The sequence below is a fragment of the Rhizobium sp. 32-5/1 genome, assembly GCF_029537235.1.
Classification (GTDB): domain Bacteria; phylum Pseudomonadota; class Alphaproteobacteria; order Rhizobiales; family Rhizobiaceae; genus Pararhizobium.
Genome location: NZ_CP120638.1, coordinates 113,917 through 344,602 on the forward strand (window position 1 = coordinate 113,917; position 230,686 = coordinate 344,602).

General features: G+C 58.3%; 182 protein-coding genes, 10 tRNA genes and 40 pseudogenes (2 of these 232 running past the window's edge). 92 read left to right on the forward strand and 140 right to left on the reverse strand.

Features of this window, described 5'->3' with window-relative positions; translation table 11 throughout:
- Nucleotides 1–1,321 carry the 5' portion of a DNA (cytosine-5-)-methyltransferase gene (dcm, locus tag P6U16_RS00575; protein WP_277702218.1) on the reverse strand. It extends 845 nt beyond the left edge of the window, so 1,321 of the gene's 2,166 nt are visible here — the first part of the coding sequence; it begins with the start codon at nucleotides 1,319–1,321; its stop codon lies off the left edge, out of view.
- 121 nt (nucleotides 1,322–1,442) lie between these two features.
- Nucleotides 1,443–2,009 carry a type II toxin-antitoxin system VapC family toxin gene (locus tag P6U16_RS00580; RefSeq protein WP_277703950.1) on the reverse strand — a complete coding sequence of 189 codons (567 nt, stop codon included), beginning with the start codon at nucleotides 2,007–2,009 and terminating at the stop codon, nucleotides 1,443–1,445.
- Between the two features lie 194 nt (nucleotides 2,010–2,203).
- Here P6U16_RS00580 and P6U16_RS00585 point away from each other — a divergent pair, with 194 nt between their 5' ends.
- From P6U16_RS00585 to P6U16_RS00605, 5 genes are all read left to right on the forward strand, one after another.
- Nucleotides 2,204–2,395, forward strand: coding sequence for a hypothetical protein (locus P6U16_RS00585; protein WP_277702220.1), 192 nt, complete (start codon nucleotides 2,204–2,206; stop codon nucleotides 2,393–2,395).
- A 154-nt stretch (nucleotides 2,396–2,549) separates the two neighbouring features.
- On the forward strand, nucleotides 2,550–3,884 hold the full coding sequence (locus P6U16_RS00590; protein ID WP_277702222.1) for a P-loop NTPase fold protein: 1,335 nt from the start codon (nucleotides 2,550–2,552) through the stop codon (nucleotides 3,882–3,884).
- Between the two features lie 170 nt (nucleotides 3,885–4,054).
- On the forward strand, nucleotides 4,055–4,594 hold the full coding sequence (locus tag P6U16_RS00595; protein WP_277702223.1) for a TetR family transcriptional regulator: 540 nt from the start codon (nucleotides 4,055–4,057) through the stop codon (nucleotides 4,592–4,594).
- Nucleotides 4,595–4,956: 362 nt separating this feature from the next.
- Complete coding sequence (locus P6U16_RS00600) at nucleotides 4,957–5,367, forward strand: hypothetical protein (protein WP_277702224.1); 411 nt, start codon at nucleotides 4,957–4,959, stop codon at nucleotides 5,365–5,367.
- A 366-nt stretch (nucleotides 5,368–5,733) separates the two neighbouring features.
- A complete protein-coding gene (locus P6U16_RS00605) occupies nucleotides 5,734–6,219 on the forward strand; it encodes a DUF4238 domain-containing protein (RefSeq protein WP_277702225.1) in 486 nt (161 codons plus the stop codon).
- Between the two features lie 807 nt (nucleotides 6,220–7,026).
- On the opposite strand, the gene P6U16_RS00610 is transcribed toward P6U16_RS00605, so the two are convergent.
- Together P6U16_RS00610 and P6U16_RS00615 are read right to left on the reverse strand one after the other, a co-directional pair.
- Nucleotides 7,027–7,647 (reverse strand): hypothetical protein, encoded by a 621-nt coding sequence (locus tag P6U16_RS00610; RefSeq protein ID WP_277702226.1) that lies wholly within the window; start codon nucleotides 7,645–7,647, stop codon nucleotides 7,027–7,029.
- Nucleotides 7,648–7,985: 338 nt separating this feature from the next.
- Nucleotides 7,986–8,783 carry an Abi-alpha family protein gene (locus P6U16_RS00615; RefSeq protein ID WP_277702227.1) on the reverse strand — a complete coding sequence of 266 codons (798 nt, stop codon included), beginning with the start codon at nucleotides 8,781–8,783 and terminating at the stop codon, nucleotides 7,986–7,988.
- 296 nt (nucleotides 8,784–9,079) lie between these two features.
- On the opposite strand from P6U16_RS00615, the gene P6U16_RS00620 reads away from it, so the two are divergent.
- The 12 genes and pseudogenes from P6U16_RS00620 (at nucleotide 9,080) to P6U16_RS00675 (ending at nucleotide 20,213) form a co-directional block, all read left to right on the forward strand.
- Nucleotides 9,080–9,256 carry a helix-turn-helix domain-containing protein gene (locus tag P6U16_RS00620; protein WP_168324014.1) on the forward strand — a complete coding sequence of 59 codons (177 nt, stop codon included), beginning with the start codon at nucleotides 9,080–9,082 and terminating at the stop codon, nucleotides 9,254–9,256.
- A 14-nt stretch (nucleotides 9,257–9,270) separates the two neighbouring features.
- On the forward strand, nucleotides 9,271–10,833 hold the full coding sequence (locus tag P6U16_RS00625) for a type I restriction-modification system subunit M (protein ID WP_277702228.1): 1,563 nt from the start codon (nucleotides 9,271–9,273) through the stop codon (nucleotides 10,831–10,833).
- Nucleotides 10,830–12,038, forward strand: coding sequence for a restriction endonuclease subunit S (locus P6U16_RS00630; protein WP_277702229.1), 1,209 nt, complete (start codon nucleotides 10,830–10,832; stop codon nucleotides 12,036–12,038). Before P6U16_RS00625 ends, P6U16_RS00630 begins: the two co-directional genes overlap by 4 nt.
- A 55-nt stretch (nucleotides 12,039–12,093) precedes the next feature.
- Nucleotides 12,094–13,221, forward strand: a complete 1,128-nt coding sequence (locus P6U16_RS00635; RefSeq protein WP_277703951.1) for an AAA family ATPase — start codon at nucleotides 12,094–12,096, stop codon at nucleotides 13,219–13,221.
- Nucleotides 13,214–13,810, forward strand: a pseudogene (locus P6U16_RS00640) (type I restriction endonuclease); the annotation flags it as partial. The gene P6U16_RS00635 and the pseudogene P6U16_RS00640, both read left to right, overlap by 8 nt.
- Nucleotides 13,811–14,026: 216 nt before the next feature.
- Nucleotides 14,027–14,775 (forward strand): annotated as a pseudogene (locus P6U16_RS00645) (HsdR family type I site-specific deoxyribonuclease).
- Between the two features lie 626 nt (nucleotides 14,776–15,401).
- A pseudogene (locus tag P6U16_RS00650) lies at nucleotides 15,402–16,309 on the forward strand (hypothetical protein).
- A gap of 592 nt (nucleotides 16,310–16,901) precedes the next feature.
- Nucleotides 16,902–17,186, forward strand: coding sequence for a hypothetical protein (locus P6U16_RS00655; RefSeq protein WP_277702230.1), 285 nt, complete (start codon nucleotides 16,902–16,904; stop codon nucleotides 17,184–17,186).
- A gap of 2 nt (nucleotides 17,187–17,188) precedes the next feature.
- Nucleotides 17,189–17,365: a hypothetical protein gene (locus P6U16_RS00660; RefSeq protein ID WP_277702231.1), complete on the forward strand. Its 177-nt coding sequence runs from the start codon at nucleotides 17,189–17,191 to the stop codon at nucleotides 17,363–17,365.
- 70 nt (nucleotides 17,366–17,435) lie between these two features.
- Nucleotides 17,436–18,068, forward strand: a complete 633-nt coding sequence (locus P6U16_RS00665) for a hypothetical protein (RefSeq protein WP_277702232.1) — start codon at nucleotides 17,436–17,438, stop codon at nucleotides 18,066–18,068.
- Complete coding sequence (locus tag P6U16_RS00670) at nucleotides 18,041–19,327, forward strand: AAA family ATPase (RefSeq protein ID WP_277702233.1); 1,287 nt, start codon at nucleotides 18,041–18,043, stop codon at nucleotides 19,325–19,327. The genes P6U16_RS00665 and P6U16_RS00670 overlap by 28 nt, the downstream gene beginning before the upstream one ends.
- A gap of 79 nt (nucleotides 19,328–19,406) precedes the next feature.
- Nucleotides 19,407–20,213 carry a metallophosphoesterase gene (locus P6U16_RS00675; RefSeq protein WP_277702234.1) on the forward strand — a complete coding sequence of 269 codons (807 nt, stop codon included), beginning with the start codon at nucleotides 19,407–19,409 and terminating at the stop codon, nucleotides 20,211–20,213.
- 717 nt (nucleotides 20,214–20,930) lie between these two features.
- Here the strand turns inward: P6U16_RS00675 and P6U16_RS00680 are convergent.
- From P6U16_RS00680 to gpt, 4 genes and pseudogenes are all read right to left on the reverse strand, one after another.
- Entirely contained in the window at nucleotides 20,931–21,596 is a 666-nt protein-coding gene (locus P6U16_RS00680; RefSeq protein ID WP_277702235.1) for a hypothetical protein, read from the reverse strand.
- Nucleotides 21,597–21,876: 280 nt separating this feature from the next.
- Nucleotides 21,877–25,685 (reverse strand): annotated as a pseudogene (locus P6U16_RS00685) (vitamin B12-dependent ribonucleotide reductase).
- Nucleotides 25,686–26,321: 636 nt separating this feature from the next.
- Complete coding sequence (locus P6U16_RS00690; protein WP_277702236.1) at nucleotides 26,322–26,906, reverse strand: hypothetical protein; 585 nt, start codon at nucleotides 26,904–26,906, stop codon at nucleotides 26,322–26,324.
- A gap of 162 nt (nucleotides 26,907–27,068) precedes the next feature.
- Complete coding sequence (gene gpt / locus P6U16_RS00695; RefSeq protein WP_277702237.1) at nucleotides 27,069–27,566, reverse strand: xanthine phosphoribosyltransferase; 498 nt, start codon at nucleotides 27,564–27,566, stop codon at nucleotides 27,069–27,071.
- A gap of 259 nt (nucleotides 27,567–27,825) precedes the next feature.
- Between gpt and P6U16_RS00700 the strand changes: the two genes are divergently transcribed.
- Nucleotides 27,826–27,910 (forward strand) — tRNA-Leu (locus P6U16_RS00700).
- Between the two features lie 25 nt (nucleotides 27,911–27,935).
- On the opposite strand, the gene P6U16_RS00705 is transcribed toward P6U16_RS00700, so the two are convergent.
- Complete coding sequence (locus tag P6U16_RS00705) at nucleotides 27,936–28,199, reverse strand: DUF2188 domain-containing protein (RefSeq protein WP_277702238.1); 264 nt, start codon at nucleotides 28,197–28,199, stop codon at nucleotides 27,936–27,938.
- 376 nt (nucleotides 28,200–28,575) lie between these two features.
- Nucleotides 28,576–29,175, reverse strand: coding sequence for an NAD(P)H:quinone oxidoreductase type IV (gene wrbA / locus P6U16_RS00710; protein WP_277703952.1), 600 nt, complete (start codon nucleotides 29,173–29,175; stop codon nucleotides 28,576–28,578).
- 169 nt (nucleotides 29,176–29,344) lie between these two features.
- Between wrbA and P6U16_RS00715 the strand changes: the two are divergent.
- Nucleotides 29,345–30,110 (forward strand): annotated as a pseudogene (locus tag P6U16_RS00715) (competence/damage-inducible protein A).
- Here the strand turns inward: P6U16_RS00715 and P6U16_RS00720 are convergent.
- A pseudogene (locus tag P6U16_RS00720) lies at nucleotides 30,107–30,801 on the reverse strand (HAD family hydrolase). The pseudogenes P6U16_RS00715 and P6U16_RS00720 sit on opposite strands and share 4 nt — an antisense overlap.
- Before the next feature lie 10 nt (nucleotides 30,802–30,811).
- A complete protein-coding gene (locus P6U16_RS00725) occupies nucleotides 30,812–31,411 on the reverse strand; it encodes a hypothetical protein (RefSeq protein ID WP_277702239.1) in 600 nt (199 codons plus the stop codon).
- 204 nt (nucleotides 31,412–31,615) lie between these two features.
- On the opposite strand from P6U16_RS00725, the gene ilvA reads away from it, so the two are divergent.
- Nucleotides 31,616–32,866 carry a threonine ammonia-lyase gene (gene ilvA / locus P6U16_RS00730; RefSeq protein WP_277703953.1) on the forward strand — a complete coding sequence of 417 codons (1,251 nt, stop codon included), beginning with the start codon at nucleotides 31,616–31,618 and terminating at the stop codon, nucleotides 32,864–32,866.
- A gap of 231 nt (nucleotides 32,867–33,097) precedes the next feature.
- Nucleotides 33,098–33,415: an HlyU family transcriptional regulator gene (locus P6U16_RS00735; RefSeq protein ID WP_277702240.1), complete on the forward strand. Its 318-nt coding sequence runs from the start codon at nucleotides 33,098–33,100 to the stop codon at nucleotides 33,413–33,415.
- A 62-nt stretch (nucleotides 33,416–33,477) separates the two neighbouring features.
- On the opposite strand, the gene P6U16_RS00740 is transcribed toward P6U16_RS00735, so the two are convergent.
- Nucleotides 33,478–35,433, reverse strand: a complete 1,956-nt coding sequence (locus P6U16_RS00740; RefSeq protein ID WP_277703954.1) for a bifunctional 2',3'-cyclic-nucleotide 2'-phosphodiesterase/3'-nucleotidase — start codon at nucleotides 35,431–35,433, stop codon at nucleotides 33,478–33,480.
- A 289-nt stretch (nucleotides 35,434–35,722) separates the two neighbouring features.
- Between P6U16_RS00740 and P6U16_RS00745 the strand changes: the two genes are divergently transcribed.
- Complete coding sequence (locus tag P6U16_RS00745) at nucleotides 35,723–36,973, forward strand: GGDEF domain-containing protein (protein ID WP_277702241.1); 1,251 nt, start codon at nucleotides 35,723–35,725, stop codon at nucleotides 36,971–36,973.
- Nucleotides 36,974–36,995: 22 nt separating this feature from the next.
- On the opposite strand, the gene P6U16_RS00750 is transcribed toward P6U16_RS00745, so the two are convergent.
- A complete protein-coding gene (locus P6U16_RS00750; RefSeq protein ID WP_277702242.1) occupies nucleotides 36,996–37,454 on the reverse strand; it encodes an Lrp/AsnC family transcriptional regulator in 459 nt (152 codons plus the stop codon).
- Between the two features lie 154 nt (nucleotides 37,455–37,608).
- On the opposite strand from P6U16_RS00750, the gene ald reads away from it, so the two are divergent.
- Nucleotides 37,609–38,727 (forward strand): alanine dehydrogenase, encoded by a 1,119-nt coding sequence (gene ald / locus P6U16_RS00755; protein ID WP_277702243.1) that lies wholly within the window; start codon nucleotides 37,609–37,611, stop codon nucleotides 38,725–38,727.
- Nucleotides 38,728–38,742: 15 nt separating this feature from the next.
- On the opposite strand, the gene P6U16_RS00760 is transcribed toward ald, so the two are convergent.
- The 5 genes from P6U16_RS00760 to P6U16_RS00780 form a co-directional block, all read right to left on the reverse strand.
- Nucleotides 38,743–39,252, reverse strand: a complete 510-nt coding sequence (locus P6U16_RS00760) for a DUF1203 domain-containing protein (protein WP_277702244.1) — start codon at nucleotides 39,250–39,252, stop codon at nucleotides 38,743–38,745.
- A gap of 85 nt (nucleotides 39,253–39,337) precedes the next feature.
- Nucleotides 39,338–39,898 (reverse strand): GNAT family N-acetyltransferase, encoded by a 561-nt coding sequence (locus tag P6U16_RS00765; RefSeq protein ID WP_277703955.1) that lies wholly within the window; start codon nucleotides 39,896–39,898, stop codon nucleotides 39,338–39,340.
- Nucleotides 39,899–39,909: 11 nt separating this feature from the next.
- Nucleotides 39,910–40,764, reverse strand: coding sequence for a 3-mercaptopyruvate sulfurtransferase (gene sseA / locus P6U16_RS00770; protein WP_277702245.1), 855 nt, complete (start codon nucleotides 40,762–40,764; stop codon nucleotides 39,910–39,912).
- Nucleotides 40,765–40,778: 14 nt separating this feature from the next.
- Nucleotides 40,779–41,519 (reverse strand): alanyl-tRNA editing protein, encoded by a 741-nt coding sequence (locus tag P6U16_RS00775; RefSeq protein ID WP_277703956.1) that lies wholly within the window; start codon nucleotides 41,517–41,519, stop codon nucleotides 40,779–40,781.
- 13 nt (nucleotides 41,520–41,532) lie between these two features.
- Entirely contained in the window at nucleotides 41,533–42,573 is a 1,041-nt protein-coding gene (locus tag P6U16_RS00780; protein WP_277702246.1) for a cysteine synthase A, read from the reverse strand.
- 323 nt (nucleotides 42,574–42,896) lie between these two features.
- On the opposite strand from P6U16_RS00780, the gene P6U16_RS00785 reads away from it, so the two are divergent.
- Together P6U16_RS00785 and P6U16_RS00790 are read left to right on the forward strand one after the other, a co-directional pair.
- Nucleotides 42,897–43,550 (forward strand): ChrR family anti-sigma-E factor, encoded by a 654-nt coding sequence (locus P6U16_RS00785; RefSeq protein WP_277702247.1) that lies wholly within the window; start codon nucleotides 42,897–42,899, stop codon nucleotides 43,548–43,550.
- 78 nt (nucleotides 43,551–43,628) lie between these two features.
- Nucleotides 43,629–44,474, forward strand: a complete 846-nt coding sequence (locus P6U16_RS00790) for an SDR family NAD(P)-dependent oxidoreductase (protein WP_277702248.1) — start codon at nucleotides 43,629–43,631, stop codon at nucleotides 44,472–44,474.
- Nucleotides 44,475–44,476: 2 nt separating this feature from the next.
- Here P6U16_RS00790 and P6U16_RS00795 read toward each other — a convergent pair whose 3' ends face one another.
- The 6 genes and pseudogenes from P6U16_RS00795 to P6U16_RS00820 form a co-directional block, all read right to left on the reverse strand.
- On the reverse strand, nucleotides 44,477–45,817 hold the full coding sequence (locus tag P6U16_RS00795) for an MFS transporter (RefSeq protein WP_277702249.1): 1,341 nt from the start codon (nucleotides 45,815–45,817) through the stop codon (nucleotides 44,477–44,479).
- A pseudogene (locus P6U16_RS00800) lies at nucleotides 45,810–47,062 on the reverse strand (cyclopropane-fatty-acyl-phospholipid synthase family protein). Before P6U16_RS00800 ends, P6U16_RS00795 begins: the two are co-directional and overlap by 8 nt.
- Nucleotides 47,063–47,104: 42 nt before the next feature.
- Nucleotides 47,105–48,013, reverse strand: a complete 909-nt coding sequence (locus tag P6U16_RS00805; RefSeq protein ID WP_277702250.1) for a DUF1365 domain-containing protein — start codon at nucleotides 48,011–48,013, stop codon at nucleotides 47,105–47,107.
- 30 nt (nucleotides 48,014–48,043) lie between these two features.
- Nucleotides 48,044–49,390: an FAD-dependent oxidoreductase gene (locus P6U16_RS00810; protein WP_277702251.1), complete on the reverse strand. Its 1,347-nt coding sequence runs from the start codon at nucleotides 49,388–49,390 to the stop codon at nucleotides 48,044–48,046.
- Nucleotides 49,387–50,843: pseudogene (locus P6U16_RS00815) on the reverse strand (deoxyribodipyrimidine photo-lyase). Before P6U16_RS00815 ends, P6U16_RS00810 begins: the two are co-directional and overlap by 4 nt.
- Nucleotides 50,844–51,005: 162 nt before the next feature.
- Nucleotides 51,006–51,080: transfer RNA gene (locus P6U16_RS00820), tRNA-Asn, on the reverse strand.
- A gap of 117 nt (nucleotides 51,081–51,197) precedes the next feature.
- On the opposite strand from P6U16_RS00820, the gene P6U16_RS00825 reads away from it, so the two are divergent.
- Nucleotides 51,198–51,503 (forward strand): hypothetical protein, encoded by a 306-nt coding sequence (locus P6U16_RS00825; protein ID WP_277703957.1) that lies wholly within the window; start codon nucleotides 51,198–51,200, stop codon nucleotides 51,501–51,503.
- 41 nt (nucleotides 51,504–51,544) lie between these two features.
- Here P6U16_RS00825 and P6U16_RS00830 read toward each other — a convergent pair whose 3' ends face one another.
- On the reverse strand, nucleotides 51,545–52,825 hold the full coding sequence (locus P6U16_RS00830; protein WP_277702252.1) for an EAL domain-containing protein: 1,281 nt from the start codon (nucleotides 52,823–52,825) through the stop codon (nucleotides 51,545–51,547).
- Between the two features lie 43 nt (nucleotides 52,826–52,868).
- Nucleotides 52,869–53,732 carry a CHASE4 domain-containing protein gene (locus P6U16_RS00835; RefSeq protein WP_277702253.1) on the reverse strand — a complete coding sequence of 288 codons (864 nt, stop codon included), beginning with the start codon at nucleotides 53,730–53,732 and terminating at the stop codon, nucleotides 52,869–52,871.
- 360 nt (nucleotides 53,733–54,092) lie between these two features.
- Between P6U16_RS00835 and P6U16_RS00840 the strand changes: the two genes are divergently transcribed.
- On the forward strand, nucleotides 54,093–54,569 hold the full coding sequence (locus tag P6U16_RS00840) for an acyl-CoA thioesterase (protein WP_277703958.1): 477 nt from the start codon (nucleotides 54,093–54,095) through the stop codon (nucleotides 54,567–54,569).
- A gap of 224 nt (nucleotides 54,570–54,793) precedes the next feature.
- Here P6U16_RS00840 and P6U16_RS00845 read toward each other — a convergent pair.
- Together P6U16_RS00845 and P6U16_RS00850 are read right to left on the reverse strand one after the other, a co-directional pair.
- A tRNA-Cys gene (locus tag P6U16_RS00845) sits at nucleotides 54,794–54,867 on the reverse strand.
- A 112-nt stretch (nucleotides 54,868–54,979) separates the two neighbouring features.
- Nucleotides 54,980–56,536, reverse strand: a complete 1,557-nt coding sequence (locus P6U16_RS00850) for an EAL domain-containing protein (RefSeq protein WP_277702254.1) — start codon at nucleotides 56,534–56,536, stop codon at nucleotides 54,980–54,982.
- 454 nt (nucleotides 56,537–56,990) lie between these two features.
- Here P6U16_RS00850 and P6U16_RS00855 point away from each other — a divergent pair, with 454 nt between their 5' ends.
- Together P6U16_RS00855 and P6U16_RS00860 are read left to right on the forward strand one after the other, a co-directional pair.
- Complete coding sequence (locus P6U16_RS00855) at nucleotides 56,991–58,778, forward strand: diguanylate cyclase (RefSeq protein WP_277702255.1); 1,788 nt, start codon at nucleotides 56,991–56,993, stop codon at nucleotides 58,776–58,778.
- 188 nt (nucleotides 58,779–58,966) lie between these two features.
- The gene (locus P6U16_RS00860) at nucleotides 58,967–59,221 is read left to right on the forward strand and encodes a hypothetical protein (protein WP_277702256.1); all 255 of its coding nucleotides are present in this window, start codon (nucleotides 58,967–58,969) and stop codon (nucleotides 59,219–59,221) included.
- Nucleotides 59,222–59,301: 80 nt separating this feature from the next.
- On the opposite strand, the pseudogene lexA reads toward P6U16_RS00860, so the two are convergent.
- The 3 genes and pseudogenes from lexA to P6U16_RS00875 form a co-directional block, all read right to left on the reverse strand.
- Nucleotides 59,302–60,024 (reverse strand): annotated as a pseudogene (gene lexA / locus P6U16_RS00865) (transcriptional repressor LexA).
- A gap of 240 nt (nucleotides 60,025–60,264) precedes the next feature.
- Entirely contained in the window at nucleotides 60,265–60,507 is a 243-nt protein-coding gene (locus tag P6U16_RS00870) for a DUF982 domain-containing protein (RefSeq protein ID WP_277702257.1), read from the reverse strand.
- The gene (locus P6U16_RS00875) at nucleotides 60,485–60,718 is read right to left on the reverse strand and encodes a hypothetical protein (RefSeq protein ID WP_277702258.1); all 234 of its coding nucleotides are present in this window, start codon (nucleotides 60,716–60,718) and stop codon (nucleotides 60,485–60,487) included. The genes P6U16_RS00870 and P6U16_RS00875 overlap by 23 nt, the downstream gene beginning before the upstream one ends.
- A gap of 53 nt (nucleotides 60,719–60,771) precedes the next feature.
- Between P6U16_RS00875 and P6U16_RS00880 the strand changes: the two genes are divergently transcribed.
- Nucleotides 60,772–61,455: a thermonuclease family protein gene (locus tag P6U16_RS00880; protein WP_277702259.1), complete on the forward strand. Its 684-nt coding sequence runs from the start codon at nucleotides 60,772–60,774 to the stop codon at nucleotides 61,453–61,455.
- Nucleotides 61,456–61,460: 5 nt separating this feature from the next.
- Here P6U16_RS00880 and P6U16_RS00885 read toward each other — a convergent pair whose 3' ends face one another.
- Nucleotides 61,461–61,706 (reverse strand): hypothetical protein, encoded by a 246-nt coding sequence (locus tag P6U16_RS00885; RefSeq protein WP_277702260.1) that lies wholly within the window; start codon nucleotides 61,704–61,706, stop codon nucleotides 61,461–61,463.
- A 133-nt stretch (nucleotides 61,707–61,839) separates the two neighbouring features.
- Nucleotides 61,840–61,929: transfer RNA gene (locus P6U16_RS00890), tRNA-Ser, on the reverse strand.
- Nucleotides 61,930–62,223: 294 nt separating this feature from the next.
- Between P6U16_RS00890 and P6U16_RS00895 the strand changes: the two are divergent.
- From P6U16_RS00895 to P6U16_RS00910, 4 genes and pseudogenes are all read left to right on the forward strand, one after another.
- Nucleotides 62,224–63,269 (forward strand): annotated as a pseudogene (locus tag P6U16_RS00895) (septal ring lytic transglycosylase RlpA family protein).
- Nucleotides 63,270–63,339: 70 nt separating this feature from the next.
- On the forward strand, nucleotides 63,340–64,494 hold the full coding sequence (locus tag P6U16_RS00900; RefSeq protein ID WP_277702261.1) for a D-alanyl-D-alanine carboxypeptidase family protein: 1,155 nt from the start codon (nucleotides 63,340–63,342) through the stop codon (nucleotides 64,492–64,494).
- 81 nt (nucleotides 64,495–64,575) lie between these two features.
- Nucleotides 64,576–65,281, forward strand: a pseudogene (tmk, locus tag P6U16_RS00905) (dTMP kinase).
- Nucleotides 65,278–66,321, forward strand: coding sequence for a DNA polymerase III subunit delta' (locus P6U16_RS00910; RefSeq protein ID WP_277702262.1), 1,044 nt, complete (start codon nucleotides 65,278–65,280; stop codon nucleotides 66,319–66,321). Before tmk ends, P6U16_RS00910 begins: the two are co-directional and overlap by 4 nt.
- On the opposite strand, the gene P6U16_RS00915 is transcribed toward P6U16_RS00910, so the two are convergent.
- The gene (locus P6U16_RS00915) at nucleotides 66,305–66,610 is read right to left on the reverse strand and encodes a pyrophosphatase (RefSeq protein ID WP_277702263.1); all 306 of its coding nucleotides are present in this window, start codon (nucleotides 66,608–66,610) and stop codon (nucleotides 66,305–66,307) included. The genes P6U16_RS00910 and P6U16_RS00915 overlap by 17 nt on opposite strands.
- 180 nt (nucleotides 66,611–66,790) lie before the next feature.
- Between P6U16_RS00915 and metG the strand changes: the two genes are divergently transcribed.
- The 3 genes and pseudogenes from metG to P6U16_RS00930 all read left to right on the forward strand — a co-directional run bounded on the left by metG (nucleotide 66,791) and on the right by P6U16_RS00930 (nucleotide 69,990).
- Nucleotides 66,791–68,365 carry a methionine--tRNA ligase gene (metG, locus tag P6U16_RS00920; protein ID WP_277703959.1) on the forward strand — a complete coding sequence of 525 codons (1,575 nt, stop codon included), beginning with the start codon at nucleotides 66,791–66,793 and terminating at the stop codon, nucleotides 68,363–68,365.
- Between the two features lie 10 nt (nucleotides 68,366–68,375).
- A pseudogene (locus P6U16_RS00925) lies at nucleotides 68,376–69,154 on the forward strand (TatD family hydrolase).
- Nucleotides 69,155–69,156: 2 nt separating this feature from the next.
- The gene (locus tag P6U16_RS00930; protein ID WP_277702264.1) at nucleotides 69,157–69,990 is read left to right on the forward strand and encodes an MBL fold metallo-hydrolase; all 834 of its coding nucleotides are present in this window, start codon (nucleotides 69,157–69,159) and stop codon (nucleotides 69,988–69,990) included.
- On the opposite strand, the gene P6U16_RS00935 is transcribed toward P6U16_RS00930, so the two are convergent.
- Both P6U16_RS00935 and P6U16_RS00940 read right to left on the reverse strand, forming a co-directional pair.
- Nucleotides 69,983–70,927, reverse strand: a complete 945-nt coding sequence (locus P6U16_RS00935; RefSeq protein ID WP_277703960.1) for a phosphoribosylaminoimidazolesuccinocarboxamide synthase — start codon at nucleotides 70,925–70,927, stop codon at nucleotides 69,983–69,985. The two genes, P6U16_RS00930 and P6U16_RS00935, sit on opposite strands and share 8 nt — an antisense overlap.
- A 372-nt stretch (nucleotides 70,928–71,299) precedes the next feature.
- Nucleotides 71,300–72,837 (reverse strand): IS3 family transposase gene (locus tag P6U16_RS00940; protein WP_277701657.1). Its coding sequence is split into 2 segments (ribosomal slippage): nucleotides 71,300–72,201 and nucleotides 72,201–72,837, totalling 1,539 coding nucleotides; the frame shifts between segments, so codons are not numbered across the junction.
- A 50-nt stretch (nucleotides 72,838–72,887) separates the two neighbouring features.
- Here P6U16_RS00940 and P6U16_RS00945 point away from each other — a divergent pair.
- The 5 genes and pseudogenes from P6U16_RS00945 to P6U16_RS00965 all read left to right on the forward strand — a co-directional run bounded on the left by P6U16_RS00945 (nucleotide 72,888) and on the right by P6U16_RS00965 (nucleotide 78,407).
- Nucleotides 72,888–74,264 (forward strand): ISNCY family transposase, encoded by a 1,377-nt coding sequence (locus P6U16_RS00945; protein WP_277703961.1) that lies wholly within the window; start codon nucleotides 72,888–72,890, stop codon nucleotides 74,262–74,264.
- 258 nt (nucleotides 74,265–74,522) lie between these two features.
- A pseudogene (locus tag P6U16_RS00950) lies at nucleotides 74,523–75,561 on the forward strand (IS30 family transposase).
- Between the two features lie 231 nt (nucleotides 75,562–75,792).
- Nucleotides 75,793–76,391, forward strand: a pseudogene (locus P6U16_RS00955) (demethoxyubiquinone hydroxylase family protein).
- Nucleotides 76,392–76,497: 106 nt separating this feature from the next.
- Nucleotides 76,498–77,787, forward strand: a complete 1,290-nt coding sequence (locus P6U16_RS00960) for an FAD-binding oxidoreductase (protein ID WP_277702265.1) — start codon at nucleotides 76,498–76,500, stop codon at nucleotides 77,785–77,787.
- A gap of 200 nt (nucleotides 77,788–77,987) precedes the next feature.
- Nucleotides 77,988–78,407, forward strand: a complete 420-nt coding sequence (locus tag P6U16_RS00965) for a DUF4864 domain-containing protein (RefSeq protein ID WP_277702266.1) — start codon at nucleotides 77,988–77,990, stop codon at nucleotides 78,405–78,407.
- A gap of 9 nt (nucleotides 78,408–78,416) precedes the next feature.
- On the opposite strand, the gene tgt is transcribed toward P6U16_RS00965, so the two are convergent.
- From tgt to coaD, 5 genes are all read right to left on the reverse strand, one after another.
- A complete protein-coding gene (gene tgt, locus P6U16_RS00970; RefSeq protein ID WP_277702267.1) occupies nucleotides 78,417–79,547 on the reverse strand; it encodes a tRNA guanosine(34) transglycosylase Tgt in 1,131 nt (376 codons plus the stop codon).
- Entirely contained in the window at nucleotides 79,544–80,623 is a 1,080-nt protein-coding gene (queA, locus tag P6U16_RS00975; RefSeq protein ID WP_277702268.1) for a tRNA preQ1(34) S-adenosylmethionine ribosyltransferase-isomerase QueA, read from the reverse strand. The genes tgt and queA overlap by 4 nt, the downstream gene beginning before the upstream one ends.
- A 91-nt stretch (nucleotides 80,624–80,714) precedes the next feature.
- Entirely contained in the window at nucleotides 80,715–81,224 is a 510-nt protein-coding gene (locus P6U16_RS00980; protein ID WP_277702269.1) for a peptidylprolyl isomerase, read from the reverse strand.
- 27 nt (nucleotides 81,225–81,251) lie between these two features.
- Entirely contained in the window at nucleotides 81,252–81,821 is a 570-nt protein-coding gene (locus P6U16_RS00985; protein WP_277702270.1) for a peptidylprolyl isomerase, read from the reverse strand.
- Between the two features lie 34 nt (nucleotides 81,822–81,855).
- Entirely contained in the window at nucleotides 81,856–82,350 is a 495-nt protein-coding gene (gene coaD, locus P6U16_RS00990) for a pantetheine-phosphate adenylyltransferase (RefSeq protein ID WP_277702271.1), read from the reverse strand.
- A gap of 225 nt (nucleotides 82,351–82,575) precedes the next feature.
- On the opposite strand from coaD, the gene P6U16_RS00995 reads away from it, so the two are divergent.
- Entirely contained in the window at nucleotides 82,576–82,698 is a 123-nt protein-coding gene (locus P6U16_RS00995; protein WP_277702272.1) for a hypothetical protein, read from the forward strand.
- 11 nt (nucleotides 82,699–82,709) lie between these two features.
- Nucleotides 82,710–82,868: a hypothetical protein gene (locus P6U16_RS01000; RefSeq protein WP_277702273.1), complete on the forward strand. Its 159-nt coding sequence runs from the start codon at nucleotides 82,710–82,712 to the stop codon at nucleotides 82,866–82,868.
- A 213-nt stretch (nucleotides 82,869–83,081) separates the two neighbouring features.
- Here P6U16_RS01000 and gyrA read toward each other — a convergent pair whose 3' ends face one another.
- Nucleotides 83,082–85,865, reverse strand: coding sequence for a DNA gyrase subunit A (gyrA, locus tag P6U16_RS01005; RefSeq protein ID WP_277702274.1), 2,784 nt, complete (start codon nucleotides 85,863–85,865; stop codon nucleotides 83,082–83,084).
- A gap of 232 nt (nucleotides 85,866–86,097) precedes the next feature.
- Here gyrA and P6U16_RS01010 point away from each other — a divergent pair, with 232 nt between their 5' ends.
- On the forward strand, nucleotides 86,098–86,727 hold the full coding sequence (locus P6U16_RS01010) for a MarC family protein (RefSeq protein WP_277702275.1): 630 nt from the start codon (nucleotides 86,098–86,100) through the stop codon (nucleotides 86,725–86,727).
- A gap of 88 nt (nucleotides 86,728–86,815) precedes the next feature.
- Here P6U16_RS01010 and P6U16_RS01015 read toward each other — a convergent pair whose 3' ends face one another.
- Nucleotides 86,816–87,340 (reverse strand): single-stranded DNA-binding protein, encoded by a 525-nt coding sequence (locus P6U16_RS01015; RefSeq protein ID WP_277702276.1) that lies wholly within the window; start codon nucleotides 87,338–87,340, stop codon nucleotides 86,816–86,818.
- A gap of 270 nt (nucleotides 87,341–87,610) precedes the next feature.
- On the opposite strand from P6U16_RS01015, the pseudogene uvrA reads away from it, so the two are divergent.
- Together uvrA and P6U16_RS01025 are read left to right on the forward strand one after the other, a co-directional pair.
- Nucleotides 87,611–90,530: pseudogene (gene uvrA, locus P6U16_RS01020) on the forward strand (excinuclease ABC subunit UvrA).
- 22 nt (nucleotides 90,531–90,552) lie between these two features.
- Nucleotides 90,553–91,355, forward strand: a pseudogene (locus P6U16_RS01025) (DUF72 domain-containing protein).
- Nucleotides 91,356–91,361: 6 nt separating this feature from the next.
- Here the strand turns inward: P6U16_RS01025 and P6U16_RS01030 are convergent.
- Nucleotides 91,362–92,840 (reverse strand): NAD(P)H-hydrate dehydratase, encoded by a 1,479-nt coding sequence (locus tag P6U16_RS01030; protein WP_277702277.1) that lies wholly within the window; start codon nucleotides 92,838–92,840, stop codon nucleotides 91,362–91,364.
- 338 nt (nucleotides 92,841–93,178) lie between these two features.
- Between P6U16_RS01030 and P6U16_RS01035 the strand changes: the two genes are divergently transcribed.
- Nucleotides 93,179–93,517: a P-II family nitrogen regulator gene (locus P6U16_RS01035; protein ID WP_018324798.1), complete on the forward strand. Its 339-nt coding sequence runs from the start codon at nucleotides 93,179–93,181 to the stop codon at nucleotides 93,515–93,517.
- 54 nt (nucleotides 93,518–93,571) lie between these two features.
- On the forward strand, nucleotides 93,572–94,981 hold the full coding sequence (glnA, locus tag P6U16_RS01040; RefSeq protein WP_277702278.1) for a type I glutamate--ammonia ligase: 1,410 nt from the start codon (nucleotides 93,572–93,574) through the stop codon (nucleotides 94,979–94,981).
- A gap of 103 nt (nucleotides 94,982–95,084) precedes the next feature.
- On the opposite strand, the gene P6U16_RS01045 is transcribed toward glnA, so the two are convergent.
- Complete coding sequence (locus P6U16_RS01045; RefSeq protein ID WP_277702279.1) at nucleotides 95,085–96,128, reverse strand: TAXI family TRAP transporter solute-binding subunit; 1,044 nt, start codon at nucleotides 96,126–96,128, stop codon at nucleotides 95,085–95,087.
- A gap of 49 nt (nucleotides 96,129–96,177) precedes the next feature.
- On the reverse strand, nucleotides 96,178–97,188 hold the full coding sequence (locus P6U16_RS01050) for a hypothetical protein (RefSeq protein ID WP_277702280.1): 1,011 nt from the start codon (nucleotides 97,186–97,188) through the stop codon (nucleotides 96,178–96,180).
- 208 nt (nucleotides 97,189–97,396) lie between these two features.
- Between P6U16_RS01050 and hspQ the strand changes: the two genes are divergently transcribed.
- Nucleotides 97,397–97,726, forward strand: a complete 330-nt coding sequence (hspQ, locus tag P6U16_RS01055) for a heat shock protein HspQ (protein ID WP_277703962.1) — start codon at nucleotides 97,397–97,399, stop codon at nucleotides 97,724–97,726.
- A 77-nt stretch (nucleotides 97,727–97,803) separates the two neighbouring features.
- Here hspQ and P6U16_RS01060 read toward each other — a convergent pair whose 3' ends face one another.
- Both P6U16_RS01060 and P6U16_RS01065 read right to left on the reverse strand, forming a co-directional pair.
- The gene (locus tag P6U16_RS01060) at nucleotides 97,804–98,433 is read right to left on the reverse strand and encodes an invasion associated locus B family protein (RefSeq protein ID WP_277702281.1); all 630 of its coding nucleotides are present in this window, start codon (nucleotides 98,431–98,433) and stop codon (nucleotides 97,804–97,806) included.
- Between the two features lie 127 nt (nucleotides 98,434–98,560).
- The gene (locus tag P6U16_RS01065) at nucleotides 98,561–98,833 is read right to left on the reverse strand and encodes a hypothetical protein (RefSeq protein ID WP_277702282.1); all 273 of its coding nucleotides are present in this window, start codon (nucleotides 98,831–98,833) and stop codon (nucleotides 98,561–98,563) included.
- A 193-nt stretch (nucleotides 98,834–99,026) separates the two neighbouring features.
- Here P6U16_RS01065 and P6U16_RS01070 point away from each other — a divergent pair.
- Together P6U16_RS01070 and P6U16_RS01075 are read left to right on the forward strand one after the other, a co-directional pair.
- A pseudogene (locus tag P6U16_RS01070) lies at nucleotides 99,027–100,522 on the forward strand (extracellular solute-binding protein).
- 102 nt (nucleotides 100,523–100,624) lie between these two features.
- Nucleotides 100,625–101,290 (forward strand): DsbA family oxidoreductase, encoded by a 666-nt coding sequence (locus P6U16_RS01075; RefSeq protein WP_277702283.1) that lies wholly within the window; start codon nucleotides 100,625–100,627, stop codon nucleotides 101,288–101,290.
- Nucleotides 101,291–101,350: 60 nt separating this feature from the next.
- Here P6U16_RS01075 and mfd read toward each other — a convergent pair.
- Both mfd and P6U16_RS01085 read right to left on the reverse strand, forming a co-directional pair.
- Nucleotides 101,351–104,856: pseudogene (mfd, locus tag P6U16_RS01080) on the reverse strand (transcription-repair coupling factor).
- 7 nt (nucleotides 104,857–104,863) lie between these two features.
- A complete protein-coding gene (locus P6U16_RS01085; RefSeq protein ID WP_277702284.1) occupies nucleotides 104,864–105,178 on the reverse strand; it encodes a succinate dehydrogenase assembly factor 2 in 315 nt (104 codons plus the stop codon).
- A gap of 118 nt (nucleotides 105,179–105,296) precedes the next feature.
- Here P6U16_RS01085 and recG point away from each other — a divergent pair, with 118 nt between their 5' ends.
- Nucleotides 105,297–107,402 carry an ATP-dependent DNA helicase RecG gene (recG, locus tag P6U16_RS01090; RefSeq protein WP_277702285.1) on the forward strand — a complete coding sequence of 702 codons (2,106 nt, stop codon included), beginning with the start codon at nucleotides 105,297–105,299 and terminating at the stop codon, nucleotides 107,400–107,402.
- Here recG and P6U16_RS01095 read toward each other — a convergent pair.
- The 4 genes and pseudogenes from P6U16_RS01095 to glmU all read right to left on the reverse strand — a co-directional run bounded on the left by P6U16_RS01095 (nucleotide 107,389) and on the right by glmU (nucleotide 111,932).
- A pseudogene (locus tag P6U16_RS01095) lies at nucleotides 107,389–108,080 on the reverse strand (DUF502 domain-containing protein). The gene recG and the pseudogene P6U16_RS01095 sit on opposite strands and share 14 nt — an antisense overlap.
- Before the next feature lie 15 nt (nucleotides 108,081–108,095).
- Entirely contained in the window at nucleotides 108,096–108,599 is a 504-nt protein-coding gene (locus P6U16_RS01100) for an N-acetyltransferase (protein WP_277702286.1), read from the reverse strand.
- Complete coding sequence (gene glmS / locus P6U16_RS01105; protein WP_277702287.1) at nucleotides 108,596–110,422, reverse strand: glutamine--fructose-6-phosphate transaminase (isomerizing); 1,827 nt, start codon at nucleotides 110,420–110,422, stop codon at nucleotides 108,596–108,598. Before glmS ends, P6U16_RS01100 begins: the two co-directional genes overlap by 4 nt.
- A gap of 139 nt (nucleotides 110,423–110,561) precedes the next feature.
- Complete coding sequence (glmU, locus tag P6U16_RS01110) at nucleotides 110,562–111,932, reverse strand: bifunctional UDP-N-acetylglucosamine diphosphorylase/glucosamine-1-phosphate N-acetyltransferase GlmU (RefSeq protein ID WP_277702288.1); 1,371 nt, start codon at nucleotides 111,930–111,932, stop codon at nucleotides 110,562–110,564.
- A gap of 204 nt (nucleotides 111,933–112,136) precedes the next feature.
- On the opposite strand from glmU, the gene P6U16_RS01115 reads away from it, so the two are divergent.
- The gene (locus P6U16_RS01115; RefSeq protein WP_277702289.1) at nucleotides 112,137–113,885 is read left to right on the forward strand and encodes a hypothetical protein; all 1,749 of its coding nucleotides are present in this window, start codon (nucleotides 112,137–112,139) and stop codon (nucleotides 113,883–113,885) included.
- Between the two features lie 7 nt (nucleotides 113,886–113,892).
- On the opposite strand, the gene P6U16_RS01120 is transcribed toward P6U16_RS01115, so the two are convergent.
- Nucleotides 113,893–115,539, reverse strand: coding sequence for a Na/Pi cotransporter family protein (locus tag P6U16_RS01120; protein ID WP_277702290.1), 1,647 nt, complete (start codon nucleotides 115,537–115,539; stop codon nucleotides 113,893–113,895).
- 353 nt (nucleotides 115,540–115,892) lie between these two features.
- Here P6U16_RS01120 and P6U16_RS01125 point away from each other — a divergent pair, with 353 nt between their 5' ends.
- The 6 genes and pseudogenes from P6U16_RS01125 to P6U16_RS01150 all read left to right on the forward strand — a co-directional run bounded on the left by P6U16_RS01125 (nucleotide 115,893) and on the right by P6U16_RS01150 (nucleotide 121,620).
- The gene (locus P6U16_RS01125; protein WP_277702291.1) at nucleotides 115,893–117,788 is read left to right on the forward strand and encodes a peptidylprolyl isomerase; all 1,896 of its coding nucleotides are present in this window, start codon (nucleotides 115,893–115,895) and stop codon (nucleotides 117,786–117,788) included.
- Between the two features lie 18 nt (nucleotides 117,789–117,806).
- A complete protein-coding gene (trpD, locus tag P6U16_RS01130) occupies nucleotides 117,807–118,820 on the forward strand; it encodes an anthranilate phosphoribosyltransferase (RefSeq protein WP_277702292.1) in 1,014 nt (337 codons plus the stop codon).
- Nucleotides 118,821–118,837: 17 nt separating this feature from the next.
- Entirely contained in the window at nucleotides 118,838–119,653 is an 816-nt protein-coding gene (trpC, locus tag P6U16_RS01135) for an indole-3-glycerol phosphate synthase TrpC (protein ID WP_277702293.1), read from the forward strand.
- Nucleotides 119,653–120,148 (forward strand): annotated as a pseudogene (gene moaC / locus P6U16_RS01140) (cyclic pyranopterin monophosphate synthase MoaC). Before trpC ends, moaC begins: the two are co-directional and overlap by 1 nt.
- Nucleotides 120,148–121,376: pseudogene (gene glp, locus P6U16_RS01145) on the forward strand (gephyrin-like molybdotransferase Glp). The pseudogenes moaC and glp overlap by 1 nt, the downstream one beginning before the upstream one ends.
- Nucleotides 121,377–121,473: 97 nt before the next feature.
- Complete coding sequence (locus P6U16_RS01150; RefSeq protein WP_277702294.1) at nucleotides 121,474–121,620, forward strand: hypothetical protein; 147 nt, start codon at nucleotides 121,474–121,476, stop codon at nucleotides 121,618–121,620.
- Nucleotides 121,621–121,898: 278 nt separating this feature from the next.
- Here the strand turns inward: P6U16_RS01150 and P6U16_RS01155 are convergent, their stop codons facing one another.
- The 10 genes and pseudogenes from P6U16_RS01155 to pcsA form a co-directional block, all read right to left on the reverse strand.
- Nucleotides 121,899–122,645 carry a FadR/GntR family transcriptional regulator gene (locus tag P6U16_RS01155; protein ID WP_277703963.1) on the reverse strand — a complete coding sequence of 249 codons (747 nt, stop codon included), beginning with the start codon at nucleotides 122,643–122,645 and terminating at the stop codon, nucleotides 121,899–121,901.
- Nucleotides 122,646–122,675: 30 nt separating this feature from the next.
- A pseudogene (yjfF, locus tag P6U16_RS01160) lies at nucleotides 122,676–123,637 on the reverse strand (galactofuranose ABC transporter, permease protein YjfF).
- Nucleotides 123,634–124,655: pseudogene (locus P6U16_RS01165) on the reverse strand (ABC transporter permease). The pseudogenes yjfF and P6U16_RS01165 overlap by 4 nt, the downstream one beginning before the upstream one ends.
- Nucleotides 124,655–126,178 carry a galactofuranose ABC transporter, ATP-binding protein YtfR gene (gene ytfR, locus P6U16_RS01170; protein WP_277702295.1) on the reverse strand — a complete coding sequence of 508 codons (1,524 nt, stop codon included), beginning with the start codon at nucleotides 126,176–126,178 and terminating at the stop codon, nucleotides 124,655–124,657. Before ytfR ends, P6U16_RS01165 begins: the two are co-directional and overlap by 1 nt.
- Nucleotides 126,179–126,393: 215 nt before the next feature.
- Nucleotides 126,394–127,356 carry a galactofuranose ABC transporter, galactofuranose-binding protein YtfQ gene (ytfQ, locus tag P6U16_RS01175; protein WP_277702296.1) on the reverse strand — a complete coding sequence of 321 codons (963 nt, stop codon included), beginning with the start codon at nucleotides 127,354–127,356 and terminating at the stop codon, nucleotides 126,394–126,396.
- A gap of 172 nt (nucleotides 127,357–127,528) precedes the next feature.
- Nucleotides 127,529–128,599 (reverse strand): BMP family ABC transporter substrate-binding protein, encoded by a 1,071-nt coding sequence (locus tag P6U16_RS01180; RefSeq protein WP_277702297.1) that lies wholly within the window; start codon nucleotides 128,597–128,599, stop codon nucleotides 127,529–127,531.
- Between the two features lie 49 nt (nucleotides 128,600–128,648).
- On the reverse strand, nucleotides 128,649–129,569 hold the full coding sequence (locus P6U16_RS01185; RefSeq protein WP_277702298.1) for an ABC transporter permease: 921 nt from the start codon (nucleotides 129,567–129,569) through the stop codon (nucleotides 128,649–128,651).
- Nucleotides 129,556–132,228 carry an ATP-binding cassette domain-containing protein gene (locus P6U16_RS28250; RefSeq protein WP_349017668.1) on the reverse strand — a complete coding sequence of 891 codons (2,673 nt, stop codon included), beginning with the start codon at nucleotides 132,226–132,228 and terminating at the stop codon, nucleotides 129,556–129,558. The genes P6U16_RS01185 and P6U16_RS28250 overlap by 14 nt, the downstream gene beginning before the upstream one ends.
- 51 nt (nucleotides 132,229–132,279) lie before the next feature.
- Nucleotides 132,280–133,256: pseudogene (locus tag P6U16_RS01200) on the reverse strand (quinone oxidoreductase).
- Nucleotides 133,257–133,268: 12 nt separating this feature from the next.
- Nucleotides 133,269–133,993: pseudogene (gene pcsA / locus P6U16_RS01205) on the reverse strand (phosphatidylcholine synthase).
- 297 nt (nucleotides 133,994–134,290) lie between these two features.
- On the opposite strand from pcsA, the gene P6U16_RS01210 reads away from it, so the two are divergent.
- Entirely contained in the window at nucleotides 134,291–135,514 is a 1,224-nt protein-coding gene (locus P6U16_RS01210; protein WP_277703965.1) for a UbiH/UbiF family hydroxylase, read from the forward strand.
- On the opposite strand, the pseudogene P6U16_RS01215 reads toward P6U16_RS01210, so the two are convergent.
- Nucleotides 135,475–136,430 (reverse strand): annotated as a pseudogene (locus tag P6U16_RS01215) (AEC family transporter); the annotation flags it as partial. The gene P6U16_RS01210 and the pseudogene P6U16_RS01215 overlap by 40 nt on opposite strands.
- 72 nt (nucleotides 136,431–136,502) lie before the next feature.
- Nucleotides 136,503–137,252, reverse strand: a complete 750-nt coding sequence (locus P6U16_RS01220) for a cytochrome c biogenesis CcdA family protein (RefSeq protein ID WP_277702299.1) — start codon at nucleotides 137,250–137,252, stop codon at nucleotides 136,503–136,505.
- 193 nt (nucleotides 137,253–137,445) lie between these two features.
- On the opposite strand from P6U16_RS01220, the gene P6U16_RS01225 reads away from it, so the two are divergent.
- A tRNA-Lys gene (locus tag P6U16_RS01225) sits at nucleotides 137,446–137,521 on the forward strand.
- Between the two features lie 149 nt (nucleotides 137,522–137,670).
- Nucleotides 137,671–137,895 carry a hypothetical protein gene (locus P6U16_RS01230; RefSeq protein WP_277702300.1) on the forward strand — a complete coding sequence of 75 codons (225 nt, stop codon included), beginning with the start codon at nucleotides 137,671–137,673 and terminating at the stop codon, nucleotides 137,893–137,895.
- Nucleotides 137,896–138,047: 152 nt separating this feature from the next.
- On the opposite strand, the gene P6U16_RS01235 is transcribed toward P6U16_RS01230, so the two are convergent.
- A complete protein-coding gene (locus P6U16_RS01235) occupies nucleotides 138,048–138,248 on the reverse strand; it encodes a hypothetical protein (RefSeq protein WP_277702302.1) in 201 nt (66 codons plus the stop codon).
- Nucleotides 138,249–138,351: 103 nt separating this feature from the next.
- On the opposite strand from P6U16_RS01235, the gene P6U16_RS01240 reads away from it, so the two are divergent.
- The 6 genes from P6U16_RS01240 (at nucleotide 138,352) to P6U16_RS01265 (ending at nucleotide 141,658) form a co-directional block, all read left to right on the forward strand.
- Complete coding sequence (locus tag P6U16_RS01240; RefSeq protein WP_277702304.1) at nucleotides 138,352–138,591, forward strand: helix-turn-helix transcriptional regulator; 240 nt, start codon at nucleotides 138,352–138,354, stop codon at nucleotides 138,589–138,591.
- Nucleotides 138,588–139,121 (forward strand): hypothetical protein, encoded by a 534-nt coding sequence (locus tag P6U16_RS01245; protein ID WP_277702306.1) that lies wholly within the window; start codon nucleotides 138,588–138,590, stop codon nucleotides 139,119–139,121. Before P6U16_RS01240 ends, P6U16_RS01245 begins: the two co-directional genes overlap by 4 nt.
- Before the next feature lie 51 nt (nucleotides 139,122–139,172).
- Entirely contained in the window at nucleotides 139,173–139,451 is a 279-nt protein-coding gene (locus tag P6U16_RS01250) for a hypothetical protein (protein ID WP_277702308.1), read from the forward strand.
- Between the two features lie 118 nt (nucleotides 139,452–139,569).
- On the forward strand, nucleotides 139,570–140,436 hold the full coding sequence (locus P6U16_RS01255) for a site-specific integrase (RefSeq protein WP_277702309.1): 867 nt from the start codon (nucleotides 139,570–139,572) through the stop codon (nucleotides 140,434–140,436).
- Entirely contained in the window at nucleotides 140,433–140,930 is a 498-nt protein-coding gene (locus tag P6U16_RS01260) for a hypothetical protein (RefSeq protein WP_277702310.1), read from the forward strand. Before P6U16_RS01255 ends, P6U16_RS01260 begins: the two co-directional genes overlap by 4 nt.
- A 17-nt stretch (nucleotides 140,931–140,947) precedes the next feature.
- Entirely contained in the window at nucleotides 140,948–141,658 is a 711-nt protein-coding gene (locus P6U16_RS01265) for a hypothetical protein (protein WP_277702312.1), read from the forward strand.
- A gap of 129 nt (nucleotides 141,659–141,787) precedes the next feature.
- On the opposite strand, the gene P6U16_RS01270 is transcribed toward P6U16_RS01265, so the two are convergent.
- The 3 genes from P6U16_RS01270 to P6U16_RS01280 all read right to left on the reverse strand — a co-directional run bounded on the left by P6U16_RS01270 (nucleotide 141,788) and on the right by P6U16_RS01280 (nucleotide 143,662).
- A complete protein-coding gene (locus P6U16_RS01270; protein ID WP_277702313.1) occupies nucleotides 141,788–141,991 on the reverse strand; it encodes a hypothetical protein in 204 nt (67 codons plus the stop codon).
- Nucleotides 141,992–142,075: 84 nt separating this feature from the next.
- Nucleotides 142,076–142,285, reverse strand: coding sequence for a hypothetical protein (locus P6U16_RS01275; RefSeq protein WP_277702315.1), 210 nt, complete (start codon nucleotides 142,283–142,285; stop codon nucleotides 142,076–142,078).
- A 297-nt stretch (nucleotides 142,286–142,582) separates the two neighbouring features.
- Nucleotides 142,583–143,662: a hypothetical protein gene (locus P6U16_RS01280; protein WP_277702317.1), complete on the reverse strand. Its 1,080-nt coding sequence runs from the start codon at nucleotides 143,660–143,662 to the stop codon at nucleotides 142,583–142,585.
- Nucleotides 143,663–144,388: 726 nt separating this feature from the next.
- Here P6U16_RS01280 and P6U16_RS01285 point away from each other — a divergent pair.
- Nucleotides 144,389–144,862 (forward strand): type VI secretion system-associated protein TagO, encoded by a 474-nt coding sequence (locus P6U16_RS01285; protein ID WP_277702318.1) that lies wholly within the window; start codon nucleotides 144,389–144,391, stop codon nucleotides 144,860–144,862.
- Between the two features lie 292 nt (nucleotides 144,863–145,154).
- On the opposite strand, the gene P6U16_RS01290 is transcribed toward P6U16_RS01285, so the two are convergent.
- The 5 genes from P6U16_RS01290 to P6U16_RS01310 are packed head-to-tail and all read right to left on the reverse strand — an operon-like array spanning nucleotide 145,155 to nucleotide 149,189.
- Nucleotides 145,155–145,727 (reverse strand): hypothetical protein, encoded by a 573-nt coding sequence (locus tag P6U16_RS01290; protein ID WP_277702320.1) that lies wholly within the window; start codon nucleotides 145,725–145,727, stop codon nucleotides 145,155–145,157.
- Complete coding sequence (locus tag P6U16_RS01295; RefSeq protein WP_277702321.1) at nucleotides 145,724–147,244, reverse strand: hypothetical protein; 1,521 nt, start codon at nucleotides 147,242–147,244, stop codon at nucleotides 145,724–145,726. The genes P6U16_RS01290 and P6U16_RS01295 overlap by 4 nt, the downstream gene beginning before the upstream one ends.
- Nucleotides 147,245–147,293: 49 nt before the next feature.
- Complete coding sequence (locus tag P6U16_RS01300) at nucleotides 147,294–148,229, reverse strand: DUF2213 domain-containing protein (protein ID WP_277702323.1); 936 nt, start codon at nucleotides 148,227–148,229, stop codon at nucleotides 147,294–147,296.
- Between the two features lie 35 nt (nucleotides 148,230–148,264).
- Entirely contained in the window at nucleotides 148,265–148,933 is a 669-nt protein-coding gene (locus P6U16_RS01305; protein ID WP_277702324.1) for a hypothetical protein, read from the reverse strand.
- The gene (locus tag P6U16_RS01310) at nucleotides 148,923–149,189 is read right to left on the reverse strand and encodes a hypothetical protein (protein WP_277702325.1); all 267 of its coding nucleotides are present in this window, start codon (nucleotides 149,187–149,189) and stop codon (nucleotides 148,923–148,925) included. The genes P6U16_RS01305 and P6U16_RS01310 overlap by 11 nt, the downstream gene beginning before the upstream one ends.
- A gap of 154 nt (nucleotides 149,190–149,343) precedes the next feature.
- Here P6U16_RS01310 and P6U16_RS01315 point away from each other — a divergent pair, with 154 nt between their 5' ends.
- The gene (locus P6U16_RS01315) at nucleotides 149,344–149,703 is read left to right on the forward strand and encodes a hypothetical protein (protein WP_277702326.1); all 360 of its coding nucleotides are present in this window, start codon (nucleotides 149,344–149,346) and stop codon (nucleotides 149,701–149,703) included.
- 12 nt (nucleotides 149,704–149,715) lie between these two features.
- Here P6U16_RS01315 and P6U16_RS01320 read toward each other — a convergent pair whose 3' ends face one another.
- Nucleotides 149,716–150,039 (reverse strand): hypothetical protein, encoded by a 324-nt coding sequence (locus P6U16_RS01320; RefSeq protein ID WP_277702327.1) that lies wholly within the window; start codon nucleotides 150,037–150,039, stop codon nucleotides 149,716–149,718.
- An 89-nt stretch (nucleotides 150,040–150,128) separates the two neighbouring features.
- Between P6U16_RS01320 and P6U16_RS01325 the strand changes: the two genes are divergently transcribed.
- The gene (locus tag P6U16_RS01325) at nucleotides 150,129–150,377 is read left to right on the forward strand and encodes a hypothetical protein (RefSeq protein ID WP_277702328.1); all 249 of its coding nucleotides are present in this window, start codon (nucleotides 150,129–150,131) and stop codon (nucleotides 150,375–150,377) included.
- 89 nt (nucleotides 150,378–150,466) lie between these two features.
- Nucleotides 150,467–150,682 (forward strand): hypothetical protein, encoded by a 216-nt coding sequence (locus tag P6U16_RS01330; RefSeq protein ID WP_277702329.1) that lies wholly within the window; start codon nucleotides 150,467–150,469, stop codon nucleotides 150,680–150,682.
- Between the two features lie 119 nt (nucleotides 150,683–150,801).
- On the opposite strand, the gene P6U16_RS01335 is transcribed toward P6U16_RS01330, so the two are convergent.
- The 7 genes from P6U16_RS01335 to P6U16_RS01365 form a co-directional block, all read right to left on the reverse strand.
- Complete coding sequence (locus tag P6U16_RS01335; RefSeq protein WP_277702330.1) at nucleotides 150,802–151,713, reverse strand: hypothetical protein; 912 nt, start codon at nucleotides 151,711–151,713, stop codon at nucleotides 150,802–150,804.
- Nucleotides 151,710–151,964: a hypothetical protein gene (locus P6U16_RS01340; RefSeq protein ID WP_277702331.1), complete on the reverse strand. Its 255-nt coding sequence runs from the start codon at nucleotides 151,962–151,964 to the stop codon at nucleotides 151,710–151,712. Before P6U16_RS01340 ends, P6U16_RS01335 begins: the two co-directional genes overlap by 4 nt.
- Nucleotides 151,965–152,119: 155 nt before the next feature.
- Nucleotides 152,120–152,524 (reverse strand): hypothetical protein, encoded by a 405-nt coding sequence (locus P6U16_RS01345; protein ID WP_277702332.1) that lies wholly within the window; start codon nucleotides 152,522–152,524, stop codon nucleotides 152,120–152,122.
- Nucleotides 152,525–152,678: 154 nt separating this feature from the next.
- Nucleotides 152,679–152,864 (reverse strand): hypothetical protein, encoded by a 186-nt coding sequence (locus tag P6U16_RS01350; RefSeq protein WP_277702333.1) that lies wholly within the window; start codon nucleotides 152,862–152,864, stop codon nucleotides 152,679–152,681.
- Nucleotides 152,861–153,061 (reverse strand): hypothetical protein, encoded by a 201-nt coding sequence (locus P6U16_RS01355; RefSeq protein ID WP_277702334.1) that lies wholly within the window; start codon nucleotides 153,059–153,061, stop codon nucleotides 152,861–152,863. Before P6U16_RS01355 ends, P6U16_RS01350 begins: the two co-directional genes overlap by 4 nt.
- Nucleotides 153,058–153,450, reverse strand: coding sequence for a hypothetical protein (locus P6U16_RS01360; protein ID WP_277702335.1), 393 nt, complete (start codon nucleotides 153,448–153,450; stop codon nucleotides 153,058–153,060). Before P6U16_RS01360 ends, P6U16_RS01355 begins: the two co-directional genes overlap by 4 nt.
- An 83-nt stretch (nucleotides 153,451–153,533) precedes the next feature.
- On the reverse strand, nucleotides 153,534–153,701 hold the full coding sequence (locus P6U16_RS01365) for a DNA-binding protein (protein ID WP_277702336.1): 168 nt from the start codon (nucleotides 153,699–153,701) through the stop codon (nucleotides 153,534–153,536).
- Nucleotides 153,702–153,835: 134 nt separating this feature from the next.
- On the opposite strand from P6U16_RS01365, the gene P6U16_RS01370 reads away from it, so the two are divergent.
- Together P6U16_RS01370 and P6U16_RS01375 are read left to right on the forward strand one after the other, a co-directional pair.
- Complete coding sequence (locus tag P6U16_RS01370) at nucleotides 153,836–154,288, forward strand: Arc family DNA-binding protein (protein WP_277702337.1); 453 nt, start codon at nucleotides 153,836–153,838, stop codon at nucleotides 154,286–154,288.
- The gene (locus tag P6U16_RS01375) at nucleotides 154,289–155,485 is read left to right on the forward strand and encodes a site-specific integrase (protein ID WP_277702338.1); all 1,197 of its coding nucleotides are present in this window, start codon (nucleotides 154,289–154,291) and stop codon (nucleotides 155,483–155,485) included.
- A 158-nt stretch (nucleotides 155,486–155,643) separates the two neighbouring features.
- Here the strand turns inward: P6U16_RS01375 and P6U16_RS01380 are convergent, their stop codons facing one another.
- The 9 genes and pseudogenes from P6U16_RS01380 to P6U16_RS01420 form a co-directional block, all read right to left on the reverse strand.
- Nucleotides 155,644–156,033 carry a hypothetical protein gene (locus tag P6U16_RS01380; RefSeq protein ID WP_277702339.1) on the reverse strand — a complete coding sequence of 130 codons (390 nt, stop codon included), beginning with the start codon at nucleotides 156,031–156,033 and terminating at the stop codon, nucleotides 155,644–155,646.
- A gap of 440 nt (nucleotides 156,034–156,473) precedes the next feature.
- A complete protein-coding gene (locus P6U16_RS01385) occupies nucleotides 156,474–157,376 on the reverse strand; it encodes a metal-dependent hydrolase (protein ID WP_277702340.1) in 903 nt (300 codons plus the stop codon).
- A 108-nt stretch (nucleotides 157,377–157,484) separates the two neighbouring features.
- Nucleotides 157,485–158,520, reverse strand: a pseudogene (locus P6U16_RS01390) (GlxA family transcriptional regulator).
- Between the two features lie 182 nt (nucleotides 158,521–158,702).
- Nucleotides 158,703–159,392, reverse strand: coding sequence for a TIGR02117 family protein (locus tag P6U16_RS01395; protein WP_277702341.1), 690 nt, complete (start codon nucleotides 159,390–159,392; stop codon nucleotides 158,703–158,705).
- A gap of 50 nt (nucleotides 159,393–159,442) precedes the next feature.
- Nucleotides 159,443–159,519, reverse strand: a tRNA-Arg gene (locus P6U16_RS01400).
- A 40-nt stretch (nucleotides 159,520–159,559) separates the two neighbouring features.
- On the reverse strand, nucleotides 159,560–159,865 hold the full coding sequence (locus tag P6U16_RS01405; RefSeq protein WP_277702342.1) for an ETC complex I subunit: 306 nt from the start codon (nucleotides 159,863–159,865) through the stop codon (nucleotides 159,560–159,562).
- A 192-nt stretch (nucleotides 159,866–160,057) separates the two neighbouring features.
- A tRNA-Pro gene (locus tag P6U16_RS01410) sits at nucleotides 160,058–160,134 on the reverse strand.
- 83 nt (nucleotides 160,135–160,217) lie between these two features.
- On the reverse strand, nucleotides 160,218–160,715 hold the full coding sequence (locus P6U16_RS01415; protein WP_277702343.1) for a DUF192 domain-containing protein: 498 nt from the start codon (nucleotides 160,713–160,715) through the stop codon (nucleotides 160,218–160,220).
- Nucleotides 160,715–161,293 (reverse strand): cold-shock protein, encoded by a 579-nt coding sequence (locus P6U16_RS01420; RefSeq protein ID WP_277702344.1) that lies wholly within the window; start codon nucleotides 161,291–161,293, stop codon nucleotides 160,715–160,717. The genes P6U16_RS01415 and P6U16_RS01420 overlap by 1 nt, the downstream gene beginning before the upstream one ends.
- Before the next feature lie 207 nt (nucleotides 161,294–161,500).
- Here P6U16_RS01420 and P6U16_RS01425 point away from each other — a divergent pair, with 207 nt between their 5' ends.
- The 4 genes from P6U16_RS01425 (at nucleotide 161,501) to P6U16_RS01440 (ending at nucleotide 164,221) form a co-directional block, all read left to right on the forward strand.
- Complete coding sequence (locus P6U16_RS01425) at nucleotides 161,501–161,941, forward strand: VOC family protein (protein ID WP_277702345.1); 441 nt, start codon at nucleotides 161,501–161,503, stop codon at nucleotides 161,939–161,941.
- Between the two features lie 389 nt (nucleotides 161,942–162,330).
- Nucleotides 162,331–163,734, forward strand: a complete 1,404-nt coding sequence (locus P6U16_RS01430) for a D-Ala-D-Ala carboxypeptidase family metallohydrolase (protein WP_277702346.1) — start codon at nucleotides 162,331–162,333, stop codon at nucleotides 163,732–163,734.
- Between the two features lie 133 nt (nucleotides 163,735–163,867).
- Nucleotides 163,868–163,941 (forward strand) — tRNA-Glu (locus P6U16_RS01435).
- 206 nt (nucleotides 163,942–164,147) lie between these two features.
- Nucleotides 164,148–164,221 (forward strand) — tRNA-Glu (locus P6U16_RS01440).
- Between the two features lie 69 nt (nucleotides 164,222–164,290).
- Here P6U16_RS01440 and recJ read toward each other — a convergent pair.
- The 4 genes from recJ to P6U16_RS01460 form a co-directional block, all read right to left on the reverse strand.
- A complete protein-coding gene (gene recJ / locus P6U16_RS01445) occupies nucleotides 164,291–166,093 on the reverse strand; it encodes a single-stranded-DNA-specific exonuclease RecJ (RefSeq protein ID WP_277702347.1) in 1,803 nt (600 codons plus the stop codon).
- Nucleotides 166,094–166,221: 128 nt separating this feature from the next.
- Nucleotides 166,222–167,544, reverse strand: coding sequence for a homoserine dehydrogenase (locus P6U16_RS01450; RefSeq protein ID WP_277702348.1), 1,323 nt, complete (start codon nucleotides 167,542–167,544; stop codon nucleotides 166,222–166,224).
- A gap of 78 nt (nucleotides 167,545–167,622) precedes the next feature.
- The gene (locus tag P6U16_RS01455; RefSeq protein WP_277702349.1) at nucleotides 167,623–168,840 is read right to left on the reverse strand and encodes an LL-diaminopimelate aminotransferase; all 1,218 of its coding nucleotides are present in this window, start codon (nucleotides 168,838–168,840) and stop codon (nucleotides 167,623–167,625) included.
- 126 nt (nucleotides 168,841–168,966) lie between these two features.
- Nucleotides 168,967–169,302 carry an SHOCT domain-containing protein gene (locus P6U16_RS01460; protein ID WP_277702350.1) on the reverse strand — a complete coding sequence of 112 codons (336 nt, stop codon included), beginning with the start codon at nucleotides 169,300–169,302 and terminating at the stop codon, nucleotides 168,967–168,969.
- A 166-nt stretch (nucleotides 169,303–169,468) separates the two neighbouring features.
- Here P6U16_RS01460 and phaC point away from each other — a divergent pair.
- The 4 genes and pseudogenes from phaC to radC all read left to right on the forward strand — a co-directional run.
- A pseudogene (gene phaC / locus P6U16_RS01465) lies at nucleotides 169,469–171,321 on the forward strand (poly(3-hydroxyalkanoate) polymerase subunit PhaC).
- A 14-nt stretch (nucleotides 171,322–171,335) separates the two neighbouring features.
- Nucleotides 171,336–172,055 (forward strand): DNA/RNA nuclease SfsA, encoded by a 720-nt coding sequence (gene sfsA, locus P6U16_RS01470; RefSeq protein ID WP_277702351.1) that lies wholly within the window; start codon nucleotides 171,336–171,338, stop codon nucleotides 172,053–172,055.
- Between the two features lie 30 nt (nucleotides 172,056–172,085).
- On the forward strand, nucleotides 172,086–172,913 hold the full coding sequence (gene map / locus P6U16_RS01475) for a type I methionyl aminopeptidase (RefSeq protein ID WP_277702352.1): 828 nt from the start codon (nucleotides 172,086–172,088) through the stop codon (nucleotides 172,911–172,913).
- Nucleotides 172,914–172,972: 59 nt separating this feature from the next.
- Nucleotides 172,973–173,710: pseudogene (radC, locus tag P6U16_RS01480) on the forward strand (DNA repair protein RadC); the annotation flags it as partial.
- Between the two features lie 12 nt (nucleotides 173,711–173,722).
- On the opposite strand, the gene P6U16_RS01485 reads toward radC, so the two are convergent.
- Entirely contained in the window at nucleotides 173,723–174,784 is a 1,062-nt protein-coding gene (locus P6U16_RS01485; RefSeq protein ID WP_277702353.1) for a magnesium and cobalt transport protein CorA, read from the reverse strand.
- Between the two features lie 234 nt (nucleotides 174,785–175,018).
- Here P6U16_RS01485 and sthA point away from each other — a divergent pair, with 234 nt between their 5' ends.
- A complete protein-coding gene (sthA, locus tag P6U16_RS01490; protein ID WP_277702354.1) occupies nucleotides 175,019–176,416 on the forward strand; it encodes a Si-specific NAD(P)(+) transhydrogenase in 1,398 nt (465 codons plus the stop codon).
- Between the two features lie 135 nt (nucleotides 176,417–176,551).
- On the opposite strand, the gene tig is transcribed toward sthA, so the two are convergent.
- The 4 genes from tig to P6U16_RS01510 all read right to left on the reverse strand — a co-directional run bounded on the left by tig (nucleotide 176,552) and on the right by P6U16_RS01510 (nucleotide 180,177).
- On the reverse strand, nucleotides 176,552–178,024 hold the full coding sequence (tig, locus tag P6U16_RS01495) for a trigger factor (protein WP_277702355.1): 1,473 nt from the start codon (nucleotides 178,022–178,024) through the stop codon (nucleotides 176,552–176,554).
- 178 nt (nucleotides 178,025–178,202) lie between these two features.
- Nucleotides 178,203–178,287 (reverse strand) — tRNA-Leu (locus P6U16_RS01500).
- A gap of 191 nt (nucleotides 178,288–178,478) precedes the next feature.
- Entirely contained in the window at nucleotides 178,479–179,069 is a 591-nt protein-coding gene (locus P6U16_RS01505) for a GDYXXLXY domain-containing protein (protein ID WP_277702356.1), read from the reverse strand.
- Between the two features lies 1 nt (nucleotide 179,070).
- Complete coding sequence (locus tag P6U16_RS01510; protein ID WP_277702357.1) at nucleotides 179,071–180,177, reverse strand: DUF2157 domain-containing protein; 1,107 nt, start codon at nucleotides 180,175–180,177, stop codon at nucleotides 179,071–179,073.
- Between the two features lie 958 nt (nucleotides 180,178–181,135).
- Between P6U16_RS01510 and P6U16_RS01515 the strand changes: the two genes are divergently transcribed.
- The 3 genes from P6U16_RS01515 to trmFO all read left to right on the forward strand — a co-directional run bounded on the left by P6U16_RS01515 (nucleotide 181,136) and on the right by trmFO (nucleotide 183,415).
- A complete protein-coding gene (locus P6U16_RS01515) occupies nucleotides 181,136–181,279 on the forward strand; it encodes a DUF1127 domain-containing protein (RefSeq protein ID WP_071835771.1) in 144 nt (47 codons plus the stop codon).
- 457 nt (nucleotides 181,280–181,736) lie between these two features.
- Nucleotides 181,737–181,865, forward strand: a complete 129-nt coding sequence (locus P6U16_RS01520) for a DUF1127 domain-containing protein (protein WP_277703966.1) — start codon at nucleotides 181,737–181,739, stop codon at nucleotides 181,863–181,865.
- Nucleotides 181,866–181,999: 134 nt separating this feature from the next.
- Complete coding sequence (trmFO, locus tag P6U16_RS01525) at nucleotides 182,000–183,415, forward strand: methylenetetrahydrofolate--tRNA-(uracil(54)-C(5))-methyltransferase (FADH(2)-oxidizing) TrmFO (RefSeq protein WP_277702358.1); 1,416 nt, start codon at nucleotides 182,000–182,002, stop codon at nucleotides 183,413–183,415.
- Here trmFO and P6U16_RS01530 read toward each other — a convergent pair.
- From P6U16_RS01530 to yajC, 5 genes and pseudogenes are all read right to left on the reverse strand, one after another.
- A complete protein-coding gene (locus tag P6U16_RS01530; protein ID WP_277702359.1) occupies nucleotides 183,412–183,852 on the reverse strand; it encodes a hypothetical protein in 441 nt (146 codons plus the stop codon). The genes trmFO and P6U16_RS01530 overlap by 4 nt on opposite strands.
- Nucleotides 183,853–183,979: 127 nt before the next feature.
- Nucleotides 183,980–184,832 (reverse strand): annotated as a pseudogene (locus tag P6U16_RS01535) (phytoene/squalene synthase family protein).
- Between the two features lie 33 nt (nucleotides 184,833–184,865).
- Nucleotides 184,866–185,252, reverse strand: a complete 387-nt coding sequence (locus tag P6U16_RS01540) for an Mth938-like domain-containing protein (protein ID WP_277702360.1) — start codon at nucleotides 185,250–185,252, stop codon at nucleotides 184,866–184,868.
- A 1-nt stretch (nucleotide 185,253) separates the two neighbouring features.
- Nucleotides 185,254–187,783: pseudogene (secDF, locus tag P6U16_RS01545) on the reverse strand (protein translocase subunit SecDF).
- Between the two features lie 183 nt (nucleotides 187,784–187,966).
- Nucleotides 187,967–188,302: a preprotein translocase subunit YajC gene (gene yajC, locus P6U16_RS01550; RefSeq protein WP_277702361.1), complete on the reverse strand. Its 336-nt coding sequence runs from the start codon at nucleotides 188,300–188,302 to the stop codon at nucleotides 187,967–187,969.
- Nucleotides 188,303–188,547: 245 nt separating this feature from the next.
- On the opposite strand from yajC, the gene P6U16_RS01555 reads away from it, so the two are divergent.
- Entirely contained in the window at nucleotides 188,548–189,420 is an 873-nt protein-coding gene (locus P6U16_RS01555) for an ATP-binding protein (RefSeq protein WP_277702362.1), read from the forward strand.
- A 57-nt stretch (nucleotides 189,421–189,477) separates the two neighbouring features.
- On the opposite strand, the gene P6U16_RS01560 is transcribed toward P6U16_RS01555, so the two are convergent.
- The 16 genes and pseudogenes from P6U16_RS01560 to P6U16_RS01630 form a co-directional block, all read right to left on the reverse strand.
- Nucleotides 189,478–191,034, reverse strand: coding sequence for a LysM peptidoglycan-binding domain-containing M23 family metallopeptidase (locus tag P6U16_RS01560; protein ID WP_277702363.1), 1,557 nt, complete (start codon nucleotides 191,032–191,034; stop codon nucleotides 189,478–189,480).
- 186 nt (nucleotides 191,035–191,220) lie between these two features.
- Complete coding sequence (locus tag P6U16_RS01565) at nucleotides 191,221–191,877, reverse strand: biotin biosynthesis protein BioC (protein WP_277702364.1); 657 nt, start codon at nucleotides 191,875–191,877, stop codon at nucleotides 191,221–191,223.
- A 335-nt stretch (nucleotides 191,878–192,212) separates the two neighbouring features.
- A complete protein-coding gene (locus P6U16_RS01570; RefSeq protein ID WP_277702365.1) occupies nucleotides 192,213–192,866 on the reverse strand; it encodes a protein-L-isoaspartate(D-aspartate) O-methyltransferase in 654 nt (217 codons plus the stop codon).
- Nucleotides 192,863–193,633 (reverse strand): 5'/3'-nucleotidase SurE, encoded by a 771-nt coding sequence (gene surE / locus P6U16_RS01575; protein WP_277703967.1) that lies wholly within the window; start codon nucleotides 193,631–193,633, stop codon nucleotides 192,863–192,865. Before surE ends, P6U16_RS01570 begins: the two co-directional genes overlap by 4 nt.
- A gap of 25 nt (nucleotides 193,634–193,658) precedes the next feature.
- Nucleotides 193,659–194,264, reverse strand: a pseudogene (gene serS, locus P6U16_RS28255) (serine--tRNA ligase); the annotation flags it as partial.
- Between the two features lie 156 nt (nucleotides 194,265–194,420).
- Nucleotides 194,421–195,079 (reverse strand): annotated as a pseudogene (locus P6U16_RS28260) (serine--tRNA ligase); the annotation flags it as partial.
- A gap of 93 nt (nucleotides 195,080–195,172) precedes the next feature.
- Nucleotides 195,173–195,990 (reverse strand): annotated as a pseudogene (gene tatC / locus P6U16_RS01585) (twin-arginine translocase subunit TatC).
- A gap of 22 nt (nucleotides 195,991–196,012) precedes the next feature.
- Nucleotides 196,013–196,648 (reverse strand): Sec-independent protein translocase protein TatB, encoded by a 636-nt coding sequence (gene tatB, locus P6U16_RS01590; RefSeq protein ID WP_277702366.1) that lies wholly within the window; start codon nucleotides 196,646–196,648, stop codon nucleotides 196,013–196,015.
- A gap of 72 nt (nucleotides 196,649–196,720) precedes the next feature.
- Complete coding sequence (locus P6U16_RS01595; protein WP_060638243.1) at nucleotides 196,721–196,927, reverse strand: twin-arginine translocase TatA/TatE family subunit; 207 nt, start codon at nucleotides 196,925–196,927, stop codon at nucleotides 196,721–196,723.
- 41 nt (nucleotides 196,928–196,968) lie between these two features.
- Nucleotides 196,969–198,071, reverse strand: a pseudogene (locus P6U16_RS01600) (ABC transporter ATP-binding protein).
- 66 nt (nucleotides 198,072–198,137) lie between these two features.
- Nucleotides 198,138–198,875, reverse strand: a complete 738-nt coding sequence (scpB, locus tag P6U16_RS01605; RefSeq protein WP_277702367.1) for an SMC-Scp complex subunit ScpB — start codon at nucleotides 198,873–198,875, stop codon at nucleotides 198,138–198,140.
- The gene (locus P6U16_RS01610) at nucleotides 198,868–199,686 is read right to left on the reverse strand and encodes a ScpA family protein (protein WP_277703968.1); all 819 of its coding nucleotides are present in this window, start codon (nucleotides 199,684–199,686) and stop codon (nucleotides 198,868–198,870) included. The genes scpB and P6U16_RS01610 overlap by 8 nt, the downstream gene beginning before the upstream one ends.
- Before the next feature lie 80 nt (nucleotides 199,687–199,766).
- Nucleotides 199,767–200,763 (reverse strand): annotated as a pseudogene (gene nagZ / locus P6U16_RS01615) (beta-N-acetylhexosaminidase).
- A 154-nt stretch (nucleotides 200,764–200,917) separates the two neighbouring features.
- On the reverse strand, nucleotides 200,918–203,977 hold the full coding sequence (locus P6U16_RS01620; RefSeq protein ID WP_277702368.1) for an SPOR domain-containing protein: 3,060 nt from the start codon (nucleotides 203,975–203,977) through the stop codon (nucleotides 200,918–200,920).
- 61 nt (nucleotides 203,978–204,038) lie between these two features.
- On the reverse strand, nucleotides 204,039–205,799 hold the full coding sequence (gene argS / locus P6U16_RS01625; RefSeq protein ID WP_277703969.1) for an arginine--tRNA ligase: 1,761 nt from the start codon (nucleotides 205,797–205,799) through the stop codon (nucleotides 204,039–204,041).
- A gap of 92 nt (nucleotides 205,800–205,891) precedes the next feature.
- Entirely contained in the window at nucleotides 205,892–207,109 is a 1,218-nt protein-coding gene (locus tag P6U16_RS01630) for a deoxyguanosinetriphosphate triphosphohydrolase (RefSeq protein WP_277702369.1), read from the reverse strand.
- 203 nt (nucleotides 207,110–207,312) lie between these two features.
- On the opposite strand from P6U16_RS01630, the gene erpA reads away from it, so the two are divergent.
- Nucleotides 207,313–207,645 (forward strand): iron-sulfur cluster insertion protein ErpA, encoded by a 333-nt coding sequence (erpA, locus tag P6U16_RS01635; protein WP_277702370.1) that lies wholly within the window; start codon nucleotides 207,313–207,315, stop codon nucleotides 207,643–207,645.
- Nucleotides 207,646–207,694: 49 nt separating this feature from the next.
- Here the strand turns inward: erpA and P6U16_RS01640 are convergent.
- Nucleotides 207,695–209,154: pseudogene (locus P6U16_RS01640) on the reverse strand (phospholipase D-like domain-containing protein).
- A 175-nt stretch (nucleotides 209,155–209,329) separates the two neighbouring features.
- Here P6U16_RS01640 and xth point away from each other — a divergent pair.
- Nucleotides 209,330–210,115 (forward strand): exodeoxyribonuclease III, encoded by a 786-nt coding sequence (gene xth / locus P6U16_RS01645; RefSeq protein ID WP_277702371.1) that lies wholly within the window; start codon nucleotides 209,330–209,332, stop codon nucleotides 210,113–210,115.
- A gap of 13 nt (nucleotides 210,116–210,128) precedes the next feature.
- On the opposite strand, the gene exoR is transcribed toward xth, so the two are convergent.
- From exoR to P6U16_RS01670, 5 genes are all read right to left on the reverse strand, one after another.
- Nucleotides 210,129–210,929 carry an exopolysaccharide production regulator ExoR gene (exoR, locus tag P6U16_RS01650; protein WP_277702372.1) on the reverse strand — a complete coding sequence of 267 codons (801 nt, stop codon included), beginning with the start codon at nucleotides 210,927–210,929 and terminating at the stop codon, nucleotides 210,129–210,131.
- A gap of 591 nt (nucleotides 210,930–211,520) precedes the next feature.
- Nucleotides 211,521–212,744: an OmpP1/FadL family transporter gene (locus P6U16_RS01655; RefSeq protein WP_277702373.1), complete on the reverse strand. Its 1,224-nt coding sequence runs from the start codon at nucleotides 212,742–212,744 to the stop codon at nucleotides 211,521–211,523.
- Nucleotides 212,745–213,224: 480 nt separating this feature from the next.
- Nucleotides 213,225–216,065, reverse strand: coding sequence for a valine--tRNA ligase (locus tag P6U16_RS01660; RefSeq protein WP_277702374.1), 2,841 nt, complete (start codon nucleotides 216,063–216,065; stop codon nucleotides 213,225–213,227).
- A gap of 127 nt (nucleotides 216,066–216,192) precedes the next feature.
- Nucleotides 216,193–217,059 (reverse strand): DUF2497 domain-containing protein, encoded by an 867-nt coding sequence (locus P6U16_RS01665; protein ID WP_277702375.1) that lies wholly within the window; start codon nucleotides 217,057–217,059, stop codon nucleotides 216,193–216,195.
- A 310-nt stretch (nucleotides 217,060–217,369) separates the two neighbouring features.
- Nucleotides 217,370–218,032, reverse strand: coding sequence for a protein-L-isoaspartate O-methyltransferase (locus P6U16_RS01670; protein WP_277702376.1), 663 nt, complete (start codon nucleotides 218,030–218,032; stop codon nucleotides 217,370–217,372).
- A 262-nt stretch (nucleotides 218,033–218,294) separates the two neighbouring features.
- Here P6U16_RS01670 and P6U16_RS01675 point away from each other — a divergent pair, with 262 nt between their 5' ends.
- A complete protein-coding gene (locus P6U16_RS01675) occupies nucleotides 218,295–218,861 on the forward strand; it encodes an acyloxyacyl hydrolase (RefSeq protein ID WP_277702377.1) in 567 nt (188 codons plus the stop codon).
- A 5-nt stretch (nucleotides 218,862–218,866) separates the two neighbouring features.
- Here the strand turns inward: P6U16_RS01675 and exbD are convergent, their stop codons facing one another.
- The 4 genes and pseudogenes from exbD to P6U16_RS01695 all read right to left on the reverse strand — a co-directional run bounded on the left by exbD (nucleotide 218,867) and on the right by P6U16_RS01695 (nucleotide 223,086).
- Nucleotides 218,867–219,295, reverse strand: coding sequence for a TonB system transport protein ExbD (gene exbD, locus P6U16_RS01680; RefSeq protein WP_277702378.1), 429 nt, complete (start codon nucleotides 219,293–219,295; stop codon nucleotides 218,867–218,869).
- A gap of 4 nt (nucleotides 219,296–219,299) precedes the next feature.
- Nucleotides 219,300–220,340 carry a tonB-system energizer ExbB gene (exbB, locus tag P6U16_RS01685; RefSeq protein ID WP_277702379.1) on the reverse strand — a complete coding sequence of 347 codons (1,041 nt, stop codon included), beginning with the start codon at nucleotides 220,338–220,340 and terminating at the stop codon, nucleotides 219,300–219,302.
- 257 nt (nucleotides 220,341–220,597) lie between these two features.
- A pseudogene (locus P6U16_RS01690) lies at nucleotides 220,598–222,109 on the reverse strand (ComEC/Rec2 family competence protein); the annotation flags it as partial.
- On the reverse strand, nucleotides 222,088–223,086 hold the full coding sequence (locus P6U16_RS01695) for a DUF4131 domain-containing protein (RefSeq protein WP_349017700.1): 999 nt from the start codon (nucleotides 223,084–223,086) through the stop codon (nucleotides 222,088–222,090). The pseudogene P6U16_RS01690 and the gene P6U16_RS01695, both read right to left, overlap by 22 nt.
- 311 nt (nucleotides 223,087–223,397) lie before the next feature.
- Here P6U16_RS01695 and gltA point away from each other — a divergent pair, with 311 nt between their 5' ends.
- Nucleotides 223,398–224,687, forward strand: coding sequence for a citrate synthase (gene gltA, locus P6U16_RS01700; RefSeq protein WP_277702381.1), 1,290 nt, complete (start codon nucleotides 223,398–223,400; stop codon nucleotides 224,685–224,687).
- 58 nt (nucleotides 224,688–224,745) lie between these two features.
- Here gltA and lpxB read toward each other — a convergent pair.
- The 6 genes and pseudogenes from lpxB to bamA all read right to left on the reverse strand — a co-directional run.
- A pseudogene (lpxB, locus tag P6U16_RS01705) lies at nucleotides 224,746–225,893 on the reverse strand (lipid-A-disaccharide synthase); the annotation flags it as partial.
- A complete protein-coding gene (gene lpxI / locus P6U16_RS01710; protein WP_277702382.1) occupies nucleotides 225,890–226,771 on the reverse strand; it encodes a UDP-2,3-diacylglucosamine diphosphatase LpxI in 882 nt (293 codons plus the stop codon). The gene lpxI and the pseudogene lpxB, both read right to left, overlap by 4 nt.
- A gap of 5 nt (nucleotides 226,772–226,776) precedes the next feature.
- Complete coding sequence (lpxA, locus tag P6U16_RS01715; protein ID WP_277703971.1) at nucleotides 226,777–227,595, reverse strand: acyl-ACP--UDP-N-acetylglucosamine O-acyltransferase; 819 nt, start codon at nucleotides 227,593–227,595, stop codon at nucleotides 226,777–226,779.
- Complete coding sequence (gene fabZ / locus P6U16_RS01720) at nucleotides 227,592–228,062, reverse strand: 3-hydroxyacyl-ACP dehydratase FabZ (RefSeq protein WP_349017701.1); 471 nt, start codon at nucleotides 228,060–228,062, stop codon at nucleotides 227,592–227,594. Before fabZ ends, lpxA begins: the two co-directional genes overlap by 4 nt.
- 6 nt (nucleotides 228,063–228,068) lie before the next feature.
- A pseudogene (lpxD, locus tag P6U16_RS01725) lies at nucleotides 228,069–229,118 on the reverse strand (UDP-3-O-(3-hydroxymyristoyl)glucosamine N-acyltransferase); the annotation flags it as partial.
- 47 nt (nucleotides 229,119–229,165) lie between these two features.
- Nucleotides 229,166–230,686 carry the 3' portion of an outer membrane protein assembly factor BamA gene (bamA, locus tag P6U16_RS01730; RefSeq protein ID WP_277702383.1) on the reverse strand. It continues 813 nt past the right edge of the window, so the window shows 1,521 of its 2,334 coding nt (coding positions 814–2,334); the start codon falls outside the window, past its right edge — the gene reads right to left on this strand; it ends in the stop codon at nucleotides 229,166–229,168.

Below are 230,686 nucleotides of genomic sequence, written 5' to 3' on the forward strand. Positions count from 1 at the left end.
AGAACGCTTTCGGCCGGACAGCTTTGACGATCTCAATGGCCTGCGGAAACTGGTTTCGCTTATCTGCGACACCTTCGCTGTTGCCTCCGGTCGAAAAGGGCTGGCATGGAACTCCGCCTGCAACCAGATCGATCTGATCCCGAAGCTTTGAAAGCTCACCTGTTACGATAGGATGATCGAGACGCTTCCTTCTTACCGTCCAATCGGGGCGGTTCGCCATCAGTGTGAGCGTCGCGTGCATGTCATTATCAACGAGGATCGATGGTCGGAACCCGGCGGCACTCAGGCCAATCGCTTCGCCGCCGATACCTGCGCAAAGTTCAACAGACTTCAACGTTTTCACTGGACGCATGCGTAAGCGGCCCGGGAGATCAAGCCCTACGGCAGCCGCTTCAAATTCAGATTGCGACGCGGATTTGATACTCGGCTCGGGCGCGGGTTTCAAACCGGCCAACTGCCTCAACAATTCCTCTCCATCGGTTCTGCAGGGGCGGCAATCGGACATGAGATCGTACAGGCCGTGATAGGTATTAGCGATCCAGGCGGCGTAGGGATCATCAACTCCGAGTGTGAGCGCTTCGGCTCCGGTCGGGTGCGGCCCGGGGAACAATATTTCGAATTTCTCGCGTAGCGCACGTGACAGATCAACCAGAGTCTCGACGTCGCGTGCCCATTCCGGCGTCTCAACGTAGAAGTAGTCAAACTCTACTTGATCCATGTCCGCAATGGCCGCGTGACGAACGGCTGCTGCTCTCCGCTCGTCTAACAGTGCCCGCGCCGCATTTCGGATGTCGTACAGAAGGTGAGCACTTTGTTGACTCGCTCTCTTCCTCAAGTACAGCTGACCCTCATTGTACCAGTCGTGGCTGTCTGGCGTCGTTAAGGCGAGCTGGGCTCGACGGATAGCCTGAACCTTGTACGGGCTCATGACCTCGCCGCTGGAAATGCGAGTTACCGCTTCGGCCCGAACCTCGTCAGTGGTCGCGACCAATGCTCTAATCGCTTCCGGTGCTACCCGCCCGAGCCTGATTACTTGTTCATCTTTGCGCAGGCGGTCGGGATAGAAGCGAACTGTGCGTGCGTCCGCTTTTGATAGACCACAGTCTTCCATCAGCCAGATATGCGTACGCTTGGCATCGATACCAGTGTTCTCTCGAAGGTCCTCGGTCGCGCTAACGATTGCGAGCATGGCATCTGTAATACGTTTGCGTGCTCTGAGTATGGATGCTCTAGCGACCTTGAAATGGTCGATCTGATTTTCGGAGACGCAATTTTCATCCTCCGCACGCACTTCGACCACATCTGCAGATTCCTGAAGCATATGCCAAACCCCAACCATCCCGATCTGGCAAACTCCTTAGCGCACCAAGGATTTTTCAGCTGATAAACGAACTGATAAATTTTTATCGAATTGAAAGAATTCCTTGCTGGAGGAATCTGAATTACCCGCCATTGGGCGGAGGCGACAGGAAATTAGGTCCGTCTTGCTCGTCTGCCAAGCTTGGCTCGATCCCGAAATCGATAGGCTCCATCTGTGCGTGCCATATCCCGCTTTTCGGGTCGTAGATGCCAGGAAGAGGGTGGATTGCATTGATAAGAAGAAAGTCTCGGACATTGAAGGTGGCTATCGCCGCTCGGTATACCAAGGCAGTTGCCGCAATATAGAGGTCTTGTCCGAAACTCGGGTCTTTAGCGTCGGCGCGAGGTACGTGAAGGTTTTTCAGAGACGGTTCGGCAGAGAGCGTTCCGCACACTTCGATGATTTCCAAGGACGGCAAGATGATCGGTATTTCACCGTTCGTCAGCTCCTTGTACCAGGCGCTCAATCGGACCGCCTTGATCGGATTGCGAGCGCAAAGCTCCGTAATCCCTTTTTGTATTTCCAGAAGGGCAGCGCCTGGTAAAAATATGTTTGGCGCGGTCCGTATAAATTCGACGACGACCGGATGGGGGCTTGTCTTGCTCGTTTCGCTTATAACATCAGTGTCTAATATAAAAGCCAATTTCATCTTCAACCTCTATCCATGCGAGGTCTGATTTTTGTCCCTGTCGAGGGATACTGTCTGAAAGATTAATTAACATACGATGAATGTAAACGGGTGGTTTCATCGTCGTGTGTGGTGTTGCGCATACACCAACCCTTCGCCCCTCCTTTGCGTCGTCAAACTCGTTGCAAGAAGTTCTGGGGCGGTGATAGGTTCTGATGATGGGTGCCAAGGACTCAATTACGATCCAGCCTGGCGACAAGGAACTCTTACAGTTCCTTGAACGCGTCCGTGCGCTCGGATCGGCCGTCATCGAGACAGGAAATATTCGCTATTTCGTCACGGTCCGGACCGACGTGGTCAGCGACAAGGGGCGAGAGTTCCTGGCACGTGGTGGACCCGCTGATTAAGTCAAGAAACCCGTTCCAAATCGCTGCATAATGCTTTCGGTAGCGCCGTCCGCACGCGCGCAAGTGGAAAACCTCAGCCTTCGTTGTCACTAATCTTGAGTTCGCTGGCCAATAACACCAGTCTCTGCCGCGACGAAACACTCGGTATATAAAAATGCGACTCCATCCGCTGCAAAACGACGTTGCTCTCTACGAGGAGGGCTTCGGTGAATCTGATCTCCTGGAAAGGAGGGCTGCCGGGCAGAGAATGTCAGAACTACTGGAGAGGGTTGAAGACCCTATCGTCCTGGCAGTTGATGGGCCTTGGGGAAGTGGAAAGTCGTATTTTCTGAAGCGTTGGGTTGGGGCGCACACGGTCGAAAACGGTGGCACCGCCACTACCGTTTACTTTGACGCGTTTGCTAATGACTATCTGGATGATCCATTGATCGGCCTGACCGGTGCGATAGGTGATCGGCTTCCAGCAGGACAACCGCGAAGAAGCTGGAAGAAAGCGAAAAAGGTCGTCGCAACGGTGGCTCGTCCGGCTTTGAGAATTGCCGCTGCTTTTGCCACAGCAGGCGTGACTGAAGTAGCGGGTCCCGTGATTGATGCGGCTGTAGAGGCCGCCGGGAAGGAGGCTCAGGACGCAGCTGAAGCGTTCTGGAAGCGCGAAGACGGCCGTCGTGCTGCGATGCTGCAGTTTCGTGCTGCTCTCAGCGAGATAAACAAGGACGGGAAACCTCTAATCATCGTTGTCGATGAGTTAGACCGTTGCCGACCAGATTACGCGCTCTCGGTTCTTGAAGTGATCAAGCATTTCTTCGCCGTTGATCGGGTTCATTTCGTTCTGGGCGTAAATCTTGAGGCGCTGGAGCAGATTGTCCGTGTTCGATATGGAACGGGTATCAACGCCGGTGATTACCTTAAGCGCTTCGTATCGCTGTCGCTGTCTCTCCCCCAACATGTCGGTGACGATCTTTCGGCCCACGCTTCAATCCGCTACTTCAGAGCCACGGCGAAAGAAATGGGCATCGAGCCCAAGATGTTAGAGGTTGCTGGTGATCTGCTCAGTATGACCCTCAAGGGTACGCAAATCTCGCTCCGAGACATCGAAAAGGTTCTGACGCGCCTGGTACTATTGCCGCAACGGAAGGAATTCCATCGAATCTATTCCGGATATCAAACCCTCATCATCTCACTCGTCTTATGGCAGGTGCTAAAGCCTGACCTTTTTCGCCGCGCAATGAAGCGCGCCTTGACGGTTGCCGAGATTGAAGAGTTTTTCGGCATGACCGAGGATATGCTGAAACGGGAATCAGAAACGTACAATCATGACGCATACTTCTTACGCGGCGTTTGGCAATTGGTGCTGACCGGTGCCGTCGACGTTGAAGAAGACAAAGCCCACTTTGCGAAAACTTTGGATAACTTCGGTCGAATTGGGCGGGTAATGGAAACGCTAGAGCGTAACTATTTCGGCCTGTTTGAAATTTCAGAGCCCGATTAATGGAAAAGGGGTTCACCGCAGCCCGGGAGCTTTTCTCAGCGCCAAGGCGCGTCCCGAATATCATCGGTCGGCGGCAACTCACATAATCGTCGTGTTTTAGATACGAGATTGCACGACCTAGATACGGCCATATGATGAAGAGGCAATAGGTGTAAATGGCAAGACCACGCGTGATTGATCGTGACCGTCTTCTAGATGTGGCTGAGAAGTGCGTTGGCGAAAACGGTGCGATTTCCTTGACATTCGGCTCGCTTGCAGCCGCTGCCGGTCTATCGAAAGGTACCGTTCAGACGATCTTTGTGACACGCGACAATCTTCTTGAGGCGTTGCTCACACGTTGGATGGATCGAGAGAAAGTCAGGTTCGAGGATGAGAAGGCCGGTGTCGATACGGCCGAGGCTCACGTTCTGGCACACCTTAAAACGACCGAACAAGAAGACGTTGAAATTGGGCGAACGGTTCTGACCATGCTCGCAGCAATCGCAGAGAATGGTCGGACTAGCCATGTTATGAAAGATTGGTATCAGGATCGCCTACGTGACCTTGAAGCCGATACGCCCGATGCCCGGCGTCAGCGCATCGCGTATCTCGCTGCCGAGGGCGCGTTCCTAGTACGCAATGTGATTGGCTTGAAAATTGAGAAAGACCGCTGGGAGGAAATATTCCGAGACCTGCGGGACTTGGCAAGGAGTTGGCCTGTGATCGACTGATCCTGGCACCTTCAGCCTTCAGAAGCTTTTTCAGGAGAACGCTTATGTTCGCCCAAAAGCAGCCTTCATCCGACGTTTTCGATCCCGTCGAAGCATCCCTAGCTTATCATGATGGTAATGTCTGAGCGACGATTGCGACCGTCTTGGCCCACTGCGGGCATCTGAGGCAGTAGTTGGTGATCGCTACAGGCTGCATCAGCAAAGAAACCGATGTCCAGCTCCCACGCTCAAGTTCGCGTTGACTGCAAGCCCGAGACGGAGTGGAGTCGGATTTTTCGCAATTCGGTTGCCCTGCCGCAACCTTGACGACATTCGATGAGCAGGTTTACGCATTTCGAGAAATTCTTCGAGGAGAAGCAATCATGATCATCGCCTTGATAAACTGGCGCGTACAACCTGCTCAGGTAGGTGCATTCCTGGATAAGTGGAAGACCGGATTGAAACTGGAGGGCGCTCGCGGCCTCGTGGCTGAATTCCTAAGTCGAGTGGAAGATGACAGCTTCCACGAAGGGGTGACTTGGACCATCGAGCCGGACGATCAAGATGATCGGACAACCTGGGTTTCCCAGAGTTATGTTTCGTATGTAAATGTGGGAATCTGGGAAACCGTCGACGACTTCATGAACGCCGTGGGCAAATATATGACAAAAGGGCGCGTCATAAAGGAGGTCTTCGAGGCTGCCCCAAGAAGGCGAGCCATCCTCACACCAGAGCACTGGCGAATTGGAGTGTCTAGACTACCGTCAGCAACAAGCCCGGGTGTGTTGGAATAGCGGGTGACCCCTGGATGTTCGCCGGGTTCTCCGCCAGAGTCCAATTGGTTTTTGGCTCGGGGCGAATGGTCATTTAGTAGTTCGGAGATCGTTGCTGCCAACTGATGGCCGTCATCCACCACCGTCGGCGGTCCAATCGAATGTGCCTCCAATCTTTCCACTCCTGTCCCTCAAGCCATGGGTGTGAAACTATCCTGATTCGCGCACGGGTGTTAGATGGAGCTTGTTTCAGTCTCAAATGCTAGATGACATGACCGCAGGAAACCCTCCCGTTAAGATTGCTTCCCGCAGCGGCATTCTTGACAAAGATCTGCTCCGAAGCGGCATACTGTTGGATGCTGTTTAAACATGACCAGGAGGGGCATCTTGAACGATGTAAAACGGCAGCACTACGTACCTCGATTTTTGCTTAGACGCTTTTCAGGCACCGACGAAATGCTAAGCGTTTTCGCCCGAAGACAGGGACATGTTTTTCGCTCCGCGCCCGAAGGGGTTGCGGTTCAGCGATACTACAACGCGGCAAAGTTGGTATCCGGCGAAATCGACACTCAGACTATCGAAAAGAAGCTCGGCACTATTGAAGCGGCTGGCTCCGTCGTGGTGGAACTGATGGTATCTGGTAAAGCTCCAACGCCTCAGCAGCGTGCGGATTTTTCACTTTACTTGACGACCCAGGATTTCAGGTCTCTCCGCAAGCGGCAGGAATTCGCAGATATGCTCCTCGGCATCGAGCAACACGATTTTCCTTCAGACATGATTGCGTCCGTCGAAAATTACACTCGGGAAATAAACAAGGCCTCGGGAGCGGCAAAAACGGTCGATGCGAGGAAGTTCTCCGAGAATGGGGGCTGAAACTTGGGGAAGATGGCAGCGTCTACGTGGGCTTCGAAGAGACCGTTCGAGCGTTGAACGCCGCCGAGCACTTCGCCCCATTGGTCGCCCAGATGGATTGGTCCATCATCCGTGCGCCTCAGGGTGAGGAGTTTATCATCTCCGATAGCCCGGTCCAGCTGTATGAAGATACTCGCAATCTGCCCAAACACACAGGCCCCGGATATTGGCGACAAGACACACGTATTGCGTTGCCGCTGGCTCGTGGAGCCTGCTTTGTAGCCACGCGTCCGTCCGCAGACCGTGCAATAAACTGGCGTCCACGTTTCACTGTAATCGAAGGGAAGGGGATTGATGTTCGGTTCTACAATAACCTCCAGGTGAACGGGTGCTTTAAGCAGGTTTATGCATCGGCAAACCTCGCATGGTTGGCAGCGAAGACCGCTGCTTTGCCTGAGGCCAAAAGCCGACTGAGCTTCATGCCAGTAGACGCAACCGGTAAGCCAGTCTCGGTCGGAATGAAGAGGTAAGGTTGGGCCTGTCTTGCCGCTACCCCATGAGACCGCCTTCGTCCTACCACTCCGGCAGCGGAGTGCTGTCGCAACGCCCGCTGTCTGAGCCAGCCCATCAAGGGCAAAACCACTTTCTTCGGGCCAGCGCCTGTGCGCAGCGGAGCTTCATATTGCTCTGCCAGCCATGGTCGAAGACATGCTCGACGGCTTGGCCGGTTTATTAGATCGTCGCCTCGCGACCTGATACCGGACCGATAAGCCCAAGACGCCCGGTCCGATCTTGATCAGCAGAACACGACTCTTCTCCAGTTCCGAATTATGGGCGGAGGGTTCGAACCACTTCGCTCAGTAGAACATCTAGGCTTTGTCGAAAATCGACCTGTGTGACGGTCGGAAGTGCTTCTCGTCGACGGATGTGTGTGTGGAGCACACCGTCGGCAATGTGACGAAGCCCAGTCTGAATATGTTCGAATGAGCCCTTAATTGATCGTGACGAAGCTTGACTGGCAACCTGCAAAAAATTGGCGTGGCCGAATATTGGCGGAACGTGATCCACGATAGCCCTCGAAAGCATCGCAACCGATATCAGGTTACCGGCTCCCCAGGCACTGTTGATCTCTTCGCACATTCTAACGAGACGTGTAAGGTCGAACTGACTGCCCGAAACTGCGCGTAATTCAGCCATCCGGGCGCTGTCGACGAACTCGCCATTTTGCTGCCGGGATATTTGGGGCGGCTCGGACTCGGGCACCCGATCCCAGGCTGCTTTGGTCAGTCGATAGCAATCATCAGAAACCAATTGGATCAGCCCGGAATTTGCTGCCTCATCTATGAGATCGCCAGCACTATCTTCTGAGGCGGCTCCCATTATAGCGCAAACGTCCATCGGCGAGAATTCCAAGGCGGCAAGATGGTCTTCACCCACCTGTTCTGCCATCCAGCGCAGAAGGTTTTCAATCTGCTGATTTGGCGAGGGAGCTTCTGTGCCACCATTTTTTCAACTAGAGCTGTATCGATCTCCAGCCAAGCTCCCTCGGCCGTATGCGTGCGAATAAAGTGACTGACTTTAGCCACGATGAGGTCGATGACGGTCCCGCTTGGTTGAGTGCGGCCCTTCAAGACGGCGACTGCGCTGCCTGTTATATGGAATGGTCCGCAGCGGTCGCAGAGATATTGGCGGACATCCCCATTACTGCCGATCTCGGCTGCACTTCCGCATACAACGCAAGGTTCCATCATTTTCTCTCACCCGTTGGCACGATATCCTGTCTGAAATCATCGAGATGATAGGTCAGACGTCGAATGGGCACTCGAAACGTCCTTCGCGCAGGCCTTAAGGAAAAGGCGGCCGAAATTGGTGACCTTCATTGAAAAGACCGTCAGGTCACTGTCATCGCGAACCTTCAGCTCCAGCTCGCGGTAGTGCCTTGCCAGTTCATTGTGATATTCAATCAGTCCGAGGTGTTGAAGATGCTCCTGGTAAACCGGGAAGAGTTCCGGCTGGCTTAAAGCCTCGTATCGGAAGGTTTCATCCTCGATTTCTTGCCTCAACTCGGCCGACAGCTCGCATTTATCGAGCCGAGATTTTCTCCATTCCGGATTTGGATAAACCTTCTTCCCAACGGGGGACATGATCACAGTCTCATCTCGGCTTGCAAAATCGTGGAGGAAAATCAACTCGTCAGGAGCCATCTGAGTGATGACACTGAAGAACGCGGGGTGTGCCTCTCCAACACGCTCACGATCCATGGCCCTTGAGAGCAGCTGGATGTACAGCTCCGTAATCGGATCATGTTCTGATTGGAAACGCAGCTTTTCAACGATTGGATAAGCCAAAGACTCGACGGGTTCGATCCGGCGTACTTCCGGCACCTGCCGAATGGAGCGGTCGATGTATCGTTCGAGGCGGTCCTGCAAAGCACTCGTCAGCTGAAAGGGGAAAAGCAGCAATCGGATAGTCTTGGCAACATCTGTGCCGAATTTATCGATTTGCTCGACGGTCCTGGGCGTCACTGCTGCTGCAGCTTGCGCCGCAGCTACAGTCGAAGCAACAACTACATGCGGGTCTGTCATCCTGATCCTCGGAAATTCGCTAGTTGCATATTGCAGTGGCGACCAACCTTTTCAATGTCGATCTGCAAATTCTCTTAGTCATCGAAATTGATCACTCGACGAGGACCGCGCTGGCGCTCAGCCATCCAAGGCCCTACAGTTCTGGCATTTTTTGATGGCCAGTGGACAAACAGTCTCAGGAAAACGGCAGGAAAACCTCACACTGGACCGCTTGGCCGCGTCCCCCACATATAGCTTGCGCTATCCCCATCTTCCATTATTTTCCTCACAGTTCCCCTATTTGGATTCGGGCTGCGATGTCGGACGATGAGATTCTTACGATCAAAGAGTTGGCCAGCTATTTAAAAATTGCTGAGAAGACAGCTTATCGCTTTGTGTCGGAGGGCCGTATTCCAGGGTTCAAGGTTGGCGGGTCTTGGCGTTTTCGCAGATCAGAAATTAAACGTTGGATCGCTGAGCAAGAGCAGAAATAAAAGGAAAAGAAAGCATGACGAGCGCCGAACAACGTGCCGAGCTACAACGCCGAATTTGGCAGATCGCTAACGAGGTGCGCGGCGCGGTCGATGGCTGGGACTTTAAGCAATATGTGCTTGGCACCCTTTTCTATCGTTTCATCAGTGAGAATTTCGCCAGCTATATCGAGGCCGACGATGAAAGCATCAATTATGCGGAGCTGCCAGACAGCGTGATCACGCCTGAAATCAAGGACGATGCGGTCAAGACAAAGGGGTATTTCATCTACCCCAGCCAACTGTTTTCCAATGTTGCGAAAAACGTCAAAGACAATGAGAACCTGAATACAGACCTGAAAAAGATTTTTGACGGAATTGAGGGGTCCGCAAGCGGCTACCCTTCAGAGGCTGACATCAAGGGCTTGTTTGCCGATTTTGACACGACCAGCAACCGCCTCGGCAACACAGTGAAAGACAAAAATTCTCGATTGGCAGCTGTTATCAAGGGCGTTGCGGAGCTGAAATTCGGCGAATTTCATGGCGACCAAATCGACCTGTTTGGTGATGCCTACGAATTCCTAATTTCGAACTACGCAGCCACTGCTGGAAAGTCTGGTGGAGAGTTTTTCACTCCGCAGCATGTTTCAAAGCTGATTGCACGGCTTGCGATGCACAAGCAAACGAGCGTGAACAAGATTTACGACCCGGCATGTGGTTCAGGCTCCCTGCTACTGCAAGCAAAGAAGCACTTTGACGCGCACATTGTTGAGGAAGGTTTCTTCGGCCAGGAAATCAACCACACGACCTATAACCTGGCCCGAATGAACATGTTCCTTCACAATATCAACTACGACAAGTTTGATATTCAGCTAGGCAACACTCTGATCGAGCCGCATTTCGGCGACGAAAAACCATTCGATGCTATCGTTTCCAACCCTCCTTATTCGGTCAAATGGATAGGCTCTGACGACCCGACGCTGATCAACGATGATCGCTTTGCTCCGGCAGGTGTACTTGCCCCAAAATCTAAGGCAGATTTTGCCTTCGTGCTGCATGCGCTTAATTATCTATCTGCCAAGGGTCGTGCGGCGATTGTGTGCTTTCCTGGTATTTTTTACAGAGGCGGAGCTGAACAGAAAATCCGGCAATATCTTATCGACAATAACTTTGTTGAGAGCGTGATTTCACTGGCTCCAAACTTGTTTTACGGCACTACCATTGCCGTCAATATTCTGGTTCTCTCCAAGCACAAGACTGACACCAAAACCCAATTTATTGATGCGAGTGGCCTGTTCAAGAAAGGAACGAACAACAACTCGCTGACCGACGATGAGAATGCCGCCAATCCCGGTCACATTCAACAGATCATGCGGGCCTTCGATAGCAAGGGCGATATTGCACATTTCGCGCAGTCGGTTGCCTATGACGACATCGTCGCCAAAGACTACAATCTCGCTGTCAGCGCCTATGTGGACACCAAAGACAATCGTGAGATTGTAAACATAGAAGAATTAAATGCAGAGTTAGAAAATACGATAGAAAAAATCGCCAAATTGCGTGCGGAGATTGACGCCATCGTTGCGGAGCTTGAGGCATGAGCGGCCTGGATTACTTAATTAAGCTACTAGATGGTGCTGAAGTTGAATGGAAACCGTTGGCTGATGTGACCATGTCAACGAGCAACATTAGATGGCGGGATACAGAACGCACATACCGCTACATCGACCTGACATCTGTCAGCATTGAAACAAAGTGCATCACACAGACAACAGAAATAGATGCCAAGAATGCACCTAGTCGAGCGCAAAAGCTTGTGGAACAGGATGACGTGATCTTTGCTACCACACGCCCATCACAACAAAGATATTGTCTTATCGACGAGGAGTATGCAGGCGAGGTTGCAAGCACAGGTTATTGTGTTCTTAGGGCGAAGAAGGGAGAGGTCTTACCAAAATGGATTTTGCATTGCATTTCCTCTAGCGAGTTCAAGAGCTACGTTGAAGAAAGGCAAAGTGGCGCTGCTTATCCGGCGATCTCTGATGCCATTGTGAAGGCCTTCTCAATCCCCATTCCATGCCCCGAAAGTCCGGAGAAATCGCTGGCGATTCAGGCAGACATCGTGCAGATCTTGGACACGTTCACAGCAATTACCGCAGAACTTACCGCAGCACTTACCGCAGAACTTTCGGCTCGGAAGAAGCAATACAACTACTATCGCGACCATCTTTTGAATTTTGATGAAGTTGACGTGGAGTGGAAGAGTTTGGGTAGTATCTGCAATTTCGTTTCGTCTGGAACGAATAAGAAGAGGTCTGCTGAAGGCAATTACCCGGTTTTCGGATCAACAGGCGTGATCGCCCAAACAGACTCCTATGCCCACGAGGGAAAACAAATACTCGTTGCCAGAGTTGGAGCAAATGCTGGATATGTCCACATTGCGGATGGAAAATATGATGTTTCGGACAACACAATCATCGTCAACGTGAAAGAAGATTACAGTTTAAAGTTCCTCTTCTATATCCTCACGGAAATGAACCTAAGGCAATACGCAAAGGGCGGAGGGCAACCGCTCATTACTTCAGGAGAGCTGAAGAAACTTAGAATCCCAATTCCTCATGCTGCGAGTCTCAAGAGATCGATTGCCGAACAAACCCGCATCGCCGACATCCTCGAAAAATTCGACACCCTGACTACGTCGATCAGCGAAGGCCTACCACGCGAAATTGAGCTGCGGCAGAAGCAGTATGTATATTATCGCGATTTGATGTTGAGGTTCCCGAAGCCAGAGGGGATGGCCGCATAGCGATGGGAAAAAACTCGACGAAATCGCGGAGGAATTGAGAAACGCCAACAAGAAGGTGCAGTTGATCTATGCCTTTAATGGCACGGGGAAGACACGACTTTCACGGGAATTCAAGAACCTGATTGCGCGAAAGAACGGCGATGCGGAAGATGAAGCGTTGGAGGAGCCAACCCGTACCAAAATCCTCTACTACAACGCTTTTACTGAGGACCTGTTTTATTGGGACAATGACCTCGCGCTCGATGCAGAACCCAAAATGATGATTCAGCCAAACGCTTTCACCGACTGGATTTTAAAAGATCAAGGGCAAGATCAAAACGTCATCGCCAGTTTTCAGCGATACGCCGACAACAAACTGACGCCGACCTTCAACGAAGAATACAACATCAAAGTCAAGGGCGGAAAAGACATCGTCATAAAAGCGTTTTCAGAAGTGAAATTCTCTTTTGAACGCGGGACCGATGAGCTTTCAGAATCCTTGAAAATCTCAAAAGGTGAAGAAAGTAATTTTATCTGGAGTATTTTTTCGACGCTGCTAGATCAGGTGATCAATATTCTCAATGTCCCCGAACCTGGAGAGCGCGAAACCGATCAATTCAATAAACTCGAATATGTGTTCATCGATGATCCGGTCAGCTCTCTAGACGAGAACCACCTAATCGAGCTGGCGGTTAATCTGGCAGACGTGATCAAATCCAGCCAGTCTGATCTGAAGTTTATCATCACCACGCACAGCCCGCTTTTTTACAACGTGCTTTTCAATGAGGTGAAGAATAAGGCCTGCTACCTGCTGGAACGACTTGAAGACGGAAGTTTTGAGCTGACAAAAAAGGATGGCGATTCCAACAAGAGCTTTTCCTACCACCTATATTTAAAGCACACGCTTGAGCAGGCGATTGCCGCCAATCGGGTGGAGAAATATCACTTCACCCTGCTACGAAACCTCTACGAAAAGACGGCAAACTTCTTAGGTTATGCGCAATGGACCGACCTTCTGGACACGGCCCCCGGTGATAAGGAAGGATATTTAAAGCGCATTATCACTTTCAACAGCCATCGCACCCTTTCCAGTGAAGAGGTGGCAGAACCGACCGAACCCGAAAAACAAATCGTTAAGCTCTTGCTCGACAACTTAACCAAAAATTATGGCTACTGGGCGAAGCAGGAAGTGCAGAATGGTTGAGCAGACCACACCACTCGCAGAATCGAAGCATTTTATCGTTCTGGATAAATACGTCAGGGAATGGGAAGCTCGCGATAGCTATCAGAGCGAAGGCGATTTGGAGCGTGAGCTTGTCCAGGATTTGCAAGCTCAGGGCTACGAGCTAGCAAAGCTCAACACGCCTGAATCCCTCTTGGCAAACGTCCGCCAGCAATTGCAAACCTTGAACAGTGTGAGCTTTGAAGATGGGGAATGGGTGCGTTTCTTAGAAACCTATCTGGACAGGCCTAGCGACACCGCTACAGACAAAACCCGCAAAATTCACGACGACTACATCCACGATTTCGTCTTTGATGACGGCCATATCCAAAACATCTACCTGCTCGACAAGAAGACCATTGCTCGCAACAAAGTGCAGGTGATCAAGCAATTTGCGCAAACCGGCACACACGCCAATCGTTACGATGTGACGATTTTGGTGAACGGGTTGCCACTGGTGCAGATTGAGCTGAAAAAGCGTGGCGTTGCCATTCGCGAAGCCTTCAACCAGTTACACCGCTACAGCAAGGAGAGCTTCAACAGCGAGCAATCACTTTTCAAATACGTTCAGCTTTTCGTTATATCGAACGGCACCGACACCCGCTATTTTGCGAACACTACACGCCGCGATAAAAACAGCTTCGACTTCACCATGAACTGGGCGAAGGCCGATAACGGGCTGATTAGAGACCTGAAGGACTTTACAGCCACAATCTTCCAAAAAGATACGTTGCTGAAAGTGCTACTGCGTTATTCCGTCTTCGATGTAAGCGATACGCTATTGGTGATGCGACCCTACCAAATTGCCGCTACCGAGCGCATTCTGTGGAAGATCAAGAGTTCACATGAAGCCAAAAATTGGAGCAAGCCGGACAGCGGCGGCTATATTTGGCACACGACCGGGTCTGGCAAAACACTCACCAGCTTCAAGGCCGCACGTCTGGCAACCGAACTTGATTTCATCGAAAAGGTCTTTTTGTCGTGGACAGAAAAGACCTCGATTATCAGACCATGAAGGAATATCAGCGCTTTTCACCGGATAGCGTGAATGGTTCTGACAGCACCGCCGGATTAAAGCGTAATCTTGATAAAGGCGACAACAAGATTATCGTCACGACAATCCAGAAGCTCAACAACCTGATGAAGAGCGAAGGCGACCTACCCGTCTATGACAAAGAAGTGGTTTTCATTTTTGATGAATGCCACCGGAGTCAATTCGGGGAAGCGCAGAAGAACTTGAAAAGGAAATTTAAGCGCTTTTATCAGTTTGGCTTCACGGGAACGCCAATCTTCCCTCAGAATGCTTTGGGTGCTGAAACAACGGCGAGTGTTTTCGGCCGTGAGCTTCACTCCTATGTCATCACCGACGCCATCCGGGACGAAAAAGTGCTGAAATTCAAGGTGGACTATAATGATGTCCGCCCACAATTTAAGGCAATTGAATCTGAGCAGGATGAAAAAAGCTCAATGCAGCGGAAAACAAGAAGGCCCTGCTGCACCCGGATCGTATCCGGGAAATATCGCAATACGTGTTAGACAATTTTCGCCAGAAAACCCATCGTCTGCAAGGTGGCAACAGGGGCTTCAATGCCATGTTTGCAGTGAGCAGCGTGAACGCGGCTAAGCTATTTTACGAGGCCCTGAATAAGCTCCAGGCGGACAGTGAAAAGCCTTTAAAAATTGCAACGATATTCTCGTTCGCCGCCAACGAAGAACAGGACGCAGTTGGCGACATCCAGGATGAAAGCTTTGATGTGTCGGCCATGAATACGAGCGCCAAGGAATTCTTGAGCGCAGCGATTGCCGACTACAACACCTTTTTCAAGACCAATTTCAGCGTGGATAGCAACAGCTTCCAGAACTATTACCGCGACCTGGCAAAGCGCGTTAAAGCCAAGGAAGTCGACTTGCTGATCGTCGTCGGCATGTTCTTAACCGGCTTCGATGCTCCTACCCTTAACACCCTATTCGTCGACAAGAACCTTCGCTACCACGGCCTTATACAGGCCTATTCGCGGACCAACCGAATATACGACGCCACCAAAACCTTCGGCAACATTGTTACCTTCCGTGATCTGGAAGAGGCAACCGTGAATGCCATCACGCTGTTTGGAGACAAAAACACCAAAAACGTTGTCCTAGAAAAGAGCTACAAGGAATACATGGAAGGCTTCACCGATCTCGTTACCGGTGATGCGCGACGCGGTTTTGTGGACGTGGTGACAGAGCTGGAACAGCGCTTCCCAAACCCTGATGAGATTGTCAAAGAGAGTGACAAAAAATACTTCTCCAAGCTGTTCGGCGAATATTTACGCGTCGAAAATGTGCTGCAAAATTACGATGAATTTGTAAGCTTGAAAGCCTTGCAGGATATCGACATAAATGATGCTGACGCCGTGGAAGCCTTCAAAGCTGAGCATCATTTAAGTGATCAAGATTTCGCTGCATTGAGTGCAATCAAGATTCCAGCAGAACGAAAAATCCAGGATTACCGGTCAACCTACAACGACATCCGCGATTGGTTGCGCCGAGAAAAAGCGGTCAACGAAATAGATACATCCACAGTCGATTGGGACGACGTGGTGTTTGAGGTGGACCTACTCAAGTCCCAAGAGATTAATCTCGACTACATTCTAGAACAGATTTTCGAAAACAATAAGAAGGTGAAGGACAAGGCCGCCCTTGTTGAGGATGTGCGGCGCATGATCCGTGCCAGCATAGGCAACCGGGCAAAAGAAAGCCTGTTGGTCGATTTCATTAATCAGACTGATCTTGATAAGATTGGCGATAAGGCCACTGTCATTGATGCCTTTTTTCCTTTGCCCAGGCAGAGCAGCGACGGGAGGCGGAAGAGCTGATATCCACTGAAAATCTGAATGTCGATGCCGCAAAGCGCTACATCGCCACGTCTGTCAGACTCGAATTTGCGACCGACAACGGCACGGAACTAAACGCAATATTGCCGAAGATGAGCCCACTTAACCCTCAGTATCTGAGAAAGAAACAAAGCGTCTTCCAGAAGATTGCGATGTTTGTTGAAAAGTTTAAGGGTGTCGGGGGGCAGATTTAGAGTCGGTCCGGAAAATTATTCATTTTGAACAGAGCCTTCGCAGCATGAGGCGGATAACCGGCCGCATTTTTCCTAATCCAGTGCAAGGCTTGCAGCAGCGCAAGCAATTCAATAGTGCCGCTATCGCCGCCTGTAAATCTGGGCCTTGGAATACCCTGAAAGCGCCCCTTTCGCAGAAGCTGACGCCGCTAGAGGCGGCATCGGAGAGCATGCAAGGGGAACTGGTTGAGAAGACCCTTTCCCCTTCTGCGGAACGATAACAGATATGAATGATGCTGGGGGCTGCCTCCCGTCAGGTTCTCCACAGTCGTCTCCCCGCAAAAAAACAGTTGACGCCTTCGATGAAGTTCTCTATTTGTTCCGGTCATGAAGAATGCAGCCCTGCGCCTAATACGAATATCTCGCTGATCCGCCGCCTCGCTGGAGGCTGTGACTAACCGCGTGTATTCGAGTTGTGCAGATGAGTATTCAATCGTTATCCCTTAACGGGACGCCGCGTACGTCGGCAAACATTCCTTCTCAGCTTAAATTCAGTCGATGTGTGGGCCGGTTTACCGTCAGGGACCTGCTGGCTCGCGATGTTGCGTGCTTGATGGATTTCGATGACGTCGTTTCAAGCTGGAACTGCCGGTCTCTGCAGTTTCACCATGGTTCTGATACGTATTCTCCCGATTTCGTCGCCGAACGGCCATATGACGTCCTGGTGATCGATGCCGTTGGGCAGCGACGCCCACCTCCATGGGTTTCCGAAGCCGTCACCAGAGAAGGCTTCACCTACCGGACGATGTCGCGCGGAGACGTCGATCCGATCCGTCTGAAAAATTGCAAAGACTTGCTTCAATGCTCTGGCGGTGAGGTGAGTTTGGGGATCGGGTAAGATTGCTGTCCGTTCTGGATCAGCAATCGTCCTTAACCCTAGCTGAGAGCCTCACCGTATTCCAGGAAACCAAACCGATACGCGGCCTGGCAAATATGGCCGTCGAGCGTTTCATTGAGATCGATCTCGATACTGCGCTCATCGGACCCGAGACCGTTGTTCGCCGCTATCGCGGCTAAGCCTATCACACACATTCCCTGTTCAAAGTTCGCGCCTCAGGCTGCGAGGAGGATAACTGTGCCTAAATCAATGGAACATCTGAAAACGCCGCAGGACGCCGCGTTGTACTGCACGCTTAGACGTGCCCTCAGGAAGGCTCCTGATTTTATTGGAGGCTCTGACTGCGTAGTTTTGCTGAACGTGCCGTCAGATCGATCTGGCGAGGACTACGATGCATGCGCCGCAAGCCTCTTGCTTCAGCTGTCCGCTGATCGGGACGATATGGCCTACGTGATGATCGCAGCTGCCGATAAGCCAAGGACCATTATCAAGAGGCTGGAAGGCGACTGCAGCCGAAAGAGACGGCTTCTCATTTTCAGGGAACAGGGCGCTGAAGTCCCAATCCAGGTCATGCTGGGTGTCGATATCGAAGTCGACATTCCGTCGATTTCGACGATGGACTTTCGGATTGGTTGCCGGATCGCCTATCAGATCGACGTCACTCCCTCCGAAGCGGAAGCCGCGATGTCTTATCCGTTGCCGCACGTTTGGGCTGCCTTACGGCGCGGTCGTCCAATCAGGAATGCGCTGGCGCGATTGGCAGAAGCGCCCGACCTCGGTGTCAAACAATCCGGGGACAAGAGGGAAGGCCTTCCGCCGTTGCAGGACATGTACGGCTACGGAGCAGCAAAGGAATGGGGCTTGAGCTTGCCCAGGACCTGATCGATTGGCAGCGCGGCAAGATCGATTGGTCGGAAGTCGACACTGGGATTGTTCTGTCGGGACCGCCAGGCGTCGGAAAAACGCAATTTGCTGCCGCCCTTGCCCGGCAATGCAACGTTCCGATCATTGCGGCATCTTTGGCCAGATGGCAGGCAAGAGGTCACCTTGGTGACTTATTGAGGGCCATGAGAAGTGACTTTGACAAGGCGAAGGAAAGTGCACCCTGCATTCTGTTCTGCGACGAATTGGACAGTTTTGGCGACCGCAATTCCTTCTCGGCAGACAACAAAGACTACAGCACGCAGGTGGTGAATGGTTTTCTCGAACATCTGGACGGGCTCGACGGACGTGAAGGCGTAGTTGTAATCGGGGCGACAAACGACGTCAGCCGCATTGATCCGGCAATTCTACGGCCAGGTCGACTGGATCGACACGTGGCTATTCCACTGCCGACTGCATCAGATCGGATCGCAATTCTGCAACAAATGCTCGGCCAGAAATTTCCGAAAAAGCATTACAACAGCCTGACTGTTGCGACGAGTGGCTTCTCAGGAGCCGACCTTGCAAAGGTGGCTCGTGACGCAAAGCGACAGGCCCGGCGTGCCAAGCGTAAAGTAACTCCTGACGATATTGTCAGTGCTTTGCCGGAACTTGTGCCGATCACGGGTGAACTTCGGCGAGCGCTTGCCGTGCATGAGGCGGGCCACACCGTTGTTGCCACGACCCTCAAGCACGGCCGATTTCATGGTGCCATGATTATCGATTTCACTCGAAACGACAACCAAACTGTACAGGGTGGTGGCGTTTACTACGAACTTCCGAACGTGGCGTACCGGACGACGCAAACCTATAGAAACCAGATTGCGGTCCTACTTGCCGGGATGGCCTCTGAGGAAGTGTGCTTGGGCGCTGTCAGTGACGGCTCCGGAGCTGGAGAGCATTCTGATCTCGCGCAGGCGACGCGGATTGCGACGTTGTTGCAGACTAGGATGGGAATGGGCAACCGCCTTCGCCACAGCCTGGCGAAGAATGATGCGGAACTTGAAAAGGTTCGATCCCAAGATGCAAGCGTTTCCCGTTGGGTTGATGACGTCCTCCAATCCGAGTTTGAACGGGCAAAGCACGTCATCCGCACTTACCAGAAACTTGTCGACCGGATTGCCGACGAATTGGTGGCCAAGGGCAAAGTGACAGCCGATCAGGTTACGGAGATGGCGACCAAACTTGGGCTCCAGCCGCCCATAGCAACGGTTGCCTGAAACTTTTGGTCATCACCGCCAACGGTGCTCTGGCACCTCACACCACAGCTCTTCCGATATTTTGAAAAGGTCACCACCTATGAAAGCATGGGTCATCAGTGACATGCACGTCACGCATGCCGATATGACAGCCGAAATTGACATCCCACAAGCCGACATCTGTGTCTGCGCGGGCGATATTTCTGGCTTCCTTGAACTCGGCCTCGAATTCCTGAAGCGGTGGATTGCTCCAACAATGCCGGTCGTCGTCGTACTCGGGAATCACGACTATTACGGTAACACTATCAATGGTGCCCTATCGGCCGCACGCGAAGACATGAACGACGGCAACATCCGTATACTGGAAAACGAAACGCTCGAAATCGATCATGTCAGGATCATCGGTGCGACGCTCTGGACCGACTATGAGGTTCCTTGGGGCGTAGATAACGAGTTGCCGCTTGCTGACCGAATCGAGGCCGCTGTGTATTTCTGCCGACGGAGCATGCTTGATTTCCGCGAAATCTTTGGCTCTCCTCCGTTTCGTGAGGGAATGCCCAGGCTCATCACGAGCCAAGAGATCATCGCCAGACATTCAGAGAGCAAGGCGTTCATCTCTGCGGAAATGGCAAAATCCTGGCCTGGCAAGACCGTCATTCTAACGCACCATGCGCCGTCTCCACGATCACTGATCGAGCAGTACAAAGGTGATCCTACCAACGCTGCTTTTGCCAGCGATCTCACTGACGTCATGCGAGCTGGGCGACCGGATATCTGGATTCACGGCCATATCCATCAATTCCACGATTACGTCGAAGGACAAACGAGGGTGATCTGCAACCCGCTCGGCTATCGGCACGAACGAGGCAAAACCGGGTATCGCCCCGGCTTTGTGATCGAGCTTTAAACCTTAACGCATGGGGCTGTACGTCTTTACGACCGCCAGCTCTCTGAACGGGTCCATTGTACGCTGCAGGAGCAATATTAGCGGGCTATGGCGATTCTCATGGAGCAGAGGTTGCTCCTCGATGAGGTGACGACCGGGCTGATTGCGGCGGGATCGCTGACGCCTGACAGATTGCGGGAGCTGATCGATAAGGATGTAGCAGGGAATGAGGGAGCAGCTGAGCCTCAGGAAAGGTTAACTTCGTAGACCGATCCGCCCGTAATGACCCGGCAGGCCAATTCCATCGCAGGCCAACGGCATGCGCTTGACTGACAGTTGAGTTGCCATGACCATTTTGTAAGTGGCTTCTGGAGATACCAATGCAACCTTCTATCACCGATGGCGAGTCTAGCGCGTGGACGAACACAGAAATGTTGTTTGCGACGGACGCGGAAGCAGAATTTGAGGCCGCTGTACTCCGGTTGAAGACGCATCTGTTCGGGTGGGGTGCTCCTTCTCAGACATAGAGGATGAGGCCGTTCGGGAAATAGCGGCGATCATGGGAGAGCACTGGCGTCGCCTGAAAAAATCGGACGCCTGATCACCATTGGTGATGGTTTAGGTCCTCAGATTGCGTGCGTCGTTATCCGGGGTGTCCTCTTTCATCGTATGAGCAGAAGAAGCACAGGGCAGATTAGAGCCCGCCCTGGCTTAGTTCATTCTCTGCGACGAACCAGTTCACGGTCTCGGGCTGTCCGGCGTGTCGCCTTCGACAGCTCCTGGCAAGCCGAACTCCAGCCGCGCGTTTGCAAAGTCTAGATCAAGCACGTCCAGCAACCTCTCGCCGAATGCTGCCGTCTCCTTGGTCGCGTCAGACCACTTAAAGAGACGCCCATCCTGTAAAGACAGCACAGCAAAATCGTCTGGTCGGCCCTCGACTGGATGGCGGCTGGCTACCATGCAGAGTGAGGCATTTACCAGGCCAGCGCTCAATGCTTGACGCGTGTTCCAGAGGTGGACCGCTGTGCGACGGCCGTTCAACTCGATAAGGAAGTTCGGCGTAAACTCGACCTTGAAAAATCCCTTGGGACTACCGAACAGGAAGCTATCGCAAGCGGAGAGGTCGCCGAGGTTCTTTTCTCTCCAATCAGAAAACTGACGGAGGCCTTTGATGGCCGACTCGCGTTCGGCCGCTTTGCCGATCTCAGCCGTCGAAGCTAACGCATCCTGAAAACTGAGATTTTCGAAAGCGATTCGCTGAACGCGTTGGCGGAGGCTTTTGTGAAAATCATAACCGCCGGTGCTGGGGCGAAACCTGTCACGGACGAGGCGTTTCTGCGGCTTGGGATTGGCGTTGATCAATTTTAGAAATGCGGAAAATCCGAACTTGGGCACTTGGCTCATTTTGCTGAATTCCTGTTGTCTACTGATCTGATTTAGCTCCCGCGATCCCTGAACTGCTTGTTGTTTTGTTGGTTTTTCCGGGCAGGACAAGCCTGCCCGGGCTTTTTGAGTTGTTGGTGAGGCTGACCTGTTTTTTCTAGGTCTACTCTTGCCTCACTTTGGCCTCCTTTGAACGGTGCGACTTACGCCTCACGCTTGCCTGGCCTGGATTCGTCCAATCAAACTTGGCCTGGGCATTTCATCGTTGGATTAGACATAAGTCATAGTTATTCACAGGATTTTACGAGCACCCACTCGTCGCACCACACGTGTCGCACTTCTCGCAGGTCCCGTTCCGGACCATCGTGAAGTTCTGGCATTCGCCGCACATATTGCCGGTATAGCCCTAGTGCGATCGAGCGGATGCGGCGTTCGGCTTCGAGCTTCTTGGCGTCCGACTTGGCAGCGGCGGCTTCTGCCGCGGCCTTGTCGGAGAAGAGGGCGGTGATTTCGCTTTCAGCTTCTTCGACGATTTCCTCCGCCAGTTCGACGGCGCGTTCCTCGTAATCGCGCTTGAAGGCGACGATTTCGGAGGTGGCGATCGAGACGGCGGTGACCGTTTCGAGCTTGCGGGCCGCATTGCCGGAAAACGCGGTGACATTGGCGCCGCCGGAGGCCTTGGCGGGAGCAGCCGTTGCTGCACCCTTTGGCTCGCCGGAGGTGCGGTCGACCTGGCCGCCCTGGATCAGGGTCGGCTTGTGGCCACGGGTCCAGCCCGTCGAGAGCAGGTTGGTCTTGCCTTCCTGGATGCCCTTGCCGAGTGCCGTGTTGGAGAAGTCGGACGTATCGACATGGGCGAGGTCGTGGCGGTTGAGGTAGGAGACGGCAAGTTCGCGGAACACGTAGTCGAGGATCGACGTGGCGTTCTTGATCGCGTCATTGCCCTGAACCATGCCGGCCGGCTCGAACTTGGTGAAGGTGAAGGCCTCGACATATTCTTCCAGCGGCACGCCATATTGCAGGCCGAGCGAAATCGCGATGGCGAAGTTGTTCATCATCGCCCGGAAGGCAGCGCCTTCCTTGTGCATGTCGATGAAGATCTCGCCGATGCGGCCGTCGCCGAATTCGCCGGTGCGCAGATAGACCTTGTGTCCACCGACGATCGCCTTCTGGGTATAGCCCTGGCGGCGGTTCGGCAGCTTTTCACGCTCGCGGGTGACCCGCTCGATGACACGTTCGATGATCTTCTCGGTGACGGTGACGGCCTGGGCAGCTGCCGGGGCTGCCAGGAAATCCTCCATCGCATCCTCGTCCTCGTCATCCTCGATCAGCGAGGAATTGAGCGGCTGCGACAGTTTCGAGCCATCGCGGTAGAGCGCGTTGGCCTTAAGCGCCAGTTTCCAGGAGAGCATGTAGGCTGCGCCGCATTCTTCGACGGTGGCGTCGTTCGGCATGTTGATGGTCTTCGAGATCGCGCCCGAGATGAACGGCTGGGCGGCGGCCATCATGCGGATGTGGCTTTCGACCGAGAGATAACGCTTGCCGATCTTGCCGCAGGGGTTGGCGCAATCGAAGACGGGCAGGTGTTCGGCCTTGAGGAACGGCGCGCCTTCAAGCGTCATCGCACCGCAGACATGCACATTGGCCGCCTCAACGTCCTTCTTCGAGAAACCGATGTGCTCGAGCAGGCTGAAGCTCATGTCGGCAAGCTGCTCGTCGCTGACCTTCAGCGTGTTTTTCAGGAAATCAAGGCCGAGCGTCCACTGGTTGAAGACGAACTTGATGTCGAAGGCAGCCTTGGTGGCGCCGTTGATCGCCTCGATCTTGTCGTCGGTAAAGCCCTTGGCCTTCAGCGAGCCGGGGTTGATGGCCGGTGCCTGGTTGATATTGCCATGACCGACCGCATAGGCCTCGATTTCGGCAATCTGGCTCTCGGAATAGCCGAGCGTGCGCAGGGCTTCCGGAACGGCGCGGTTGATGATCTTGAAGTAACCGCCGCCGGCGAGCTTCTTGAATTTTACCAGCGCGAAATCGGGCTCGATGCCGGTCGTGTCGCAATCCATGACGAGGCCGATCATACCTGTCGGTGCGATGACGGAGACCTGAGCATTGCGGTAGCCGTGCTTTTCGCCGAGTTCCAGCGCCTTGTCCCAGGCGGCCGTGGCATGGGCAACGAGATCCTGATCCGGGCATTCTGCGTGGATGAGGGCAACCGGATTGACCGACAGGCCTTCATAGCCTTGGGTTTCGCCATGCGCAGCGCGGCGATGGTTGCGGATGACCCGCAGCATCGATTCGCGGTTCGGCTTGAAGCCCGGGAACGGGCCGAGCTTGGCTGAGATTTCGGCCGAGGTCGCATAGGAGACGCCGGTCATGATCGCGGTGAGGGCGCCGGCAATGGCCCGGCCTTCGGTCAGAATCATAGGGGATGCCCGACGACATCAGGAAACCGCCGATATTGGCATAGCCGAGACCGAGCGTGCGGTATTCATAGGAGCGCTCGGCGATTTCCTTGGATGGAAACTGCGCCATCATCACGGAGATTTCGAGAACCAGCGTCCACAGGCGCACGGCATGCTCGTAATCGGCAATGTCGATGTTCTTGGTCGTCGCATCCTTGAACTGCAGCAGGTTCAGCGAGGCAAGGTTGCAGGCCGTGTCATCGAGGAACATGTATTCCGAGCAGGGGTTGGATGCGCGGATCGGACCTGCGGCCGGCGAGGTGTGCCAGTCGTTCATGGTCGTGTTGAAGTGCAGGCCCGGATCGGCGGATGCCCAGGCGGCATGGGAAATCTGTTCCCAGAGGTCGCGGGCCTTCAGCGTCTTCATCACCTTGCCGTCCTTGCGGGCGGTGAGGTTCCAGGTGCCGTCGGCTTCGACGGCGCGCAAAAAGTCGTCCTTCAGCGAGACGGAATTGTTGGAGTTCTGGCCCGACACGGTGAGATAGGCTTCCGAATCCCAGTCGGTGTCATAGGTCTTGAACTCGATGTCCTTGTAACCCTGCTTGGCAAACTGGATGACGCGCTTGACGTAGTTTTCCGGAACCTGGTCCTTCTTGGCGGCCTTGATCTCGCGCTTGAGGGCAGGGTTCTGCTTGGGATCGTAGCAGGCATCATTATCGGCGGTGCAATTGATGCAGGCCTTCATGATCGCCGTCAGGTGCTTGGCGACGATCTTCGAGCCGGTCACAAGGGCAGCGACCTTCTGCTCTTCCTTGACCTTCCAGTTGATGTAGGCCTCGATATCCGGGTGGTCGATGTCAACGACGACCATCTTGGCGGCGCGGCGCGTGGTGCCGCCCGACTTGATGGCACCGGCAGCCCGGTCGCCGATCTTCAGGAACGACATCAGGCCCGACGACTTGCCGCCGCCCGAAAGTTTTTCGCCTTCACCGCGCAGATAGGAGAAGTTGGAGCCGGTGCCGGAGCCGTACTTGAACAGGCGCGCTTCGCGAACCCACAGGTCCATGATGCCGCCTTCGTTGACGAGATCGTCACCAACAGACTGGATGAAGCAGGCATGCGGCTGCGGATGTTCGTAGGACGATTTGGACTTCACCAGCTTGTTGGTGAAGGGGTCGACATAGAAGTGGCCCTGGCCGGGGCCGTCAATGCCATAGGCCCAGTGCAGGCCGGTGTTGAACCACTGCGGCGAATTCGGGGCGACGCGCTGGGTGGCGAGCATGTAGGCGAGCTCGTCGCGGAAGGCGAGCGCATCTTCTTCGGACGCAAAATAGTTGCCCTTCCAGCCCCAATAGGTCCAGGTGCCGGCCAGACGATCGAAAACCTGACGGGCATCGGTTTCGGAACCGTACTGCTCTTCCTTCGGCAGATCCTTCATGGCGGCAAGATCGGCCTCTGAGCGCCACAGCCAGGACGGAACGGAATTTTCCTCGACCTTCTTCAGGCGAGCGGGAACGCCGGCCTTGCGAAAATATTTCTGCGCCAGAATATCGGCGGCGACCTGAGAAAACTGCGCGGGAACATCGATATCCGCGAGGCGAAACACAATCGAGCCATCGGGATTCTTGATCTCGCTGATGGCCTTGCGGAACTCAATCTGCGCATAGGCCGACTGGCCGGCCTGGGTGAAACGACGTTCGATCTGCATAGTCCCGTAATCCTTTGTTTGCCGCGTCCCTGGCGCCGTGGCGCAGGGCAAAATTGTCCCCGACCGGCCGCGCAGGGAGGATGCGCAGCCAGCTTCAGTTTCCACATATGTGGGGAAACCCGGTCCCGGGTTACCCTGTATCTTGTGCTGATTTTGGCTGCAAACACTAAATATAGTATTAACAACTTCTTTACGCCAGCTTTTTGTGACGCATGGGGCGAGAGAAATATCGCAAAAAATCGCCATCGCGACCGGCGGATCATCCACCAGGGCCGCCTGAACACCAGACGAAAGTTTGAAACAAACCGGCCTCGTAACTTTCCCGGTCTCGCCGCCGCCGCAACGTAGAAATCATTAACCGCATCCCACCCGATTCCGTCAAGGGGTGGTTTGTGAAGGAATTGCGAACACCAGATATAGTGTGTGGCGCTTGTGGAAAACGGGGACAGCGGGCAAAACAAGCAAAATCAGGTGCTTGGCGGCAGCGATGAGTTCTCGCCATAAATTCGAACCGAAAAATCCGACATTTTGCAGGTAAAAATCCGCAGGATTAGCGAGACCTACAATCTTGCGGATGGTCAGGGGACGGAAACTGTGGGTGGCCCTAAACGATTCGCGCGGGGTTCGACTGTCCCGCTATAGGGCGTCGAGATTGATGCCGACGGTGATCGAGCCGATGGGCTGACCGGTGCGGGGATCGGAAATCGTCATGCTGGCCTGCGACTGCAGCATCTGGGTCGATTCATCCTTCTCCCCCTTGTCGATGAACAGCACGCCGGCACCGACCAAGAAGGTTTGCTGCCACTTGGCTTCATCGCCCTGCCAGTAGTCGGACGTGGTCTCGCTCTCACCGACAGTCAGCCCCTTGGCGTCGATCACGAAAATTTCCGTAATCACCCCATCGGACTGCGCCTGCTTATCCCTCAGGAATTGCGAAAGGGGGTTCGACAGAACGGACTCGATCAGCGGTCTGTGCGTTCTGCCAAACTCTAAGCGCCACTGGGCATCGAGGTCGGAAACGGCGTTTTGAGTCAGATGGGCGTGCAGATCGTTCTGGTCCTTGAGGGCGCCAATGATCAACGGGTCGGCGATCCAGGGGCGCACGCGGGCCTCGACATAGTCTCTGACCGGTTCGACATGAATGGCCTCTTGCGCCGAAGCGGAACTCGCCGCTGAAAATAGCAACCCCAGACCGAGCAGGGCAGAAGCCTCGCGGCGCATTGATGTTTCCTTTTCCCCATCGGGTGGCCACGCTATTCAGCGCCATAGCGTCTCTCTTGCGTGGAGATCGCAGTGTTGGCGGCAACCTACCGTATAAATCCCCGAAACCAAATCGATCGACCGATTAATTGTGCGGCTGGGATGCAGGGAAAGACGGTGTGATCAGCCCCGGGTACCTTTGGCGATCGGCTCCTGATAGGTGAAGCCCATGTCCCAGGGAAAATAGATCCACGTATCCTGGCTCACTTCCGTGACGAAGGTATCGACCATAGGTCGCCCCATCGGCTTGGCATAGACAGCGGCGAAATGTGCATTCGGCAGCATTTCCCGAACAATGGCTGCCGTCTTGCCCGTATCGGTGAGATCATCGACGATGAGGATGTCACGGCCGCCATCGGCCTTCAGTTCCTCAGAGATGCCCTTGATAACGACCATTTTTCCCTGCTCGACGTAATCGTGATAGGACGCCACGCAGACTGTTTCGATCAGGCGGATGCCAAGCTCGCGACAAATGATGGCCGCCGGCACCAAGCCTCCGCGCGTGATGCAGACCATCGCCTTCCACTCGCGCCCTTCGCCGGCCAGTCTCCAGGCGAGCGCACGGGCGTCGCGATGGAACTGATCCCAGGATACGGGAAAGGCTTTTTCGGGAAGGGACATGCGCGCAGCTCCAGCTTATCATCAGCGTTTAGGCCAAGGCGTACTTGATGATCTAGCGTGCGCCCCGAATTTCTGCTTTAGCGGCAATCGCCGGCGGTTTGCAAGCCTCTCGGCAATCAGGAGTGGGGCAGACAGTGTTCAGTCGCTTGCACAGAAACGCTTGCCGGCGGGTGCTAAACGCCCGGCCCATCGCGTCTCGTCGCTAAACTGCGAAACACGTCTTGACCAACGCCCGAGAACTTGTTGAAAGACAAGCCATGCGGACGTGGCGAAACTGGTAGACGCAAGAGACTTAAAATCTCTCGGAGAGATCTGTACGGGTTCGATCCCCGTCGTCCGCACCACTCAATCTATGGCATCCTGGGAATACTACTGTTGAGCAGCGTTTAGATAACGGTCTTCGACGACCGCTTCGGGACGATCGCCGCCATCCGCGTGCTCAAAATGCCAGGCGCCTGTCTGATCCTGGAAGCTGATTTCCTCGTCATCGCCGCCGACCTGTTGTTCGGCCGCAGCAGCCTTAGCGGCAGCAAGCGCAATGTCTCGCGTGGGGAAACTTTCGGAAAACACATCCGTGAGCTTGTAGGCCCATCCGCCATCATGCGGCACGATTGTGTAGACGATTTTCGACATAGTCTTCTCCCTTCGAGTGTCCGTTGCTCCGGACTGATTAAGCCATCAGGAACGGGCTTGATACGCATCCGGTTCCCCAGCGAATTTTTCGTTTCGAGTGTCCTGTCATGGTTTTCGTAGCGGCATAGTAACATGAAACAGGGATAGCGCCCTCCAGAATTCCACCTGGTTAAGCTCAAGCCAATTTTCAAGTGCAGCTTCGCGCTGCTCCGTTGACCGGCACCGCGATAGAGTTGCGTTGGGAGAAAGGCGATCACGCGGCGGGTGAAGGGAAGTTGCCAAACCGCTCCGCAAGTCTTTCAACGGGCTGCACCAGAAAAACAAAGGGCGGCCAATAGGCCGCCCTGCAAATGGAGTCGTTTCGATAAATCGCTTGTCAGGCCGATAGCTTGGCCGCGATCTTGGCGACGTGGGCGCCCTGATAACGGGCGGCCTCGAGTTCGATCTCGGATGGCTGGCGCGAGCCGTCGCCACCGGTGATCGTCGAGGCACCATAGGGCGAGCCACCCTTGACTTCATCGACGCCCATCTGGCCCTGGAAGGCGTAGGGCAGGCCGACGACGACCATGCCGTGGTGCATCAGGGTAGGGATAAAGCCAAGAATGGTCGTTTCCTGGCCGCCGTGCTGGGTCGCGGACGAGGTGAACACCGAACCGACCTTGCCGACCAGTGCGCCCTGCATCCACAGGCCGCCGGTCTGATCGACGAAGCTGCGCATCTGCGATGCGACCGTGCCATAGCGGGTACCGGCGCCGAAGATGATGGCGTCATAATCACCCAATTCGCCCGGGGTCGCGATCGGCGCTGCCTGGTCGAGCTTGAAATGCTGGGCCTTCGCCACATCTTCTGGAACAAGTTCCGGCACGCGCTTGACCGTGACGTCCGCTCCGACCGACTTTGCCCCTTCCGCCACGGCGTATGCCATGGTTTCGATATGCCCGTATGCCGAATAATAGAGAACCAGTACCTTGGCCATCATGATCTCCTTGTTTGAAGTCCGGCAATTCCGCTTGATTGCCCATGAACTTAGGATTTAACAGTTTCAGAGCCGACTGCCAGAAGCGAACGGGACGACAGACTGTTCGACAGGAATTGACAGTGACATTTTTTCGTTGAACGATCCAAGGCCTCTCACAGGATTTCCCATGACACATGATACGATCGTGACCGCAGCGATGCTCGCCATCGGCGACGAACTTCTGTCCGGACGGACGAAGGACAAGAACATCGGGCATCTGGCGGATGTTCTGACGCTGGCGGCCATCGACCTGAAAGAGGTGCGAGATCGTTGCCGACGACGAGGCGGCCATCGTCGCGGCGCTGAACAGCCTGCGCGGACAGTATGACTACGTCTTTACCTCCGGCGGGATCGGCCCGACACATGACGATATCACTGCGGACGCGGTGTCGCGCGCCTTTGGCGTGGAATGCGTGCATGATCCACTGGCGATGGAGCTTCTGGCCGCGATGTACGAGCGGCGGGGGATGGAATTTACCGAGGCCCGCCGGCGCATGGCGCGCATGCCCAACGGTTCGCGCCATATCCCGAACGCCGTCTCGACCGCGCCCGGGTTCATCATCGGCAATGTTCATGTCATGGCCGGCGTGCCGCAGGTCTTCCAGGCCATGCTGAACGCCATCCTGCCGGAGCTGAAAACCGGGACGGCGGTGCTGTCACGATCGGTGCTGTCACCTTTTGGCGAAGGCGATATCGGCGGACCGCTGACACTGGTGCAGAAGGCGCATCCCGAGACCAGTATCGGCTCCTATCCGAAATTCGATGGCAAGAATTTCTCGACCGACATCGTCATCCGGGCGCGTGACGAAACCGTGCTTGCAGCAGCCGAGGCCGCGGTAGCAATGATGATCGCTGATATTACGGCAGCCAAGGCGGAGAAGAATCCGGTCTAGCCGATTGCCTCCAGAAGCGGCGGAAGTCCGCCGAGATCGGCGATCTCGTGAAAGCGCGGGTGATTTTCCGGCCTGTCGGCATGTTCGAACGACCATGTCAGCGCATGCGGTACATAAACACCCCAGCTGCCGGCCTCAAGCGCCGGCAGAACGTCGGACTTCAGGGAATTGCCCACCATCAGGCTTTTTGCAGGTCCGTCACCATGGCGGGCAAAGACCTTGGCATAGGTCGCGACCGTCTTGTCGCTGACGATCTCGATCGCATCAAAAAATCACCAAGGCCGGAGGCCGCCAGCTTGCGTTCCTGATCGAACAGATCTCCCTTTGTGATGAGGACCAGCCGATAGCGACCCGCGAGCGCTTCCAACGTTTCGGATACATTTGCGAGGGTTTCCAGCGGATGGCCGAGCATGTCGCGACCGGCCTCCAGAATGCCCGAGATGACGGCGCCGGGTGCCTTGCCGTCGGTCACCTCCAGCGCAGTTTCGATCATCGACAAGGTAAAACCCTTGATGCCGAAACCGTAGAGGGCGAGGTTGCGCTTCTGGGCGGACAGCAGCCGCTTCGGCAGGTCCACGCCTGCATGGTCCTTCAATAGGTCGAGAAATCGTGCTTGCGTCAACTGGTAGAATTGCTCGTTCTGCCAAAGCGTATCATCGGCATCGAAACCGATCGTGGTCACGTTCTGCACGAGCCCGCGCCTATTTTTCTGCGATCTTGAACGGCTGGTCGATGCTGGTGGTCTTGCCGCTGTTCACGTCGTTGAAGTGGAAGCGCAGGATATAGTCGCCGGCCGGTGCACCGCTGACGTCGATGGTCAGCGTCGAATAGATCTCCTGATTGCGGAAAAATCCGGTGAAGGTGAAATCACCGAACGCCTTCTGCCCGGCAAGCACATCACCGGCCGGATTTAATATGTCGAAATCGACGGTGAAATGCGTCGCGATCTTGCCCTGAACCGGCGATTGTTTCCAGCTCAGACCCACGGGCTCGACATAGGAGATCAGCGATTCACCCGGTTTGAAGACCGGTTCCTCCTTGGGCTCGTACATCGCATAGCCTGCGGGATCGGATTTAACGAAAACCGCCTTGCCGAGTGAAAAGGGCAGGGATTCAGAAAAATCGCTGATCGCCCGGCGCATGACATCATGGGCGCCGATGGCATCGCCGCTTGCCGCAAGTCCCTCAGCCTTGGCCGCCGCCTCTGCGAGGGGACCGGCCAAGGTCTGACCGGTCAGTTCGAAAATCGAGAGTACCGCCAATGCCGCGCCAGCGGCCAGTCCCAGTCGATGCCGTGCCATGATCTTGTTTCCCCCACGCTCCCAAACTCTTTGAAAGATTTCTGTATTTTCGGCGGCGAGTCAAGGCGAGAGAGGCCAAACGCCCCTTGCGGCAATGAAACGAATCAAGATTCCGATACTCCGGTTTCAGGGGCGTGCAGTGGCATCCACAACACCAATGTGTCATAGGGGCGCAAAGAAATTTGCATGAAAGCCGGACCGGACATGAACCGCCAAGACGTCGATACTGCAGCCGAGGCGCTGCGCAGCCTTTTCCCGGCAACACCGCTACAGCTGAACGAACATCTGAGCGCCCGCTACAACGCCTCGATCTACCTGAAGCGGGAAGATCTTTCACCGGTTCGATCCTACAAGATTCGCGGCGCTTTCAACTTCTTCCGTAAGGTGATTGCCGCGGGCGGGACCGGCAAGACCTTTGTCTGCGCCTCGGCCGGCAATCATGCGCAGGGATTTGCCTTCGTCTGCCGCCATTTCGGCGTACCGGGCGTAGTCTTCATGCCGGTGACAACGCCACAGCAGAAAATCGACAAGACGCGCATGTTCGGCGGCGCGTTCATCACCATCAAGCTGTTCGGCGACTTCTTCGACCAGTGCTACAAGGCAGCGCAGGAACATGTTGAACAGATTGATGGTTTCATGGTTCCACCTTTTGACCATGCCGACATTATCGAGGGGCAGGCGACCGTTGCCGCAGAGATGATGGAGCAGTTGCCAGACGGTGTACTGCCGGATCTCGTCGTGCTGCCGGTTGGCGGCGGCGGGCTTTCGGCCGGCGTGACCGCTTATTTCAAGGGCCATGTCGACCCGACAGCCTTCCTGTTTTGCGAACCCGCGGGGGCGCCGAGCCTGAAGCGAAGCCTCGAAGCAGGCGCACAGGTGACGCTCGATCAGGTCGATAATTTCGTCGATGGCGCCGCCGTTGCCCGGATCGGTGACCTTAATTTCGAGGCGCTGCAAAGCTTCTCGTCTGATCAGGTCATGCTGCTGCCTGAAAACGCGATCTGCGTCACGATCACCGACATGCTGAATGTCGAAGGCGTCGTGCTGGAGCCGGCCGGGGCTCTTGCCATTACCGCGCTTGATGCTCTGGGGCGTGAGAAACTCGAAGGCAAGACCGTGGTCGCTGTCGTCTCCGGCGGCAACTTCGATTTCGAACGCCTGCCCGACGTCAAAGAACGGGCGATGCGGCATCTCGGACTGAAGAAATACTTCATCCTGCGCATGGCGCAAAGGCCCGGCGCCCTGAAGGATTTTCTCAATATGCTCGGCGACGAGGACGATATTGCCCGCTTCGAATACCTCAAAAAATCGGCCCGCAATTTTGGTTCGATCCTGATCGGCATCGAAACAAAGAAGCCGGAGAATTTTCCACGGCTAAAGGCGGCCTTTGATGCAGCCGGTCTGCGGTACCAGGACATTACCGACAACGAAATCCTGTCCAATCTCGTTATATGATTAACTCATCTAAACAATGGCTTGCTGCGGAATTGTAATTCTTTTTGAGAGCCGACAACAATCAATCGCCGTCTCTTGTACAAGCGGCTGCTCCATCCGGAGCGCGGCGCTGATATGCGGCGGTCGGCGACAGTCTGGACACAAGGGCACAAGAGTCCGCCCCATATCACGCCTGTGGAGTTTCAAGAACTTGGTCTTTGACGGCGTCATTGACCATGGTAAGTCTGGTGCATGGCTTCATTCTTCTCAAAATTGTTCGGCTTGTCCGGTGGTGCGGCAAAGGAAGCGGAGGCGCTTCCCGGCAAGACGGAGACCTATGCCGATTGCCTGATCAAGGCCGCGCCGAAGCGCGAAGCCTCGCAATATCGCCTTGGCGGAATCATCGAGAAGCAAATCGACGGGCAGACGCGCATTCGCTCGTTCATCCGCGCCGACCTGTTCAGTTCAGAGCAGGATGCAACAGACGCCGCTTTTCGCAAGGCCAGACAGATTATCGACCAGCACGGTCCATCTTTGTTTGCAGATGATGCCCCGATGCGGCAGGTCTGAGGCGTTGCAGGCATGAGCGAAAAGGGCGGCCGATGAGCCGCCCAATCTGTTTTCAGGTGAATTCAAAGCGTGATCCTGAACCGCGCAAAGCCTTCAGTACCTTCACCAGCCTCCTCGATCTTGACGCCTTTGACGGCAGCCGCATAGCTCCTGGCCTTTGGACCGCTGTCAAAGATGACGGTGGTGCCGGCCAGCGGTACGAAGGTCCAGTTGGCATCGGCCGACGGGTTGATGGTGCCTTCGGCGATGATGTAGCGGACGATCACGTCGCGGTTGGTATCGGGTGCGACGAAGACAACCTTGTCGGCGCCGATTTCCGGGAAATTGCCGCCACCGCCAGCCCGATAGTTGTTTGTAGCGATAACGAATTTCTGATTTGGATCAATCGGCTTTCCGGAAAACTGAAGGTTCTGGATTCGGTTTGATCCTGCATTGATCTCCTTGCCGTCCTTGTCGTATTTCGGCGGCTGCGAGAGGTCGATGGCATAGGTGACGCCATCCATGACATCGAAATTATAGGATGGAAAGCTGTCGCTGAGCAGCACGGCATCCTTGGCGCCGGGTTTGACATGGTTGAACATGCCGGCCGACATTTCGAGCCAGTTCTTGACTTGGGCGCCGGTGATGACGACGGCCTGCACCGTGTTCGGGTAAAGATAAAGGTCGGCTACATTGCGTATAGCGATGTCGCCCGCGGGTACGTCGGTATAGTAGTCCGCACCGCCACGGCCGCCGGCCTTGAAGGGTGCGGCCGCGGACAGGATCGGCAAGTCCTTGTATTCGGTCTCCTTCAGCATGTCCTTGATGTACCAAGTCTGCGCCTGCGAGACGATCTGCACGGACGGATCATCGGCGACCAAGGCGAAATAGGACTGCAGCGGCGCGGCGGTCTTACCAACGGGCGTGCGGACATAGGCAAGCGTCGCGTCGTGCTCGGCCTGGGCTGCGGCCAGCACTTCTTTCTTGTCCCCGACATTGGCGACGACCTTCTTGTCTTCGCGATGATAGATCGGACGCGCCTCGCTGGTGGAGGAGACGACGCGCCAGGTTCCGCCGTCGCGCTCGAGTAGCAGATCGATCAGGCCGAGATGCGAGCCCCAGAAACCACCCATGACACCGGGCTTGCCGGAGACCAGCCCCTTGACGTTGTCGACACCGGCAACGCCCTCGAATTTCGGCCCCGGGAAATCGAGATGGCTGTGGCCGGTGACGATCGCGTCGATGCCCTCGATGGCGGCCAGCGGCACGGAGGCATTTTCGAGATTTTCTTCATAGGCCTGCTGACCGATGCCGGAGTGGGACAGGGCGACGACGATATCGGCGCCTTCCTCACGCATCTGCGGCACCCATGCCTGCGCCGCCTTGACGATGTCCCTTGTCATGGCCTTGCCTTCAAGGTTCTTGGCATCCCAGGTCATGATCTGCGGCGGCACGAAACCGATCAGGCCGATGCGGATCGGATGTTCTGCGCCGCTGCCATCCTTCACCTTGCGATCAAGGATAATGTAGGGCTTGAGGAAAAGCTCGTCCTCGCGGGCATTGCCGGCCAGCGTCCCCTTGGTCAGGTTTGCGCAGACCAGCGGGAAATTGGCGCCGTTCGTGACATTGAAGAGGAAATCGAGGCCGTAGTTGAATTCATGGTTGCCAAGCGTGCCGCAATCATAACCGAGCACATTCATCGCGGCGATCACCGGGTGCATGTCGCCTGCCTTCATGCCTCGTTGATAGGCAATATAGTCGCCCATCGGATTGCCCTGTAGGAAATCGCCATTGTCGACGAGGATCGAGTTGCTGGCCTCGGCGCGGATCGCATCGATGATCGAGGCGGTACGGGCAAGCCCCATCGTGTCGTTCGGCTTGTCGGCATAATAGTCATAGGGGAAGACGTTGACGTGCAGGTCCGTCGTTTCCATGATGCGCAGATGCGCCTGATTGGCGGCGGCGCGCGCCGAGAACGGATGCAGCAGGACCATTGCCGCGCCGGCGGACAGGCCGCCGATAAGCAAACGGCGGGACAGGGTGAGGGGCTGGACGGGTTGCTCATGACAATCACCTTTCGAACAATCTGACGCGACATTGGGTGGAGCGGTGGCTGCGATGTTGGCCAAGGAACATGTCCGCAGTGTGATGCCAGCCCCCCAGCGGGATCTCGATGATGGCTGATGTATCCGGCGGGGCAAGCCCCAGAATTTTGCGGGTGTCGTTTGCGGGCGATACTTCCGCCGCAGATTTAGCGATATGAACTATAAAGTTTTGTTCAAACTTGCAGGTTAGGACTACATTCATGCAATCCGAGTGACGCATTCAATGGCCAATCTATTTCTATTTCTAGGTGAAGCGCTCGTCTACGTGACGATCATGATCACTCTGCTCCATCTGCGTCACAGATTGGGCCTCGGCGTGTTCATTGCAGCGCTTGGCGTCATGCACTTTATCGAGACCTATCTGGCCGCTGTGTTCTATGTGCAATTGCCCTTTGGGGTCATCTCACCGGGCTCCGCCGTGCTGTTTTCCGGCAAGCTGATGATGATCCTGCTTCTTTACGTCAAGGAGGATGCTGCTACGGTGCGCCAGCCAATCTATGGCCTACTCGTCGGCAACTTTCTGACGGTGGCGCTTGGTTTCATCCTGCAACAGCATGAGACGGTGTCGATCGTACCGGGCCGCATCGCTGATCTTGCTTTCATCGACGAGATGGGCTGGCTCATGGTGTGGGGTACGCTGCTCCTTTATCTCGATTCGCTGCTCATCATCCTTCTATACGAGCGGTTAGGGCATCGGTTGCGACGGTTCATGACGTTGCGGTTCTTTCTCTGCGGCGCTCTCGTGCTCACCTTCGACCAAGCCGGTTTCTTTATCGCCTTGCACGCCATGAACGGTGCGCCGGCTGAAGTCTTCTGGGGCGGTTGGCTGGCGAAAATGGGTGCGGCGGCCTTTTATTCCGTTTTGCTCGGCGCCTATCTGCATTTCTCCAACCATACAGTGCTTGCCGTATCGCGGCGGCCGATCGGCGATATCTTCAACGACCTGACATTTCGCGAGCGCTATGAAGATCTGCTCTCGCGCTCGGGGCGCGACAGCCTGACAGGCACACTCGATCGCGGCCGGTTCGAGTTCGACGGGATACGATTGATCCGCAACGCCGTCGCGACGGGAACACCCGCCAGCCTAATGATCATCGATGCCGATCATTTCAAGAGCGTCAACGACCGCCTGGGGCATCCGGAAGGCGACCGCGTGCTGAAGGCCATCGTCAGCAGCATGAAGGCACATCTCAGACCCACAGACCATCTGTTCCGCTATGGTGGCGAGGAATTCGCCATTCTCAGCGAGGACCTTAATGCCGCGTTGGCGCTCCAGCATGCGGAAGACATCCGGGCAGGCGTCGAGGCCGTGGTCCGAACCAGCGATCAAGCTGTCGTCACCATCAGCATAGGCATCGCTTCGACACCGCAGGACGGCTCGACGCTGAAGGACCTTCTGTCGCGCGCCGACGCCATGCTCTACCAAGCCAAACGCAATGGCCGCAATCGCGTCGAAAGCGGTATTGCATCCTGATCTTTGCTTTGGGCACTGCGCTTTAGACGCCGACGTTGGGGCGGTCTATTATCTCTCGCAGGGAAAAGCTGGAATTGATCTTCACGACATGCGGCAGGGCCGATAGCCAGTCGCGGTGAATGCGCTCGTAGTCCTCGAGATCCTTGGCAGCGACGCGCAGGATGTAATCGTACTCGCCGGACATCAGGTAGCAGACCAGCACATTCGGACACAGCTTCACGGCAGCTTCGAATTCGGTCAGGGTCTTGGCAAACTGGCCGGAGAGTGAGATGTGCACGATAACCATGATGCGATAATCGAGCGCCTTATGCGACAATCTTGCATGATAGCCACTGATCACGCCGGTCTTTTCGAGAATATCGACACGCCGCGAACAGGCGGATGCCGACAAGCCGATCTTCTCTGCAAGTTCCGCGTTGGCGATGCGTCCGTTCTGCTGGAGAACACGCAGAATTGCAGCATCGATTGTATCCATCGGCATTGTTCGAAATTTCCTTCGAGGATTTGATGTTTTACGCAAGAATACGCGAAAAATTGCGCATTTCATATCTGTCTTTGCAAGGACATTCCATTCCGTTTCTGGTTGGCTAGCAATGTCGAGGAAAGCGGCTTTTGCCCAATGGAGAGGAACGCGCATGCGTATCGGTTGCCCGAAGGAAATCAAAAATCATGAATATCGTGTCGGCCTGACGCCGGGGGCGGTGCGCGAATATGTGGCGCACGGGCATGAGGTGATCGTCGAAACAAAGGCGGGTGCCGGGATCGGCGCGGATGACGACGCCTATCGTGGCGCCGGAGCGAAGATCGTCGCGACAGCCAAGGATGTGTTCGACAAGTCCGACATGATCGTCAAGGTCAAGGAACCCCAACCCTCCGAATGGGCGCAGCTCCGCGACGGCCAGATTCTCTACACCTACCTGCACCTGGCGCCGGATCCGGAACAGACCAAGGGCCTCATCGGCTCAGGCGTAACAGCGATTGCTTATGAAACAGTGACCGACGAGCGCGGCGGACTGCCGCTTCTGGCGCCGATGTCGGAGGTGGCCGGGCGGTTGGCGATCCAGGCGGGCGCCACGGCACTGCAAAAGGCCAATGGCGGTCGCGGCATTCTGCTTGGCGGCGTGCCCGGTGTGCTGCCGGCCAAGGTGACTGTCATCGGCGGCGGCGTTGTCGGGCTGCATTCGGCGCGCATGGCGGTCGGCCTCGGTGCCGACGTGACCATTCTCGACCGTTCCATTCCACGCCTGCGCCAACTCGACGATCTGTTCGCCGGACGCATCCACACCCGTTTCTCGACTATCGACGCGCTGGAAGAAGAAGTCTTCTCGGCCGATCTGGTCATCGGCGCCGTTCTCATTCCCGGTGCCGCCGCACCGAAGCTTGTCACGCGCGAAATGCTCTCCGGCATGAAGAAGGGCGCCGTCATCGTTGACGTCGCAATCGACCAGGGCGGATGCTTCGAGACCTCGCATGCCACCACCCATTCCGATCCGACTTACGAAGTCGATGGAGTGGTGCACTACTGCGTCGCCAACATGCCGGGCGCTGTGCCCGTCACGTCGGCGCAGGCTCTGAACAATGCGACGCTTTACTACGGCCTGCAGCTTGCGGACCGCGGTCTGAAAGCGATTGCCGAAGACCGGCACCTGCGCGCCGGTCTCAACGTTCACCGCGGCCGTGTGACCAACCGCGCCGTCGCAGATGCGCTTGGCTATGAAAGCTTTGCTCCGGAAATGGCGCTGAACGTCGCCTGACCAGATAAGTGATCCTTAGATGAAGGCGCCGCGATCTGCGTGATGCGGCGCCTTTCGTCTGTCTATGCGGCATTGGAAACAATTGTTGCGGGCGGAGCGCACATGCACATAGGCGATGTCCTCGCGGGACAGCAGTTCGTCCGCCCTGCCTGCGATGCGGGCCGTTTCGGTGACGGCACCCGTTCCATAGACGATCCGGTCATCGGCACCATAACCACGGAGGATGAAGTCTGGACTCGTTTCCAGAACGGGCGGCAGAATTTCGATTGCATCGTAGCGTGGGCACGGTTCGGCATGAAGAAAGATCGGGCCGGTCTCGGCATAGGGCTGCAGCGCCGGGAAGGGGCGATAGGCCAGGGTGAGATAAGCCTCTCCGTCGTCAATGTTGCGAAGGCAGTGGCGGCACGGTGTGCCGGCGCCCGTCGACCGGCTGACCTCTGGTTTCATCCCATAGGCATCTGGACCGCCGTTCCAGAGCTGTCGAGCGTCATTGGTCGGCATGGCGGTAAAAACGATGGTGGACATGGCAGGCTCCCGTAAATTGCTGCCATTAACCTGCAACCGCATTGCGACCGGCGACACCCGATTCTTGCCGGAGGTATAAAGCCGCTCAGAATAGCCCGGACAGCGCCGACAATTCCTTGTCGCTCAGCGGCAGCAGCGTGTCGTCTCGGGTTGAGACCGGAGAAAAACCGAAGCGCTGATAGAGTTGAAGCGCGCGCGGATGGTCGAGATTGTTGGTCGAGACTTTGACGACCTTTGGATTGTAGCTCCAGGCGGCATAGAGTGTCTGCAACAGAAACCATTTGCCAAGGCCAAGGCCGAGCGCATGCTCGAACATGCCGAAGTGGGAAAGTTCGACCGTATCCTCATCCAGCTGTAGCAACTCGAAGAAGCCGGCCGGTGCACCGTTGACGTAAATCACCGACACGGAATTGCGTTTGTCGTGCAAGGTCTTTGTCAGGGCCTCGTCATTGAGGCGCAGGCGATCGACCCAATGCCAGCGGCGGCCGACCTGCAGATACAGGAAACGATAGAAGGGCAACGGAATTTCCGGCACCCGCATGATCGCGGTCTGGATATTGATCGGGACAGGCAGGCTCTGCTTCGGCGGCGCCGTCATTTCCAGCTCGGTGATATGGACCGGAACAGGTTGGGGTGTCTTGCGCATGGCCATTCAGTTCATTCTTTCCCGGTAACGACAGCGGTGTCTTGCCTGCTGCCCCATTCAGACCAGGATCCATCGTAAAGCGTATTGTCCGCATGGCCAAGGGATTGCAGCGCCAGCGTGATGATTGCGGCGGTTACGCCGGAGCCGCAAGTTGTGACGACGGGCTTTGAAAGATCGATCCCGGCGGCCTCGATGGTTTTCCGCAACTCTTCGAGCGACTTCAATTTTCCGCCTTGCGAAAAAACGCCTGACGGCAGACTTTGGGCGCCCGGCATATGGCCGGAGCGCATGCCGGCTCGCGGTTCGGCTTCTTCGCCGGTAAATCGACCGGGGCCGCGTGCGTCGGCAATCTGACGTTCGCCGGAGGCGACGATGGCGGTCATCTCCTGGAAGCTGGTGACAGCCGCAGCGTTGAAGCTAGGGGTAAAGGGGACCGGCGAAGGCGCGGGGACGTCGGTCGTAACCGGGCGGCCGTCCGCCTTCCAGCCATCCATGCCGCCATCGAGAACGAAGACATTGCGCGCACCCATGGTGCGCAGGCTCCACCAGACGCGTGGCGCGGTGAAGATGCCGGGACCGTCATAGACGATGATTGTGTCCGTTTCCCGAACGCCGAGATCGCCGACCGATTTCGCGAAAAACTCCGGCGAGGGCAGGGTATGCGGCAGGCCACTGGAAAGATCGGCAACGGCATCCTGGTCAAAGAACACGGCGCCTGGAATATGCGCGGCAGCATATTCTGCCTTCGGATCCCGCTGCTGCGCCGGCAGATACCAGGAAGCATCAACGATCCGGATTCCCGGATCACCAAGCCGCTGCTCAAGCCAGTCGAGGGAAACAACGAACGCGCTGGTCGTATTGTTCATTGTGCGATCTCCAGTCAGAGGACGGCGGTTTCGGGTGTACCGAAACGGATCCGGAAGCGTCTATTTTCCTTGCCCTTCTTCTCGATCTTGGCAATGAAAATCGCACCGACTTCCTGGGTTTCGGAAACATGCGTGCCGCCGCAGGGTTGGCTGTCGATCAATGCGTTCTCGCCGATGCAGACGAGGCTGACCCGGCCCAGACCAATGGGCGGGCGCACGTTCTTCGACTTGACGATACCGGGATTGGCGATCAGTTCCGCGTCGGTGATCCACTGCAGATAGACCGGATGGTTGGCGTTGACGAGTGCCATAATGTCTGCGGTTACGCTGTCCTTGTCGATGGTTTCGCTCATGTCGAAATCGACCCGGCTTTCCTCCTCGCCCACGGCCGCTCCGGTGATCGGGTAGGAACAGACGACGGACAGCAGGTGGCAGGCCGTGTGCATGCGCATCAGGCGGTAGCGACGCTCCCAATCAACATGCAGCACGAGTTTTTCGCCGACGTCAGGTACCGGTTGCGCCTCCGCCGGGACATGGAGGATGATATCCTTGGTTTCGCCGTGGCGGGTACCGGAAATCTCGATACGGCTACCGTCGGCGCGCTCGAAAAAGCCGCTATCGCCCGGCTGGCCGCCGGACGTTGCATAAAAGCAGGTCTGATCGAGTTCCATGCTGCCGTCGTCAAAGACTGCCGTGACCACCGCTTCCGCTGTCGAGAGATAGAAATCGTCGCGAAAGAGGGCGGTCGTCGGCACTGTCATGATCATGCTATCCAGCGGGTTCGTATGGCACTGCGATGTCGGACGTCCTGCTCAACCATGTCGGAACCGGTAGCCCCTTGGAGGCGAGAAAGGCCGGGTTGAACAGTTTCGATTGATAGCGGTTACCATAGTCGCAAAGGATCGTCACGATGGTATGTCCGGGACCGAGATCTTTTGCCAGACGGATTGCGCCCGCGATGTTGATCCCGGAAGAGCCGCCAACGCAGATGCCTTCATGTTCAATCAGGTCGAAGACCAGCGGAATGGCCTCGGAATCCGGGATTTGATAGGCAAAATCAGGCGTGAAGCCTTCGAGATTTGCTGTGATCCGTCCCTGACCGATACCTTCGGTGATGGAACCACCAGCGGACTTGAGTTCGCCATGAGCGTAAAAGTTATAAAGCGCCGCCCCCTCCGGATCGGCCAGGCCAATCTTGATGGCCGGGTTCTTCGCCTTGAGGCCTTCTGCCACACCGGCCAGTGTGCCTCCGGAACCAACGGCGCAAATGAATCCGTCGACCTTGCCGTCCGTATCGCGCCAGATCTCCGGCGCCGTCGTTTCGACATGCGCATTGCGGTTGGCGACGTTGTCGAACTGGTTGGCCCAGATCGCCCCATTCGGTTCGCTCTTGGCCAGCTGCTCGGCAAGGCGGCCGGAAAGTTTCACGTAGTTGTTGGGATTGCGGTAGGGGACCGCCGGCACTTCGACGAGTTCAGCGCCCAGCAGCCGCAGCGCATCCTTCTTTTCCTGGCTTTGTGTTTCCGGAATAACGATCACGGTGCGATAGCCAAGAGCCTGAGCGACCAGGGCAAGGCCGATGCCGGTATTGCCAGCGGTGCCCTCGACGATGACACCGCCCGGACGCAACTGGCCGGTGCTTTCGGCGTGGCGAATGATCGACAGCGCTGCGCGATCCTTCACGGATTGGCCGGGGTTGAGGAATTCCGCCTTGCCGAGGATCGTGCACCCCGTCGCATCCGAAGCGCCCTTGAGGCGAATCAAAGGCGTGTTGCCGATGGCATCGAGAACGGAAGGCAATGCGGGCATGGAGAGAGACCTCTTGTTTCATGGCGGCTGGACCGACCGGAGTTCGATCCAGAGGCAAGCTATTTCAGCGATGAAGTGCCCGAGTGCAAGCGCCTTAGCGCAGGGGCTATCCATTCCTGATAGATTGCCGTGTTTTCGACTTGCCGACCATACAAAACAAGAAATACTGTTTTAACAGAACGCCTTCGCTGACAAAAATTCACCAGAATCCAGGGATGGGCACGTTTATTCGCCGGTGTGATCCAATTTTGGCGTAAAGTCGTAGGATGTAGCAGGCATACGAGGGCTGGGAACAGGCCGCGCGAAATAGGAATTTTCAGCCGATGGCAGGCGATAATTTGAATACGGTCGATGCACTGATTGCGCACTATGCCGCTGGCATTCTTCCTGAACCTGCGCGTGTGCTGGTTGCTGCGCATCTTGAACTCAAGGCCGACAATCGCCCCAAACTGGTTGCCTTTGAAGCGCTTGCGGGCGACCTTCTCGAAAAGATTGAGCCAGCGCCAATGGCGTCAAGGAACCTGCGTCTCGAGCAAATCTTCCTTTCTCGGGAAGACGAACGAAAGCCGATCCAAAGCAAACCGGCAAGACCGACAAATGCTCTTATGCCGCGCGCATTGTACGATTTTGTCGGCTTTGAGGCCGAAGACATCCCTTGGAAGACCAAACTTCCTGGTTTCAAGGAATATGTCGTCGGCGATTTTGATGGTTTCGAGGTCAGCTTCTTCTGGATCCGGCCGGGCCGCGCAGTCCCAGCCCATACTCACAAGGGATGCGAATTTTCTCTCGTACTCGATGGCGCCTTCAATGACGCGCGCGGACGCTATGGTCCGGGCGATATCTCCGTGGCCGATGACAGCGTCGATCACCGTCCGATCGCCGAAAAGGACCGTCCCTGCATTGGGTTTGCCGTGGTCGATGCGCCGCTGAAACTCACAGGTTCGCTTCGCCAGATGATCGGCGACCTGATCGGCTGAACGCCGGCTCTCCCCGGAACAATGCGTCTGTTGACGCGTCTTTCCGGTGAGGACATCCGTGAACAACAGGGACATTTCATGAGCGACTACATCGCACGTCCGGACCATGGGCTCGCCTGGGTGACCGGTGCAAGTTCCGGCATTGGAAGGGCCTTGGCGCTACGCCTTGTCAGGGATGGTTATTGCGTGGTGGTAACGGCGCGCGACCATGAAAAACTGGTTGCTCTGCAGCACGAGGCCCAAAGTTTAGGCCGAATCATCGTTCTTGACGGCGACGTGACGGATCCGCGCGACATGGAGCGCATTGTATCAGCCATCGAATATGACCACGGACGACTGGCGCTGGTTGTCCTGAATGCTGGTGTTTATATCCCCGTGCATGGCGAGGATCTGTACCGCGAGGATTTTGAAAAGACCTTTGCCGTCAACCTGCATGGTGTCGTCAACTGCCTGCTCCCGGCGATCCGGCATATGAAGACGCAAGGGAATGGCGGGCAGGTGGGGCTGGTCTCGTCCGTCACCGGTTACGCCGGCCTGCCGACCAGTGCTGCCTATGGTGCGACCAAGGCGGCGCTGATCAACATGGCGGAAAGCCTGAAATTCGATCTCGACAAGATCGGTATCCGCATCCAGATCATCAATCCCGGCTTTGTCGAAACGCCGGCAACGGCGCAGAACGCCTTCGAAATGCCGGCGCTGATCAGCCCGGAGCAGGCCGCCGACCGGATCGCGGAAGGTTTAAGGTCGAAGGCGTTCGAGATCACCTTCCCGAAGCGTTTCACCTATGCGCTGAAATTCCTGCGCCTGCTGCCTTACCCTACCTATTTCTGGCTGATCAACCGCGCGACGGGCTGGAAGAAACGACCGCTCGAAGCGCGGACAATGCCGGATTCCGTACCGAACGTCGATCAAAACAAAGTCTAAATTCAAATCGCGATACGTTCGCGCAGGCTTTTCTGAGCGCTTTCATCAATTGGAAAATTCCACATGAGAGCAACCGCTGCGAGCTTCAGCACGACCGGTATCCAGGCATAAATCACGGCGAGGGCCAACAGCGCGGATGAATCGTTGGTCGCCGCCGGTGCCGGATCAAAGCCGAAGAAGGCCAGAAGCGGCAGCACGAGGCCCGCGCCGGTTGCGAGCGAGAGCTTGGTTGCCAGTCCCCAAGCCGCAAAATAAAAGCCGCTGCGCTGATCGCCAGAGGACGCCGTATCGGCATCGATGACATCTGCTTGGATCGAGGGTGGCAAAGCCAGATCAAAGCCGAGCAACAGGCCGGTTGCGGCGCAGACAAGCGCGAAGGGGACCAGTGCGCCGACAGGAAGAAGCGGTGCCACGGTGAAGATCACGCAGGCGATGATCATCGCAAGGCACCAGGCGCGATGTTTGCCGAGGCGGCGTGCAACAAGGGTTGCAAGCGGCACGCCGGCGATGCCACACAGAAAATATAGGAACAGCAAGGGTCCACGCATCTCCGGCAGTTCCAGGCGCGCGGAGACGAAATATAGAAACAACGTTGCCGGAATGCCGTTGGCAAATCCGTTGAGAAAGAACGCCGCGATCAATCGCAGGAAGGGGCGGTTCTGCGCGAGCAGGGTAATCGCCTCGCGCAAGGCAAGACGCTTGATCGTTGCATCCCGCGGTTCCGGCACAATAAAAACGGCCAAACAGCCAAAGGCCAGCAGCATGACGGCGACAGCAACACCGAGCGCCGCCAGTCCGGAAAACCCCTTCACCTCGAAGCCGATCGTAAACGGCAGCACGATGGCAATCAGTGTGCCGACCAGTGTCAGCGCCTCGCGCACCGCCGTAAGCGCGGTGCGACCATGATAGTCCGGTACGAGTTCCGCGCCCCAGGCGGCATAGGGCACGGTCGCCAGCGTGAAGGCAAGCGAGATCAGCATGCCCCAGCCCGCCAGCCAGCCCAACCCGGCATCGGCCGGCGGCCAATAGAGCATCCAGGCCGAGAGGGCGGCGAGAGGTAGGGACAAAAGGAACAGCAAGCGACGGCGGCCGAACGACGGACTGATCCTGTCGGCAACATAGCCCGTCAGCGGATCGGTCAGCGCGTCGAACAGGCGGATGATGAGGAGCACCCAGCCGACCGAAGCGATCGGCAGGCCGAGCGTTTCGGTATAATAGGTGGGCACCAGGGCATAGAGCGGCAGGCCGAGCGCGGCCAGTGGCGCGGCAGGCAGGGCGTAGGCGAAAAGCACGCGGCGACTGATGCGACCGTCGGCAAGGCCGCCGCCGTGCTGATCATTCATAGACGACCTGTCTGACGTCGATGTTGCGGGCGCGGAACCCGGCCTCGCAATAGAACAGGTAGAACTCCCAGAGTCGTTTGAACCTGATATCGAAACCGAGCGGCTCGATCTTGTCCCAGACGGACCAGAATCGCTCCCGCCATTCGGCCAGAGTCCGGGCATAATCCAGACCGAAGCCGAAATCGGCGCTCATCTTCAGGCCGACCTTGCGGCCAAGATCGACCAGATGTTCGCGTGTCGGCAGCATGCCGCCTGGGAAAACGTATTTCTGGATGAAATCGGGATTGTCTCGATATTCCTGATAGGCTTCCGGCTTGATCGTGATGATTTGCAGGCCGGCTTTGCCGCCTGGTTTCAGGCAGCGCTGGAGCTGCGAGAAATAGGTCGGCCAATATTTTTCACCGACCGCCTCGAACATCTCGATCGAAACGATCCGGTCGTATTGACCCGCCTCGTCGCGATAGTCCTGGAACTTGATATCGACCTTGTCGGAAAGACCGGCCTTCTTCATCCTCTGCGTCGCAAATTCCAGCTGTTCGCGGCTGATGGTCAGGCCGGTCACCTTGCAGCCGATCTCGCTTGCCGCATAATCGGCAAAACCGCCCCATCCACAGCCGATTTCCAGCACATGATCGCTCGAGCGGATAGCTGCCGCCTCAGCCAGCGCCTTGTATTTCGCCCGCTGCGCAGACTGGAGATCGTTTGCGCCGTCCGCGAACAATGCCGAGGAATACGTCATGCTGGGATCCAGCCATTCCCGGTAGAAGGCATTGCCGAGATCATAATGGGCCGAAATATTGCGCTTTGAACCGGATTTCGTGTTGGCGTTCATCCAGTGGCGGAATTTCTCCACGAGGCGGAAGAAGCCCCGGGCTCCATTGGCAAAATTACGACCGACATCGGCATTGACGAGAAAAAGCTCAAGGAAAGCCCCGATATCCGGACTGTCCCAATCACCATCCATGTAGCTTTCGGCCACAGCGATGGTGCCGCCGGTCAACGCGCGTTGAGGCAGGTTCAATTGTGCAACGTGACGCGGGCCGACGGCCCGCTCACCTTGCCCTTGATCATCACGCTGCGACCATCGGGCAGGGTCAGTGTCAGCGCGCCGCTCTGCATATGCACCAGCCCGCGCAAAACCATCTGCGCCTTGGCAGGCAATCCCTTGATGATGCGCGAGATATTGTCTGCGGAAAGCCGCTCTGCGTCTTTCTGATTGGAATAACAAGTGTCTGCTGTGCTCATACAACGGTCCTCAGCAATCATTGCTCGTGACACAAAATAACCTCATTCCGCCGGGTCGCCAAGGGCGGCGTCACTGAGCCGGGACGTCCGCAGCGGGCGACCGAGATCGTGCAAGGCCTGTGGCAGGTTCGCGGACGCGGCGGCCACACGAGCGTCCTGCTTCCATATGCTGACTGCCTCTGGTGCCTCAGGTCGCGGAATGTAACGCGCTCCCTTGAGCCAAAGTTTCAGCGCTTCCCAGTGAATTCCTGCAATGATCTTGATTGTAAGATGCGGGATTTTGGCCACAAGTCGTAAAATCTGACCTGTCTTGAGAGGCAGGCGCGCACCGGAGAATGTCGCGGCGAGAAGCGGGCCTTCCGCATCCGTTTCCAGAATTCGCCAACGAATCTTCTCACCTGGCGGCAGCATCCTGAAGTGATACCGCATCTCCATCGGTACGAAGGGCGAGACATGGAAAAGCTTTTCGCACTCCTGCCGAATTCCACCAGGCCCCGTCTGTCCCGGGCCAACCGGGCAGACATAAGTGTGTCGTTCGCCGAATGTGTTGCGAACCTCGTAGATCATCGCAATCACCGCACCTTGCGCATTATAGGCATAGTATACGGCAATAGGATTGAACACCCGGCCGAGAATGCGGGGATAACAGGCGAGCAAAATGCGGACAGGCGGGGTTTCGACACCCGCGTCCAGTAGAACTGCATCGGCATAACTTCGCAGCGACTGATCGTCTTGTCCGGTGTGGTCTTTTTCATGGAAAGACAGAAGATTGAAGCGGTTGACCGAGAATAAGCTGCTCATGCGCGTTGCCTCGTCCAGCCGGTCGATATCGATCAGCAAGGAAAAGACCTTGTAGTTGAAGCGATGCCCCATGGGCTTCATGCGCTGGTGCATGACCTGACCTGCATAAAGTGCAGCGGCCTCGCCGGACGGCGGGCCGTTCGTTTGCATGTCGCAGCCATTGTGGCGTCCTGAAAACATTTATTCAGCCGCTTCCGCAAAGTCAGAGGATGGTGCACTCATACGCCATGGAATGACACCGCCAAGCGCTTCAGCAGCTGCAAGCCCTGAAGTCAGGCCATCTTCGTGAAAACCATACCCGGTCCAGGCGCCTGCAAAATAAGTGTTGTTTTCGCCCTGGATGGTTTTCAATCGCTGTTGTGCCTGCATCGAACCCGCATCGAACTGCGGATGATCGTAGGAGAACTCTGCAAACACCGTACCCGGTGCCGGATCGCGCTCGGGATTGAGCGTGACGAATAGCGGGCAATTCGCATCGATACCCTGAAGGCGGTTCATCCAGTAGCTGACGGCCACGTCGTGCTCGCCTCCCGGGCGGCTGGAGCGCAGATAGTTCCAGGACGCCCAGACCTTGCGGCGCTTCGGCATCAGGCCGGCGTCACGATGGAGCACGACACGGTTCGGCTGGTAGGGAACGGAGGAGAGGGCGGATCGCTCGTCCGCGCTTGGATCCGCAAGCATGGCAAGTGTCTGGTCGCTATGGGCGGCTACAATCACCTTGTCATAAACCGCCGTTTCGCCAAACGTATCAACAATGACGACCTTTCCGCCCTCGCGACGGATGGAGCGCACGCCGCAACCAAGGCGCAACCTATCCTCGAGCGGCGCCAGCAGCTTTTCGAGATAGGTGCGGCTACCGCCTGTGACCGTGCGCCACGGATGCGGCGTCGAATAGATCAGCCGGTGATTGTCGAAGAAATTGACGAAATGCTCGGCCGGAAACTGCAGCATCTTGCGCGCCGGCGTGGACCAGATCGCTGCGGCCATCGGAACAAGGTAATTGTTGGTGAATCCGGGCGAAAATCCGCGCCAGTTGAGATAGTCGCCAATGGACATCGAGGCCAGCCGACCGGCAACACGATCCTGCAAGCACACCTTGTTGAAGCGGAGAATTTCGCGAAGCATCAGAAGGAAGGACGGACGAATGAGATTACGCTTCTGGGCAAAGAGCGTCGCGAGGTTGTCGCCGCTCCATTCCAGCCAGCCATTGTCGAGCGAAAGCGCAAAACTCATATCGCTCTTGTGCGTCTCGACATCGAGTTCGGCAAAGAGAGCCGTCAGGTTGGGATAATTGGCTTCGTTATAGACGATGAAGCCGGTATCGACGGAGATCGGTGTGCCATCATAATCAATATCGACCGTTGCCGTGTGCCCGCCAGCGCGCTTGTCCTTTTCATAGAGCGTCACGTCATGAACCGGATGCAGAGCCCAGGCAGCCGAACTGCCGGACACGCCGGAACCGACAACAGCGATGTTCAAACGCCGTTGGCCGGAATAATGCAGGGCATGGGAAAGCGAAACAGTCATGCGGCATCCTTGATCTGGTTGTAAGCGGCAAGTGCACGACCACGCGCCAGAGCGTGATTGACGATCGGCTTCGGGTAGTTCGAACCCAGTTCCACGCCCGCGGCCTTCAACACGGCGTCCGGCGCCTCGAAGGGTCGGTGAATGAACTTTTCGGGCATATGCCGAAGTTCGGGCACGAAAGCCCTTATATAGTCACCCTGCGGATCAAATTTTTCACCCTGGGTTATCGGGTTGAAAATCCGGAAAAACGGCGAGGCATCGGCACCACTTCCGGCCACCCACTGCCAACTCGCGGCATTGGAGGCGGGGTCGGCGTCCACGAGGGTGTCGGCAAACCAGGCTTCGCCGCGACGCCAGTCGATCAGCAGATCCTTGATCAGAAAAGATGCGGCGATCATGCGAACGCGATTGTGCATATAACCGTGGCGCCAGAGCTGCCGCATCCCGGCATCGACGATCGGATAGCCAGTCATGCCCTTGGTCCAGCGCTCGAAAGCCAAGGCATCGAAGGTCCAGGGAAAATCGTCATATTTTCGATTGAGATTTTCCGTTGGCAAATCAGGGTTGTGGAACAGCAGATGGTAGGAAAAGTCGCGCCAAACGACCTCCTTGCGGAACGTCGTCACATCTTCCGCAGGCGCATCAGACACTCCACGCGTGGCGTGCCAGATCCGGGCCGGCGATATCTCCCCAAGGGCGAGATGCGGAGACAACAGAGAGGTTCCGTCGATGCCGGGGCGATCCCGGTTGTGCTTGTATCCAGAAAGGCCATTCTCGACAAATGCCGCCAGCCGTCTCAATGCAGCCGCCTCGCCGGGAATCCAGACTTCGGAAAATGCCGATGCCCAGTTGGGCTTCACAGGCAGGAGATTCCAGTCATCCAGCCGTTCGGATGTCGGCCATTTCGTCGGGGGGACAAGGGAGCGCGGCGCATCCAGAGGAGCGTCGGGCTCGCCTTCGCTTTCAAGGGCCCGCCAGAACGGCGTGTAGACCCTGTAGGGTCCGCCGGTGCCGGTCTTGACGCGCGAAGGTTCATGCAGCAGTTGCCCGGCGAAACTCTTGACCAGCAGGTCGGCACTTCGCAAGGCATCCATCAAGGGCCCGTCGAGTGCAATGCCCTTGGGATCATAGCGCCTGTTCCAGAAGACCGCCCCGGCACCCGTTTTTTTGCCATTGCCGACAGGATCGAGCCAGCCTCTCCAGAAGCCAGCATAAGTGAGCTTCCAATTTCGCCCAGCGATCCGGCAAGCGCCGTCAGGGAGTGATGAAGCCACCAAGCCTGGGCTTCGCCGAGCGGTCCGGTACCGGCCTCTTCGGGCTCGCGAATATAAACAGGAATGATCGGCCTGCCTGTCGAAGCCGCTGCGGCGAGCGCATTATTGTCGTCGAGGCGCAGGTCCTTACGGAACCAGACGATAATGGGACTGTCTTGTGGGGCAGGGTCGAAGGGCATTGTCATCCGCGCATGCATTGTCGTTTGGATTGTCTACGCAGATACGGCGGGGGCGGATCAAAGGTTTCACCCAAAACCTTATTTATTTCATCATTTTGCGGGGAGAGGGCAGACGCAAAAAGAGCCACGTCCGCGATCTGCGAAAGTGGCTCTTTTATAATTTGGCTCCCCGGGCCGGATTCGAACCGGCGACCTGTCGATTAACAGTCGAATGCTCTACCGCTGAGCTACCAGGGATCATCTGCGCGCTTTCGCGCTGCAGAAGTGAGGCTGCTAATACAAATGCTTTTCCGATTTGCCAAGCGGTTTTTCAAAAAAACTGCACAATCCTTGCCAGACTGTGGAGAAGTCCCCATTTGGCGTTTAGACAAAAAGGCGGAGAACAATGGCCTCAACGGAAAAAAGACCTATTTCGGCGTAGACCGACGCACCCAGGAAATCGTGCTGGGAACATTTCGCTTCCGCCTCCCGCAGTCCAAGCTGTTTCGAATCCTGATCGCAGTGGCGCTGATTCTGGGTGGCATTCTAGGGTTTCTGCCAATCCTCGGTTTCTGGATGGTGCCCCTCGGTTTGCTCGTCCTGTCGCAGGACTCCGCCATCGTACGTCGGCAACGGCGCAGGTTTACCGTCTGGTGGGCAAAGAGGCAAAAGGCTTCTTGAAGCGCAGGCAGACCTGATACAGCGGCATCCTGTGCCGGTGGTTATCCCACATATTGTTTGTTGGGCGGAGAGCGGCCATCAAAATAAAACTGACGGAGTTCCTCCGCGGAAATCGGTTTACTGAACAGATACCCCTGCAATTCGACACAGCCTGAAAGCTTTACCGCAAGCGCCTGCTGCTCGGTCTCAATACCTTCAGCGGTTACGGGGATGTGGAGAGCATTTGCCAGAGCGATCGTCGCCTGTAGAACAGCACCGGCATTGTCGTCATGGTCGAGTGCGACGACCAAGGACCTATCGACCTTCATACGGTCGAATCCAAACTGCCGCAGCGTGCCAATACTGGCGAAACCAGATCCAAAATCGTCGAGCGCGATTTTGATCCCTGCGGCCTTCAAACCATCGATTGCCCGGCGTGCCTGATCCGGATCGGAAATCAGTATGCCTTCCGTCAACTCGATGCAGAGACGATGCGGCTCGAAGTCAGCGGCTTTCAAGACCTCAACAACCTCTTGAGTAAACTTCGGATTTTTGAGTTGCATCGGCGAGACGTTGACCGAAAGACCGATGGTCGGCCATTGTTTTGCGGCGTCTATAGACTTGCCAAGGACTTGCATGCCCAGTTGATCAATCAAACCTGACCGTTCGGCAAGGGGTATGAAGACATCTGGACGATGCCGCGTCCCATCTGGCGACTGCCACCGCGCGAGCGCTTCGACCCCGCACATTGCCCCCGATTCCGCATCAATCAACGGTTGGAACGCGACATCAATTCCGTTCTTGGAAAGAGTATCGCGCAGTGCGTCTTCGAGTTGAGCCAAACGTTTCGTATCGACATCGAAACCATCCTCGAACTCTACAGTAACGCCCCGGCCAAGGTCCTTTGCACGGTAGAGGGCGATGTCTGCCCGGCGAATAAGTTCCTCACTGTCCAACGACCCAGCTGGCGCGGCGGCAACGCCGACACTGGCACCGATGCCAATGGTGCGGCCACGAATCTCAAAAGCCCGCTGGAGTGCAATTTGAATTTGCTGCCCGACATCAGGGGAGGATTGCTTTTGAACTGCATCGATCGTCAAAACGGCAAATTCGTCGCCGCCGAGACGGGCAATGATGGCATCGGGCGACAGCGTATCGCGAAGGCGGCTAGAAACTGCAACGATCAACTCGTCACCGACAGCATGGCCCCAGGCATCGTTGACACCCTTGAAACCGTCTAGATCGACGAAATGCAATCTCAGCCAAATCTGCTCACTGCCGGGCGCGTGAGACATCGCCGTCATACGTTCGAGCAGCCCGGATCGATTGAGCAAACCCGTCAAAGCATCATGCGCCGCCCGGTGGCGCGACCGCATGCTGCTGACTTTAAGGTTGCCGATGGTATAAAATCCAACTGCACCGATGGACAGCAGAAACAGAACAAAAATTACAGCGGCAGCGCGAAGCGTCGATCTCGACCTCGAGGTAACTTTTTGTGCCCGGGGCCTGCGATGGCCAGTTGAAATAGGCTACGGTTTTTCCCTCGACATCGTTCAAGGGTACCGACAGTTCCGACGCGAGCGGGTTTTGGTCCATGCTGAGGTGCGCAATATTGAAGCTCTCCGAAACTTCCGTAACGACATCTGGCGTCACATGCTTCGCGAAGACAAGGGTATAGCGATTTTCAGGTCGGGCGTTTTCGTCTGCTTCGCTTGGACTGATGACAGCGGCACCGATCAGGGCCACTCCTGCATCCGTGCGAATGAAATAAACCGGGACGCTGGTGGTCCTGTCAGATCGCCGTGCCTTGGCCAGCATTCCCGAGAAGGCTTGGCCGAACACCTCTATCGCCGGAGACGTCAAGGGTTCGCCATTACGGTAGGCAACGACTGTGTTGTCCTTAGAATCCACGACGATGGCAGTGTCGTAAAGTGGGTAGTCCGCGGTTGTCGAGGCCCAATTCTCCACAATCCAATCTGAGCGTGTGTCGAGGTTAACCTGGCGATAGGCATCGTCCCAGTAGGCGTTATCTCGAACTGTGGCGGCGAGTTGCTTGCGCAACGACTGAAGTGCACCCAGCGCCGCATGTCTGGCACGATCGTCGTCAATGGCGTTGGAGGTTGTCGTGATCGTCTCGATCGAGCGCGCGACCAGACCAGCCAGAACCGCGGTTACGACTATGAAGACAAGCGCTATGAAGGCGACCGACCACTGATTGAGACGACCCGAAGGCTGGACGTTGTATCGCACTGAAAAAATCTCCGCCGAACATGATGACATGCTCAGCGGGGAGGTGGCCCTTGAACTGCAGTAAGGCATCATGCCCGCAAACGCGCTGCAAGGTCATTTTACCGAAACGGTTATAAGGCATCGTTAAAGTCACTGATTGTATTGGTGTTGCCCCAGATAGGCCCCCGGAACAGATCACATGACCGTCGTTTGCAATGGCCGCGACAGTATGCAGGACTGTAAAGGCGTGCAGCAGCCTTGACCATGCCGTCGCGGTAATTCCAGGTTGTCCGAACGTGAACCAAACAAGATGGGACCGGATCCATGCAAGACCCCCACGACAGAGCAATACTGTCCGCGCACGATACCAGCGAACTCGAAATGGTGGTGCTAATGACCCCCGATATGGCCAACTTCAGCGGAAAGGTCCACGGTGGCGCCTTACTCAATCTTCTGGATCGCGTCGCCTTTTCCTGTGCTTGCCGATATTCGCAGGAATATGCGGTGACGCTATCTGTCGATCAGGTTGTCTTTCGGCAGGCCATCCATGTCGGCGAACTCGTAACCTTCCGTGCCTCTATCAATTATGCAGGCCGCACCTCGATGGAAATCGGCATTCGAGTAGAGGCTGAAAATATTCGCACAGGAGAGCGACGACACACCAACTCCTGTTATTTCACGATGGTCGCCGTCGATGTGGATGGACGTCCGACGGCCGTTCCGCCGTACCAACCGCAAACCGAGATACGCAAGCGTCGACAGCGGGCCGCAGAGATCAGACGGAATTTGCGCGTCGAATTCGAAGCCCGATTCCTCGCAACCAGCTCTGCGTCGGAGCTTGATCAGAAGCGGCATTAGATCAGCTAACTTTGCAACTATCAGATAGAGGTCACAAAAGCGGCAAGTCAAGTTAAGCGGTGAGGGCCACGTTTGAACTGGGTTCCATGTCGTGTCGATTTTGGCAGCGTGGCCGGAAACCATTGCAACTTAAGGCAAATTGGCGCAACCCGAACGAGATATGAAACCCTGACTGCAAAAAGGGATTTCATGTTTTAACTATCTAATAAATATGGTTGATTTTATGGAGGCCTCGCCCGGAATTGAACCGGGGTACGAGGATTTGCAGTCCTCTGCGTCACCACTCCGCCACGAGGCCTCAACACGCTTTAAGTTTCAGCGATGCCGGGCGTTTAGACCGAATCTAAGCGAAGCGCAAGGGGCATTTCCGAAAATTGTCCCTGGGTTAAGGGACAAGATTGCGAGCACCGTCAGGCCGTCTTGAGAACGGCCCGCCGTTCATCGAGAAAGGACACAGTCTGTTCGAAGGGCATCGCCTTTCCGAAAAGATAGCCTTGTCCGATATCACAGCCCTCGTTCAGAAAGTAAGCGAGTTGATGGTGTTCTTCGATGCCCTCGACCGTTGTCTTGACCTCAAGCCCGCGGCTGAGATTAAGTAGCGCCTGGACGATCTTGCCGTGCCTGCCACCGCCCTGTCCAAGGGAGCGAACAAAACTCTGGTCGATCTTGATCTTGTCGAAGGCATAGCGCGCGAGTTGCGACAGGCTCGAATAGCCAGTTCCGAAGTCATCCAGAGCAACGAGAATGCCTGCAGCATGGAGATCGTCGATAATCGCCGCAGCCAGTGTCGGATCCTTGATCAGCGCGTTTTCTGTAATCTCAATTTCGAGGCGCTCCGGAGCAAAGCCAGCTTCTTCGACGATTTCCAAGATGCGCGCGGCAAGCAACCGATCTTCCATCTGCACGGCAGACAGATTGAAGGAAAGGCATACGTGTGGCGGCCAGGATTTGGCGTCGCCGCACGCCCTGCTGAGCAGTTGCTGAAATAGAGGTGTGATCAGGCCCGTCTCTTCGGCAATAGAAATGAACACCTGCGGTGAAATGCTGGTACCATCCTCCAGCGTCCATCGCGCCAAGGCTTCAAAACCACAGACATCGCCGGAGCGAAGATCGACGAGGGGTTGGTAAAAAGGTCGGATCTGATTTTTGTCAATCGCGGTTCGCAGCACCCCCTCCAGCTTCGCCCGTTCGGAAACTTTCATCTGCATCTCTTCGCGAAACAAAAGAGACGTATTAGCGCCCAGCGCCTTGGCCTCGTAAAGCGCAATATCCGACTTATGGCACACGTCCTTGATTTGCGCGCCATGTTCCGGCCACCTGGCGTAACCGATACTTGCGCCGACCTGGCACCAGAGCGCATCGATTTTCACGGGACGCGTCAAGGAATGGACGATTAGTTCCGCAAACCGTGCATCCCGTGTCGGCAAAAGATCCCGAGCGATTACGATAAATTCGTCGCCACCAAAGCGAAATACGCAGTTTTCCGCGCCGAACGCAGACAGACGCTTTGCTACCTCCTGAAGGAGAAAGTCACCGCCCTGGTGTCCGAGAAGATCATTGACCTTCTTGAACCCGTCAAGGTCGATGGAAAATACAGTCGCCATGGGCGCATGCGCCGCGTCGTCACTTCCAGACGTGGGCAAGGCTTCAAATCGCTCGAAAGCATAACGATTAGGAAGACGAGTCAGATGATCATGTGTGGCGGTCCATAGCGCTCGGCGGCCCTGTTCCTGCTGTCTCTGCATTTCCCGGCGCAGATCAAAGATGCGGAGCAGCGAATAGAGGAAGCTTGCGAAACCGGCAACGACAAACGCAAGGAACAACCCATCGACCCGGTCGCTTGAATAATTGCGGAATATCGCCATGACATTCAAGCGAAACGCATAGAGCATACCCCACAGGACAAGTGCGCCCGCGATGGCCGCAAGCAATTGTCCGCCCGCTCGGGTTTCAAAAAACGTTGGCACTCAAGGCCTCCACACTATCAATAAGCGCCACCCAAGCCTCTGCTTTCTAAAGCTTGACGACATATTTCGCACAGCCTGGCTCAGCAGAATTCGCTTAAGTAGACTCGCATTATATGCTCACCCTGTTTAGTGAAACATATTTTACTTAGTATTCCCCCACATCATAATGACGCTCGAAGGTTAAAATTACTGGAATCTGTTTAATCGCATTGAGGAAATTGATCCCTTCGCGGCTTTGATGTCAGGGCGACCACCGGCGTCAACCACTCGTTCAGATGACTGGGTTATTCTCCAGACAGGAAATTGCAGTCGAAAGCCGAACTGAATGCACCCTTGGAATGAGTTGCTGGCCAATCTAGCGATTGTCGCGATCTCCACATCACTGTGGACATTCGGAAATCGCCACATCGTACGCCACATCCCTCGATACAAATCGGTTGTATTCGGTGGATTCATGGCAGTTGGCACGCTTTGCGCCATGTCACTGCCATTTCAGTTCATACCGGGGGTCCTTCTGGACCTGCGATATACTTTTCTTGCCGTGGCAGGCCTTTTCGGTGGGCCGCTCGCTGCAATCATTCCATTTCTGCCCGCAATAATCTGGCGCGTGATTAGCGGGGGCACGGGCTTGTGGGTTGGCATACCGCTTATTGTCATGGCATCGGCAAGCGGGTTGATCGCACACAGGTATATTCGCGATATACCGAACGGCAAAGCAATCGTCATTGTCGCCCTTGCAGTGGTCTTCAGTGGTACTGCCGGTTTTTTTGTTAAGATTCCGGTTGAAAAATGGGTCGTCGTGATGCCTGCGGTCGTTGCACCCTTTGCTTTGCTTCTTTTCGTATCCGCGGTGCTCTCCGGCCTTGCAATCTCGCAAGAAATGAAAAGGCAGGAGGCAACCAACCTTAACCGGATTTACAAGGCGATCATCGAAGCCTTGCCAGACTGTCTGAATGCCAAAGATCTCAACGGACGATTCATCGCGGCCAACCCCGCCACTGCTGAGCTCATGGGGGCGGGGACCGCTGCAGAGCTCGTGGGGAAAACAGATTTCGATTTCTATGATCACAACGCGGCGCTTATGTTTCGTGCAGACGAGCTAAAGGTTCTAGAGGCAGGCAGACCCGCAACGATCGAGCAACATTTCACGAGTGCCCAGGGAACCGATATCTGGCTTTCAACTCTGAAAGCTCCGTTTACAGACGAGGAGGGACACCTGATCGGCATGATCACCCACAACAGGGAGATCACAGACCGGAAGCGCCTGGAGAACGAGTTAATCCGCACCCAGAGCCATCTGTCCAATGCCTTGGCGAGTATGGCAGACGGATTGGCAATGTTTGATGCAAGCGGATGTCAGGTGTTCAGCAACAGCCGTTATGCCGAAATGTTCCCGTTGACCTCAGACATCCGGGTGCCAGGCACCTGTCTTCGAACGATCCTTCGGACCGCAATCGAACGGGGAGAAGAAATTTCCTTTATCGGAAACCTGGACGATTTGATCGAGCGGGCCGCGGATGCTTTCCTTCGTGCCGGAGACAGGCAGATGCGCCTCGCCGATGGGCGCTGGATTGAGGCCCGCACGCGCGCCATGGATGAGGGTGGCAGCCTCATCGTGTTTTCTGATATAACGAAAACCAAAAGGGCGGAAGAGGAGCTTCGCAACCTCAATGAGCGCTTGGAGATCATGGCTCATACGGACGGGCTGACCGGCTTGCTTAATCGTCGGTCTTTCGACGCGGCACTAGCACGAATCATCTCGCAGAAGGGGACCGGCCGGCCGGGTCCCGGCCTGCTTATGATAGACGTAGACAAGTTCAAAGCCTTCAATGACACCTACGGGCATCCGGCAGGCGATACCTGTTTGAAGACAGTTGCCGACTGCATTGCCGTTTCGATGAGGGCCTATCCGAACAGCGTTGTTGCCAGATACGGCGGCGAAGAGATTGCGGTCATCATTCCGCATTGCGACACCGACCATGCGACGTCTGTTGCACATTTCCTCTGTGCACAGGTGAGGGCTCTCGAGATTGCGCATATCGGCAGCGAAAAAGGCATCGTCAGCGTCAGTATTGGGACCGCAGCGATTGAGCCTAACAGCTTCTGTGAAGCAAAAATACTGCTCCGGTGGGCGGACGAGGCGCTTTATGCTGCAAAGGCTGCCGGTCGCGACTGCGTACGATCGATCCACACAATGAACACGACAACGCTCAATTCGGCTGGCACCTCATCCTCGGCATGATAAGCTGAAGTAGTCAAACGCTTCAAAAACTCTCGTTCCAGAACTGCCACTGAACAGCAAAAGCTTCGGACAAGTCCAAAAGTATAATCTTATGCTCGCAGTCGTCATTGACCTGCTGTTCGAATAAAAACGCCCTATTTGATGCTGAAACATGCGGGGACGCACGCCAACAGACAAAAGGTGATTCAATGTCGATATTTATCCCATCGCAAACGGCTCTTGAAACGACCGATCTCGATATGTTGCGTCGTTTTCTGGAAGCCTGGTGCGAGGAAAACCATGTCGATATCGCCGGTGAGGAAGCGAGCGAGGTGGCAGTCGGTCTCATCGCCTGGTATCAATCCGACCTGACCGATCGCACCGCTTTCCGAACAGCATTCGATACCAACCTGCCGCTGCCCCGCGAGTTCAATGCGCTGCTCAGCCGTCTCTCGTCGATGTAAGAAAAGCCCCATCGAGCGTGGTGTCCGCGTTTCGTTTGCGTCCATCGGGTCAGGACTAGCGCTGAAAGCGCAACTGCAGATCAGTGATACCGCCGGATCAAGCCAACGAGTTTTCCTTGAATTTTCACACGGTCCGGACCGAAAATTCTGGTTTCGTAGGCAGGATTTGCAGCCTCGAGAGCAACTGACGCGCCCTTGCGGCGGAAACGCTTCAGTGTTGCCTCTTCTTCATCCACCAGGGCAACAACGATTTCGCCGGGATTGGCAGTGTTGCAGTTGCGTATGATGACAGTGTCGCCATCGAGAATGCCCGCCTCGATCATCGAGATCGCCCTTAACCTCCAGCGCATAGTGATCGCCAGAACCGATCATTTCGATTGGCACGGAAATGTCATGGGTGTTGTTCTGGATGGCTGATATTGGCACACCGGCCGCGATCCGACCCATCATCGGCACGGAAACAGATGTACCGTCGCCATTGGTTGAAGAGCCGGGCTTGGCATTTGCAGCGGGGAGGGCACCTTACCCAAACTGCCTTGAATGACACTTGGGGAAAAACCCCGTTTTGGCTGCAAGCTCGGTGAATACGCCTCCGGAAGCTTGATAACCTCAAGTGCGCGCGCTCTGTTGGGCAGGCGGCGTATAAAGCCACGCTCTTCAAGCGCGGTGATCAGCCGGTGAATGCCAGACTTGGACGCCAAATCAAGCGCATCCTTCATCTCGTCGAAAGATGGGGGCACACCAGATTCCTTCATCCGTTCATGAATGAACAGAAGCAGTTCCTGTTGCTTGCGGGTCAGCATGTTGGCACACTCCGGAATCTTGAAACAAATCAAGAACGAACACTATATGTTCCACATGTGTTCTGCAAGTGCCTAAAATTCAGTGAAATTTGCGAAGGGGCCTGCGGCGGCATGAACATTGAAGCTCTGCAAGCATTCTAACAATGGCGCGTCCGGTCAAAGACCGGGATCTGGGTTTCCGCCTAGAGCGACGCAACAATTGCGTCGCCCGTCTGCACGGGAAAGCGGAGGAAGTCTCCACTAGTGAGCCTTGAGGCGAGCCTCGCGTGTTGCCGAGATAAATACGGCGCGGGCTTCTTCCGCAGATTTGCGGCCATCTATGGCGGCGCGGCAAATGCTGCGGGCCGCGACATAATGCGGGCCTCGGAGCTCCGGCCAAAGATTGGCTAGGCAGTTCAAAGCTTCCGATGGACCGCTGACGATTTGGGTGTTGCCTTGCAGAAAGCCGATCTCGATCGGTTCATTCCATTTTACCTGGCGCATGGATTTCCTCCCAGCTATTTTCGGCAGCAACGGCGCAAGCGCCGCCAAGTTCCCCGCAAAGCTGCCAATCCTCCAACGGCAGCGCACGAACAACCTGTCTTTGCAGTCTGGCGCTGTTCGTCGCGCCTGTAAAGACCCTGCGTTTGCGGCGCTCGTCGTGTTTTTGCTCGCCCACCGCCGTTTTGGCGAGGTTGAAACCAGTTTCCGGCAACGTTTCGTTAAATCCGTGCCGCCGATAATAGAGGACGAATCGGAATCGGTATTATGAGCAGCAATCCAAAATCGAAACGACGCACGCGGCGGCCCAAAAAGACCGTGTCACAAGGGCATATCTGGCCATGGTATCTCGCTGCCGTGATCGTCGTCGGTGGAATCATGATTTATGACAATCGCCAGCAGTTGAAGGCGTGGAGCGGAAAGACCGAACAAAGCCAGATAGCGAGGCAGGAACAGCGACGCAAGCCGGAGGTGTCGGTCAAGTCGACCGTGGGCGCGAAGCCCGTTTCTTTCGCCAAGCCCGCGCAAATTCTGCCGCGTGTGCCTGTGCCGGATAATCGGGTCGAGGAAAGCGCGTCCATCCGTGCGGCCTTGCCCGGCAAGTTCTTTTATTGCAGCCCATCCCGTGCCGACAATTGCGTCATCGATGGCAACACCTTCATCTTCAAGGGCGAAAAGATACGCATCGCCGATATCGAGGCACCGAAGGCCAGGCAAGCCCGCTGCGATGCGGAACGACTGCTCGCCCATGACGCCAAGGAACGGTTACGCGTGTTGCTGAGCGCCGGTGATTTTAAGCTGGCGGCATGGGCCGACGAAAACGGCGACCCGGCCCGCGGCGCATCGCGTCGCGTCATTCGGAACGGTCAATCCTTGGGCGAACAGATGGCGGTCGAGGGTGTGGTCCAAAGACGAGACGGCAAGCGCAGGCCCTGGTGTCCGCAGGGCTGAGATTTTTAGCGCTGCTGCGTCCGCAACGCCTCGATCAGCGTTCGGACTTTGCCGGTGGCATAGACGATGTCTTCACGCGGCATGTGCACGGCGATCTCGACATCCTTCCAGCCTGCGCCATTGTCGCGTGCAAACGTGACTGCATCCTCCAGCGATTGAAAGACTGAAGCCGGTGCGTCCTTGATCCAGAACTGCACGGAACATTCCGCATCATGGTAGCTGGTCAGAGCCTTGATCGGGTCGAAAGCCATGGTTTCTCCGGTTTGATGAAGCCGATTTCGAGGCAATGTTAGGTCAATGCGCAGCGGCGAACTCCACCATCGCATCTCTGGCTGTACTGGTGGAGCCCGTGCATTTCGCAGGCGAAGCACAGCAAAGCGTGGATGGCGGAAGAGGTGGGATTCGAACCCACGGTACGGTCTCCCGCACGCCGGTTTTCAAGACCGGTTCCTTAAACCACTCGGACACTCTTCCAGCGAGCGTCTTATTGCGCGAAGTCCTGGGATTTTGCAAGACGAAAGCCTTCAGGGCAGGGGAGGATTTTGATGTTGCCCCATGAAAAGGCTATCGCGTCGCCCGCACGCCTCTGATCGTTAACCATTCGCAAACCATAAAATCCAATTCCCATTCCGGCACACGATCTCCATTCGCAATTCGGCCATGTTGTTGTCATGATTAATGGGCCGTTACGTGAGGTGACGCCGGCGGTTGCTGAGGGGCAAGACAGCTTTCGCCGGGAGAGTATCGACGAAAAACGACGTGGGACAGATGACATCCAACAAGACTGCGGCCTTCCTGTTGAGGGGATTGCGCTTTGCTGCGATCCCGTTGTTGTGCGGTGCGTTGACCGCCTGTCAGTCGACGTCCAGCGTCAAGCCGGAAAAGCCTAAGCGCAGCAAGGAATATTTTGCCGAATCGATCTATGGCGTAAAGGCGAGCCCGCGCGTCGCCAACGGCAAGCAAATCCCCAAGGGTGGCGGTCGTTACCAGGTTGGAAAACCCTACAAGGTCAAAGGCAAATGGTACACGCCGAAGGAAGATTTCGGCTACAACAAGACAGGGATGTCGTCCTGGTACGGGGCTGCCTTCCACGGTCGCCTGACTGCAAATGGTGAAGTCTATGACAAATACCACCTGTCAGCGGCGCATCCGACTTTTCCGCTGCCGAGCTATGCCCGCGTGACGAACCTGGAAAACGGCTCCTCCGTTATCGTCCGCGTCAACGATCGCGGCCCCTATGAATATGGCCGCATAATCGACGTTTCATCGAAGACGGCTGATTTTCTCGATATGAAGCTCAAGGGCAGCGCCAAGGTTCGCGTGCAATATGTCGGCCGCGCGCCGATGGACGGCAACGACATGCCTTATCTGATGGCCTCTTACGTCAAGAAGGGCGACCGCGGTCCGTCAACCTTCCCCGAAGGCCAGATCGCCACGGGCGTCATGGTGGCGTCCAACGAGCCGATGCAAAAGCAGGTCCAGTCAATGGATGACAACCTCGGCACGCTGACGATCCCCGCAAAATCAAATCTCGATACCGGCGTGCCGGTGACGGCACTCGCCGAGCAACCCACCGCATTTTCCGCACCCCTGGTCTCGACGCCATGGTGATGTTGCCCGATATCGGCCCGATCCCGATGGAGCGTCCGGAATTCATGCCGATGCCTGGTGGCAATGTGGCCTATGCGGCGGCCTATGTCGAAGCCCGCGTCAGCGATTCAAAAACCGCTTTCGACGCCATCCTCGTCGATACGAACCCGCTCAACGAAGCCTCGATCCTTGCCTACGCAAAACGCCAGGCCAGCGCGCGCTGATCATCCGCGAGGCGGTTGTTGAACCTTCACCAACCGCCTGCTATGCCCGGTGGAAGAACCGGAGTTGTTGATGCGCGCACGGCCTCTGCCTTTGTTGACCCTCGTCCTGTGCTTGATGGCTTCGCTCGCCTGCGCTCAAACGCCGGTCTTTGAGACTAAAGCGAAACAGGCCTATCTCATCGACGCCGAAACCGGCACGGTGCTGTTTTCCAAGGACGAAAACACCCCGGTTCCGCCGGCCTCGCTCGCCAAGCTGATGACCATGGAAGTCGTGTTCGACGCGCTCACGCGTGCCGAACTGACCCCGGACACGACCTATACCGTTTCCGAACATGCCTGGCGGACCGGCGGTGCGCCATCGGGCACATCGACGATGTTTGCGGCGCTGAAATCGGGCGTGAGCGTCGGCGATCTCATCCAGGGCGTTGTCGTGCAACTGGCCAATGATGGCTGTATCATCCTGGCGGAAGGCATGTCCGGCAGCGAGGGCGCGTTTGCCGAGCGCATGACGAAGCGTGCCCGGACGTTGGGTCTTTCGGTCTCGACCTTCAAAAACCCGACCGGTCTGCCGGATCCCGGCAACACGGTGACGATGCGTGAAGTGGTCATGCTGGCCCGTCATATCCAGGCCAGCTATCCGAATTTCTACCGCTTGTATTCACAAGCCGATTTCGAGTGGAACAAGATCAGGCAGCGCAATCGCAATCCGCTGATCGCCGCCAATATCGGCGTCGATGGCATGGCCACGGGATTTGCGGAAGGTTACGGGTTTTCAATCGTTACCTCCCAACAGAAAGACGGGAAACGCGTCTTTCTCGCTATGGGTGGCCTTGCCTCCGAAAAGGAACGCGTCGAGGAAACGAGAAAGATTCTCGACTGGGCGATGAGCGCCTTCCAGAAGAAGACGGTGTTTGCCAAGGGCGATATCATCGGCGAAGCCAGTGTCTATGGCGGCGCAGCTTCGAGCGTACGGCTGGTGACGAGCGGACCTGTCGATGTGCTGGTGCCCGTCAACAATCCCGACCGTTTGAGTGCGCGGGTCATCTATAAATGGCCGCTGCGGGTCCCCATCGCCTCCGGACAGACAGTCGGAACCCTGAAAATTTGGAGCGGCGAGCGGCTGCTGCGCGAAATTCCGGTCGAAACCGCTGCCGCCGTCGAGGCGGGGACGCTGACCAGCCGTTCTGTGGATGCGCTGCAGGAACTGCTGTTCTTCTGGCTGTAGCGAAATTGGCTCGCGAAGGTTTCGCCGCAAGGCACAATCGGGTAGACAGTAGACGGTTCGCAACAGGAACGGAAATTCAGAGTGACGGTCGGAAGCGGGTTGTTCGTGACATTCGAAGGCGGCGAGGGGGCAGGCAAGTCCACCCAGATTCGCCTGCTTGCCGATGCGCTGCGACAGCGTGGCCGGCCGGTGCTGATGACCCGCGAACCCGGCGGATCGCCGGGCGCCGAGGCGACGCGGCACGTGCTTTTGTCCGGCGCTGCCCAGTCTTTCGGGATCCGCATGGAAGCCATCCTGTTTGCCGCGGCCCGCAGCGACCATGTCGAAGAGGTGATCCGACCGGCACTTGCCGAAGGGGCCATCGTGCTCTGTGACCGCTTCCTCGATTCTGTCCCGCGTCTACCAAGGGATTACCGGCAATCTGGAGCCACCCTTCATCGAAGCGCTGGAGCGCGTCGCCATCAATGGCGTCATGCCGGATTGCACCATCATCTTCGATCTTCCGGCGAGCGTCGGTATGGAGCGCGTGCGCCGCCGCGCCGTCGCGCCGGATGCCCAGACTGGCGAGGACGTCGAACTCGACCGTTTCGAGAAGGAAGAGATGGACACGCACGAAAAACGCCGCGAGGCTTTTCTCGATATCGCGGCAGCCGATCCGAAGCGTTGCCATGTCATCGACGCGACCGGACAGCCGGACGCGATCGCAGCTTCGGTTCTTTCGATCGTCGAAGCGGCCTTGTCCGGTCACGGCAAAAATGGCCATGGCGGCTCGGAAGCAGCGCAATGAGCAGTGAAAAATATGGCGTGCTCGACGGAGCCTTGCCGCCTGCGGAAAACATGCGGCTGTTCGGGCATGCCGAAGCCGAGCAGTTTCTGGCGCAGAACTATCGCTCCGGCAAGGGTCATCACGCCATCCTGATCGAAGGGCCGGAGGGCATCGGCAAGGCGACGCTGGCGTTTCGCTTTGCCAACCATGTTCTGAGCCATCCCGAGCCGACTCAGGCACCTGATATGCTGGCAGATCCCGATGCCAATGCGATCGTCAGCCGGCAGATCGCTTCGGGCGCCTCACACAATCTGCTGCACCTGACGCGACCGACGGATGAAAAGACCGGCCGCGTCAAAAGCGCAATCACCGTTGATGAGGTCCGACGCGCGGGAAAATTCTTTTCGCAGACATCGGGCACCGGCAACTGGCGGATCGTGATCATCGATACCGCCGACGACCTCAACCGGAATGCTGCCAACGCAATCCTGAAAATCCTTGAGGAGCCGCCGAAACGGTCGCTTTTCCTGGTCCTCACCAATGCGCCGGGAAAGCTGCTTCCCACCATCCGCTCGCGCTGCCTGCCGCTGTCCCTGCGCCCGCTCGGGCCTGGCCCGATGCGGCAGGCGATGGCCAATCTCGGCTTCGAAATTGCCGGGGCGAATGCGGAGAAGGTCTTTGCCGCCGCCCATGGCAGCATTTCGGAAGCCCTGAAACTTGTGAACTACGGTGGGCTCGACATCATCACCGCCTTTGACGCGGTGCTGGCCGGGCAGGGACCGGGTATTCGCAAGGACATGCACAAGCTCGCCGACACGCTCTCGGGCAAGGACAGCGAAACCATTTTCGATTTCTTCTCCGACCTCGCCGGGAACCATATTATGGCGCAGGCACGCCAGGCCGCTCTGGCCGGCGATCTTTCCCGCGCCGACAGCTTTGCGCGACTGTCTTCCGCCATTTCCGAGAAACTCATCCTTGCCGGCGCCTACAATCTCGATCGCAAGCAGACAATCCTATCACTAATGGACGAAATCAGGGCTGTGTCTATTTCAGCGGCTTGAATTTCCATTTTCGCTCGATTGCCGCAGAGAGATTAATCCCGTTTTCTGTGGCAAAAAGCAGGACATGGCCTATCAAGTCAGCCGTCTCGTCGGCCAATGCCTGTTTTAGGTCCTCTGAAGATTGCCCCTTGGTGCGACCGCGACCCGTCAGCTTGTTCCAGATCTGAGTTAGCTCGCCGAGCTCTTCCTGCATCTTCAAAATAAACCAATCCCGATCACGTTCGATCTGGTGCATCTCGGCATAGCGAGCCGAGGCACGCGAGAATTCATCGGCAAGGTCTGTCAGCATTATCTCGAACCCTTCTGCTGTTCACTTAATGTTCCAGATTTGAAGTCTCCCTGTCAAGCCGCGTTTTCCATCCTTCCGGCATGACGGAAAGATTCGGTGCTGCTGCCGTCCATTGACGGTTTTCCGTGAACCGACTGTTTCATCGCAACCTCGGATGCGCTAATAGCCAGACACCAAAAGATTAGTCACAGAGCAAATCCTTACCATGACAGACAAGTCCCCTTCTACATCACCACCGCGATTTCCTACCCGAACGGTCGGCCGCATATCGGCCATGCCTACGAGTTGATCGCGACGGATGCCATGGCGCGCTATCAGCGTCTGGATGGGCGCGAGGTGCTGTTCCTGACGGGGACGGACGAACACGGCCAGAAAATGCAGCAGACCGCGCGCAAGGAAGGCATCACGCCGCAGGAACTGGCGGATCGCAATTCCGGCGAGTTCCAGAAGATGGCCGTGCTGCTGAATGCGTCGAACGACGACTTCATTCGCACCACCGAGCCGCGGCACCATGAGGCAGTTAAAGTTATCTGGAACCGCATGAGCGACGCAGGCGACCTTTACAAGGACAGCTATGCCGGCTGGTATTCGGTGCGTGACGAGGCGTATTTCCAGGAAAGCGAAACCGAGCTCCGCGCCGATGGCGTGCGCTATGGGCCGCAGGGAGCGCCGGTTGAATGGGTGGAGGAGGCGAGCTACTTCTTCAAGCTTTCTGCCTATGAAGAGCGTCTTCTCAAGCATTACGAGGACAACCCTGATTTCATCGGCCCGGCCGAACGTCGCAACGAGGTGATATCCTTCGTCAAATCCGGGCTGCGCGATCTGTCGATGTCGCGCACGACTTTCGACTGGGGTATCGAGGTTCCGAACGATCCGTCGCATGTCATGTATGTCTGGGTTGACGCGCTGACCAATTACATCACCGCGACCGGCTACCTGACCGATCCGCAAGGGCCTAGAGCGAAATTCTGGCCGGCCGATATCCACATGATCGGCAAGGATATTATCCGCTTCCATGCGGTCTACTGGCCGGCTTTCCTGATGTCCGCCGGCCTGCCTTTGCCCAAGCGTGTCTTCGCTCACGGCTTCCTGCTCAACAAGGGCGAGAAGATGTCGAAGTCGCTCGGCAACGTCATCGATCCCTTTGCGCTGGTGGAGCATTTCGGGCTCGATCCGATCCGCTATTTCTTCCTGCGCGAGGTCTCCTTCGGCCAGGACGGCAGCTATAGCGAAGAGGCGATCGCCACCCGCATCAATTCCGATCTGGCAAACGGCATCGGCAATCTCGCCAGCCGCTCGCTGTCGATGATCGTCAAGAATTGCGACGGCAAGATCCCGGAATGCGGACCGCTTGCCGATGCCGACAAGGCGATGCTGGCGGCTGCCGATGCGCTGCTTGCCTCCACGCGCGACGACATGAACGCACTGATGATCCACCGGGCGCTCACCTCGATCATCGCGGTTGTCTCGGAGGCCGACCGTTATTTTGCAGGGCATGAGCCTTGGGCCTTGAAGAAGACCGATCCGGCCCGCATGGGAACCGTGCTTTACGTCACGGCAGAGGTTGTGCGCCGCATTGCGATCCTGCTGCAGCCGTTCGTGCCGCAATCCGCGGATAAGCTTCTGGACCTGGTGGCCGTGCCGGCAACCCAACGCGACTTCGCGCATTTCGGTGAGGCGGGTAGGCTTGTGACGGGTACGCCGCTGGAAGCACCGAAGCCGGTTTTCCCGCGCTACATCGCGCCGGAAGTTTAAGGGCGCACAGATGCTGATCGACACCCATTGCCATCTGGACTTTCCGGATTTCGAGGCCGAGCGCGACGCCATCGTTGCGCGCGCCATGGCCGCCGGCGTTGGCCAGATGATCACGATTTCGACGCGGGTAAAGAAGTTCGACTCGATCCTTGCTATCGCCGAGCATTACGACAACGTCTTCTGCTCCGTGGGCACGCATCCCCACAATGCCGACGAAGAGCTCGACATCGAAGCGGCCGATCTCGTGCGGCTTTCGGCGCATCCCAAGGTCGTGGCGATCGGCGAAGCGGGTCTCGATTATTTCTACGACAATGCACCGCGCGACGCCCAGATGACCGGCCTGCGCCGGCATATCGACGCTGCCCGGAAGACAGGCCTGCCGCTGGTCATTCACAGCCGCTCGGCCGATGACGACATGGCGGCGGTGCTGACCGAGGAAACAGGGAAGGGGCCTTCCCTTTCCTCCTCCACTGCTTTTCCTCCGGCCCGGAGCTTGCCCGCATCGGCGTCGCGCTCGGCGGCTACATCTCGTTTTCCGGCATTCTGACGTTCCCGAAATCGGAAGAACTGCGCGAGATCGCCAAGACAGTGCCGCACGACCAGATGATCGTCGAAACCGACGCTCCCTATCTAGCTCCAAAACCTTATCGCGGAAAGCGCAACGAGCCGGCTTATGTGGCGCACACAGCGGAGGTTCTGGCTGAGACGATCGGCGTGACGACGGAGGAGATTGCAAACCTCACGACAGAAAATGCGTTTCGCATCTTCTCAAAAATGCCGAGGCTCTGAGCTTGGCGACAAAGCGGATCTTCACCTTGCTTGGCTGCGGCTCTTCGCCGGGCGTGCCGCGCATCACCGGCGACTGGGGCGCCTGCGATCCACACAATCCACGCAACCGCCGCACACGCGCAGCACTTTTGATCGAACAGATCGGGGACGATGGCGGAAAGACGACCGTTGTCATCGATACCGGCCCGGATTTCCGCGAGCAGATGATTGCGGCGAAGGTCGATCACATCGACGCCGTTGTGTATTCCCATGCCCATGCCGACCATGTGCACGGGATCGACGACCTTCGCGGCTTTGTCCTGCACAACAAGCAGCGCACGCCGATCTGGGCCGATGCCGAAACCATGGAGCGTATCCGGGAAGGGTTTCGATATTGCCTCGAACAGGCGCCCGGCAGCGCCTATCCGCCCATCGTGAAAGCTAACATCATCGATGCCGATCTTCCACCGCTCGCCATTACCGGCGACGGCGGCACGATCCTGATCGAACCGCTGCGGCAAGTTCACGGAAGCATTCACTCTCTCGGATTCCGCATTGGCGAATTTGCCTATTGCAGCGATGTCAGCGATTTTCCAGAGGAGACGGTCGCACGGCTTTCAGGGCTGGACGTGCTTGTCATCGATACCTTGCAGTACAAGTTTCACCCGAGCCATTTGTCCCTCGAACAGGCACTCGGCTGGATCGAACGTTTCCGGGCCCGATCCGCGGTGCTGACGCACATGCACGTGCCGCTGGACTACGACACCGTCATGGCCGAAACGCCCGACCACGTGCAACCGGGATATGACGGGATGCGCATCGAGATCAATGAGGCGACAACGCTTACAATCAGCTGAACCAGGCTTTCAGATTGCCACGGATGCGATCCAGCACAGTGACACCCGACAGGTCCGGCTCGAAGCGCTCTCCGGTGATCGTCTCATAGGCCTCGATATAGACCTTCGAGGTCTGTTCGACGAGTTCAACCGGAATTTCCGGAATGGGATCCTTGTAAGGATCGCAACGCTCGGTGACCCAGGCGCGCACGAAGTCCTTGTCGAAACTCCTTGGACGCGTACCCGAGGCAAAGCTCTCGGCGTAACTGTCTGCGATCCAGTAGCGGCTCGAATCCGGCGTATGGATCTCGTCCGCCAGCACGATCCGGCCGTCCTTGTCCGTGCCGAATTCGTATTTCGTATCGACCAGAATAAGCCCGCGCTCGGCGGCGCGCTCCTGGCCACGGGCAAACAGCGCCAGCGCATAAGCGGAAACCGTATCCCATTGTTCCTGCGTGAGCAGCTTCTGCGCCAGGATTTCGTCCGCCGACAACGGCTCGTCGTGGCCGCCATCGAAAGCCTTGCTGGTCGGCGTGATGATCGCCTGCGGAAGCTTCTCGTTGTCTTTCATGCCGTCGGGCAGGACGATGCCGTACATGGCGCGTTCGCCATTGCGGTACTTGGTCAGGATCGACGTACTGGTGGTTCCGGCCAGATAGCCACGCACGACGATCTCGACCGGCAGGATATCGAGCCGCGTGCCGATGACGACATTCGGATCCGGATAGGACACCACGTGATTGGGGCAGATATCGGCGGTCTGCTCGAACCAGTGGCGCGCCGTCTGCGTCAGGACCTGGCCCTTGAACGGAATAGCCGTCAGGATCACGTCGAAGGCGCTCAGCCGGTCCGTTGCGATGATGATGCGGTTGCCGTCAGGCAGATCATAGTTCTCGCGAACCTTGCCGTTATAGCGTCCTGGCAATTCAGGAATGAAAGCATCTGAAAGAATGCGCAATTCGCTCATCGGGTCCGGTCTTTCGCTTGGCACTACGGAGCCTTCGGCTTAAGCCTTTGGAACGGTGCAGGTCAAGCCGAGGGGCCGACGAACCCACGGATTAGCAGCAAATGGAATATCTTCTAGTTCCATAATCTATCTTATGTGATCTTTGTCTGTAGCGGCATTTTAGAAATGCGACATATAGGCTAGTTAGAGACGCGACAGTCGTCGCCTCTTGGGATGCTGGTCGAACGTCAGCATTGGGAAGCAAGATAAGCGACGTGCATCGTGGTCGAGGCCATCTGTGTTCGGAGTCGTCATGTCTTGTTTGATTGTTATGTCTCAGAAGGAATTGCATCGTCGGGGGTGCGGATAAAAAGTTGGACAGCTTTATAAGTTAAGGCCGAGGCTCTTGCGATATTCGACCGGGCTGAGTGATCCCAGCGATATCTTGATCCGCTTCTCATTGTACCAGCGGATATAGGCGTCTACCTCGGCAACGAACTGTTTGATTGTGATGGCCTTCCAATCTCGTGGATAAAATAGTTCCGTTTTCAATCGGCCGAAGAAGCCTTCGCATGCGGCGTTATCTTGTGAGCATCCCTTTCGGGACATTGAGCGAACCAGTTTCGCTTCGCTGATCCGCGTTAGCCAGCCTGGCCAGCGATAATGGGCTCCGCGATCGGAATGGACGATTGGCCGTTCCTCGCCGTCGGTCACGGTCTCAATAGCTGCATCCAGCATAGTATTGACCAGCCGCGCGTCTGGTTGCGTTCCAATCGACCAACTGATGACCATTCCGTCGAAGCAATCGATGATGGGCGAGAGATACACCTTCCCGGCTGGGATCTGGAACTCGGTGATGTCTGTCAGCCATTTCTCGTTCGGCGCTTTCGCATGGAAGTCGCGATTGATCAGGTTCTCGGGTGCCGGACTTATTTCTCCCAAGTACGATCCGAAACGCCGTCGGCGCGGTCTGGCCACGACCAAGTGCTCCTGCTTCATCAAGCGCTGGACAACCTTTTCCGAGATGATCACGCTCTTCCTGGCCAGTGACGCCTGTAGTCTGCGGTAGCCGTAACAACGACGGTTCGCTTCAAAGATTTCTGCAAGGCTGTGCCGGACGGCGGCATACTTGTCTGCCAGACACATGCGCGTGCGATGATAAAAGTAGGAGCTTCGCGCAATTTGCAGCTGGGCGAGCAGTTCTGGCAAGCGATAGGTATCTTTAAGGGCGTCAACCAGCTGTGTTTTTTCCCGATTACTCAGGATCTGCAGATCGACGCCCAGTTCTTTTTTAGGAGTTCATTGGCCTTCTTCAGGAGGTCATGCTCGAGTTGCAACTGGCGAACATCACGTTGGAGGGCTTCAAGCTGGCGCTCGAGTTCCTCGCGTTCCGGCGCCTGCGGGGTGGTTTTGCGGCGTTTCATGGAGGAAGGAGCCTCATGACCGAGTAGCTGGTCTTTCCAGTTGTACAACGTCGGCCTGCAGACGCCCAGCCGGTCAGCCACCTGTTGGGCGCTTTCATCTCCACTACATAGTCCGATGACACCAGCTTGCTTCACCGCTGCGGGATAGGCAGGGCGCCACGATCGACCCACCATCGATGTTCGCGTCTCCGGAAAGGCCTCACGTACCCATGCGGTCAGAGTTCCTCGACCAGGATAGCCGAGCGCCCTCATCGTCGCAGAGATGCAACGATCATGGGTGCGGTAATGCTCAAGTGCCGCCTGCTTCTGACTCTTGGAATACTTTGGCGCTCGAGCTACCGGCTGAATACGCAGGTCGAGATGCTGTACGTACTCGCGGTACCAACCCCTCAGCGCATTCTTTGTGGGATAACCCAACTGCCGAATGGTCCCGTTAAGTCGCTTGCCAAGCCTGATATAAAGCTCAACGGCTCGAAGTCTGTCTGCGTAGGAATACATGAACTACCTCCTGGTGGTCCAAGTTTTCGTCCGCACCCCCACTTGAACTAATCCAGCAGATTCGGGCTCGGAGGCTGACTGTCGTCGAGGCGGCTGGGTTGCTCGGTCTCAGCCGCAGTCAGGTCCACCGTCTGTTGCAAGCCTATGACCTGGCCGGCGCCGATGGTCTTGTCTCGAAGAAACGCGGCCGTGCGAGCAACCGGCGTCACAGCGAGGACTTCCGCAACCTGGTGCTCGACTTGGTGCGTGAGCATTACGTGGATTTCGGACCGACCCTGGCCGCCGAGAAGCTGCTCGAGCGCCACCGGATTGCCGTCAGCAAGGAGACGCTGCGTCAGTGGATGATGGAAGCCGGCATCTGGGTGACGCGCCGCGAACGCAAGAAGCGGGTTTTCCAGCCGCGCGGCCGGCGCGACTGCTTTGGCGAACTTGTGCAGATTGATGGGTCGCATCACTGGTGGTTTGAGAACCGCGGTCCCAAATGCGCCCTGCTCGTCTATATCGACGATGCCACCGGCAAGCTGTTGCATCTGCGCTTTGCCGGCTCGGAGAACACCTTCGACTATCTGCACGCGACGAAGGCTTACCTGCAGCAATGGGGCAAGCCGATCGCGTTCTACAGCGACAAGCATGGGGTTTTCCGCACCACCCATGCTTCGCAGCAGGACAGAACCAGTGGCCTGACACAATTCGGGCGGGCGCTTTATGAGCTCAACATCGACATCATCTGCGCCAATAGCCCGCAGGCCAAAGGGCGCGTCGAGCGCGCCAACCAGACGCTGCAGGATCGGCTGGTGAAGGAGTTACGGCTGCGTGGCATCGACACGATCGCGGCGGCCAATGCCTATGCGTCGGAATTCATGGCCGACTTCAATCGCCGCTTTGGCAAGGAGCCTCGCAATCCGAAGGACATGCATCGGTCGTTTGCCGCGCATGAGAACCTCGATCGCGCCATGTGCCGCAAGGAAGTGCGCAAGCTGTCACAGGCCCTGACGCTGCGCTATGACAAGGTGCTGTTCATCCTCGATCCGACGGATCTCGCCAAGACGCTCGCCGGTAACAAGGTCGTTGTCTGCGACTATCCCGATGGTCGCCTCGAGATCACCCACGAGGGGACGTCCCTGCCCTACAAAACCTTCGACACGCTGCGCTCGGTGCACCGCTCCGAGGTGGTTGAGAACAAGCGGCTTGATGACATGCTGGCCCTGGTGGCCGAGATGCAGGCCGGACGTGAGCAACAGCGCAGCCAGAGTGGACCACGCCGCACCGGTCAGACCGACCATATGTTCGGCATTCGCGACGGCAGTACAGCCAATAGCTACCAAAAGCGCGGCAGCAAGCCTGGCAGGAGGACGGATTTTACCAATGATCCAGTGGTAATCGCCCGGCGAGAGCAAGCCCTTGCGCAGTTGAAAGCGGCGGAGTGATCGGGGTGTCAAAGCTAAAGTTTACTCTTCCAGCTGGAGCCATCCGCCGCCGCCCGGCCTACGCAACCCCGACCAGCTCCACCCGGGCGGCGGCGTACGTCTGTGTATCGTCAAATATAGAATCTTGCAAAATCAGCAATAACGAATAGGATGGTGTCGCGTCTCTAAATTTCTTACTTTGTCTCATCTTTAAATAGCTGTGACATTGTCTGTAGCCTGGTGGGTTCAAGGATGAAGTGAGACTTGCGAATGATACCAATGGGTTGTCACTCGCAAGGAAGCTGCCATGGAACGCACCTACTCCCTATTGACCTCGATGAGCGTCGTAAGATTGCCGGCTGGCGAACGGCTGGGCTGAGTGTCGAGGTCATCGCCGAGAAGCTTGGTCGACATCGCTCGACGATCTTTCGTGAGATCAAGCGCAACACGTTCGTCGACAAGGTCGTCCCGGATCTCAATGGCTATTATTGCATCACGGCGCATGACATGGCTTGTGAACGGCGGGCCAAGCTCCGGAAGCTGGTGCGCTTCTCGACTGTGAGGCAGTCCGTTATCGACCGGATCATACATGGTTGGTCGCCGCAGCAGATCGCTGGCCGGATGCGCCTGGAACGGCACCCGATCTCAGTCAGTCACGAAACGATCTACAAGTTCGCATACTCGGCCGACGGACATGCAATCAAGCTGTGGCGTCATCTGCCGGAGCATCGAGCTCGACGGCGACCGCGACATGCAAGACGCAAGTATGGCCAAAGGTTTAGCTCTGACCTGAACATTCTGCGCCGTCCGGATATCGTTGCCGATCGCAAGCAGTTCGGCCATTGGGAATGCGATCTGATCCAGTTTCGCAAGAAGTTTGGCAAGGCCAATGTGACGTCGCTCGTGGAGCGAGTCAGCCGCTTTGCCATCTTCCTGCGCAACAATGATCGGCAGTCCCGGCCGGTTATGAACGGACTTGTTCAAGCGCTACAAGCGCTGCCCCACCTCGCCCGCCGCTCAATCACCTTCGATCGTGGGACTGAGTTCACCGACTGGGCCCTATCTGCAAGCCAGCATCGGCACACAGATCTGGTTTTGTGACCCGCAGTCATCCTGGCAGAAAGGCACGGTTGAGAACACCAACAGGCGAGCGCGGAAATGGCTTTCGAGAGAGGTCGATCCCTTATCCGTGACTGATGCCGATCTGATCGCGATCTGCAATCAGCTCAATGCCACACCGCGCAAATGCCTCGGCTATCGAACGCCGGTCGAAGTCTTCCGCAAGAAACTGCTCGCTCAATTGAGGCATGCCGGTTAGCTTGATCCAGCTCGCAAGTCGCGCTTCAGCATGAACTCACACAAAGTTAGAATGTCCTGTTTCCGTAAAGTTGGAATGTCATGCTCTGCACATGCCTCCCAAACAATCAGCCGGATGCTGTTGATGTAGCTTTCGTCGGACTTTTGAATTCCGTAGAATGTGCCAAGGCAACTTCAGACCGACGGCGGGACAACGCCCTATCGGCAGCGCGGAAGCGGCAAGGCAGCGTAAATGACGAGCAAGGCGTCGAGCAAATCGGCCAACTGCCAGCCGGACATAACCATTCGGCGTATTCTCAAGGTGAACCACGCGGGCGAGTTCGGTGCAATTCGGATATACAGCGCGCAGATTATTGTAGCTCGGTGGTTTTTCCTGACATCGTGGCTGCGCTTCAAGCGATGCGGGAAGACGAAATTGAACATTGCGACCTGTTTCGCAACGCAATGCCTGCGCGGAGCGCCCGGCCCTGCCGCGTCATGTCACTTTGGAGTCTCGGCGGTTACGTGCTCGGCTTTTTGACGGCACTTTGCGGACGGAATATGGTCTGGATTTGTACTGAAGCGGTTGAAAGCGCGGTCCATCGGCATTTGGAAGACCAGATGGCCTTCCTTCAAACCCGCGACCGCGAACTCCATACCCTTATTTCGTCTATTCAAGAGCAGGAATTGGCGCATCTGCGGAAGGCGGAAAATAACCAAAAAAGCAAAGGCCTAGCGCACGCATTGTTTTTGCCTGTTGTCGGCGACCTCACCAACCTGATGATTTGGCTTTCGACCTGGGGAGATTCGAGCCGTATGCGGGCCGAGATTACACGGGATGAAAAGGCATAGCCCATGAGCGGCGCCCAGCGCACCTCGGTTTCGAGCCTGCAATTCTCTTTGCGCTGCGCGGAACGTTGTGCAGACTGAACATCCACATTCATCTGGACTGAATCATATGCAGACTGTCCAATCCCTACCGCCCAGCGTTTACGCGGATACCGCCGTCGACGCGCTGGGCACGCCAGTCTTCGATACGGACGCGCGAACATCGGTGGCGATTGTCGGTGCGGGCTTTGCCGGCCTGTCGGCGGCGCTGCATCTGGCGGAAATGGGTGTCGATGTAACCGTGCTAGAAGCCAACGAACCCGGTTGGGGTGCGTCCGGGCGCAATGGCGGACAGGTCAATCCGGGACTGAAATTCAATCCGGACCAACTGATCACCATGTTCGGCGACGATCTTGGCCGGCGGATGATCGCACGGGCTTATGGCGGTCCGGATTTCACTTTCGACCTGATCCGCAGACTGGGCATCGATTGCGATGCGCGGCAGAACGGCACGTTGCGTGCCGCCACCCATGAACAGGCCTTGGACGCCATTCGCGAGACCGCAAGACAGTGCGCGGCGCGCGGCATGCCGACGAGCCTGCTCGACGCGTCAGACATTCGCGCCGCCGCCGGCACCTCGCATTATTCGGGCGCGCTGTTTGATCCGCGTGGCGGCGATCTGCATCCGTTGAACTATGCCCGTGGCCTTGCCACTGCGGCACTGGCGGCGGGTGTGAAAATTCATGGTGCAAGCCGCGTGCTGTCCGTCAAGCGCAAAGATGGCGGATGGCGACTTAAAACTGCGAAGGCGACATTGACCGCCGACAAGCTGCTGCTCGCGGTCAATGCCTATGCCGATGATCTTTGGCCTGGGCTCAAACAATCGCTGGTCCCGGTATACAGCGCCATCGTCGCCAGCGAGCCCCTGCCCGACGATCTCGCCGCCAGGATCCTGCCGCAGCGTCCTGTCCTTTACGAAAGCAGCCATATCACCGTCTACTACCGTCTCGACCGGCAGAACCGGCTGCTGATGGGCGGACGCGGCCCGCAACGCAGCCTGAATGGCAATAAGGCTGCCGTGTCCTACCTGATGCGCCATGCCGAGCGTTTGTGGCCGGAAATCAAGGGCATCGGCTGGAGCCATGCCTGGAACGGGCAGCTTGCCGTAACACCGGACCACCTGCCCCATGTTCATGAACCATCTCCGGACACCCTGATCTATCTCGGCTGCAATGGCCGCGGCGTCGCCCTTGCGACGACCATGGGGCAGCAACTGGCAAACCGGCTCGTCCATGGCAAAAGCGCACAACTCGATCTGCCCGTGAGCGCCATCAAGCCGATGCGCTTTCACGCACTCTGGCCGGTCGGTGTGCACGCAGCCATGCTCTGGGGCCGGTTCCGCGATGCGGCCGGATTGTGATCTGTTGTGAGTTTCCGCCCGTATATGAAACATTCACGAAAGATTGATGCCGCTTCGTTACCTTAAGAGCATCGCCCAACAGTCTGTTTTTGCTAAAATAAAGTTTGAACCACTTGGATTGCCGATACCGCTTGAAAACCGTCACGCTTTCCAAGCGGCGCGGTCCCGCTATCCTGAAGACCAAACAAGGAGCGCTTGCCATGCACCGTGCAGTCCTCACGTCCGCCTTTGCGATTTTCCTGATGAGCGCCGGTGTATCTTCCGCCGCTGAGCCGGTGGATACGGCCCAGACGATCATTCAGGACCAGATCGCCGCCTTCCTGAACGACGACGCAGCAACCGCCTATTCCTTCGCCTCGCCGCAGATCAAGGGCAAGTTCCCCGATCAGAGCATCTTCTTCGACATGGTCAAGCGTGGCTATACGCCGGTCTATCGTCCCGGCAATTTCGCCTTCGGCCGCAGCAAGATCGATGGCGATACCGTCGTTCAGGAAGTGCTGATTTCCGGCCCTGACGGCAAGGACTGGACGGCGCTTTATTACGTCGTCAGGCAGCCGGACGGGTCATACAAGATCAACGGCGTGCAGATGCTGCAGCAGGCGCCCGGCCCCGAGATTTGAGACCGGCCGCTATACCGGCTTCAGATCGCCGCGCGCCCACTCTTCCTGCGTCTCTTCCATGAAGGACTGGAAGCGGCCCTCCTCGATCGCGGCACGAATGCCCTTCATAAGGTCCTGGTAGTAGGCGAGATTGTTCCAGGTCAGCAGCATGCCGCCGAGCGATTCGTCGGCGCGGATCAGGTGGTGCAGATAAGCGCGCGAATAGTCGCACGCCGCCGGGCAGGATGATTGCTCGTCCAGCGGGCGCATATCTTCCGCATGGCGGGCATTGCGCAGGTTGACGCGGCCGCGGCGGGTGAAGGCCAGCCCATGGCGGCCGGCGCGGGTCGGCATCACGCAGTCGAACATGTCGATGCCGCGGGCCACAGATTTGATGATATCATCAGGCGTGCCGACGCCCATCAGGTAGCGCGGCTTGTTCTGTGGCAGTGCCGGAAGCGTGATGTCGAGCATCTCCAGCATGACATCCTGCGGCTCGCCAACAGCAAGGCCACCGACCGCATAGCCCTTGAGATCGAGTGCCGCCAAGGCCTCAGCGGAGCGAATGCGCAAAGCCGGCACGTCGCCGCCCTGGACGATGCCGAACATCGCCTTGCCCGGCTGGTCGCCGAAAGCCGTCTTGCAGCGCTCCGCCCAGCGCAGCGACATTTCCATGGCGCGCTCGATTTCATCTGGCGTCGCCGGCAGCCGCACGCATTCGTCGAGCTGCATCTGGATATCGCTGCCGAGCAGGCCCTGGATCTCGATCGAGCGCTCCGGCGACATATAGTGCGAGGAACCGTCGATATGCGATTTGAACGTCACGCCCTGTTCGTCGAGCTTGCGCAGACCGGCGAGCGACATGACCTGGAAACCACCTGAATCCGTGAGGATAGGGTGCGGCCAGCGGATCAGCTCATGCAGGCCGCCGAGCCGTGCGACGCGCTCCGCGCCCGGCCGCAGCATCAGGTGATAGGTGTTGCCAAGGATGATATCGGCGCCGAGCTCGCGCACCTGGTCGAGATACATGGCCTTGACCGTGCCGACCGTGCCAACCGGCATGAAGGCCGGCGTGCGGATTTCGCCGCGCGGCATCGATACGGTTCCGCGGCGCGCCTTGCCGTCGGTTGCCAGAAGATTGAACTGAAACGTCTCGGTCATCTGTTGTCCCGGAAAAGCAGGCTGGAATCGCCATAGGAATAGAAGCGGTAGCCGGTTTCGATCGCGTGCGCATAAGCCGCGCGCATCGTCTCCAGCCCGCTGAAGGCCGAAACCAGCATGAACAGCGTCGATTTCGGCAGATGAAAATTGGTCATCAACACATCGACGGCGCGAAAGCGGTAGCCGGGCGTGATGAAGATGCCGGTCGGGCCGGACCAGGGCTCGATCATGCCGTCCTCGCGCGCGGCACTCTCGATCAACCGCAAGGAGGTGGTGCCGACGCAGACGATGCGCCCGCCCTTCGCCTTCAACGCATTGAGCGCTGCGGCCGTCTCGGCGCTGACATAACCGACCTCCTCGTGCATGACGTGATCGTCGGTATCAGCGGCCTTCATCGGCAGGAAGGTGCCGGCGCCAACATGCAGCGTCACGAAATGGCGCTCGACGCCGATCGCATCCAGCGAGGCGAACAGCCGGTCGGTGAAATGCAGGCCGGCCGTGGGTGCTGCCACGGCGCCGGAAGAGCGCGCATAGACCGTCTGGTAGTCCGTGCGGTCCTTCTCGTCCTCCGGGCGCTTGGAGGCAATGTAAGGCGGCAGCGGTACATGGCCGACGGCAAGGATCGCCTCGTCGAGCGCAGGACCTGCGAGATCGAAGCGCAGCGTCACCTCGCCTGCCTCGCCTTTCTCCTCGACCGTCGCATCGAGCGATCCCAGCATGCAGCTGTTCTGGCCATGCCCGAAGGAAAGCCGGTCGCCCGCCTTCAGCCGCTTGGCGGGACGGGCGAAGGCTTTCCAGCAATCGGGCGCGGTGCGCATATGCAGCGTGAATGAGACTTGCGAGACGGCATCCCCGTCCCGTCTGCGCAAACCTTCGAGTTGCGCCGGAATAACCTTGGTGTCGTTGAAGACAAGCGCGTCGCCGGCACGCAGAAAATTCGGCAGGTCAAGCACGCTGTGGTCAGCCAGCGCTTCGCCCGGATGCACGACGAGCAGCCGGGCGCTGTCACGCGGGCTTGCGGGCCGCAGTGCGATATTGTCCTCAGGAAGATCGAAATCGAAAAGATCGACGCGCATCTGCAGTCTTCTAAAACAGGCTTATTTAAACAGGAAACCCGCCCCGGCGCCCTTCAAGGCGATCCGGGACGGGTTGTTGGCTTATCTTGAATCAGGCGTTGGCAGCAAGCTTCATCGAAACAATGCTGTCGGGATCCTTGACCGGCTCGCCGCGCTTCAGCTTGTCGACATTGTCCATGCCTTCGATGACTTGGCCCCAGACCGAATACTGCTTGTTCAGCCACGGGCTGTCGGTGAAGCAGATGAAGAACTGCGAATTGGCCGAGTTCGGCATCTGGCTGCGGGCCATGGAGCAGGTACCGCGCACATGGCTTGTCGCGGAAAATTCGGCCTTCAGGTCCGGCTTGTCGGAGCCGCCCATGCCGGCGCGGGCCGGGTTGAAGTCCTTGCCGCCTTTCTTGCCGAACTGCACATCGCCAGTCTGCGCCATGAAGTCGTCGATGACGCGGTGGAAGACGACGCCGTCATAGGCGCCCTCAGCGCAGAGTTCCTTGATGCGGGCAACGTGGCCCGGCGCCAGGTCCGGCAGAAGCTGAATAACGACCTGCCCCTTCGTGGTTTCGAGGATGACGGTGTTTTCGGGATCCTTGATCTCGGCCATGGTTTTCTCCTTGTGTTGTAGATATTCTTACTTGCCGACCTTGACGCTGATCATCCGGTCGGGATCGGTGACGGAGCCATTATTGGCTTCATCGCCCTTCTTGATCTTGTCGACATTCTCCATGCCCTCGACGACCTGACCGACGACCGTGTACTGGCCGTTCAGGAAATCGCCTGGTGCGAACATGATGAAAAACTGGGAATTAGCAGAGTTCGGATCCTGGCTGCGGGCCATGCCGACCGTGCCGCGAGCAAAGGGCTCCTGGCTGAACTCGGCCTCGACGTCCGGCTTCGAGGAGCCGCCCATGCCGGCCATGTCGCCCTTGAAGTCCTTCTCCATATTGCCGTACTGCACGTCGCCGGTCTGGGCCATGAAGCCCGGGATAACGCGGTGGAAGGCGACATTGTTATATTCGCCGGCTTCCGCCAGTTCCTTGATGCGGGCCACGTGCTTGGGCGCGAGGTCCGGACGCAGTTCGATGACGACAGGGCCGTCCTTCAGCGCGATCGTCAGATATTCCTTTGCCTGGGCGTAGGCGGAACCAGCGAAGGATGCCGCGAGCAGCGCGCCGGCGAAAGCGATTTGGAGGATTTTCATGGTAACTCCCGTGAAGATGGTGTGAAACAACGCGTCAGGATTTGCGTTTTGCGGCAAGCGCAGAGTGGACGACTTTCGGCACGAAGGCGGAAACATCGCCACCCATGGCCGCGATCTGGCGGACCAATGTGGCGGTAATGGGCCGCGAGGCCGTTCCGGCCGGAAGAAACAGGGTCTGGATATCCGGCGCCATCTGGCGGTTCATGCCGGCCATCTGCATCTCATAGTCGAGATCCGTTCCATCGCGCAGGCCACGCACCAAAAGCGACGCGCCATGGGCACGCGCTGCATCGACCACGAGCGTGTCGAAGGAGACAACCGAAATATCGCCCGCCCTGCCCGGCAGGAATTCGGCCAGCGATTGACGGATGAGAGCCGCCCGTTCCTCGAAGGTGAACAACGGCACTTTTCCGGGATGGATGCCGATCGCGACGATGACCTGTGCCGACACGTTCAGGGCCTGAACCAGCACGTCGAGATGGCCGTTCGTCATGGGATCAAACGATCCTGGGTAAAAAGCAGTGTTCATTGCGCCCTTTTCCATTTGGACAGCCTTTTGTCATGGACGGCGCACAACCGCAAGGGAGGCTTGAAACGGCAAAGCCATGTTCCCCGGAAACAACAGGCCTGCACGATGAACTTTATATGAAGGACATGTTCATGATCGCTTCAAACAGACTTTCTTAAAACAGCAACAACAGCGACCGGAACTTTTTGCAAACGACACCGTTACTCAGCTGAAAGGATCACGGCTATGGCAATTCTTCTTCTGTCGATCACAATGTTTTTCACCATGATCTTCGCAACTGTTAACGCGATCCGCAATGAATCGCGTGCGGAGAACGGCGCCATGCGTCAGCACAATCTGATGAAGTGAAAGGGATGCCGATGGCAATTGTCATGATGTTGGTATCCGCACTGATTAGTATCGTGTTCCTGTTTGATTTTGCCAAAACCATCCTCGAGCTGAAACGCGACAGGATGAGTATGAAAGACACGATGAGTATGAAAGACACGCGCCGGGACATTGGTGGGTTCAGCGTTTGATCAATCAACCACCTGATCTCGTGTCAAAAGTTTCGAACGACCGACAGCGAACCTCCAGCCGCTGTTGGAATTGAAAACCGGACGGTTCCCCTGCCAGTCCGGTTTTTCTTTGTCATTTTTTGTGATCCGCCGCAAATCCGTTCTGAAACGCGAAAAACCGGGCGATATGACCGCCCGGTTTTCATGTTTACGCTGACTATCGTTCGTACCAAACTATTCCGCCGAGGTGTCCGGTGCAGTCTCGCCTTCCGGCAGGTCTGCAACAGCAGCGACTTCCTCGTCCTCTTCAGGCTCCGGCTCGGAAATCCGTTCGACAGACACAACCTTCTCATCCTTGGCAGTCGAGAAGATCGTCACGCCCTTGGTGGCGCGGCTGGCGAGGCGGATGCCGCCGACGGGAACGCGGATGAGCTGGCCGCCATCGGAAACCAGCATGATCTGATCCGTGTCCTCGACCGGGAAGGCAGCGACGAGTTCGCCGATCTCGCCGGTTTTCGAGGTATCGGTGGCACGGATGCCCTTGCCGCCGCGGCCCGAAGTGCGGAAGTCGTAGGTCGAGGAGCGCTTGCCGAAGCCCTTGACCGAAACCGTCAACACGAACTGTTCACGGGCCTTCAGTTCCTCGTAGCGTTCATTGGTGAGTTCGCCCTCTTCCGCGACCTCCTCGCCGACCAGTGCGATTTCCTCATCTTCGCCGGTCGCCGCACGACGCTCGGCCGCAGCGCGCTTCAGGTAGGCTGCACGCTCCCACGGCTCGGCATCGACATGGCCGACAATGGTCATCGAGATGATCCGGTCGCCTTCGCCCAGCGTTATGCCGCGAACGCCGATCGAGTTGCGGCCGGCAAAGACGCGCACGTCATCGACAGAGAAGCGGATGCACTGGCCTAGCGCCGTCGTCAGAAGCACATCGTCATGTTCCGTGCAGGTCTCGACGGACAGGATTTCATCGCCCTCTTCCTCGAGCTTCATGGCGATCTTGCCATTGCGATTGACCTGGACGAAGTCCGACAGCTTGTTGCGCCGGACGGTGCCGCGCGTCGTCGAGAACATGACGTCGAGGTTTGCCCAGGTCGTCTCGTCCTCGGGCAGCGGCATGATCGTGGTAATGCGTTCGCCGGGCTCCAGCGGCAGCATGTTGATCAGCGCCTTGCCACGCGACTGCGGCGTGCCGATCGGCAGGCGCCAGACCTTTTCCTTGTAGACGATGCCGCGTGACGAGAAGAACAGCATCGGCGTATGCGTGTTTGCGACGAACAGGCGCGTGACGAAATCCTCGTCACGCGTGGCCATGCCCGAGCGGCCCTTGCCGCCGCGACGCTGGGCGCGATAGGTCGCCAGCGGCACGCGCTTGATGTAGCCGAGATGGGAGACGGTGATGACCATGTCTTCCTGGGCGATCAGGTCCTCGTCGTCCATATCCGGACCGCCTTCCATGATCTCGGTACGCCGGGGCGTGCCGAATTCGTCGCGGACGGCAGCAAGCTCGTCCTTGACGATGGTCATGATGCGGATGCGCGACGACAGGATGTCGAGGTAGTCGCTGATCTCAGCGCCGATCTTGTTCAGTTCGTCGCCGATTTCGTCGCGACCCAGCGCCGTCAGGCGGGCAAGGCGCAGTTCGAGGATCGCGCGGGCCTGCTCTTCCGAGAGATTGTAGGTCAGGTCATCGTTGATCCGGTGACGCGGATCGTCGATCAGGCGGATCAGGCTTTCGACATCGGCCGCCGGCCAGCGGCGCGTCATCAATTGCTCGCGCGCGGTTGCCGGATCCGGCGCACTGCGGATCAGCTTGATGATCTCGTCGATATTGGCAACGGCGATGGCGAGACCGACCAGGACGTGGGCGCGGTCGCGGGCCTTGCGCAAAAGATATTTCGTACGCCGGCTAACGACATCCTCGCGAAATGACACAAATGCGCGCAGCATGTCGAGCAGCGTCATCTGCTCCGGCTTGCCGCCATTCAGCGCCACCATGTTGCAGCCGAAGGAGGTCTGCAGCGGCGTGTAGCGATAAAGCTGGTTGAGGATTACCTCGGCATTGGCATCGCGCTTCAGTTCGACGACGACGCGGTAGCCCTGGCGGTCGGATTCGTCGCGCAGGTCGGAAATGCCCTCGATGCGCTTGTCCTTGACCAGTTCGGCCATCTTCTCGATCATCGTCGCCTTGTTCACCTGGAAGGGAACTTCGGTGATGATGATCTGCTCGCGGTCGCCGCGCATCGGCTCGATGGTGGCGCGGCCGCGCATGATGACCGAGCCACGGCCGGTCTCGTAGGCGGAACGCACGCCCGAGCGGCCGAGAATGAAGGCGCCGGTCGGGAAATCCGGACCCGGGATGATCTCCATCAGTTGCGGCAGTTCGATCCCCGGCTCGTCGATCAGCGCGATGCAGCCATTGATCACTTCGACCAGATTGTGCGGCGGAATATTCGTCGCCATGCCGACCGCGATGCCGCCGGCGCCATTGACCAAAAGGTTGGGGAACTTGGCTGGAACCACGACGGGTTCGGACATGGTGCCGTCATAGTTATCGCGGAAATCGACGGTTTCCTTGTCGAGATCGTCAAGGAGCGCATGCGCAGCCTTTTCGAGCCGGCATTCTGTGTAGCGCTGGGCGGCTGGCGGGTCGCCGTCGATCGAGCCGAAATTGCCCTGACCGTCGATCAGCGGCATGCGCAACGACCATGGCTGGGCCATACGAGCCAGTGCGTCGTAGATCGCCGAGTCGCCATGCGGGTGATATTTACCCATCACGTCACCCGTGACGCGGGCGCACTTTACGTATTTCTTGTTCCAGTCCAGCCCAAGCTCGTTCATCCCGTAAAGGATGCGCCTGTGGACGGGCTTCAGGCCATCTCGGACATCGGGAAGCGCGCGGCTGACGATAACGCTCATCGCGTAATCGAGATACGACCGCTGCATTTCTTCCATGATGGAAATAGGCTCGATGCCTGGTGGGTTCTTGCCGCCGCCGGGTGTGCTTTGTTCAGTCAATTGTGATCACGATCTTTGTTAAGAATCAGACAGATTTTTATAGCCGAATGCACCGGCCAGCGCCAATTTCGGCGCGGGGTTTTGAACAGCTTTTGACGCATCGGATGAAGGCCGCACAATCCGATGGCAAAAGCCTCTGCCCCTGATTAGCGCTCTTTCCATCCAAGGTCCACTCGCTTAACAATTGCGCACAAGTCCGGACAACGGACATCAATCCGAGAGGGGAACCCGGATGTTCAATGTCGATCTCTTGATCAATGCGCTGACAACCATCCTGGTGACCATCGACCCGCCGGGATTGGCGCCGATCTTTCTCAGCCTGACGGTTGGCATGACCCGCGCGCAACGCTTTCAGGTGGCCAGCCGCGGATCGCTGATCGCCTTCCTGATCCTGTCCGCCTTCGCCCTGTTCGGCAACGGCATCCTCGGGCTGCTCGGCATCTCGATCGGCGCTTTCCGGATTGCCGGCGGCCTTCTTCTCTTCTGGATTGCTTTTGAGATGATCTTCGAGAAGCGCAACGAGCGAAAGGAAAAGACCGGGGAAACCGCTGTTACCCTCGACCACATCCGCAATCTTGCGGTGTTTCCCCTTGCCCTGCCCCTGATCGCAGGCCCCGGCGCGATTTCCGCGACCATTCTTCTGTCGGGCACCTTTTCCTCGACCTTCGACAGGCTTCAGCTTCTCGTCGTGCTCGCAGTCTGCGTGGCGATCCTGTTTGCATTTCTCGTCATCGCAGAGCGGATCGACCGCTTCCTGGGGGCAACCGGGCGCGCGATCCTGACCCGCCTGCTCGGCGTCATCCTTGCTGCGCTCGCCGTGCAGTTCGTGGTGGACGGCATCAAGTCGACGATGCAGGGCTGACGGTGTCAGCGGCGTCAAAATGTCGGAGCCACCAAACATAAAAAGGGCCAGTTACCCGGCCCTTCTTCGCTTAAATTATAAAACCGGATCAGAACGGGATGTCATCATCCATGTCGCGCGAGAAGTTGGCGTTGCTGGAGCCGCTGGAGCGACCGGCTGGAGCCGAGGGACGATCGTAGTCATCGCCGCCGCCGAAATTGCCGCCGGCGCTGCTGCCATAGTCGGAGCCGCCGCGAGACGCGCCCGCACCCTGTCCGTCGCCACGACCGCCAAGCATGGTCAGCGTCGAATTGAAGCCCTGGAGCACAACTTCGGTCGAATAACGATCCTGGCCGTCCTTGTCCTGCCACTTGCGGGTCTGCAGCTGGCCCTCGATGTAAACCGTTGCGCCCTTTTTCAGATATTGCTCGGCGACCTTGCAGAGACCTTCATTGAAGATCACCACACGATGCCATTCGGTCTTTTCCTTGCGTTCGCCGGAATTGCGGTCGCGCCAGGATTCGGACGTGGCGATGTTGAGGTTGGCGATCGGCTTGCCGTCCTGCGTGCGACGGATTTCCGGGTCGGCCCCGAGGTTCCCGATCAAAATCACCTTGTTGACACTACCAGCCATCTCGCTTTTCCTGTTCATCCCGCCAGAGGCAAAAGCTCCGGCCGCCAAAATTTGAGAATGCGCATCTTAACGGCTGACAGCCGGGGATACGCCCAGCAAGTCGGACAATCCACAACAGATTTGCAATATTTGTTCTTTATTTGTTCTAGTAAATCCCTATTATCCTGTCAACCGACTCGGAAAGCCCATCTGATTTTGCCATTGCGCCTCGACATGCGCTCTGCCGTCCTTAAATAGGAAGCTTTCCAGGAACACCAAGAGCTGAGCACGATGAGCAAACTCGAGACCATTTCCATCCGCGGCGCGCGCGAGCACAATCTCAAGGGCATCGATCTCGACCTGCCGCGCAACAAGCTTATCGTGATGACCGGCCTGTCGGGCTCCGGCAAGTCGTCGCTCGCCTTCGACACGATCTATGCGGAAGGTCAGCGCCGCTATGTCGAGAGCCTGTCGGCCTATGCCCGCCAGTTTCTGGAAATGATGCAGAAGCCGGACGTCGATCAGATCGACGGCCTGTCGCCGGCGATTTCGATCGAGCAGAAGACGACCTCGCGCAACCCGCGCTCGACGGTCGGCACGGTTACGGAAATCTACGACTACATGCGTCTCTTGTTCGCCCGCGTCGGCGTGCCCTATTCGCCGGCGACAGGGCTGCCGATCGAAAGCCAGACCGTCAGCCAGATGGTCGACCGCGTTGTCGATTTCGGCGAGGGCACACGTCTTTATATCCTCGCGCCGATCGTGCGCGGCCGCAAGGGCGAGTACAAGAAGGAACTCGCCGATCTGATGAAGAAGGGCTTCCAGCGCGTCAAGATCGACGGACAATTCTACGAGATTGCCGAAGCGCCGGTGCTGGACAAGAAATACAAGCACGATATTGATGTCGTGGTTGATCGCGTTGTTGTCCGCTCGGACCTGACTGCGCGGCTTGCCGACAGTCTCGAGACCTGCCTGCGGCTTGCCGATGGCCTGGCGATCGCCGAGTTCGCCGACAAGCCCTTGCCGCCGGAGGAAACCTCTGCCGGCGGATCAGCCAACAAATCGCTGAACGATACGCATGAGCGCGTGATGTTCTCGGAAAAATTCGCTTGCCCCGTATCCGGTTTCACCATTCCGGAAATCGAACCGCGGCTGTTCTCGTTCAACAATCCCTTCGGCGCCTGCCCGACCTGCGACGGTCTCGGCAGCCAGCAGAAGATCGATGAGGCGATGATCGTTCCGGAGCCTGAGCGCACGCTGAAGAACGGCGCCATCGCCCCCTGGGCGAAGTCGTCCTCACCCTATTACAACCAGACGCTCGAAGCGCTCGGCAAGGCCTTCGGCTTCAAGCTGTCAAGCAAATGGACGGAGCTGTCCGAGAAGGCCCAGCATGCGATCCTGCATGGCACAGAGGAAAAGATCGTCTTCCATTACGAGGACGGCGCCCGCTCCTACAACACCACCAAGACTTTCGAAGGCATCGTGCCGAATCTCGAGCGGCGCTGGAAGGAAACCGACAGCGCCTGGGCGCGTGAGGAAATCGAACGCTACATGTCGGCCGCGCCCTGCCCGGCCTGCAACGGTTTCCGTCTGAAGCCGGAAGCGCTGGCGGTGAAGATTAACAAGCTGCAGATCGGCCAAGTCACGCAGATGTCGATCCGCATTGCACGCGACTGGTTCGAGGCGCTGCCGGGCCATATGAACGCCAAGCAGAACGAGATCGCGGTTCGCATCCTCAAGGAAATCCGCGAGCGTCTGCGCTTTCTCAATGATGTGGGGCTTGAATATCTGAGCCTGTCGCGCAATTCCGGTACGCTTTCGGGCGGGGAGAGCCAGCGTATTCGTCTCGCCTCGCAGATTGGCTCGGGGCTTACAGGCGTGCTGTACGTGCTGGACGAGCCCTCGATCGGTCTGCACCAGCGCGACAATGCCCGCCTGCTCGATACGCTGCGCCACCTGCGCGATATTGGCAACACTGTGATCGTGGTGGAGCATGACGAAGACGCGATCATGACGGCCGACTACGTTGTCGACATCGGACCGGCGGCCGGTATTCATGGTGGCGAAGTGGTGGCGCAGGGGACGCCGGCGGAAATTCTGGCCAATCCGAAGTCGCTGACCGGCAAATATCTGTCCGGCGAACTGTCGGTTGCCGTACCGGCAGAGCGACGCAAAGCGAAAAAGAAAAGGAAATCACCGTCGTCGGCGCCCGCGCCAACAATCTCAAGAATGTCACGGCCTCCATTCCGCTCGGCATTTTCACGGCGGTCACGGGCGTTTCGGGTGGCGGAAAGTCGACCTTCCTGATCGAGACGCTCTACAAGTCGGCGGCGCGGCGCATCATGGGGGCGCGCGAAAATCCGGCCGAACACGACCGGATCGACGGCTTCGAGCATATCGACAAGGTCATAGATATCGACCAGTCGCCGATTGGCCGCACGCCGCGCTCCAACCCGGCCACCTATACCGGCGCCTTCACACCCATCCGCGACTGGTTTGCCGGCCTGCCGGAAGCAAAGACGCGCGGCTACCAGCCGGGCCGCTTCTCCTTCAACGTCAAGGGCGGACGCTGCGAGGCCTGTCAGGGCGACGGCGTCATCAAGATCGAGATGCACTTCCTGCCGGATGTCTACGTCACCTGCGACGTCTGCCACGGCAAGCGTTACAACCGCGAAACGCTCGACGTGCATTTCAAGGGCAAGTCGATCGCCGACGTGCTCGACATGACTGTCGAGGAAGGCGTCGAATTCTTCGCAGCCGTGCCCGCCGTGCGCGACAAGCTGCAGGCGCTTGCCGGCGTCGGCCTCGGCTATATCAAGGTCGGCCAGCAGGCCAATACGCTGTCCGGGGCGAAGCCCAGCGCATCAAGCTGGCCAAGGAACTGTCGAAGCGGTCCACCGGCCGCACGCTCTATATCCTGGACGAGCCGACCACAGGCCTGCATTTCCACGATGTCGCCAAGCTTCTGGAAGTGCTGCACGAACTGGTCAACCAGGGCAATACGGTCGTCGTCATCGAGCACAATCTGGAGGTCGTTAAAACCGCCGACTGGGTGATCGATTTCGGCCCGGAAGGCGGCGATGGCGGCGGCGAAGTCGTGGCGGTCGGCACGCCCGAGCAGATCGTCAAGGAAACACGTTCCCATACTGGTGCGTTTCTCAAGGAGCTGCTGGAACGCCGGCCGATCCGTAAGGCGGAAGCGGCCGAGTGACAACGAAGGCGGGAGGCAACACATGAGCAAATCCGGAACGATCCGTTGCGGTATCGGCGGCTGGACGTTTGATCCCTGGGAGGGGACTTTCTACCCTGAGAAACTGTCGAAGAAGCGGCAGTTGGAATATGCCAGCAGCCAGTTGAAGGTGATCGAGGTCAACGGCACCTATTATGGCTCGCAGAAGCCCGAGACCTTTGCCAAATGGGCCTCCGAAGTGCCTGACGATTTCGTCTTTTCACTGAAGGCCAGCCGATTTGCCACCAACAAGAAGGTGCTGGCGGAAGCAGGAGAATCGATCGAACGATTTCTCGGCCAGGGTTTGACAGAACTGGGACCGCATCTGGGGCCGATCCTCTGGCAGTTCATGCCGACCAAGAAATTCGACGCGGACGATTTCGGCGCCTTTCTGGCGTTGCTGCCGGAAAAGCAGGATGGCCTGACGCTGCGCCATGTGGTCGAGGTGCGCCATGAGTCTTTCCGCGTCCCGGAATTCACGAACCTGCTCGCCAAGCACAAGGTCGCCGTCGTCTGTGCCGACCACGCGGAGTATCCGATGATCGCCGATGTGACCGGTGACTTCGTTTATGCGCGGCTGCAGACGGGCAGCGATGATGTGGAGACCTGTTACGACGAACAGCGGCTGGATCTATGGGCCAAGCGGCTGAAGGCATGGTCCGAAGGGGAGATATCGCCGATCTCGCCCATGCCGATCCCGATCGCTCGATCGAGAACAAGCCGCGCGACGTCTATGCCTTCTTCATCACCGAGGGCAAGGTCAATGCGCCGAACGGCGCGCGGGCTTTGCAGAAGCGAGTGGATTGACAGCGCTTATGGGTGCAGCGGCCGGATAGCCTGTACCAGCGTTTCGGCCGTCAGCCCCTCGCCCGCTTCTTTGCCAGCCTCGCCGTGGCGCCAGACCCCGGCCGCGGCGGATTCAAAGGCCGGCATGCCCTGCGCCAGATGGGCGCCGATGATGCCGGCCAGCACATCGCCGGAACCGGCGGTGGCAAGCCATGGCGGCGCGTTGGTGTTGATCACGGCACGACCGTCCGGGTCGGCAATCACCGTATCCGCACCCTTGAAGACGATGACGGCATGGCTGCGGCGGGCGGCGGCAATGGCCCGCTCGACCTTTGAGAGCGCCGGATTCTTTGCTAGGTCCGGAAACAGCCGCGCAAATTCACCATCATGCGGCGTCATCACCAGCCGTGTCGTACCTTCGGCGAAAAGATCGAACAGCGCCTCCGGATCATCTCTAAACGCCGTGATGCCGTCTGCATCGAGCACCAAGTGACGATTCCGCAGCAGAGCGACATATTCGTGTGCCTTTGCCATATCGCCGAAGGCAGGTCCGAGCACGAAAGCGCTGATGCGCTTGTCTTCCAGCCAGGTTTTGAGATCGGAAGCAGTCTCGACCATTTTCAGCATCACGGCAGTCAGATGCGCGGCATTGGCCGGTACGGCGGCGTCCGGCGTTGCCAATGTCACGAGACCGGCGCCGGAGGCCAAGCCAGCGCTTGCAGACAGCCGGGCAGCACCCGTCGATAGCGGCCCACCGGAAAAGACTGCCAAATGGCCGCGTTTGTATTTATGCGCCGAAGCGTCGAGAACTGTCGCCTGTTTGCGCCAGATTTGCGGCGTGTTTTCCCGCAGACTGCCGTGATGGGCATCGACGATCCGCTGCGGAATGCCGATATCGATCACCTCGAGCGCGCCGCAGAGCGTGCGACCTGGCAGAAGCAGGTGGCCGGGTTTGCGGGCAACGAAGGTGACCGTCCGGCATGCCGCAAAACTTTCCCCCAGCACGCCACCCGTACGGCCATCGACGCCGGAGGGCAGATCGACGGCAAGCACCGGCAGGTCCAATGCAGTAACATGCCGCATGACGGTGGCGACTTCGTCAGGAACACTGCGCGAAAGCCCTGCCCCGAACAGCGCGTCGATGATTACGTCCCCCGGCAAGGGTATAAATGAAGCAAGCAGCGCAGGTTTTAGCGGGCATTGGTCATGCGCGCGTGCGGCATCCCCGCGGAGTGAAAGCGGATCACCCAGAGCAAATACAGCGGTGCCTGCACCGCTCTCGGCAATTCGAGCCGCGGCAATGTAGCCGTCGCCGCCATTGTTGCCCGGACCGCAGAGGACCACAAACCGCAGCGCGTCCGGAAAGTGCCTGAGAGCTGCCGCAGCAACTGCCGAACCGGCCGCCGCCATCAAGCCGAAACTGTCGAGGCCCGACGCGGCCGCGGCTTTGTCGATCGCAGCCATTTCCGTAGGCGATATGACTGCAGAGACAAGGTTCGGGCTCATATTTCATCAATCTATCGAACCGAGAGGCGAAAACAAGGATGTTGCTGCACCAAAAATGTTCAATTATTGTGCATTTGCACATATTTACGCACAAATATGATGCTTAACAAATAATCACAGCACTACATGCCCTTGACGTCCCCATTGTTTTCCGGGAATTTGCACAAAATTGGCAAAATCGTCTGGTTTTTTCCTCGAAATAGCAGATGATCTCGCCAGCGCAGGAGGATTTTGCCCAAATCTGCTCGTCATTTGGCGAGTCTGGCATGCAAAGTGCATATTTGTGGGCGGGCGGGGATGTTCCTGCTTTAACGAAAGAAGCGGAGAGACATTTTCTCATGAAAAAGATCGAAGCGATCATCAAGCCCTTCAAGCTCGATGAAGTGAAGGAAGCTCTTCAGGAAGTTGGCCTGCAGGGTATCACCGTCACCGAAGCGAAGGGTTTTGGACGCCAGAAGGGCCATACCGAGCTTTATCGCGGGGCGGAATATGTCGTCGACTTCCTGCCGAAGGTGAAAGTCGAGGTCGTGCTGGCAGACGAAAATGCGGAGGCCGTAATCGAGGCCATTCGCAACGCTGCCCAGACAGGGCGTATTGGCGACGGGAAAATCTTCGTCTCCAACATAGAGGAAGTCATCCGGATTCGCACGGGCGAAACCGGCATCGACGCCATCTAGTTGCCTGGCTTGGCCGGGCTTTCCATATGGTCATCGTAAAAGGGATATAAGAAAATGACGACTGCAAAAGATATTCTGAAGCAGATCAAGGATAACGACGTGAAATTCGTCGACCTGCGCTTTACCGATCCAAAGGGAAAGCTGCAGCACGTGACGATGGACGTCGTCTGCGTCGACGAAGACATGTTTGCCGATGGCGTCATGTTCGACGGATCCTCGATCGCCGGCTGGAAGGCCATCAACGAATCCGACATGGTGCTGATGCCGGATGTCGAGACGGCGCATATGGACCCCTTCTTCGCCCAGTCGACGATGGTCCTCATCTGCGACATTCTCGATCCGGTTTCCGGCGAAGCCTATAACCGCGATCCGCGCACCACTGCCAAAAAGGCCGAAGCCTATCTCAAGGCATCCGGCATCGGCGACACGATCTTCGTTGGCCCGGAAGCCGAATTCTTCGTCTTCGACGACGTCAAGTACAAGGCCGACCCGTACAACACGGGCTTCAAGCTCGACTCGACCGAACTGCCGTCGAACGATGACACCGACTACGAAACAGGCAACCTCGGTCACCGCCCGCGCGTCAAGGGCGGCTATTTCCCGGTTCCGCCGATCGACAGCGCCCAGGACATGCGCTCCGAAATGCTGACGGTCCTGTCGGAAATGGGCGTCGTCGTCGAAAAGCATCACCATGAAGTGGCCGCCGCCCAGCACGAGCTTGGCGTCAAGTTCGATCACCTGACCCGCAATGCCGACAAGATGCAGATCTACAAGTACGTCGTGCATCAGGTCGCCAATGCCTATGGCAAGACAGCAACCTTCATGCCGAAGCCGATTTTCGGCGACAACGGCTCGGGCATGCACGTGCATCTGTCGATCTGGAAGGACGGCAAGCCGACCTTCGCCGGCGACGAATATGCCGGTCTGTCGGAAAGCTGCCTGTTCTTCATCGGCGGCATCATCAAGCATGCCAAGGCGCTGAATGCCTTCACCAATCCCTCGACGAATTCCTACAAGCGCCTTGTGCCCGGTTATGAAGCGCCGGTCCTTTTGGCCTACTCCGCCCGCAATCGGTCCGCATCGTGCCGCATTCCGTTCGGCTCGAACCCGAAGGCAAAGCGCGTCGAAGTTCGGTTCCCGGATCCGATGGCAAATCCGTACCTCGCCTTCGCCGCCATGCTCATGGCCGGCCTTGATGGTATCAAGAACAAGATCCATCCCGGCAAGGCCATGGACAAGGATCTTTACGACCTGCCGCCGAAGGAACTGAAGAAGATCCCGACGGTTTGCGGTTCGCTGCGTGAAGCGCTCGAAAGCGTCGACAAGGATCGCAAGTTCCTGACCGCCGGCGGCGTGTTCGACGACGACCAGATCGACAGCTTCATCGAGCTGAAGATGGCCGAAGTCATGCGTTTCGAAATGACGCCGCACCCGGTCGAGTACGACATGTACTACTCGTCCTAACGGCCCCAGCCACCGTGACCCGTCGCGCGACGGGTCCGACATACAAAAATGCCCGGCCTCTCGCGAAGCCGGGCATTTTTGATTTGGATATTAAAAGCGGCTTTTAATTCTGCTTCAGGCGTTGCTTGAGGAGATTGAGGTATTCCTCATTGACATCGTTCGTTTCGGCCGTCGGCTCCTCGATTGCAGCGGTACATTTCGGCTTGTAATCCATCGCCATACCGGCCTTCACACAGACGCCGACCTGCCACCCCGGCGGCAGCGCGGTCAGGTCGACATCCTTCCATTTCGGATGCCCGGTCGCCTGCAGCTTGTCCAGATTGTTTATGATGAGACTGGAGAAGTCCGACACGGCATTGCAGCTTTCTCGCTGATATGCGTTGCGCTTGACGTCGTAGTCAAAAGTCATCATCACCGCTTTCACGGCGATCAGATCGACCGCGGCCTGCTGGAAAGAATAGGTCCCTGCATTGATGCGCGACGGGGTATAGGTCGCCAGCAGCGGTGCCTCGGTGATCGGCAGAAGATGGAATTTCGCACCATCGATCGGATTTTTCGTGAAGAGCGCCGCCGGAGCTCCCGCCACATAGAAGAAGGCGTCGATCTCACCGGAAACCAGTTTCGGCAAGGCCGCGTCGGGATTGAGCGGCACGCGTTCGCCGGTCTTCACCTGCAGAATATCGAGAATGAGCGAGGCCGTCAGGAACGTACCGCTGTCCTTGACGCCAATTGCAACCTTCTTGCCGGACAGATCCTTCATACCGGCAATGTCCTTGCGCGCCAGAACATGGATTTCTTCATTGTAAAGCGGGAACATGATGCGCACGCCGCGCACCGCCTGCTGCACCTCGGCATCCCCTGCCTCGAAGGTTTTTAGATATTCCAGCACATCGCTCTGGACGATACCGAACTGGGTGTTGCGGCGGTTGCGCACGCCGACGAAATTTTCGAGCGATCCGGCCGATTCCTTGACATTGAGGGTCAGCCCGCAAGTCTTGCCGATCGTGGCAACGTCGCGGCCGATCTGGATATAGGTGCCCTGCGGTCCGCCGGTCATGATGTTCTTTTCGAATTCGGCAGCCGATGCCGGCGCAAGGCCAACCACGAGTGACAATAGGGCGGTGGCAACAATCCGTCTCAGGCCCATGGGCTTCTCCTGCAATGATGGCATAAACGCTTGGCGTGCCTGAACTCTATCAGCAATCGCTCTTCAGGTCGCGCATCAGATTGCGCATGACAATCACAGGCACCCGCTCGAAAACACTCTCCAGAGCCTCGGTCACACAGGTGCCGGAAACAAGCTTTTCCTTCAACCCCGCCGTCTTCTCGGCATCGAGATTGCCCAAACCCGGCGTCAGTCGAAGCGCTGTTTCAACGGACGCTTCAAGGCGCGCTTTTAAAACAGGCGGTTCATCAACCACCTTCACTTGGCTTGCAGGATCCCGGCTGGTTGTGACAGGTTGGCTTTCGGGCACAACGGTCGTGTTTGCGCCTGTCTCTGTAGATGCCGGAGTTTCCGTCGCACGATTTGCCGCGGCGAGCCTTGCCTCCAGAGCAGCGACCTTGCGGCGCTCATCGGCAAGCGCAGCCTCAAGCGTGGAAATGGCGCTGTCCCGGGATTTTCCGATCTCCGCTTTCAACGCGGCAATCGCCGTCTCCGCCTCTTGGGACTGCAGGACCACCGCCTTTTGCGCCCGGTCGCGCTCCTCGGCGGTCTTTGCCGCCAGGTTCTGGGCGGCGGCCAGATCGCCGCTTAAGTTCCGGCGTTCCGCATCGATATCCCGGACCCGCTTTTCAAGAGACTGCACGGTCTGCTTAGACGATTCCAGTTCGCCGCTGATCTTGGCAATCGTTCCAGCGTAGTCGTCAGCCGCCTTGGCCGATTGCGATTTCAGATCGGCAAACTGCCTTTCGAGCTCGGAAATATCGGCATCGCGCTTATCGAGCAGCCGATTGAGTTTCGGCACTTCATTGAGCTTCAGCTCTGCAAACTCCTTTTCCAGCTCACCCGCCCAATCACCGGAGTTCTCTCGGAAGGTCTTCATATCCTTGGCAAGCTTGTCACGCTCCGCCGTGAGCTTGCCGATCGCCGTGGTGAGATCGATGTTCTCGAGGTTCACCGCAGCAATTTCGGCCTGCATCGTCTGCCGCGCGAACCAAAGATACACACCGCCGCCAACGATGACCAAGCAAAGGAATGCGGGCAACAGAAATCCAGGAGACCCGCCGGTCCGCGGCTGGTTGTCGCGCCCCCATTGATTGCTCATATCGCGGCCCCCTCTGTTTGCTGTTATTCCTGAGGTACGACGAAATCAGAGACGAGGCAAGTAACCGCGGTGATCAACCTCAAGCAGGCGTCACTATTGATGTTTGGGCAAAAAACACCACATAATAAGGCGAAAGGAACCTATCATGATGAAACAGAGAGATGCAAAATTTCAGATTGGCCAGGTTGTCCGCCACAGGATTTTCCCGTTCCGTGGCGTTATTTTTGATGTCGATCCGGAGTTTTCCAATACGGAAGAGTGGTGGAACGCAATCCCAAGCGAGATTCGCCCGAGCAAGGACCAGCCCTTCTATCACCTTTTGGCCGAGAACGAGGAGACGGAATATGTCGCCTATGTTTCAGAGCAGAATCTGATTTCCGACGAAAGCGGCCTGCCGCTTCGCCACTCCCAGGTGAATGCGTTTTTTGATGCAGAGGCTGTCGGACAGTACAAGCCGAAGGCTGTCGTACAGCATTAAGAATCCGCCAATTTTGACAATAAAAAACCCGGCCACGCCTGCGTGACCGGGTTTTTCTATCGAACTATGCCGACTTATCAGTTGGCTTTTGCAGCCTTCTGAGCTTCTTCCAGCTTCTTGCGGGCGTCTTCAGCCTTCTTCTGCATTTCTTCCTGCAGAAGGCGCTGGCGCTCTTCCAGCTTGGATTGTTCGATCGGCTCGCCATCGAAAACTCCGGTGAAGCCTTCGAGAGACATCTTGATCGGGTTTGGTGCGCGCTGGAAATTGGCCGAAGTGAAAACCACTTCGCTGCCCTTCTTCAGGTTGGCAATCGTTGCATCGCTGAGCGGCACTTCGGCGACGCACTTGTCCGGCATGCAGATGGCGTAGTCGAGCTTTACACCCTTGCCACCGTCGATCTGCATCTGGATTCCCGGCGGAATGAGGCGGGCCGAAGGAACCGACACCTGCATGATCTTGCGGTTGACCTTGCCCTGCACGGTGATGAGGCCAACAGCGGTGATCAACTGGCCATTGTTGGCGGTCAGAAGGTTCTGAACGATGCAGACATCGTTGTCTTCCTGTTTGGTGCAGACCTTAAACCAGCCTTGCGGCGGTTTGCCCTGGGCCTGCTGGGCAAAGGACGCAGTTGGAGCGGCCGCTGCGGCAACCGAAAGCGCGAATGCGGACAAGGCCAGCTTGCTCGTGAAGTTTGATTTGAAGATCATAACGATATCCGTCTCCTGAATTCCGGTCCCTGAGCAGTCTGGTGCCGCTCGCCCTATGAGGTCGATTGCCCGCTTCCCTGTTGGGAAAATAAGGCAATTGCATGACCCCTCTCTCCGGAGACACCTGTTACAATGCGTTGGCGCGGATATCCAGCCTTTCCTTCCATTTTTTACCAAACCCGATAGGCAAATTAAAAGTGCCAACGGTTGGAAATGTCTCGCATCGTGATAATTTGCGGGGAATCAGGAAAACGGTCGGGAAGTGGGAGGCGGATTTGCGCGCATTGTTGTTGGGTTTGGTCTCCTTGTGTTTGACCTTTGGCGGCACAGCGGCAGCGCGGGCTGAACCGGTCCACGGTTTAGCGATGCACGGGCAACCCGCCTTGCCCGCCGATTTCAAGAATTTTCCCTACGCCAATCCAGCCGTCAAGAAGGGCGGCAAGATAGCCTATGGCGTGATCGGCACGTTTGACAGCCTCAACCCCTTCATCCTGAAAAGCATGCGCACCACGGCGCGCGGCATGCTCGACCCGGAATTCGGCAACCTCGTCTATGATTCCCTGATGCAGCGTTCGCGCGACGAAGCTTTCTCGATGTACGGTCTTCTCGCGGAAACGGTCGAATGGGATGACGATCGCACGTTCATCCAGTTCAATCTGAACCCGAAGGCGAAATGGGCCGATGGCCAGCCCGTCACACCGGAAGATGTGATGTTCACCTTTGAACTCTGGCGCGACAAGGGGCGTGTTCCGTTCAGCACACGCCTTGCCAAGGTCGCCAAGATGGAGAAGGTCGGAGACCGTTCTGTCCGGTTTACCTTCAACGATGAAAGCGACCGGGAGTTTCCGCTACTGCTCGCCCTCTCCCCGATCCTCCCGAAACACGCGATAGACCCGGCAACCTTCGATCAGTCTTCCCTGAAGCCACCGCTCGGATCGGGTCCCTACCAGGTCAGCGATGTGAAACCCGGCGAAAAGATCGTCTACAAGCGCAATCCGGACTATTGGGCGAAGGACCTGCCATCCAAGGTCGGATTCGACAATTACGACGAGATTTCGGTTGAGTATTTTCTTCAGGAAAATTCACTGTTCGAAGCCTTCAAGAAGGGGAAATCGACTTCTACGCCGAAGGGAGCCCGACAAAATGGGCCCGCAGCTACAATTTCCCGGCGGTCCAGTCCGGGGAGGTGGTGAAGGAGACCTTCACGCCGAAGACGCCCTCGGGTATGCTCGGCTTCGTATTCAACACGCGGCGTTCGATCTTTTCAAACGTCCAGCTGCGGCAGGGACTGGCCCTGGTCTTCGATTTCGAATGGGTCAACAAGAACCTGTTCGACGGTGCTTACACCCGCACCCAGAGCTATTGGCAGAACTCCACCCTCTCCTATCTCGGCGTTGCTGCTGATGATCGCGAACTGGGGCTTCTCGGCGATATCCGCAACAGGATCAATCCATCCGTGCTCGACGGCAGTTACCGTCTGCCGGTGACGGATGCCTCGGGTCGCGATCGCAATGTCCTGCGCGAGGCGGTGACGCTGCTGCGTGAAGCCGGCTATGGCATCAAGGACGGCAAGATGGTCAACGAGCAGGGCCAGCCTCTCACCTTCGAGATCATGACCCAGAACGAAGGGCAGGAAAAATTTGCCCTCGCCTATCAGCGTTTCCTGGCATCACTCGGCATTGCCGTGACCGTGCGCACGGTTGACGATTCGCAGTACCAGCAGCGCAGCCAGTCCTTCGACTATGACGTGATCATCAAGTCCTTCGCCTCGTCGCTGTCTCCCGGCATCGAACAGATGAACCGCTGGTCGTCGCAATCGCGCGATCGCGAAGGCACCGACAATTTTGCAGGCGTCGCCGACAAGGATGTCGATACGCTGATCAACAACATCGTCCAAGCCCGTGCCGTGGAGGATTTCACCGCATCAGTCCGCGCGCTTGATCGCATGCTCATCTCGAATTTCTATGTCGTGCCGCTCTACCACATCGGCGCGCAATGGGTGGCCCGCCACAAGCATATCGGCCATCCCAACACCGTGCCGCTTTACGGCTACCAGCTGCCGACATGGTGGGACGAGCGGGTTCAATAAAACACGGGAAAAGCTCTCGGTATACTTTTGGTAACGCATTGAAAGCGGCTCTTTGGAGGATTAAGTCGCAAGGCAGCCCGTTGTCAGCGAAAGGATGCGCCCGTGGAAACCGTAACTGTCGATGTCGTTTCAGACGTCGTTTGCCCCTGGTGCTATCTCGGCAAGGCGCGCCTTGACCGGGCCATTGCCGACATTGCGGATGACATCGCGGTTTCCGTCAACTGGCGTCCCTATCAATTGAACCCGGATATTCCGCCTGAAGGCGTCGACCACAAGGCGCATCTGGCCGCGAAACTCGGCGGACAGACAGCTGTTGATCGGGCCCATGAAATGCTGGAGGGGCTGGGGCGAGCCGATGGCATCGCTTTCGATTTCGAGGCCGTGAAGATCAGCCCCAACACGCTGGATGCCCACCGGTTGATGCGCTGGGCGCTTACCCATGGACCAGACACGCAGAACACCGTCGCGACCCTGCTTTTCAAGGCGAATTTCGAAGAGGGCCGCAATGTCGGCGATCCGGAGGTGCTTCTGGATATAGCCGCGGACGCAGGCATGGAGCGCCCGGTGATTGCCGCGCTGCTCGCATCCGATGCCGACAAGGACACCGTCAGCGCCGAAATCGAGACGGCCCGCGGCATGGGCGTCACCGGCGTACCCTGCTTCATCCTTGACGGACAGTACGCCGTGATGGGTGCGCAATCCACCGAGGTTCTGGCCAATGCCCTGCGCGACATCGCCAGGATGAAGACGGAGGCGGCATCGGCATAAGCCGAGGGCGCCATGTTCCTATACGAAAAAAGCCGCGCCCTCCCGGACGCGGCTTTTTCCTTAGCCTTTCGCCAATCCGGCAAGCTGCGTCATCAGCACCGCAGCACCGGCCAGCCGCTTCTCCGGCGTCGGGAAATCGCGCTGGAAGAAGATGCTGTGGTCGGCGCGGATCTTCGCCATCGTGCCCTGTTTCGCAATATAGCCGACCAGATTGCCCGGATTGGGGAATTCGCGGTTGCGGAACTGGACAACGACGCCCTTCGGGCCGGCATCGAGCTTCTCGACATTGGCTGTGCGGCAGAGCGACTTGATATAAACGATCTTCAACAGGTGCTGGACCTCGAGCGGCAACGGCCCGAAGCGGTCGATCAGTTCGGCGCCGAAGGCGTCGATATCGCCAAGCTCGGTGATTTCACCGAGACGGCGATAGAGACCAAGGCGCAGATGCAGGTCCGGCACGTATTCGTCCGGAATCATGACCGGCGTGCCGACGGAAATCTGCGGCGACCAGCCGCTGTCGGCGATCTCCTCGTCGCCCTTCAGCTCGGCGACCGCCTCTTCCAGCATCTGCTGGTACAGCTCGAAACCGACTTCCTTGATATGGCCGGACTGCTCGTCTCCCAGCAGATTTCCGGCGCCGCGCAGATCAAGATCGTGGCTGGCCAGCTGGAAGCCCGCACCCAGCGTATCGAGCGACTGAAGCACCTTCAGGCGTCGTTCGGCCATGCCGGTCAAAACGCGGTTGACGGGCAGCGTAAAGAGAGCAAAGGCGCGGACCTTCGAACGCCCGACGCGGCCGCGTAACTGGTAGAGCTGGGCCAGCCCGAACATGTCGGCACGGTGGACGATCAGCGTGTTGGCGGTCGGCACGTCGAGACCTGATTCGACGATGGTGGTCGAGAGCAGCACGTCATAGCGGCCTTCGTAAAAGGCGTTCATGATGTCTTCGAGCTCGGTCGCCGGCATCTGGCCGTGGGCGACGGCGACCTTCAGTTCGGGCACGTCTGATTTCAGGAAGTCATGGATTTCGGACAGATCGGCGAGACGCGGGCAGACGTAGAAACTCTGGCCGCCGCGATAATGCTCACGCATCAGCGTTTCACGGATCACCAGCGCGTCAAACGGAGAGATAAAGGTTCGGACCGCCATGCGATCGACCGGCGCCGTGGTGATCAGCGACAGTTCGCGCACACCGGTCAAAGCCAGCTGCAGGGTGCGCGGAATCGGCGTTGCCGACAGCGTCAGCACATGCACGTCGGACTTCAGCTCCTTCAGCCGCTCCTTGTGCTTGACGCCGAAGTGCTGCTCCTCGTCGATGATCAGCAGCCCGAGATTGGCGAAGTTGATCGACGCGCCAAGCAGGGCATGGGTGCCGACGACGATATCTGTCTTGCCTTCCGCCACTTCCTTCTTGGTCAGCGCCAGTTCCTTGGAACTGACAAGCCGCGAGGCCTGCGCCAGGCGCACAGGCAGACCGCGAAAACGCTCGGTAAATGTCTTGAAGTGCTGGCGGGCAAGAAGCGTGGTCGGGACGACGACCGCAACCTGAACGCCATTCATGGCGGCAATAAAGGCGGCGCGAAGCGCAACCTCCGTCTTGCCGAAGCCGACGTCGCCGCAGACGAGGCGGTCCATCGGGCGCCCGGCGCCCAGATCTTCGCGCACGGCTTCGATCGAGTTCATCTGGTCTTCGGTCTCGTCATAAGGGAAGCGCGCGGCAAACTCGTCATAGAGGCCGTCAGGCGTTGCCAGCACCGGTGCATGGCGCGTCAGGCGCTCGGCTGCGATGCGGATCAGGCCGCCTGCCATGTCGAGCAGGCGCTTCTTCAGCTTGGCCTTGCGCGCCTGCCAGGCAACGCCGCCGAGCTTGTCGAGGGAGGCGTCGCTGGCTTCCGAGCCATAGCGCGACAGAAGCTCGATATTCTCGACCGGCAGAAACAGCTTGGCGCCATCGGCATAGACGAGTTCGAGACAGGCATGCGGCGCGCCGGCCGCCTCGATCGTGCGCAGGCCGATGAACCGGCCGATGCCGTGTTCGGCATGGACGACGATCGATCCCTCGTCGAGGCCGGCCACTTCGGCGATGAAATCCGCACCACGCTTGCGGCGCTTGGAGCGGCGCACCATGCGGTCGCCGAGAATGTCCTGTTCGCCGATGACGACGAGATCGCCGGTCTCGAAGCCGCTCTCGAGGCTCAACACGGCAGATGCGGCCTCGCCCGGTTTGAGCGACGCGACTTGAGCGAGCGTCGTGACCGGCTTGATATTGGCGAGCCCGTGCTCGTTCAGCACCTGCAGCAACCGGTCGAGCGAGCCCTCCGACCAGCCCGAGACCAGCACCTTGCCGCCCTTGGCGCGTCGATCCGCGATATATTTCACGGCTTGGTCGAAGACATTGACGCGCTCTGCGTCGGATGTCTGTTCCGTTGCGTTTTTGCCCAACGCACGCCAAGGCGCGCGTCGATGGTGATGACCGAACGGCTCTCGCCAGCCTGCTCGCTGAACGGGGACAGGCGGATGGCATTGCGAGAGACGAGCGCGGCGTTGAAGCCATCGGCTGACAGGTAAAGCTGCTCCGGCGCCACCGGCTTGTAGGGCGTGCCCTGCGTCGCCTGGCTCTTGCCCGGCAATGCGGAGGCCTGGCGGGCCTCGTAGTAATCCTGCACCAGCTTGGACCGCTCGGCGGCGGCCTCGCGCACGACGTGGTCCGTCACGATGCGGAAATCGGCGAGATAGTCGAAGACGGTTTCGAGCTTGTCGTAGAAGAGCGGCAGCCAGTGTTCCATGCCGGCATAACGGCGGCCTTCGGAGACCGCCTGATACAACGCATCGTCGCGCGTCGCCGCCCCGAAAAGCGACAAATATTGCGTTCGGAAGTGGCTGATCGTCTCCGGTGTCAGCGACACCTCGCTCATCGGATTGAGATCGAGCGAACGGGCCTGTCCCGTCGTGCGCTGGCTTGCCGGATCGAAGCTACGAATTGATTCGAGCGTATCGCCGAAGAAATCGAGCCGCACCGGTTCGCCGCTGCCCGGCACGAAGACATCGAGGATGCCACCGCGCACGGCGTATTCTCCGACCTCGCGAACCGTCGGCACGCGATCGAAGCCGTTGCGCTCCAGCCGCGCGGCAATGTCGTCCATGCGGATCGAATTACCAGGGCGAGCCGAAAAACCTAGGCTTTCGATCACCGCCTGCGGCGCCATCTTCTGAAGAGCGGCGTTGACTGTGACGAGCACGATGGCCGGATGCGGCTTCTTCTTGTGCGCAATGAGCGCGCTCAGCGCCGAGAGACGGCGCGCCGATGTATCGGCACTCGGCGACACACGGTCGTAGGGCAGACAGTCCCAGCCGGGGAGCGAGAGCACGGGAATATCAGGCGCTGCAAAGCCCAGCATCTGCTCGACATCGGCAATGCGCTGTCCGTCCGAGAGAATATAGGCGACCGGCCCGCCGGCCCTTGCGATTTCGGCCAGAAGCAGCGGCTCGACACCGGCCGGCACCGGGCCGATGGTCAGCTCGCGCGTTGCGGATGTGATCTTTCTGGCGTCGAAACCGGCAATCATGAACTATTCAATCTTTGTCTGCGTCGAGGGAAACGTCCGGCTCGAAATCGGGCCGATAGGAGGCGATTTTTTCAAAGAGCGGCGTGCGATAGTGTTCCGGCACCGGCCTTTCCCCGATGATCCATTTGATCAGGTCGTTGTCTTCCTCATCCATGATCGTTTCCAGTTCATCGAGATCGCTTTCCGGCAGATCACCGATCTCGGCGTCGGCGAACTGGCCGAAGACCAGATCCATCTCGCGGATGCCGCGATGCCAGGCACGAAACAGGATGCGCCTGCGGCGCGGATCGAGATCGGCGCTGGTGCGGGTAATTCCGGTCATGAACTGATCCTTCTAAACGCAGGGATACCTGCGCGGTCTGTTGCCATGGCTCTATAAACGCTGAAAAGGCGATTGTCAGCCTTGCCAAAGACCTATTCATCGTTTCAGTCTGCGGCGCATGCGCCCTGCCCTGCTCGATCCGCTTTTCGCACCGCTCAACTCGCTTCCCGGCATCGGCCCGAAGGCCGGCGATCTCTATGCGCGGCTTCTCGGGCGGGAAAGCATCGAGGATTGCCGCGTGATCGATCTGATCTTTCACGCGCCGCACTCGCTGATCGACCGGCGCCAGCAGCCAGGCATCGCGCTCTCGCCGCAGGGCTCGATCGTCACCATCACCGGACGCGTCGATCGTCACCAGCCGCCACCGCCCGGCCGCAGCAACCAACCCTACCGCGTGTTCATCCATGACGACACCGGAGAACTGGCGCTCACGTTCTTTCGCGCCAAGGGCAACTGGTTGGAAAAGGCCCTGCCCGTCAATGAGACGGTGATCGTCAGCGGCAAGGTCGACTGGTTCAACGGCCGTCCGTCCATGGTTCATCCGGACTATATGGTGCGCGCAAGTGAGGCCGAAAACCTGCCGCTGGTGGAACCCGTCTATCCGCTGACGGCAGGCCTGTCGGCCCGCATCCTGCGCAAGTCGATCGAGGCGGGCCTGCCCCGCCTGCCGGATTTTCCGGAATGGCTCGACGAAGCGCTCGCCCGGCAGCAGAGTTTCAATAGCGTCCGCGACTGTTTTCTCGCCCTGCACGATCCGCGCGACGCTACGGACCTCGACCTGCAGGCACCAAGCCGGCGGAGGCTTGCCTATGATGAATTTCTGGCTGGCCAGTTGTCGCTTGCATTGGTGCGCCAGCGTCTGCGCAAGGTCGCCGGCATTCCGGTCAAGGCCACCGGCGCGCTGAGCGGTCCCGTGCTCGCCGCCCTGCCGTTTTCTCTGACAGGTAGCCAGCAGGCGGCGATTGCCGATGTCCTCAAGGACATGGCGGGCACTGAGCGCATGCTGCGTTTGCTGCAAGGCGACGTTGGCTCGGGCAAGACGGCGGTCGCTCTAATGACCATGCTCGCGGCCGTCGAAGCGGGCGGCCAGGCCGTCCTGATGGCACCGACAGAAATTCTGGCCCGCCAGCATTTCGCGACGCTCTCGAAAATGGCGGCACCTGCGGGCGTAAACATCGACGTGCTGACAGGACGCACCAAGGGCAAGGAGCGCGAGGCGATCCTCGATCGTATCGTCTCTGGTGAGACACAGATCGTCATCGGCACACATGCGCTGTTTCAGGATACCGTCGTCTACAGCAACCTGCTGATGGCCGTCGTGGACGAGCAACACCGGTTCGGCGTGCACCAGCGGCTGCGGCTGACGGCGAAGGGCATCTCACCACACATGCTGGTGATGACGGCAACACCCATTCCGCGCACGCTGGTGCTTGCGGCCTTCGGCGACATGGACGTGTCGAAGCTCACGGAAAAGCCGGCCGGGCGCAAACCGATCCAGACGGTGACCGTTTCCAATGAGCGCACCGGCGAGATCGTCGACCGGCTGCGCACAGCGTTATCCGAAGGCAAGAAAGCCTACTGGATCTGCCCGCTGGTGGAGGAATCCGATGTCTCCGAACTGATGTCGGTGGACGAGCGTTTCGCGATTCTTTCCGCCGAATTCGGCGAGGCCGTCGGGCTTGTGCATGGACGGATGAAAGGCACGGAGAAAGACGAGGTCATGCTCGCCTTCAAGAAGGGCGAGATCAGGCTCCTGGTCGCCACCACCGTCGTCGAGGTCGGCGTCGATGTCCCTGATGCAACGATCATGGTGATCGAACATGCCGAGCGCTTCGGCCTTGCGCAACTGCATCAGTTGCGCGGACGCGTGGGGCGAGGCTCGGAAGCCTCCACCTGCATCCTGCTCTACAAGGGGCCGCTCAGCGAGAACGGCCGGGCGCGGCTGTCGATCCTGCGCGAAACCGAGGACGGCTTCCTGATCGCGGAGGAGGACCTAAAACTGCGGGGAGAAGGCGAACTGCTTGGCACCCGCCAGTCCGGCACGCCCGGGTTCCGGATCGCCAGCCTCGAGGCCCATGGTGATCTTCTGGAAATCGCCCGCAAGGATGCTGCCTACATCATCGAACGCGACCCGGACCTGACATCGGAGCGCGGCGAGGCTCTACGCACCCTGCTCTACCTGCACCGGCGCGACGAGGCGATCCGCTTCCTCAGGGCTGGCTGACGGGTGGCTCCAAGGCCAACGGCTGAACGGTCGGATCCTTGTAGTCGGGGGCGATCAGTCCGCCCGAGATCAGCAGCTTGGCTCCCTGCTCCGGCGTCATGTCGAGCATGATAATCTTGCTCTTGGGTACGAACATCAGGAAACCTGCTGTCGGAACGGGTGTCGGAGGCAGAAAGACACCGACCATTTCCTCGCCCTGCGCATTCAGCTTGGCGGCGATCTCGCCTTGCGCATCACCGGATATAAAAACCAGAGCCCAGCTTCCAGGGCTTGGAAACTCGATCAAACCGCACTTCTTGAACGACGTTGACTGCTCCTTCAGCACCGTCTCAAAAATCTGCTTCAGACTTTTGTAGACCGTGCGGACCAGCGGCATCCGCTGCAGGATCGACTCGCCGAACTTGACGATTGAGCGACCGATGAGATTTTTGCCGAGGAAGCCGACGATGGTGATGAACACCACGGCGATCAGCAGCCCCATGCCCGGTATGGCGATGTTCAGATAATACCGGGGATCGTATCGCTGCGGAATGTAGGGGTTACCCAGCTGTCCGCCCAGTCGATGAACGTGAATGTCAGCCAGGTCGTAATGGCAAGCGGCGCACAGATGATGAGACCGGTGAGGAAGTTATTCCGGATGCGCCCGGCCAGCGATATTCTCTCTGGACTGTCGTTCATCCACACCCTGCATTTTCATCTTGCTTCGCCGTAGAACGCGTCATGGTAAGAAACAATGCCGGATGCCGGCGGTCCATGCAAGGCCAGCGCCAGGAAATATTGCGGCGCACAATCCTGCAATACGAGCGCAGGATTGCTGGCGAAACCGAATTTCCGGTAGAGGTCCGGATCGCCCATCACGACGCAGCCGGCGGCATTGCGTTTTGAAAGGCTTTCAAGCCCCTCTTGGATCAGCCCTGCGCCGACGCCCCGCCTTTGAAATTCCGGTTGCACGGAAACCGGCCCAAGGCCGAACCATCCCGTTGCGCCTGATGATACCGTGACGGCGGAGAAGGCGATGTGGCCGATTACGGATCCCTCTGCCTCCGCAACCAGCGACAAGACGAGCGCACCAGCCGCCCGTAACCGTTCGATGATAAGATGTTCCGTCTGATTGCTGTGCGGAGGGTCCTTGAATGCCGCAAGGGTCACGTTACGGATGGCCGTAACGTCAGCCGGCATTTCCGGACGGATGATCATTCCACCGTCACCGACTTTGCGAGGTTACGCGGCTGATCGACATCGGTGCCCATGAAGACCGCCGTGTGATAGGCAAGCAGCTGGATCGGCAAGGAGAAGATCATCGGCGCAATGATCTCGTCGACATTCGGCAAAACGATCGTGCTCATCGTCTCGAGCTTCGAGGCCGCAGCGCCCTTCTCGTCGGTGATGAAGATGATCCGGCCACCGCGGGCAGCGACTTCCTGCATGTTCGATACGGTCTTTTCGAAGAACCGGTCATGCGGCGCAATGACGATGACAGGCATGTTCTCATCGATCAGCGCGATCGGGCCATGCTTGAGTTCGCCAGCCGCATAGCCCTCGGCATGGATGTAGGAGATTTCCTTGAGTTTCAGCGCCCCTTCCATGGCGAGCGGATAGCTCGTGCCTCGGCCGAGATAAAGCACGTCGCGGCATTTCGAAAGTTCACGCGCCAGCGTTTCCATCTTCGGCTGGATGCTGTTCAGCACGGCGCCCATGATGCGCGGCATTTCGGCCAGATGCCTGACCAGCACCTTTTCCTCGTCCTTCGAGACAGTCCCCCGGGCGACACCGGCACCAATGGCAAGGGCTGCAAGAACCGAAAGCTGGCAGGTGAAGGCCTTGGTCGAGGCAACGCCGATCTCGGGGCCGGCCATGATCGGGAAGATCGCATCGGCCTCGCGGGCAATGGTGGATTCCCGGACGTTGACGACGGCACCGATCTTCAGGCCGTGCTCCTTGCAGTACCGAAGCGACGCCAGCGTATCGGCGGTCTCGCCTGACTGCGAGATGAACAGCGCTGCCGACTGCGACGACAGCGGAATGTCGCGGTAGCGGAACTCGGACGCCACGTCGATCTCGACCGGTAGGCGGGCATAGCGCTCGAACCAGTATTTGCCGACGAGGCCGGCAAGATAGGCAGTGCCGCAGGCCGAAATCGCAAGGCTCGGCACCTTGGCGAAATCAATGGCCGCGGCTGTCGGACTGATCCGGTTCTCGATGAAATCGACGTAATGGGCCAGGGCATGCGAGATGACCTCCGGCTGTTCGTAGATTTCCTTTTCCATGAAGTGCCGGTGATTGCCCTTGTCGACCATGTAGGCGGCGGCCACAGACACCTGCTTCTGGCGCTTTACGGCCTTGCCGTCATGATCGAGGATCTCGACGCCATTTGCCGTCAGCACCGCCCAGTCACCATCGATCAGATAGGTGATCTCGTTGGTGAAGGGCGAGAGCGCGATCGCGTCGGAACCGAGGAACATTTCGCCCCTGCCGTAGCCGACGGCCAGCGGCGGGCCGCTGCGCGCCGCCATGATCGTATCCGGCGCGTCCTGGAAGATGACGGCCAGCGCATAGGCGCCGGTCACCCGGCGCAGCATGGCCTGCATCGCAGCGCGATGGCTCATACCGTCACGAACGAGCTTGGCCAGAAGCTGGGCGACGACCTCGGTGTCCGTCTGCGTAGCGAAGGTCGCACCGTCGGCGATCAGTTCGTCCTTCAGTTCGGAGAAATTCTCGATGATGCCGTTGTGCACGACGGCCACACCATCGGTGAAATGCGGATGGGCGTTGTTTTCGGTCGGTGCGCCATGGGTTGCCCAGCGGGTATGGGCGATGCCGATGGTGCCCGCCAGCGGCTCGCTGCGCAGCTTGATCTCAAGATTGACGAGCTTGCCCTCGGCGCGGCGGCGCTCCAGGGTGCCGTCATGGATTGTCGCGACGCCGGCAGAATCATAACCGCGATATTCGAGCCGCTTCAGCGCATCGACGAGACGCTCAGATACGGGCTGGCTTCCAACAATACCGACAATGCCGCACATATATTTCTCCGCAAATTCCGCCGCTTGTCACTGGTCCACGATCCGGGCGCTGGGTTCTGTTGGCAGCCTTGGTAGCGAATTCCGGAAATTCCGCAATCGGACGGAAACTCACTTTCGATTTCAGATTTTAACGTGCGACCTAGTGGCCACCTGTCTTGGCCTTCTTCGCTGCCTTTTCCGCCTGGTAGCGGTCGCGCAAAACTTTGGCCCTGCCCGGCTTGTTTTCCTGGCGCGCCCGACCAAAGGCGACGGCATCGTCGGGAACGTCTTCCGTCACGACACTGCCGGAGGCGACCAGCGCGCCGTCGCCGATCGAAACGGGTGCAACCAAAGACGAATTCGATCCGATGAAGGCATTCGCGCCGATGCGCGTGACATGCTTGTTCACGCCATCATAATTGCAGGTAATCGTACCGGCGCCGATATTGGTTTTCTCGCCGACAAAAGCGTCGCCGATATAGGTCAGGTGGTTGACCTTGGCGCCCGCACCGATCTCCGCCTTCTTGACCTCGCAGAAATTGCCAACTTTCGAACCCGCGCCGAGATTGGCGCCCGGACGCAGCCGCGCATAGGGACCGACGGTCGCGCCTGTGCTGATATAAGCACCCTCAAGGTGCGAGAACGCATGGATGATGGCACCACTTTCGACAGTAACGCCTGGACCGAAAACAACATTTGGCTCGATCAGCACGTCCTGCCCGATCTTCGTGTCGTAGGAAAGGAAAACCGTTTCCGGCGCGATCATTGACACGCCCGAGATCATCAGCTCGTGCCGGCGCCTTTGCTGCCAGATGCGCTCGATAGAGGCGAGTTCCGCCCGCGTGTTGCAGCCTGTCAGTTCCGTTTCCGGGGCCTCGACCGCAATCGCCTTGCCACTATTTGCCACGACAATTTCAACGAGATCGGTCAGGTAGTATTCACCCTTGGCGTTGGCATTGCCGATCTGATCGAGAAGCGCCAAGGCCTTGGCGCCATTGATCGCCATCAGACCGCCATTGCAATAGGTGATGCGGCGCTCCTCTTCGCTGGCGTCGCGCTGCTCGCGGATCGCCACAAGGGCTCCGTCCCTGACGATCAACCGCCCGTACCCGGTCGGGTCATCTGTCCTGAAGCCGATTACGACGACATCATTACCCTCAGCCAGAGCTTGGCGCGCCGCCACCAACGGGCCCTCCGTGATCAGCGGCGTATCGCCGAAAACAACGAGAACATCGTCATATCCGCGGGCAATGGCCTCACGCGCGGCAAGCACGGCATGACCGGTCCCAAGGCGCTCCGTCTGGGTATAGGACGAAACCGCAAGGGCGCCTGCCGATGCCGCCTCCTCGACCGCTGCCGCATCCCGGCCGACCACCAGAGCGACGCTATCGATCTGCGCGCGGCCCAAGGCATCGACGACATGCGCGATCATCGGCCGACCGCCGACCGGATGCAGCACCTTCGACTTCGACGACTTCATCCGGGTGCTTTCCCCTGCGGCCAGAATGACCGCCAGGCACGTGCGCTTCATTGCATAGTCTCCCATCGTCTTTTGCAGCCCGAACTTCAGCGCCGCGCGATTCTGTCCGTTGCTTAGCAGGAAGATATTTCAAGAAACATAACCGCGCCATCGGCACAGCATTAACCGGGATAAAACCGGATCATGCCATAAGGAAGACAAACCGACTGGACGTCGGATGGATTCGACGGCAAGAAGCCGGGGCAGAGATCGATCATGCAGCCAATCACGACGATACGTTCTTCCGGAAACACGGGTAGCTTCTCGGGCAAGTTGACGAGGCGGCCATTGGTCTTTCTGGCATTTGCGATTGTTCTCGTCTTCTCCAGCCTTCTCATTACGATCCCGATGCCTATGGGACCGATGTATTGGGATCACTATATCTATCTCGACGCCGCCAACCGGATTTTTGACGGCCAGATGCCGTCCGTCGATTTTTTCACGCCGGTCGGTGGGCTCGGCTATTATCTCTTCGCGCTGCTCCTGGAACTCTTTCCAAAGGGACATCCGCTGCTGCTGGCCAGTTGGTCGCTGCTTGCCATCACGGCGCCTTTGATGGCCGTCGTGCTTTGGGATGTCCAGAAGCGCTCCACCGTCACGGCTTATATGCTGCTGGCTCCATTTCTGTTGTTTTCGATCCTGCCTTTCAACACCGGCGACTTCTATCCCTTTCCCGGTTCTGATGGCTTCGGCATCTACAACCGGCAGGTCTGTCAGTTGCTCTACGTCCTTGCCTGCGCACTTCTCCATGTCAGCGATCAGCGAAAACTTGCCGTCAGCGTCGCTGTGGCGATGCTGTCTCTTCTTTTCATCAAAGTAACCGGCGTCGTCGCCGGAATCATCTTGTGCCTGATGGCATTTGCTACAGGGAGGCTCCACCTGCGGTCCGCAATTCTTGCCGGTCTGCTCTTCTGCGGCTGCATTGCCGGTATTGAGCTGACAACAGGCATGGTTACGGCATATGCGGCAGACATTCTTGCCCTGCTTGAAGTCAACAATACCAGCCTTCTTCCACGACTGGTGCAGTCGGCATCGCTAAACTTCGGCATCATCGTCGCTAGCGGCGCCCTGTGTGTCATCCTGTTCGGCCAGCGTTTTGACGCTCTGCGCGGAGATCTTAAGACACTCATTCGAGAGCGTAACCTTTCCGCCCTCACCCGCACTATCGATCAGCCGGCGCTCTGGGTCGCGGCCTTTGTCGCAGCAGGTCTCCTTTTCGAAAGCCAGAACACCGGCAGCCAAGCCTTCATCTTTCTCTGGCCGCTTCTTTTCGCGATCCTTATGGAAAGCCGTGGGCGCAACCCGACCTCCACGGCGTTCATGACCGTGACCGCGCTTGTGCTGGCAGTTGCCGCACCGCCGGCAGTTATGATCGTGCAAAAGGCATCGCGGGCCTGGGTCGGCATGCTAAACAGCGAACATCTGGAAAGTCGCAACCTTGGTACGATGGGCGCTGTACGTGCGCGCGATATCCAGTTGCTGCGCGCCGAGCGCATGCAAAAGATCTATGTCGAGAACCGGCAGGTCTATGAGACCGTGGCCAAGTCGGGCGAACTGCCATCCTTCCTGCTTTACAGCGACTTCGATTTCCAGACGCTGTGGCTGGAAAATACCGATAATGCGATCTCCGCTCTTCACGACTATGAGGCTGCGAACGGGCTGCGCTTCGGCACGATCATGAACATCGATTTCACCAATCCATTTCCCTGGCTGATGAACCGGCATGCACCGAAATACATCGCCATTGGTGCCGATCCGTATCGAGCGGTTCCGCGACCCGATGACAAAGTGGCTGCGGCGGTCCAGGCGAGCGATGTGGCGCTCTACCCGAGTTGCCCGCCGACGACAGCGCGCCTCAAGCTGCTTTCCCTCTACCAACCGTTTTTGGAAAAACACCACACGCGTATCACCCTGACGCCTTGCGTCGACGCGTTTATTCGCACAGCTTTGATAAAAGCGCCGTAACCCCCTGTCACGTGGGCAGGCGCAAGCGGCTCTCGGTCAGCAAGCCGCTTTCGTCGAGGATCGGGTGCGCGACGGAAACGATATGCGCATTGATGCGTTTGAGGTCCCGCAGGATATCCAGATGCAGCGAGCTGGTCTGGAGGCTATCGAGCCGGCCGTCGCGCAACCGCTCCAGATGCCGTTCGGAGGACTGTTTTTCCATGCGTCGTACATCGACCTTTACTTCCATCAACTGCCGGGCAAGATCGGCGTTTCGCGTCACGAAGATCGTCTGCGCAATGCGCAGATTATCGATCGTCAACGTGAAGAGCGTCTTCAACTCCTGATAGCCTTCCTCTGAAAACTTCAAACCATTGCCGATCTTCTTGTTGACCTGCTCGGCGATCCCCTTCTCGATGATGTCGCCCATATGTTCGAGATTGATCGCGTAGTCGATGATGACGATCGATCGGCGACCATCGTCTGCGCTCAGGCCTTGACGCCCAAGCCGTGAGAGAAACAGCTTCACTTCCTGCTGCAGCAGATCGACCTGCTTCTCAAATTTGGCGACGTCCTTGAGCTCAGAAAGATCATTACTGTTGAAGGCGTTCATGACCTTGATCAGCATGGCCTCGATGATATCGCCGACCCGAAGCACCTCGCGGGTAGCACCCGACAGGGCGATCAACGGTGTGCTCAACGCATTGTCATCGAGATAGAGCGGTCCTGCCTCATTCTTCTTCTCGTCGGGTATAAGCCGCGTCATCCAGTTGGACAACCAGTTGGAGAACGGCCACGCAATAATGGCAAGGGCGATATTGAACAGGAGATGGATATCGACCGGCAGTTTTCCGGCCGGAATGGGGAACATCCTGAGCATCTCGGCCACCGTGCCCGCAATTGGCAGCGCAATGAGACAGCCCATCGCCCGGATGATGAGGTTGGCAACCGTGACCCGGCGGGCCGGTGCCGGGGAAGAAAGGGTCGCAATGACGGGAGGGATGGCACCACCGAGATTCGCGCCGAGAACAAGCGCAATGATCAGGCTGGAGGACAGATTACCCGTCGAGGCCAGCGACAGGATCAGCACGACGATGGCGAGGCTCGAGGACGAGACAAAGGCAAGAACCGCAGCGAAGATCAGCGCCACAGGCAGGGCACCATCAAGAAGCTCAAGAAATGCACCGAGCGCCGGCGAAGTGCGCATCGGCTCGGTTGCCAGACCGAGAAGATGCAGCGAGAGAAGCATCAGGCCGATTCCGACCAGTGCACTGCCTGCGCCCTGTCGCGCACTTGAACGTCCCGTCCGGTGAAGGACAACGCCTGAAAGGATCACCAACGGCGAAAGCCAGTCAATGCCGGTCGCAACGATCCAGGCTGTCACAGCCGTGCCGACATTGGCGCCCAGCAGAACGAGTTGCGCCATGCGCGGTCGCACCAACCCCTTTTCGACAAAGGAAGCAATCATCAGTGCCGTCGCCGTGGAACTTTGCAGCGCGACAGTCGCGGTAAATCCCGCAACAAAAGAACGGACTGGACCGCTGGTCCCCTGCGCCAGACCGGTTCGCAGGCGAATGCCGAAGGCGCGCGTCACACCGTCCTTGACCTGGGACAGCCCGAACAGCAGCAGAGCAACGGCCCCGAAGACATTGACCATCACGATGGTGGATTCCATGGCGGCATTCCCGGCACTTGCCTCGCCTCCGCCGTCAAGACGGTGCGAGTCGGTTCATTGAAAAGATGTTGAGGCTAACACTTTCGGACGATCAAAAGACCGCCGATTACGCCATTGTGACAGTTATTTTTCAATTGTCGGCTAACGATTCCGACATGAATCGGTCTTGCCGCGCCGCAGCATTATTTCCTCAGATGAAGCCTGAAAGTAATGCCATTTTGGCTTCAGCAACCCTTGGTTTTTTGCTTCCGTATTTTTGAACGCCAAAAGCCTTCAATTCCGGCGCGGATTGCTCTAAGGAACGACACCACCCGCCATAAGGCGACGTAATTTGCGACGAGGTATGCATTCCAATGCTTGATTCCCTGAGAAGAGCTTCCCAGACATGGGTAATGAAAGGCCTTCTGGTCATTCTGGTCTTGTCCTTTGGTGTCTGGGGCATCTCCACGTCGCTGGTTCCCAGTTCGGCCGATTCGGTCATCACCGTTGGCGATATCGAGGTCTCTCCAAGCGATTACCGGCTGGCTTATGAACGCCAGCTGGCACAGCTCTCCCGTCAGTTCGGCACGCGGCTGACACCGGATCAGGCGCGCGCGTTTGGCGTCGAATCCCAAGTCTATTCACAGCTTGTTGCCGGTGCGACGCTGGACCAGCTTTCGGAAGACATGAATCTCGGCCTCTCGGAAGATCGACTTGCCAAGCTCATCGCCGAGGATCCGGCTTTTCACGGCGTCAACGGCCAGTTCGATCGCCTGACCTTTTCCAGCGTCCTGCGCAATGCAGGTCTTCGCGAACAGGATTACATCAACAACCGCAGCCAGGTCGCCGTTCGCTCGCAGGTCGTCGAGGCGATTTCAGATGGCTATACCGCGCCGAAGGTTATGACAGACGCGCTGCGCCAGTATCGCAACGAAACCCGCTCGATCGAATACCTGCTGCTGTCCAATGCCAATATCGATCCCGTGAAGGCGCCAGCCGACGATGTGCTGACACCCTGGTTCGAGAGCCGCAAGGCAGATTATCGCGCGCCGGAATACCGCAAGATCAGCTACGTGAAGCTTGAGCCTTCTGACATTGCGGATCCGTCTTCGGTGACCGAGGACGACCTGCGCGCCGACTACGACAAGCGCAAGGAGAGTTTCAGCACGCCGGAAACCCGCACGGTCGAACAACTGGCTTTCGCATCGCGTGAAGCCGCCGATGCCGCCGCCACAAAGCTGGCAGCCGGAACGACATTCGATGCGCTGATCACGGAAGAAGGCAAGACGGCCGGCGACGTGCTGCTTGGAGACTTTACCAAGGATCGCGTGCCGGATGCAAAGCTTGCGGATGCAGCCTTCGCAGTCACCACAGACGGCGGCGTATCTCCGGTCGTCGATGGCACCTTCGGCCCGGTCATCCTGCGCGTGACGAATATCAAGCCAGCAACCGTCAGAAGTTTTGACGACGCCAAGGAAGATCTCCGCAAGGAACTCGCGCTGTCGAATGCCGCCAATGACATTATGGCGATCCACGACAAGTTCGAGGATGCCCGGATCACCGGCCTCAGCATGAAGGAAGCCGCAGATCAGTCGAATCTGAAGCTCGTTGTTCTCGAAGCCGTGGATGCCGGCGGAAAGGACAAGAACGGCGAGGACATTGCGGGAATTCCGGAGGCACAGTCGCTTCTGGGCGAAGCCTTCAAGACCGATGTGGGCGCTGAAACGCTGCCGATCAATCTGGGCCGCGACGGCTATGTCTGGTTCGACGTCGAGGAGATCATCCCCGCCCGTGACCGGACGCTGGAAGAAGCCCGCGAAAAGGTGGTTGCCGACTGGACGGCCGAGCAGCAGCGTACGGCGCTGGCCGCCAAGGCCGGCGAACTGAAGGCCCGCGTCGAAAAGGGCGAGACCATGGCCGCGATTGCCACGGAACTGGGGCTGGCCGTTGAAACGAAGTCGGGAATCCGTCGCGGTGCGGAAGATGCTGCCGTCAGCGCGGCAGCCATCAGCGCTGCCTTCGGCGGCGCCAACGGGCTGGTTGCAAATGCGCCGGGTGCGGGCAATGAGGGCCAGATCCTTCTGAAGGTCACCGAAGTCGATCTCGACAATCCGGGCGACGTTCTCGAAAATGACGACCGCCAGATCGAGGCTATCGCACGCGCCAGCGGCGACGATATTCTCGACCAGATGGTCGCCGAACTCCAGGCCGGCTACGGTGTCTCGATCAACCAGGAACTCGCCCAGCGCGCGCTGACACAACAGCCGTAAAGCCAGAAAGACGCCCCCATGCCGGAATTGAAGCCGTTCATCGCCAAGGTCGCTCTCGGTCAGTCGCTGAACCGCGACGAGGCGCGACAGGCCTTCGAGATCATCATGTCCGGCGAGGCAACGCCCTCGCAGATCGGCGGTTTCCTGATGGCGTTGCGTGTCCGCGGCGAAACGGTTGATGAGATCGTCGGTGCCGTCGGCACGATGCGATCGCGCATGCTGACCGTCGAAGCTCCGGCAGGTGCCATCGACATCGTCGGCACGGGCGGCGATGGTGCCGGGACCTACAACATCTCGACGCTTGCAGCCCTGATCGTGGCCGGTGCCGGCGTTCCCGTGGCGAAACATGGCAATCGAGCACTGAGCTCGAAATCGGGAACCGCAGATGCGCTGTCTTGCCTGGGGGTGAAGCTCGATATCGGCCCAGCCGAAATCGCCCGCTGCATCCGAGAAGCCGGCCTCGGCTTCATGTTTGCCCAGCAGCACCATTCCGCCATGCGACATGTTGGCCCCACGCGGGTTGAACTCGGCACGCGGACGATCTTCAACCTGCTCGGGCCGCTCTCCAACCCGGCCGGCGTCAAGCATCAGCTTGTCGGTGTCTTTGCGCCGCAATGGGTGGTGCCGTTGGCGGAAGTCCTGCGCGATCTCGGCTCCGAAAGCGTTTGGGTCGTTCATGGCGAAGGCCTCGACGAGATTACCACCACCGGCCGCACGCAAGTTGCTGCGCTGGAAAACGGTACTATCCGGACATTCGAGCTGACGCCAGACGACTTTGGCTTGCCGACCGTTTCGCTGGAGGCGCTGAAGGGCGGCGACGGCGCCTACAACGCACTGGCGCTGCAGGGCGTGCTGAATGGCGACGAAACGCCCTATCGGGATATTTCGCTTGCCAATGCGGCTGCATCGCTGATGATTGCAGGGCGGGCCACGAGCCTGCGCGAAGGCATGGAGATCGGACGGCAGGCGCTGTCGAGCGGGGCTGCCGATGCGACGCTCAAGCGCCTCGTCGCCGTATCCAACGCCGGTTAAGGGAAAGACAGACGGATATGACTGACATTTTGCGCCGAATCGAAACCTACAAACGCGAAGAGATCGCGGCGGCAAAAGCGCGTGTTTCACCTTCCGACCTTCAGGCGATGATTGCGGATCAGGACGCGCCGCGCGGCTTCCATGCTGCGCTATTGGCCAAGCGTGCTGCCGGGCGTTTCGGACTGATCGCCGAAATCAAGAAGGCCAGCCCCTCCAAGGGGCTGATCCGCGCCGATTTTGACCCGCCCTCACTTGCGCAAGCCTATGAAGCGGGCGGTGCCGCTTGTCTGTCGGTCCTCACCGATACGCCAAGCTTTCAAGGCGCACCGGCATTCCTCACCGCCGCCCGTGATGCCTGCAATCTGCCGGCACTGCGCAAGGATTTCATGTTCGACGTCTATCAGGTGCAGGAGGCGCGCGCCTGGGGCGGTGACTGCATCCTCCTGATCATGGCTGCACTTAGCGACGACGATGCGCAGCGGCTCGAGGACGAGGCTTTCCGACTCGGTATGGATGTGCTGGTGGAAGTACATGATGCTGCCGAAATGGAGCGGGCGCTGCGCCTGTCGTCCAAGCTGGTCGGCATCAACAACCGAAACCTGAAGACTTTCGAAATGGATATGACGCTGTCGCAGAAGCTGGCACCGATGGTACCGGAGGACCGCTTGCTGGTCGGCGAAAGCGGTATTTTCACCCATGAAGACTGCAAGCTTTTGGAGCAGGCGGGAATTACCACATTCCTCGTCGGCGAAAGCCTGATGCGCAAGCAGGATGTAACCGCAGCCACGAGGGCCCTGCTCACTGGGTCTGAAGCCGTTCTGGCAGCCGAGTGATGTCAGAGCCATCGCTCACGCACATCGATTCGGCCGGCGAAGCCAATATGGTGGATGTCGGCTCCAAAGACGAGACCGTGCGGGTTGCGGTCGCCGAGGGTCAGATCTCGCATGCGGATCGAAACGCTGCAGCTCATCCTCGATGGCGATGCCAAAAAGGGCGACGTGATCGGCACGGCGCGGCTCGCCGGCATCATGGCGGCCAAACAGACCGCAAACCTCATTCCGCTTTGCCATCCGTTGATGCTGACCAAGGTTTCCGTCGACATCACGGCGGACGAGGCCCTGCCCGGTCTGCGGGTCGAGGCGATGGCGAAGCTTACGGGCCGCACCGGGGTAGAGATGGAAGCGCTGACCGCCGTTAGTGTCGCCTGCCTGGCGATCTACGACATGGCAAAGGCGGCCGACCGAGAGATGGAAATCGGCGGCATTCGTCTTGTCAGCAAATTAGGTGGCCGCTCCGGCGATTATGTCCGTACGGAGCATAAGGCCTGATGTCCCTGCTTGCCGTCGAAGACGCATTGTCCCGGTTGCTGGCCAATGCGTCGGCGGTGCGCCGCACCGAAATGCTCGGGCTGCACGACGCCGCGGGTCGCGTGCTTGCTGCCGATGTGTCCGCGAGGTTGACGCATCCCGCCTTCGACAATTCGGCCATGGACGGTTATGCGCTGCGGCACACCGACATCGAGCGGATCGGTAGCGAACTCACCGTTATAGGTCAATCGGCGGCCGGTCATGGTTTTTCCGGAACGGTTGGCATCGGAGAGGCCGTGCGCATCTTCACCGGAGCCCCCTGCCTGACGGGGCCGATACGGTGTTGATCCAGGAGGATGCGGAAGTTCTTCCCGACAGTCGCATCCGCACGACATTTGCAACGGCGAAGGGCCGGCACATCCGGCCGAAGGGCCAGGACTTCGTCTCCGGCGATATGGTCCTGCGTGCCGGAAAACGGCTCGATGCCGGGCGGCTGACGGTGGCCGCCGCCATGAACCACGCGGAACTTCCGGTACTCGCGCGCCCGAGGATCGCCATTCTGGCAACGGGCGACGAGTTACGACATCCGGGCAGCACACCCGGGTCGGATCAGATCATTGCCTCGAATACCTATGGGGTTGCGGCCCTTGCCCGTGAAAACGGCGCCGATGTCATCGATCTCGGAATTGTCGGCGATAGCCGTGATGCAATTTCCGCGGCCGTGGAACGGGCCGTCGCCGAGAAGGCCGACGTGCTTGTCACGCTCGGCGGTGCATCTGTCGGTGATCACGACCTTGTCCAGTCCACACTTGTCTCCTGTGGCATGAAACTGGATTTCTGGCGCATTGCCATGCGCCCCGGAAAGCCACTGATGGTGGGAACGCTCAACGCCATGCACGTGCTTGGCCTGCCCGGTAACCCGGTCTCCAGCCTTGTCTGCAGTCTGCTCTTTCTCGAGCCCCTCACCCGCAAGCTTGCCGGTTTAAAACCTCGCGACCGGTCCGCGCACGCACTGTCGACCGAGCCCTTGCCCGCCAATGACAAACGCCAAGACTATGTGCGGGGGCGTCTTTCCCTGGATGCTGATGGCGGCCTGCTTACCACGCCGTTCTCGCGGCAGGATTCCTCGATGATGCAGGTGTTTGCCAAATCCGATTGCCTGATTGTTCGGCCCCCGAATGCACCGCACGTTGAAGCCGGAGCCCCCTGCGAGATCCTCGTGTTGCGGCATCCTTCCAGCGATTGCTGAAATAGCGCATATGTTCCGTTTGCACGTCTTCCCAATTGCCGATCCATGCCTATTTAAGCGCTTGAAATACCTGCAATTGAGCCCAGAGGAAAAACTCGTGAATCGCAATGCACTTTACATGTTGGTCGGCGGACTGGTCGTATTGGTTGTCGTTTTGGGCGTCTATATTTACGACAAGGAATCCAAACCCGACGGCGTTGAGCTGAAGATCGGCGAAGGCGGTATCTCGATCCAGGAAAATTAAATAGACGTTACCGATGTCATACGCCCGACACGGTAACCATTTATTAAGCATGCCAACGCAATAATTCGTCTCAAGGGCCTGACTACGGATGTACTAGCAGGACCAAATTCAGACGGGTTGAGGAAAGGTCGGGTTTGTCCCGGCCTTTTTGTTTGCCTCCACCCTTCGACCGTGCCTCGTATTGTTTCCAGTTTCAACCGGCGAGACGGATCACCATCGATTTGAAGCGGCGAATACCGGGAACGAAAGTTGCGATGGCGTCAAGCTGATATGAACAATCAGGGGGCCGCAATTTCGCGTCCCTCATTCAAGGCGGTGCGCACACGCTCCCGTCCCACCTTGATGACATTTTCCATTGCGGCACGAGCGCCCGCCTCATCCCGGCGACTGATCTGCTCGACAATCTTGATATGAGTCCGCGCCACATCGTCGATTTTGTTGCGATCGGATGCCGGCGAACTAAGTTTGAAAATGCCTACGAGCGCCGCCTCGATCAAGCTGCCGACGGTACGCATAAAGGGATTTCCGGAAGCCTCTACGACGGCCAGATGAAAGCGCAGGTCAGCCATGGCCAGACTTTCGGCCGTGTGCGCGGGATCGCCCATGGCCACCGCCAACCGCATCATACCGGCGATTTCGACCTCCGTTGCGTTTCGCGCCGCAAGCACCGCGGCGTGGGGCTCGAAGGCGAGCCGGATTTCACTGAGATCGTAAAGGAATTCTTCGCTGACCCCACGATGGAAATGCCAGGTCAGCACATCACCGTCGAACAAGTTCCACTGATTTCGGGAGGTAACGCGGGTGCCAATCCGGGCACGGGGAACGATGAGGCCCTTGGCAGCGAGCGTTTTCATCGCCTCACGCAACACGGTTCTCGAAACCTTGAAGCGCAAAGCGAGTTCCGGATCACCCGGCAGTATAGACCCTACGGGAAAGTCACCGGCGATGATGGCCTTGCCGAGCTCATCGACGACCTGCGCATGACTGGTGCGGGTGTTGGCGCCGGTGAGAACGGATTCGAGCATACCCTTACGCAAACAAGCTCCCCTTTAAGACTAAGTCCTCTTGTGACGAGACACGAAGAGAATACCCTTTTGCATTAGAATAAATGCAAACAATAGGGCGCCGATCAAAATCTTTGTCCACCAACTCGAGAGCGAGCCATCGAAGGTGATGTAAGTCTGGATCAGGCCCTGGATGAGAACGCCGACAAGTGTTCCCCCTACGAAGCCGGCTCCTCCGGTCAGCAGTGTTCCACCGATCACCACGGCTGCGATAGCGTCTAGCTCCACGCCCACGGTTGCCAGCGAATAGCCTGCTGAGGTGTAGAGGGAATAGACGATTCCCGACAAACCAGCCAGGAAACCCGAGAGGCCATAGATCATGATTGTCGTGCGGCCGACCGGAACGCCCATCAGACCGGACGTCTGCGCACCGCCGCCAAGCGCATAGACGTTCGTGCCGAAACGCGTGCGGTGTGCGATCAGCATGCCGATCACAAAGACCAGCAGCATCACTCCACCGATCAGCGAGATCCGCCCGCCGCCGGGGAGTTTGTAGTAAAGGTTTTCATCGTGGCATAGAACGGATGCCGGATCGGGATCGAATCGATCGACAGAACGAAAGCCATGCCGCGCGCCAGGAACATGCCGGCCAGCGTAACGATAAAGGCTGGCATCTCCAGATAATGGATAATCGCCCCCATGAGCGCGCCGAACGCAGTGGTAATCGCGAGCGCCAGGACGAAGGCAGCGAGCGGATGGATGCTGGTGTTCTCCAGCATGACGGCGAGGAAAATGCCGGTAAAGGCGATCACCGAGCCGATCGACAAGTCGATGCCACCCGACAGGATGACAAAGGTCATTCCGACAGCGGCAATCCCCAGAAACGCATTGTCGGTCAGGAGATTGCCGATCACGCGGGTCGATAGCATGTTCGGATACTGAAACGCACAGATCGCATAGGACAGGACAAAGATCACCAGTGTGGCGATGAGCGGGAGATATTTCTGGTTCATCGGTTCTGCTGCTCCGCCTTGTCCGCGCGGACGGGTTTTACGGTGAAAAAGGCAATCGCGGCTTCGATCTTCGGCGATTGGATGACGAGGATGATGACGATGATCGCCGCCTTGATGATCAGGTTGAATTCCGGGGAAAGCCGGACAAAAGAATACCGGTGTTGATCGCCTGGATGATCATCGCGCCAACGAGCGAGGCGATGATGCTGAAGCGGCCGCCGAGCAAGGAAGTTCCGCCGACAACGACGGCAAGAATGGCGTCGAGTTCCAACCACAAACCGGCATTGTTGGCGTCAGCACCCTTGATGTCCGCTGTCACGATCAGCCCCGCAAGGGCAGCGCAGAAGCCCGAAAGCATGTAGGCAGCCATCAGCAAGACTGGCGTCTGGATTCCGGACAGGGTGCTTGCGCGGCGGTTGATACCGATCGCTTCGATCAGCATGCCGAGCGCCGTACGACGCAGAAGGACCGCGACGGCAATTCCGAAGACCAGCCAGGTGATGACCGGCATTGGCAAGAAGGCAAAGGAACCGCTGCCGATGTAGATCAAACCCGGGTCGTTGAACGTGAGGATCGCGCCCTCCGTCACCAGCTGCGCGATACCGCGGCCGGCGACCATTAGCACCAGCGTGGCGATGATCGGTTGAATGTTGAGGACCGCGACGAGAAAACCGTTCCAGAGGCCGCAGATCAGTCCTGTGCCGATGGCGAGAGCCAGCGTCAAGACGAGCGGATCGCCGCGCACGCTGGAGGCGGCAGCAACCGCCCCGCAAATCGCCATCACCGCGCCCACGGACAGGTCAATGCCCTTCGTTGCGATGACGACGGTCATGCCAACGGCGAGAAGTGCGACGGGCGCGCCGCGATTGAGCACGTCGATCAGACTGCCGTAGAGGCGACCGTTCTGCATTTCCAGTGAGAAAAAGGCCGGAAACACCATCCAGATCAAAGCCAGGATCAATGCCAAAGCGATGAATTGAGGCAGCAGTCGGCGGCCGAGACGTTTTGCGCTGTCCATCACGCCGCTCCCTTGGAAATGCCCGACGCTGCAATCGCGCTGACGATGTTGTCGGTGGTGATCTCGGCGCCATTGAGTTCGGCGACATGCGCCCGGTCACGCAGCACAAGAATGCGGGAACTGTAAGCCACGAGTTCCTCAAGCTCCGAGGATATGACGACGAGGGACAAGCCCTTGGCACAGAGATCCTCGATCAGCCGGATGATCTCGGCATGGGCGCCGACATCGATGCCGCGGGTTGGTTCGTCCAGAATCAGGAACTCCGGATTGGTCGCCAGCCAGCGCGCGAGGATCGCCTTCTGCTGGTTGCCCCCGGATAGGAGCCGGATCGGCTTTTCCCGGTCGCTGGTGCGAATGTCGAGTGCCGTAATGTAGTGATCGGCCAGAGCATTCTGCTGCGCCTGTGACAGCGGGCGGGCCCAGCCCTGTCGGGCCTGCAGCGCCAGCGCGATGTTTTCGCGGACCGACAGGTCGCCGATGATACCATCGGTCTTGCGATCTTCCGGGCAGAAACCAAAGCGATTGGCGATGGCCGCTCGGGGAGAGGACAGATTGGCTGGCTTTCCCGATATTTCCGCGGTGCCGCTGTCGGCTTTTTCAATGCCGAACAGAAGTTCCGCAGTCTCAGTACGGCCGGAACCAAGCAGACCTGCAATGCCCACCACCTCGCCCTTGCGGACTTCAAGATCGAACGGTTTGATCGAACCCGTCTTGCCGTAGTTGGAAAACCGGAAATGCACCGGGCCGGCTTGAGTTTCCGTCTGCCGAACATCCTTTTCAGCCGCCAGCAATTCATGGCCCAGCATCATGGTCACGAGTTCGCGGCGCGGCAGCGAAGCGGTATCGCGCGTGCCGACGAGACGACCGTTGCGCAGCACGGTGATCCTGTCCGAGAGATCGTAGACCTGCTCGAGGAAGTGGGTGATGAAGACGATGCCGAGGCCTTTTTCCTTGAGGCCGCGAACGATGCGGAACAGCATCTCGACCTCCTGCGCATCAAGACTGGCCGTCGGCTCATCCAAGATCAGCACCTTGCCAGAGAGATCAACGGCACGGGCAATCGCGACAACTTGCTGGATCGCAACCGAGTAGCTTTCGAGCGCGGAAGAGACATTGATATCGATGCCGTATTCGGACAGCAAAGCCTTGGCTCGCCGGTTCATCTCGCTCGTGTGCACCAGGCCGAAACGGCGGGGCTGGCGACCGAGAAAGATGTTTTCCGCGACGCTCAGGTTTCCGAGCAGATTGACTTCCTGATAGACGGTGCCAATGCCGAGCTTCTGCGCGTCGAGCGTGTCGCGCGGATCGATTTCGATGCCGTCGAGCATCAGCCCGCCGGAATCACGGCGATAGGCGCCTGTCATACATTTGATCAGGGTGGATTTTCCGGCGCCATTTTCACCGAGAAGGGCATGCACTTCGCCACGCCTCAGCGCGAAATCGACGGCATTCAGCGCGATCGCGCCGGGAAAGGTTTTGACGATTCCGGATGCGGCAAGAATATTTTCAGAATGTGTCTGCATGGTACCGGCTTTCAAGAAGACGTACGTCATCCGCAGCTTACGGACTGCGACCGAAATGCGCCAGAGGAAGCGCAGTATCGCGAGCCTTTCGGGGTCAAGCCCCATCTCTTTCAGGAAAAGAGTTGCGCGCAATGGCGGAACGCCACGCCGCTGCGGCGGCCCTATCGGGCAAATCGACCGACGCGTCGTCCAACAACGACGCGTCGGTCGGCTTATTAGTAGCCGAGGCCCTTCTTCTCTTCGTAGACCTTCGCCGGATCGTCAGCCTGCGTATAGAGCTTGGATTCGGTCTGGATCCACTTCGGCGGCGCCTTGCCGTCCTTGAGGAAAGCGTCGAGCGCGTCGAGAGCCGGGCCTGCCATGTTCGGCGTCAGTTCGACCGTCGCATTGGCTTCGCCTGCTGCCATGGCCTGGAAGATATCCGGCACGGCGTCGATGGAAACGACGAGGATGTCGGCGCCCGGCTTCAGGCCGGCTTCCTTGATGGCCTGGATCGCGCCGACAGCCATGTCGTCATTGTGGGCGTAAAGGGCGCAGATGTTCTTTCCGCCGTCTTCAGCCTTCAGGAAGCTTTCCATGACTTCCTTGCCCTTGGTGCGGGTAAAGTCGCCTGTCTGGCTGCGGATGATCTTCAGGTTGTCATTGCCCTTCAGCGCTTCTTCAAAGCCCTTCTTGCGGTCGATGGCCGGCGAGGAACCGGTCGTGCCCTGGAGCTCGACGACATTGCACGGCTTGCCCGCGGTTGCTTCCACCAGCCACTTGCCGGCGACATTGCCTTCATGGACGAGGTCGGATGTGACGGCGGTCAGATAGAGGTCGTCCTTCGAGTCAACCGTACGGTCGAGCAGGATCACCGGAATTTCAGCATCCTTGGCTTCGGTCAGGACTTCGTCCCAGCCGGTTGCCACAACCGGAGCGATTAGGATAGCATCAACGCCCTGGGCGATGAAAGAGCGCAGCGCCTTGATCTGGTTTTCCTGCTTCTGCTGTGCGTCAGCAAATTTCAGATCGATCCCGCGCTTTTCAGCTTCCTGCTTAGTCAGCGTGGTTTCGGCAGCGCGCCAGCCGGATTCAGAGCCGATCTGCGAAAAACCGATGGTCAAATCAGCGGCAGAGGCCGTTCCGAACGTGCAGGCAGCCAGAATCGTGGCACAGCTAAGTGCTTTTGCAAACTTCATAATTTCCTCCCAAAGAAAGCTGCAGGGTGCAGCGATCGGTAAAAAATCATACTATATGATTTATGTAAACAGGGATTTGTTGCTGCACCTGCGAAATAGATGGGACAAAAAGAAAAGGACGGGCCAAAGCCCGTCCCCCCATAGGTTGCACCGCACAAAATCCTATCAGATTTTATTGGGGCAGCTTGTCGTCGACGCCTTCGACGTAGAAGTTCAAGCCGAGAAGCACACCATCTTCCGCGGCTTCGCCGTCCTTCAGCCAGACAGTTCCGTCCTGTTTGTTGATCGGCCCGGTAAACGGCTTCAGTTCGCCGGACTTGATCTTGGCTTCGGTGGCTTGCGCCATCGCCTTCACGTCGTCAGGCATGTTGGTGTAGGGCGCCATGGTCAGGATGCCGTCCTTCAGGCCGTCCCAGCTCGATGCTGTTTCCCACTTGCCGTCCAGGAAGGCTTGTGTCCGCTTGATGTAATAAGGGCCCCAGGTATCGACGATCGCCGTCAGCTGCGTTTCCGGGCCGGCCTTGATCATGTCGGAGGCCTGACCGAAAGCCTTGATGCCACGCTCTGCGGCAACCTGCATCGGCGCTGTCGTATCGGTATGCTGCGTCAGGATATCGACGCCCTGGTCGATCAGCGCCTTGGCGGCATCGGCTTCCTTGCCGGGGTCGAACCAGGTGTTTGCCCAAACGACCTTGATCTTGAACTCGGGATTAATCGAGCGCGCGCCGAGGAGGAAGGCGTTGATGCCCTGAACCACTTCCGGGATCGGGAAGGACGCGATGTAGCCCGCAACGCCCTTCGTCGACATCTTGCCGGCAATCTGGCCGGAGATATAGCGGCCCTCATAGAAACGGCTGTTGTAGGTCGCAACGTTCGGGGCTGCCTTATAGCCCGTCGCATGTTCGAACTTCACGTCCGGGAACTTGGCAGCGATCTTGACGGTCGCATCCATGAAACCGAAGGAGGTCGTAAAGATCAGGCCGCAGCCGGAGCGTGCCAGGCGCTCGATGGCACGCTCGGCATCCGGACCTTCCGGAACATTTTCAAGGAACTGGGTCTCGATCTTTTCGGCGAGCGCTGTTTCCAGCGCCTGCCGGCCGATGTCATGCGCCTGCGTCCATCCGCCATCGGTCTTCGAACCGACATAGACGAAGCAGATCTTGGCCTTTTCCTGGGCGCTCGCCTGTACGGCAAAGCCGAGGACAGCCGCCGTGGCTGCGAGAGCGAATATGAGTTTTTTCATGGTGACCCCTGTAGGTTTGAGAAAAGTGTCCGTCGATTGTTCTTGTTGTTCACCGGTCAGGCACGAACGGCTTGCCGAGCGATGCCGGCATATTGATCAGTGTCATACGCCGATTATGTGAGATGAGAATGAGTACGACAATTGTCGCCAGATAGGGAAGAGCCGAAAGGAATTGCGAGGGAATTCCGATACCGAAGGCCTGCGCATGCAACTGGCTGATCGACACGGCACCGAAGAGATAGCCGCCGGCCACCAGTCGCCAGGGCCGCCAGGAGGCGAAGACAACGAGTGCCAGCGCGATCCAGCCCCTGCCGGCCGACATGTTCTCCACCCATTGCGGCGTGTAGACCAGCGAAAGCTGAGCGCCAGCGAGGCCAGCGCACGCGCCGCCGAACATCACCGCGAGATAGCGCGTGCGGATGACATTGATGCCGAGCGCATGCGCCGAAGCATGGCTGTCGCCGACAGAACGCAGTCTGAGCCCAGCCCGGCTCTTGAACAGGAACCAGTTGACGCCGATGACGACCGCGATCGACAGGTAGAAGATGATGTCCTGTTTGAAGAGCAAGGGACCAATGTAGGGGACGTCGGAGAGCAACGGAAAAACGATCGGCTGCAGCTTGATGCCGGACACACCGACGAAACTCTCGCCGATCATGCCCGACAGGCCGAGCCCAAGAATGGTCAGCGCCAGCCCTGTTGCCACCTGATTGGCGACCAGTGTCAGCGTCAGGAAACCGAAAAGCAAAGAGAATAAAGCACCTGACAGGATGCCGGCGAGAATACCGACATAGGGTGATCCGGTCAGCTGCGTCGCGACGAAGGCGCAGACCGCGCCCATGATCATCATGCCTTCGACGCCGAGGTTGAGCACGCCGGCACGCTCCGTGACGAGTTCACCAAGGGCGGCAAGCACCAGCGGTGTCGACGCGGTGATGACGGTCAGCAGAATGGCTTCAATGATCGTCATCAGTGACCACCCTCCACGAAGCGCCGCTGAGCTTCGACCAGATGACCCGGATTTTATAGTGAATAAGCGTGTCGCAGGAGAGGACGAAGAACAGCAACAGGCCCTGGAAGACGCGCGTGACCTTTTCCGAGACGCCGATCGACAGCTGTGCCGCCTCGCCGCCGAGATAGGTCAGCGCCAGGACGAGACCGGCTGCGACGATACCCAGCGGATTGAGCCGCCCGAGAAAGGCGACGATGATCGCTGTGAAGCCGTAACCCGGCGAGATGACCGGGCGAAGCTGCTGGATGGCACCGGAGACCTCGGAAACACCGGCAAGCCCGGCAAAGGCGCCGGACAGCATCATGGAGAACCAGATCATCTTGCGCGACGAAAATCCGGCAAACCGCCCTGCCCGCTCCGACTGGCCGAGCACGGTGATTTCAAAACCCTTCAGCGTGTAGCGCATCATGAACCAGACCAGGATGGCGGCGATGATGGCGAAGGCAAAACCCCAATGGGTTCGGCCGGAAGAAACCAATTCCGGCAGGATCGCTTCTGCGCCGAACGTCCGGGTTTCCGGAAAATTCATGCCGCCCGGGTTCCGCCAGGGACCGCGCACCAGCCAGTCGAGGAACAGTTGCGCGACATAGACCAGCATCAGGCTGGTCAGGATTTCGTTGGTGTTGAGATGCGCTTTGAGAAAAGCCGGAATACCCGCAAACAGCGCGCCGCCCAGCATGCCAAAAACCAACATCAGAGGCAGTACGAGAGGCGAATGCCATTCGTAAAACACGACCGGCAGGATGGACCCGGCAATCGCGCCCATGATGAATTGGCCTTCGGCACCGATGTTCCAGTTGTTGGAGCGGTAGCAGACGGAAAGCCCAACGGCGATCAGGATCAGCGGGGCGGCCTTGATCGCCAGTTCGTGCAGCGACCAGACTTCGAGCAAGGGCTCGACGAAGAAGCTGTAGAGCGCATCCAGCGGGTTCTTGCCCAGCAGCGCAAACATGATCGCGCCGACGATGATGGTCAGGACGAGCGCGATAAACGGCGACAGGATGGAAAAAAGCGTCGACACGTTCGGGCGCTTCTCAAGCTCAATGCGCATGGGCCGTCTCCCCTGAACATCCGCATTGCCGTGCATGCCGCCCATCAGGAGCCCGATCTTTTCACGCGACAGCGTCGCGGCCGGATAGGCGTCGGACAGGCGTCCCTCGCTGATCACGGCGATTTCGGTCGCCACTTCGAAGATTTCGTCGAGATCCTGGCTGATCACAAGGACCGCGGAACCGGATTTCGCAAGATCGACCAGAGCCTGCCGGATGCGGCTGGCCGCACCCGCATCGACACCCCAGGTCGGCTGGTTGACGACGAGCACCGTCGGTTGCCGGTCAAGTTCGCGGCCGACGATGAATTTCTGCAGATTGCCTCCGGACAGCGAGCCGGCAGCCGGGTCCTCACCGCTCTTGCGGACGTCCATGGTCTCAGAGATACGCTTGGCGGCACGTTTGACGGCCTGTTGCCGGATGATGCCGAGGAAACCGCCGCCGATAAACGCCTTTCGATCAGACTGGCAGCGCGCCAGAACCAGATTGTCGGACAAGGACAAAGCGGAGACGGCAGCATGGCCGTGGCGTTCTTCCGGCACGAAGCCGGCCCCCATCAGGCGGCGTGCGGTGATACCGAGATTGCCGGCCGGCTTCTGGCGAACCTGAACAGCCTGCGCATCCTGAACCGGATATTCGCCTGATAGCGCATCGAACAATTCGCCCTGCCCGTTTCCGGCAACGCCGGCGATCGCCAATACCTCGCCGGCGCGAACCTTGAGAGAGACATCCTTGAGCGAGACTGCGAATGGCGTGCGCGCAGCGGCAGAGAGATGGCGCGCCTCCAGCTGAACATCACCCTTGGAGCAGGTGCCGGCAGCACTAACATGCGCGACATCGCTGCCGACCATCATGCGGGCGAGCGACGCCGGGGTCTCAAGCCGCGGATCGCAGGCGCCGGTGACCTTGCCGTGGCGCAGGACCGTGGCCCGGTCGCAGATGCGCTGCACTTCCTCCAGGCGGTGGCTGATATAAAGAACCGAGCGGCCTTCGGCCTTGAGCTTGGCAAGTGTTTCAAACAGCCTGTCGGCCTCCTGCGGCGTCAGAACCGAGGTCGGTTCATCCAGGATGATCAGCTTCGGGTTCTGCAGCAGCGCGCGGACGATTTCGATGCGCTGCCGTTCGCCGACGGAGAGATCGGCAACATGGGCGTTCGGATCAAGCGGCAGGCCGTAGCTTTGCGACAACAGGCGTGCTTCATCTGAGATGGTCGCCAGCGAAACGCCCGGATCCATCGACAGCGCAATATTTTCGGCGACGGTCAGCGCCTCGAACAGGGAGAAATGCTGGAAGACCATGCCGATGCCGAGCTTGCGCGCAGCACTCGGGCTGGAGATCTGAACCGGCTGCCCCTGCCAGAGGATCTGGCCGCCGCTGGGGCTGAGCACGCCGAACAGCATCTTGACCAGCGTCGATTTGCCGGCACCGTTTTCGCCCAGAAGCGCATGAATTTCGCCCGGGCGAATATCGAGATTGATGCCGTTGCAGGCAGCGAATGTGCCAAACAGCTTCGTCAGATTGCCAACAGCCAGCAATGGCCTGTTGGCTGGTTCTCCCTCAACCGGCACGCTGCCCCTCTTTTTCTCGCTCTCCGCCCCTCGCCCTTAACAGGCTTTTGATCACGGAATGAGCGCCGTCGTTCCACTCGTTTTTCTTGCTTCCAGATCCGTATGCGCCTGGGCTGCATCAGCCAGTGCATAGGTCTGGTTCACATTGATACGCACTTTGTTGCTTTGCACAATATCAAACAGCGAATTTGCACATGCCTCAAGCGCCGGGCGGGTGGCGACGTAGCCGAACAGGGTCGGACGGGTCGCAAAAAGCGAGCCCTTCTGGGCGAGAACGCCGATGCTGAAGGCGTCGACAGGCCCGGAGGAATTGCCGAAGCTGACCCACAGGCCGCGCGGCTTGATGCAGTCGAGCGACGCGGGATAGGTATCGCGGCCAACGGAATCATAGACAACGTCGACCCCCTTGCCGTTGGTGATCTCCTTGACCTGGCTGACGAAATTGTCCGTTCGATAGTTGATGACATGGTCGTAGCCATGGGCCAGGGCCAGATCGATCTTGTCCTGCGATCCGGCTGTGCCGATCACGGTTGCGCCGAGCGCCTTCGCCCACTGGCCGGCAATCAACCCGACGCCGCCGGCAGCGGCGTGGAACAGAAGCGTCGTTTCCGGTCCGACCTTGAAGGTCTGGTTGAGCAGATACTGCGCCGTCATGCCCTTCAGCATCATGGCGCCGGCTGTTTCCAGGGGATTCCGTCCGGCACCTTAACGAGATGGTTCACCTCGATATTGCGTTCGCTGGCATAGGCGCCGTCGGCGGAGGCATAGGCAACACGATCGCCGACCGCAAAGCGGCTGACATTGTCACCAATGGCGGTGACGGTCCCCGCCCCTTCCTTGCCCGGAATGAAGGGCAGACCTTCGGCCGATTTGTAGAGGCCGGTGCGGAAATAGACGTCGATGAAATTGAGCCCAATCGCCGCCTGGCGAATCTGGACTTCACCCGGACCCGGCGGCTGAAGCGTAATACCTTCAAGCTTCAATACGTCCGGTCCGCCCAATGCCCGTACCATGATTGCCTGTGCCATTGATCGATCTCCTCATCCACGCCCGATTTTCGGGAAAATCTGCAGTACAAATCCGACCACGTAAAGATAAAGCCCGGTTCCCACCACCCCGGCGACCACCCATGCCGGCGTCTCGAAATGCAGCAGCAAGGCATAGATGCTTAACGCCGACCAGGCGGCAAAGACCGCCAGATTGAGGGGCGAAGACGCTGCACGCGCACGGGATGCAGGAAATTGATCGGCATGAAGGTCAGGAACACGGATACGAAGACGACGACGGAGGCGGCGATCTCGCTGGCGTCGATGACGAACAGTGTGAAAACGACCATGTTCCAGACGACGGGGAACCCTGAGAAGAAATACTCGTCTGTCTTCATGCCCATATCGGCATAGTAAATGGCACTGGACACGACGATGGCGCCCGCCGCCAGGAAAGACCAGGGCTCGCCGATCATGCCGCTCTGATAGAGCGCGAAGGCCGGCAGCAGCACATAGGTCACATAGTCGATGACATTATCGAGCGTATCGCCGGACCAGTTGGGCAGGACTTCCTTCACCCGAACCTTGCGGGCAATCGGTCCGTCGATGCCATCCACGGCAAGCGCCAGGCCCAACCACCAGAACATGTCGACGAAGCGGTGTTCGGCGGCGGCCACGACACCCAGGAACGCCAGGAAGGACCCGGATGCGGTCAGGATATGCACGGAAAAGGCACGGATTTCCGCGTAAGGCACGCGCTTGTAATTGAAAAACTTCATCGGCAGACGTACCCTGTCCTGACCCAGCGCTTCCCCGGAAACATAGCGATGCGCAAAGGCGTCGCATGTTCACTGTCTCCCGCCTTGGCTGCGCGGTGTTGCGCGTAATATGCACCCTTTGCCAAAAGCTGCCAGCAAAATCCATGGTTAAGGCTTCAACCCGGGCAATCGCTTGTGGACGCAGCACGTGACCTGCGCTGATTAATCCCATTTAATTCGAGCGTGCACAGGGCTAGAACAATGTGGTTGACGGCGCCACATACGGCGGACCGAAGAGAAGTCGAAGTGAGGTTTTCCATGGAACACCACGATATTGCGGTCATCGGTGCCGGTCTTGCCGGCGGGCTTTGTGCCCTTGCCCTGGCGGATGCCGGCTATCGTGTCGCGCTCATCGCTCCGCAATCGAATACCAGCGACGGTCGCACCACGGCGCTGATGGATCAATCGATCGGTTTTGTGGAGAAGCTCGGGCTTTGGTCGTCGATCGTGCCGCTGTCTTCAGCGCTGTCCTCGATGCGGATCATTGATGGCACCACCCGCCTGCTGCGGGCGCCGACGGTAACGTTTCATGCCGCAGAGGTTGGGCTTGAGGCCTTCGGCCACAATATTCCGAATGCACCGTTCCTCGCGCTTCTCGAATCGGCCGCACTGGCCCATCCGCGCATCACGCGCTTTGAAAAATCCTTCCAAGGCCTGTCCTTCGATGAAAGCACGACCGCCGTCACGATGGATGATGGAAGCACCCTCAGCGCCGATCTCGTCGTCGGTGCCGATGGTCGACGCTCTCCGGTCCGCGAGGCAGCCAAGATCGACGTGCATCGCTGGTCCTATCCGCAGGCCGCCGTGGTGCTGAATTTTGCGCATCAGCTTCCACATCGCAACATATCGACGGAATTCCACACCGAGGACGGCCCGTTTACGCAGGTGCCGCTTCCGGGTAACCGCTCCAGCCTCGTCTGGGTGCGCAAACCAGAAGAAGCCGCGCAGACGGCGGCAGTACCGCTCGACGCCCTGTCGATGGCCGTCGAACAGCGCATGCAGTCGATGCTCGGCAAGGTGACCGTCGATACCGCGCCCCAGACATTCCCGCTGTCCGGCATGGTGGCCAATCGTTTCGGCAAGGGACGCACCGTGCTGATCGGTGAGGCGGCGCATGCATTTCCGCCGATCGGCGCACAGGGGCTGAATCTCAGCCTTCGCGATATCATGGGGCTTTTGTCGCTTCTGGGACCAGCCGGCGTGGAGGGTATTCCGGCTGATATCGGCGACCGGCACGACAGCAGCCGCCGTCCCGACATTTTGAGCCGCACCGCCAGTGTCGATCTCCTGAACCGCTCGCTGCTTTCCGGGTTTCTGCCGGTCCAGATGCTGCGGGCCGCCGGCCTGCAGGTCCTGTCGAGTGCTGCGCCGCTGCGCAACCTGATGATGCGGGAGGGCATTTCGCCGGGCAGCGCGCTACAGTCGCTACGACGCAATCTAAGGAAAAGATCGGCCGGAAACAGGCCTGACGCCATCAGGTAGAGCAGCAGCGTCACCGAGGCGACGGACAGCACCGTGGTGATCAGAATCGTCGCGGACGCCCGCTCCTGCCAGACGCCGTATTGCTGACCGATGACGAAGACATTGGTGGCCGTCGGCAGCGCCGCCAGAAGTACCGCCGTCTTGATCCAGACGGGATCGAAGTTGCCGACAAAACTCAGGACCAGATACATCAGCACCGGATGCAGCAAAAGCTTGGCCGGGACGATATAGAAGATCTCTGCCGGGATGCGTTTCAACGGCCGCAGCGCCAGCGTGACGCCCATGGCAAACAGCGCACAGGGCGCCGCTGCCTGGGCGAGATAGTCGATCAGCCGCTGCACCGGCACAGGCGGCTGCACGGCAAAATAGGCGCCGACCACACCGGCGAGCGTCGAGAGAATGAAGGGGTGCAGGATGATCTTCTTCAGGATCTGCAGGGCGAGCGTACCTGGTGCCCCTTCTCGCCGCCGGCCAGCGCCATCATTGCCGGCGCGACCGTGAAATGCAGGACATTTTCAAAGCAGAAGATCAGCGCCACCGGTACCGCCGCCGGCTCGCCCAGCGCCAGAAGGGCAAGTCCCGGCCCCATATAGCCGATATTGCCATAGGCACCGGCCAGTCCCTGCACGGTTGATTCGGCCAGTGAATTTCTGCGCAGGAAACGCCCGGTGCAGAAGACCAGCCCGAAGATCAGATAGGTAGTGGTCACCGAGGTCAGCACAAAATCGAATCGCGCCAGTTGCTCGAAGGGCGTGGCCGATACCAGCTTGAAGAACAGGGCCGGCAGAGCGAGATAGATGATGAAGGTATTGAGCCAACCCATGGCATCCGCCGGCTGTCGCACCAGTCGGGCGGTCAGATAACCAAGGAAGATCAGGCCGAAGAACGGCAGCACCAGACCGGAGATTTCAGCCATGTCGGACAGGTTCCTTTACAGCCACACCTTGGAGAATAGGGAGGCTGTAACAATCGTGAAGCGTCGCCGTGCTTAGCCGATTTTCATCAGGATGGGAAAGGTCTGCTGGAACCAGATGGCAGCCGATGTGGTGAAACCGAAGACGAAGGCAAGGCCGGCCAGCACGAGCAGGCCACCCATCAGCTTTTCGACCAGCCCGAGATGCCGGCGGAAACGCGTGAGAAACCCCATGAAAGCCCCGGAAAAGCCGGCCGCGATCCAGAACGGAACGGCGAGCCCCAGCGAATAGAATGCAAGTAGGATCGCCCCGTCGCTGACGGTCTCGCGGGCAGCGGCAACCCCGAGGATGGTTCCGAGAACCGGGCCGATGCAGGGCGTCCAGCCGAAGGCGAAGGCAAGGCCCATGATATAGGCACCAGACAGCGTTGCCGGCTTGCCACCGCCCTGAAAACGCGCCTCCCGTCCGAGAATGCCGAGCCGGAACACACCGAGAAAATGCAGGCCCATGATAATGATGATGATGCCGCCGAGGCGCGACAGGACGTCGATATGCTGGCGCAGCAAAAGGCCGATGCTGGACGCCCCCGCCCCCAGCGCCACGAACACAGTGGCAAAACCGAGCGTGAAGAAAAACGAGGCCGCGAACACGGCGCGCCGCGTATCTGCCCTTGCCACGGCTGCTCCGCCGGCGCGGAACTGATCGACCGAAATGCCCGCCATGTAACAAAGATAGGGCGGCACCAGAGGCAGGACGCAAGGCGAAAGAAACGAAAGCGCACCGGCCAGAATGGCGGTCCAGATGGAAATATCGGCGATCGACACCTTGTGAACAACTCCAGCGGCAACAATTGAACGCTCTCTTAGCGCCAAGACCCGGCACGCGCCAATCACCTTTCGGCGATTATCCGAACAACCGCCAAATCTGTGGCACCGTCACTTTTTTGGGTTGACCTTCACAAGTCGGCTGTGCATATGTCCGCCCACTTCCGCCGGACACACAAAGTCATGGCGCGGGGAGCGCGTAGCTCAGCTGGTAGAGCAACGGACTTTTAATCTGTAGGTCCAGGGTTCGAATCCCTGCGCGCTCACCAAACAAATCAATGACTTAGCCCCAAATTCTCACCCTCCCATGTTGCATTATGTTGCAACTGACTTCCCTTGATTTCCAACGGTTTCCTGCCACACTCGGCAAATCCACGCGACATGGAACGCAACATGGAGAGGGCTAAAGGTGCCGGTAATGAGCCGAGAATTCTATCGAGTTAAAACCAATAAGAGCGAGATGTGGGCCACCTTGTCGAAGGATTCGGACACCGGGGCATTATATGTGATCGAAGGTTTCAGCAGCGATCGCTTCAGTCCTTCTGAAAAACCTGTGCCTTTGGGAGAGTTTCTTTCCGCAGATGGTCCCGCGCAGGGCAAGTTGAAAGACCTCATCAGCCACCTGTTGGTCACATCGAACTAAGCCGCCACGACCGAAAGGTGTGGTCAAAATGACCACACCTTTGTGGGTGTTCGTGTGATGCGAACCCCTCGGGTATGTATGCCACGCACGCGCCGCGAGGGTACCGGTGTCATGCAGGTGCTTTGGTATTGCCATCATGGCAACACCTTCGACTATGCGGTCGCGAGGGCTTCGAGGTTCTGGCGCCACTGAAGCGACGCGCCAGCGCCGCCCATGAAGCGCGGGCCGCGAGGTGCCGGCACCACCAGGGCAGCGCCACTGTCCCGCTCCGCACGCTCGAAGGCAGCCTTGACGGCCGGGTTGGTGAAAAGGTTGGAAAGGACCATTGCGCCGCTAACGATGTTCAGTGTCATCAGCTTTTTCCCTTGCTGCAATTTGCTTACAAGTGTATTCATAACTACAAGCGTAGTCATCGTCAAGCGCCTTCGATACACTTGTATTCAAATTGAGGATTTCATGGCAGAGCTGACCCCAGAAGCAAACCGAGCGGCCCGGGCGATCCTGAAATGGTCGGTTAGAGACTTGGCTGAAAAGGCCGGGATTGCCTTTTCCACGGTCCATCGCTTTGAGACAAGCGGCACCGCCACCGACGCGACCAAAGACAAGATCAAAGCCGCATATGCTGAGCACAACGTGGAGATCACTAATGGCGAGTACACTGGCGCTCGCCTCAAGCTAATGAGGAAATTGCCATGAGCTCCATTCCCGGGTGGATCGTGATCCTCCAAGCGCTACTAACGCCCGCAATTGCAATCGCCGTCGGCGTGATTGGTTTCCTCCAGTGGCGCACTGCGCATCAGAAGGTTGTTCTAGATCTTTTTGATCGGCGAATGAAGGTTGTTAATGGCGTTAGAGACTTCCAAGGGCTGGTATTTAGAGGCGGTGTAAAACAAGAGTTAGCCGACGTCGCACGCTTTCACCAAGTCCGCCATGAAGCCGAATTCCTCTTCGGAAGCGACGTTGTTAACTACCTGAAGGGACTTCACGATACCGTTATAGAGATGTCCACCGCCACGGCAGCCCTTGACACCCTCGACGATCCGCAAACGCGCAGTGAATATGTAAAAGCCAGCTTGGCCAAATTGAAAAAGGTGGTGGCCATGAGCAGCGAGTTCACGGCGCTCTGCGCGCCCTACATGCGAATGGATCAAAAGCGGGTTCGAACGCCGACAGAATGGCTCCAGTATCGCAATGACCTCCGCAATAGCTACGCAGATAAGCCCTAGCGAGAATACCGTTTATCGATACCATTTCACCCCACTGCACAGAATGTGATCATGACCCAAAGAGCAATTCTCCTGACGCCGCCGCACAACTTCGGCGTGGTTCAGCTGCCTGAGAGGAAGCACCCGGGTGTCGTAATCCAGGGAGACACGCTGCACTCGATGGTCGCTGATCTAGAGGGGATGCAGAAGCTTCTGGGCGACCGCGACTTAGCCGAACTTTCTGATGCGCTCGAGTCGATGCGGGAAATTCTTTCGGAAGTTCGATCAAGCTACGAACGCATTTGCCATGAGAACAATATCGATCTGCCTTATCCCCAGCCGCAACGCTGAAAATCAGCAAGGATAGTTACCAGATGTCCGCATTGACGTTGATCTCCCTGCCGAGGGCATCGAGCAGACTTCCGATCTCAGCGAGTCCGCCCTCGACTACGGCCGGGCCGCGCTGTCGGTGAACACCATGCGGGCCTACAGCGGCGATTGGGAGGAATTCCAGACCTGGTGCGCCGATCGGGGCCGCGGCTCTCTCCCGGCCTCCCCTGCGACGGTGGCGAACTTCGCATCTGCTCTGGCTGGCGCAGGCAAGAAGGTGCCCACAATTGCGCGCAAGCTGGCTGCCATCCGGTTCTTCCATCGCGGCGCTGGGCAAGAGAACCCGACGGACAATGCCGGCGTGTCAGCCATACTCAAGGGCATCCGTCGCACCGTCGGCACAGCGCCCCGTCAGAAGGCGCCGGCGACCGTGGACGTGATCCATGCTCTGATGGCCCGGATCGCTCCCGACACTCTGCAGGGCAAGCGTGATCGCGCTCTGTTGCTGCTCGGGTTTGCCGGCGCTTTCCGTCGATCCGAGCTGGTGGCAATCACCGTCGAGGATCTGACTTTCAGCGAGGAAGGCGTCGACGTATTCCTTCCGAAGTCTAAGACCGACCAGGAGGCAAAAGGCCAATCGGTTGCCGTGCTAAACGGAAAGGCGCTCAAGCCGGCTGACAAGCTCAAGGAGTGGATGGACGCTGCCGGCATTACCAACGGCCCCATTTTCCGCCGGATTAACCGTGGCGACCATCTCACAGGCGAGCCGCTAAGTGCGCAGACGGTTGCGCTCATCGTGAAACGCTATGCCGAGGCGGCCGGGCTCGATTTCGAGAAGCTATCCGGTCACTCGCTGCGCGCCGGCTTTGTCACATCGGCGGCTGAGAACCGGGCAAGCATTTCGCGCATTATGGAGGTGACCAGGCACCGGGATCCGCGGACTGTGGAAACCTATGTCCGGCGCGCTGACCGGTTCAAGGATCATGCTGGAGACGGCTTTCTATGATCTGGGAAGTATTTCAGGGACTAGGGGCAATGGTGGGTCTGGTGACGGGTGGATTTGTCTTCTACGAGCACCTGATGCGGCACGCTCCACTTGCCTATGTCGTAACGACTCCATTCATGGAGCACGGCAGCCGCTACGCATACGTTCGTATCGACAATCGGAGCCCTCGGCCGATTCTGATCTCTTGGCCGTCAGGCATTCAAGACAATCGGTTTACGATCGGCAAAGATCACAGCAGCAGGTCAATAGTTGAGGCTTTGCTCGATGGGGAACGGGCGATAGCAGTCGATGGAAACTCGACTCGCGACTTGGTTTTACTAAAGCCCCCGAACTTTGGATCGATGCCCTTGGAAGGCGAAGCAGACGTGGTTATCCGGTGGCGCTTTGCTCAACCGCTCATTTGGAAGCGTGAAAGAAGCATCACTGTCCGAATATCAAAAGGCGACCTCCTTTTGCTCTTGGATGAAAAGCCGAACGTTGAAGACGAAGCGTAGTCAAACAGGACGAACCAATGACCGACAAAACTTTGCCAGAATTTCCCGAGCAAGACCCTCGCGGGGTCGCTTATCACGTCGCGCAAACTGCTGTCGGAGCGGCGGATGTCGCCATTCCTGGTGCTGGTTATGCACTTCAACAGATAGTCGGTCATTTCGTCGGTGAGCCGTTGGCAAAGCGCCGGGAGGAGTGGTTTCGTTTGGTCGGCGGGGCTATCCTCGACCTTCAAGAGCGCGTGGATGGCTTCGATCCATCCACCCTTTCGGACAATGAGGAGTTTATCAGCTGCGTCTACGAGGCCACTCACCTAGCCATGAAAACGCATCGGGAGTTCAAACGCGAAGCACTGAAAAATGCCATCGTAAACACCGCGCTTGGTTTTACGTTAAACGAGTCTCTTCGTGGCCGGTTTATTTTATGCATCGACCAGTTTTCCGAGGCTCACATCCGGCTTTTGACGGTCCTTCACGATCTGACAGCTTTCCCGACTTGTGTTGCGGAAGCAAAATCGATGTATGCAGGATCACAGTCTAGCGTGGTGAGAGCCGAAATCAGCGAGATGGAAATGCCAAAGGATGTATTTACGAACGTGTTGGCTGACCTGGAGCGTGAGCGTTTCATTAATGGGTCGCTCGGTGGCATGATGTCGGCTGGATCCTTGCTCAACAAACGCACTACCGAGATTGGAGACCTATTCCTTCAGTTCATCACTCGCGGAGAGTTCTAGCGATAACAGTTATTCTCGCTACCGTTCTTCCGAAACAAGCAACCCATATCCGCGCATTATCTTGTCCCTGGCCTGTTGCAATTGCCGATCTCAAGCCAGTCCACCGTGAGCCAGATACGGTCGCCTGGGTTAAGCGCCCGTTCCGCCGAACCCTTCCAAGCCATCAAGCCGGTTGACGGTAACCCCGAGGGCGCCGACAGCCTCCATCGTGATAGCCAGGCTTTTCATCATAAGGGCAAGATCATGGTCGTTATCCGGACCAGCCAATTCCTGGGCGCGGGTGTGCAGGCGCTCACAGTGGATGTTCAGCTGCGCGATGATGTCTTCGTTCATTCCAATCTCCCAGGGTTGCCATGCAACTCCTGAAAAGCATCGTCAAATGCGAAGGTTCCACCGGTTGGTAAAAATGGTTTCGCGTCAAAAGCCGAAAATGTGCCAACTGACCAAGAATGGGTGAACAACAGACAGCAGCGCCCCGATGGTTGCCAGAGTTGCAAGCCATACTTGGTAGGCTTCAAGCTTCAAGCGCTTTTCAAGAACAACAGCTTCGCCCTTCCAATGTAGGCGCCCTTTGCCGTCAAACTGGAAGTTGTCGAGTTCATCTATGCCGATCGGTTTGAAGGCCATGCCAGTTCTCCGTAATGCTCGCTACGAGAAGTTCGCTCAGTCCATCACCAAAGGCAAGACAGCCAACGATAAGGGTGATTATCGATAGCTGTTGAAGCGGCGAGCCAGACTAGATACCTAATCGACATGAGCGACGAATTCTTCCGCCGATTGCTCTACTGGCCGGCGGCGCTAAACCACAAGATGGCAGCTTCCTATTGCGGTGTGTCTGTCGAGATGGTCAAGAAAATAGGCCTGTCAAGCCGATACGGTTTGCCAGCTCCAACCGCGGCGCCCACTCCGCGTTTCCTAACGTGATCAATCCAACCCACTGATACCGCTTTCGCGTTGAGGATTTCCCCTCGGACCACTCACTGGTGTATCGCTAAAAGCGCCAGCGCCGTTCAAGCCATTATAGATGGTCGCACCTAAGCCAACGGCACCGATAATATCGTCGAGCACTTGCCCGCCGCCCGAGGAAGTTTGCGGATAGGAATCAGCACCGCCATCCGTAAGGTTGGTGTTTAAAGTTTGACCGCACTGAATACAGCATTTTTGACAGCCTCCCTTGCCTTTCCGGCCTACGCCCCAAATGGTTGTCTGGTCGTTTCGCCACGCGCCGAAGCAAATCTTCTCCCCAGGCGAGCACTTCAAATTGTACGTTTCGGTTCCTGCCAAGACATATTGCTTGCCGTTACCAGGCCATTCGCCACCGTGACTCTTCGAGTAGAACACAAGGCCAAGCGAATATCTGTCACTGTTTGTAATAATGAACGTGGCCCTCGACCTGCGAGCTTCCTCGTTGGCCTGTGCCTGCTGTTCCGCAATCCGAAGCTCTTCCGCTCGTCGTGCGTCGTCCTCCGTTTCCGGAAGTTGCCCGTCAGTTTCCGTGGGTCTGCTGGATGTGCTGAGCTGATCCTCGCTCGAGGTATTGGGTGTACGCTTACATTGATATGCACTATCATATTTGTTAAAACCAAGACCTGTCAGTTGCTCCGTGAATGTCTGATCTTCCCAGTCTTTTATCATCTCTTTCGTCGCGCTAGCGGCCCGGCCCAATGCCATATCGAACGCGCCCGATTCGGTCTGTCCGCGGCCACAGGCGATTCCCCCAAATTTGATACGGGTCCCGCCCAACTCATACTTTTTTAGCCTTTTCCACCGTGGATCGTTTTCTTTCCTTTCGTTGCCGAGCTGGAAACCATCGATGCTTCCTATCTCAATGTATCTGCAGGACAATTGAATTGACCCCACGTCATCTGAGTCACATTCATGTGGTGATGCCTGCCGGAAAGTCGGTAACTGCTTGTAGTCCGCAAGGTCTCCGGCGTGTAAAATGCTCTCACTCAAAACCATCGAAATTGCCCACACAAATATTCCCAAAACGATGCGGTACATTTCTCCCCCACACCAAGTGAACTCGTCGGCATGTAGTAAGCGCTTGCACTATTTCTTCGTCAACTCACATTGTGTTTTTTCTCCGAAAACACTATTGGGCTGGGTAGTATTTATGCGTTCTTTTTCTCCTAAGAACGGGAATATCTTCGCGTACTTCCTCAAAGGACGTAGTCATTCATTCAACCGTCGAGTTCGTTAAAATCCTTGCACTTAGAACTCTGATTGCTATGCCCAAAAGGGACATTGCATAGTTGCGATTGCACAACACGGCCTGCGTGCCCTAGCTAGAGGCGCGGCTGCTATTCTCCCCGGGTGTCTCGGTAGTAGGCAGAAGAAAACCCGGTTCAACACATCGACCGCACAACATGGGCTTCCACAGCAGGGTACGTTAATAAGGATCGTGAATTATAAAACGCCTGTATTTTCGGCATTTTTCAACTGTCGAGAATTCCCGTTATCGCTAGTCATTCAGCGCCAACATTCATTCGGCTGGCCATCGTCGGTAATCTCGAAAGCCACGATCGGCGCGCCGACGGCAAAGCCTGAATTGCCATGCAGGCGGTGAGCTGCATATCCCGCCGCATGCCCTTGATGCGGTGCTGTGCCAGACGTTGGGCAGCCGGTAGGCGCCGACGTCTTCGATTTCGATTTCGATAAGCATTTTCCTTCCGGCTTGACGGCCACCTGCGATTGCGTAATCTCAATTCTTTCACGGCGGGGGATTAAATGAAGCGCATAGTATTGGCTTTTGTCTTCAGCGTGGCGGCGCTCAACGGAGCGCTGGCTGCGGGTGAAGAGTGCCGTACGGTCGAAAGTGACTTGGATCGGCTCGCTTGTTACGACAAAGCTTTGGGACGGACACCGGAAATCAAACCGGTAGTGGTTGATGCAGGCGCGTGGCGGGTCGATCAAAAAACGTCCAAGATGACTGATCAGACCGATATTTTTCTTTCGTTACCATCAGACGAGACGATCGATTGCGGGTGGAACAACGGCGAAAAGGTCGCGATGTATATTCGGTGCAGCGAGTCGACCACTGCACTGATGTTCATCACCGGCTGTCACATGGCGAGCAATATCGGGGACTACGGTAACATCGAATACCGACTCGACAAAGAGAAGGCTCGCGTCATCGATTCAGAAGCATCCACAGATAACAAGGCACTCGGTTTATGGAACGGGGGAGGTCTATTCCATTGATCAAGGACATGATGGGCAAAACGGAAATGGTGGTTCGAATGACCCCTTACAGCGAAAGCCCATTTACGGCTACGTTTCAGATTGCGGGGCTGGAGAAGGCTATAGAACCCCTGCGCAAAGAATGCGGCTGGTGATCAACCTGTCGCTATTCACATGCAATTTGGCCCGGACTAAGCAGCGAGAACCACTTGGTTGAAAGGGTTGATCGTCTTGCCAACTTCGTCGTTCCAGGTGTGTATGCGGTTCACGACAACGCCCTCTTTGCGGATGACTGTGTGGTCGATGAAACCGCCTATGCCGTAAATCGGCGGCAGTTCCGGCGCTGCTGGGTTGGTGCCCTTTTGTCTGCGCATGAGTTCGAAGAAGGTAATGCCGACCTTAGACAAACCTTCAGACGCAGCGCCTGGCGTAATACCGTGCGCCTCAAGCTCGTGACACGGCACTGCCGGCCCCCGCCCACTTCCGAAGGCGCTACAGACATCGTGAAGGGCGCCGCGTAGCCATAGACATCTTGCGTGGCGAGATAGACGTTGATCGGTCCCTTTGTCTCTGAGATGCAGGGAATGATAACCTCGACAGGCTGTGGCGCTTTCTCGATCGCCATGAGGCCCAGCTTCTGGATTTCCCTGTCGATCTCGCGGAGTGCGTCGTCGACGCTGACGCAAGCGTCCGCCACTCGATTGAACAGCCGGGCGAACCGCTCGAGCGATACGCTGTGCCCCCGTCCTGTAACGGCAAAAGGCTTGCTGCCGTTCGGAAATATCTTCGTCTGCAGCGCGACAAGGCATCCGTCCGGGTTGTAGTGGGCGCCGTCGGTCAGAATTTCAATTCGGTCTTCGTAGCATACGCTGAAAAAAGCACTCATCTGCTTCTCCTGAGATTGGTTGTGAATATCCCGCCATGGAAGTTTCCGCCGCCGCTGCCCGTACCAGCAGCGAAGGGGCCGCTTCCGAAGAAAGCTGCTTCAAGTGCTGCCTTGGCGATCGATTTACCTATGTCCTTGAACGTGTCGGAGAGCTTCTTGCCCTCAACGATAGAGTCTATGAGACCCTCCTTCAGGTCGTCCTCGATATCGTCAAAGAACTTTAGCTGTTCCTTGGCCAGGCGGGTTTCTTCAGAAACGCGCGCCATAGTTTCGGATAAGTTTTCTAACCTCTCCATCTGGCTATCACTTAACGTTAGGCCCTTTTGTTGCGCCTCATTGTAAAGCTCAGTGGTGTTTCGGAGGACGTCTTGTTCTTCCTCCAAAAGTCCAACAGCATCGCGCTCGGAATCGAGGGTAGCAATCCTGCGTTCTGCGGCCTTGATGATATCGTCGTAAAGGCTTGCATCGCTCTTGCCGCCGCCACTCTTTCGACCGCGACCGCGACCGCCAATCTTTTCGTATGGGTAGCCGCTCAATTCCGGGGTTCCGCGACCGTCGGGCGTCGGGCCGATGTCGGGCAACACAAACCCGCCGCCTTGGATGGTGCTGTCAGCGCTCTGTCCGCGTTGACCAAAGGAACGCCATGTCGAGGGATCATTGATGCGTGACTGGGCCATCTGCGCCGCAAACATGGCGCTTTCCACTTTCTGCGCGGCATCGAGAGCGGAGTTCGAAAGAACGCTGAAGCTTGCAGCGAATTCAGCGAGCGCGGGAATGCCAGATCCGTTGATCGCGCTTGCCAATGCCTGTGTGACCTTCTCAACCTCGCTTGCGCTGACTTCGCCGTCCTGTGCAGATTCGGAAAAGCCGTTGAGCGCGTCCTGCAAATCGATAATGGAGCCCGTTTCCTCGCCTGCCATCTCCAAATCTCTCACAAGCGCTGCGATGGACACCTGAACGTCATCCACAGCAGCCCGGACTTCCGACAAGTCGCGCTCCTTCAAAATCCCGAGGCCCTCTGCAAGGTCTGCAGCTTGGCTAGCCCTTTCCAATTCATCAGCATATGCGCGTAGCGCAGGGACAGCATCGCCCCACCGGTCAGCAACTTGTCGAATAAGGTTTTCCTGATCCCGCAGGACTTTGCTGGCATCCTCGCCCTGATCATAGGTCGCGAAATAGCTCAGGATAGCGCCGGCCGCGGCACCAGCCGCGATGCCTATGGGGCCAAACCCGAGAGCCAAGTCAGGCAATTGGATCGCCAGCGCCTGCATGACGTTGCCCGTTGCTGAAGCCTGCTGAGCAACCTGGCTTAACTGCATGGCGGACATTCGAAGCTGCTGGGTTGCAAATATGCTTTGCTTGCCGACCTGTTCGGTTGCCTTTGAGAGGCCCGTCATTGCCTTTCCGGCACGGTTCTCAGTTCGTTCGGCAGTCGAGGCCAGCCTGATCAGAGCCTGCTCGCCAGATTTGAGCCCGGTAGATTCGGCGGAAAGCACAAGCTGGGCAAAGTCAGTCATTCAACAAACCATCCATTTTTTAACAGCCGAGAAAGACACTTATCGCTACCTAGTTGCCCTTCCAGGCATTCGACTGACTGATGATCATTTCCTCGCGGGCGCGCTCATGATCGGCAAGCGAGGACATCGGCCGGCCGTCGCGAGCGAATTGGGGTGACGATACATTCCGGTTGTCGTTGACCGGCGATCGTTGCGCGTTGCCGAGCTGGTGGATCATATGGTCCCGTGCAGCTTCAACGCGGCTCTCGTCGGCTGTAGGCTGGCGCGGTTCAACGATGGCTCCGTCGTGCAGGGCTGCCAATTCGTTTGCCGGCATGCCGTTATTCCAGAAGGTCTTGAACTCGTCGTAGATCGGCAGATCCTTGGCCTGGGAAAGCGGCATGCCGCGCACGCTGTCTCGCATGGTGCGCTTTTCAGTATCGTTCATCATGTGAAGTTCCTTTCGGTTGCCGCCGGCACTGTCGCCCAGGCGAAGCTCAGAGCCTCCACGGGCTTGTGGAACCACGGCGATGTGATTGCTGCGGATGCCGCGCTGTACGGCGTCGTATCGCTCGCCAGTGGGTGAAGTTCCGGACGTCCAATCCAAGGTGCAGTCGTAGCCCATGGAGAGTTCTCGGGTTCCGTTCTCGACAGCCGCGATGGTCTCGGCATCAGCGAGGAGCATGGAGACGCGGACGAATTCACCGTCGCGGACCACCTCGCTATCGCTCCAGCCCTTGGCGACATCGCGCCAGTTGGTCGACGAGACCGTCTGCGGAGGATGACCAAAAGTGACCGGCCGATGAGCAAAGCTCTGCATGGTGTCCGCACTGAACACTTCGTCGGCCGGCCGGTAGACCCGCACCGCGGCAAGATCGGGCCGGCCCACTTCGGCACCACCGTAGACCTGCACATTGCCGGCGCGGGCCACCCGGGCATTCACGGTCATGTAGCCATCGCGCGTGCGGCGCTTGTCGTCGATGGTCAATTTGTCCTGCAGGTGCATGTCAGTCCCTTTCAAATTTGAGATGGCGGGGAAGCTCAACCACTCGAAAAACCTCCCCGCCAGGTTGCCCAGACGGTTACCAGCTCACCCAGGCAATCAAGAAAATGAGACCGACGCGGCCAGAGCCAGCCATAGCCGGTGTGAGGAGTGATCAACGGGAGTTTCGCAGCCGTGAGCCGAGGATGATCATCCGGGCTGCCGTTATTCCATTGCGGCGGGCTGCCGACGGCTAGGAACTCTGCGCTGTAAAGCCAATCTTTGGAACCCTTCGCCTTGTTCGCCGCTTCGATCCGCTGATCGCTCGCCACCAAGCGTTCAATCAGGGAAACAATTTTCATGGCTAGGTCCGGATATTCCTTGATATCTTCGGCGAGCTGATCGCGCTCGGTGCGAGCCGCTTCGAATTCCTCAAGCGCCGCAGCAGATCTCTCATTTCGAGCGGTCTCGTCTTTCAATTCCTTGAGCTTTTCGATCGCAATGGCGAACCGTTTGCTCCGGAAATCGCAATCCTCCATCTCCTTACGAGCAGAGGCGACTTCCGCCGGGCGTGTCATGGGATCAAGGGCACGTTGAGATGCAATCTGGCTGGCTTGCCTGGCTGCGGCGTCGGCTTGGGCGACGTCCTGCAAGAGAGTTCCAACTTCCTTGGAGGAGTGGCCGGCGCCGAAGGCATCGGCAATGCGTGTTTCTAGGTCAGGCTTCATGGCTGGTAACATCCTGTCTGGTGTTGTCGTTGAGGTCGGGCAGATCGCCCGGTTCGAACACGCCCGAGAACTGGCCACCAGAGGCGCGAAGCTTCTCGGCAGCAGCTGTCAGGACGAATTCATTGACGGAGACGCCGGCGCGGCTGGCAGCGGCGAACAGCGCGGCTCGGAAGCCCGCGGTAACCCGTCCACCGTTCAACATGACGTTGACGATCGGGTCTTTCTGTCTGCGAGGTTTGGTAGCGATAAGCGGCATTCCCGATAGCCTTCCGAGCTCCGTTTCGAAGAGCAGAAGACCATGAAAATGCGGCAATGGGGATTGGAAGCGTTCGGTAGTGTGTGCCCCGTCTTCGACATGCTTGCATAGGAGGATAGGATGCAATTAGCTTGTTGAGGTTAAAGGGGAAAAAATGAAATTTTCAGTAGCCGCGCTGACGGCCTTGGTCTTTCTGACAACATCACAGAACGCTTTTTCATATTGCTCGGAGCCTTCGGCGCCGTCTTGCGCCTCCGGTTACGGCTCGTTCACTGACGAATATGAATTCGAAAGCTGTAAGAACGATATGGAGAGGTTCAAATCTCAGGTCGAAGAGTTTGTCGACTGTAACAACAATGAGGCTCAGATCGCTGCCGATGAGGCAACAGCAACAGCAAGGCGGGCACAAAGCGAAGCTGAGGAGGTGGCAAGTAAGGCCAAACGTGACAGTGATGAGGCAATTGACAGTTACAGCCGCGCTGTCAACGACTTCAACAGCCGAGCCAGCCAGTAAGGACGCCCTCCGTCATACTGGTATCCCGAGATGATCGAAATATCGCTTAACCCTTGGATGTGTCCGGTTGCCTACGCGTAAGAGCTCGAGTGCGACGATATCGCCTTCCAGGACCATTTCCAGAGCTGGGGCCGATATCTCGATCGGCGCACCAGGGCACGACTGCCGGCCAATACCGAATTGCTTGCACCAGCCGCGGATGGTCTTATCGGTCCTGCCGGAATGATCCTCGGCACGTTTCATGAGAATTATGTCGTCCTTGCGCATCAGGATCGGCGCCAAGCCTAATCCTTTGCAGGCCAGCAGTTCGCTGTTCCTGAATAGCGTGTTGCTCATTTGGCATATCCTAGATCAGGTGCATCGCTATTTTGAACATTGCTTTCTGTCGCGGCTTGGGCATGATCCCGCCAACCACGGGGAGTGACATGGGCAAGTATGAAGGGCTGACGCATCGGCTGCAAAAAGAAGTGCTTGGTGAGATCGTGCTTTCGTTCGCGGACATTGAAGCCATATCCGGCGTAAGGTTGCCAGGCAGCGCTCAGTTGCCTCAGTATTGGGAAAATCCGTCGAAGGCGGAACACATTCTCGGCATGAAAAAAGCAGTCAGGAGCGCTGGCTTTCGGAGCTTTCTGCTGGCGGGGCAAGATAAGGTTCGTTTCGTTCGAGACGGATAGCCCGAGATCAAATCGCCTTGGAACCAATCTTGACGGTAAGGATTTCTCTACGTTCACGTAGGAGAAACATCGATGAGCATTCCCCCGTCATGCCCGTTCCCGGCGCCGACCCCGTGCCAGGCATTGGAGAACCGCTGCCGATGCCGGTCAAGGAGCCTGAGCCCGATCACCTGCCGGATGAAGAGCCGCTGCCCAATCCCGACGAAAACCCCGAACCGCCTTTGCAGGTCCACGCGAGCGACTATTCGCGCTCTCCGACGTGGGGCATGCTCTGCCATGGTGTGCAGCTCCATTCGGTTGGGTGAGGTCGATCGTACGAAATAATCGTACGGTTGCTTGCTATCGGGAAGACCAATTATCGCTACTGGTCGCGTCTCGCCGAACCGCTTGCACCCTGCGAAAAATGTCCTGTCGGTCCTATCCATCACCGCCCCCTCTCAAGTCTCGTCATCGGAAAGGGTGTGGCGTGCGTACTTTTCAGCGTCAGCCAGAAGCCGCCGAACCGCCACCATTTCGCAGGTATACCGGCCATGCTTGAAAGCACCGTTTTTTCGCCCCTGGGAGCGCCAGCGCGGGCACCATGAAACCTGCACACGGTCTTAAGCCTTTCCGCCGGCGCCTGGCACCGGTTCTTGGTTCTCTTCGAAGTTGCCGTACAGCGCGGCGCTGACTGGAAAGGATAAATCTTCTTGTTCATGGGATTGCGTTGCTCCTTCGGTGATGGCCCTCCCCCATGGGAGACACTGCCGACAATGGCTTGGCCGCCTTCGTAGACGTGGACGTGCTTGACGATGACCTTCTGACTGCCGCCGTTGCGATGCTTGCGCAGCGCCTCCATTTGGGTGGTGAAGGTCCGCATGAGCTTGTTGACGACACGCTCCTGCAGGTCGAGCTGGGGGATGGTTTCGGTGTGGTTCATCTTCCGGGCGAAGGTCATACTGGCCATGTGAACGGCTGCCATCTGCATCGCGAGCATGGTTTCGAGATGATCCCTGGGCTCAATACCGCGCACGAGCGAGACGGCGAAGTTGAGCGCGTCGATATCGATCTCGAGACCCTTCGATGAAACGTTGATCAGTTGTTCGATTGCGCCGGCGTAGAGCGTACCGTCGGTTATGCCCAACGCTTTGGCGATCATGGCTTGTCCCAGAGCTGGCGAAACATGGTCGGGGATCACGGACGTCGGAGATTTCTTGAACATCGGCATCTTCAGGCTATCCGTCAGCGGGCGCATGATCTCTTTGTCGGCTTCCGTAAGCGCGCACCTCTCGGCGGGTACCGGTTCATTGGCCGATGGGGGCCTTTCGCTTGGCGGGTTCTTCGAGGTGGTCTTCATGGTTTTCTTTCCTTCGCATGGTGCTGCTGATGATGCCGACGGCACAGCCACCGCACTTTTCTGGGCTGCTCGTAGTCGTCGTGGTGCGCGTCGGTCTGCCGGTCGCCGCAGATTTCGCAAGGCCCACGAACAAGCAGCCCCTTTCGTAGGGCGGATCGAACGTAGCTGTGGGCCAGGAGCTCAAGAGGATGAGCCTCGTTCCATTTGGCTTGGGATGATGGCCTCTTGCCGCCGATGCTGGTTTTTTCCACGTTTCCCTTTCCTTCCAAAGCCGCTCCGCAGGGGCTCCGCTTTCAAAGTTTCTGTTTTTGTTTTTGTCTCGGTTTTTGTCTCTGTCTCCGGTCTCAGGTCTATGTCTCAGGTCTCTGTCTTATCGATAGGGCTATCGGGAGACCTATTTCGACAGCTATCGAAAGCCCTTTGGTAAGGGCTTGCTGGATTGTCGGAGATAGAAGGCTTCGTACGATACTGTGTACTCAGCCTCGGCGACTTCTCGGATCATGTCGCTCTTGATTTGGCTGATGCACCGACAAGTGCCGATCGCATGTTTTTCGTTCGTGATCGCGTTTTCGGCATACCATCCGGGCACGTACAGCTCGTTGGTATCCTCGTCGAATACGATCAGCCCGGCGGCAGCGATGGCCTTCCGGGCGGAAACGTAATCTGAAACATCACACTGAAGGTCCGCCGATGCGTAGAGATCCGGCAGCTTATAGGTGCCGGCAGACGTTTGATGCTTGCCTCCGAGGAGGTAGAAGTAGACGCCTCGCGCTGCCCAATCGAGATTGAGCCAGCGCTTGTCCTCGAACATGCTTGGAAGAACCTTGGTGAATGATCGCATTATCGGCGCGCCCTTTCACACCGGGCAACGATCCACATGCCGGCGTCACCGACGAGGTGACCGAGCCACGCGATGCCTTTCGCGATCTTGAGCAGACCAATGGCTGTGAGAAGTGCGAGGAGCCTCATCTGCTCGGAACTCCGATCAGGTAAAGGCGCCCGCACTGGCGGCTGTCCTCGTCGAGGGTTTCCTCGGTCTCGTCGTCTTCAAGATCCGGATCGCCGTCGAGTATGTCGAGGAGGGCAATCAAGTCCTCAATGCGGGCTTCCACCTCGGCCCTGCGGTGTTGGTAGATGGACAGGCTTCTCATGACTGCCCGCCCTCCATCTCGTCAACGAGGCTTTGGACCTTGTTGATTTCCTCCTGAGCGTTGGTGGCGAGCAGATCGAGCGAGCAATAATGATCACCGTTGCCAAGAACGGTTTCGATCATGACGCGCATGGCGTGGATATAGGAATGTGCAGCGCCGAGGCTGTCGCGGAAAGGTTCGATTTTCGGGCTGATCATCGGGAAGCCTCCCAATCCGCAAAGGCCGTGGTTCCGGTCACGTCGTCGGCGAGAAGCGGCGACCCATCATCTACGTAAATCCGAGCGACCGGGGCGTGGCGCTTCTTGGCATCGCCGACGATCAAAGCAAAGTGATGGGCGTGGTTGATCTCGGCGCGCCAAAAGTGATCCGGGTGCATCTCGGCCATGGCGTCGGCAAGCGCGTTGGCATGATAGCGCGCCTTTTCGGACGGCATGGCCTTGGCGAGAAAGTCGTCGATGCTTGGCGCCTTGTTCTCGGCAGCCAGTGACGCCGCCGGGATCGCGCTGGCCGCCATGCCACCGAGAAAGATGCGGCGCGAGAGGGCTGGCAAGATCGCCGCCCCGATGCTATGTTTCGTCCTGTTCATGTCCTGATCCCCTGATTTGGTTGAACCGGCCCGGCATGGTGTGCAACCACCCGCCGGGCCTTTTGCGTTCTGGAGGGCGGCGCTCAATTCGCGTCCTCCATGAAGAAGCTGATGAGCTTGCTGCGCTCGACAACCCAGCGGCCGCCGACCTTTTTGGCCGGAATTGCTCCGGTCGTGAGCATGTGGAACGTGACGCGGGCAGATCGACCGATAATCTTGGCGATGTCTTCAGCGCCCCACACGAGGTCCATCGCCTCTTTTTTCCGAAACAGTCACGATTGGTCATCTCCTGTTAATATCCAACGGATATAGCTTATCCAATGGATATAGATTGACGTCAAGCCAAAAATTATCCAATGGATAGTGGGAGTGGGGAAATTAGGTAATGGCTGAGAATAGAAGCAAGTCGGATCAATACCTGCTGCGCCTCCCTGCTGGGCTGCGCGGCAAGCTTAAAGAAGCGGCAGACGCCAATGCCCGATCATTAAACGCCGAGATAGTTGATCGGTTAGAGCGCTTCCCTGAGCTCTCCCGCTTGAGAATGGACATTGCCTATCTCGAGACTGAAAACTCTCGACTGGCTAAGGATCTCGACATGGCCCGAGCGGCCGTTGATGACGCCAAAGCGTCGGCGTTTGCCCGTCAACTTCTTGCCAGCGAACGACACGCGGACCCGCACCAAGACGGTGAAACTGAAAACAAACAGCCGATCATTCGCTTGCCGGAGGATTTGGCAGAAGCGATCAGCAAGGCCGCCGAGAAGATGAGGAGAACGATGGAAGATCAGGCAATCGACACGCTTGAGAAGTCGTATGTGCTCCCCGGTCGTTTGAAGTAGATGTCAGTCCGCAAGCGCGAATGGACCACTCCCAAAGGCGTCGAAAGATTCGCCTGGGTGGTCGATTATGTCGACACCACCGGCAAGCGCCGGATGAGAACATTCCGCCTGAAAAAGGAAGCTGACCAATTCGCCGCCACGGCCACTGTCGAGGTTCGCGAGGGAGTCCATGTCGCGGACACCGCGAGTGTGACCGTCGAAACGGCCGGTAAGCTCTGGCTGAAATCAGCCGAGCGGCGCGTCGAGCATGGGACACTCGTCCAATATCGCCAGCACATGAACCTTCACATCGTTCCGGCCATCGGGCAGGTTCTGCTTTCCCGCCTCACCGTGCCTGCCGTTCGCGAGTTCGAGGAGACAATGCGCGAGGCTGGCAAGTCACCGGCCATGGTGCGCAAGGTACTCGTTTCGCTCGGATCGATTCTTGCAGATGCGCAAGAGCGCGGGCTTGTCGTCCGCAATGCGATCCGAGAGAAAAGCCGGACACGACAAAAGGGCCGCGACATGCGCCTGGAAAAGCGTCATCGCGGCAAGCTGAAGGTTGGTGTGGATATTCCAACGCGGGAGGAGGTCAAGGCGCTCGTTGCCGTCTTGGAAGGACGCTGGCGCCCTCTCCTGCTGACCGCGATCTTTGCCGGCCTGCGCGCTTCCGAACTGCGCGGCCTGCGATGGTCAGACGTCGATTTCGCAAGGCAGTTGATCCACGTTCGCCAGCGCGCCGACTTCACGAACGAGATCGGCCGTCCGAAGTCAGAAGCGGGAGAGCGATCGGTGCCGGTACCGCCGATGGTGATCAATACGCTCAAGGAATGGAAACTCGCCTGCCCGAAAGGCGATGCCGATCTGGTCCTTCCGAACGGCTCTGGAAACGTTGAAAGCCACACGAACATCGTTCGCCGTGGTCTGCAGCCTGCGATGATTGCAGCTGGCGTGACGATCGCCACCGACGAGCTGGACGACCAAGGCAAGCCGGTCCTTGCTGCGAAGTATACCGGCCTCCACTCCCTGAGACATTTCTATGCTTCATGGCTGATCAATCGGCGCGAAGATGGTGGGCTCGGGTTGCCGCCTAAATCGGTGCAGGAACGGCTCGGTCACGCGACCATTTCGCTCACGCTGGACACCTACTCTCACCTGTTCCCATCCATGGATGACGCCAGCGAGTTGGCTCTTGCCGAGGCGGCGCTCCTGAGCTAGATGCAACATGGACGCAACATGGAACGCTAGACCGGCTGGAAAATAAGGATTTGAGGCGGACTTTTAATCTGTAGGTCCAGGGTTCGAATCCCTGCGCGCTCACCAAACACCTGAAATCCTTACCGTATCTTCAGGATGAGTTTCCCTCCAAAAATGCTTCACTCCGTCTTCCGATACCGCCGAGCGACATACACAACGTTGCCGCCGACCAGGCTTTTGTAGAGGACGGTGCCTTTGGCGCCGGAGAATTCGGTCATGAAGCGTCGCATCAGCCAGACCTTGCCGATGCGGTCGCGCTTGCGTTTGTCGGCGTGATCGAGGGCTGCGACGACCTCCGACGAGATGTTGCGCTCGGTCTCCAGATGCAGGCCCGGCACTTCCAGATGACGGTCGAGTTCGGCTAAGGCGTTCTTTGACCGCATGTCTGCGAAGGTGAACCAGCCGCCGGGGGCAAGGACACGCGACACTTCGCGGGCAAAGGCGCCGACATCTGCGTAACAATGGGATGATCTCGATATTGACGACGATATCGAAGGATCCATCGGCAAAAGGCAGTTTTTCCGCGTCTCCCATCTGGAATGAGAGTGTAGCCGTGTCGCCATTCAGGCGCCGGGCAAGACGCACCGTGTCAGGCGAATAATCGAGGCCGACGACGGAGGCCGGCTGATGATATCGGGCGATATAGCGCGACCCGCCGCCGCGCCCGGAGCCGACCTCCAGCACCCGCGCACCCTTGACCAGCAGGCCTTCCATGGCCTGCTGATAAAGACCGATGAAGGCGCGTTCGTTTTCGTCTTCCGGTTTGAGCGGAAACGGCGCGCCGGCCGGCACGAAGCCGTAATTCATGAAGCGCCAGTCGCGGTCGCGCCAGAACAGCGACAGGCTGTTGTAGATCCGCCGCCAAAGCCATTTCTGCAGACGGGGAAAACGGCCACCGACAGCGGCCTTGAGGACATTCGAAAACGCACGGCTTGTCATTGTCTTCTTCTCAAGCCTCAGCGGGTCTGTTGAGGGCGGTACCGTTTTCCGAAAACTCGCGGTAGAGCCAATCGCGCCCCTTGCGAACCAGTTCGGCATCATCCTTGTTGGCCGGATTAAAGCCCGGCAGATAATATTTCAGGACGAGCGGCGCGCAGGCCAGCCAATATCCCGGCTTCACCAGAATGACCCAGATGAACCGCATCCAGAAGCGGAAACCGGTTTTGATATTGTCGGTCTTTGCATAGACGGGAATGTTTCGCAGAAAAATCAGAATAAAAGAGATGAGGGTACCGTTCATTGTGCCGACGCGCAGCAGATAGCGCTTCCAGGCAGGCATGTTCGGGGTCGCGGCTTTCAGCACGTCAAGCGCCACCGCCTTGTGCTCCAGTTCCTCCAAAGCGTGCCACATCCAGAGCCGACGATAGGCCGGGTCGGCATTTTCAAACCACTGCGGATGACGCAGCGTCATAGTCGAAAACGTCGCGGTCAAATGCTCGATGGCGCAGGTCGACGCTAGCTTGTAGAGCGGATTGCCGAATATGCCGAGGGCCTGCTTGACCCGCTTTTCCATCCTCTCGACATCGTAGCCGAGCGCCATCATCGCGCGGTTATAATCCTCGTGTTCGCGGGTGTGAAAAGCTTCCTGCACCGAATAGCCGTTGATTTCGGCGGCCAGCGCCTTGTCCTGAAGTTTTGGGGCATAGTGCTTGAGCGAACGGATAAAGTAGCGCTCTCCTTCCGGCAGAAACACCGAAAGACCATCAACCAGCGCCGTCTTGATAAAGTCGCCCTCAAACCAGTGACGCTTGGGATTGGCGAGAATCCCGAAACGGATGTCGCGTGGAATGATGTCTTCGTCGTCGGCACCGGGTGCTGCTCCTACCCATTTTGCCTGTTCAGCCTGTGCCATGGGAACCAGTCCTTCTGCTCATCTACCGTCTGTCGCGAGACGGACACGTCGAACCGCGCTCAATCCCGTGACGTAATGCTAATCTCGTCACCCAAGGTACCGAATGCTTCAAGGTGAGGCAATGGTAGATGGCTGGCTTGATGCGTGCGCCGCTTCACCCGGTTGGACCGCCACGCCGGTCTTTCGGGCCGCCAGCGGACTCTCGCCATACTGCTGCTTGAAAGCACGGGAAAAGGCAGAGAGGCTGTCGAAGCCGGCGCGCAGCGCGATATCCCGGATGGCAAGACGGGTATCGCGCACCAGCCGGTGGGCGGTCTGCAGGCGAAGGCGCAGGTAATAGGCGCCGGGGCTGATGCGCAGCACCCGGGAAAACAACAGTTCGAGCTTGCGCTGCGACAGGCCAAGCCGCATCGACAGCGCCGCCACCGAAAGTGGCCGGTCCAGCGTGCGCTCCATCAGCCGGATCGCGGCGGCAATTTCCGGGTCCAGCGCTTCGATGCGTCCAAGCGAAACCAGCGGCTGCGCGTCGGTCGCGGCATGGGTCTCGTCGTAGACAAAGATGCTGGCAACATCGAGCGCCAAAGCCGAGCCAAAACGCTGGCGGATCAGGTGCAGCATCATGTCGAAGGTCGGCGATGCGCCGCCGGAGGTCCAGAATTTGCCGTCAGTGACGAACCGGTCGGCGCGCACGGCAATATCCGGAAAGGTTTGCGCAAAATCCTCGAGCTCTTCCCAATGGGCCGTGGCGGCGCGTCCGTTGACGAGGCCGGAGCGGCCGAGCAGCCAGCAGCCCGATCTCGATGCCCGCAATCACGGCGAAGTGGCCGGCAGCGGCCTGCAGGCTGGCGATGAAGCGGCGCCCGGCATGCCGCTCGAGATTGAACCCACCGATCACAAGCAGGACATCGCCCTGCTCCGCAGCTGTAAACTGACCATCCACAGCGATGCTGACGCCGCAAGTCAGAAGAACCGGGCCGCCATCCGGCGACAGCAGGCGCCAGCGAAACAGCACCTCGCCGCTGACCCGGTTTGCGGCGCGCATCGGATCCAGCACCGAGGCCAGCGACATGATCGAGGATTCGGGCAGCACCACCAGAACGATATCGGCGGCCTGCCTTGAAGATTGTTTGGGAAACATTCGCAAATAGTCAAATTTTATGCGACTCAAGTCAAATGGAAAAGGGTCGATCAGGCATGATGGTCGCCGTTAGGACCTCCTGTTGCAAGCCGCCCTGGCTTGTGGATTTTCGGAAATTCCCCTGTCCGATATTCTTTTACCGGAGCGGGCCAGAGCAGCAGACACGCTGCTTTGGCCCGATTTTTTCTTTATTTTCCAAGGATATCGTTGTGAAGGCGCAGCGATGTAGAAAGCGTCACCGGCAAGGGATTCCACCAACCGGTTGTCAGGCCTACCTGGCGCAGCGCGGCCGATGTCCAGGTGTTGCAGCCGGCGAACGCGTTGAAATGGCCCCTCGCCTCGAAAAACACGTCATTCTTACCATAGGCAACGCCCGGGATCGGCACCGGGGCTCCGTTCTCCTGCGCAAAGCTCTCCTCGATGAACTGCAGCAGATGCGCGTAACCCTTCTCATCCACGGCGAGCGGCGTAACAGCCGGATGCGTCCTGTCGATCGCCCCGGCACGTTCGACGTGCATGACCGACCGATCGAGGGTCAGCGCTTTCAGGACCGGCATGGGCTTCAACTGCGCCCATTCCGGGGTCTCGATGTAGAAAGCACGTCCACCCCAACCGAAGACCAGATAGAAGACACCGGGTTCATCGATCGCAAGACCGCCGGTCGCGAGAAACCCGAATCGCGCCAAGAGGTCCGCGTCTACGGGAATGGCGATATCAGTGTGGATCGGATTGCTGAGCACCAGGATTTCCCGTGTCGCCTCGCCTCTGGCCGGCATGGAACCGGTCAATAGCGGCCGCGGCACCACAGTGCCTGCAACAAGTACAAGCATAGCGGTGATGACGACAACGCCGAAAGCCCGCAGCAGCCGTCTCATCATCACGGAAATCCTGGCGTTTTGTAACGGGATGCGGGAAACACGGTGAAAACTGGCGACCCCTGCAGGGCTCGAACCTGCGACAACCTGCTTAGAAGGCAGGTGCTCTATCCAGCTGAGCTAAGGGGCCGCTTGAAGGGGAAGCATTTCCCCCGGAGTAACACCAGACGTCAATGCGTCCAGGGCTGCATGCGGTTGAAGCGGAAATTGTCCGTGTAGGACAGGCTCTTTCGCGTGGCGTCCTTCGGGGCGATGACCCGGTATTCGATGCCGTTGCGCTCGGCATAGGCCACGGCCAGTTCCGCAGTCTCGAAGGTCAGCTTGACCTGCTGGCGCGTATCGGACGAACTCGTATAGCCCATCATCGGATCGATCGTGCGTGGCGATTCCTGATCGAACTCGAGCACCCACAAATGCGTCTTGGCCTTGCCGGACTGCATGGCGGTTTTTGCGGGACGATAGATTTTCGCGGACATATCTTAGAGGACTCCACTCTGGTTCCGTGGCCGACCAAATCGCTTTGCCGACACAGCGCATTGCCATAACGCAGATTGCGTTAAAACGGAATGACCCACGACGGATTTTTGACCGATTTTACCGGGTAAGGCTCTTGTCAGAGGATAATCGGTGAAGGACAGGGAGTTTTTGCGCATGAGCGCTTAGATCGATGGTCGGAGTGGAGAGATTCGAACTCCCGACCCTCTGGTCCCAAACCAGATGCGCTACCAGGCTGCGCTACACTCCGTGACCGTCGATGCGGGGAGATACACGCTTCCCCCGCCCCTGCAACAGCTAAATTTCAAGAAATGGCATTGCTGACGATCGGGTTCAGGGCGAAGCCTCGGTGGGGCGATTGTCGATCTGCGGTGTCTTCACCACATCGCCGGTGGCGATGCCAAGACGTTTGACGGTGCCGGCGTTAAGTTCCAGCACATAGGCGACGGGCTCTCCTGAATCGATGATCGCCTCCGACAGCGGAACGGCATTTTCCCGGATGGTCAGTATGCCGCCATCTTCGCCGAGGAACAGCATGTCGAGCGGCAGATAGGTATTCTTCATCCACATCATGACGCGCCGGGTCTGGCCGAAATCAAAGAACATGCCATGGTCGGGGGCCATCTGGCGACGGTTCATCAGCCCCTGCTGGCGGTGATCGGCATCGACAGCCAGCTCTACCTCAAAGCCATGTTCCTTGCCATCAGCGGTCTCGATGGTCAGCCTGTCCCTCGGAAAGGTCAGGTCTTGCGCCTGCACCGGCACACAAGCCAGCAACAAAAAAAGCGCCAGAAAGGCGCTTTCGAAACAGCGGCGCAGCGCAAACAACATCAGTGCGCACGACCGGCGGGCGACGGGACGTCAGGATGAATTTCGGCAGCCATCAAGCCCTTGTCGCCATCGCCGAAGCGCACCAGAACCGTCTGTCCCGGCCGCAGTTCGGTCAGGCCGAATCGGCGCAGGGTTTCCATGTGAATGAAGATGTCCTCGGTGCCATCTCCCCGCGTCAGGAAGCCGAAACCCTTGGTGCGGTTGAACCACTTGACGAGGACGCGCTCCAGCCCACTGGTCGGCGTCACCTGCACATGGGTCTTCACCGGCGGCATCTGCGAGGGGTGCACCGCGGTCGATTGGTCCATGGAAAGAATGCGGAAAGCCTGATAGCCGCGGTCGCGCTTCTGGATCAGAGCCACCACGCGTGCGCCCTCTAGAACCGTCTGGTATCCGTCGCGGCGCAGGCAGGTCACGTGAACCAGCACATCCTGCATACCATTGTCCGGGATGATGAAACCGAAGCCCTTGGCAACATCGAACCACTTGATCACGCCGGTGATCTCCAAGAGATCAAGCGCATCGTTGCCGAACTCGTCATCCGGTGCGACGTCTTTCGATGAAATCCTGTCCGCCATAGCCCGCCAGCCCCTCGATTACGCGTCACAAATAATACGGTTAACTGATTCTTGACGATCAGATTAACATCGTCCCAATGCGAATGCGCAAGCCCTTCGTTGAAATTTGCCCTGTTCCCATTTGTATTTCGCGAGCCTTGCCTCTGGCTTATTGTCCGTTAGATAAAGGGGCTGACAAACATCACTCCGCAAAACAGGGACATTACAATGCGTTATCTGCACACGATGGTTCGCGTCAAAGATCTCGACGCGGCGCTGCATTTTTACGGCACGCTTTTCGGCCTTGTGGAAATCCGGCGCTACGAGAATGAGAAAGGCCGTTTCACCCTGGTTTTCCTGGCAGCACCGGGCGATCTCGACCATGCCAAGGGCGCGCTTTCGCCCTGCCTGGAGCTCACCTACAACTGGAATACGGAAGATTACACCGGCGGCAGGAATTTTGGCCACCTCGCCTATGAGGTCGATGACATCTATGCACTTTGCCAGCACCTGATGGACAGTGGCGTTACGATCAACCGTCCGCCCCGTGACGGGCACATGGCTTTTGTCCGCTCGCCCGACGGCATCTCCATCGAAATCCTGCAGAAGGGTGAAAACCTGCCGCCACAGGAGCCGTGGCTGTCCATGGGCAATACCGGAGCATGGTAAGCCTCGCACAACAGCAAGCAGCGATAACAGTGCAGTGAATGGATCGTCAGCTCCGGCATGCGGTATTGTGGGCATGCATCGGCTGCGTGATCTGGTTGAGATGAAGACAATCGGGCCTTGTGCGAAACGGCACGAGGCCCCCTTTTCCTGCACAGGTTTACAAACATCACATCGTTAACTACACTTTTGTGTGAAATGACGAGAGATCGGACAGTCTGCCGCTCGTATAATCGACGGTCGTGTCGTCCGGGAAGCCAGGCATCGAGAGGGAACGGCGTGAAAGTCCCGTCCGGGACGCGCGGCGTGAAGGTGTCTTCAGCTTCGAATTGACAGCCATGACGGTAAGACATCTCTTGCCTTTGGCTGCCGTCTTTGTGGAGGGTCAAGCGTTGCAGCATCGAGCAGAAAAGGCGGGCAGCCGGCGTCATACGCTATGGGCGCTTGCGCTGACGACGTCGATGCTGGTCCTGTCCGGTTGCGTCTCAGCCGGCTCGCAGGACAAGGACACGGCAAGTCTTTCGCCGGCAGCGACCGATGCAGAGGTATCGGCGACGGACACGGTTGCCGAAGGCGCCATGGAAGATCAGCAGGTGGTCGCCCTCGGCGCCGACGGACAGCCGGCGGATGGCGCTACGGCGAACGCGATGATGCCAGCGAGCACCAATGGCCAGCCCGACTCGCTCGTGCTGCAGACCAACGGGCTCAAGGCCACATCATCCAGCATCTATGCCAGCCAGGTCACAGGCCAGACCCAGATGCCGGGGGACACGGCGATGGGCACAAGCGAGGCCGCAGCGCTTCCGGTGCTGGAAAATCAACCCGGCGTGAAGCCGGTGACAAACAGTCTGTTCCAGAGCAAACAGCAGCCGGCGGCTGAGCCGATGCCCCTACCTCTAGAAGGGGCGAGCAATACAACGCAGGCTGCCGATCCTGCCCAGCAGATTGCAGTAGCGGACACGATCCTGCCGGACAATGCCGCCGCACTCGAAATGCCAGCGTCCGTGCCTTTGCCGCTCAGTGGCGCGGCCGCGCTTCAAGGCGAAACGTCGGGACAACTGCATGCCGTCCAGCCGTCGCAGCAGGCTGCAGCCATGATCGTGACCGCAGATGGTCAGCAAACCGCTTCGCTGCCAATCTCGGACAAGACAGAGACCGAAGAAAAGGACAGCAAGCCGGCCTTTTCGCTCGCAGCTCTCTTTGCCGGCAAGCGAAAGAACAAGACCGCGTTCGACGGCGATCGACTCGGCAAGGCGACACAGAAGAAAACCATCTCGCAAGAGAATGTTCAGCAGCAGCAGGTGGCATCGCTGGCCTACAACGCCCTGCCCGGCGTGCGCGCAACGTCGATGTTTGCAACGGCCGGCGATGCGGAACCAGCGCATGATGACGACAGCGGCACGATCGAGGTCGCATCCCTGCCCGGTCTCGCGCGACTGGCGCCAAACGGGCTCTGGCTGCAGACGCAGAAGGTCGAGACCGGCTGTTTCAAGCCGGAACTGATGCAGGTGCTGAAGATCGTCGAGAATCACTATGGCCGCAAGGTCATGGTGACATCAGGACTGCGCGACCTCAAACACAATCGCCGCGCCGGTGGCAGGCGCCAGTCGCTGCACACGACCTGCGAGGCGGCTGATATCCAGATTCCCGGAATCAGCAAGTGGAAACTGGCCGAGTATCTGCGCACGATCCCCGGTCGCGGTGGCGTCGGCACCTACTGCCACACCGAGTCCGTGCATATCGACATCGGCACCGAACGCGACTGGAATTGGCGCTGCCGCCGCCGCAAGGGCTGAGAGGTCGCCGAAGTTTTCCATTTTCAACAATATTTTCAATGACATAAATTTTATGTCATTTTTTTATACGAAAATGAATTTTCGCGCTTGCGGTCTTTCGAAGGCCTGACTATAAAGCGGCCACACAGCGCTTGCGCCCTTCGTCTATCGGTTAGGACACCAGATTTTCATTCTGGGAAGAGGGGTTCGACTCCCTAGGGCGTACCACTGTGCTTCTCAAATCCAGTTTTGGAATTGATCGAGGAGCTGCCGGAAACGGCGGCTCCGGCGTTGCTTCCTTGTGAACTGCGACGGTTTGCGAACAATGTCGCACATCCCCTTCACGTCTTTGTTTTTACCGCAAAAAAGCGTGAAAAAATACAGATAGGCGCTTGCGGCTTTCAAAGCTGCTGACTATAAGACGCCCACCTGATGCGCCCTTCGTCTATCGGTTAGGACACCAGATTTTCATTCTGGGAAGAGGGGTTCGACTCCCTAGGGCGTACCATGGTTCTCTCCGTAAAATTCGCTGTACACAGCGCGCTTCTTTCTTTGTGAGCCCGCTGACACCTGCTTGTCAGAGTGCCTTTGCAGCATCGATCACCCGCAATTGCACCCGCCGCGACCCCTGCCAGAGATCGGCCGAAATCGAGCCGGCGACATGGATCGACAGGCCGCGCGAGGACAGCAGGAAATCGCCGAGCGGCGTCTCCAGCGCGCGGAAGGCGATGCCTTCGAGCCGCGTCCCATCCAGCCCTTCCAGCGTCACCTTGACGTGGTTGACGCCAACCTGCCGCGCATCGCGCAAGCGGTGCCCCGGCAGCGCAAAGATTGGCTGAGGGTGGCCGGAGCCGTAGGGTCCGGCAAGTTCCAGCTGGTCGATCAAAGAAAGGTTCGCGCCAGAGGCGCCAAGCGCGCCATCGATCTTGAGCGTCTGGACGGAAACGAGATCGCGTATCGCAGCCTCGCCTCTCTCCTCGAAGAAGTGCCGCAGCCGTCCTAGATTGGCGCGCTCGACGGTCAGACCCGCCGCCATGGCGTGACCGCCGCCCTTGACCAGCAGCCCATTGTCCACAGCCGTGCGCACCAGCTTACCCATGTCGAAGCCGCTGATCGAACGGCCGGACCCTGTGCCCTTTCCGTTCGGATCAAACGCGATGGCAAAGGCCGGGCGCCGGAATTTTTCCTTGATGCGCGCGGCAAGCAGTCCGACGATGCCTGGATGCCAGTTTTCCCTTGCCGTGACGATGACCGACGCGGTTTCACCGGTTCCGTATTCGGCCAGAACCTCGGCTTCGGCCTCGGCCAGCATGACGGCCTCCATTGCCTGGCGTTCGCGGTTCAACTCGTCCAGCCGCTCGGCGATCCGCTCGGCCTCGTTCTGATTCTCAAGCGTAAGCAGCCGGCTACCCAGTGCCGCATCGCCGATCCGGCCGCCGGCATTGATTCGGGGGCCGATGAGAAAGCCGAAATGATAGGGCGTCACCGGGCCGCCAAGCCCGGCCTTGCGGAAAAGTGCGGAAAGACCGGGGTTCTGCATATGGCGCGCCGCAACCAGCCCCTTGACGACATAGGCCCGGTTCAAGCCCTTGAGCGGCACGACATCGCAAACCGTTGCCAGAGCAACGATATCGAGCAAGGCCAGAAGGTCGAAACTATCCGCCCGCCGATCGCCTTTCTCCCGCAACAGGCGCATCGCGTTGACGAGGACAAGAAAGACGACGCCGGCGGCGCACAAATGCCCCTGCCCCGACAGGTCGTCCTCCCGGTTGGGATTGACCAGTGCGTGGCAAGGGGGCAGCGCGGTGCCAACCTGGTGATGGTCGATCACCACCACTTCGATATTGCGCTCCGCAGCGACCGCCAGCGATTCCTGGCTGGTCGAACCGCAATCGACCGTGACGATCAACCGGGCGCCATTGTCGATCAACTGGTTGATCGCCGCCGGATTGGGACCATAGCCTTCGAAAATCCGATCGGGAATGTAGATTTCCGCGTCGATACCGAAATGCCGGAGAAACCGGAACATCAGCGCCGAGGACGAGGCGCCATCGACATCGTAGTCGCCGAAGATGGCGGTTTTCTCGCGCCGCTCGATTGCCAGCAGCAGGCGTTCCGCCGCCTTGCGGCAATCCGTCAGCGTATCGGGATCGGGCATGAGCGAACGCAGGGTCGGATCAAGGAAAGCCACCGCATCATCCTGCACGACGCCACGTCCGGCCAGAACCCGCGCGATCAGGTCCGAAAATCCGTGAACCTGGCTGATCGCAAGTGCCCGGTTCTGCCCGGCCTGGTCGAGACGCGAGACCCAGCGCTGCCCGGTCACCGAGTGTTCGACGCCCAGAAACGCCCGCTGAACCGGATCGACCATTTCACTCATTGTCTGCGCCCCTTGATCTTGGTCTTTCCCTAGCGCTTTTTCGCGAACGGCCAAACCCCAAAACGACAAAGGCCCCGCCGGCTTGATCGCTGGCGGGGCCCTTGATGGGTTTCAGACGTGTCCTTGGATCAGGCGACTTTCGGCCGCTCGATGCGGATGACCTGCGGTTCGCCGACGAGGTAACCCTCGTTCTTGATCGAGGCGACCGCTTTGCGGACCGAATCCTCCATCGTCGCATGCGTGACGAGAATGATGGTCTGCGGCGCGCCGGTGTCGGTGTGCGTCTTCGATCGCTGAACGATCGATTCGAGCGAGATCCTGTTTTCGGCCATGCGGGTCGCGATACTGGCGAAGACGCCGGCCTTGTCGACGACCGTCAGGCGGATGAAATAGCCACCCTCGTGGCTCTGGATCTGCGCACGCGTATACGGCAGGAGTGCCGTGACCGGACGGCCGAAGGCCGGGACGGTCTGAGCGCCGGGGCGGCTCTTGGCGATATCGGCGATGTCGCCAAGCACCGCGGATGCGGTTGCATTGCCGCCGGCACCGGGGCCGACCATCAGCAGTTCGCCAAGGATATCGGATTCGATCGCCACCGCATTGGTGACGCCGTCCACCTGGGCGATGACCGAATCGAGCGGCACCATGGTCGGGTGCACCCGTTGCTCGATCCCGCTTTCGGTGCGTTGGGCAACGCCCAGAAGTTTGATGCGGTAGCCGAGATCGGCGGCAGCATGAATGTCGTCGATCGAGATATTGGTGATGCCTTCCAGATAGATGTCATCGGCGGCGATCGCCGTGCCGAAGGCAAGGCTGGTCAGGATCGACAGCTTGTGAGCAGTATCGTTGCCTTCAATGTCGAAAGCCGGATCGGCTTCGGCATAGCCCAATCGCTGCGCTTCCTTGAGGCAGGCCTCGAAGGACAGGCCTTCCTTTTCCATCTTGGTCAGGATGTAGTTGCAGGTGCCGTTCATGATGCCGTAGACGCGGGAAATCGTATTGCCCGTCAGCGACTCGCGCAGCGCCTTGATCACTGGAATACCGCCGGCAACGGCAGCCTCGTAGTTCAATAGCGCGCCATGCTCTTCGGCAATACCCGCAAGCTCGATGCCGTGGGCTGCGAGAAGCGCCTTGTTTGCGGTGACCACATGCACGCCGCGTGAAAGGGCAGCCTTCACTGCTGAATAGGCCGGATCGCCTGCCCCGCCCATCAATTCGACGAAGACGTCGATATCAGCACTTGCCGCAAGCGACGCCGCATCGTCAAACCAGCTTGTCGCGGTCAGATCGATGCCGCGATCACGGGTCTTGTCGCGGGCGGTGACGGCAACGACTTCGATCGGCCGACCGCAGGTCGTCGCCAGCATGTCGCGGCGATCGTGAAGGATGCGCACCAGCGCGGCACCGACGGTTCCCAAGCCCGCAATGCCGATTTTAAGGGCATCTGCCATACCAATTTCCTAACAGTGAGAGAGCGCCCCGCCCGAGACGGCGGAGCATTTCAGCGGAGACGACGGGAGCCCCGTGTCCTAGCGATGAGCGTTCAGCGAGATGACGTTGTGCAACGTATCATCGGCTGTCGAGAGAAACTTCTTGATGCTGCGCGCCGCCTGGCGGATGCGGTGTTCGTTCTCGACCAGCGCCAGACGCACATAGTCGTCGCCCATCTCGCCAAAACCGATACCCGGCGCCACGGCAACGTCGGCCTTCTCGACCAGGAGCTTGGAAAACTCCAGCGAGCCGAGATGCCGGAACTTTTCCGGGATCTTCGCCCAGGCGAACATGGTGGCGGCCGGCGGCGGCACTTCGAAGCCCGCCTTGCCGAAACTCTCGACCATCACATCGCGGCGGCGCTTGTAGATGTTGCGCACTTCTGCGATGTCGGCCCCGTCGCCGTTCAGAGCGTGGGTCGCGGCCACCTGGATTGGCGTGAAGGCGCCGTAGTCGAGGTAGGACTTGACCCGCGTCAGGGCCGAAATCAGGCGCTCGTTGCCGACGGCAAAACCCATGCGCCAGCCGGGCATCGAGAAGGTCTTCGACATGGACGTGAATTCCACCGTGTTGTCGATGGCACCAGGAACTTCAAGCACCGACGGCGGCGGATTGCCGTCGAAGTAGATTTCGGAATAGGCGAGATCGGACAGGATGACGATGTCGTGTTTCTTCGCGAAGGCAACGACTTCCTTGTAGAAATCCAGCGTTGCGACATGCGCCGTCGGGTTCGATGGGTAGTTGATGATCAGTGCGATCGGTTTGGGGATCGAATGGCGGATCGCCCGTTCCAGCGGTGGGAAGAATGTATCGTCCGGTTCGACCGAAATCGAACGGATGACGCCGCCGGTCATCAGGAAGCCGAAGGCGTGGATCGGATAGGTCGGGTTCGGGCAAAGGATTACGTCACCAGGCGCGGTAATCGCCTGCGCCATGTTGGCAAAGCCTTCCTTGGAACCGAGCGTTGCCACGACCTGCGTATCGGGATTGAGCTTCACGCCGAAGCGGCGAGCATAATAGGCAGCCTGCGCGCGGCGAAGACCGGGAATGCCCTTGGAGGAGGAATAGCGATGGGTGCGCGGGTCTTGAACGGCCTCGCACAGCTTGTCGACGATCGACTGCGGGGTCGGAAGATCGGGATTGCCCATGCCGAGATCGATGATGTCCGCTCCGCCCGCTCGCGCGCTTGCCTTCAAACGGTTGACCTGTTCGAAAACGTAAGGCGGCAGACGCCGGACTTTGTGAAACTCTTCCATCTCTAAACCTCGTCTTGCGCGGTCTCCATGCTCTTGAGAATCATGCGGGCAAGGAGAAACGCGCGGTGCAATCAGGCCCACGCGGCCATGAAACGCTTTGCGTCCAATTCAGTCGAAACGCAAGTGCTAATTCTGTATCTGCTTCAGGGTGTCGGCACCGTGATTGGCCGCCAGAGCCTGCAATTCACGCTTGCGGCGCTGGTATTCCGCTTCCGATATCGAACCTGAGGCTCGGGCCGAACCCAAGGCCGTCAGATGCGCCTGAAGGCCGGCCGCTTCATCATTGCTCATTTGTGCGGTCGCCGCGGGTCGTGCGCCTTCGATTACGGGATAGACATCCGGATTGACGGGCTTCATCGTTGCCGAATAGATCGAAGGCTGCTCGTTAGAGGATGTCGAGCCGCAGCCGCTCGCCATCAGCGAAAAGCCCGCCAGTCCTGCGGCCGCTACGATCCGGATCACCGCTGATTTCCCCGTCTTGTTCATAACGACCCCTGCTGATCCCATTTCCGCCCGCATGTCGCAAACCAACTGACATCAAGACGATCCAACATGCGCTGGCACTTGTAATCATTTTAAGGCAGAATGTAAAAAGACAAAATAAACAAGAGACTGTGGAGGAAGCCGGGTGGCAGAAGACAGGAAGGCCGATAGCCAGACCGGCAAAACCGCCGATGGCTTCGGCAACTTCGACCCGAAATCAGTCGATCCCTATATCGTCAAGGATCCGGAAGCCTTTGCCGTCAACCTCGCCCGCACCGTCGAGCAACTCGGCAAGGCAGCGTCCGCGTGGCTCGCGCCGCGGGAAAGCGGGGAAAAACCGATCTCGTCGCCGAACCGGTCGTCGACATGGTAAAAACCCTGTCGAAAGTCTCCGAATACTGGCTATCAGACCCGCGTCGGACGCTGGAAGCGCAAACCTACCTGCTCGGCAGCTATTTCTCGATCTGGTCACGAACCCTGCAGAAGATGAGCGGCGAAACCATCGCTGAGCCCGCCGATATACCACGCAATGACAAGCGCTTCTCGGACGCTGACTGGGTGAAGAACCCGTTCTTCGATTTTCTGCGGCAGGCCTATTTCGTGACGTCGAGTTGGGCCGACAAGATGGTGCGTGATGCTGAGGGGCTGGACGAACACACCCGCCACAAGGCCGCCTTCTACGTCCGGCAGATTTCCAGCGCGCTGTCGCCGGCGAATTTCGTAACGACCAATCCGCAGCTTTACCGGGAGACGGTCGCCTCCAGCGGCGCCAATCTGGTCAAGGGCATGCAGATGCTGGCGGAGGATATCGTTGCCGGCAAGGGCGACCTGCGCCTGCGCCAGACAGACACCAGCAAATTCGCGGTTGGCGAAAACATCGCGATCACGCCCGGCAAGGTCATTGCCCAGAGCGATGTCTGCCAGATCATCCAATACGATGCCTCGACGGAGACCGTGTTGAAGCGGCCGCTTCTAATCTGCCCGCCTTGGATCAACAAGTTCTACGTGCTCGATCTCAATCCGCAGAAGTCCTTCATCAAATGGGCCGTGGACCAGGGCCAGACGGTGTTTGTCATCTCCTGGGTCAACCCGGATGAGCGGCACGCGAAAAAGGATTGGGAATCCTACGCCCGCGAAGGCATCGGCTTTGCGCTAGACACCATCAAGGCTGCGACCGGCGAGGAAGAGGTGAATGCGATCGGCTATTGCGTCGGCGGCACCCTGCTTGCTGCCACGCTTGCCCTGCATGCGCAGGAAGGCGACCGGCGCATCCGTTCAGCCACCCTGTTCACGACGCAGGTCGATTTCACCCATGCCGGCGACCTCAAGGTTTTTGTCGACGAGGAGCAGATCGCCCAGATCGAGGCACGGATGAAGGAGACGGGTTATCTCGACGGATCGAAGATGGCGACCGCCTTCAACATGCTGCGCGCCTCGGATCTGATCTGGCCCTATTTCGTCAACAATTACCTGAAGGGCCAGGATCCCATGCCCTTCGACCTGCTCTACTGGAATTCCGATTCGACGCGCATGCCAGCGGCAAACCATTCCTTCTATCTGCGCAACTGCTATCTTGAGAACAATCTGACCAAGGGCAAGATGATGCTTGCCGGCAAGACGATCTCGCTGAAGGACGTCGAAATCCCGATCTACAACCTGGCCGCCAAGGAAGACCATATCGCGCCCGCGAAATCCGTCTTTGTCGGCAGCCATTTCTTCGGAGGTGACGTGACCTATGTCATGGCCGGTTCCGGGCATATCGCCGGCGTCGTCAACCCGCCGGACAAAGGCAAATACCAGTTCTGGACAGGCGGCAAGGTCGAAGGCGCCTTCGAAGACTGGGTCAAGTCCGCGCATGAAACGCCCGGCTCCTGGTGGCCGCACTGGCAGGCCTGGATCGAAACCCTAGAGGGCGAGCGTGTGCCGGCGCGCAAGACCGGCGGCAAGCTCAATTCGCTCGAGGAAGCACCGGGTTCCTACGTTCGCGCCCGCGCCTGAGGGTACAGCAGCGCATGATCTTCCAGACGCCGCTGGTGCCGGCCACCCTCGTGCAGCGCTACAAGCGTTTTCTGTTCGACGCCGTTCTCGACGACGGCAGCGCCATCACCGGTTTTTGTCCCAATACCGGGTCCCTGCGCGGACTGACGACGCCGGGTTCACGGATCTGGCTATCCGAGCATGACAGCCCGACGCGCAAACACCGGTACATGCTCGAACTGGTCAGCGTCGGCGACACCGTCGTCGGCATCAATACGGGCCTGCCCAACCGGATTGCCGAGGTAGCAATCAGGATTGGACAGGTCGGCAATCTTGCACGCTATGCGACACTCCATCGCGAACAGAAATACGGCCGCAATTCGCGCATCGACATGCTGCTCTCGGATCAGGAAATGGGGCTTGCCTATGTCGAGGTGAAAAACGTGCATTTCAGCCGCGCCCGGGGCCTGGCGGAATTTCCCGACAGTCCGACGGCGCGTGGCGCAAAACATCTGGAAGAACTGGGCGACATGGTGGAAGCGGGCCATCGCGGCATCATGCTCTACCTCATTCAACGGGACGATTGCGACCGCTTCCGCATCTGCGGCGATCTCGATCCGATCTATGCCAAGGCGTTCCGCAGGGCGGTCACGCGCGGCGTCGAGGCATTTGCCTTGAAATGCAGGGTTTCCCCGCAGCAAATTGCGCCGGATGGGCTGATCGCCATGGACGAACCCGCCTTTGCTGATCTATGACAATTTGCAAAGACAACTGAAAGTTCAGCAATGGTGACCTATATCGAGGCGTCTGCCGCCCCTCTCAAGAACACCGGCGTCATCCGCCTCTACAAGCCGGAAGATTTCGAGGGCCTGCGTCGCGCCTGCCAGCTGACGGCGCGTTGCCTTGATGAACTTGCGCCGTTCGTCAAACCGGGCGTGACAACCGACGAAATCGACCGTTTCGTCTTCGATTTCGGCATGGACCATGGCGCCCTGCCCGCGACGCTCAACTATCGCGGCTACACGAAATCCTCCTGCACATCGATCAACCATGTCGTCTGTCATGGCATTCCCGACGAAAAGCCGTTGCGCGAGGGCGACATCGTCAACATCGACGTCACCTATATCATCGATGGTTGGCATGGCGATTCCAGCCGCATGTATCCGGTCGGCACGATCAAGCGGGCCGCTGAACGGTTGCTTGAAGTCACGCATGAATGCCTGATGCGCGGCATTGCCGCCGTCAAGCCCGGCGTAAAGACCGGCGCGATCGGCCAGGCAATCCAGACCTATGCCGAAGCGGAGCGCTGCTCTGTTGTCCGCGACTTCTGCGGCCATGGCGTCGGTCGGTTGTTTCACGATGCCCCCAATATTCTGCATTACGGCCGCGACAATGAGGGGCCGGAGATGCGCGAAGGCATGATCTTCACCATAGAGCCGATGATCAATCTTGGCCGGCCGCATGTGAAGGTGCTGCAGGATGGCTGGACGGCGGTAACGCGTGATCGGTCGCTGTCGGCGCAATACGAGCATACGGTTGCGGTCACGGCTGATGGCTACGAGATCTTCACCCTGTCTCCGGGTGGGCTCGACCGACCCGGTCTCCCAGCTTGAGGATTTCATGACAAAGCCCCCTCCACTTCCGATAGCGAGATTGCGCAGCCGGCGGACGAAAGGGGTTTTTCGCAGAGCAGCAACCAAAGCGCCTGAACCTCGACGCGCCGGCAAAAGCGGCCGACGACGCACATTATCACGGCCACCGGGAGCGGCTTCGCACACGCTACCGCGACAATGGAGACACGGCGCTCGCCGACTACGAAATCCTTGAACTGCTGCTGTTCCGGCTGATCCCGCGCCGCGACACCAAACCCATCGCCAAGGCCCTGCTCGACCGTTTCGGCACGCTCGCCGGCGTCTTTGGCGCGCCGCCCGCACTGCTGCAGGAGGTCAAGGGCATAGGCGAGGCCGTGGCGCTCGATTTGAAACTCGTGGCGACCGTGGCGCACCGGATGCTGAAAAGCGAGCTGAAGGGCAAGCAGGTGCTCGCCTCCTGGTCATCGGTGATCGAATATTGTCATGCCGCGATGGCGCATGAGACACGCGAACAATTCCGCATCCTGTTTCTCGACAAGCGCAATGCCCTGATCGCCGACGAGGTGCAACAGACCGGTACCGTCGATCATACGCCGGTCTATCCGCGCGAAGTGGTCAAGCGCGCGCTGGAACTCTCGGCGACCGCTCTTATCCTCGTCCACAATCATCCGTCCGGCGACCCGACGCCGTCGCGCGCCGATATAGAAATGACCAAGATGATCATCGACACGGCCAAGCCGCTCGGCATCACCGTTCACGATCACATCATCATCGGCAAGGACGGCCATGCCAGCCTCAAGGGGCTCAGGCTCATCTGAGGACAGAAAAACTCAGAGCCACTTGGCCTTACGGAACATGCGATAGAGCGTGCCGCAGACAAAGGCGATGAACAGCAGCACCACGAAGTATGCGTAGCGTATCTTCAATTCCGGCATGTCATCGAAGTTCATCCCGTAAATGCCGGCGACCGCGGTTGGAACGGCAAGAATCGCTGCCCAGGATGCGAGCTTGCGGGAAATTTCCGTCTGCTCGGACTGGCCGATCATCAGGCTCGCCTCGAAGGTGAAGGCAAGCACCTCGCGCAGCGTGTCGATATCCTCCTGGACCCGGCGGACATGGTCGGTGACATCGCGGAACAGCGCGTGCAGCGTGGCGTCCATGCCGGGCAGATCGAGATGCTCGTGCCGCCGGCAGACATCGACCAGCGGGACCACGGCATTGCGCAGGCGCAACAGGCTGCGACGGAGCATGTAGAGCCGCTCGATATCCTTCTTGTCCAGCCGCTCGCGCAGGAGGCGCTCCTCCAGTTCCTCGACCTCTGAATGGATGCCTTCGAGAACCGGCATGTAATTGTCCACGATAAAATCGAGGATGGAATAGAGGATGTAATTCTCTCCATGCGCGAGCGAAGCCGGCGAGGCCTCGCAGCGCTGCCGCACCAGGTTGTAGGAGGTCGATGGTCCATGACGAACAGACACCACATAACCGCGGCCAACGAACAGATGGGTTTCGCCAAAGACGATCTCGTCCTTGTTCATATGCGCGGTGCGCGCCACAACGAAGATCGAATCGCCATAGATCTCAAGCTTGGGACGCTGATGTGCATGGCTCGCATCCTCGATCGCCAGATCGTGAAGGCCAAACTCCGCCTGGACCTCGCGCAACAGCTCGTTGTCCGGCTCATGCAGGCCGATCCAGACCACCGCCTTGTCCCTGCCCTTCCATTTGTGCGCGTCCTTGATCTCGATATCGCCGACACGCTGGCCGTTTTCGTAGGCGGCGGCGGCAATGACACCCGGCCGGCTGCAGGGTTTTACTGACGGTGCCGGCTCTGGCCAAACGACGTGCGGTTTAGCATCGCCACGCGCACTCTCCCTATCCTGCAAGGCCATCGTCCGTCTCCCTTCACCAACATCAGGTCATGGCGGGAGCATCCCCATCATGACTTGAAGTGCGCCTCTCCGGCCCATACCCGGAATTATATGCGCTTTGCCCGAAATAACCATCCGTCTGTCCAGCGCCTGCTTACAACGGTTTATGAAACTGTAAGATTGACGCTATAGACTCTTGTGCGCGACATTTGCCGCATTGCACAACGATTCTCTCCTCTTCACCGGAAGCGTTTCATGACCCAGTACGATCTAGTCGTTGTCGGCAGCGGGCCAGCGGGGCGTCGCGGCGCCATTCAGGCCGCAAAGCTCGGCAAGAAGGTTCTCGTCATCGAGCAGGGAAAACGGGTGGGCGGCGTCTCCGTACACACCGGCACGATCCCGTCGAAGACACTGCGGGAAACCGCGCTCAACCTCACCGGCTGGCGCGAACGGGGATTTTATGGCCGCGCCTACAGGGTCAAGCAGGAGATCAGTGCGGACGACTTGCGCCGGCGCTTGCTGATCACGCTCGACCATGAAGTCGAGGTGCTGGAACACCAGTTTGCCCGCAACCGCGTTCACAACATTCGCGGCAAGGCGAGTTTCCTTGATCCGCAGCGCCTGGAAATCATCAAGGACGATGGCGAGCGGGTCGAAGTGACCGCGACCAGCATCCTTCTGGCCGTCGGCACCAAGCCGTTTCGTCCTGACTATATCCCGTTCGACCACAAATCGATCCTCGACAGTGACGAGCTCTTGGAAATCACCGACCTGCCCCGTTCCATGGTGGTGATCGGCGCCGGCGTCATCGGCATCGAATATGCGACAATCTTCAGCGCCCTCGACACCGCGGTGACGGTGATCGACCCGAAGTCGACGATGCTCGATTTCATCGACAAGGAAATTGTCGAGGATTTCACCTATCAGCTGCGCGATCGCAACATGAAGCTTATGCTGGGCCAGAAGGCTACCAAGGTGGAAAAGCTGGCGGATGGCAAGTGTTCGGTCACGCTCGACAATGGGCGCATCATCAATTGCGAAATGGTGCTGTTTGCCGCCGGTCGCATGGGCGCCACCGATACGCTGAACCTTGCAGCGGCCGGGCTCGAAGCCGACAGCCGCGGCCGTCTCAGCGTCAACCCGGAAACCTTCCAGACGTCCGTCCCGAACATATACGCAGCCGGCGATGTCGTCGGCTTTCCGAGCCTTGCCTCGACATCGATGGAACAGGGCCGGATCGCCGCCCGCGTCGCCGTCGGCGTCATCGCCAAGGAACCGCCGAAATATTTCCCCTACGGCATCTACGCCGTCCCGGAAATCTCGACCTGTGGCCTGACGGAAGAGGAAGTCAAGGAACGCGGCATTCCTTATGAATGCGGGATCGCCCGCTTCCGCGAAACCTCGCGCGGCCACATCATGGGGCTGGATTCCGGCCTGCTCAAGATGATCTTCTCGCTAAAGACCCGCCGCCTGCTTGGCGTCCATATCGTCGGCGAAGGTGCAACCGAGCTTGTCCATATCGGCCAGGCGGTCTTGAACCTGAAGGGCACGGTCGAATATTTCGTGGAAAACACCTTCAACTATCCGACGCTTGCCGAGGCCTACAAGATAGCCGGGCTGGATGCCTCAAACCGCATGGGCGAACCGAAGTAAGTACCAGCACTCGGAGCCACGACACAAGCCGCCCTTACTAGGCGGCTTTTTTGTTGGAAGAAACAATTTTCACAGGACACAAACGCAAAAAGCCGCCCCAATGGGACGGCCTTCTGCACAATAAAGTCCGGAAGATTATTCGGCGCTGTCGTCAGCGGCCTTCTTCTTCGGAGCAGCCTTTTTCTTCGGTGCGGCTTCTTCGCCTTCAGCGGCTTCGGCCTTGGCGGCTTTCTTCTTCGGCGCAGCCTTCTTCGCGTCGGACGAGGTTTCTTCCTCGTCGTCGGCCATCAGTTCTTCCTTGGTCACCGTCTTGTCGGTGACCGAGACTTCGGCCAGCAGGTGATCGACGACCTTTTCTTCGAAGATCGGGGCGCGCAGCGAAGCGGCTGCACCCGGGGTCTTCTGGAAGTAGTCGATGATTTCCTTTTCCTGGCCGGGGAACTGGCGAAGCTGCTCATAGAGCGAACGCTGCATTTCCTCGTCGGTCACCTGGACGCCGGCCTTTTCGCCGATTTCCGAGAGAACGAGGCCAAGGCGCACGCGGCGCTCGGCGAGCTTGCGGTATTCGACGCGGGCATCTTCTTCCGTCGTATCTTCGTCGGCGAAGGTCTTGCCGGCTTGGCTGAGGTCGGTGTTGATCTGGCGCCAGATATTTTCGAATTCGGCATCGACGAGGCGCTGCGGCGTGTCGAACTGGTAGAGTTCGTCGAGCTGGTCGAGGATCTGACGCTTGACCTTCTGGCGGGTCATCGAGCCGTACTGGCTTTCGATCTGGCCGCGGACGATTTCCTTCAGCTTGTCAGCCGATTCCAGGCCGAGCTTTGTCGCCAGTTCGTCGTTGATCTCGACTTCGGCGGCGCTTGCGACGTCCTTCACGGAGATATCGAAGGTCGCTTCCTTGCCGGCAAGGTTTGCAGCCGGATATTCAGCCGGGAAGGTCACGGTGATGACCTTTTCGTCGCCAGCCTTGAGGCCGACGAGCTGTTCTTCGAAGCCCGGGATGAAACGGTTCGAACCGAGAACCAGTTCGGCATCCTCGTCCTTTCCACCGTCGAAGGCTTCGCCATCGACCTTGCCGAGGTAATCGATCGTGACGCGGTCGCCATTGGCGGCCTTGCCCTTCTTCGTCTCATAGGTGCGGGCGCTTTCGGCGATCTTCAGGATCTGCTCGGTGACTTCCGATTCGTCGATCTCGACGACTTCGCGCGTGACCTTAATGCCGCTCGTGTCCTTGAGGGTGATCGCCGGGATCACTTCATAGGCCAGTGTGAATTCGAAATCGGCTTCGGCGTTCAGGATCTTTTCGGCTTCGGCCTCGTCCTCGGTCATCGCGACTTCCGGCTGGGTCGCCGACTTCTCGCCGCGGCCGCTCAGAATTTCGGTCGGCTTTTCACGCACCAGTTCGTTGACGAGCTCGGCCATGATCGACTTGCCGTACATCTTCTTCAGATGCGCGACCGGAACCTTGCCCGGACGGAAACCATTGATGCGGACCTTGTCCTTGGTTTCGGCGAGACGCTCGTTCATCCGAGCTTCCATGTCCTTGGCCGGAATGACGACCTTGAGTTCGCGCTTCAGCCCTTCAGCGAGCGTTTCGATAACCTGCATGTTCAAACCTTCATTTCACGTTGACAGGGCCCTGTCGGTGTTCTTTTTCTGAAAAGCACCTGAGCCGATCCATTTGCCGGGAGTGGCTTTACGCAATTCGGTGGCCGTTTTGCAAGCAAAATGGCACTTTGTCCTCGACCGACGCCAAAGACTCACCGTCCTCGGCATCCCTTTATTCTGGTGCGGGTAGAGAGACTTGAACTCCCACGCCTTGCGGCACCAGAACCTAAATCTGGCGTGTCTACCAATTTCACCATACCCGCGTTCAGAACACCGAACCGCCTGATCTCTACATATCCGTAGCCCGTCGCGGCAACAAAGCGCCAGCAAATAGCCACGCACAGGGTCAAAGGCGTTCCCGAGCGCGGCGTCTCTATATCACCCGTTTTCCACGGATCAAAGGAAAAATGCGGAAACAGTGCATGCTGTCGCCCGATGATGTCACAGAAGCGTATTAATAGAGCGGCTCCTCATAGAGCGGCTTCCCATCGACGGCGATCAGGCGGATCTGCATGGTCCCCTTATCATCAACGCTGGCCGTAACAGACAGGGCACTGGCATTGCGGGCCTCTTCCAAAACCAGCCCCTCGCCTTCCGGCACATAATAGCGCTCGATGCCGTATTCGACGCTGATCGCCGCTTGCGGTGCGTCCGGCGTCGGATAGTAGAAGAAGGGCTGCGTGCGGGCGATCACCGATCCGTCTTTTGCCGTCAGATCGGCAAACGAGGCTTCCGACACAGTCCAGAAACCGTCCGCCTGCTTTTCCAGCCGGACCGACATCTGCGCATCCGTGGATTCCTTCGGAAAGCCGCCGGTTACCTTGTCGGCAGCAATGGTCGAGATGTCATAGGCCAGAATCACATAATCGCCGCGCAGCAGATCGCGTGGATCGACGGGAACGGTTTTCAGGACGACATCGGTTCCGTTGCGCAGGATCGAGGCGCGGCTTTCAATCATGTAACCAAGGAAAGCCGTCTGCAGCAGGGCGACGAGAATCGCGGCAAAAAGCGGGCGGATCAGCGGCGTGCGGGACAACGACAGCATCTTAGATCCCCTCTGCAACAGGCTTGGCCGATAGGCGTTTTTCCAGGCGGATGACGATCCAGGCAATCAAGGCCACGACGACACCGGAGATAAGGAAAAAGCCGGATGTTCCGAGAATGGAGCCAAGCGTTTCCGAGGCGAGATAGAGCGTTTCCCCGGCAAAGACGGCATAACCGAGATAACGCACCGCGCCATTCATGCGCCCGGCAATGCCGATGCCGGCCAGCGATACGGCGAGCGTCACGGCGCCGATCGCAATATCCGCACCGAGGCCATCGACCTCGATATGCAAGGCAGCCAATCCGATGAACGCAAGCAGGAAAGAATAGAAAGACGGGGCTGCGCCTGCCTCGCGCGCCAGCCTGTAGAGCGGCGAGATCGGCAGGCTTGCAGCCAGGAAACAAACGAGACCGACGATAAAGAATATCACCGCGAGCCACTGCTCAGAAATCTCGATGTAAAGCCAGGCGAGCCAGCCCAGCATCAACAGATAGGCCAGGTGCCGCGCCCGATTGGCGCCCGTGTACCAGACCAGTGCGATCACGATGACGCAGAACAAGGGAACCAGATAGATGACGCCGTTGCCCTCGAACGTCGTTTCATTTTCCACGATCAGCACGCCGAAGACCGCCCAGGACAGGAACCCGGAGACGACCGTCAAAGCGCCGGAGCGAAAGGCAACCGTGGCGACGCATGCGGCGGCGAACCAGACGAGCATGGCATCCACAGAATCGCCCGACAGATGATACATTTGCCCGATCAGAGCGATCGCGCCGCCGAAGGTCATGGTGCCCATGACCAACAGAGCAGCCGCGATGCGATTCAGTCCGCGACCAAGGCAGAGTGCGGCCGAGAGATAGAAGATCCAGATCAGCGCGCCGATGCCGGCGACACGGGCGATCCGCGGCAGCGCTTCCCAATTGGCGGCCACCAGCAGCAGGATAGCCGCGGAAAGAAGGACGGCAGCAAGTGTCAGCAGCACGCGTCCGACGCTGAAACTGCTTTCCCGCGCGTCATATTCCGTCAGCATCGCCTCCGCTGCCGGCGCAGACACGAGGCCTTTCGATACCCAAAGCGCAAAATCCCGCTCGATCCGTCCGCGATACATTCCCGTCCCCCATATTCACGACAGACCTAAGCGAATCCCGGACGAAAATACAATGGGGCGGCCTGTACTGACGCTTCCGTCGTTCGGCGGCAGACCTTCAATCGTCGTTAACCAATCGTAAAGAGTTTCATGCGATTCTCAATGTAAGCGAACAGAGCACAACGACGGATACGGTCATGCGACCGGCGCAGGACTTCCATGATGAGAAGCCACTGCAACTACCCAAATCCTGATCCTATATTCAGACCGAGACATAACGGGCGCCTATAGAACGAGGCCCCTTGGAAAGCGGCGCAGGCCAGCCGTACCTGACAAGAACAGACAAAGGCCCGGACAAATGTCCGTGATGGAATTCGGAGCGACGCACTCCTCCTCCCAGTGTCGCTCCGTTCTGATTGGCAACGCTCCTCCTCCCGGTTGCCAATCGTCTCAAATGACGCCCGCTGGATCTCCTCCCCAGCGGGCGTTATTCGTTCTGTCGGGCGGCATCACGAGGCCACCGGAATCGACTAGATTTTGAGCAATAATACCCGGCCGCCGCCGCCGCTATGCTTTGAATGCAACGGTGCTATTCCTCAATTGCGCTACACAGCCTGGCAGTCAGCACCTATCTTATGCTCAGACTTCGGGTCGGCGCACTCCTCCTCCCAAGCGCACCCGATGGGTCCGGCAACACTCCTCCTCCCGGTTGCCGATCAGAATAGCAACGCCCGATGGATTTCCTCCCCAGCGGGCGTTGTTTTTTGTCAGCCTCGGGCATGTGCGCACCGCGTAATCTCATGCAGCGCCTCATCGTTAAAAAAGATTTAGCAGAATCGGAAATAGCCCTGCATTCAGCGCATGGGTGCGATGCAGCATCGTCTCTGTTTTTTGCGGTCGATCGGCGTATATTCCCATCATCAGATGAAGGCCAGCCAAGACAAGTGCTGGCACATTGACCCTCGAAAGGATTGGGATCATGAACCTCGCTCGCTCGTTCAATAACTGGCGCAAGTATCGTCAGACCTGCAACGAACTCGGCCGCATGAGCGACCGCGAACTGAACGACCTCGGCATCGGCCGCGGCGACATTTCGCACGTTGCCCGCAAGGCCATTAAGTAAGACGATCGCGCAGCCGCCGGCATTTTCCGGCTCAGGTAGCGCTTGCATCAAACGCCCTCCGGACAATTCCGGCGGGCGTTTTTTTATGTCCGAAGTGGACGTTGGCAGGCCATCAAGCAGCGCTGAGTGCCTCAAATTTGCGCTTTCGGTCCCGGCGGTACGCTCAATAGCCGCGACCTTTCCGGCCAGTTCAATATTTTTCAAAAATCGACTTTAAAACAGCGACTTGCTGGACATCTCCGGACATTTTCAGGAAACGTTAACCTATGATGCCTTTTCGGGCAAAGGCCCGCGCTGCTCACCAAAGAAGCAACACATTGCACAAACGCATAGCAGATGCTTTTTCTTTGCACTCCATCTTTCCCCTTGGAAGGCGTACATAGATACCAACGCAGCAGACAAATGATTGTCACGCTCAATTGTTTCCCAAGGACAAAGACCATGAACCCGATTCTGTATCGCAAAAAGCTGGATCAACTATCGCCGCACCGTTGCCGAACTCGGCAACCTGTCCAACCACGCGCTCTCGGACATCGGCATCACCCGCTTCGACATCCGCAACATCGCTTCGCGCTCGTTCCGTTAATCGGTTCTTTAGCGCTCCCTAAAACGGCACCCTGGCGGTGCCGTTTTTGATTCTGGGCCGTTTTTGATTCTGGCTTGCGCAGCACCGATCGGAAGCGGTTCCCTTTGAACCGGCATTGCTCTAAGAAACGCCGCATGACCCAGACATCGACACACTCCCCCATCCATATCATCGGCGGCGGCCTTGCAGGCTCGGAAGCGGCCTGGCAGATCGCCAAGGCCGGAATCCCGGTGATCCTCCATGAAATGCGCGGCGTGCGCGGCACGGATGCGCACAAGACCGACGATCTTGCCGAACTGGTCTGCTCCAATTCCTTCCGCTCCGACGATGCCACCAGCAATGCCGTCGGCGTGCTGCACGCCGAGATGCGGCTTGCCGGTTCGCTGATCATGGCGTCGGCAGATGCAAACCAGGTCCCGGCCGGCGGTGCGCTTGCCGTCGACCGCGACGGATTTTCGCAAGCCGTGACGAAGGCGATCGCCGACAATCCGCTGATCACCGTCGTGCGCGAGGAAGTCCAGGGCTTGCCGCCGGCGGATTGGGACCAGGCGATCATCGCCACCGGCCCACTGACAGCGCCGGGACTTGCCGATGCCATCAGGGCCGAGACCGGTGCCGATGCACTGGCCTTCTTCGACGCCATCGCGCCAATCGTTCACACCGACAGCATCGACATGGATATCTGCTGGTTCCAGTCCCGCTATGACAAGGTTGGCCCCGGCGGCACGGGCAAGGACTATATCAACTGCCCGATGGACGAGGCCCAGTACAATGCCTTCGTCGATGCGCTTGTCAGTGGCGACAAGACCGGTTTCAAGGAATGGGAAGGCACGCCCTATTTCGACGGCTGCCTGCCGATCGAGGTGATGGCAGAACGCGGCCGCGAGACGCTTCGTCACGGGCCGATGAAGCCCATGGGGCTCACCAATGCGCACAATCCTGGTGTCAAGGCCTATGCCGTGGTGCAGCTGCGCCAGGACAATGCGCTCGGCACGCTCTATAATATGGTCGGCTTCCAGACCAAGCTGAAATACGGTGCGCAGGCCGAAGTGTTCCGGATGATTCCGGGTCTCCAGAACGCCGAGTTCGCCCGTCTTGGCGGCCTGCACCGCAACACCTACATCAATTCGCCGACACTGCTCGACCCGTCCTTGACGCTGAAATCGCGGCCCGGACTTCGCTTTGCCGGCCAGATCACCGGTTGCGAGGGATATGTCGAAAGCGCCAGCATCGGCCTGCTTGCCGGCCGCTTTGCCGCCGCCGAACGCAAGGGCGCAACGCCAAGCCTGCCGCCGGTGACGACGGCTTTCGGTGCGCTGCTCAACCATATCACCGGCGGTCATATCGTTTCCGACGACGAGCCGGGCAAACGCTCGTTCCAGCCGATGAACATCAATTTCGGACTGTTCCCGCTGCTGGAACCCGGCGCCATCGTCAAGCCGGAAGGCGTCAAACGTTTTCGCGGCAAGGACAAGACGATCGTGAAAAAGCAGATGGTCGCGGCCCGTGCGCTGGACGATTGCGCGGCCTGGCTGGCGGCGTCCGCTTAGCCGACCGGGGCTGCTGTGAATTCGGACTGCGGCTGAAAGCTGCCGAGCAGCCAGAGCGAGACTTCGGCCGCCTGCTGTGGCGTGCGGAATTCGTAGGTGGCGTCGAGATAATCGAAATCGATAAAATGAACGGCCAACCCACGGCCGCTCGGCGCGTTGCGCACGCGGACATTGCCCGCCTCGATCAGATGGCAGACATAGTGTGTCCCATGGGACAGCATGATGCCGGCCTTGCCGTCATGCAGGCGCACGAAGAAGGATTTCCCGTCCGCGGTTGCGTGGATTGCCCGGATGGCTTCATCGGGAAAGGCGCGGCCGAAATCGAGAATGGCAAGGCCGGCATCCGGCGCACTTTCCTCCTTGGCGGCACGGGCCGTCATCCGCATGTAGAAAATACCTGCGAGCAGCATGCACATGATGACGATCGGCCAGATCATGGCGCCGGATCCTTTCAATTTCAGTCCTATTATAACACTGCGGACCATAATGCGCGAAACTTGCGCCAGTTTGCCGCCGGAATGGAATATCAGCGTTTACAGAGCGCCAAAACGCCGCCAGCGACGTTTACCATCGACCGTTGCGTGACGCGCGCCACATCCACCATTGCCTGCGCCACTGCGCCGGCGCGAGTGGTTGGGTGAGGATATCGGCGCCTGCCCTTTCCGCCCTGTCGAAAATCGGCTCAGCAAGAGCAAGGGTCAGGAAAGCAGGTCGATCTCGGAACCGATATCGAGGCGGCCGCGGACCGCGCTTTGCCCAGATGCTCGCGGCCGAGACCGCTGAAAGCGCGTACTGACCGGTCTAGCGCCGCCGGGTCGCTGCCGGAAAGAAACGCGTCCCGGTCCAGCCCGGTGGCAGTCAGAAGATCGGCCGGCAGATAGACTTGGCCCCGCGATCGGTGCAACGGCAGGCGCAGCAGCAGTCCGGCGATCGTCTGCGCGACGCCGGCATGACCGGCAGCCTCCGCGGACCGCGGCGCCGTTGCCGGATCGAGCACGACGCAGGACAACTGCAAAAGCGCCGAGGCCGTTTCGCCGGCATAGCCCTCAAGCGAGGCGCGGCTTTCCATGGGGTCGTCGTAGAGGTCGAAGACGCGAGCATCGATCATGTCGAGCAGCACGGCGACCGGCAGATGGTAATCTGCGATCGCAGCGAGAAGTTCCTGCGCCAGCGGGTGACCTTCGCCGGTGCCACCGCTTTCGAGCACGTCGCGCCACCATTGCAGCCGGATTTCGCCGGGCAATGGTTCGCGCACCAAATCCCGAACGCGGGCGATCTCGGCATGGAAAGCGTAGAGTGCCGCCAGTGCCGGGCGCTTTTCCACCGGTGCCAGCAGGCAGGCAAGGTAGCGGTCCCGGTCGGTATCGCGCAAAGCGGCAAGGCTGTAGCCAGCAGAAGCTGCGCTCGTCGCCTTCAGGTCCTGAGATTTTTCGTCGGAGGATCGGGACATTCAGACAGCGATCAGAGCAGCGGCAACGGCGCGCGATTCGGCCAACATGATATTGAACGTGCGCACGGCGGCGCCCGTGCTCATGGGATCGGACGAGATGTTATGCGCCTTCAGCATGGCCTTCAGCGCTGCCGGCAAGGGCCGGATGTCTTTGCCGGTTCCCACCAGCAGGACTTCGATGTCGGCCGCATCCTTGATGACGCGCGCAAACAGGTCCGGATCGAGCGCATCGCCCTCCTTGATTTCCCAGCCATAGATGCCCGATGGCAGCATCAGCACCGAGCCGCGATGCGACATGTCGGCAAAGCGGAAACCGCCATTGCCATAGGCGTCCACCGGTGCCCGCCCTGGAAAATGGGCTTCGCGGAACTCTATCCCTTTTGGCATGTCACGCACCTCCGCGGGCAACGGCTGGGCCAGGTTGTCCGCCATCAGGAGCGCTGGGACGCAGCTTGAACAGGATGAGCAGTGGCCCGGCAACATAGATCGAGGAGAAGGTGCCGACTGCGACGCCAAACAGCATGGCGATGCTGAACGAGCGGATCAGCTCGCCACCGAAAAGGCACAGTGCCAGCAGCGCAAGCATCGTCGTTGCCCCGGTCAGGATCGTCCGCGACAGCGTCTGGTTGATCGCCGCATCGATGAGAATGGGCAAGGGCATGCGCGGATAGCGCTTCAGGTTTTCACGGATGCGGTCATAGACCACCACCGTGTCGTTCAGCGAGTAACCGACGACGGTCAAAAGGGCCGCGATGCTCGTGAGATTGAACTCCATGCCGGTCACCACGAAGAGACCGATGGTCAACAGAACGTCATGCAGCGTGGCAACGATTGCGCCGATGGCGAACTGCCATTCGAAACGGACCCAGATATAGACGAGAATGGCGAAAAGGAGGCAAGCACCCCGATCGTTGCCGCCCTAGTCAATTCGCCCGATACTGAAGGGCCGACGACTTCGACGCGCCGGAATTCATAGGCATCCTCCAGTTCCCCGCGAATGAGGATCACCGAGCTCTGCTCTGCATTTTCGCCACCATCGCGCGACGGTACACGGACAAGCACACCCTGCGGCCCGCCAACACTCTTGACCTCGACAGCCCCGAGATTGAGCCCGTTCAGACGCTCAGTGATATCGGCGATGTCCGCCTCGCCTTCGCGGGCCGAGAGTTCAAGCACCGAACCGCCGGCAAAATCGATGCCGAGATTCATGCCGAGGGTCGCAAAGAGCAGCGTGGACACGACAGACAGAGCCGCCAAACCCGAAAAGACGTAGTTGCGGATCGCCATGAACCGGAAATCGAGCCGATCGAACACACCGGTGCGGATTCCGTCGGGCAGATGCACCGGTTTGCGACGCCTGACCCACTCCGACAGGATCACCCGGGTCAGCGTAAAGGCGGTGAACAGGGTCGTCACGATACCAATGGCAAGCGTCACCGCGAACCCACGCACAGTACCGGTGCCCAGGTAAAGCAGGATCACCGCGGCGATCAGCGTCGTGATATTGGCATCGACGATGGCCGCGAAGGCACGCGAGAAACCGAACTGGATTGCCTCCGACAGAGGACGCCCGCTGCGAACCTCGTCACGAATGCGCTCATAGATCAAAACGTTGGAATCGACCGCCATGCCGATCGTCAGGATGATGCCGGCAACACCCGGCAGCGTCAGCGTCAGCCCGGTTGCCGAAAGCACGGCAACAATCATCACGACATTGAGGATGACCGCCAGATTGGCGACGAGGCCGAAGAAGCCGTAAAAGCCGAACATGAAAACCAGCACAAGCAGCGCGCCGATGGTGCCGGCGGTCAGGGCCGCGCTGATCGAATCGCTTCCAAGCCCCGTTCCGATCGTCCGCTCCTCGACAACAGTCAAAGCAACAGGAAGCGCACCGGAGTGAAGGAGAAGGGCCAGATCATTAGCCCCCTCGGCGCTGAAATTGCCTGAGACCTGAACAGCGCCGCCGGTGATAGCCGTACGGATCAAGGGTGTCGAGATCACCTGTCCGTCGAGCAGGATGGCAAGCGTTGTGCCGGCGTTCTGAGCCGTCACCTGCGCGAGGCGTTCCGCCCCGTCGGTATCCAGCGTGACATCGACGACCGATGCGTTTTCGGCGCCGAGCGTCGCCTTTGCAGCGGTGATGTCCCGGCTCGAGATGATCGGCTGTCTGCGCACGAGATAGCCGATCGGCGGATCATCGGCGGAATAGACGACCTGCGACGCCGCCGGCGGCATGCCGTTGACAGCGTCCTCAACGCTCATCGACATGTCGATCGTGTGAAACGACAGATCACCGGCCTGGCTGAGAATATCCTTGAGCCGCTGCGGGTCCTGCAGCCCCGGGATCTGGACAACGATCCGATCGGCGCCCTGCCGTCGGACAACGGCGCGGGAAATGCCCATTTCGGCCAGACGGCGCTGTAGAACGGGGATCACAGTGCCAACCGTTTCAGACAGACGATAAGCCAGCCCTGCTTCGGTCAAGGTCAGCCGGATAAGGCCACCACCGGCGGGCGCCAGCGTGGCCTCAATGGTCTTGCTGTCGGTGCCGAGCGGTGCTGCCAGCGGCAAGAGTGCCTGCGTCGCAGCATCCACCGAGGCACTGTCACGAACACGGACATCAATGACGGAACCCGTTCCGGAAAGGCCGGTATAGGCAATGCCAGCGCTCCTAAGCCGACTGCCGACCTCGGATACCAGTGCCGAAAGCCGTATTTGTGAAACATCCTCCGGCTCCGCTTTAAGCATCAGCTGCGAGCCCCCTGAAGATCAAGGCCAAGCACGACCTGCTTCTTCGGCAGCCAGTCCGGAAGCCCGGCCAGGACCCTCTCCGAAACCACATTGGGTAGCGCTACGATCAGGCTGAGCAGGACGACCAGCCAGACGATGATGGTTTTCGAACGGGACAAATTGGGCATGAAGCTCTCGGCGTTTTCTTATTCAAAGTCGATCGGACAACGCCGATCGGCAGACCGCCAACCGACTATAGCGCCGCGTGCCCGTCCGGACGCATGAACGACGCTATAGCACTTTGAATTGCCGCACAATTTCTCCTGAAGCGCCGATGGCGTCAGAAGCTGTTCGAGCAAACGGCGATGCCGCTATTCCTTGACGGGTTCGCCCTTGACGCGCACTTCCGATACGCCGCCACGCAGAACGCGGATTTTCACGCCTTCGGCGATTTCGACTTCGAGCTCGCTGTCGTCGACCACCTTCGTGACCTTGCCGACGATACCGCCACCGGTAACGACTTGGTCACCGCGACGGATGTTCTTCAGCAGTTCTTCGCGGCGCTTCATGTTGGCGCGCTGCGGGCGGATGATCAGGAAGTACATTACGACGAAGATCAGCAGGAACGGCAGGATCGACATGAGAATGTCTGCAGTGCCGCCACCGGCGACGGGAGCCGTTTGCGCAAAGGCCTCGGTAATGAACATTGATCACTCCTTGAATAGTTTATCGACGGGCGGCGCCCGTGTTTCGGATCGCCGGAATATAAGAATAGCTGCCGCGATTGCAACAACACGTGCATCCGGATCGGTTCCTCTGCCTCTTACACCAAATCTCCCGCCATAGAAGTCTTTTCTACCCGCTTGCCGGCCTTTTCCCTTGAGAACGTCCATGCTACCGCACAGGAAGAAACGCCCGAAAGATCAGTCGCCGCACGCCCAGGAACAGCACCATGCAGGAAAGCAAGATCGACCTTCTCATTGCGGAAATGCAGAAGCTGTCCGCTGCCATCGAGCGGATCGCCGGCCCTGCCCCGGCGGTCAACGACTGGAATGCCGCCGAATGCTTCGTCTGGGCCCCTGTTCGGCAGCACCTTCAGCCCGTTGCGCGCCCAAACCGGGTCGAACTCGACCTGATCCGCAGCGTCGATCATGTCCGCGACATCCTGTTCGACAACACACTGCGTTTTGCGAAGGGCTTTCCGGCCAACAATGTGCTTTTGTGGGGTGCGCGCGGCATGGGCAAGTCTTCCCTGGTCAAGGCCGTGCACGCCCGCATCATTCATGATAGCGGCGTTGCGATGAAACTCGTGGAAGTCCACCGCGAGGATATTGCGACGCTGCCGGTGCTGATGGACATCCTGAAATCGGCGCCGGTCCCGGTCGTCGTCTTCTGCGATGATCTTTCCTTCGATCATGACGACACGTCCTACAAGTCTCTGAAGGCGGTGCTGGATGGCGGCATCGAGGGCCGACCGGCCAATGTGTTACTCTATGCCACCTCCAACCGCCGGCACCTCCTCCCGCGTGACATGATGGAAAACGAGCAATCCACCGCCATCAATCCGTCGGAGGCCGTCGAGGAGAAAGTCTCGCTGTCCGACCGGTTTGGGCTCTGGCTCGGGTTCTACAAATGCAGCCAGTCGGATTATCTTTCGATGATCGACAGCTATGCCGCCCATTTCGAACTGGAAACGGACACGGCCAGACTGCATGCCGAGGCGCTGGAGTGGGCCACGACCCGCGGCGCGCGATCCGGCCGCGTCGCCTGGCAGTTCATCCAGGATCTGGCCGGTCGAAAGCAGAAGCATATCGATACCTTGTAAACGCAAAGAGCCCCGAAATCGGGGCTCTCTATGCTTTTCGAACCGGATGCAAGCGTCCTATTCGAGGAATGTCGCCGGATTGACCGCGGTGGCGTTCTTGCGCACTTCAAAGTGGACCTGCGGCTGCGCTGCCGTACCGCTCATGCCGGATGCAGCAAGGGTCTGGCCACGCTGGATCTTCTGGCCACGCTGGACCTTCAGTTCCGATGCATTGCCGTAGACGGTAACCGTGCCGTCGTCATGGCGAACGAGAACCGCGTTGCCGAGTTCCTTCAGGCTGCTGCCGGAGTAGATGACCACGCCGTTTTCAGCGGCCTTGATCGGCGTGCCCTCGGGAACCGAGATATTGATACCATCGTTGCGATTGCCTTCGACATTGGCGCCGTAGCCCGCAATGACCGCACCGCGTACCGGCCAGCGATATTTGCTGATCCCGGTCGCCTTGGGTGATTCTTCCGTGACATCTCCCTTCGAGGCAACTTCCGTTACCGTCTCCTTGGCAACCGGCGGCTTGTACTCCGCAGGCTGGTTTTCCGCCGTCTTGTCGACCTTGGTCTGGACTTTCTTGGTCGGCACGGACGCCGTTACCACTTGGTCAGGGGTAGAGGTAGCGGCGCCGGGGATCTTCAACTGCTGACCGATGCGGATCGCGGCCGTCGTCAAACCATTGGCGCGCTTCAGATCCTCGACAGGAACCTTGTTCGCCTTGGCAATTCGGTTGAGCGAATCGCCGGCCTTGACGGTGTAGGTTCCGTCCTTGCCGCCACCCTCACCCGGTGTGCCGAGCTTGCCGGACGCAATATCGGTCTTGTTATTACCCTTTTCGCGAGACTGCGACTGTCCGGGCAGGATCGCCACATCGCGATCGTCGGACTGGCCGGGTGTATTTTTCTTCTTGTCGACATCGAGCGCAGCCGTGTCAGTCGCTGCAGCCTTCGCCGCACTCCCGCCAACACCGTAGGTCGGGATCAGGATCCGCTGGCCGGGCTCAGCATCGGACGACGACTTCATTCCATTGGCTTTCAGGATTTCCTTCTCCGGAACCCCGAAGCGCTTCGACAGCGTGGCCACCGTGTCGCCCTGACGCATCAGCACGGCCGGCGCATTTGCCGTGGACCAGCCGCCCTTGTTGCTGCCGGTCGTCACCGGGTCCGGCATGGTTTTCTGCGCGGCTTTCGTGGCATCACGCGTCGTTGGGAAAGCCTGATCCAACGGCTTTTCCTCAGCCCTCGCGGTCGACGTCGCCAGAGCGACCCGCTGCACGTTCATCGGCGTCGAGGCCGCACGGGCCCTCGAAACCGGTGTCGAGGCGGTGTTGAGATTGTCATAGGTCGGATCGACCTGCGTGTCCGGGAATGGCTGGTTCAGCGCCTGATCCCGCGAGCCATCGGCCTCTGCCGGCACGACTGCCATCTGGCTACCCTGCACGTCTCCTGCCGGGATCGGAATATTGTTTGACGGGATCGAATTGGTCGTTATGCCGTCGGACTTGGAGAAAAGCCCTCCAAAGCGCGTCGCATCAGAACTGCAACCCGTTGCAGCGCTGGCCAGCAGAACCGCCGCAAAGAGACGGACAGCTGATTTTCCTACACTCGGCGATACTCTAAGACGCATGACGCTAAACCTACTTGGAACGCAACTCACTGTAGGTCGATTAAAACGCATTAGAGTTACCGCGCGGTTAAAACCGGGCAGGCAGGTTATATTTTGTCAGAAATTGATAACCATGATCAGCGCAACAAAGATTCATAGTGAGGACTTCATTATGCCGGCAAACCGGTTGTAGCCGATCAAAAAGCTTCAAAAGTTTTCCTGATAAAATCTATCGATCTCGGAAATCTCGGCACGGACCTGCGAAACATCCTCGTAGCTGATATTGCCGGTATCCCACCCGAACATGTCGCCGGACACCCCGAAAACCGCCACTTCTGCTTGCGGCACTTCGGTATCGGCCTTGTTATCGTCCAGAAGTGCACTCACCAGCGTCTGGAACGGCAGCGCATTGTCCGTGCCGGTTTCATCGCTATACTCCTGTGATCGCAGCCCGGCGAGCGCAACGTCTCGAGTTCCGAAATAGCGCAGGCTGTTCTGGTCTTCCGGCCTCAGCGTATCGTAATATTCGATGAAAGCGCGGTAGTAGGCCTTGTGGTCGCCGGTCTCGCTGTATTTCCCGAACGCCTGATACTCGCGCGCGGCAAGCTGGGGCGAAAGCTTGTTGCCCCACTCATCCTGGGTAAGAGATGGCTGCTTCTCCTGCACGCGGCGTGTCTTGCTCAGAAACAGCAGCGCTTCTGCAGAAAGCGACACACGCATGGCAGGATCGTAACCACCGATATAGGAGGATTGCGGATTTCTGTCTTCCGGATTGCCAGAAGAGCCCTGCACCACCGCCCGTCCGGCAAGATTGCTCAAGCTGTCGCCGGTGGCCGCTCCAGTCAGTCTGCTTGCGATCTGCATTTGCCGTCTCCGCCACACCGTGGCCTAGATTGGGAGCTGACAATGGAGGTTCAAATCGAGGGCCAGCTCTATGTATGACTTATTCGCCATACTTCGCTTATGCCCCGAGGCTTGCGCGAGGCTGACCAGCATTAACAGAAAATTAACCTTTTGATTTTGCGGCGATATTGCAGCAATCACATAAGAAGCTGTCGAAATTTCATGCTGCGACGCAGCAAGATTCACCCAAAGGAATCATATTGCGTGGACGAACGTCCAAAAATAGTGGCCTGAAGTCGACGACGTTCGCAGGGATGACACAGCGAACTTTGGCGATCAGGTTAACCGCCACCTCGTTATAGAAACGATGCGACCTGCGGCACGATCGGTAGGTACGGTGCCGTGAACAGGTCTTCCCGGTCGAACCTGCTTCCTGTGCGCGTAAGACGGACGATGCGGCATTCCGTTTCACTCATCATGATGGGAACGATGAGAATGCCGCCTGATACGAGATGATCGGAAAAGATGCGTGGCAGGCTGTTGAAGGCCGTTGTCACCAGGATACGGTCGAATGTCCCCTCGCCCGCCAGTCCGGCGCTACCGTCCGCCTGACGCACGATGACATTGCGGATGCCGGACTTTTCCAGATTCTTCTGCGCATTGGTGACAAGCGTCTTGTAGCGATCGATCGTCATCACGCGCTCGGCGATGCGTCCCATCACGGCGGCGGTAAAGCCGCTGCCGGTGCCGATTTCGAGGATGCGCTGTCCGGGCTTGATGTTGAGGCAATGCAGGAGACGAACGGCGAAGTCGAACCCCTCCATGAAGGCGCCGCACTCGAGCGGAATGAGGCGCTGCGAATAGGCTTCTTTCTCATAGGGCGCCGGCGCAAACAGGGTGCGCGGCGTCAGTTCAACTGCGTTCAGCAGTTCCTTGCTGGCTATGCCCTCGGCCCGCAGGCGCAGGACGAGCGCAGCAAAGCCTTCCTGCTCGATCAGGCGCGCGTTCAATCGGCCGCTCCGTCCAGAAGCGCACGGGCCACCCGGTCCTGCACCGCATAGTCTGTCAGGTCGAGCTTCAGAGGAGTGACCGAAATCTTGTGTTCGCGAATGGCATGGATGTCGGTCCCGGCCCGGAAATCGCCGAAGCGCTCGCCGAAACGCAGCCAGAAATAGGGATTGCCGCGACCATCGGCGCGCTCGTCGATGGTCAGCCCGAAATCGAGCTTGCCCTGCGACGTCACCTCTGTCCCGGTCACGGCACCCGGCGCGCAATTCGGGAAATTGAGGTTGAGGAAGGTACCATCGGGCAGATCGAGCGTCATCAACCGGGTCAGAAGCTTTGGCGCATGGGTTTCCACGACATCCCATGGAACCGGGTTGCCCGATGCGTGGCTGAAGGCTTGGCTGAGTGCGAAGGAGCGTATGCCCTGCAACGTACCTTCGATGGCGCCCGCGATCGTACCGGAATACGTAACGTCGTCGGCCATATTGGCGCCGACATTGACGCCGGAGAGGATCAGGTCCGGCTTCACGTCCAACACCTTGCGCACCGCCATGATGACGCAATCGGTCGGCGTGCCGCGCAGGGCAAAATGCTTCTCCGAAATCTGCCGCAGACGCAGCGGTTCCGACAGCGTCAGCGAATGGGCAAGGCCGCTCTGGTCGGTTTCCGGCGCCACCACCCAGACATCGTCCGACAGCGTCCGGGCGATCCGCTCCAGAACGGCAAGGCCCTCGGCATGGATGCCATCATCATTGGTCAGTAGAATCCGCATCATACCCCCTGCCGGCAAGCAGGCTTCAGCCGGCCTTCTCGATTTTCGTCAGTCCACCCATATAGGGCAGCAGCACTTCCGGAACGGTGATCGAGCCATCCTCGTTCAAATAATTCTCGATGACGGCAATCAGCGCCCGACCGACGGCCGTGCCCGAACCATTCAGCGTGTGAACGAATTTCAGGTTCTTGTCGTCCCTGACACGGTAGCGCGCATTCATGCGCCGGCCTTGGAAATCACCGCAGACCGAGCAGGATGAAATTTCGCGGAAACTGTCCTGCCCCGGCAGCCAGACCTCGAGATCATAGGTCTTGCGCGCGCCAAAACCCATGTCGCCGGTGCAGAGCGTCATAACGCGGTAGTGCAGACCGAGGCGCTTCAGCACTTCCTCGGCGCAAGCCGTCATACGTTCATGTTCGTTGATCGAATTTTCGGCATCGGTGATCGAAACCAGTTCCACCTTGTTGAACTGGTGCTGGCGCAGCATGCCACGCGTGTCGCGGCCGGCCGAGCCCGCTTCCGACCGGAAGCAAGGGGTCAGCGCCGTGAACCGCAGCGGTAGCTTTTCCGCATCCAGAATCTGTTCCCGGACCATATTGGTCAGCGGAACTTCGGCCGTCGGGATCAGCCAATAGTCTTCCCGTGTCGGAGCGCGTTCATAAATGTCGGAGATAACAGCGTTCAACGCCTTTTCACCGGCGCGGATGGCTTCGATGTCCGATGGTGTCCCGAATTCCGCGATGACATTGTCCGTCTGCTTCTGACGACCGGTCATAGACGCTCCGATGAAAAGGTCTTCACCGAATTTCGGAAGCTGCCCTGTCCCGAACATGGCCTGATCCCGAACCAAAAGTGGCGGCTGGACTTCCGTGTATCCGTGCTCGCTTGTGTGCAAATCGAGCATGAACTGACCGAGTGCGCGCTCCAGTCGAGCCAACGGCCCTTTCAATATGGTAAAGCGGGAGCCTGAGATGCGGGCAGCCCCTTCAAAGTCCATCCAGCCGAGCGCCTCGCCAATCTCGAAATGCTCCTTCGGCTGATGGTTCCACCCGGGCTTCTGTCCGTGTGTGAGCTTGACGACATTGCCGCTTTCATCGCGACCGACCGGCACATCTTCGAGCGGAATGTTGGGAATGCGAGACAAGGCGTCGGCAAGGTCGGCATCGGCCTTGCGGCTGTCATCCTCCACCGAGGTCATGACATTCTTCAGCTCTGCGACTTCCGCCTTCAGGCTGTCGGCCAGCGCGCTATTCTTGGCGGCCATCGCGGCGCCGATCTCCTTGAGGCCGCGTTGCGGCGCGACTGCATATCCTGCAGCGACTGCACGAGCCCGCGGCGGCGCTCGTCCAGCGCGATCAGGGAAGCAGACAGCGGCTCAGCGCCACGCTTTGCAAGGGCGGCATCCAGTGCCTCGGCATTGTCGCGGATCCATCGGATATCAAGCATGTTCGTTCCAGCTTTTGTTCTAGGCCAGCTATTGTTTTATGCGGACTTCGTCTAGCGCGAGACCGTCCCGAAAGGCAGACGCATGCCAAACAATCAGCCGGCATTTTCCTTGGCATCAGCAGCTTCCCGGGCCAGCGTATCGCGAGCCCGCTGGCGCTCGATGAGTCGGGCCGTGTAGATTGAAATCTCGTAGAGAAGGATAGCCGGCAGGGCAAGACCGATCTGGGAGATCGGATCTGGCGGCGTCAGGATCGCGGCGGCCACAAACGCGATCACGATCGCATATTTCCGCTTTTCCTCAGCCCGTCCGAAGTCACGAAGCCAACCCGCGCCAGAAGCGTGGTGATGACAGGCAGCTGGAACACCAGACCGAAAGCGAAGATCAGCGACATGATCAGGCTCAGATATTCCGAGACTTTCGGCAGCAGCTGAATCGACACTTGCCCCTCGCCGCCGTCCTGCTGCATGGCAAGGAAGAACCACATGACCATCGGCGTGAAGAAGAAATAAACGAGGCAACCGCCCAGGATGAACAGCAGGGGCGACGCGATCAGGAACGGCAGGAAAGCCGCGCGCTCGTTCTTGTAGAGACCAGGCGCCACGAACTTGTAGACTTGCGAGGCAATAACCGGAAACGCGATGACCAGCGCACTGAACATCGCAACCTTCACCTGCGTGAAGAAGAATTCCTGCGGCGCAGTATAAATCAGTTCCACGGATTGATCAGCAAGGCCCGCCCATTCGACTGCCCATTTGAAGGGCTGAACGAGGACATTGAAGATACCCTTGGCGAAATAGAAACTGACGAGAAAGGCTACGAAAAATGCGCCAACCGCCCACATCAGGCGTGAGCGGAGTTCGATCAGATGCTCCATCAGCGGCTGGGGCTTGTCTTCGATTTCGCCGCTCATGCTTCACCCTTGCTTTTCGTCTTCACCGCCGCCTTGCGGGGCTTTGGCTTTTCCGGATCGGCGACCACGGCTGCGGTATTTTTGAGGCAGCTTTCGCTGTCTTCGCCGCCTTCACCGCGACAACCGGTTCGGTCGGCACGGTTGCAACGTCCGCTTTCGGCTTGGTTACGCGCTTGGGCTTTTCAACCTCTTTTTCGGCGGCGGCACGCTTCGACTGCCGCGTCGCGGAGGCGATCGCCGCCGCTGCAACGGTATCGATGGCCGGGGCCGTGTCGATAGCCGGTGTCGGTGCGACAACCTCGGTTGCGGTGTCCGAGGACGATTCCACCGCAGGCGTTGCGGGTTTCGCCGGCGTCACTGTCGCTTTTTGAAGATCGGCCTTGATGTCGTTACCCATCTGGCGAAGCGGGTTCATCGCTTCACGCAGGCTATGCGCCGGATTGAGCTTTTGCGCATCGCTGAGGGTCTTGCGGACATCGTCGAGGTCCGCCTCCTTGAGGGCTTCGTCAAATTGCTGGCGAAAATCCGAAGCCATGCCACGGAACTTCGTCATCATCTTGCCGAATGTGCGAAGCATGGGCGGAAGATCCTTGGGACCCACGACCACGATCAGAACGATGGCTATGACGACCAATTCGGTCCAGCCGATATCAAGCATGCTCAAAGCCCCAAAAATTCGAAGAGCGGCATGGCCGGCTCATGAAGACCCGGCCAACACCACGACGCATTATCAGCGGACTTCGTCGGACTTGTGCTCGACCGTCTTGCCATCCACGCCCTTTTCGGCAGCGGCGGCTTCGTCGTCGGTCATACCCTTCTTGAAGCTCTTGATACCCTTGGCAACGTCGCCCATCAGTTCCGGAATCTTGCCGCGACCAAACAGCAGCAGGACGACGACCAGAACAATCAGCCAATGCCAGATACTAAAGGAACCCATGTCCTAACTCCCTTGAAGCGTGTAACCCCGATTTAAGATGTTTATTCATCTTTTTCAAACAGCAATATATCCCGCTCGTTAACGGAAAGCGTCACGTCACGCAATCCGTGCGGCAGAAGATCGGCGCGGATGCGAGCCCGAACCGGCAGATCGCTGCCCGGAACCGCAAGACTGAGCAACTCCACCACGCCCAGAAACCGCCGTGCGACAATGCGCGCGGGCAGATCGCCGCCGGTTTCCGATACTTTGACCTGCGAAAGCCGAACTACAGCCGACAACGGCTGGCCATTCGCATAATTTCCGGCCGACACGGTGCCAAGCGGCGTTTCGACGCGCCCCTTTCCTGCAACCACTGCAAACTCGTTGATCTCCGAAAAGAACCCGGCAGCAAACAGACTGTGCGGCGTACGGTAGAGTGTGTCGGCAGTCCCGACCTGAACAAGGCGGCCGTCCTTCAGAAGCGCAATCCTGTCGGCCATGCGCATCGCCTCTTCCGCGTCATGCGTTACGACGATGGCCGTTGCACGGCTCTCGCGCAGGATCGCCAATGTATCGGCACGGATCGTATCCTTTAACCTTGAATCAAGGCCGGAAAACGGCTCGTCCATCAGCAGGACGGCCGGACGCGGCGCAAGCGCCCGTGCAAGAGCCACCCGCTGCTGCTCGCCACCGGACAGGACATGCGGATACTTGTCTGCATAATGCGACAGCCCGACGCGCTCTAGTGCGAGATCAGCCTCGGCCAAGGCCTGGTTTTTGGCAAAGCCGTAAGTCCGAAACGGACATTGTCCCTGATCGTCATATGCGGAAAGAGCGCAAAATCCTGGAACATGAGGCCGACGCCGCGCCGCTCCGGCGGCACGAAAACCGATGGTCCGGAGATTTCCCGGTCATTCAGCATCAGCCGGCCGGAGGTCTGCGCCTCGATACCGGCCGCGATCCGTAACAGCGTCGTCTTGCCGGAACCGGACGGTCCGAGAAGGCAGAGCACTTCGCCGGCCTCGGCTGTCAGCGTGATGCCGCGGATGGTCTGCTTTTCGTGATAGCAGTGATGAATGTCCTCGAACACAAGACGCGCCGCGAATGTCACGCCTGCGGTCCGCCGTGCCTTGGTCACCGGGGAACCTTGCAGATCAGAAGTCATGCCAGCGGCTATCCTTGAACACCGTCACCTGTCGAAAGCGCGCCCGATCAAACACGATGGCGGCGCTCAGGATTTCTCTTCGGCTTCTTCGCCCCTTGGTGTCAAGAGGCCAAGCTCTTCCAGATCCAGTTGGGTGATCGGATCCTCGTCATCGTCCAGCGCATCGTCTCCGAGCGGAATCGGGATCTGGAAATTCGACGGAACGCGGCCCGCAAGCAGACCGGCGCCTTTCAGTTCTTCCATGCCGGGAAGATCGCGGATTTCCTCCAGCCCGAAATGATCGAGGAAATCCCGCGTGGTGCCGATCGTGACCGGTCGGCCCGGGGTGCGACGGCGGCCGCGAAACCGCACCCAGCCGGCTTCCATCAAAACGTCGAGCGTACCGCGCGACGTCTGTACGCCGCGAATATCCTCGATTTCGGCGCGGGTGACCGGCTGGTGATAGGCGATGATCGACAGAACCTCCAGCGCGGCCCGCGACAGCTTCTTGACTTCGTTTTCATCCGTCTGCACGACAAAAGACAGATCGGCCGCCGTTCGGAAAGCCCAATGATCGTCCACCTGCACGAGATTGACGCCGCGCCCTGCATACAGCGCCTTCAACCGCTGCATGATTGGCTTGACGTCTGTGCCCTTGGGCAGGCGCTGCGCCAGATAGGTTTCGGATACCGGTTGCGCCGACGCAAACACCAGTGCTTCGGCAATGCGCTCGGCCTCAAGCGCAAGCCGCGCCTCCGCGTCGCTCTGCGGCTCGTCTGAAGCAGGCTCGCCGATCCCCGGCAGATCCTCCTGCGGCTCAGCCATGCGCCGCCTCGAGTTCCGCAAGCCGCTCGGGCGTCATGGGATTGGGGCCCTGGCGCAGATAAATTGGCGAGAAGGCTCCGTCCTGGCGCATCTCAAGCCTGCCTTCGCGGACCATTTCGAGCGATGCCGCAAACGAACTGGCAATGGCCGTCGCCCGCTCCTTGGGGCTTGTCATATAGCGCAAGAGAAAATGATCGAGTGCCGTCCAGTCGGTCATGTCTCCAAGCATTCGGGCGAGGATGAGACGCGCATCGGACAGGGACCACACGGTCCTCTTCTCGATAGTCACCTGCATGACCGCCTGCCGCTGCCGCAGCGATGCATAGGCGGAAAGAAGATCGTAGAGCGAAGCCTCGTAGCCCGAATGTTTCTCCACCGGAATATGCTCCGGAGCACCCCGCGCAAACACATCCCGGCCCAGCCGGTTGCGATTGATCAACCGTGTGGCGGCCTCCCGCATCGCTTCCAGACGTTTCAGGCGGAAGGCCAGCGACGACGCCATCTCTTCGCCAGATGGCCCCTCGTCCTTGGCCTGTTGCGGGATCAGCAGACGTGACTTCAGGAAGGCGAGCCACGCCGCCATGACGAGATAGTCGGCGGCAAGCTCGATGCGAATGCTGCGGGCGCGCTCGACAAAGGCAATATATTGTTCTGCAAGCGCCAGGACCGAAATGCGCGACAGATCGACCTTCTGCGTGCGCGCAAGATGCAGAAGCAGATCGAGCGGGCCTTCGAAACCGGCAATATCGATGACCAGGGCTTCTTCGTGCGAAGCGCGGTCGCTGCTTTCCTCCTGCCAGAGACGATCCATCGGCGCCTGGGCAGACGGCTTTTTCGGCATTTCATTGGCGCTATTCACGAAAGCCCTGCCCCGCTCTTCACTCTTGACACTCAGGAAATGGCCAGCATTCCACCAAACTCTTCACGCAATGCCATCTCATCAGACGTGTCCGGTGGCGTAAACGCTGCACGCGCTGCATTGGCACGGCGCAGCCGGTCGCCAGCCAGCACCGGGGCAACGCGTGCCACCGCCAGCATTTCCTCCATAATACCATGGCAATGCAACACCATATCGAGACCTGCGCCGATAATACCGCGTGCGCGGGTCTCTATGTCGCCCGCAAGTGCATTCATCGAAACGTCGTCCGACATCAGCAGACCGTCAAAGCCGATATAGTCACGGATGATGTCTCGCACGACTTTTTCGGAGGTTGTCGCGGGATTGGCCGGATCGATCGCCGAATAGACGACATGGGCGGACATGGCCATGATCTCGTCCTTCATGGCGACGAAAGGAATGAAGTCGCTTGCCTTCAGTGCATCCAGCGATACGTCCACGACAGGCAGGTTGTGGTGCGAGATCGGCAAAGGCGCGGCCGTGGCCCGGCATGTGTTTCATGATCGGCAGCATGCCGCCTGCTTTCAGGCCGTCGGCGGCAGCCTTGCCGATCGCCGCCACGGCTTGCGGATCATAACCATAGGCACGGTTGCCGATGACATCGTGGCTGCCTTCGACCGGGACATCGAGGACCGGAAGGCAATCGACGGTGATGCCGAACCGCATGAGATCAAAGGCATGCAGCCGCGACATCAGCCAGGCGGCGCGCAGGCCCTGCTGCGGATCGCGACGGAAGATCTCCCCGATCGCCGCACCATTCGGATAGCTTGCGACAAGCGGCGGACGGATACGCTGCACGCGGCCGCCTTCCTGATCGATCAGGACGGGCGCCGCAGGGTCACCAATGCTGTCGCGCAGCGACGCAACGAGATCGCTGATCTGCGCCGTCTCACCGATATTGCGGCCGAACAGGATAAAGCCCCAGGGACGTTCGCCCGCAAAGAATGCCTTTTCCTCGTCGGTGATCACGAGGCCCTTGCAGCCGGAGATAAATGCTTTTGATTCTGCTCATAGCCGAATCATAGAGCGTGCCGCCGCCAACGCGAATGGTTTGCTTCCAGCTTTTTCGGCTCATTCACAGCTATTGCGCACAGAAAAAGGCGCGAGCCGAAGCCGCGCCTTTTAGAGATTGTCGATCAACCGTCTATTTCGTCACAAGGCAGCTGCCACCGGCGCTCTTATAACGCGCGCAGAGTGAGTTGGCTTCCTCGCGCGAACCGGCGGGAATGCGGACGCGGTAATACGTGCCCTTGCCGGCAATCTCGGCCCTGCGAATGTCCGATCCACGGCCACCGATGACGGATGCAAACTTGCCCGACAGTTTCGTGTAGGACTGCTGCGCCTCGGCTTCCGACGGCAGGGAGGCAATCTGGATCACATAACTGCCAGCGGGAACGCTTGCCGTCTGAACCGGCGTCGTCTCTGCCGCAGCAACGGTCGTTGTCTCAGTCGCCGCGGGCCTGACATTGCCCTGATCGGTGACGGTGCCGACGACGTTGACGGGCTGCTCGGCCGGCCGCGTCTGGGGAACCGGTGCCTGTTCGCCGATCGTTGTCGTCTTGACGGTGCGGACGGGCGCCGTTTCATCGACAGTGGCGCTTGCCGCTTCAGCCAAGGCACTTTGTTCGGTGACGGGCTGTTGCTGCGGCTGGAGATCCGTCAGCGGCGCTGCATCAGTCTCGGCCACGGCAGCGGTCTCAGCCTCGGCCTGCGGCGACACCACTGTCGTCTTCACAGTCTTGATCTGCGGATCCGCGCCGTTGGTGGTGACAGGGTTTTCCGCCAAGGCAACTTCGGTCACAGGCTCCGGTGCCGGCTCTTCGCGAGCAACCAGCGTGCCATCGGGCTTGACGATCATCGTGCGGACCTTGCGCGGGGATACCGCTGTCGCACGATCTTCTTCGGCGGCTTTGGCTTCATCGATGTCAGGCAGCAATCGTGCGCTTTCGTCGCCATCGATCGGCGTCACCGTGGCGGGGTCAAAGTCTTCGGCGCCTTCCAGAGGCAGGCTTTCAGGCGTCAGCGTCCGCTGAACCACGTCGATCGGCTCTTCGGTGGAGGAGACGAGCGTGCCCTGCTGGAGGGTCTCGGCCGGCGCTCCGGCCACTCGGTCATAGACGGCCTTGTCCTGGTTGGGCACGGTCTTGCCACCCTTTTCGACCGGAACAACCTTGACAGGCGACTTGTCTGCCAAAATGATCTTCGGGTCGGAACTGCCAAGGCCCGTCCCCTCGCCGCCCATCCAGGCATAGACCCCGGCACCGCCCAAAATGAGCAAACCGCCAACGGTCGCCGCGATCAGGCCGAGGCGCTTTCCATTCGAGCGCTGGTCCGTACCCTCAAAATCAGCATTGCCGTAGTCGCCACCAACCGCCAGGCGATCATTCACCGGCTGGTTCTCCTGTCGCTGATTGATCGAACGGCGGAAGTCTTCCTCCATCGCCTTTTCGAATTCGTCGAACTCCTCGGCAACGCGCGTGCCGTTCGGCTGTGCCGACGCATGGGTGACGGCAATCGAATGGGCCGCGGCTGCAAAAACCTGGCCGTCCTGCGTCTCTTCGGCAGGCACCGCAGATTTGCGCGCGCCATTGCCGAACAGCTGCGCAATTTCGGCATCAATATCGAGATCATAGTCCGGCTGATAGGCGACCGGCTTTTCCTGCTCGACAACCGGCAGATGCGGAACTTCCAAATCGGCGATGGCCGTTAGGCTTTCCTCGGTTTCCGAGATCATCGACGGATCGAACGGCAACACGAAATCGGTGACATCACTTTCGTCCGGCGTATCTTCGGTTTCGATCACCGGAGCGGCCGATTGCGTCATCACCGGCTCGACAAAGGACGCCTTTGCAACCACAGGATAATCGTCGGCAGCGGGCGCTGTGTCGACGGCGAATTCGGCAGGATCGAGCTCGAGTTCGATATCGGACAGATCGATCTCAAAATTATCAAGGTCGAAGTCCGGCTCGGGCTCGGCCTCGACGGTAGGGGAGAAGCTTGCAGAGACCAACGGCTCGATGACCTCAGGTGCTGCTTCAACCAGCGGGGTAGTGGCAACCGGAGTGACCATCAGCGGCGTTGCAAAAGCCTTCTGCGACGATGCTCCATTGGTGGATGCCGTCGGCGTGGCACGGCTGAATGTCGGCGTGAACGGATAGTTGTTCTTGCGCACCGTTTCCGGCGAATTAGCGATCACAGGAACGGCTTGGCCCGCAGCCTTTTCCGGAACCGGGAAACGCTCGATATCGGCCAGCAAGGCATCGATGTCGTTCGGGTCGTCGTGCGACGCCACCGGCGTCTCGACAGCCGCCTCGGCGACAGGCTCCGGAATATCCCAGTCCTCTTCGACGAAAGCCTGCTCGACGGGCGCCACAGGCTCATCGATGGCGATCGGGTGCTCATAAACGTCCGCAGCAACCGGAAGATCACGGTGGTCGTCCTCAAGTGCCGGTGCCGGTGTGTGCTGGCTGAGGTCCTGCTGTACGACCGGCGCATAGTCCCATACGGAAGCCTTTGCGGCTTCAGCCTGCGCGGGATGCTCAACCGTCACATCATCATAACCAATCGACAGTTCCAGCTCGCGTTCGAGATCGGCCGTCACGAAATCGAGATCGTCCTGCGGAGCCTGCTCGAAAGCAGGTTCCGGTGCCCAGTTCATCTCGGCGGGATCAGCTTCGATTGAAGGGGATTCAAAAACCGGCGCGACATCAACAATCGGATATGATGCGGCTTCATGGCTCTCGTCAAGCGAGGCCGCTTCGACGACGTTTTCGTTTTCAACAACCTGCTCTTCGGCAGCACCAAACGGCTCGACGCCTTCGGGCGCAGGTTCGGACTGTTCGGCAACAACGGGCGCCTCATAAGCCGGCGCGTCAACATCTTCCGCGACCTGCGCCTCCGAAGGAGCGGCTTCGAAGAAAGGCAATTCCGCCGGTTCAACAGACGGGGCTTCTTCGATAAGTGTTCTTGGCTGGCCTGCATGGGCCGGCGCATCATAGAGTTCGAACTCACGCGACAGCTCATCTTCGAGATCGAATACAGGATCACGGCGCACCAGAAGCTGCTGTTTTTCGATTTCCTGAAGCTGCTGAACGGCGGGACGATTGTCATAGCCGACAATGCGGGCGAGTTCGCTCAGCGGATCATCATCCGCCAAGAGGTCGAAATCTCCGGTCCCGCTTCGTGCGAATTGTTTGTCTGCCATGCGCTCCACTCACAATACTAGCCAGTTCCTGCCAGTGCATTGTGGGTAAATGGTGACAATACTATCGCATTTCATCCGGCGCAGCGGTACCTGTAATCGACAGGCCCGACTTCAAAACGGAGGCGACAGCACGCACCAGTCCAAGCCTGGCAATGGTCAATTCTCTGTTTTTATCGTTAACAAACCGTAATTGCGGAGAATCTTTACCTTTATTCCAGTGTCCATGGAAGGCACTTGCCAGATCATACAGGTAAAAGGCGATCCGGTGCGGCTCCTGAGACAATGCTGCGGCCTCAATGACACGCGGATATTCTGCCAGCTTGGCGACAAGCTGCAATTCGTTCGGATCCTCGATATGACCGGCGACACAAGCGGCGAAATCAGTCGATTCGGCATCAAAATCTGGAAAGGCTTCCTTCGCCTGCCGGAATATCGACATGCAGCGTGCATGGGCATACTGCACGTAGAAGACCGGATTATCCTTCGACTGCTCCGTAACCTTGGCAAAGTCGAAATCCAGCGGCTCCGAATTCTTCCGGTAGATCATCATGAACCGCACGGAATCGCGCCCGACTTCCTCGACCACCTCGCGCAAGGTCACGAAGTCGCCGGAGCGTTTCGACATCTTCACGGGCTCGCCGTCGCGATAAAGCTTGACGAGCTGGCAGAGCAGCACGGTGAGCTTCGAGGCACCACCGGACACCGCGCGCGCGACAGCCTCCAGCCGCTTCACGTAGCCGCCGTGATCGGCGCCCAGCACATAAATCATTTCGCTGAAGCCGCGATCGTACTTGTCCTTGAAATAGGCAACGTCGGCGGCGAAATACGTATAGGTACCGTCCGACTTGATCAGCGGCCGATCGATATCGTCGCCGACTTCGGTGGAGCGGAACAGGGTCTGCTCCCGGTCTTCCCAGTCTTCGGGAACCTGCCCCTTCGGTGGCGGCAGTGCACCCTTGTAAACGTGCCCCTTGAAGGTCAGATCATTGATCGCATTGCGGATCGGACCGGCGCCATTGGCATGCAGCGTGCGCTCCGAATAAAACACCTCGTGAACGACGTTGAGGGCCGCAAGATCCTCACGGATCATGGCCATCATCGCGTCGATCGCCCTGTCCTTGACGATAGGAAGCCAGTCGTCCTCCGACATCAGGCGCAGGCTGGAGCCGTATTCTGAGACCAGCGCCGCACCGACCGGCACGAGATAGTCGCCGGGGTAAAGACCCGCCGGAATCTCGCCAATGTTTTCGCCCAGCGCCTCGCGGTAGCGCAGGAAAACCGAGCGCGCCAGGACGTCGATCTGGGATCCGGCATCGTTGATGTAATATTCCTTGGTAACCTCATAGCCGGCAAAGGCAAGCAGGTTGGCGAGCGTATCGCCGACGACGGCGCCGCGGCAGTGGCCGACGTGCATCGGCCCGGTCGGATTGGCCGAGACATACTCGACATTGACCTTCCGGCCCGCACCCGTCTGGCTGCGGCCGTAGTCCGTGCCGGATTTGATCATCACCGCCAGAAGCTTTTGCCAGTAGGCGACGGACAGCCGGACATTGATGAATCCCGGACCGGCCACGGAAACATCAACAACTTCGGGATCATCCTTCAGCTTGGCAACGATCTGTTCGGCCAGCGCGCGCGGGTTTGTTCCCAGCGGCTTGGCCAGGACCATGGCGGCATTGGTTGCGACATCTCCATGGCTCGGATCGCGCGGCGGCTCGACGCTGACGCGGTCGAAATCTATCGTTGAACGATTTTCACGTACGATATCAATCGCTTCCAAAATATTCTTAATTCTTGAATCGAAGTCGGTGAAAAGATTCATGTCATCCATCCGCTCTTTTCCGGCCGGAACCGGAAATCCGCGTCAATTGTCCAAAATTCGGGTTGCGCAGCAGATGCGCGTTGGGCGGGTGACTAGCGCAATTCCGGAGTATGGTCAAACAACCGCCTGTGAGTCGCGATCGCATAGGTATCGGTCATGCCGGCGAGATAATCGCCGACATGTCGCGCCTTGGCCGGTTCGGCCATGCCGGCGATCTGGTCGATCCAGTAATGCTTCTGCATCTGCAGAGGGTCAGCCATGAAGGCCCTGTAAAGATCGACAACGATGGACGCGGCCCCTTCCCGCACACGCATGACCTCGGGATGGCGGTAGATCCGTTTCATCAGCATGGCCTTGATATCGCGATCAGTGGTGAACATCCGGTCGGAAAATGTCGCAATCACGCGGCCCGCCCTGCGCACATCAGCCACGCTCTCCGGCCCGATTTCCTTCAATCTGGTCTGCGCAACGGTAATGACATCCTCCACCATAGCGGTGATCTGCCGACGCATGATCTCGTGGGTGAACCGGCTGCTTTCAAGATTGGGATAACGATCGTGGACCTCACGCATCAAACCGGCCAGAAACGGAATATCCTCCAGCATATCGAAGGTCAGATAGCCGGAGCGCAGCCCGTCGTCGATGTCGTGGGTGTTGTAGGCGATATCGTCGGCAATCGCCGCCACCTGAGCTTCGAGGCTGGCAAAACTGGCAATCTCGAGATCATGAAGAGCGCAATAGTCAAGGATCGGTTGCGGCACGGCGCCGTGCGTGCCCTGCCCGTCCGGCCCCATCAGCGGACCGTTGTGCTTGACCAGCCCTTCGAGGCTTTCCCATGTCAGGTTGAGCCCGTCGAATTCGGCATAGCGCCGTTCGAGCTTGGTCACGATCCGCAGCGACTGAGCGTTGTGATCAAAGCCGCCATAAGGCTTCAGCATCTCGTGCAATGCGTCTTCGCCGGTGTGACCAAAGGGCGTATGGCCAAAATCATGAACAAGCGCCACGCCTTCAGCTAGATCCTCATCGAGCTTGAGCGCCCGCGCGAGCGCGCGAGCGATCTGCGCCACCTCGATCGTGTGCGTCAGGCGCGTGCGGTAGTGATCGCCATCGGCGGCGATGAACACCTGCGTCTTGTGCTTGAGCCGGCGAAAGGCCGTGGTATGGACGATACGGTCGCGGTCACGCTGAAAGTCCGATCGGGTCGCGCTCGATGTCTCCGGATAAAGTCGACCACGGCTTGTCCACGGATCGGAAGCGAAAATCGCACGTTCACCGGAGCCGAAACCAAGCGCATGTCTGTCCAAAGTCATTTCCCACCTTGCATCCCATTGACGGTACCTTAAAGCGTTCATACCTATAGTGTGATTTGCAGGAAAGCGGTGAACACCTCTGCTTTTCCTACAATCGAAAAGCCGGTTTTCCTATATTTTTGCCGAAAATGCCGGTTTGAATACGAAATGCAGCGAAAACGCACCCCAATCTCTCCGGTTCTTGACCCCGGCAGGAGGTCCAAATGACAGCAGACACAGTCACCCTTTCCGATTCGGCGGCCAAACGCATCGCCGCCATTCTCAAATCCGACGCCGAGAAGAAGGCCATGCGCGTCTCTGTCGAAGGCGGCGGTTGTTCGGGGTTTTCCTACAAATTCGATCTGGTCGATGGCGAGCAAAACGATGACCTAGTCCTGGAAAAAGGCGACGCGAAAGTGCTGATCGACAGCCTTTCGCTGGTCTATATGAGCGGCTCGGAAATTGATTTCGTCGATAATCTTCTCGGCCAGTCGTTCCAGATCAGAAATCCTAATGCGATCGCGAGCTGCGGCTGTGGAACCAGTTTCTCGGTCTGAGGACGACGCCCTTTCGTCTAAAGATAGGGTCGTCTAAAGATAGGGTCGTCTAAAGATAGGGCGAACCTAACCAAAAACCTTGTTGATCAGCCTCTTGTAAAAGGGTTGCGCGCGCAGGTACGAGAGCGTCACCGGAAGTGCCTTGGTGCGGATGGAATCGATGCGCGCGTCCAAGCCTTCGGCGAAAGCCGTGTCCAGAATCTCGATGTCGATCTCGAAATTCAAGCGAAGCGAGCGTGGGTCGAGATTGGACGAACCGATATAGCTCCAGCGCTCATCCACCGTCAAAAGCTTGGAATGGTTGAAAGGACCAACCGCACGCCAGATGCGGCAGCCACCTTTCAGCAACTGATCGAACTGCGCCGTCATGGCGCGATCGACGAGCTTGAGGTTGTTGCGCGACGGCACGACGATATCAACCTGAACGCCACGCATCGCGGCCGTCGACAGCGCGCTGATCAGTTCGCGATCCGGCAGGAAATAGGGTGACATGATGCGGATCGATTTGCGGGCAATCGAAAAGGCGCCCACCAACATCTTGTGATTGGCTTCATTGGTCCGGTCCGGCCCGGTCGGAACCACACGCGCGAGCACCGACGTCTTCCGGTTTTCCGTCGGCATGACCACCTGCCACGCAGGCCCATCGAGCATTTCCCGCGAGACGAACTGCCAGTCCTCGGAAGCGACCTGCAGCAGATCGGCGACGACCGGCCCGGCAAGCTGGAAATGCGTATCGAGGGACCGGGTTGAACCAGCGATCTCCTGCGTGAAACCAGCGCGAATATTCATGCCGCCGGTCAAGGCGGTGGCGCCATCGACGATGAGAATCTTGCGATGGGTGCGCAGGTTCGCATAAGGCAGCCGCAAGCCCATGATGATGTTGCCGTTGAAGACGCGAACCGGAACGCCTGCATCCCTCAGATACCCCACGATGCTCGGCACAGAATAGCGGGCACCCACGGCGTCGATCAGCACGCGTACCTCGACGCCACGCTTGACGGCGGCGACCAGCGCATCGGCAAACCGCAGCCCGATCATGTCACGATCGAAAATATAGGTTTCCAGCAGAATGCTACGTTTCGCCTCGCCGATGGCGCGCAACATGGCCGCGTAAGCTGTATCGCCGCCTTCGAGCATCGTGACGCTGTTCCCCGCACTCATCCGGTGACGGCTGACGCGGTCGCCGAGCATCTTCATGGACGCAAAACGCTGTCCGAAACGCTCGGAAACCAGGGCGGCCGACACATCGAACCGGCCAAACTGGTCGGGGCCACGTTCGCGCAGCAGCGAACGCTGCATACCGATCGATGAGCGGCGAATGCGATTGATACCGGCGATGCCGTAGATGAGCGCGCCAAGCACTGGTGACAGCACGATGATACCGACCCAGCCGATCGCCGATCGCACATCGTCCTTGGTCATCGTCGCGTGAATGGCCGCGGGAACGCCGAGCAAAAACGAAAGCGCCACGAAGATATGCGGCCAATAGCTCATGAAGACTTCGATCATGGCATGACTATAGGGCGGTGGAGAGCGGAATCAAACCGCCGGACGTGGTCCGCCCCTGTGATCGGAAACAGGGACAAACGCCAGCAGTAGCATTGCGCAATTTGTCAAACGAGCATGCCGGTGCTAGATCGGACGACGCGGAACAAGGCCCGTCACAAGAGGGACGTCGAGACTGATGAAGATTGCCACCTGGAACATCAACGGCGTCAAGGCCCGCATCGACACCCTGCTTTCCTGGCTGAAGGAATCCAACCCGGACATCGTCTGCCTTCAGGAAATCAAGTCCGTGGACGAAGGCTTTCCCCGCGCAGATATCGAGGCGCTGGGCTACAATTTGGAGACCCATGGCCAGAAGGGCTTCAACGGCGTCGCAATCCTGTCGAAGATCCGTCCGGACGAAGTTACCCGTGGCCTGCCCGGCGACAACGCCGATGAGCAGTCGCGCTTCATGGAAGCGGTGTTTTCAGTCGGTACCGGCGTGCTGCGGGTGTGCTCGATCTACCTGCCGAATGGCAACCCTGTCGATACGGAAAAATACCCCTACAAGCTGTCCTGGATGGAGCGGCTATACGCCTTTACAGAGAGCCGGCTGGCACTGGAAGAGCCGCTGATTCTCGCAGGCGATTACAACGTGATTCCACAGCCGCATGATTGCTGGGACGTCAAGGTCTGGCAGAACGACGCGCTCTACCTGCCACAGACGCGACAGGCTTTCCGGCGGCTGCACAACCTCGGCCTCACCGACGCGATCCGCACCACGTCGGATTCGCAAAATTATACGTTCTGGGATTATCAGGCCGGTTGCTGGCCAAAGAACTTCGGCATTCGCATTGACCATCTTATGCTGTCGCCGGAAGCTGCGGACAGGCTTGTGTCTACCGGTATTGAAAAACACGTGCGGGGCTGGGAAAAACCATCCGACCACGTTCCGGTGGCTGCCGAATTTGCATTCGCCGTCTGAGACGGCGCTTCCGTCAATCGACGTCGAGGTGGAGGTTCCGCGACATGTCAACGGCGACACGGCGATCATCCTCATTGGCCAGAGAGAATGCCTGCTCCTGCATGGCCTGCAGCCACGGGCGATCTTTCGGATTACACTGGTCAAGCGCAGCCGTCATGTAGGCAAGGCCGCGCGCAGTCTGACCTTCCTGGAAGAGCACATCGCCAAATACACCCATGGCACCGGCATGGCCGTTCTTGCGCGCACGGTTGAGCCATTTCTTGGCCTGCTGCACATTGACGCTACCGCCATCGCCGGAGAGCAACATGCGGGCCAGTTGAAACTGCGCTTCAGCGACGCCAAATGTCGAAGCGGCCTGAAAATAGAGCTGGCGTGCCTGGTTGAGATTGGCGCGGACAGGGCTATCGGGGATGCCGCGGCGATAATAGTTGCCAAGCGAAATCAAAGCATTGGCAAAATATCCAGTATCCTCAGATCCCGGCTCGACGCCCTCTTGAGCGATTTCGTTATAAATCTTGAAAGCCTCGAGATCGTTTTCTGCCACGCCGTCGCCATCCGCGTACATATTCGCCAGTGCCCAGCGGGACCCGGTATGGCCTTTTTCGGCAGCATAACGATAGGCCTCGACAGCCTCTTCCTTGCGGCCCTTCTTGTAGGCGGAAAAACCAAACTTGAAGAGGGCAAACGGCCCGGCCTCCTTGTTTATCCCGGCATTTGGATCAAACGCTGTCGCCACATTCGAGGTGTCCGCACAAAAAACCAGCGAAACGCCGAGCACGACAGTCTTCAGGGACTTGTATCCACCTATCAGCATAGCAGTCTGTTTCTTCCATTCCGCTTTATCGGCGTTTGGCGACAATACAATCGCCGATTAGCCGTAACACCTTCGTCACGCCGTGGGTTCATAGGCCCCACAAAGCCTATATACGCGCGACGGACACTCTTAAATCCACGGTCGTACTTCGCCTATCGGAGCACAGACATCGTAAAAAAGCTTTCCGGCAATACTGCGGCCCTGCTTGATAGAAGCACCGACAGAAATCAACACGCCACGCCCGGACCAGCTAAAGAAGCCATCCGAGAATGCTGTAACGCCGTGTATAGCGAGGATTTTACGACAACCGCGATCAGCCATTTTTACCCCCAACGACGCATGCTCTAAACTTTGTTGCACGTTGGCCTGCGGTCATCAGGTGCTCTCTGTTTGTGGCGGGAAATGGACATAATCCATCGCGCTTTGGTCATAGCAAACTATAGAAGAAAATGTGTTGCTGAATCGTCACATTTTGCAGAACAAGCGCCGGAATTACAAAGCGGGATACATGCCTGGACAGCAAAAGGGACACCTCGACGGGCATAAAAAAACCCGGCACGACGGCCGGGTTTTGAAGTGCTGCTTCACAGATTAGAACTTGACCTTGAGCGACGTGGATATAGCGGTGACGATGTCGTTGTCAAAATCGTATGTGACCTCGTCACCGACAGAACTACCGCTCGTCAGAAGGCCAACGGCGCCAGCAAGCCGCAGTTCGACATTTTCGGTCGGCGAATAGGATACGCCGGTTCCCAGCGTCCAACTGTCGGTCTGGTTGCCGTAGCCGTGGCTGGTGCCACGGTCCCAGGTCAGGCTGGCTGCGCCGCTCCATTGATCGTTGAATTTATGACCGACGCCGCCCGTAACGGTCCAACCATCCCGATAAAGAAGGGTAAGGCTTGATGGAAGCCTGCCTGGACCCGGCTGAGTCGGGTTCACCCGAATGACTTGCAGCTGGCTCCAATCGGTCCACTTGACCGAACCGAAGACGAGCCAACCCGGGGCTACGCCGGATTGAACCTTGAGTTCTACCGAGTCAGGCATGGAGGCGAAGCTGGACACATCGTATTTTGTGCCGGGAACGAACACCCCACCACCGGCCGGAAGCAGAACTTTGGTAAGGTCAATCGACCCTCCCAGATTATCGAGATCAACCGCACTGTTGTAAACTAGGCTGGTGCGAAATGCATATTCGGGAATTTCATAGGCTACGCCGGCGCGCCAGCCCCAACCGCTCCCCTCCAGATCCATGCGACCAACGCCGGTAAAACCTGGCCCTGGGATAGGGGTTACAAAGCGCTCTTTGAAGCCGCCGACCTCCTGATAAAAACCGCCACCGATCACGCGGAACTGGCCTTGCCCCATATCCCATTTGTAGGAGCAAGTCGCCGCGTAATTGTCGCTTTCGATTTTGGTTTCGATGTTGTCGTTTGCGCCCCTCCAGTTTGCGCCGGGATTGGTGTGCGCGCCCCAAGGCTGCGAGTAATCCGCCATGCAGTCAACACTATCACCGATGGCAGCCTTAACCCCCACGCGTGGAACCCAATAGCCTTCAGTATCTTCAATGCCGTTGGTTGCGCCGCCGCCGATACCATTCGAGCCGACGCCATTTGCCAAATTAACATCTACGACATTATTCAACTCACGCTGCGGATTGACGTAGGTCGCAGCCGCTTCGGCGGCATAGGTCGACGGATCGAACAAGAGATCGATATTGTAGCCGCCGCGCTCCAGCCCGCCTGCATGCGCCGATGATGCAACGATCGTTGCAGCTACAGTTGCAGTCAGCGCTGCCGTAATTTTCTTATAGGCCATCCGTTCCTCCCCTGAACACAGACAGTCGGCCGAAAAACACCCAGCCGTTCGTAACTGCAAGTATCCGTAGGAAAGACGGGATTGGCAAATACCTAGATTTGGGGATGCCGCCCCTTTGGCGCCTCAAAATTTACGTAAGAAATTCACAAAAAGAACATATTTCAGAAAATTCAGGATAAATTTCTGTTCATATCGACTTTGTCTACAACATCGGAAAAAATATTCCTCAAAATTGACGTTGTGTAACCGTTGCAACACAACAGACCTTTTTGCGAATAAATCGCCATTGGCGTAGCCAGACCTAAACTAACGCCTTGATTTGCCGAAAACTTTGCCGAAATTCTTCGTATCGCGAAGCTGCCGAGCCAGTGAAGGGAATCAATTTCCGCGAATTTCGACCAAAAGCAGGGCCGAAAACGCGAAATCCGCGGCGCCGGGCACCGCGGATTTCAAAGTCATAAACAAAATGGACGACGGCGATCAGCCAGCATCAGCCAGACGTGCCAGTGCCACATCGACAGATGCCTTCTGCACGTCAAGTTCTGCCAGTCGTTCCCGCTCTGCTTCAACGACTTCCGGCTTGGCATTGGCGACGAACTTTTCGTTTGCCAGCTTACCGAGAATGCGCGCCCGTTCGGCTTCGATCTTACCGACAGACTTTTCGAGTCGGGACCTTTCAGCATCGAGATCGATCAAGCTGCCGAGCGGCAGGCAGGCCGTCGCCTCGCCGACGATGACCTGGGCACTGCCCTTCGGCGCAACTTCAGCAAGGGAGATCGTCTCGATGCGTGCCAGCCGACGGATGGCGGAGGTGTGGCGCTCGATACGCTCCTGGGTCAGGACATTCGCGCCGACCACGACCAGCGGCGCCATGGCACCCGGTGGAACGTTCATCTCGGCGCGGACGGAGCGAATGCCGGACACCAGATCGATCAGCCAGTTGATCTCGTTGGCGGCCAGATCGTCGGCAAAGGAAGCGGCCGGCCATTCGGCATGGCAGATCAAACCGTCACGAACGTTGCCCTCGCCGGCCGTCTGCGCCCAGAGTTCTTCCGTCATGAAGGGCATGAAGGGATGCAGCAGCTTGTAGGTTTCGTCGAGGACATAGGCGACACAGGCCTGGGACTCGGCCTTGGCGACTTCGTCCTCGCCGCCGAAGACCGGCTTCAGGAGTTCCAGATACCAGTCGCAGAACTGGTTCCACACGAAGCGATAGAGGCTGCTGGCGGCTTCATTGAAGCGGTAGCCCTCGATCGATTCGGTGACATCGCGAATCGTCCGCGACAGTTCCGTCAGGATCCAGCGGTTGATCGTCACGACGCAGGCTTCCGGCAGGAACGAGGGATCGGCCTTGACCCCGTTCATTCCGGCAAAGCGCGTGGCGTTCCAGAGCTTGGTACCGAAGTTGCGATAGCCGGCAATGCGCGCCGGGTCGAGCTTCACATCGCGGCCCTGTGCCGCCATGATGGCGAGCGTGAAGCGCAACGCATCGGCACCGTACTCGTCGATCAGGTCGAGCGGATCGATAACGTTGCCCTTCGACTTCGACATCTTCTGGCCGTTCTTGTCGCGAACCAGCGCATGCACGTAGACGGTGTGGAAGGGTTCGATCGGCGTGCCGGCGCTATCCTTCATGAAGTGAAGGCCCATCATCATCATCCGGGCGACCCAGAAGAAGATGATGTCGAAACCGGTGACAAGAACGTCCGTCTGGTAATAGCGCTCCAGTTCCTGCGTCTTGTCCGGCCAGCCCAGCGTCGAGAAGGGCCAGAGCGCCGACGAGAACCAGGTGTCGAGCACATCTTCGTCACGGGTCAGGATTTCGCCGGGGCGGAAGTTTTCCAAGAGGTCTTCGACATAGGCCTTCATCGGACCTTCATGCGACAGGTAATGCTGGATGGCGGCATGCAGCGCCTCTTCCTCGGTCTTCTCGACGAAGACCTGTCCATCCGGACCATACCAGGCCGGAATCTGGTGTCCCCACCAGAGTTGGCGGGATACGCACCACGGCTGGATGTTTTCCATCCACTCGAAATAGGTCTTTTCCCAGTTCTTCGGGACGAAATTGGTGCGGCCTTCCTTGACGGACGCGATCGCCGGCTTGGCGAGCGTTGCGGCATCGACATACCATTGCTCCGTCAGGCGAGGCTCGATCGGCACGCCACCGCGATCGCCATGCGGCACCGTGTGCTTGTGCGGCTCGATCTTGTCCAGCAGGCCCGCCTCTTCGAAAATCCGAACGATCAATTCGCGCGCCTTGAAACGGTCCATGCCCTCCAGCTGCTGCCAGAGACCAAGCTGCATCTCGGTCGGCGTCAGGCCCTCGAGGAAATCCTCGTTCTCGACGATCTCGACATTCGCCTCGACAGTCAGAACGTTGATCGCTCTCAGACCTGTGCGACGGCCAACCTCGAAGTCATTGAAATCGTGGGCGGGCGTCATCTTCACCGCACCGGTACCGGCTGTCGGATCGGGATACTCGTCGGCGACGATGGGGATCAGTCGACCGACGATCGGCAGCACGACGTGTTTGCCGACGATATCCTTATACCTGATGTCATCGGGATGAACAGCGATGCCCGTATCTCCGAGCATGGTCTCCGGACGTGTGGTGGCAACGACGAGATAGTCGCGCGTTTCCCAATCGGTCGCATTGCCCTCTTCGTCGAAGGCGACGGGGTGCTTGTACGTCACGCCCTCTTCCAGAGGGTAGCGCAGATGCCAGAGGTGACCGCTCATCTCGACCTGCTCAACCTCAAGGTCGGAAATGGCGGTCAGCAGCTTCGGGTCCCAGTTGACCAGGCGCTTGTCCTTGTAGATCAGGCCTTCCTTGTAGAGCGAGACAAAAACCTCGAGGACGGCCTTGGAGAGGCCCTCGTCCATGGTGAAACGCTCGCGCGACCAGTCACAGGATGCGCCTAGCCGCTTCAGCTGGTTGAAGATCAGTCCGCCGGATTCAGCCTTCCATTCCCATACCTTGTCGATGAAGGCCTCGCGGCCCATCGCGCGGCGATGCTGCTGAACTTCCATCAGCTTGCGTTCGACGACCATCTGCGTCGCAATGCCGGCATGGTCCATGCCCGGCTGCCAGAGCACGTCCTTGCCGCGCATACGCTCGAAACGGACCATGATGTCCTGGAGCGTATTGTTCAGCGCGTGGCCCATATGCAGCGAGCCGGTAACGTTCGGCGGCGGAATGACGATACAGAAGCTTTCGGCACCCGGCTTTGAACCCGCGCCCGCGCGAAATGCATCCTCATCGTCCCACTGCTTGGCGATGCGGGGCTCGATGGCTGCGGAATCATAGGTTTTTTCAAGCATTTTGAAGCCAGACTTGGTGATTGATGTGGGGGTTTGTAAACCGGAACGCTGCGTGCGAGTCAACATCGACCACAAAAAAGCCGCCAGTGTGTCAACTGGCGGCTTTTCGCGAATTATGGATAGCGACTTAGCGGCGTGGACCGCGGGCGACGCGCTCGATTTCCTCGCGCACCAGCCGCTCGACCAGTGTCGGAAGATTATCGTCGAGCCATTCCTGCAGCATCGGCCGCAACATGTCCTGCGCAATTTCGTCGAAGGAGCGGCGGTTGCTGCTGTCGAGGGCGAATGCCAGATTATCGAACGACTTCGCAACCTGTTGTCCGACGGCTGGCGAAACGATGGCCGCGACGTCCTTCTCTCCAAACATGGAGACAGACGAAGACGGCGTCTCGACACGCTCGTCGCTTGCCAGCTGAACCTTCGTCGCTTCGATCTTGTCCTGCGCAGCAGGTGCGGAACCCACAGCCTCTGTTTCAGGCGTCTTTGCAACGGCGGCAGGCTCCACAGCCTTGGCCGAGGCGGAGGGCGCCATGCGCGACGTCACCATTGGACTGTCGGACGACAGCTCAATCGCCGCATTCCCTGGCGCTGAATTCGCCGGCTGCGGTTCGCGCAACATGTAAGTGTTGCGCTCAGACGCTGCGCGGACACGGGCGGCGACATCGGCAAGCGATAAAGGTGGTGTCAGCGGCTGGACAGACGCTTTCGGGGGTTCCGCCGGAACTTCGCGGGCCGGTGGTTCAAAAGAGCGCACTTGCTGGCCAAGCTCAGCATCAAACTCCGCCACCAGCACGTCGTCATCGATCGTCAGGTGAATTTCCTCGGTCGGCTCGTCGCTATAGCCATTGTTTGCGCCAAAGCCACCATTGTTGCCGCGCTCGCTGTCATTGGCAGCAAAACCCGGTATACCCGGCTCATTGCTCTCTATGATCTTGCGGATCGACGCCAGAATTTCGTCCATCGACGGTTCACGTGCTGCATTGGACTGTGCCATTCCTATCCCCGTTTCTGCCGTCGCGCGCGGCATTCATGGCCGCGCTGTCATTCGGCGAGACTGTATGTGACTTCACAGCCGAACAAAATGCTACGAATCACCATGTTGGAATCATGCACAGATTTGTTGGCGCCGTCACGTCTCAGGCTTCGCTATAGATCTCCTCCGGAGCCGTTGCGCTTCCGCACAGCTGCAACGACGATCTAGGGCCCACCACCATTGAGCTGAGTGACCGGTTTTCCTGATCGAAAACAGCGCTAAGAGGCTGCACGGCGACTTGCCGCGATCGAAATCTGGCCCGCTGGGCAGATCAGAATATGAAGTCCTGCACCTTCCGGAACCCAGGTAGCGGCTTGACAGCTGTGTTGAATGCCAGGCGCTCCGAGGTCTTGCCGTTTTCGCGGATGAACAGTTTCGCGCGGGAGGCATTGCCAAATCCATGCACCACCACCAGTCGACCGCCATCGTTCAACTGGTCGAACAGAGCGGGAGGCACGGTTTCGACCGAGCCATGGATGAAGATGACGTCGAACGGAGCCTTATCGGCGCAGCCTTTTTCAAGATCGCCTGTCGCGACCGTCACATTATCGTAACCTGCTAGCGCATCCTTGGCCGTTGCCGCCAAGGCCTCGTTGCTTTCAAGCGCCACCACGCTTTCGGCCAACAGCGATAGGACGGCTGACGCGTAGCCGGTGGAACAGCCGATTTCCAGGACTTTGTCGCTCTTCGAAATCGTCGCGAGCTGCAGCAGCTTGGCAAGCGGAGACGGCTCCATCAGGTAGCGGCCACCCGGTATCTGGGCGGGCGTGGCAACTTCGATATCGCTGTCGATATAGGCCAGCAGCTTCATGCGCTCGGGAACGAAGTCCTCGCGCGGCACGGACAGGAACGCCGAAAGGACAGTATGAGACGTAACATCAGTCGGCCGAATTTGGTTGTCGACCATCTTGATGCGTGCTGCTTCGAAATCCATCTGCCTGCCCTCTTGGTCCGGTCAACTGCCGGAATGCGCGCCCGGCGCAATGCCGTGAATAGAGAACCGCTCCGCTTCGGCGTTTCGGTTGTCCTACGCTCTTAAATCCGTGCTTGCGCCGTTTCAAGCTTATGGAATGCAGTTCCCTCAAAAAGCAAGCCTGGCGAAAGTCCGCTGTGTTTTCTTGACGGAACGAAATTGCCAAAAAAGCATTTAAGCATCAGTTTGCCGCTTGGGCGTCAGCCATGGGGAAATCAGCGCAATGCCAAGGTTGAGTTTTACAGCTTACGCGCCCATAGCCGTGCTCGTGCTGGCTTGCTTCGCAAGCGGTCAAGCCGCCGCCAATGACACTGTCTTTGACGAATTGCGTTTTGGCACCAGCGTGTCCGTCGGCAGCGGTGACGGCAAGGAGAGTGGTTTTGCACCGTCGCTGACGGTATTCTTCGACCCCTTCGCCGAAACCCAGGCGGAAGGCTGGAGGGAGATCGTACTTCAACCGCGTCTCTACCTTGGTGCGTCGATCGGCACCGGAGACACAGCAAGCCAAGTTTATAGCGGCGTCAGCTTTGACATCGACGTTACGGATAAATTCTTTCTCGAACTCGGTCTCGGCGGCACCGTTCACGACGGCGCCCTGAAAGATGACGGCAGCAGCGGACCAAAGCTCGGCTGCCGCCTGTTGTTTCGTGAATATGCCGCTGCCGGTTATCGGTTCGATGACAACTGGCAGATCCTGGCGACCGTTGATCACTCGTCTCACGCCAATCTCTGTGATGGTCCGAACGATGGCCTTACCCATGCTGGTATCGCCATCGGCTATAAATTCTAGATGCCTCAGCCCGCTGGTGCGGCTTCCAGACCGACAAGCGCGATCTTGCCGTAACCTGCCCGTTGGATGAGGTTCATCACCGTCATCAGTTCCCCGTAATCGACCGCCTTGTCGGCACGCAGCAGGATACGGGTATCCTTGTTGCCTTCGGTGACTCGCGTAAGTTCAGCAACGAAGCTGTCCCTCGCCGTCTCCTCATTCCCCAAAGCCAACGTCAGATCGGCCTTCAAGGTGACGAAGACCGGCTTGTCGTCGCGCTTCACCGGCTGGGCTGCCGATTGCGGCAGATCGACCTTCATGTCGACGGTAGCGAGCGGTGCGGCCACCATGAAAATGATCAGCAGCACCAGCATGACGTCGATGAACGGCGTCACGTTGATTTCGCTATTTTCCTCAAGGTCGCCCGCGCCGCCGTCGCTGAGTTTGCTTGCCATGGCCTTATCCGATCCTGGCGATGGCCGCGTCGGCCTGATGTGACTGCATTTCCTGTTTGCGACCTCCCTGCCTCCGGGCCGCGCGGAAATCGAGATCGCGGCTGACCAGGCGTTCGACCGCAGCGGACGCATCGGCAAGAAGCAGGCGGTAGCCCGAGATCGAACGGGCGAAATAGTTATAGATGACAACGGCCGGAATGGCGGCGACCAGACCGATTGCCGTCGCCAGAAGTGCCTCGGCGATACCGGGCGCAACGATCGCCAGGTTGGTCGTCTGCGCCTGGCTGATGCCGATAAAGGAATTCATGATCCCCCAGACGGTGCCAAACAAGCCGACGAAGGGAGAGATCGAGCCGATCGTTGCCAGAATTCCTGTGCCGCCCGCGATCTTCTTGCCGGCGCCGGCCTCGATCCGACCGAGCCGGGACGCAACGCGCTCCTTGACGCCCTGCGTCGGAACAATGTCGAGCGTCGCTTCCGATTTCGCAAGCTCTTCGCCAGCCGCAGTCACCATAAGGCCAGCCGGCCCCTTTCGCTGGCCAAGCTCGTCGCGAACATCCCGAAGCACCGTGGCAGCAGTCAGGAGCTTGACGGCCCGTTTTATGCGGTGTTTCGCACCAGCAATCTCGAAAACCTTAGCAACCAGGATCGCCCAGGTGGCGACCGACGCCAAGGCCAGGCCGATCATGACGCCCTTGACCACGATGTCGGCGGCCAGGAACATGCCGAGCGGCGAAAGATCATGCGGCAATGTCGGGTTCGCAGCACTCGCCTCGCCATCTTCGATTGCCGAGGGTCCTTCCGATCCGGTTGGCACCATGTCGGGCTCGACAGCATTGTCCAACGTCGTCACTGGCGCCGCTCCCTCTGCCTGACCCGTCGCAGGGTTCTCGTCGGTTGCAGCTTGTCCGGCAGCGGGTTGGTTTTCGCCGGTGACAGCGGCCGGCGTCTCCTGCGCCAAAGCGGGCCGCAAAAATGCAGCACCCGACGATGCGAGAAGCATCATAACCAGAAGGATCCATTTCGGCATGACCCGGTTTGGCATAACACGTCCTTTCGATCATTCCGGCCGCACCGCCTGGGAAATCCCTGCAAGCCGGAACCATAATTGTTGCTGTCAGGGCCGCAGCGAAGGCCATTAAGCGCAACGCGACACAGGCTGCGCGCTGCTGTAATCGCTCTCTACGACACAGTATGACTGAAAGACAAGTATTTGTGGAGTATTTTCCTCAAGAAATAACAAGGTTATGACACAGCGGCTTCAGACCTGCGGTTGGGACGCGATTGCCTCGGCTTACGCCCTCACTCAAGCCCCTTCGCTTCGAACGTGCCTGTTCGCCAGTCATACAATCGATGCCGCTCCCAGGCGCGCGCCGAGCCGCCAACCGCCGCGACGATCCGCATCGGTGCATTTACGCCGAAATCCGGGGCCTTCGCATACCCGTAAATCTCCAGAGCGCCGCTGCGGCGGAGGCTTTTGCCACTGATCAGCAAGGCCCCCGTGCGACAGGCTTCAAACCGCAGCATGGCGGGCGTTACGACGATATCGGCCGTATCGCAGCCCGCGCCGACGAACCTTGCATCATCGACTGTAACAATCCGCCACCCCTGCGGTGCAGTCATCGCGCACCATTGCTTCGGCGCACAACTGAATCGTCCCTTCGGGCTTTCGGCCAGCGCCCGAACAATCGACGAGCGGGCCACGGCGATATCGATCGGCGGCTTCGCGGCTCGTCGGTTGGTTTGATCCGAAGGCGCGATCAACGTCGAGGCCGTTTCGGATTTATCCTCCTGAACGAGATCATCGCGCTGCAGCGGTCCCCGCTGATCCGAAAGGCGCAACGCCCGCTGCCATTGCGCGAAGATAAAATCCGGCGGTTTTGCACGATTGACGGATGCGCCCGCCCCTTCTATTGCCGCCACCAGCCGCCCGTCCTCCGAAATGATGAGCGCCGGCATGGCGGTGGGCTGGAACAGTATGAAGGCGACGCCCGCAGCGACAAGAGCCAGACCGCCGGCAAACAGCCAGGTCCGGAAAAGGCAGGCCAGCACGCCGCCCACAGCAATAAGGAGGAACGCACTGTCTGACAGCCGCCCGGTCGTGAGATCGCCCTCCCAGCCGGCGACAATCCGGGCGATTGAAATCATCCATTCGATGCCCTGCCCCATGATCAGCAAGGGATAGCGGTCGAGGCCGAGCGGCATAAGCATCATGGCGATCAAGGCAAAGGGCATGACGAGAATACTGATGACCGGCATCGCCAGAATATTGCCGGCAAGGCCGTAGGCGGCCAGCCGATGAAAGTGCCCGGCAGAATAGATCATCGTCGACAGGCCGCCGATCAACGAACTGAGAAAAAGCCCGCCAAAAAAGCCGGAAACGACCCGCAACCCGGCCGAACCGGGACTGCCGATCGTATTTTCCGCCGGGGTGCGATCACGCCAGCGTGCGTAGCCGGCAACCAGGGCCAGCGTCGCCGCAAACGACATCTGGAAACCGGGCCCGGTAACGGCGGACGGTGTGATGACCAAAATGATGATCGCCGACAGAGCCACATTGCGCAGGCTGATCGAAGGTCGTTCGAAGAACACGGCGACAAGCATGATCGAAATCATGATCCACGAACGGACCGCAGAGACGGCACCGCCGGAGATCAGGATATAGGCAAACACCATGACCAAGGCGCCAGCCGCGGCGATCTTCTTGATCGCAACCCGCTGGGCGAGCCCCGGCAGGAGGCTGAGCAATGTACGGGCGCCAATAAGAAAGGTGCCAGCCGCCAGGACCATATTCAGGCCGGAAATGGCAAGAACATGCGCAAGCCCCGCCCCCGTAGCACTTCGATCGTGTCGCGGCTGATCGCTCTTTCTTCGGCCGTCACGAGAGCCGCGGCAATTGCCCCCGCATCACCGCCAATCGTTGTGCGGATACGCATGCCGATCGCCTCCCGCCAGCGGGCGATTTCTTCCACAAACGGCAACCCAACGGACCAAGTTGCGCCGTCGTTGGCTGCCGTAACGGAATGCGGCGCTCCATAGAAGAAGCCGACAGCGCCGATGCCTTTGAAATAGCTGTCGAAAGCGAAATCGTTCAATCCCGGCAAGGCCGGCCCGGAAGGCGGCGAAAGCCGTGCCCGTCCCTCGATCATCTGGCCTATCGCGATCGGAGCGCCTTGGCTGCGTGACAGAAGACTGACTTTCTCCGGCGGCCGCTTCAGCGTTGGACCAGATGTGTGTACGAGGGCCACGAGATAGCGCCATTGGCCACGGTCGGTGGTCTCCCGGCTTATGACCCTGCCCCGGACCTGTGTCGTGACGGGGGTATCAAGCAGCACGGTATCCAGCCGCTGCGTTTCCACCGCCGACAGCAACATGCCGCCTACAAAACACGCCAACAACCGCGTCGTCTGGCTCCAAAAAGGTCCGGCATGCCGCAAGGCAATTGCAGCCATAGCAAAAATGCACAGCAGCAATGCAAGTTTAATCGGGCCGGGCTGCTCCGCCAGGGAAAACCATACTAGGGCACCACCACCGAGAAACACCGGGATGAAAAGGAAGGCGTGATCATAGGCCTGTTCCTCAGACAATGCGTTGCGGACATTCAGCGTCGCCTTGGACCATAGGGCAAATCTTCTGGTGTCGAGTGATGGCAAAAACTGGTATTGAAAAGTCGAATCTAAAGTCGTTTTCCGATCTTTATCGACAATTCTTGCGTCGGCATGCCGGTACTCTGCGATGGCTCCCAAGGCGCCATCACGCCTGACATTGCCCCCCGACTGCTCCTCATCCATGCCAAGCGCCCAGATGTTTTGATTTTCCTCAGGATGCAACCAAAAATCTAAAAATGCAACCAAGGAGAAAAATGCCTAAAAATAAGGCTCCCTCTCGTCGGTAATGCATGATCGACCCTGTCAGGCTCGCTTAAGGCCATTGGAACTGCGCAGCGAACATGCAATTATTGCGATGCCATATGCTTGTTTTTGCACCGCACAATTTGCCTTTCGTCCAACTTGGCACTTGTGGCTAAATCATATAGCAAAAGAGCAACGTTAATAACTGTGGCATATTTGTGTGCCAGTTTGCTACAAACGGAGGATCACCCATGACAGGAAAAAGCGCAGTCGTAACAGTCGATAACAAGTCGGTCGAGTTACCGGTGCGATCCGGGTCGATCGGTCCGGATGTGGTGGATATCGGCACGCTCTACAAGCAGACCGGGCAATTCACATACGATCCGGGCTTCACATCGACGGCATCGTGTGAATCGAAGATCACCTATATCGACGGCGATGAAGGCATTCTTCTGCATCGCGGCTATCCGATCGAGCAGCTCGCCGAACACGGCGATTTCCTCGAAGTCTGCTACCTGCTGCTCTATGGCGAACTGCCAACGGCCGTGCAGAAGAAGGATTTCGACTACCGCGTCACCCATCACACGATGGTGCACGAACAGATGAGCCGCTTCTTCACCGGCTTCCGCCGCGACGCCCATCCGATGGCCGTCATGTGCGGCTGTGTCGGTGCGCTCTCGGCATTCTACCATGACTCGACCGACATCACCGATCCGCACCAGCGCATGGTCGCCTCGCTGCGGATGATCGCAAAGATGCCGACACTGGCTGCCATGGCCTACAAATACCATATCGGCCAGCCCTTCGTTTATCCGAAGAACGACCTCGATTATGCCTCGAACTTCCTGCGCATGTGCTTTGCCGTGCCCTGCGAAGACTATGTGGTCAATCCAGTGCTGGCCCGCGCCATGGACCGCATCTTCATCCTGCATGCCGATCACGAGCAGAACGCCTCGACCTCGACGGTTCGCCTCGCCGGCTCGTCCGGTGCAAACCCCTTCGCCTGTATCGCTGCCGGCATTGCCTGCCTCTGGGGTCCGGCGCATGGCGGTGCCAACGAAGCCGCGCTCAACATGCTGGCCGAAATCGGCTCGGTCGACCGCATTCCGGAGTTTGTCGCCCGCGCCAAGGACAAGAACGATCCGTTCCGGCTCATGGGCTTTGGTCACCGCGTCTACAAGAACTACGACCCGCGCGCCAAGATCATGCAGAAGACGACGCATGAAGTTCTGGCTGAACTTGGCCATCGCGATGATCCGTTGCTGGAAGTTGCCATGGAACTCGAGCGCATCGCGCTGACGGACAGCTACTTCATCGAGAAGAAGCTCTATCCTAACATCGACTTCTATTCCGGCATTACGCTGAAGGCGCTCGGCTTCCCCACGACCATGTTCACGGTGCTCTTTGCGCTTGCTCGCACCGTCGGCTGGATCGCCCAGTGGAACGAGATGATCGAGGATCCGGAACAGCGTATCGGCCGCCCGCGTCAGCTCTATATCGGCGAGCCGCAGCGCGATTACCTTCCGGTCTCGAAGCGCTAAGGCGTATCCGTTTCAAAGCGAAACCCGGTCGTTTAGTTGCGACCGGGTTTTTTGTGTCCAGCACTTCAAGAACAAGACGAGCCGCTTTCTCTCCCGGCGGTTCTTCAGTTTTCATCCGCTCCCAGACCATGGCGTAGCCCTCGAGCATCGCACGGCGTTGGCTGGTGTCGCTGACAAGCCGCTCCACCCAGCGAGCCAGGTTTCCCGGCTGCACGACCTCGACATATTCCGGTACGACCGGATAGTCGGCGATCAGATTGGGCAGAGCCGCCGTCCAGATGGTAATTTTGTGCGCCATCAGCTTCACGATCCAGTCGACCTTATAGGCCGAGATGGCGGGAATGCCGGCAAGCGCCAGTTCGAGAATGACCGTGCCGGATGCAGCGACGGCGGCGTCAGCTTGAGCAAATGCCTTCGATTTCGCGGCCGCCCCGATGGTGATGTCCGGCTGCAGGACCCAGCCGGATACGATCGAGCGGACCAGTTGCTCCTGCCGCGGCACGGTTGGCAGCAGGAAGCGCATACCAGGATTTCGCGCGGCAAGCAGTTCCATCGTCTTACCGAAAATCGGCAGCAGGCGCTTGATCTCGCTGGATCGCGACCCGGGAAGGATGAGGCATGTGGTCGTGCCATGCGCGTTCGACAGGCGCCGGGCGGCGATCTCGCTGCGTGCCGCGACCAGCGCTGGATCGCCTGCCAGCCGATGACCGACATAGGTGGTCGGGGGCCATCAAGAGCGACCATGGCGGCCGGCTCGAAGGGAAGAACCGCCAGCACGTGATCGACATAAGCGCGCATGCGCGGCGCCCGCTCCGGTTTCCAGGCCCAGACGCTGGGGCAGACATAGTTGACGACAGGCAAATCCGGCAGAGCCTTGCGCACGGCCTTTGCGACACGGTGGGTGAAGTCGGGACTGTCTATGATGACGAGAACATCCGGCTTGGCCGCGATGATTGCAGCCGTGGTCTGGCGAATGCGGCGGATGAGGTTGGGCAGACGGGCCAGCACCTGCGAAATGCCCATGATCGAGAGTTCGGAGTAGTCGAACAACGACTTCAGCCCCTGCGCTTCCAGCGCCTCGCCACCGACGCCGACCAGTTCCAGCGGTTGGTCGAGGCGCTGTCGCAGGGCAGCCACCAGATCGCCGCCAAGAAGATCACCGGAAACTTCGCCTGCGATGACCGCAAGTTTCAGAGCGCCGGTCACCGCCGTATCCTCAGGTTCGCCCGGTCTACACCGATCACGAAGAGGCCTGCCTTGTCGGCGGCGGCAATCAATTCGTCGCGCTCAAGCACCAGCGCCCGACCCGCCTCAACAGCGACACCGGCCAGACCGGCAGCCGCCGCACGGGCGATTGTGGAGGGACCGATCGACGGCAGGTCGGCGCGCACGTCCTGCTGCGGTTTGCAGAGCTTCACCAGCACGCCGCGGCGTCGCGACGAGATGCGTCCATCCGCCTTGAGCCTAGCGACCCGCTCCAGCATGGCATCCGTGCCCTCGGGACCCTCGAGCGCGACAACGCGGCCGCCAACGGCAACGGCGCCCTGCCCGACATCCAGATCGCCGAGTGCGATCGCGGCAGTCTCGGCAATCTCGATATCGGCCAGATCCTCCGCGCCCGGTTCGCGTCCGCCAAGCGGCCCGACGGTTGCCAGGAGTTCCGGCACGATGTCCTGCACGCCGATGACGCGCGCGCCATTGGTCTCGATCAGTTCGATGGCCATTTTCAGGACAGCATCGTCGCCGCCAGACAGAAGCGTGCGCAGCACGCTCGGGACCTTGGCGAGGCTCTTCAGGGTCGGCTTGATATCGCGCCAGTCGGGACGACGGCGCACGGCGCCGGACAGAACGACGCGGCCGATGCCCGCATTCCGGAAAACGGTGCTGATCGCCTTGAAATTGCCGATGCCGAGCGTTGTGTTGTCGAAATCGGACCAGTCGCGATCGGATTCATTGGCAAGCGCGATGATGAAGGGATTTTCGCCGTGTATACGCGCCGCTTCGGCCACATGCAGCGGCAGGAGGCCGCTGCCGGCGATGATCGCCAGCCGGTCTTTGATATCGGGCCGGCTGTCTGGGATCATCGACCTCAGCCCTTGCTGCCCCGTGTCGGCGACGACAGAGCGCGCTCGCTTTCCGCGGCGATGAAATCCAGGATTTCCATGGCCGGCGGGCAATCGGCATAGTCGCTATGGATGGCGGCGGCATTGGCGCGAACGGATTCGGGGCCTTCAAAAATCTGCTTGTAGGCGCGCCGTACGGCGTGAATCGTCGGCTTGTCGATACCTGCACGGCTCATGCCGACGACATTCAGCCCGCCCAAAAGGCCCGGATTGCCGTTCAGCATGCCATAGGGGATGACATCGTAGGCCACCGCTGAAAGACCGCCGATGAACGCCTGACGGCCGATGCGAGTAAACTGGTGCACGGCCGAACCGCCGCCGAGAATGGCGCGGTCACCGACCGTCACATGGCCGGCCAGCATGACATTGTTCGAGAGGATGATATTATTTCCGAGACGGCAATCATGCGCCACATGAGCATAGGCAAGGAACAGGCAGTTGTCGCCGACGACAGTCGTTCCGCCATGTTCGACCGTGCCGGTGTTCATGGTGACGCCTTCGCGGATCGTGCATTTTTCACCGATCACCAGCGTCGTATCAACAGCGCTGTGATGCACGCTCTGGGAATCGCCACCGATGACGGCGGACGGAAAGATGCGGCTGCCCTTGCCGACGGTCGTGCGGCCGAGAACGACGACGTGGCTCAGAAGTTCGACGTCATCGTGCAGCGTGACTTTCGGACCGACATGGCAGAAGGGTCCGATCGTTACGTTTTCACCGATCACCGCCCCGTCTTCGATCACGGAAAGCGGGTGGATCCTTGCACTGGCGGAAATCATGTTCAGGCATCTTCCTTGGCTATAATCATCGCGCCGATATCAGCTTCCGCGACAAGTTGCCCGTCAACTTTTGCATCACAGTGAAATTTCCAGATATTGCCGCGCTGCTTCTGCTTGACGACGTGATACTCGACGCGGTCGCCCGGGACCACAGGCTTGCGGAAACGCGCATTGTCGATGGTCATGAAATAGACCAGATTGCTGCCGTCGCCGGTCTTGCGCGCACAGATCGCTCCGGCTGTCTGGGCCATGCCTTCAATGAGAAGGACACCCGGCATGATCGGCTGTTCGGGGAAATGACCGGTGAAATGCGGCTCGTTCGCCGTAACGTTCTTGATACCGATCGCGGAATTGTCGCCGTCGATCTCGATGATCTTGTCGACGAGCAGGAACGGATAACGATGGGGAAGCAGTTTCAAGATTTCCCTGATATCGGCCGTACCGAGAACGGCGGTCGCTGCTTCACTCATCATTGCCTCCCGTTTTTTCTGTCTGCTGTGGGCTCGCGCCGCAATTTCTGCCATGTCGCGCAGAAAATCACGCATTGGCCGTGCCGGTATGCCGCCATAACGCTCGCCTGCCGGTACATCCGACGCGACGCCGCTCATTGCCGCGATCTGCGCGCGATCACCGATGGTGATGTGCCCGTTGATTGCCGCAGCACCACCGATCAGGACACCGTCACCGATGCGCGTGCTACCGGCAATGCCGACCTGGGCCGCAATGCCGCAATGCCTGCCGACACGGACGTTGTGACCAAGCTGCACCATATTGTCGATCTTCGTGCCTTCGCCGACGACCGTGTCGTCCATGGCGCCGCGGTCTATGGTGGTATTGGCGCCGATTTCGACCCTGTCCTGCAGGATGACCCGGCCGATCTGCACGATTTTGATCATTCCACCCTTCGGGCCCGGCGCATTGCCAAAACCGTCCTGCCCGATCCGCGCACCCGGATGAATGATGACCTCATTGCCAACAAGCGCGTAAAGCACGCTGGCCCCGGCTGAAATCGTGCAATCCCGCCCGATCCGCACGCCGGGTCCGATAACTGCACCAGCGGCAATCCGCGTACCCGTGCCGATCTGGGCGCCAGCACCGACAACTGCCGTTGCCTCGATCTCGACATCATCCTCGATCTGCGCAGACGGATCGACGAACGCTGCTGGTGATATACCGCCCGGCCCTGAAAGGTTCTGCACAGGGCGCATCCCCTGCGGATGCAGGATAGCACCCGCGACGGCAAAGGCCGTGTGCGCATGCGCGGTCAATAGAACGGGAATATGTGGGGGAACGATGGAAGCGATCGCCTTGTCACAGACGATCGCAGCGGCCTGGCAGGTCTCCAGTTCGGTGCGGTTCTTGCGGGACAACATATAGCATATGTTGTCTTCCTTGGCCCTGTACACCGGAGAGACCGACCGGATGATCCGGTCAGCCTTTGTGTGGTCTACAAGCGTTGCACCGATCTGATCCGCCAGAACATCCAGGCGGATCCCATCATGGGGCGGGAAGAACCAGTTGTGTTCCATGGCCAATGCTCCAGAACAGTTTGGCAGGCAGTTCTGGACTGCGACGATTAGAACGACGACGAGATACCGAACTTCAGGTTCTGCACGCGGTCGAAGTCTTCCTTGGCAATCGGGAACGCATAGTCCACGCGCAGCGGACCGAATGGCGAGGCCCAGAGCAGACCAAGACCGACCGACGCACGCAGCGAAGAATCAGTGCCACGGAGACCATCTGCACCCGTCACATCGACCTTATTGCCATAGAGCGTACCGGCATCGACGAAGAAGGCACCACGGAAGCCACTGTCACGCGGAATGCCCGGCAGCGGGAAGGTCGTTTCGGCTGATGCCGTAAAGTAGGTCGTGCCGCCGATCGAGTCGCCGTTTGCAGCCCGCGGACCGATACCGTTGCGCTCGAAGCCGCGAATGTCGTTGCCGCTCAACTGGAACTGGTCGAAGACTTCCAACGATCCGGACGTCTTCATCAGGTGACCTGCGCTACCGGAAATCGATGCAATGATATCGGCGTCGTCGCTCAACGTGTAATAGGCCTTGGCCTTGCCGGTGATCTTGTAGAAATCCGAAGTCCCACCCAAGCCTGCAAATTCGTGGGTAACCGAGGCAATGATACCTTCATGCGGCGCGACCGCGTCATCCAGCGAATTGTAGTTGATGACCTGCGAGATCGAAGAACGGGTCCACGGCGATTCGTTGACCACTCGCTGGTACGGGCTCGACAGCGCGGCGACATTGCCACTGCGGTAGTCATATTCTGAGTAGTTGTAACGGAACGTCGTCGAAATGCGCTCCGTGATCGGCGCCGTCACACGCAGGCTGAAGCCCTGCTCGTCATAGCTATAGTTATCATCGTCGAAATCATTCTCGTTCTTGAACACATCGAAACCAGCGGCCAGACGATAGCCAAGGAAGTAAGGCTCAGTGAACGAAACGTTGTATGTGCGGCTTTCATCACCACGACCGGCAGCCAGACGAATGTACTGACCGCGACCGAGAAAGTTCTTCTCTTCGATCGACGCTTCCAGGAGGAAGCCGCCGCCACTGCCGGCAGAATAGCCAGCACCGACACCGAACGAACCAGTCGACTGATCCTGCACGTCGACGACGATGACCACGCGATCAGCAGCCGTGCCCGGCGCCGTTGTGATATTGACGGCCGAGAAATAGCCCAGCGCATCAAGGCGACGCTTGGCGCGCGCAATCATTTCCTGGTTGAAGGCATCGCCTTCGCTGAGGTCGAATTCGCGGCGGATAACATAGTCACGCGTGCGTGTGTTGCCGCGGATTTCGATGCGCTCGACATAGGCGCGCTCACCCTGATCGACCAGATAATCTACGGCGATCGTGCGATTGTCGAAGTTGCGATTGCCGCGTGGCGTGACGCGAGCGAAGGGATAACCTTCCGCAGCCACCCGCTTGGAGATTTCCGAGATGCTTTCCTGAACGTCCTTGGCCTTGTAGACAGACCCTTCGCTGGTCTGAACCAGACCCTTGAGTTGCTCAGCATCCACACCTTCAACCGTCGATTCAACGTTGACTGGACCGAAGTCGTAGCGTTCGCCCTCTTCAAC

Bases quoted from the DNA above. Each gene is read 5' to 3' on its own strand.
- P6U16_RS01655 (WP_277702373.1), bottom strand. From the start codon at position 212,744: ATGGCCTATAAGAAAATTACGGCAGCGCTGACTGCAACTGTAGCTGCA.
- wrbA (WP_277703952.1), bottom strand. From the start codon at position 29,175: ATGGCCAAGGTACTGGTTCTCTATTATTCGGCATACGGGCATATCGAA.
- P6U16_RS00670 (WP_277702233.1), top strand. From the start codon at position 18,041: ATGGGGCTTGAGCTTGCCCAGGACCTGATCGATTGGCAGCGCGGCAAG.
- P6U16_RS01560 (WP_277702363.1), bottom strand. From the start codon at position 191,034: ATGCGTCTTAGAGTATCGCCGAGTGTAGGAAAATCAGCTGTCCGTCTC.
- P6U16_RS01015 (WP_277702276.1), bottom strand. From the start codon at position 87,340: ATGGCTGGTAGTGTCAACAAGGTGATTTTGATCGGGAACCTCGGGGCC.
- P6U16_RS01365 (WP_277702336.1), bottom strand. From the start codon at position 153,701: ATGGACCTCGTGTGGGGCGCTGAAGACATCGCCAAGATTATCGGTCGA.
- recJ (WP_277702347.1), bottom strand. From the start codon at position 166,093: ATGAGTGAAATGGTCGATCCGGTTCAGCGGGCGTTTCTGGGCGTCGAA.
- lpxI (WP_277702382.1), bottom strand. From the start codon at position 226,771: ATGATCCCAGACAGCCGGCCCGATATCAAAGACCGGCTGGCGATCATC.
- P6U16_RS01285 (WP_277702318.1), top strand. From the start codon at position 144,389: ATGAAGCGCATAGTATTGGCTTTTGTCTTCAGCGTGGCGGCGCTCAAC.
- P6U16_RS01660 (WP_277702374.1), bottom strand. From the start codon at position 216,065: ATGCTTGAAAAAACCTATGATTCCGCAGCCATCGAGCCCCGCATCGCC.
- P6U16_RS01010 (WP_277702275.1), top strand. From the start codon at position 86,098: ATGTTCAATGTCGATCTCTTGATCAATGCGCTGACAACCATCCTGGTG.
- P6U16_RS01335 (WP_277702330.1), bottom strand. From the start codon at position 151,713: ATGAAGACCACCTCGAAGAACCCGCCAAGCGAAAGGCCCCCATCGGCC.
- queA (WP_277702268.1), bottom strand. From the start codon at position 80,623: ATGCGCGTCGATCTTTTCGATTTCGATCTTCCTGAGGACAATATCGCA.
- P6U16_RS01305 (WP_277702324.1), bottom strand. From the start codon at position 148,933: ATGAAGCCTGACCTAGAAACACGCATTGCCGATGCCTTCGGCGCCGGC.
- P6U16_RS01695 (WP_349017700.1), bottom strand. From the start codon at position 223,086: ATGGATGAGGAGCAGTCGGGGGGCAATGTCAGGCGTGATGGCGCCTTG.
- exoR (WP_277702372.1), bottom strand. From the start codon at position 210,929: ATGCTGATAGGTGGATACAAGTCCCTGAAGACTGTCGTGCTCGGCGTT.
- glnA (WP_277702278.1), top strand. From the start codon at position 93,572: ATGACGACTGCAAAAGATATTCTGAAGCAGATCAAGGATAACGACGTG.
- P6U16_RS00600 (WP_277702224.1), top strand. From the start codon at position 4,957: ATGATCATCGCCTTGATAAACTGGCGCGTACAACCTGCTCAGGTAGGT.
- P6U16_RS01240 (WP_277702304.1), top strand. From the start codon at position 138,352: ATGGCAGAGCTGACCCCAGAAGCAAACCGAGCGGCCCGGGCGATCCTG.
- P6U16_RS01210 (WP_277703965.1), top strand. From the start codon at position 134,291: ATGGAACACCACGATATTGCGGTCATCGGTGCCGGTCTTGCCGGCGGG.
- P6U16_RS01370 (WP_277702337.1), top strand. From the start codon at position 153,836: ATGGCTGAGAATAGAAGCAAGTCGGATCAATACCTGCTGCGCCTCCCT.
- P6U16_RS01315 (WP_277702326.1), top strand. From the start codon at position 149,344: ATGAAATTTTCAGTAGCCGCGCTGACGGCCTTGGTCTTTCTGACAACA.
- P6U16_RS01565 (WP_277702364.1), bottom strand. From the start codon at position 191,877: ATGCAGATCGCAAGCAGACTGACTGGAGCGGCCACCGGCGACAGCTTG.
- P6U16_RS00680 (WP_277702235.1), bottom strand. From the start codon at position 21,596: ATGAGCCAAGTGCCCAAGTTCGGATTTTCCGCATTTCTAAAATTGATC.
- P6U16_RS00590 (WP_277702222.1), top strand. From the start codon at position 2,550: ATGCGACTCCATCCGCTGCAAAACGACGTTGCTCTCTACGAGGAGGGC.
- gltA (WP_277702381.1), top strand. From the start codon at position 223,398: ATGACAGGAAAAAGCGCAGTCGTAACAGTCGATAACAAGTCGGTCGAG.
- gpt (WP_277702237.1), bottom strand. From the start codon at position 27,566: ATGTCCCTTCCCGAAAAAGCCTTTCCCGTATCCTGGGATCAGTTCCAT.
- recG (WP_277702285.1), top strand. From the start codon at position 105,297: ATGCGCCCTGCCCTGCTCGATCCGCTTTTCGCACCGCTCAACTCGCTT.
- P6U16_RS00965 (WP_277702266.1), top strand. From the start codon at position 77,988: ATGCACCGTGCAGTCCTCACGTCCGCCTTTGCGATTTTCCTGATGAGC.
- ytfQ (WP_277702296.1), bottom strand. From the start codon at position 127,356: ATGAAGTTTGCAAAAGCACTTAGCTGTGCCACGATTCTGGCTGCCTGC.
- P6U16_RS01505 (WP_277702356.1), bottom strand. From the start codon at position 179,069: ATGCTGTCGTTGTCCCGCACGCCGCTGATCCGCCCGCTTTTTGCCGCG.
- P6U16_RS00610 (WP_277702226.1), bottom strand. From the start codon at position 7,647: ATGGCAGAACAGGTGGGTGAAGACCATCTTGCCGCCTTGGAATTCTCG.
- P6U16_RS01360 (WP_277702335.1), bottom strand. From the start codon at position 153,450: ATGAACAGGACGAAACATAGCATCGGGGCGGCGATCTTGCCAGCCCTC.
- P6U16_RS01485 (WP_277702353.1), bottom strand. From the start codon at position 174,784: ATGGCCTTGCAGGATAGGGAGAGTGCGCGTGGCGATGCTAAACCGCAC.
- trpC (WP_277702293.1), top strand. From the start codon at position 118,838: ATGACTGACATTTTGCGCCGAATCGAAACCTACAAACGCGAAGAGATC.
- tig (WP_277702355.1), bottom strand. From the start codon at position 178,024: ATGCAGGTTATCGAAACGCTCGCTGAAGGGCTGAAGCGCGAACTCAAG.
- P6U16_RS01280 (WP_277702317.1), bottom strand. From the start codon at position 143,662: ATGTACCGCATCGTTTTGGGAATATTTGTGTGGGCAATTTCGATGGTT.
- P6U16_RS01245 (WP_277702306.1), top strand. From the start codon at position 138,588: ATGAGCTCCATTCCCGGGTGGATCGTGATCCTCCAAGCGCTACTAACG.
- scpB (WP_277702367.1), bottom strand. From the start codon at position 198,875: ATGGCTGAGCCGCAGGAGGATCTGCCGGGGATCGGCGAGCCTGCTTCA.
- P6U16_RS01045 (WP_277702279.1), bottom strand. From the start codon at position 96,128: ATGGGCCTGAGACGGATTGTTGCCACCGCCCTATTGTCACTCGTGGTT.
- P6U16_RS01085 (WP_277702284.1), bottom strand. From the start codon at position 105,178: ATGACCGGAATTACCCGCACCAGCGCCGATCTCGATCCGCGCCGCAGG.
- hspQ (WP_277703962.1), top strand. From the start codon at position 97,397: ATGAAACAGAGAGATGCAAAATTTCAGATTGGCCAGGTTGTCCGCCAC.
- P6U16_RS00785 (WP_277702247.1), top strand. From the start codon at position 42,897: ATGGCAGGCGATAATTTGAATACGGTCGATGCACTGATTGCGCACTAT.
- tgt (WP_277702267.1), bottom strand. From the start codon at position 79,547: ATGACCGAGACGTTTCAGTTCAATCTTCTGGCAACCGACGGCAAGGCG.
- argS (WP_277703969.1), bottom strand. From the start codon at position 205,799: ATGAATCTTTTCACCGACTTCGATTCAAGAATTAAGAATATTTTGGAA.
- P6U16_RS00980 (WP_277702269.1), bottom strand. From the start codon at position 81,224: ATGGCCGAGATCAAGGATCCCGAAAACACCGTCATCCTCGAAACCACG.
- P6U16_RS01180 (WP_277702297.1), bottom strand. From the start codon at position 128,599: ATGAAAAAACTCATATTCGCTCTCGCAGCCACGGCGGCTGTCCTCGGC.
- P6U16_RS01415 (WP_277702343.1), bottom strand. From the start codon at position 160,715: ATGTTGTTTGCGCTGCGCCGCTGTTTCGAAAGCGCCTTTCTGGCGCTT.
- P6U16_RS01675 (WP_277702377.1), top strand. From the start codon at position 218,295: ATGCCAAGGTTGAGTTTTACAGCTTACGCGCCCATAGCCGTGCTCGTG.
- P6U16_RS00840 (WP_277703958.1), top strand. From the start codon at position 54,093: ATGGTGGTGCTAATGACCCCCGATATGGCCAACTTCAGCGGAAAGGTC.
- P6U16_RS00995 (WP_277702272.1), top strand. From the start codon at position 82,576: ATGGCAATTCTTCTTCTGTCGATCACAATGTTTTTCACCATGATCTTC.
- P6U16_RS01450 (WP_277702348.1), bottom strand. From the start codon at position 167,544: ATGGCAGATGCCCTTAAAATCGGCATTGCGGGCTTGGGAACCGTCGGT.
- P6U16_RS01385 (WP_277702340.1), bottom strand. From the start codon at position 157,376: ATGGCACAGGCTGAACAGGCAAAATGGGTAGGAGCAGCACCCGGTGCC.
- P6U16_RS01665 (WP_277702375.1), bottom strand. From the start codon at position 217,059: ATGGCACAGTCCAATGCAGCACGTGAACCGTCGATGGACGAAATTCTG.
- erpA (WP_277702370.1), top strand. From the start codon at position 207,313: ATGACAGCAGACACAGTCACCCTTTCCGATTCGGCGGCCAAACGCATC.
- P6U16_RS01120 (WP_277702290.1), bottom strand. From the start codon at position 115,539: ATGGAATCCACCATCGTGATGGTCAATGTCTTCGGGGCCGTTGCTCTG.
- trpD (WP_277702292.1), top strand. From the start codon at position 117,807: ATGCCGGAATTGAAGCCGTTCATCGCCAAGGTCGCTCTCGGTCAGTCG.
- P6U16_RS01620 (WP_277702368.1), bottom strand. From the start codon at position 203,977: ATGGCAGACAAACAATTCGCACGAAGCGGGACCGGAGATTTCGACCTC.
- P6U16_RS01670 (WP_277702376.1), bottom strand. From the start codon at position 218,032: ATGGATTTCGAAGCAGCACGCATCAAGATGGTCGACAACCAAATTCGG.
- ilvA (WP_277703953.1), top strand. From the start codon at position 31,616: ATGAACCGCCAAGACGTCGATACTGCAGCCGAGGCGCTGCGCAGCCTT.
- P6U16_RS01260 (WP_277702310.1), top strand. From the start codon at position 140,433: ATGATCTGGGAAGTATTTCAGGGACTAGGGGCAATGGTGGGTCTGGTG.
- P6U16_RS01185 (WP_277702298.1), bottom strand. From the start codon at position 129,569: ATGACGATCATTGAAGCCATTCTGCTGACCGTCATCACCGCGTCGACA.
- P6U16_RS01405 (WP_277702342.1), bottom strand. From the start codon at position 159,865: ATGTCCGCGAAAATCTATCGTCCCGCAAAAACCGCCATGCAGTCCGGC.
- P6U16_RS00625 (WP_277702228.1), top strand. From the start codon at position 9,271: ATGACGAGCGCCGAACAACGTGCCGAGCTACAACGCCGAATTTGGCAG.
- P6U16_RS00915 (WP_277702263.1), bottom strand. From the start codon at position 66,610: ATGCTGACAGACCTTGCCGATGAATTCTCGCGTGCCTCGGCTCGCTAT.
- P6U16_RS00805 (WP_277702250.1), bottom strand. From the start codon at position 48,013: ATGCAAACGAACGGCCCGCCGTCCGGCGAGGCCGCTGCACTTTATGCA.
- P6U16_RS00745 (WP_277702241.1), top strand. From the start codon at position 35,723: ATGGCCAATCTATTTCTATTTCTAGGTGAAGCGCTCGTCTACGTGACG.
- P6U16_RS01425 (WP_277702345.1), top strand. From the start codon at position 161,501: ATGCGTTATCTGCACACGATGGTTCGCGTCAAAGATCTCGACGCGGCG.
- ytfR (WP_277702295.1), bottom strand. From the start codon at position 126,178: ATGCAGACACATTCTGAAAATATTCTTGCCGCATCCGGAATCGTCAAA.
- P6U16_RS00725 (WP_277702239.1), bottom strand. From the start codon at position 31,411: ATGGCACGGCATCGACTGGGACTGGCCGCTGGCGCGGCATTGGCGGTA.
- P6U16_RS00810 (WP_277702251.1), bottom strand. From the start codon at position 49,390: ATGACTGTTTCGCTTTCCCATGCCCTGCATTATTCCGGCCAACGGCGT.
- P6U16_RS00760 (WP_277702244.1), bottom strand. From the start codon at position 39,252: ATGTCCACCATCGTTTTTACCGCCATGCCGACCAATGACGCTCGACAG.
- glmU (WP_277702288.1), bottom strand. From the start codon at position 111,932: ATGAAGCGCACGTGCCTGGCGGTCATTCTGGCCGCAGGGGAAAGCACC.
- P6U16_RS01290 (WP_277702320.1), bottom strand. From the start codon at position 145,727: ATGAGTGCTTTTTTCAGCGTATGCTACGAAGACCGAATTGAAATTCTG.
- exbD (WP_277702378.1), bottom strand. From the start codon at position 219,295: ATGGCAAGCAAACTCAGCGACGGCGGCGCGGGCGACCTTGAGGAAAAT.
- P6U16_RS01320 (WP_277702327.1), bottom strand. From the start codon at position 150,039: ATGAGCAACACGCTATTCAGGAACAGCGAACTGCTGGCCTGCAAAGGA.
- P6U16_RS00615 (WP_277702227.1), bottom strand. From the start codon at position 8,783: ATGACAGACCCGCATGTAGTTGTTGCTTCGACTGTAGCTGCGGCGCAA.
- P6U16_RS00690 (WP_277702236.1), bottom strand. From the start codon at position 26,906: ATGCGCCGCGAGGCTTCTGCCCTGCTCGGTCTGGGGTTGCTATTTTCA.
- tatB (WP_277702366.1), bottom strand. From the start codon at position 196,648: ATGCTTGATATCGGCTGGACCGAATTGGTCGTCATAGCCATCGTTCTG.
- P6U16_RS01630 (WP_277702369.1), bottom strand. From the start codon at position 207,109: ATGACTTTGGACAGACATGCGCTTGGTTTCGGCTCCGGTGAACGTGCG.
- P6U16_RS01530 (WP_277702359.1), bottom strand. From the start codon at position 183,852: ATGATCTGGCCGATCGTCATCATGTGCATGCTGCTCGCAGGTATTTTC.
- fabZ (WP_349017701.1), bottom strand. From the start codon at position 228,062: ATGATGAGTGAAGCAGCGACCGCCGTTCTCGGTACGGCCGATATCAGG.
- P6U16_RS00860 (WP_277702256.1), top strand. From the start codon at position 58,967: ATGTCGATATTTATCCCATCGCAAACGGCTCTTGAAACGACCGATCTC.
- P6U16_RS01540 (WP_277702360.1), bottom strand. From the start codon at position 185,252: ATGCCAAAAGGGATAGAGTTCCGCGAAGCCCATTTTCCAGGGCGGGCA.
- P6U16_RS00705 (WP_277702238.1), bottom strand. From the start codon at position 28,199: ATGTCGAAAATCGTCTACACAATCGTGCCGCATGATGGCGGATGGGCC.
- P6U16_RS01350 (WP_277702333.1), bottom strand. From the start codon at position 152,864: ATGAGAAGCCTGTCCATCTACCAACACCGCAGGGCCGAGGTGGAAGCC.
- P6U16_RS00585 (WP_277702220.1), top strand. From the start codon at position 2,204: ATGATGGGTGCCAAGGACTCAATTACGATCCAGCCTGGCGACAAGGAA.
- surE (WP_277703967.1), bottom strand. From the start codon at position 193,633: ATGCGGATTCTACTGACCAATGATGATGGCATCCATGCCGAGGGCCTT.
- sseA (WP_277702245.1), bottom strand. From the start codon at position 40,764: ATGAACAATACGACCAGCGCGTTCGTTGTTTCCCTCGACTGGCTTGAG.
- glmS (WP_277702287.1), bottom strand. From the start codon at position 110,422: ATGTGCGGCATTGTCGGTATTGTTGGAAGCCAGCCCGTATCTGAGCGT.
- P6U16_RS01325 (WP_277702328.1), top strand. From the start codon at position 150,129: ATGGGCAAGTATGAAGGGCTGACGCATCGGCTGCAAAAAGAAGTGCTT.
- map (WP_277702352.1), top strand. From the start codon at position 172,086: ATGGTGACCTATATCGAGGCGTCTGCCGCCCCTCTCAAGAACACCGGC.
- P6U16_RS00790 (WP_277702248.1), top strand. From the start codon at position 43,629: ATGAGCGACTACATCGCACGTCCGGACCATGGGCTCGCCTGGGTGACC.
- P6U16_RS00900 (WP_277702261.1), top strand. From the start codon at position 63,340: ATGCGCGCACGGCCTCTGCCTTTGTTGACCCTCGTCCTGTGCTTGATG.
- P6U16_RS01330 (WP_277702329.1), top strand. From the start codon at position 150,467: ATGCCCGTTCCCGGCGCCGACCCCGTGCCAGGCATTGGAGAACCGCTG.
- P6U16_RS00620 (WP_168324014.1), top strand. From the start codon at position 9,080: ATGTCGGACGATGAGATTCTTACGATCAAAGAGTTGGCCAGCTATTTA.
- sfsA (WP_277702351.1), top strand. From the start codon at position 171,336: ATGATCTTCCAGACGCCGCTGGTGCCGGCCACCCTCGTGCAGCGCTAC.
- P6U16_RS01375 (WP_277702338.1), top strand. From the start codon at position 154,289: ATGTCAGTCCGCAAGCGCGAATGGACCACTCCCAAAGGCGTCGAAAGA.
- P6U16_RS01455 (WP_277702349.1), bottom strand. From the start codon at position 168,840: ATGGAAGAGTTTCACAAAGTCCGGCGTCTGCCGCCTTACGTTTTCGAA.
- P6U16_RS00665 (WP_277702232.1), top strand. From the start codon at position 17,436: ATGGAACATCTGAAAACGCCGCAGGACGCCGCGTTGTACTGCACGCTT.
- P6U16_RS01270 (WP_277702313.1), bottom strand. From the start codon at position 141,991: ATGAACGAAGACATCATCGCGCAGCTGAACATCCACTGTGAGCGCCTG.
- P6U16_RS00795 (WP_277702249.1), bottom strand. From the start codon at position 45,817: ATGAATGATCAGCACGGCGGCGGCCTTGCCGACGGTCGCATCAGTCGC.
- P6U16_RS00750 (WP_277702242.1), bottom strand. From the start codon at position 37,454: ATGCCGATGGATACAATCGATGCTGCAATTCTGCGTGTTCTCCAGCAG.
- P6U16_RS01235 (WP_277702302.1), bottom strand. From the start codon at position 138,248: ATGACACTGAACATCGTTAGCGGCGCAATGGTCCTTTCCAACCTTTTC.
- P6U16_RS01595 (WP_060638243.1), bottom strand. From the start codon at position 196,927: ATGGGTTCCTTTAGTATCTGGCATTGGCTGATTGTTCTGGTCGTCGTC.
- P6U16_RS01230 (WP_277702300.1), top strand. From the start codon at position 137,671: ATGAGCCGAGAATTCTATCGAGTTAAAACCAATAAGAGCGAGATGTGG.
- exbB (WP_277702379.1), bottom strand. From the start codon at position 220,340: ATGCCAAACCGGGTCATGCCGAAATGGATCCTTCTGGTTATGATGCTT.
- P6U16_RS01060 (WP_277702281.1), bottom strand. From the start codon at position 98,433: ATGATCTTCAAATCAAACTTCACGAGCAAGCTGGCCTTGTCCGCATTC.
- P6U16_RS01395 (WP_277702341.1), bottom strand. From the start codon at position 159,392: ATGATGAGACGGCTGCTGCGGGCTTTCGGCGTTGTCGTCATCACCGCT.
- P6U16_RS00630 (WP_277702229.1), top strand. From the start codon at position 10,830: ATGAGCGGCCTGGATTACTTAATTAAGCTACTAGATGGTGCTGAAGTT.
- P6U16_RS01000 (WP_277702273.1), top strand. From the start codon at position 82,710: ATGGCAATTGTCATGATGTTGGTATCCGCACTGATTAGTATCGTGTTC.
- P6U16_RS00985 (WP_277702270.1), bottom strand. From the start codon at position 81,821: ATGAAAATCCTCCAAATCGCTTTCGCCGGCGCGCTGCTCGCGGCATCC.
- P6U16_RS00960 (WP_277702265.1), top strand. From the start codon at position 76,498: ATGCAGACTGTCCAATCCCTACCGCCCAGCGTTTACGCGGATACCGCC.
- P6U16_RS01355 (WP_277702334.1), bottom strand. From the start codon at position 153,061: ATGATCAGCCCGAAAATCGAACCTTTCCGCGACAGCCTCGGCGCTGCA.
- yajC (WP_277702361.1), bottom strand. From the start codon at position 188,302: ATGTTCATTACCGAGGCCTTTGCGCAAACGGCTCCCGTCGCCGGTGGC.
- P6U16_RS01250 (WP_277702308.1), top strand. From the start codon at position 139,173: ATGACCCAAAGAGCAATTCTCCTGACGCCGCCGCACAACTTCGGCGTG.
- P6U16_RS00780 (WP_277702246.1), bottom strand. From the start codon at position 42,573: ATGCCCGCATTGCCTTCCGTTCTCGATGCCATCGGCAACACGCCTTTG.
- ald (WP_277702243.1), top strand. From the start codon at position 37,609: ATGCGTATCGGTTGCCCGAAGGAAATCAAAAATCATGAATATCGTGTC.
- P6U16_RS01515 (WP_071835771.1), top strand. From the start codon at position 181,136: ATGAACCTCGCTCGCTCGTTCAATAACTGGCGCAAGTATCGTCAGACC.
- P6U16_RS01510 (WP_277702357.1), bottom strand. From the start codon at position 180,177: ATGTATCGCGGACGGATCGAGCGGGATTTTGCGCTTTGGGTATCGAAA.
- P6U16_RS00855 (WP_277702255.1), top strand. From the start codon at position 56,991: ATGGCAGTTGGCACGCTTTGCGCCATGTCACTGCCATTTCAGTTCATA.
- P6U16_RS01420 (WP_277702344.1), bottom strand. From the start codon at position 161,293: ATGGCGGACAGGATTTCATCGAAAGACGTCGCACCGGATGACGAGTTC.
- P6U16_RS01295 (WP_277702321.1), bottom strand. From the start codon at position 147,244: ATGACTGACTTTGCCCAGCTTGTGCTTTCCGCCGAATCTACCGGGCTC.
- coaD (WP_277702271.1), bottom strand. From the start codon at position 82,350: ATGAACACTGCTTTTTACCCAGGATCGTTTGATCCCATGACGAACGGC.
- P6U16_RS01610 (WP_277703968.1), bottom strand. From the start codon at position 199,686: ATGGATCGTCTCTGGCAGGAGGAAAGCAGCGACCGCGCTTCGCACGAA.
- P6U16_RS00655 (WP_277702230.1), top strand. From the start codon at position 16,902: ATGGATTTCGATGACGTCGTTTCAAGCTGGAACTGCCGGTCTCTGCAG.
- P6U16_RS01115 (WP_277702289.1), top strand. From the start codon at position 112,137: ATGCAGCCAATCACGACGATACGTTCTTCCGGAAACACGGGTAGCTTC.
- P6U16_RS01035 (WP_018324798.1), top strand. From the start codon at position 93,179: ATGAAAAAGATCGAAGCGATCATCAAGCCCTTCAAGCTCGATGAAGTG.
- P6U16_RS01155 (WP_277703963.1), bottom strand. From the start codon at position 122,645: ATGCTCGAATCCGTTCTCACCGGCGCCAACACCCGCACCAGTCATGCG.
- P6U16_RS01100 (WP_277702286.1), bottom strand. From the start codon at position 108,599: ATGATCATCCGTCCGGAAATGCCGGCTGACGTTACGGCCATCCGTAAC.
- trmFO (WP_277702358.1), top strand. From the start codon at position 182,000: ATGACCCAGACATCGACACACTCCCCCATCCATATCATCGGCGGCGGC.
- P6U16_RS00885 (WP_277702260.1), bottom strand. From the start codon at position 61,706: ATGGCTTTCGACCCGATCAAGGCTCTGACCAGCTACCATGATGCGGAA.
- P6U16_RS01265 (WP_277702312.1), top strand. From the start codon at position 140,948: ATGACCGACAAAACTTTGCCAGAATTTCCCGAGCAAGACCCTCGCGGG.
- P6U16_RS00910 (WP_277702262.1), top strand. From the start codon at position 65,278: ATGAGCAGTGAAAAATATGGCGTGCTCGACGGAGCCTTGCCGCCTGCG.
- P6U16_RS00870 (WP_277702257.1), bottom strand. From the start codon at position 60,507: ATGCGCCAGGTAAAATGGAATGAACCGATCGAGATCGGCTTTCTGCAA.
- sthA (WP_277702354.1), top strand. From the start codon at position 175,019: ATGACCCAGTACGATCTAGTCGTTGTCGGCAGCGGGCCAGCGGGGCGT.
- P6U16_RS00580 (WP_277703950.1), bottom strand. From the start codon at position 2,009: ATGAAATTGGCTTTTATATTAGACACTGATGTTATAAGCGAAACGAGC.
- xth (WP_277702371.1), top strand. From the start codon at position 209,330: ATGAAGATTGCCACCTGGAACATCAACGGCGTCAAGGCCCGCATCGAC.
- P6U16_RS00765 (WP_277703955.1), bottom strand. From the start codon at position 39,898: ATGCGCAAGACACCCCAACCTGTTCCGGTCCATATCACCGAGCTGGAA.
- P6U16_RS01345 (WP_277702332.1), bottom strand. From the start codon at position 152,524: ATGTTCGAGGACAAGCGCTGGCTCAATCTCGATTGGGCAGCGCGAGGC.
- P6U16_RS00880 (WP_277702259.1), top strand. From the start codon at position 60,772: ATGAGCAGCAATCCAAAATCGAAACGACGCACGCGGCGGCCCAAAAAG.
- P6U16_RS01310 (WP_277702325.1), bottom strand. From the start codon at position 149,189: ATGCCGCTTATCGCTACCAAACCTCGCAGACAGAAAGACCCGATCGTC.
- P6U16_RS00735 (WP_277702240.1), top strand. From the start codon at position 33,098: ATGGCTTCATTCTTCTCAAAATTGTTCGGCTTGTCCGGTGGTGCGGCA.
- P6U16_RS00675 (WP_277702234.1), top strand. From the start codon at position 19,407: ATGAAAGCATGGGTCATCAGTGACATGCACGTCACGCATGCCGATATG.
- P6U16_RS01275 (WP_277702315.1), bottom strand. From the start codon at position 142,285: ATGGCCTTCAAACCGATCGGCATAGATGAACTCGACAACTTCCAGTTT.
- P6U16_RS01555 (WP_277702362.1), top strand. From the start codon at position 188,548: ATGCAGGAAAGCAAGATCGACCTTCTCATTGCGGAAATGCAGAAGCTG.
- P6U16_RS01300 (WP_277702323.1), bottom strand. From the start codon at position 148,229: ATGCACCTGCAGGACAAATTGACCATCGACGACAAGCGCCGCACGCGC.
- P6U16_RS01030 (WP_277702277.1), bottom strand. From the start codon at position 92,840: ATGAGCCCGAACCTTGTCTCTGCAGTCATATCGCCTACGGAAATGGCT.
- P6U16_RS01125 (WP_277702291.1), top strand. From the start codon at position 115,893: ATGCTTGATTCCCTGAGAAGAGCTTCCCAGACATGGGTAATGAAAGGC.